Origin of the sequence: Streptomyces sp. NPDC086549 (assembly GCF_044746205.1) — a bacterium.
Lineage (GTDB): Bacteria > Actinomycetota > Actinomycetes > Streptomycetales > Streptomycetaceae > Streptomyces.
Genome location: NZ_JBIVBS010000003.1, coordinates 346,563 through 572,578 on the forward strand (window position 1 = coordinate 346,563; position 226,016 = coordinate 572,578).

A 226,016-nucleotide genomic window follows, 5' to 3' on the forward strand; every position below is an offset into this window, starting at 1 on the left:
GTCTCCCTGGTTCTCGCCGGGCTGGAGTACGGGGTTCACGGCGCGGCCGTACTGGCGGAGCGCTGGGGACTGCCCGGAGCGAGCAGCGCCGCGGCGGCGGCCCTGACGGACAAACTCCGCTTGCGCGAGGCGGCCCGGGCCGCGGGCCTGCGCAACCCCGACTGGACGGAGGTGCACGGGCCCGGGGACGTGAAGCAGTTCGCCGGTGACGGTTCGGTCGTCCTCAAACCCGCGAACCGGCACGCCTCCCTGGGGGTTCAGCTGCTGGAACCCGGCGACGACCTGGACGCCGCGTGGGAGCTCACCGTCTCCGCGCAGGACACCCTGATGCTTCCGGACCGCGACCTGGCATGGCGCTACATGGCCGAGCGGAGGGTGTACGGGCACGAGTACAGCGTCGAGGCCCTGGTCCGCGAGGGCGAGATCGTCTTCGTCAACGTCACCGACAAGCTCACGGCCCCGGGCCGGCACCCCGTGGAACTCGGTCATGTCGTCCCGGCCGGCCTGACCGAGCCCGTGCGTGAGAGCTTCGTCGAGGCGATGAACGGCCTCGTGGGGGCGATCGGTTACGGCACCGGCATCCTGCACGCCGAGTGGATCCTCAACGAGGACGGACCGGTGCTCATCGAGTGCGCAGGACGCGTTCCCGGCGATTCGATCACCTTCCTGCTCGACGCCGCGTATGGCGGCAACGTGATCCGTTCCCTGGTCACGCTCCTGGGCGGCGGCACGCCCCGGCTCACCACCGAGCCCCCCATGTCCGCCGCGATACGCTTCCTGACCGCCACACCCGGCACGGTGACCGAGGTGACCGGCGTCGACGACGCACAGGCGGTTCCTGGTGTGCTGAAGGCGTCGCTGCTGGTGTCCCCGGGCGACCGGGTGGGTGAACTGCACTCCTCCTGGGACCGGGTGGGCGAGATCATGGTCCTCGGCCCCGACTCCTCCTCGGCGCAGGCCGGCGCCGAGGAAGCGGCCTCCCTCGTACGGATCGTCACCGCCGAGGCGGCGGCGCTGTGACCGCCGAAACGACAGGCGGCCCCGGCCGTGTCAGCCGGTGGAGAGACGCCATGCTCGGCCCGGCCGCGACCGAGGGGGGCGCCGGCTTCCTCGCGATCGGTCTGATCGACGCCACCGGAACCGGTCTGTATCTGGCGGGTTCGGCACTGTTCTTCACCACGGTGGTGGGGCTGACCACCGCCCAGGTCGGTATCGGACTCTCGGTCGCCGGTGTGCTCGGCCTCGCGGCACAGCCGGTCATCGGCTGGCTGGCCGACCGCTGGACCCCGCGTCGTCTGCTGACGCTCCTCAATCTCTACCGGGCCGTCGGGTTCACGGCGTACGTCTTCGCCGACGGATTCACCAGCTTCCTGATCATCGCGGCCCTCCTCGGCGTCGGTGAGCAGGCCGTCTTCCCGATCTACCAGGCCTTGGCGGAGCAGATCGCCGGACCGGAGAAGCGGGTCGGGATGATGGCCCGGATGCGGGTCGTCTTCAATGTGGGATTCACCGTCGGTGCCCTGCTCGCCAGCGTCGCGATCGCGATCGGCACGCGGGCGGCGTTCAGCACGATCATCCTGGGCGACGCCGCGTCGTTCCTCATCGCGGCACTGCTGCTGACCCGGGTCCGACTCCGCCACACGAGCGGCACGAGCGGCCCCGCAGAGAAGAAGCAGGGCTCCTCCCGACTGAGGCTGGTCGCGCTGCGGGATCTTCGGTACATGGCCGTCGCCGCGGTCAACGGAGTGCTCGTGCTGCACACTGCGCTGCTCAGTATCGGCGTCCCCCTGTGGGTCGGCGAGCACACGGACGCGCCCAAGGCCCTGGTCGGTCTGCTGCTCGTGGTCAACACCGTGCTCGCCGTCCTGTTCCAGGTCCGCGCCTCCGCCGGAACGGAGACGGTGCGGGGGAGCGTGGGGGCGCTGCGGAAGGGCGCGCTCGCGCTCATGACCGCCTGCGGCTTCTTCGCGCTCGCGCCCGAGACCGGTACCACCGCCGTCACCGTCGCGCTCCTGGTCCTGGGACTGGTGGCCCTGACGGCCGGCGAGCTGTACCAGTCGGCCGGAGGCTGGGGCCTGTCGTACGCGCTCGCGCCGAACAGTTCGCGGGCCGAGTACCTTGCCACCTTCAACCTGGGCACCAGCGCCCAGTTCGTGCTGGGGCCCACGATCGTCACGGTCGGTGTGATCTCCAACGGAGCCATGGGATGGGCGGTGCTGGCCGGCTGTTTCCTGCTGGCCGGGGTCGTCGCGGGCCCGCTGGCCGGCGCGGCGGAGCAGCGGCCCGTCCTCGCCGCCGAGGTGCCGGAGGCCGAGCCCGCTCCCAGCGGAGGCTGATCTCCGCGGACGTGCGCCGGGGCGGGGAAGGCGCGACTTCCCCGCCCCGGCCGCGCGGCGGGCCGTTACTCCGCGGCGATCAGTTCGGCGAGCTGGACGGCGTTGAGAGCGGCGCCCTTGCGGAGGTTGTCGGAGGAGCAGAACAGCGCGAGGCCGTTCGCGTCCGTCTCGTCACGACGCAACCGGCCCACGAGGGTCACATCTCCTCCCGCGGCCTGCCGGGACGTGGGGACGTCGGTGAGTTCCACACCCGGTGCGCCGACGAGCAGCTGCCGTACGCGTTCGACGCTCAACGGCTCCCGGAACCGGGCGTTGACCTGCAGGGAGTGACCCGTGAACACCGGTACCCGGACGCAGGTGCCGGAGACCAAGAGATCCGGAATGCCCAGGATCTTGCGGCTCTCGTTGCGCAGTTTCTGCTCCTCGTCGGTCTCGTCGAGCCCGTCGTCGACCAGGGAGCCGGCCAGGGGCAGGACGTTGAAGGCGATCGGCTGCTGGAAGACCGAAGGACTCGGCCGCAGGACCGCGGAACCGTCGCGGACAAGGCCGGAGGCGTGCGGGAGGGCCTCGCGGACCTGGTCCTCCAGTTCCGAGATGGCCGCCAGACCTGCTCCGGAGACGGCCTGGTACGTAGTGGCGACGAAGGAGACGAGATGCGCTTCCTCGTGCAGGGGCCGGAGCACCGGCATGATCGACATCGTCGTGCAGTTGGGGTTGGCCACGATCCCCTTGGGACGATCGGCCAGCATGTGCGGATTGACTTCGGAAACGACGAGCGGGACTTGCGGGTCGTGCCGCCAGGCCGAGGAATTGTCGATGACGACGGCACCCTGTTCTGCCACCTTCGGCGCGAGCGCCCGGGAGGTGGCGCCTCCCGCGGAGAAGATGACGATGTCCAGTCCCGTGAAATCCGCGGTTCCCGCATCTTCGACAAGGTAATTTCGGTGGCGCCAGGTGAGGGTGCGTCCGGCTGAGCGGGCGGATGCGAAGACGCGCAATTCATCGACGGGGAAGTTTCGCTTGTCGAGGATGTCGAGCAATACCGTTCCGACGTTCCCCGTGGCGCCAACGATTCCTATTCGCATACGGTTTTCTCCATCTCCTCACAGGCAAGCCGCATTTACCTCGGCGCGGCGGTTCTCACTGTATGACACCTTAGATCAATCAGCGGAAGAAGAGTGATATCCGATGGCGAAAAGTAGATCCCTGCGACGGCCTCGACCCAGTCCGGAGGCCGAGATTCAGCTTCTCTGTCTTCCGCACGCCGGTGGCTCCCACAGCCTCTACACGACATGGGCCGAATTGCTTCCACCCGAAGTGGAACTGATTCTGGCATGCTACCCCGGGCGTCTTGACCGCATCGGTGATCCATGGCCGGCCGGAATCCCCGAACTGGCCGAAGACATCGCCGCGGAACTGGGCGGCCTCCTGGACCGTCCGTGGGCCGTGTTCGGGCACAGCATGGGGGCGCTCGTCGGATATGAGCTCGTTGTGCGTATGCAGAACGCCGGGAAGTCGACCCCCAGCAGATTCTTCGCGTCCGCTCGCGAAGCGCCCGATCACCCGCCCGTGCGTAACCTTCATGTGAAGACGGACGACGACATTTGTGCCGAGCTGATCGAACTCGGCGGGACGGATCCGGAGCTCTTGCGGATGCCTGAAATGAGAGAGCTGATCCTGCCTGTGGTTCGGGGCGACTACCGGCTGCTCGCGGAGTACGGACCTCGCCCGGGTGGGCGTCTCGCGTGTCCCGTCACCGCGTTCATCGGCCGGGCGGACAGCGGACTGTCCCGCGAGGGAGTCGAGTGCTGGAGCGACTGGACGGCCGGCTCGTTCGACGTGGTGCAGTTCCCCGGTGATCACTTCTATCTCTCCGACGACCCCGCCCGACTGATCGGCGAAGTGATCGAGAGACTGCCGGCCCGGGTGTGAACCGGCGGCCTCGAAGGCGAAGCCCGTGCGGGGGCAGGTGCCCCGCACGGGCTTGTGGCGACGGTACGTCAGACCGCGATGCGGCCGCCGCCTCACCCGGCAGTACGCCCCGCCGACGGCCGCGTGCCCGACGGGGAGCGCCTCAGGTCAGCGTGCCCACGCCAGAGGGTTGGACAACGTCACGCCGTGGCTTGTGAAGTCGAGGACGACCCGGTCGCCGTGCTCGGTACGGAAGCCGCCGTGGAAGCTGCTCCGGTCGGCACCGATGAAGACGTAGTGCACCCGGCCCGGGTGGTGCAGGGACCGGTAGGAGAAGAGACGGCTCACCATCGTGTCGAGGTCGTAGTGGAGCGCGTCCGTCCCGGTGGTGAAGCCGGCCTTCCAGGCCACCTCCCCGGCACGCTCGATGGTGACCTCGCCCGTGACCGAACTCGGCGGCGCACCGAGATGGAGCCAGGGCGCCACGGCCGTGTCGCAGAGCTTGGCGTACGACAGGTGCCCCGCGTGCCGCTTGAAGAGGCCGATGTCGGTGAGGTCGTTGCCGAAGGTGTATCCGGCGTATCGGGGAACGGCGTCCTCGTCGTCCACGTACACGAGGACGACCTCCGCCTCCTCGGTGACGGCCACGGCGTCGGCGGGCACGGACAATGGCTGGCCGGGCACCTTCAGTACGTCTCCGAGCCCCTTCACGAACCAGTTGGGCTGGTCCGGCACCGTGGCGTCGGCCTTGACGTTGTGGGTCATCATGAACCCGCTGACCAGAGCGTCGCCCACGTGTTCCGGGAGGAGCGGCGGCCGCATCCGGACCGCGGAGATCTCGGAGACCGGTACGTCGACCGGTGACCGGTCCGCGGTGAGGGCGTCGCGGAGCAACGTTTCGTCGTGGCCGAACTCCCTTACCATTTTGGCGAGTTCGACGCCAAGGGCGGGGTACAGCCGTAGGGGCGCGTCGGCGGCGGGTATACCGAGGCCGACATACCGCTCATCGCCGTAGGTGCACTCGAACAGCACTGTCATGGTGGGCCTTTCGGAGGATGGCGGGTACGGGGCGTCGGGGTGGTGCCGGCTGTGCGGCACGCCCGGCCCCGGACCGCGCGGTGATGGGCGCCACGCACGGCCCCGGGCGCCGGGGGCCGAACAGTCACGCCGGGGCCCGGGGGCCAAGAGCCCCGTCGCGGGGCTCTTGAGGAAGGTAACGGAACGAGCGCCGTCAGCGCGAAGCGGCAGCGGCGGAGGAGAGCACCTCGGGGTTGACGAAGAAGGGCGGACGCCCTCCCGTCAGGATCTGCTCGATGTTCTCCACGGCGGCGGGCACCAGCGACCGGTACATCTCCACGGTGTGCCCGATCACGTGGTCGGTGAGGATCGCGTTCGGCGCGCCCCGCAACGGGCTGTCGGAGGGCAGCGGTTCGATCCCGAAGGTGTCGATCGCGGCCCCCGCGACCGACCCTCGGCACAGTGCCTCGGCCAGCGCGTCCTCGTCCACGATGCCGCCCCGGGAGGTGTTGATCAGTGTGGAGTCCGGTCGCATCAGAGCGAGTTGGTCCCGGCCGATCAGTCCGCGGGTGCCCTCCGTGAGCGGCAGATGGACACTGACGATGTCGGATTCCCGCAGCAGCCGGTCGAGTTCGCAGAACTCCACCTCGGGCCACGCGTCGGGGCGGGGGCTGCGGGTGTGGCACAGGATGCGCCCCACCCCCCAGCCCGACAGTCGGGTGCACACCTCCCGGGAGATCCTTCCGAATCCGATCAGCCCGAGGGTGGCACCGCGCAGGGACCGGCTGTCCAGCTCCGCCGGGCGCGGCCGCGGCCGGCCTTCGGCGAGCGCGGCCATCCGGTCCGGAAGTCTCAGCCGCAGGGCCAGGGCGAGCATGATGGTCGCCTCGGCCATGCTGCCGTGGTTCTGCGGGGTGGCCCCGTTGGCCACGACGATGCCGCGCCGGGTGGCGTCGGCGACGTCGATCGAGTTGACCCCGCTCGATGCGAAGGCCACCCCGCGCAGCTCCGGATGACGGTCGAGGAGGTCGGGGCCGACGGGCGTGCGTGAGGTCACCAGCAGCGCGTCGAACGGCCCGCTGACGGTCCGTGGATCGTCGGCGCGGACGACGTCGTGGCCGCGCCGCGCAAGCTCGTCGGCCACCTCGTCGAGCAGTTCGTCGAGCACCCGGTCGGTTCCGACGACCACCCTCGCCGCGAGGGCCGCGCCTATCGGCGCCGGTTCGTTCATGCCGTCCGGAACCCGTTCACGTAGGGCAGCCGGGCGGCCGTGTCCTTGACCTCGCCGGCGGTCTTGAGCAGCTCGGTGAGCGTGTCCCAGGTGCCGGCGACGAAGGCTTCCTGCAGCGAGGGTGAGATCTCCACCGGGAACTCCCGGTCGCCGACACGGAAGACGCCCTGCACGAGGTCGACCTCGGCCTGGACCGAGGGGTCCGCCGTGGCGATCTTCCGGGCCTCCTGCGCATCCTCGGAGGACAGGCTGACGCAGGGCAGGCCGATGGTCCCGCAGTTGCCGCGGAAGATCTCGCCGAAGGTCTCGCCGACGACGGCGCGCACTCCCCAGCGGTACAGGGCCTGGGCGGCGTGCTCGCGCGAGGAGCCGCAGCCGAAGTTCTTGGAGGTCAGCAGGATCGCTGCGCCGGCCCGCTCCGGGGCGTCGAAGGGGTGGACGGTGCCCTGGGTGTGCTGCTGCTTGCGGTCGTCCTCGAAGACGTGATTGCCGAGGGCGTCGAAGGTCAGGTGCTTGAGGAAGCGCGCGGGGATGATCCGGTCGGTGTCGATGTCGTGGCCTTCGAGGACCACCGTGGTGCCGGAGACGGATCGGATGCGCGAGTCGGCCGTGGTGCTCATGGACAGGTCTCCTTAGGAGGCGAGGGAGGAGGGCGCGGTGCCGAAGACCTCGGCCGGGTCGACGACGGAGCCGTTGACGGCGGCGGCGGCGACGGCGAGCGGCGACATGATCATCGTTCGGCCGGTGGGCGAGCCCTGCCGTCCCTTGAAGTTGCGGTTCGACGAGGAGGCGGCGAGCTCACGGCCGACGAGCTTGTCGGTGTTCATGGCCAGACACATGGAGCAGCCGGCCAGCCGGAACTCGAAGCCCGCCTCCTCGAACACCTTGTCCACGCCCAGGCGGACGAGCTCCTCGCGGACCGCGTTGGAGCCGGGAACCGCCAGCGCCCGGACGCCCGGGGCAACGCGGGTGCCGGTCCGCTGGAAGGCCTCGGCCACCTCCAGGAAGTCCGAGAGCCGGCCGTTGGTGCACGAGCCGATGAAGGCGACGTCGATGGGGTAGTCGCCCAGCTTCGTGCCGGGTTCCATCCCCATGTAGGCGTACGCCTCGGAGTACGAGGAGGCGACCTCGGGCTCCTGCGCCGCGGGGTCGGGCAGCAGGCCGTCGACGGAGACGGACTGGCCCGGGTTGATGCCCCAGGTGACCATCGTGCGGATGTCCTCGCCGCGCATGACCACCACGTCGTCGTACTCGGCGTCGGCGTCGGAGGCGATCGAACGCCACCACGCCACGGCCCGGTCCCAGGCCTCTCCGGAGGGGGCGGACGGGCGGCCCTTGAGGAATTCGAAGGTCGTCTCGTCGGGGTTGACGTATCCGCAGCGGGCGCCTCCCTCGACCGCCATGTTGCACAGGGTCATCCGCTCGTCCATCGACATGTTGTCGATGACCGCGCCGGCGAACTCGTAGGCGTAGCCCACACCGCCCACCACGCCGAGCTCGCGGATGATGTGCAGGATGACGTCCTTGGCGGTGACACCCGCGGAGAGTTCGCCGTCGATCTGGATGCGGCGCACCTTGAGCCGGTTCATGGTGACGGTCTGGGTGGCCAGCACGTCACGGACCTGGGAGGTGCCGATACCGAGGGCGACCGCGCCGAAGGCGCCGTGGGTGGAGGTGTGGGAGTCGCCGCAGGCGATGGTCATGCCGGGCTGGGTGAGTCCCTGCTCGGGGCCGATGACGTGGACGATGCCGTACTCATCGCCGTCGGGAGCGAGGAAACGCAGCCCGAAGTCCTGGGTGTTGTTCTCCAGCGCGCTCAGCATGTCCTCGCCCAGCTGGTCGAGGAAGGGCCGCTTGATGGAGTCGGTGGGAATGACGTGGTCGGCGGTGGCGACGTTGCGCTCCGGCATGGCCACGGACAGGCCGCGCTCACGCAGCATCGCGAACGCCTGGGGGCTGGTCGCCTCGTGGACCAGGTGGAGTCCGATGAGCAGCTGGGCCCGCCCGTCCCCGTAGTCGTGCACCGTGTGCAGGTCGAACACCTTGTCGTACAGCGTGGCGCTCATGTTTCTCTCTCTTCATGTGGTCCTGAGTTGCCCGGTGTCGCCCGACCTCGCGTCTTCAGTTGGTCGGTTGCCGGACCGGGGCAGGGCTGCCGGCTGTCACGCCGCCGTCGATCGCCAGGGCCTGGCCGGTCACATAGCTCGACCAGGGACTGGCGAGCCAGACGGCCGCCGCGGCGGCCTCTTCCGGTTGTCCGATGCGGCCCAGCGGGGCACGGCTGGCGCGGGCCTGGAGCTGCGCCGCGTCGGGGTACAGCTCGCGGAGCATCGGAGTGTCGGTGGATCCTGGGCAGATCGCGTTCACCCTGATGTTCTGGGGGGCGAGCTGGAGTGCTGCCGACTTGGTGAGGCCGACGACGCCGTGCTTGGAGGCCGCGTACATGGGGCTCCCCGAGTGGCCGAGGAACGAGGCGACCGAGCCCGTGGTCACGATGGATCCCCCTCCTGCGCTGCTCATCGCGCCTGCCTGGTGCTTGAGGCACAGCCACATGCCGATGAGGTTGACCGAAACGACCTCGATCGCGTCTTCGTAACGGGACGCAGCGAGCGGGCTCGTGGGGCCAAAGCTACCAGCGGTGTTCACCGCCGCATCGAGGCGACCGAATCGTGAGACGGTCGTCTCAACCGCGTGGGCGACACTGCTCTCGTCGGTGACATCGCAGCTGATGGCCAGCCCGTTCTCCGTTGTCAGGCCCGCGAGTTGGAGCGAGGTGTCCAGTGGTTCGAGGCGTCGTCCGGCGGCCACCACCAGGGCGCCGGCGGCGGCGAACGCGGCCACCGCGGCGCGCCCGATGCCGCTGCCCGCGCCGGTGACCATGACCACCTTTCCTTCAAGTCCCATGTCCTGGACGGGCCGACGTCCTTCGTGCACGGCGCGTCTCCTTCCTGTCTTCGTCGTTGACCCCCGGGGCCGGCCGGCCCCGGGGCTGTGAACCCGCGCGGTGCGTGCCCGCGGCACCCCTAGATGTGCAGGCCCCCGTTGACGTCCATCACGCAGCCGGTGGTGTACCCGGCATCGTCGCCGCACAGGTGCACCACGGCACCCACGGCCTCGTCGAGGGTGCCGTAACGGCCCATCGGGAGCCTGTTCATGACGTCCCGTCGGCGCTCTTCGGGCATCGCGTGCTGGGCGTGCACCAGCCGTTCGGTGGCGATCGGGCCGTGGGCGACGGCGTTCACCACCACGCCGGTGGCGGCCAGTTCGTAAGCGCACTGCTTGGTGTAGCCGATCACCGCGGCCTTGGCGGCCACGTAGGCGGCGTTGGAGAAGATCGAATAGCTGCGCCCGGCGATGGATGCCAAGTTGACGATCCGTCCCCGGCCCCGGCGGACCATGGCGGGAGCGCACAGCCGGGTCAGGGTGAAGCAGCCCAGCAGGTTCTCCGTCACCGACTGCATGAGGTCCGGCTCGCGCAGATCGGTGAAGGAGATCCTGCGGGTGTCCCCACCCACGGAGTTGACCAGGATGTCCGGCATCTCGTCCGGGTCCGTCGCCGCGACCGCCTCGGTCACCCGCGCGGTCGCGGTGACGTCGAGCTCGAGGGTCGCCGTCCCCGCCGGGAGCATCCTGGCGGCCGCCTCCAGCGCGTCGGCGTCGCGATCGATCAGGACGACGGCGACGCCGAGTTCCGCCAGTCGCCGGGCCACCCCGGCCCCGATGCCCGAGGCCCCGCCGGTGATCCAGGCCCGCTGTCCGTTCATGCCGTTCTCCGTGGGGTTGCGTGCGTCGGTTCGCCGGCGAACCGGACCGGGTGCGGTGTGCACCGCTCGAGCAGGGCAGGCGTGACCCGCACCCCGATGCCCGGGCCGTCCAGGACGGGGGCCAGGGACCGGGCCCGGTCCACCGCGTACGCAGGCGTGGTGAGGTCCGGCGGGAACCACTCGTCCTGCCGTCCGGCCTCGACGGCCACGAGGTCGGGCACGGCCGTCGCGACGAGCCGGCCGGTCGCCCACAGGGGGCCCACCTCGCCGACCTGGACGCCGATCTGCACGCCGAGCCCGGCGCGCCGGGCCGTCCTGACCATGGCCAACAGGCGCAGCGGACCGCCGCACTTGGAGACCCGCAGGTTGACCAGGTCCGCCGCCCCGTGGGCGAGGCAGGCCTCCAGGTCGTGCGCCGACACGCAGGACTCGTCGAGCATCACCTTCAGCCCGTGGCTGCGCAGGGCCGCGAGATCCCGCCAGCGCCGCGGGGCGAGCGGCTCCTCCAGCCACGACAGACCCGATGTGCGCAGAGCCTTCGCGTGCCGTAGCACCGCCGCCGGTTCCCAGGCGCAGTTGGCGTCCACCGACAGGGTGGTGGCGGCCGGGAGCAGGGCGCGCACCCGGGCCGCCAGCAAGGCCGTCGCCTGCGGATCCGGTCCCGCCTTGAGCTTCACGTGCGGGATCGCCGCCCGCCAGTGCTCGGGCAGGCCCGCCAGGTGGGCGACCGGGTCCCGGTCCAGGTCGAGCACGGTCGCCACCCTGGCCGGGGCCGGCCGCACGGCGAGGACGTCGTCGAAGCCCGCGCGGTGCAGGGCCTCGAATCCGGTGACCCCGTCGCGTCGGCACAGATGGTCCAGCAGCGCGCTCTCCAGGCCTGCCGCGGCGGCCGGGGCCGTCCCGTCGGACCCGGCCGGCCCCGGTGGCGGCGTCAGCCCGGCCACCGCGTGCAGCGCCTCGTCGAACGGCAGACGGAGCACCTCGGCAGCCGGGCGCATCACCTCGGGGCGGGCCAGCGCCGCCAGGACGGAGCCGACGGACTCGCCCGTGACGTAGGGCCGCGGTGCCGACTCACCCCAGCCCTCCACGCCGTCCTCGCGGATGGCGATCAGCACGGAGGAAGAGGCGGTACGGGACTTGGCGGCGTGGCGGAAGGAGCGGGACATCGGGACGCGCGCCTCGTACAGCTCGAACTCAGGCATGGACCACCCCGGCCAGCCAGTCCCAGTACGCCTGGCGGACACCGGTGAACTCCACATAGTGCGAGGTGGTCTCGAAACGCTGGATCCGCGCCTGCGGGGCGAGTTCGGCGAGCACCTCCAGCGAGGCCCCCAGGTCGATGACCGGGTCCTGCTCCGGCAGCGCCACATGGACCGGACGGGCGGCCCAGGGTTCGGGGCCCGCCGTCAGGTAGAGGTCCTCGATCTCGACCATGACGGCCCGGAAGGAATCGGTGAGCATCCGCACCATGAGCCCGTCGTTGGCCATGGTCCGCAGATAGCGGGGCAGGGTGGTGTACTGCCGGTCGTCCAGGTGGATGACCGAGTACTCCGTCCCGGTGCGGTGCCGCGCCCGGGACCGGGCGGGCCCGTCCAGGCGGGCCCGCTGCTGTCCGAGCGCGGGGGCGCAGAACACGATCCGGATCCCGTCGGGAACCCGGCCGGTGGCGACCAGGGCGGCCAGCACGCTGCCGCCGAAACTCTGCCCGACCACGGTGACCGGCCCCCGCGCGGCGGCGGCGATGCCCGAAAGGTGCGCCGCGTAGTCGTCGAGCAGGCCGGCCGCGTCCGCCAGGTGCCCGCGCAGTCCGGTGCTGCGCCCCGAGCCGCGCCGATCGGGCACCGAGACCCGGATCCCACGCCGTGCGAGCGCGGGACCGGTCTCGGCCAGCCAGCCCCCGTGGCTCTGCAGGCCGTGCACATAGACGAGTTCGGCCGGGCCGCTGCCCCAGCTGTGCACGGCCAGGGACACATCGCCCCGCTCCGTGTACCGCAGGGTCGGGCCGGTGACGGCCGACGGCTCAGGCACGAGCGGCCTCCGGTTCCAGGCGCGGGAAGTCGCCCGACTCCCAGCGGGTGATCAGTGAGTCCGCGACCAGCTGGGCGAACTCCCGGCGGCCGGGCACCATCTGGCCGGTGCTGACGAAGAGTTCACGGGCCTGTTCCCACTGGCGGCGCCAGGCGTCCGCGTCGGTGGTCGCCAGCTCGGGGGCGGAGGCGCTGCGGGCCACCACCGCCGGGAACCAGGGCCGGTCGGAGGGCTCGTGGCTGGCGAAGAAGCGGAAGTCGAAGCTCCAGCGCAGTCGGGAGGACCGGTTGATGGTCGAACCGTGCGGGGTGCGCTTGTGCAGCAGGACGATGTCCCCCTGGTGCACCGGCAGCGGCACCGCCTCGGCCTCCAGGCCCTGCACCGTCTCCGGGTCCATCGGCCAGGGAAGCAGCTGCTCCTCGTGGTGCCGGCCGGGGACGACGAGCAGGCAGCCGTGCTCCTCGGTCACGTCCATCAGGGGGATCCAGCAGGTCACCAGCGTCGTGTCGTCGGACTGCGGGATCTGCGTCATCGCGTCCTGGTGCCACATGGTGGGGGCGTGCATCGTCTCGCCGCGCCGCGCCCCGAAGCGGCTCGTGGTGTCGGGAGCCGGCAGCTTGAGCCGGACGTGCTGGTTGGGGCTGGCCGAGATCTCGTCGCCGACGAGCCGGCTCACCACGTCGAGCACCTTGGGGTTGCGCAGCAGGCCCAGGACGCCGGGACCGGTGTGCACCTTGCTGCCCGGCTGCAGCGAGGTGAACGGCATGTGCGGCAGGGTGATGTCCAGTTCGCTCAGCAGGACGGGGTCGAAGTCCGGCTGCGCCGCGAGCGCGATCAGCTGCTCGTCGAAGGGTTTTCCGGCCAGGTCCGCGCCGGGGCCCAGGAGTCCGTCGCGCCGCCACTGCGCCGCGCGCAGCTCGATCAGCCGGGCGTACTCCTCGCGGACGGCGGTGAAGTCCTCCGCGTCGAGGACGCCGCGTACCACGGCGTAGCCGTCGCGGTGGAAGTCCTCGGCCAGGGTGGGTGAAACAGTCATGCTCTTCTCCCGTGATGTGCGTATGGGTGTGCGAGATCGCTGGTACGCGGGGGCGGTGAGCCCCGTGGGGTGAGGTCCGTGCTGCAGCGTGAGCGATCAGCTCAAGGCGGCGTCGAGGGCCTCGAGTTCGCGCAGCAGCGTGTCGGCGGTGTGCAGCCAGCGGTGCTTGACCTGCGCCGCCGACGCGCCCACGACCACCTTGCGCTCGGCGAGCGCCCGGAAGGTGCCCGGGCGGACCACCCGGGCACGCAGCGGTGCCAGCCGCCCGGAGCGGCGCTTGTCCGCGTACTCGGTGTTGAGGCGGGCGAGTTCGGCGTCGACGTGGGCGCAGAAACGCTCGCTGTGCACCGGGGCCGTCGCGTCCTGGTGCTCCATGACCAAGGTGTAGCCCGGGGGCCGGCCCCATACCGGGACCACCGCGTAGCCGCCGCTGACCGAGGCGTGGCCGACGGCCGAGCGGATCGCCGCGTGGACGTCGGACTCGGTCAGCTTCTCTCCGGTGAAGGAGCTGACCGAGCCGCCCCGGCCCTCGAAGTCGAGGCGCGGCAGGCGTCCGACGCGGCCGACGACCCGGTAGATGTCACCGGTGTCGTACCGGTAGAGGCCGTTGGCCTGGCTCATCACCAGCCGGTAGGTGGCACCGAGCTCCAGTTCCTCGGCTCCGTACGTGGTGACGGATTCGGCCAGCGGGGAGCCCGGATCGGCGGGGTCGCACGGGACGAACTCGAAGAGCCCTTGATCCACCGCGAGGGGCCCCGCCGAGGGGTGCGAGTCCACGGGCAGGGTGACGATCCCCTCGGTGCCGGTGGTGCTGAACGGGATGAGCGGGACACCCGGGGCGATCTGGTCCAGCCAGCCGCGGTAGTACCGCGCGGAGGCCGAGTTCCAGCACACCAGCAGCGACAGCCCGGGCCACAGATCGGTCAGCGTGACCCGGCCGCCGAAGGAGTGGGCGGTCTCCAGCCGAGCCGCCGTGAGCGGATCGGGGCGCGTCCGCGCGTCGGGAGTCCCGTTGACGGTCCCGTCTCGTAAGTCCTTGAGGAGGTAGTGGAGTTCGTCGTTGAGGAGTTCCCCGAGGGCGGTGATCCGAGACGGGTTCACCGCCACCACGAGCCGCACGTCAGAGCCGGCCAGCAGGCGTAGCCGGGTGTACAGCGGCCGCTCGCCCAGGGCGGCGGTGAACCAGCGCTCGGAGTACCACGGGGGTGCCCAGTCCTGCGGTCCGACCGAGGAGGGGCGCTTGGTGATGCTGTAGACCGGCAGTGCCTCTTCCGGGTCCCACAGGCTGTCCAGCTCCGCGCGCTCCCAGGACAGATCGAAGACGCTGCCGGGCCAGTAGCGGCTCAGCCCCAGCCGCTGGAAGTACAGACCCCACTGGGCATAGAGCGCGGGCCCGCGGTAGCGGTCGCGCCAATGCCGGGTGGTGGGCACGTATTTGGGCCTGCCGGTGGTGCCGGAGGTGGTGTGCAGCGCGTACGGCCGGCTCACGGTCAGCACGCGGTCCTCGCCGGCCCTGATGCGTTCGACATAGCCGCGAAACGCCTCGTAGCCGCGGACGGGAACCGCCGCTGCCAGATCCGCCGGGGTGCGCACGGACCGCAGGCCGTGCTCTCGGCCGAACGCCGTGTCCCGGGCCTGGTCGAGCAGATCGTCGAAGACCTCCGCGGTCGCCTGCCGGGGATCACGGCACCGCGACCGCTGCCGGTGGTGGGCGGCCAGGGTCCGCTCGACGAACTCGTCGCGGCTCACCTGGCGTCGTCCTCTGCGTCGTTCACGCCGGGCAGCACCAGTTCGGGCCGCAGCCTCGCCACGAGTTCCGCGGCGTCGTCCTGCAGGTCGCCGGGGAACAGCAGTGCTTCCCCGTGCTCCGCCGCGGCGAGGGTGCCCAAGACGGTGCAGGTGCCGAGATAGGCGAGCCACGCCAGCTGGACGCCCATGGTCTCGCGGGCGACGCGGCCCAGCGGCTCGCCGAATCGTGCCCCGTACGCGGACTCCAGCGCTTGGCCCATCGCGGCGAGGGTGCGCCCGGCGGCGGCCCACTGCTCGGCGGGCGCGGCGGATCCGTCGAGCGGCTCACCGGCCGGCAGGGACGGTGCGGTGTCCGGGGCGAGTCGGCGCACCACGTCGACGCACTCCTCGTCCCAGTCGGCCGCGGTCACTGTGTTCCCGTTCACCGCGATCAGCCGGAGCGCCCGGTCGGACATCTCGGCCGTCAGATACCGTGCCCAGGCCGACGCCGAGCAGTACGACAGCACGATGCCCGGCCCCTCCACCCGGCCAACAGCCTCCCGACACCGCTTCAGGCACTCCTCGAACTCGTCCGGGTCCAGGCTTCTGGGCACCGGCAGCTCCACCACGTGGCACTCGGGGAACGACTCCCGGACGAACGATGCGAGCGCCGGTTCGCTGCGCGCCCCGGGGTAGTCGACGGTGAACACGGTGAGTTCGGGGCCGCGTTCCCCGGCCGCTTCGCGTACCCGCTCCACCAGCTGCGCGACGGAGGCGTCGGGGGAGACCGTCAGCTGCTCCACGCCGATGCGCACGGCGGCGAGCAGCCGCCCGGCGTCCTCCCGCCCGACCAGGGCGAGGCTGTAGTCCAGGTCGAGGGCGAGGGTGTCCGGCGTGTCGATGAGGTGGATGTTGCAGTGGCGCTTGATGCTGCCGGTGCCCAGCGAGTGCCCGGCCCAGCTGCCGTCGCGGATCGCGGGCGGGTCGATGGGGGCATCCGCCGCCTGGAAGAGAATATTGGCGTACGGGGCGAGGGTGCGGGCCCTGGTGTAGGCGTCGAGCTCGTCGAGCACGACCTCGATGGGCAGTTCGCTGCGCCCCAGGCTCTCCACCACGTCCCTGTGCACGTCCTGCAGGTAGGAGCGTATGTCGTCGGTGCGGCGGAAGTCACCGAGGAAGAAGATCTGGTTGGTGAAGAGGCCGACCGTGTCCCGCACGCGGGCGGAGTTGCGATTGGCGACCCCGCTCATCACCACCACGTCGTCCTCACCCGACAGCGCGTGGGCCGCGGCGAGCAGGGACGCGAGCAGCAGGCTGTACGTCGTGACGCCGTGCTCCCGGGCCGCGGCGCGGACGGCCTCGGCCTGGCCGGCCCCGTCCCAGCTCAGCCGGAGCGACCCGGCCCGCTGAGCGCCGGGCTGAGCCTCGCGCCGGGCGATGGTGAAGTCGGGGGAGACCCGCTCGAACTTCTTGCGCCAGTACGCGATGTCGTCTGCGTAACTCCCTTCACGGGCACGGGCGTCCAGCATGCCGGCATAGGCACTGAAGGGGGTGGCCGGGGGCAGCGCGGTGTCCGGCGTGGTGTACAGCTCCAGGAACTCGCCGGTCAGCAGATCCGTCGACCAGCCGTCGGCGGCGATGTGATGGATGACGAAGTACACCACGGCCGCCCCGTCCGGAAGCGGTACACAGCCGCCGCGGACCGGAGGTTCCCGGTCCAGCGCGAAGGGCCGTCCGACGGCGGTGCGGATCACCGCGGTCGCATCCTCGGCGGACGCCGTGGCGGTGTGCCGCTCGAAGACGACCCGGGTCGGCCAGTCCGCGACCTCCTGCAGCATCAGGCGGCCGTCCGCGTCCAGGACGTAGCGGTTGCGCAGCGACTCGTGCCGGGTCACCAGGGCGCGGAAGGCCGACTCGGCCCGGTCGGCGTCGAAGTCCCGCAGGCAGCGGATGGCGAGTTCCATGTTGAGGAACGCAGCCGAGCCCTCGCCCTGCGCGTGCCGCCAGTGCCGGCGCTGCGAGGCGGTCGCCGGCACGGCATCCCCGCCGTCCGTCCAGGTCTCCTGCCGGGCCGGCCGGGCCGGGGCCGACAGGGCCGAGGCGAGCACCTCGTCCAGCGAGGCGGGGCCCAGGAGCCGGGCCACCGGGATGACCACCCCCAGTTCCTCCTCGATACGCATCACCGCGGCGTATGCCTCCAAAGAGGTGCCGCCGTTGCCCGCCCAGGACCGCCGGGCGTCGGCGGCCTCGTCGCGCGGTTCCCTGCGGTCGAGCTGCTGGAGCAGTACGGCCTCCATGGCCGCCCGCAGTTCATCGGTGCTCATGGTGTTTCCCCCGAAGTCGTCGTAAGGGCCGCGGCAGGCCCGCTGAGGGTCTGCCGGACCAGCTGTTCGATGGCGCGCAGGTCGCTCTTGCCGTTGCGGAGCCGGGGCAGCGCGGTGACGCGCACGACGGTGCGTGGACGCGCGTAGTCCCGCAGGCCGGTCAGTTCCGGGAACGGCCGGTCGGCGTCGGTGTCCAGGGTCTCGACGACCGCGTGTACGGCGTCGTCGAGCACCAGGGCCCGTACGTCGGACACCCCGGGCAGGCGGCCCAGTTCGGCCTCCACGGCGGACAGGTCCACCCGCTTGCCGCGGACCTTGGTCTCGTGGCCGATCCGGCGCCGGTAGATCAGGCCCTGTTCGGTGTCCTCGACGATGTCCCCGGTGCGGTACCAGTCGCCGGGCATGGGCTTGCCCTCGCGCAGGACCCGCAGTCGGCCGTTCTCCTCGCGGTAGAAGCGGTCCGCGTTGTCCCGGGGGTCCAGATAGCCTCCGAACAACTGGGCTCCGCGCACGCACAGTTCGCGTTCGTCCGGCGCGTCGTCCGGTGCGACCAGACGGCTCTCCAGGTGCGGCAGCACCCGCCCGATGGGGACGTCGTCCCCCAGTGTCTGTCCAGTCGGCGGCAGCACGTACTCGGCGCAGGCGATGGTCACCTCGCTGGGGCCGTAGCTGTTGACCACGGTGGAGGCGGGCGCCGCCGCACGCCACAGCGACAGGCTGCGGGTGCTGAGGGCCTCTCCGCCGAAGACCGCCGTCCGCACGTCGGGCAGCGATCCCGGCGCCAGCTGCCGCAGCCGGTGCGCCATGACGACCTGCGACGGCACGGAGTTCCACACAGTGATGCCCCAGCGCTCGCAAAAGCGCTGCACGAGCATGTGCTCGCGGCCTTCCGGCACCACCACGGTGGCGCGGCCCAGGGCGGCCGTCATCAGCACCTCGTAGAACGGGTCGAACAGGGGCTGATAGTTCTGGCCGATGCGGTCACCCGGGCCCATCCAGGCGACGGCGCGGAGGTGTCCCGCATAGCTCTCCAGGTTCCGCTCGCCGATGGCGACGTCCTTCGGCGCGCTGGTCGAGCCGGACGTGGAGAGCACGTATGCCTCGGGTTCCGTCGAGCGGTGCAGGCCGCGCGGACCGCTGAGCGGGGTCACCGCCAAAGTCCCGGTGCCGGTGCCGATCGTCGCCCACACTCCGAGCCGGTCCAGCCGCCAGCGCTCGCCGGGCTGCCCGTCCGTGAGGTAGGGCACGATCGAGCAGTCCAACGCCGAGACCGCGAGGGCCACGGTGTGCAGGTCGCCGCCGAGGTCGTCGGCAACCCCGATGCGCAGTCCCGGGCCCGCGCCGGCCCGCGCCAGCCGGTCGGCGAGGTCGTCGACGCGCTCCATCAGGGCGGCGTACGTCAGGGCCCCGTGGCCCCCGTCGAGGGCGAGCTCCTCCCCGGCCTCGGCCGCGGCATCGCTGTACAGCGCGTACAGATGTCCCATGTCAGGCACCCACCTCGGCTGCCCCGGCGTTCAGCTTGGCGATCATGACTTCGGTCCAGTCCCCGTCACCCACGCCGTCCGCGGCGAACAGCTCCCGGACCCGGTCCAGGAAGACGGCGGTGCTGTGGCGCAGCGCGCGCGAATCGGCGCAGTCCAGGACGACGTTGCAGGCGATGCCGTCGCTGTCCGACCGCGGGGCACCCGCCCTTGCCACCTCGTCCACGGCCACCGCGCCCGCCGTGCGCAGATCGGCGGGCGAGACCCGGGACGCGACGGTGCCGTCCATACCGGCGAAGGGCACGAACACCCCGGCCACAGCACGTTCGCCCCCCACGTCGGGCAGCGGCTGCAGGGGAAGTCCCGCCGTGCACAGCAGAGCCTGCCGCACCAGGTCGAAACTGCTGCGACGGCGCAGCAGCCGGTTGAGATGGCCGCCGACCCGGCAGTTGATCTCGATGATCTCCGGTCCGTCGGCCCCCAGCTTGACCTCCGTGTGGGTCACCCCGTCGCCGATGCCGAGCGCCTCGTGCGCCCCCAGCACCAGCTCCGTCACCCGGCGCCGGGTCTCCTCGTCCAGCCCGTCCGGCAGGATGTCCCCGGTGGTGGCGACCTGGCCCGCGGCCCCGCCCCGGGTGTGGACGGGGAACTTGCCGAACACGGTGATCACATCGTGCCGTCCGGCCGTGCTCTGCACCTCCACCGAGACGTAGTCCGCCTGCCACGCACCGGCGTCCGGTGCCGCGTCCGGGATGAACTGCTCGGCGTAGCGGAACGACTGCCGCGGCCAGGACTCCTTGAGTTCCTGGAGCCGCTGAGCGGTGCGGACCACCGTGACGTCCTCGCCCCCGGCGCCGCGGCGCGGCTTGACGACGAACGGCAGGCCCAACTCCTCGAGGGCCGTGTCCAGATCGTCCGGGCCGGCCAGCGGGAGGGCACCGACGCGGGTCATCCCGGACCGGGCGAGCGTGGTGCGCTGCAGGTACTTGTCGGCGGGCCGCGCGTCACGGTGCCGTACGCCGAGACGGCTTCCGATCTCGGCGGCGAGCTCCAGTTCGGCGTCGCCGAAGGTGACGACCCCGGCGAGCGGTGGACCGGGCACCACGGGGTCCGTGGCGTCCACCTCCACCACCTCGCCGAAGAGCCGGGCGGCGAGGGTGGCCAGGCCCGGCCACTGTGCCGACACCTCACGGCTCAACAGCGGGACGACGACGACGTCCTGTCCCGCCGCGATCAGGATGTCGCGGACGCCGGCCGCGCCCCGTGGCGACAGCACGACTCCCACCCGGGGCTTCGCCCGCGTGGCCGGCGGGCTCGCCTCGGCCGGGGCCTTGCCGTCGCGCGGGACGATCCCTGTCGTGTCCGGGGAGTAGTCCCCTGGTTCGAAGAAGCGCTCCCGCGGCCTCATCCCTCGACCACCTTGGTTGTGGCCTCGACGAGGGCGGCCAGCGTTCCGTCCAGGAACAGCACGTCGACCGGGACCTCCGCCTTGAGGTCCTGCTCGATGCGCTGGATCAGATCGATGGCGAGCAGCGAATCGCCGCCGAGCTCGAAGAACCGGTCCTGGGGAGCGCTCTCGCTGACACCGAGGACGGCACGCCAGTGGGTCTCGACCACAGCGGCGACAGGGGAAACAGAGGATGCGGACACGGCGAGCTCCAGAGCGTGAGTGATGAGGGAACACAGAAGGTGAGACGAAGGGGGAGCGGTGGCGGTACAGGTGTGCCGACTACCGCGCGGAGGTGTCCGCGTGGTCCGAGGCGCGCGCGGTGTCCGAGTCCTCGGCCGGCCGGTCGGCGGCGGAGACGTTGCGGATCCGGCGTACCCCGGGTGCCAGCAGCACGGCCGCGCGCACGACCAGGTTGAGCAGCGCCACGACCAGAACGATCGTCACCGGGGAGGTGCTTGCGAGGACCAGCCCGGTGGCGGCCATGCCCAACGGATTGAGAGCCAGTGACCCCAGCCATTCGTACGAGCTGACCCGGGACAGGGCCTCGCCGGGGATCTCCCGCTGCAGAGTGCTCAGCCACAGCGCGTCCGACATGGTCACTCCGATGGAGCCGATCAGCGCGAGCAGCGCCACCCACTCCACGCGGGAGGTACCCGCCAACGCGAACAGGAACAGGGATTCGAGGCCCACCAGCAGGTTGCAGGCGAGCAACGGTCGTTGGGGGCGCCACCACATGAGCAGCAGTCCGCCCAGCACCGCCCCCACGCCCTGGGCGACGAGGACCACGGACCATCCGGTCGAGCCCATGCCCCCTTCACCAGCCGCGAGAACCGGCCCGACCAGGAACATCGAGGGCAGGATCAGCCCTTGGTAGAAGCCGAAGCCGGCCACGTTCGCCCAGACCCAGCTGCGGCTGGCGAACTCGCGCCAGCCGGCGACCAGCGACTGCCGCAGCGACTCCTCGGGCCGGCCCTGGGGCCGGGTGAGCGGAAGCCTGCCGAGCAGCGCGGCACCGGCGAGGAACAGGAAGGTGTCGATGAGGACGACATAGCCGGCGTCCCAGACGAGCAGCAGTCCGCCGGCCGCCGCGGGCCCGCCGATCGAGGCGACGCTCCTGCTCAGGGTCACCATGGCGGTGGCGTCCTGGATCCGCTCCGGCCGGACCAGATCGGGCACGACACCGGTGTTGGCGGGGGTGAAGAAGGCCCGCGCGGTGCCCCAGAGCGCCTGCAGCGCCATCATCGGCACCAGGCTGACATGGCCGAGGACGAGCAGCGTCGCGGTTCCGGCCTGGCAGCCCGCCATGACCAGGTTGGTGGAGACGAGGATCAGCTTGCGCGGAGCCCGGTCGCCGACGGCTCCGCCGACCAGGATGAACAGGAGCTGAGGGGTCGTCTGTGCGGCAAGCACCAGCCCGAGGAAGGAGGCCGACCGGCCGGCCCCGAGGACCGCGAAGGCCAGGGCGACCGGCGCCATGGTGGCCCCGAACATCGTGAGGGCCCGGGCGACGAGGTAAGGGGTGAAGCCCGGTATGTCGTACATGGTGATGCGACGTAACGTCTGCATGTCGGGGCCGTCCTCTGGGCGGTCTTAAAGAAGGAAGATGGGGGGAGAGGCCGCGGTGGAGACAGGGGGCGCGGGCAGCGGGGCCGCACGGAAGAGACGGGCGGGGCGAGGGACGGGCCCTCAGAGCGGCGAATCGGCCCTGTCCGGGGCGAGCGAGACCAGCCAGGTGCTGCTGATCACCGCTCCGCGCCGCTCCTTGACCGCGCTGGACGACAGGCCGAGGTCGATGCTGCGGCAGTCCAGTTCGAAGGCGTACTGGACCGGGCCGTGGATCATGGCCTGGAGGTAGGCGAACTCCCTGCCGGGCACATCGTCGGCGAGGCCGATCTCGTACCCCTCCAGGACCTCGCCCTGCACGGCGAAGAACGACACCGCGATCAGCCGTCCCTCCGCGTCACGGACCACGCTCGCGTGGCAGGCGTCCTCCCCGAAGGCCCGCAGCCACTCCTGGAGCCGGAACAGGCAGAGACGGGGATGGTCGGCCACTCCGTACTTCGCCTTGACGGCCCACACCAGAGGGGCCGCCTCGGCCAGCACGGACGCCGCCGGCACCCGGGCCGCGGAACAGCCGAGAGCCGCGAACCTGCGCCGGTCCCGGCGACACCGCTCCCGCTGCGAAGGCCGCAGCGACGCCACATGCTGTTCCACGTCGTCGCCGGTGAGCCGCAGGTCGGCCGTCTCGTCGAGCACCTGGGCCGAGGCCCGCGCGCCGATCCCCTCGACGAAGGAATCGGCCTCCTGTTCCCGTACGTGCAGAGCCACGGGGAACGCCCCGTCGGCGTGTGCCTCGGCGAACGTGTGCGCGGCGAGGGCGCGGCGCACCTGGTCGGTCTCCGTCCCGCTCAGGTCGCCGGCGGTCACCGCGCCGGCGGCCAGGTCACGGCAGCCTCCGACGAAGACCCAGCGCCGGGGGTCGTCAGGTACGGGCTGTCCCAGCGACTCCGCCAGCCGGCTCAGGTCGTAGGGCCCGCCGGAGAAGCGGGCCGTGGTCGGCCGGTGGGTGGTGAGCGTGCCCACGGTCCGACCGCCAAGCCGGGCCACGCTCCAGCGGGTGTCCCACCGGGCGTCGTCGGTCACGGAGCGCAGACGTCGGGGCGAGAGGCTCACCGCGCTGTACCGGCAGGGGGAGGCGAAGAGCTCCTCGGGAGGGTGTTTCACGGTCTCCACGGTGAGTGTCACGCTCGTACCTCCAGCCGCAGGTCCTGTACGGCTGCCTTGAGTTCGTCCACGAGGGCGGGCACGGCGTCGGTTCCCTCGGGCCGGGACTCGACCTGGAAGGTGTTCCGGGGGTTGCCGAGCGGGCGCCACTGCGCGCCACGCTCCTGGGAGGCCAGGGGCAGGGTGGGTCCTGCGGGTATCGGCCCCATGAGGTTGATCACTCCTGTTCACCGGCGAGGGCCCGGGTCACGGGCCCCTCAGGGTCTGCTGACGTGCGGTGGGCGTCCGGGGTCAGACGGCCGGGGCCGACACGGGCGGGTAGGCTTTCGGCGCGGCCTGCGCGCCGCGCTCGAAGAGGAGTTGACGGACGGGCTCGACCGGGGCCACGGATTCCGGGGCATCGGCGGCGACGTCGGACATGACTCTCCTCAGGGCAGCGTGCGGGCAAGCGCCCGTAGTATGGCTGAAGTTGATCTCGGACGGACTGATCGAAACGTTATGCCGCCTTGATCAATTCCGCCACCGCAAATCACGGTTCGTCTCAATGCGTGAGACAGGAAATCTCACTGAATGGTCACGATTCGGGCCGCCGGAGGCCGGTGATTGCCAACGGTCCTTCACCTGCGGGACGTTGGTGACCGAAGGTTTTCGGCCCAAAACCGGTAGCTTGGGCAGCCTGACGTGGGCTGGAGGCCTCGCCGGGTCCTGGATTCGCTTCCGGGAAGAGTCTGAGATGTCGTCATTCGCGTTGCCGGTCGGCACATCGCCCACGCAGCGGACCAGGACCGACCCCGAGCGCCCACCAGCCTGGCCGATGGGCCCGAACAGCGAGGTGACAGACCATATGTTCACCACCCGGCCCACCCTCCAGGGCACCTTCGGCATGGTGTCCTCCACCCACTGGCTGGCCTCGCAGTCGGCCATGGCCGTGCTGGAGGACGGCGGCAACGCCTATGACGCCGCCGTCGCGGGTGCGTTCGTGCTGCACGTCGTCGAGCCGCATCTCAACGGGCCCGCCGGCGAGGTGCCGATCCTGCTCGCCCCGGCGGGCGGCGAGGTGCGCGTCCTGTGCGGGCAGGGCGTGACACCGGCGGGGGCGACGGCCGCGCACTACAGGGGACTCGGTCTGGACCTCGTACCCGGTACGGGCCCGCTGGCCGCTGCCGTCCCGGGCGCGTTCGACGCCTGGCTGCTCCTGCTGCGCGACCACGGCACCAAGTCCCTGGCCGACGTCCTGAAGTACGCCGTCGGGTACGCCGAGCACGGGCACGCGCCCGTGGAGAACATCGGCGCGACCGTCGAGAGCGTACGGAGACTCTTCGAGACGGAGTGGACCTCTTCGGCGGAGGTGTACCTGCCGGGCGGGCAGGCGCCCCGGCCCGGCCGGCTGTTCCGGAACCCCGCCCTCGCCGCCACCTGGAAACGGCTGCTCGCCGAGACCGAGGGGGCGGGAGACCGGGAGGCGCGGATCGAGGCGGCCCGGGAGGTGTGGCGCTCCGGCTTCATCGCCGAGGCACTGGTACGACAGGCCGCGCGGCCCACCATGGACAACAGCGGCGAGCGGCACTCCGGCACGCTCACCGCCGCCGACCTCGCCGGCTGGTCCGCGACCTACGAGACGCCCGTGACGTACGACTGGAACGGCTGGACCCTGTGCAAGGCCGGCCCCTGGAGCCAGGGCCCCGCCCTCCTCCAGCAGCTAGCCCTGCTCCCGCCCGAACTGCCGCCGTACGGCTCCGCCGACTACGTCCACCTGCTGATCGAGGGCTGCAAACTCGCCATGGCCGACCGGGAGGCCTGGTACGGGGACGCGGCCGAGGTGCCGCTCGGCGAACTGCTGTCGGACGGGTACAACACCGGGCGGCGGGCCCTCGTCGGCGACAGGGCCTCGTACGACCTGCGACCCGGCAGCCCCGGCGGGCGGGAACCCCGGCTGAGCGCGCACGCGCGCGTGGCGGTGGGCTCGGCAGTGGACGAACCCGGCTTTGACCCGATGGGCACCGGAGAGCCGACCCTCGCGAGGCTGCCGGGTGAGCCCGAGACCGCGGCCGACGGCAACACCCGCGGCGACACCTGCCACCTCGATGTCGTCGACCGCTGGGGCAACATGATCGCGGCCACGCCCAGCGGCGGCTGGCTGCAGTCCAACCCGGTCGTGCCCGAACTCGGCTTCCCGCTCGGCACCCGGCTCCAGATGACCTGGCTGGAGCAGGGCCTGCCGAACTCCCTCACCCCCGGCCGCCGCCCCCGCACCACCCTCACCCCGTCGATGGCGCTGCGCGACGGGACCCCGGTCATGGCGTTCGGCACACCCGGCGGGGACCAGCAGGACCAGTGGCAGCTGCACTTCCTCCTGGCGGTCGCCCTGCGCGCTCCGGTCCGCGGCGGCCTCGACCTCCAGGGCGCGATCGACGCCCCGAACTGGCACAACGACAGCTTCACCAGCTCCTTCCACCCGCGCGGACGGCGCCCCGGCAGCGCGACCGTCGAGTCCCGCACGGATCCGGCGGTCGTCGAGGAGCTCCGCCGCCGCGGCCACGACGTCACGGTCGCCCACGGCTGGTCCGAGGGCCGGCTGTGCGCGGTGGCCCGCGACCCGGAGACGGGCATCCTGTCGGCGGCCGCCAACCCGCGGGGCATGCAGGGGTACGCCGTGGGCCGCTGAGCACCGCCGCCCGGCCACTGATCGCCGGCACCGGTTGTTCGTCCGGATTCCATCCCGTGTACACCGGGCGGGCGGGGATTGTCAGTGGCGCGTGCTCTCATGGAGGCATGATCGGAGACACGGAGACCTGGGGGTCTTCCCTGGACGAAGTCCCCGCGGGAGAGTTCCTCGCCCGCCGCTCGGCCGATGTGGAGGAAGCGGTCCGCAAGGCGGCGGCGACCGAGATCCTGCCCCGCTTCCGCCGGCTCGCCGAGCACGAGGTCGACCAGAAGAGCGGGCCGCACGACCTCGTGACGGACGCCGACCGCCTGGCGGAGGAGTACCTCACCGGCGCGCTCGGCGCCCTGCTGCCCGGCTCCGTCGTGGTCGGCGAGGAGGCGGTGCACGCCGACCCCGCGACCTACGAGGCGATACGGGGCGACGCACCGGTCTGGATCGTCGACCCCGTCGACGGCACCCGTCAGTTCGTGCGCGGCGAAGAAGGCTTCTGCACCCTGGTCGCGCTCGCCCACCGGGGCGTGGTGCTCGCCTCCTGGACGTACGCCCCGGTCCGTGACCAGCTGGCCACGGCCGTACGGGGCCAGGGCGCCTTCCTCGACGGCGAGCGGCTCTTCGCGGGCACGCCCACACCCGGCCGCGACCTCGAAGTGGCCACCTCCCACCCGGACTACACGACCGACGAACAGAAGCGTGAGCTGCTCGGCCTGTGGACGACAGGCGTCGCGCCGCGCGCCTGCGGTTCGGCCGGGCTGGAGTATCTCGCCGTCGCCCGAGGCGAGTTGGACGCCACGGCGTTCTCCTGGGAGGCCGCCTGGGACCACGCGGCGGGCATCCTGCTCGTCGAGGAGGCCGGCGGCGTCCACCTCACCCGCGGCGGCGAGCCGTTCCGCATCACGGGCGGCAACACCCTCCCGTTCACGGCGGCCCGGGACGCGGCCACGGCCCACCGGGTGGCGGAACTGCTGCGCACCGCGGACTGATCCGCGGCCGCCGCCCGGACCGACCCCGCCCGCTCCCGGATTCCGCTTCCCGGGCCCGTCTTCGCGCGCCGTCGGACCGCCTCGCCGATTCCACCCGCGCCGCCTGGGCCGTCGGTCGCCCGGCATATCCTGATGCCGAATGGCCGTCGGCTGACGAAGGGGTCCGAAGGTGCCGTCGATGTTCGATGTGGTCGTGGTGGGAGCGGGGCCGAACGGACTGACGGCCGCCGTGGAGCTGGCCCGCCGCGGCTTCGCGGTCGCCCTCTTCGAAGCCCGTGACACGGTCGGCGGGGGAGCCCGCACCGAAGAGCTCACCCTGCCCGGCTTCCGCCACGACCCCTGCTCCGCCGCACACCCCCTCGGCATCAACTCGCCCGCGTTCCGCGCGATGCCTCTCGACCGGTACGGCCTGGAGTGGCTGCACGCCGAGCTGCCCATGGCGCATCCGTTCCCGGACGGCACGGCAGCCGTGCTGGCGCGCTCCGTGGCGGAGACGGCCGCCTCCTTCGGGCCGCGAGACGCGGGGGCGTACCGCAGGCTGGTGGCGCCGTTCCTCGCCAAGTGGGACACCCTGTCCCACGACTTCATGTCCCTGCCGCTCACCGCGCTGCCGCGTGACCCGGTCACCCTCGCCCGGTTCGGTCTGGCCGGCCTGCCCCCCTCCACCTGGCTCATGCGCCGCTTCCGCGACGAGCGGGCCAGGACCCTCTTCGCCGGACTGGTGGCGCACGTCATGGCCCCGCTCAGCGGCGTCGCCACCAGCGCCATCGGCCTGGTCTTCGCGCTGTCCGCGCACGCCCGCGGCTGGCCCGTGGCCCGCGGCGGCTCCCAGTCGATCTCCGACGCCCTCGCCGCCTACCTCGTGGACCTGGGCGGCAGCGTGCACACCGACTACGAGGTCAAGCGCCTGGACGACCTGCCGCCCGCGCGCGCGTACGTCTTCGACACCTCGCCCACCGCGCTGGCCCGCATCGCCGGATTCGGCAGCTACTACGAGGGCTACCGCTACGGCCCCGGCGTCTTCAAGGTGGACTACGCCCTCGACGGCCCGGTGCCCTGGACCGCCCCGCAGGCGCGCGCCGCAGGCACCGTGCAGATCGGCGCCGACAGCACGGAGATCGGCGCGGCACTGCGCGCCGCGTCCCGCGAGGACCGCGCGCCCGAGCGACCGTTCATGATCACGGTGCAGCCCAGTGTCGTCGACCCCACCCGGGCGCCCGAGGGCAAACACGTCTTCTGGGCGTACGGCCATGTGCCCAGCGGCTGGACCGGCGACCTCACGGACGCCATGGAGCGCCAGCTGGAGCGCTTCGCGCCCGGCTTCCGTGACCTCGTCCTGGCCCGCGCGACCGCCGGTCCGCCCGAACTGGCCGCGCGCAATGCCAACTACGTCGGTGGGGACATCGGCTCCGGCGCGGTCTCCGGCCTCCAGGTCCTCATGCGCCCCAAGCTGTCCCTGTTCCCCTACAACACCCCGCACCCGGCGGTCTTCATCTGCTCGTCGGCCACCCCGCCGGGCCCCGGCGTGCACGGCATGTCGGGACACAACGCGGCGAAGGCGGTCTGGCGGCGACTGCGGCAGCAGCCGTGACGCGGCCGCCGTCGCCCGGTCATGTGCGGCATTCCCGGCGGCCCCGGCTGGTATAGAGGCAGCCATGACCACCATCACGCTCGTCCAGGGCGACATCACCCGGCAGACCGCCGACGCGATCGTCAACGCGGCCAACTCCTCGCTCCTCGGCGGCGGAGGCGTGGACGGCGCGATCCACCGGCGCGGGGGGCCCGCGATCCTCGCGGAGTGCCGGGCCCTGCGCGCCTCCCACTACGGCAAGGGCCTGCCCACGGGACAGGCCGTCGCGACGACGGCAGGGGACCTGGACGCCCGGTGGGTGATCCACACCGTGGGCCCGGTCTGGTCCTCCTCGGAGGACCGCTCGGAACTGCTCGCCTCCTGCTACCGGGAGTCGCTGAAGGCCGCCGACGAACTCGGCGCCCGCACGGTCGCGTTCCCCGCCATCTCCACCGGCATCTACGGCTGGCCGATGGACGACGGCGCCCGCATCGCGGTGGAGACGGTGCGCGCGAGTGACACGGCCGTCGAGGAGGTCAGGTTCGTCCTCTTCGACGAGCGGGCGTACGAGGCGTTCGCCGCGCGGCTCGGCTGACGGAACCACGGCTCGGGTCGCGGACGGCAGAGGGAGTCAGCGCGGTTCGAGGCGGAGGGTGGACTCGCGGGCGCGGTCGGTCAGGACGTGCTCGACGATGCTCGTGTACCGGCCGTACTTCTCCCGGTAGGCGGCGTCCACGGCCGCGTACTCGCCTGGATCGGCCGGGCGGAAGGTGACGTCCCGCCGCACGCCGCCGGCGTCGACGCGGCCTCGGTGGCGGGACTGGGTGCCCCGGTACCAGCGGCCTCCGGTGCCCTTGACCGAGGGGACGTAGACGTGGTCGCCGGCGCGAACAACGCACATGGTCACGGGGTCGCGCAGGGTGCCGTCGGCGCGTTCGGACTCCAGGTCCAGCTCTTCCGCCGCGCCGACCTCTGCCAGGTCCGCGTCGTTCCATTGCGTCATGATCTTTTCTCCAGGCTGGTCACGGGTCTCAGGGGGCGCTCCCCGAGGACGGTGCGGGGGGAAGGGGTTGGCGTCGGCGTGCGAGCAGCTGCCGGGCGTCCGCCGGACGGTCTGCCCCGGGGCAGACCGTCCGGAGGCGGGACCGAGTGCGGCGGCTCAAGCCTTCAGCTCGGCGAAGGTCGCCCCGTCGATCACGAACCGGTAGCGGACGTCGGAGGCGAGGATCCGCTCGTAGGCGGTGTTGATGTCCTGGGCGCCGATCAGCTCGATCTCGGCGGTCACGCCGTGCTCGGCGGCGAAATCGAGCATCTCCTGCGTCTCGGCGATGCCGCCGAACAGCGAGCCCGCGTAGGCGCGGCCGTTCTGCAACAGCGAGAAGACCTCCAGGGACATCGGCTCCGTGGTCACGCCGACGCTCACCATGGTGCCGTGCAGGCGCAGCATCCCGAGGTAGTCCTTGAGCGCCACCGGTGCGCTGACTGTGTTGAGGATGATGTCGAAGGTGTTGGCCAGGTCGGTGAAGGCGGACCCGTCGCCCGTGACGGCGTAGTGGTCGGCGCCGAGGGCCGTGGCCGCGTCGCGCTTGCGGTCGGACTGCGAGAGAACGGTGACCTCGGCGCCCATGGCCTTGGCCATCTTGACACCGAGGTGGCCAAGGCCGCCGAGGCCGACGACCGCGACCTTGGCGTCCGGTCCCGCGCCGTACCGCTTGAGCGGCGCATAGACGGTGATGCCGGCGCACAGCAGCGGGGCCGCGGCGGCCGGGTCGAGGCTGTCGGGAACGCGGACGACGAAGTCCTCGGGCGCGACGATCGCCTCCGAGTAGCCGCCCTGGGTGTGGGCGCCGGGCTCGACCGGGTCGGGGCTGCCGAAGACCAGGGTGTGCCCGTTGAGGCAGTACTGCTCCTGCCCGGCCCGGCAGTTCTCGCACTCGCGGCAGGAGTTGACCATGCATCCGATGCCGACCAGGTCGCCGACCCGGTGGCGGGTGACCTCGGAACCGGTCTCGGTGACCCGGCCGACGACCTCGTGGCCGGGGACGAGCGGGCTGGTCGGCAGCGGGCCGAACTCGCCGCCGACGAAGTTGATGTCGGAGTGGCAGATGCCGCAGTACAGGATGTCGAGCTTGACGTCGTGAGGGCCGACGTCGCGGCGCTCGATGGTGAGGGGGACGAGCGGCTGACGTATGTGGTGGGCGCCGAACGCCTTGACGGTGGTGGGCACAGTGAGTCCTTGTGAGGGGGGTGGTTGTTCTTGACGGTCGGGTCAGGCTTCGGGGATGGCGCGGCCGTAGGCGGCGAGGGTGACGTTCTCGGGTTCGGGGCCGCCGCGCCGGCCGGTCTCCAGCGCGTCGAGGGCGGTGAGCTCCTCGGCGGTCAGCTCGAAGTCGAAGACGTCGATGTTCTCGGCGATGCGTGCGCGCTTGGTGGACTTGGGGATGACCGAGCGGCCCTGCTGGACGCCCCAGCGCAGCAGCACCTGGGCGGGGCTCTTGCCGTGCGCCTCGGCGATGCGGGTGACGGCGGGATCCTGGAGGACGCTCCTGCGGTCCTCGCCGTAGCCCGGGTAGAAGGTGATCCCTCCGATGGGGGACCACGCCTGGTTGAGGATGCCGTGCCGGTCGTCGAAGTCGAGTACGGCGCGCTGCTGGAAGTAGGGGTGGATCTCCAGCTGGTTGACCGCGGGGACGACGGAGGTGGCGTCGAGCAGTGTGGTCAGGTGGTCGACCATGAAGTTGCTGACGCCGATGGCGCGGACCCCGCCGTCGGCCAGGAGCTTCTCCAGGGCGCGGTAGGCGGCGAGGGTCTTGTCGAAGCCGGACGGCAGGGCCTGGTGCAGGATCAGCAGGTCGATCCGGTGGACACCGAGCTTGGCGGCGCTCTTGTCGAAGCCGTGCAGGGTCTCGTCGTAGCCGTAGTCGCTGATCCAGATCTTGGTCTCGATGAAGATCTCGTCGCGGGGCACCTCGGAGTCGCGGATGGCCTGGCCCACCTCGCGTTCGTTGCCGTAGGCGGCGGCGGTGTCGATGTGCCGGTAGCCGAGGTCGAGCGCGGACCTGACGGCGGCCCTGGTCTCGTCGGGCGGGGTCTGGAAGACGCCGAGTCCGAGGGCGGGCATCTCGACGCCGTTGTTGAGGGTGAGGGTCTGCATCACAGGGACCTTTCGTCGCGGGTTGCCCGGGAGGGCACGATGAGGGTGAGGACGGTCACGACCGCCAGCGCGAGCAGGACGGCGGAGCCGGTCAGGGCTGCTCCCGAGCGGGCCGCTGTGGCGGCGGCCGTGTGGCCGGTGGAGACAGCGGCGGCGACGGCGGTCAGGATGCTCAGGCTCAGCGCGCTGCCGATCTGATGCACGGTGTTGACCAGGCCCGCGCCGGCCCCCGCGTCCGTGGGGGCGACGCCGTCGACGCCGCTGGAGGTCAGCGGGGCCAGCGCCAGGCCCTGGCCGGCGCCGATGAGCACCATCGGCAGCGCCACACCCGTCAGGTAGGGGGTGTGCAGGCCGAGACGGCTGAGCCATGCCATGCCCGCCGTGGTCAGGGCGACCCCGGTGAGGAGCACCACCGGCCTGCCGGCCTTCTCCAGCAGCCGCGGCACCAGGACGGCGAAGACGAAGTTGACCAGCGTCATGGGCAGGAAGGCGAGCCCGGCCTGCAACGGCGTCCAGTGGTAGACGCTCTGCACGAACTGCGCGGTGAAGAAGAAGAAACCCATCATCGCGCCCATGTAGAGCATCCGGGTGACGTACGCTCCGCTGCGCTCCCGACTGGCGAACAGCCGCAGCGGCACGATCGGCTGCGCGGCCCGCCGCTCCACCCCGACGAACGAACCCAGCATCACCACGCCGGCCACCAGCGGCACCAGGGTCAGCGGGGCCGTCCAGCCGAAGTCGGCGGCGTCCACGATGCCGAGGACCAGTGCGGTCGAACCAAGTGTCGCCAGTACTGCCCCGGCGACGTCGAAGCGGCCTCGCCGGCGCTCGGTCTCGGGCAGGAACCGCAGGGCCGGCACCATCAGCACGAGGCCGACCGGGACGTTGAGGAAGAAGCCGGCCCGCCACGACACCAGGTCGGCGACCAGCCCTCCGACGACCAGGCCGAGAGCGGCGCCGAGACCGGCGACGGCGCTGTAGGCGGCCATCGCCCGGTTACGGGCCCTGCCCTCGGCGAAGCTGCGCGTGAGCAGGGACAGGGCGGAGGGGGCCAGGACAGCGGCGCCGACGCCCTGGAGCGCGCGTGCGCCGATCAGCCACCACTGGGTCTGCGCGGCGCCCACCAGGAGCGAGGTCAGCGAGAAGACGACCAGGGAGAACAGGAACACCCTGCGGTGTCCGAACAGGTCACCGGCCCGGGCTCCCAACAGCAGCAGTCCGCCGAAGACCAGGACGTAGGCGTTGGTGATCCAGGACAGGCCGGTCTCGGAGAACCCCATGTCGGAGCGGATCCGCGGCAGCCCGGTGAAGACGATCGAGTTGTCGAGGATGACCATGAAGTAGCTGACGCAGATGATCGCGAGGATCAGCGTCGCGTGGACCGGAGCCCCGTTCGGTCGCTCCGCCGCGAGTACCGGTGCGCGCTGTGCGGCGGCGGTCATCGCGGCACCAGCCCCGTCGCCGGCTTCCCGGCATCGGTTCCGGTGATCGCCCGGACGGCGGACGAGGTGCCGCCGAGGTGCGCAGGGGCGTCCACCGGGATGGTCACACGTTGCCCCTTCACGGCCGTACCAGCACCTTGAGGGCTTCGCGCGCGTCCATGGCCCGGTAGCCCTCGGCGACCTCGCCGAGACCGACAGTGCGGTCGAAGACCCGGCCCGGCTCGATACGGCCTTCCAGGATGTCGGGGAGAAGCTCGTCGATGTAGGCGCGAGCCGGGGCGGGGCCTCCGGTCAGGGTGATGTTGTGGCCGAAGAGGCTGCCGAAGCCGACCGGGGCCTCTTCGTACTGGGGCACGCCCACGCGGCTGATGGTGCCGCCGGGACCGACCACTCCGTAGGCCTGCTCGTAGGCGGGCCGGTGCCCGACGGCTTCGAGGACGATCGGGCTGCCGCCGCCGGTGAGCTCACGCACCTTCTCGATGCCTTCGCCGCCGCGCTCGGCGACCACGTCGGTCGCACCGAACGCCCGGCCGAGGTCGGTGCGGGCCCGGTGCCGGCCCATGAGGACGATCTGCTCGGCGCCGAGCCGCCTGGCGGCGAGCACGGCGAGCAGACCGACGGCGCCGTCCCCGATCACCGTGACGGTGCTGCCGCGCCGCACTCCGCCGCGGACGGCGGCGTGATGACCGGTGCCCAGCACGTCGGACAGGGTGAGCAGGGACGGGATGAGCGCGTCGTCGGCGCCGACCGGGAGCTTGACGAGGGTGCCGTCGGCCAGCGGCACGCGGGCCGCCTCGCCCTGACCGCCGTCGACGCCGTCCCTGGCCCAGAATCCGCCGTGCTCGCAGGAGGTCTGCAGCCCGGCCCGGCAGTGTGCGCAGGTGCCGTCCGAGTAGGCGAACGGAGCGACGACGAGGTCCCCCTTGCGCACCGTCCTGACTTCGCTGCCGGTCTCCTCGACCACGCCGATGAACTCGTGGCCCATGCGGACGGGGCCGTCGGAGCCGGACATGGAGCGGTAGGGGTGCAGGTCGCTGCCGCACACGCAGGCCGTGGTGATGCGCACCAGCGCGTCAGTGGCTTCCTTGAGGGACGGATCGGCGACATGCCCGACGCGGACGTCGCCGGCTTTGTACATGAGTGCTGCACGCACGGTGTTCCTTCGGGGCGGTTTCGTGTTCGGGCCCATTTCGGACTCGCGGTCCTCGGCCTTCTCCAGACAACCGCGCACCGGCGCACCGGTGGGAGTCACTGCTCTTCCAGGTAATGGCAGTACCTCGCAGGCGCTCGCCGACGGACCTACCGTGAAGTGGCCCGCACAGATCCACGCCGCCCGATCAACAGGAGGCCCCCGTGCCCTCGGCCCCCACCGAAGCCCTCACCCACCCCGCGTCCGACGCCGGCCGGTCCAAGGTCATGCCCGCCGACGGCGTCGCGGAACGAGCCCCCGGGATCTGACCATGGCCGACGGCGACAAGAAGAACCTGGCCGCCGAGGTGCGCGAGTTCCTGAGCACCCGGCGGGCGCGCATCACCCCGGACGAGGCCGGGCTGCCGGTCTACGGTGGGAACCGCCGCGTGGCGGGCCTTCGCCGCGAAGAGGTCGCCCTGCTGGCGGGCATGAGCGTGGACTACTACGTCCGGCTGGAGCGCGGGAACCTCAGTGGCGCCTCCGACTCGGTGCTCGAAGCCCTCGCACACGCACTGCGGCTCGACGAGGCCGAGCGCACCCACCTCTACGACCTGGCCCGCGCGGCGACCCCGTCGGGCCGGCGGCCCACAGTGACCGCGTCCCGCGTGCGGCCCACGATCCTGCGGCTGCTCGACTCCATGACCGACGTGCCGGCGTACGTACGCAACGCGCGCTTCGACATCCTGGCCGCCAACGCGCTGGGGCGGGCGCTGTACGCACCGGTCTTCGACTCGCCGCTGTTCGCCCAGCGCGGGCCGGTCAACAGCGCTCGTTTCATGTTCCTGGACCCCGCGAGCAGGGATTTCTGGGCCGACTGGGACAAGGGCGCCGACGACGCGGTGGCCTTCCTGCGCACCGAGACGGGCCGGGCGCCCCACGACAAGGCGCTGACCGACCTGATCGGAGAACTGACCACCAGGAGCGGTGACTTCGCCCGCCGGTGGGCACGCCACGACGTGAAGTTCCACCGCTCCGGCGTGAAGAACCTCCACCATCCGCTGGTCGGCGAACTCGCCCTGCCCTACGAGGCGATGGACCTGCCCTCCGACCCGGGCCTGCGCCTCAACTTCTACACCCCCGAACCGGACTCGCGAGAGCGTGAGGCACTCGGCCTCCTCGCCAGCTGGGCGAGCACCGGCACGGTCGCCCCCTCCGGGAACGACTGACCACGGAGACGAGGAACCCCGCCCGCCCCACAGGTCGACGGGGCCTTCCGGGACCGGGGGCCGGGAAGGGGGGCGGGTCGTCGCGATCGCGTCAACTCCCGGTGCCGGTCGACGCACGGAACACTTTCGCAAGGCCGCCGCAGACCAAGCCGGAGATCGCGGTCGGTGCGGGCTGTCGAAATCTTCTGTTTCGTTTCCGAAGTTCTGGACGCGCGTAAGGCGTCCGTTCCGCACCGCCCGGGTGGCGACAGCCGCCCCCTCGCCCTCGCCCGCCAGGCCCGTGTGATCAAGGGGGACGCCGTGGCGGGCCGGCCAAGGGCCGGGTCACCCTGCTTCGTGACGCCGACGGCGTGCGTGACATCATCGGCCCGGCCCAGGACCCCGGACTCGTGCTCACCCCGTACCCGCGCGACGACCGGGACGGCACGAGAACGAAGGAGCACGATGAACCCGGGTCCCATGGCCCCGACGGCGTCCGCCACCGCACTGCTGGAGGACTTCTCCCTGGAGATGACGGGCAAGGACGTCCCGAAACTGGAGGAGGCGCACGCCGACATCCCCCCGGGCACCCGGGTCAACGTCACCTTCCTCGGCAACGAGGACCTGCGGATGCGCCTGGCCGCCGCCCGCGCGGTCCGGCGCCTCGGCTTCGTCCCCGTCCCGCACATCTCCGCCCGCCGTCTCCCCTCGCGGTCGGATCTCGAAGAGTTCCTGGCCGGCCTGGCGGCCGACGGCACCGTCGAGAACGTGTTCGTCGTCGGCGGCGACCCCGCCCGCCCCGAGGGTCCGTACGAGGACGCCCTGGCCGTCATCCGCACCGGGCTCCTCCAGCGCTACGGCGTCCGTCACGTCGGCATCAGCGGCTACCCGGAGGGCCACCCCGCCATCACCGAGCACTCGCTGTGGTCCGCGCTGACCGACAAGAGCGCGCACCTCGGGGCCCAGCGGCTCGCGGGCGACGTCATCACCCAGTTCGGCTTCGACGCGGACGCGGTGCTCACCTGGGTGGAGCGGGCGCGTGAGCGCGGCGTCGACCTGCCGATCCGCATCGGCGTCCCCGGACCGGCCGGTGTACGGCGGCTGATGGGCTACGCCGCCCGCTTCGGCGTCGGCACCAGCGCCTCGATCGCCCGCAAGTACGGGTTCTCGCTGACCAACCTCGTGGGCACGGCGGGACCCGACCGCTTCCTGCGCGCGCTGGCCCGGGAGTACGACGCCCGGCGCCACGGCGATCTGAAGGTGCACTTCTACACGTTCGGCGGGCTGCGGGCGACCTCGGAGTGGATCGCCCGGTTCAGGGCGGAAGGCTGACGCGACCGCCGTTTTGGAAGTGCGCCGGATGCGCGCTGGGTGAGGACCGGTGGCGGTATTCGATCGGTGCCCGGCGGGCGCGGCCGATCCTTCCGGCGGCATATGCGCCAAGGGTGCCCTGCTCCCAGCCTTGCGCGGGTCATGTCATGCCCCTTATAACCGACCGTGCAGGCATCGGTGGGGATGGCCGGAAATGGCGGTTGCCGCCGGCCAGGGGGGATCCTCAGCTCCGCCGGGATCGGCACCAGCGCACGCAGACCCACGGAGACCAGAAGACATGACCGACAACGCCTTCCGCGACGCCATGACCCGCCTCGCCGTCGACCCGGCCTTCAGAGCCGAACTCGACGGTGACACCGACGAGGTGGCCCGAAGACTGGGCCTGACGCCCGCGCAGGTCACCGAGCTCCGCTCCCTGCGCGTCGAGTCCGGCACCGAAGGGGGACCGGCCGCACTCGACCCGCGGCTGTCCAAGTCGTCCCTGTTCTTCGGGAGCGCGGCACATGCGCTGGCCCACCATGACGTTGCGGACGTTCCGGTCGACCATGTGTCCGGCGACCACGTCGGCGTCGACCACATGTCAGCCGACCACATGTCAGCCGACCACACATCCGTCGACCACAGCTCTGTCGACCACGCGGCGAACCCGGCGCTTCCCACCGAAGGCCAGGGCACCGCCGGGGCCTTCGACGTGTCCGCCACCGGCGCCCAGAGCCTGCTCGGTGGGTTCGGGAACGCGGACGGGGCGGACCTGGGCGGGCTCGGGGGGCATGTCGGCGGTGGCGCCGAGGGCGGCTTCGGGGAGTTCGGCGACTTCGGCGGAGGCGGCTCCGGGGGCCCGGGCGGCTTCGGGGGCGGTGCCGAGGGCGGGTTCGGCGGGTTCGGCGACGGCGGTGTCGGTTCCGGCGGCTTCGGGGACGGCGGTTTCGGGTCCGGAGGCGACCTCGGCGGGTCCGGCGGGTTCGGGGACCTCGGCGGTCACGGCGGCGGCTTCGGCGGTGAGGGCGGCGGCGACGCCGGTCACTTCGGCCACGGCGGCATCTTCGACCGCGACGAGGGCGACGGCCACGGTGGTGGTGAAGGCGGCGGCGGTGGCGGCGGTGAGGGCGGTGGCAGTGGCGAGAACGGCGACCGTCCCTCCGGTGGCGGCCACGGTGGTGGCGAAGGCGGTGGCGGTGGCGAAGGCGGCGGTGGCGGCGGTGAAGGCGGTGGCAGCGGCGAGAACGGCGACCGTCCGTCCGGTGGCGGCCACGGTGGTGGCGAAGGCGGTGGCGGTGGCGAAGGCGGCGGTGGCGGTGAAGGCGGCGGTGGCGGCGGTGAGGGCGGTGGCAGTGGCGAGAACGGCGACCGTCCCTCCGGTGGCGGCCACGGTGGTGGCGATGGCGGTGGTGGCGAAGGCGGCGGTGGCGGCGGTGAAGGCGGTGGCAGCGGCGAGAACGGTGACCGTCCGTCCGGTGGCGGCCATGGTGGTGGTGATGGCGGTGGTGGCGGCGGTGGTGGCGAAGGCGGCGGTGGCGGCGGTGAGGGCGGTGGCAGCGGCGAGAACGGTGACCGTCCGTCCGGTGGCGGCCACGGTGGTGGCGAAGGCGGCGGTGGCGGCGGTGAAGGCGGTGGCAGCGGCGAGAACGGCGACCGTCCCTCCGGCGGCGGCGAACCGGGCGGCGGCGAGGACGGCGGGCGCGGCCGTGAGACCATCGGCGGCGGCTCCGAGACCGTGCGCGGCGGTGTGAACTTCCCCGGTGCCTCCCGCATCGGCGACATCGCCACGCATCTGTCGCCCGCCGCGCCCGGCCCCGAAACGGACGGCGGCTTCTCCGACGGAACGTTCCTCAGCGGCAACGGCGCGGGCTGAGCCGACGCATGCTCTGCCACGCCTGCCGCGTCCACGTGCGGCGCGACTTCCCGTACTGCCTGCACTGCGGCACCCTCCGCCGCGGCGCGGCACCGACGTCGTACGCCGCGCCGCAGCTGCGCGGCCTCGACGACCCCGCCCTGCTCGTCCCGCTCACCGGCCCGGTCACGACGCTGGGCCGGGGCGCGGACAACGACGTCGTCCTGCCCGACGGCAGCGTGTCGCGCAGCCACGCCCGGATCGTGCGCACGGAGTCGGGGTTCCGGATCGAGGACCTGGACTCCTTCAACGGCACGGCCGTGGCCGGCGTCGACCTGCACGGCGGCGCGGCCCAACTCGCCGACGGCACCGAGCTGTCCGTCGGCGACGTACGCCTGGTGTTCGAGCAGCCCCGCGCGGCGCACATCGGCCAGCGCACCCAGGTCGTCGGCACGCAGCTCACCCAACTCCCCACCGCCGTACAGGAGTCGGCGCCCGAGGCGAACGGCCCGCTCACCGCACGGCCCCGCCGCCGCTCCGGCTGGGCGCTCAAGCAGATGCCCCCCGACCGAGGCGAACCCCGCTGGGTGCTGAACAACACCCGTACCGGTGCGTACCTGGAGCTGGACGAGCGCGAGGTCTTCCTCTGGAACGCCGTCGACGGCGAGAACACCGTACGGGACCTGCTGTTCGCCTACGCCGACCGCTTCGGTGAACTCGCCCTCCCGCGCATCGAGGCGGCGCTCGCCGCGTTCGCGAACGCGGGCCTGCTGCGCGGCCTGCCCGGCCGCCCCGAGGAGACGGAGCGCAGGGGCTGGCGCCGGGCAGGGCGGGCCCTCTACCGGGCGTTGCTGAAGCTGGAGATCTCGGTCCCCGGCCTGGACCGCACCGTCACCCGCCTCTACCAGTCCTTCGGCTGGCGGTTCTTCACCCGGACCGGGGTGACCCTGGTCTGGCTCTCGGTGATCGGCGGCCTCGTCGCGTTCTTCACCGCGCAGGGCCGTCAGCACCTGCTGGACTTCGGTGGCGCGGGAGTCTGGGGCCCGGTGCTCCTCGCCGCCGGATACGTGTCCGCCCTCGTCGTCCACGAGATGACGCACGCACTGGCCGTGAAGTCGTACGGCCGCAAGGTCAGGCGCGGCGGGTTCCTGCTCATGATGGGCATGCCGTTCGCGTTCGTGGACACCAGCGACATGTGGTTCGGCACCCGCCGGTCACGGGTCGTCGTCGCGCTGTCCGGGCCGCTGTCGACGGCGGCCCTGGCCGGCTGGTGCGCGGCCGGCGCGGCCTTCCTGCCCGCCGGACCGGCCTCGGCCGTCCTCTTCCAACTCGCCTTCGGGCTCTACCTCAACACGCTCTACAACTTCAACCCCCTGATGCCGCTGGACGGTTACCAGGCCCTGACCGACGCGCTGCGCGTGCCGCGCCTGCGCGAGGAGGCGAGCGCGTACTTCCGCAAGGGACTCTGGCGGGACCTGCGCGCGGGCAGCCGCCCGGGCCCGCGGCAGGCGGGCATGGCCGCGTACGGCCTCGCCGTCGTCGTCGGGACGTACGGCTTCCTGGCCCTCGCCCTGCTGGCCTGGCGATCCCGGATCGGGGACCTGCTGGACGGGTGGCTGAGCCCGCCGTGGACCACGGTGACCGAGGCCCTCGTGGTCGCCCTGGTGGCGTTCCCCGTGTGGTCCGCGCCCGTGCGGTGGCTGATGCGCCGGATGCGACGCCGACATGACGCGAACGGCACGGCGCCCGTCCCGGCGGTGGGCGCGGCCGTGGAGGGGACGGCATGACACGCGATCCGAGCCACACCGAGGGCGACGACTGGGCCGTCCCCGGCTACCAGCCCGTACGTACCCTCGGCGAGGGCGCCGGCGGGCGGGTCGTACTGGCCCGGCACACCGCGACCGACGTGCCCGTCGCCATCAAGTACCTGAGCCGGAGCCTGCGCGGCGACCGGGAGTTCCTCGCCCGCTTCCGCGCCGAGGCCCGGCTGCTGGGCGAACTGCGCCACCCGTGCGTGGTGCGGCTGTACGAGTACGTCGAGGCGCGCGCCGGCGCCGCCATCGTCATGGAGGCCGTGGACGGCGTCAGCCTGCGCCAACTGCTGCGCCGGCACGGGGCGACCGGCCCCGAGGTCGCCCTGGTCCTGCTCAAGGGCTCGCTGCTGGGTCTCGGCGCGGCCCACGCCGCGGGGGTGGTCCACCGCGACTACAAGCCGGAGAACGTGCTGGTCCGCGCCGACGGCACGAGCGCGCTCGCCGACTTCGGCATCGCCGTACGCACCGGACGCGAGACCGAGACCGCCGGTACGCCCGCCTACATGGCGCCCGAGCAGTGGCAGGGCGAACCGGCCGGGCCGGCGGGCGACGTGTACGCGGCTGCGGCCGTGTTCCACGAGTGCCTGACCGGAAGACGCCCGTTCACCGGCGACGACCTGACCGCCCTGCGCCTGCAGCACCTCCGGGCCCCCGTCCCCCTGGACGACGTACCCGCGCCGGTACGCGGACTGCTGCGCCGGGGACTGGCCAAGGACCCGGCGGAGAGGCCGGGCATCGAGGACTTCCTCGCCGAACTGGAACGGTCCGCCACCGAGGGGTACGGCGCCGGCTGGGAGGAGCGCGGCCGCCGCAGACTCGCCGAACTCACCACTCTGCTCGCCCTGTTGTTCCCGTTCACCGCGACAGTGACCCTCGACGCGCCGGCCCGGGCCCTGACCCTGCTCGGCCGGGTGAAGCGCAGCGGGTGGAAGGCCGCCGCCGGAGCGGCCGCGCTCGCGGTCGTCGCGGGCGGGGCGACAGCCGTGGCGGCCCGTCCGCACGACACGGCGACGACGGTGGCCAGTTCGACGCCCTCCGTCCTCGACTCGCCGACGTCGTCGTTCACTTCAACCTCCACGGCCCCGACCACCGTTCCACCCACGACCGACACCACACCCTCCGGCACCCCCTCGGCGAGCCCGTCGGACTCGCCCACGCCCTCCGTGACCGCCGCCCCGCCGACCACCGCCGAGTCGCCCGCGCCGACGACCGCGAACCCGGCCACCCCCGCGTCCACGCCCGGCACCGTCACGATCACCATCGGCTCCTGGCGGCGGGGTCAGACCCCGGGCACACTGATCGCCGACGTCACCCTCGACACCACCGGAACCGGGCCCCTGACCGTCACGGCGGACTACTACGTCGACACGCCCGCCGATCCCTACGGCAACCAGACCCAGGAACTGTCCGGCAGCACGCACTACCCCGTGACGTTCGTCGCCGACTTCTCCAACCACCCGTGCCGGGGCACCTGGATGGTCACGCTCACCAGCACCCCGGCGGCGGCGAACGGACCGCAGACGGCTTCCCTGGACGCACCGCCGTGCTGAGCGCCGTACCGAGCGCCGTACCGAGCCCGAACGAGAACGGAACGACATGACGACAGCCACGACGGTCGCCGGGCGCCCCCTGTCGGGCTGGTCGCGGGACGCGCGGCACGGAACCTGGCACGCACTGCTCCCGGCCCGGTCCGGCGAGCCGGCGCTCGGCGCGCTGCGCATCGACCGCGCCCTGCTCGCACCGGAGGGCACGCGTGAGCGGCTGGCCGCCGCGGTGCTCGCCGTGGCGAAGCTCCGGCTGCCCGGGGTGCTCGGCACGGTCGACCTCGTCGCGGAGGCCGGGGAGGTGTGGCTGATCACCGCCCGGCCACCGGCTCCCACGCTCGCGGACCTCCTGGCCTGCGGAAGTACGGGCCTCGACGCGGGCAGCGCGGCCAGCGTCCTGAACGAGACCGCGCAGACCCTGCTCGCCCTGCACGCGGCCGGCCTCGCCCACGGGACGCTGGGCACGGACACCGTCGTCCTGGCCCCGGACGGCGTCGCCCTGCTCGCCGAGGCCGCCCTGGGCACGGTGCTGGGCGACACACCGGACCCCGCGCGCCGCCGGAGCGACATCACGGCCTGGGCCGGCCTGTCCCGCACCCTCGGCGAGGCCTGGGCGGCCGCCGGCACCCCCGCCGCCGCCCTGTTCGCGCACTGCGGCGCCACCGCCGGCCCCGAGGGCCTCGCGGCGGCCCGAGCGGCTCTGGTCGCCGGGCGCGCAGCGCTCCCGGCGGGCTTTCTGCAGCGCACGGAGCTCCGCGCCGCGGTGACCGAGACGACCCCGGAGTTCACCACGGCACCGACGACGGCCGAGCCGGCCGAGCCGGCCGAGCCGGCCGAGCCGGCCGAGCCGGCCGAGCCGGCCGAGCCGGCCGAGCCGGACGAGCCGGCCGAGCCGGACGTGACGGGGGCGGACGGCCAGGACGTACGCCCCCTGGTCCCGGAAGGGGACCGCCACACCGTGCCGGACGGTGACAGGGTGCCGGACGGTGACACCGTGCCGAACGGAGGCACCGTGCCGGACGAGCAGCTCACCCTGCCCAGCCGCGCCCGCTCCGCCCCGCACCGGGCCCACCCCACCACCACTCCGGACGACCAGGCCACCGTCCTCGGCAAGCGCAACCGCAACCGCACCCCTGCCGGGCCCCCGACGACGGCCGCACCCGCCGAGGGCCGGGACGACGACGAGATCCTCCTGCGCTTCGGCCCCGGCGTCCCCGCCGAGGCACAGACCCAGGACGCCCTCCGCGCCCAATGGCGCACCGCACCCGTACCACCCGGCAACCACCCCCACCGCCGCGGACGGCGGGCCTGGATCGCCACGACCGCCTTCCTGGCCGCCGCGGCCGTTCTGCTCTGGCTGCTGCTGCGTCCGGCACCCGCCCCGACGGTCACCGCCGTCGAAGTCCGGGCGCCGGCAGGGCGGTTGCACTGCGGTCAGACCGCAGACCTGGTCGGCGTGGTGACCACCGACGGGCGCGGCGGCCCGGTGACGTACCACTGGCAGCGCAGCGACGGCCAGGACTCCGGCGAGCTGGTCCACACGGCCCGGAGCGGTGACCGCCGGATCACCGTGCACCTCCGCTGGACAGTGCGCGGCCCGGGCAGCTTCCGGGGTACCGCACGCCTGCGGGTCGCGCACCAGCGAAAGCCGGTCGAGGCGGAAGCGACCTTCAGCTACGCCTGCTCCTGACCGGACTCGGACCCGGACGCGTCTCGTCGACTTCCTGGTCGGGTGAGGTAGGTGTCGGATTCCTGCCAGCGGCCGGGGCCGTCCGTGGTCGATGCTGGACCCATGCAGACAGGGATGCACCTCGAACGGGAGCGGTGTGTGCGTGCCGTGCAGTCCAAGGACGCGCGGTTCGACGGATGGTTCTTCACGGCTGTCCTGACGACCCGCATCTACTGCCGGCCCAGCTGCCCGGCCGTACCGCCCAAGCCGCAGAACATGACGTTCTACCCGAGCGCGGCGGCCTGCCAGCAAGCCGGCTTCCGGGCCTGCAAGCGCTGCCGGCCCGACACCAGCCCCGGGTCCCCGGAGTGGAACCAGCGCGCCGACCTGGTGGCCCGCGCCATGCGGCTGATCGCCGACGGCGTGGTGGACCGCGAGGGCGTGCCCGGACTCGCCGCCCGCCTCGGCTACAGCACCCGGCAGGTCGAACGCCAGCTGCTCGCCGAACTGGGAGCCGGCCCCCTCGCGCTCGCCCGTGCTCAGCGGGCCCAGACCGCACGGCTCCTCGTGGAGACGACTCCGCTGCCGATGGCGGAGATCGCGTTCGCGGCCGGCTTCTCCTCCATCCGCACCTTCAACGACACCGTGCGCGAGGTCTTCGCACTGTCGCCGAGCGAACTGCGAGCCCGCAAGCCGAAGAAGGACACCGGAGGCGCCCCCGGAGTGCTCTGCCTGCGGCTCCCCTTCCGCGCCCCGCTGAACCCCGACAACCTCTTCGGCCACCTCGCGGCGACCGCCGTACCGGGCGTGGAGGAGTGGCGGGACGGCGCGTACCGGCGCACGCTCCGTCTGCCGTACGGCCACGGCATCGTGTCCCTGGCCCCCAGGCCCGACCACATCGCCTGCCGCCTCACCCTCAGCGACCTGCGCGACCTGACCGTCGCCATCAGCCGCTGCCGCCGTCTGCTCGACCTGGACGCCGATCCGGTCGCGGTCGACGAGCAGCTGCGCACGGACCCGTTCCTCGCACCACTGGTCGACAAGGCCCCCGGCCGACGCGTACCCCGTACCGTCGACGAGGCCGAGTTCGCCGTCCGTGCCGTGCTCGGCCAGCAGGTCTCCACCGCGGCCGCCCGCACCCACGCCGCCCGGCTGGTCACCGCGCACGGCAAGCCCGTGGACGACCCCGAGGGCGGCCTCACCCACCTGTTCCCGGCCCCGGAGGCGCTCGCCGGCCTCGACCCGGAGCAGCTGGCGATGCCCCGCACCCGGCGCACCACCTTCACCACGCTGGTCGGCCGACTCGCCGACGGGACCCTCCACCTGGGCGTGGAGAGCGACTGGGCTCAGGCCCGCGCCCGGCTCCTCGCCCTCCCCGGCTTCGGCCCCTGGACGGTCGACGTCATCACCATGCGCGCCCTGGGCGACCCCGACGCGTTCCTCCCCACCGACCTCGGAATCCGGCGCGCCGCCCGAGAGCTGGGTCTTCCCTCGACCCCGGCCGCGCTCACCGCACGCGCGGCGGCCTGGCGGCCCTGGCGGGCGTACGCGGTCCAGTACCTGTGGGCGACCGACAGCCACCCGATCAACTTCCTGCCCGTGTGAGGACGTTCCGTTGAACACGTTGAACCCGCTGAACACGTTGAACCCGTTGAAGCAGCACACCGTGACCGAGAGTCCCTACGGCCCGCTGACACTCGTTGCCGACGGCGACGGCGTGCTGTGCGGCCTCTACATGTCCGATCAGCGCCACCGCCCGCCGCAGGAGATCTTCGGACCGCGGGACGACACACCCTTCGCCGAGGACGAGGAGCAGCTGGCGGCCTATTTCGCGGGGGAGTTGAAGGAGTTCTCCCTCGAACTGCGCCTGAACGGAACGCCGTTCCAGCAGAGCGTCTGGGACCAGCTCACGAAGATCCCGTACGGCGAGACCCGCTCCTACGGCGAACTCGCCGACGCCCTCGGCAACCCCGGTGCCTCCCGGGCCGTGGGCCTCGCCAACGGCAAGAACCCGATCGGCATCATCGTCCCCTGCCACCGCGTCATCGGTGCGAACGGCAGCCTCACGGGATACGGCGGCGGCCTGGACCGCAAGCGGCGACTGCTGGACTTCGAACGAGGAACGTCCCTGTTCTAGTCACCCTGCTCGGCGCTCAGCCTGCGCAGCAGTTCGGGGAGCGCGGTGCCGATGGGTTCGCGGATCACCTCGTCGGCGCGGTCGTCGTACGGCGTGGGCTCGGCGTTGACGATGACGAGCCGTGCGCCGTTGTCGGCGGCGACGCCGGCGAGCCCGGCGGCGGGCTGCACCTGCAGACTGGTGCCGACGGCGATGAAGATGGTGCAGGCCTTGGTGATGGCGAGTGCCTCACCGAGGACGACGGGGTCCAGCTTCTGGCCGAACATGACGGTGGCCGACTTGAGGATCCCGCCGCACTCCAGGCAGGGCGGGTCGTCCTCCCCGGCCTCCACCCGTGCCAGCGCGTCCTCCATCGGCCCCCGGGCGTGACACTTCGTGCACACCACGCTCCGCGCGGTGCCGTGCAGTTCCAGCACCTTGCGGGCGGGCATCCCGGCGAGCTGGTGCAGCCCGTCCACGTTCTGCGTGATCACCCGCACCGGGATCCCGGACCGCTCCAGCTCGGCGACGGCGCGGTGCGCGGCGTTCGGCTCGGCCTTGAGCGTCCGGTTCTTGCGCCGCATCTGCCAGGACCGCTGCCGGATCTCGGGATCGCCCATGTAGTACTCGTACGTCACGAGCTTCTCGGCCTCGGGGTCCCGCCGCCACAGCCCGTTGGGTCCGCGATAGTCAGGGATCCCGGAATCGGTGGAGATACCTGCGCCACTGAGGATGGCGACGAGGGGCCTGTTCATAGGCCGAGAGTAGGACGGTTGCCCGCTCGGGGCGAACGGATATCCGGCACGCCGCATGGTTCAGCGGCCGGGCGGCCGACGCGTCGCGGTCAGAACGACCCGCGCGGAGCCGTTGCCGAGGATCCGCCCGTGAGTGCCGCCGGCGGACGGCGGTACTCCGCCGAGCCGGAACGATCGAGGAGACCCAGGTCGACGAGCAGCCGACGCAGCCGCGCGACATCGTCACCGGCATGCCGGAGGATCTCGTTGACCTCGGCCTCGGTGAGCGATCGGTCCGCGGGCAGCAGGTCGGCCAGCGCGGTGGCGATCGCGGTGAGGTCTTCCGGGCTCTTCGGCAGTCGGGTGATGCGTCCGTGCGAGAGGTAACGGCGCAGTGGCGAGCTCGGCGGAACCACCTGACACAGCGTGGTGAGTTCGGCGACGGAAGTCGCGAGGTCACCCAGCGGGGCGATCAGGGCCGTCAGCATCCCGTTCTCGCGCCGGACCAATCCCGCCTCGGTCAGGCGCACGATCTCTTTGGACAAGTGCTTGATGTCGAGGCCCAGTCTCTGGCCGACGTCCGACAGCGGCACCGGCCCTGCGGTCGTGTTCATCTCGACGATCGCGTTCAGAATGGCCAGTCGCCGACCGTTGGACAGGGTGGTCAGAACGTCCGCCGCGCTGCTGAGGACGGCGGAGCTGCTGGGTGGCGGCGATGCGGCAACAGACATGTCACGCAGTCTAGGTGCGGTCCCGGACCGGCCGGCAACATGCCGATCCTCACCGGGAATTGAGCCGCAGAGTCCCCCTGCTATGGTGCGCCGATGTCCTCGATCAAGCAGTTCCAAGTCACCTTCGACTGCGCAGAACCCGAGCGCGTCGCACGCTTTTGGTGCGAGGTGTTGGGGTACGTCGTCCCACCGCCACCGGAGGGGTTTGCCACGTGGGACGATTTCGATCGCTCGCTGCCACCTGAGCAGAAGGGGGCGGCGTTCGCCTGCAGTGATCCCTCAGGCGTGGGCCCGCGACTGTATTTCCAGCGCGTTCCCGAAGGCAAGGTCGTCAAGAATCGGGTGCATCTTGACGTGCGGGTCGGCACCGGGCTCGTGGGTGAAGAGCGCCTCGCCGTACTCGAGGCCGAGTGCGCACGGCTGGTCGCGCTCGGCGCGGTACGCGTGCGACTGCTCCTTGCCGACGACGACAACGAGTCGTGCATCGGAATGCAGGACATCGAGGGCAACGAGTTCTGTCTCGACTGAGCATCCTCCGAGGCGGCGCGGTCGTGAAGGCGGGCGATGCCGGGCGTCACGGTGTGAATGCCGTCGCCCGCCGGAGACCTGGTAGGCATGCAACAGGCTCTCTTCCGTGAGGACTTGCGCGGTCGCCGCGCCACGTACAGCGCTCCTCCGACCTCGAATTCGTCGACGTGAGGTGACCACCGTCCGGTCCCGGTAATCCCCGGGACCGGTCTCAGGCCGCGCGGTGGCCGTTCTCCAGTTCCGCCGTTCCCGAACCCTCCGCCAGGACGTCCAGGGCGGCCAGGACGCGGCCGCCCAGGGCACCGGGGAGGTGGGCCGTGATCTCCTCCCGGGGTACCAGGCGCCAGGACAGGAGTTCCTCCTCCTGGAGCCGGATCGCCGCGAAGTCGCTGTCGGCGAGGACACCGCCGTCGTAGAGGTACGCCACCAGCGGTGGCCGTCCCGCACCGTGCACCCAGTCCACCGCGAGGAGCCGGCCGAGCTCGCGGTCGAGGCCGATCTCCTCGGCCGTCTCACGGCGGGCGCCCTGGCGTGGCGTCTCCCCGTCGTCGGACTCGATGGTGCCGCCCGGAAGCGCCCACCCCTCGCGGTAGTTGGGCTCGACGAGCAGCACCCGGCCCTCGGCGTCGCGGAACAGGGCGGCCGCCCCGGCGAGGATGCGGGGGAGACCCGCGATGTACGTGGCGAAGTCTTGAGTGGAAGTCACTCAGGAAGAGTAGCCAGCCTGCGCAGGCGTTTCTCGGACTCGCTGCCCGGCTCGGGGGAGTGACTGTCGCGGATGGACGTAGCGGCGCACGGAGGAGCGGAGCTCGACGACGTCGTGGTCCTTCCACGGCGCGGCGAACTCCTAGTCGGTGCCGAGGAGTTCGTCGCACCGCCGACAAGGCGGCCGTTCCGGTCGGGCAGGCGCCGTATCCGTCGGCAGGCGCCCTACCCGTCGGCCGGACCTCGGCTAGACCGCCGTATGGGTCGGCTGGACCGCCGCCCCGGCGAGGCGAAGCGTCCGCTCCGCCAGGTCGCTGATCCTCACTCCGTCGAAACCGAACACGGCGCTGCGCACGGTGTCCTCCAGCGGATCCTTCCACTGGGCCGGGACGGCCGCCGCGCCGGTCAGCACCCCGGCCACCGAACCCGCCGTCGCGCCGTTGGAGTCGGTGTCCAGGCCGCCGCGGACGGTGAGCGTGATGGTGCGGGTGAAGTCGCCGTCGCCGTACAGCAGCCCGGCGGTGAGTACGGCGACGTTCGGGATGGTGTGGATCCAGCCGAGGCCGGAGGTCTCCTCGGAGACCGTCGTGAGTGTGTCCTCCCAGCTCAGGCGGGTCTCGTGGAGGGAGACGACCCGGCGCACGGTGCGGGCCAGCCGGCTGGTCGCCGGGATGACACCGAGCGCGGTGTCGATCGCGTGCCGCACCGTCGGCGCGGTGAAGGCCGCCGAGATCAGCGCCGCCGCCCACATCGCGCCGTACACACCGTTCCCGGTGTGGGACAGCACCGCGTCCCGGCGGGCCAGGGAGGCGGCGCGGTGCGGGGCGTCCGGACAGGTCCAGCCGTAGATGTCGGCACGGATCAGGGCGCCGATCCACTCCTGGTACGGGTTCTCGTACGTGGCCGTCAGCGGCGGCTTCAGCCCGTTGGCGAGATTGCGGTACGCCGCCCGCTCCGCGGTGAAGGTCTGCAGGTACGGCAGCCGCAGCAGCCACAGGTCGCCGACCTGCTCGGTGCTGAAGTCGAAGCCGTGGGTCTCCAGGAGGTGCAGGCCGAGGATCGCGTAGTCGACGTCGTCGTCGCGGCAGCTGCCGTGGATGCGGCCGCGGACGCACTGGCGCCACTCCGGACGCAGCTCGTAGCCGTCGTTCTCGTCGGCGGGCTCGGGGAGGTAGTCGGTGAGCGGGAGGGCGGCGGCCTGCCGGAGGTAGCGGTCGATGCGGTCGCGTGTCCACAGGTCGCCCTGCTCGACCGGTTTGCCGAGCATGTTGCCCGCGATCCGGCCCAGCCAGCCCCCGAAGATGCGGTCGGCGAGCTCTGGCTCAGTGCCCACAGGGGTCATGGATCCGGTTTACCCGATTTCCGTGGCGAACGCGCTGTGTCGGGCGGTGTTTCCGTCGAGCGGCACAGGGGGTTCCCAGCCGGTTCCCAGGCTTCGGGCGGGGCATGACGGTGGGGGCGTCCTCCGGTTAAGGTCGCAGCGGCGCGACTGGTCCTGACGTGCGCGGGGCCCGCAGAGCAAGGGGAATACAAGGTGGCGGACGCTGCAGTGGACGGGACCCGACGGGTGCTCATCGCCGCGGACAAGTTCAAGGGCTCTCTCACGGCCGCGCAGGTCGCCGAGCGGGTGACGGCCGGACTGCGCCGGGTCGTGCCGGACGTCGAGGTGGAGTCGCTGCCCGTGGCCGACGGCGGTGACGGGACCGTGGCCGCGGCGGTCGCCGCCGGGTTCGAGCGGCGGGAGGTCCGGGTCGCGGGGCCGCTGGGGCAGGACGTCACCGCCGCGTTCGCGCTGCGCGGCGACACCGCGGTCGTGGAGATGGCGGAGGCGAGCGGGCTGCAGCGGCTGCCGGCCGGTGTCTTCGCGCCGCTCACGGCGTCGACGTACGGCTCGGGAGAGCTGCTGCTGGCCGCGCTGGACGCGGGGGCGCGGACGATCGTGTTCGGCGTCGGGGGCAGCGCCACGACGGACGGCGGGGCCGGGATGCTCTCGGCACTCGGCGCGCGCTTCCTCGACCAGGACGGGGAGCCGGTGCCGCCGGGCGGGGGTGGGCTCGCCGATCTCGCGCGGGCCGACCTGTCCGGTCTGGACCCTCGGCTGAACTCGGTCGATCTGGTGCTCGCGAGCGACGTGGACAATCCGCTGACCGGGCCGACGGGTGCGCCGACGGTGTACGGCCCGCAGAAGGGCGCTTCGCCGGACGACGTGGCGGCGCTGGACGCGGCGCTGGCGCACTTCGCGAAGGTGGTCGAGGCCGCGGTCGGTCCGGCCGCGGCTCAGTACGCCGTGTCCCCGGGGGCCGGTGCGGCGGGCGGCGTCGGATTCGGGGCACTGCTTCTCGGCGCGCGCTTCCGGCCCGGTATCGAGGTCATGCTGGACGCGCTGGGTTTCGCGCCCGCGCTGGAGCGGGCGTCGCTGGTGATCACGGGGGAGGGCGCCCTGGACGAGCAGACGCTGCACGGGAAGGCTCCGGCGGGGGTTGCGGCGGCCGCGCGTGCGGCGGGCAGGGACGTGGTGGCGGTGTGCGGGCGGCTGGCGCTTGTGCCTGCGGCGCTGGAGCGGGTGGGGATCGTGCGGGCGTATCCGCTCACCTCGGAGGAGCCGGATGTCGCCAAGTGCATCGCGGATGCGGGGCCGGTTCTTGAGCGGGTCGCGTCTCGTATCGCGGAGGACTTCCTGCGCTGAGGCTGTGCGGGGCTCTGCCCCGGGCCCCGCTCGCCCACCCGGCCCGCCCGACTCGCTGGGCTGAGGTCACCCCCTGGGGCTCCGCCCCAGACCCCGCCAGGGGCTCCGCCCCTGGACCCCGTTTCCCACCCGCCCACCCGTCTCGGTGGGTCGAACGCCGACCGCCACGGGGCTCCGCCCCGGACCCCGTTTCCCACCCACCCGTCTCAGTGGGTCGAACGCCGACCGCCACGGGGCTCCGCCCCGGACCCCGGCGGGGACTCCGCCCCCTGCACCCCTGACCGCCCCCGCCCTGCGCCCCCACCCGGCCCCCGCCCAGGTCGGCCAGATCCAGCCCGGCCCGCACAATCCAGCCCGTCCGGCGTTTGAGGACGAGGCCGTTCAGGCCGACAGCGGGGGGCTGGGGGCGGCAGCCCCCAGTGGACGCGCGTATGCCCGTATGCCCGTATCAGTGCCGGGGCACCGAAAAGCGAAGGGCCCCGAACCCAATCAGGTTCGGGGCCCTCGGCGGCAAGCGCTACGGCAGCTGAGCCGCCCGCGCCTCCCGCCGGTTGTCGCGGAAGTTGTTCACCCGGCGAGCCGTGGCGAACAGGGGGATCACCGCGCCCATGACCAGCTGGAGCGCACAGCCGGTCTGGAGGAGGAGCTGTCCGCTGGGGGCGTCGAAGGCCCAGGAGACCAGGAGACCCATCGAGAGGACGATCCAGCCGAGCATCGCGACCGCGAGGCGGCCCCGCGGCTTGGGGTACTCCACCCGGCTCACCATCAGCCAGGCCGTGCCCAGGATGGCGAGGAGCGTCGCCACGAAGGGGAGTTCCAGCAGGACGATGGAGACCACCGTCAGCGCGCCGAACGGGGACGGCATGCCCTGGAACATGCCGTTTCTCGGCGTCACGCACGAGAAGCGCGCCAGACGCAGTACGACGGCCAGGAGCACCACGATTGCCCCGAGCGCCGCCACTCTCTGGTGCGCGTCGTCCGCCACCATGCCGTAGACGAGGACGAAGTACGCGGGCGCCAGGCCGAAGCTGATCAGGTCGGAGAGGTTGTCCAGCTCCGCGCCCATCGGCGAGCTGCGCAGCTTGCGCGCCACCAGGCCGTCGAACAGGTCGAAGACCGCCGCGCAGAGCATGAGGATGACCGCGGTGGCGGCCGAGTGGCGAGCCATGCCGGCCGACTCGTCATTGCCCGTCAGATGCGGGATGAGGATGCCGGTGGTGGTGAAGTACACCGCCATGAAGCCGCACGTGGCGTTGCCGAGGGTGAGGGTGTCCGCTATTGAGAGGCGGAGAGAGAGGGGCATCTCCTCCTCTTCGTCCACCTCGTCCGCCTCGGGCACCCAGCCCGCCTGTGTCTCCGGATCAATCACGGTCAATGCGAGTCACCCCAGCCACGGTCTTCTGGCCGACCTCGACCGCGACCTCCACACCCTCGGGCAGGTAGAGGTCGACACGCGAGCCGAAGCGGATCAGACCGATACGGTCGCCCTGCTCGACCTTCGTGCCCTGGGGCACGTACGGGACGATGCGGCGGGCCACCGCGCCGGCGATCTGGATCATCTCGATGTCGCCGAGTTCGGTGTCGAAATGCCAGACTACGCGCTCATTGTTCTCGCTCTCCTTGTTGAAGGCGGGAACGAAGCCACCGGGGACGTGTTCGACCGACGTGACCGTGCCGGACAGCGGCGCACGGTTCACGTGGACGTTGAGCGGGCTCATGAAGATCGCGACGCGGGTACGCCCGTCCTTCCAAGGCATGATGCTCTGCACCACACCGTCGGCGGGCGAGATGACGCGGCCCGTGGCGATCTCGCGCTCGGGGTCGCGGAAGAACCACAGCATGCCCGCCGCGAGCGCGGTGGCGGGCACGGCGACAGCCTTGGCGGCGCCGGAGCGGCGCGCGCGGAGCAGGCTGACGGCTGCGGTGGCGACGGTCGGGAGAAGCCACGGCGATGCTCCGCGCGCAAGGCGTACGCCGGCTCGGCTGTCGCGAGGTGCAGAGGTTTGGCTGTGGGGCATGGATGACCTTCGTAGCGGATGATGCCGCACAATAACGGGGGACGGCGGCTTTCCCGGGATCGTACCGGTCGCGGGCCGCAACTGGGCAAGCGAGGAAGCCGAGTCGGCGGCCGAAGAACGTTGACGGGGTGTGATCTTCTTCTCGAAGAAAACACCCCGTACCCGGACAATCAGCCCTGGAATCGATACTCTTCGAGCAATCTGCGCCCAATGATCATTTTCTGGATCTCGGCGGTACCTTCGCCGATGAGCAGCATCGGGGCCTCGCGGTAGAGACGCTCGATCTCGTACTCCTTGGAGAAGCCGTACCCGCCGTGGATCCGGAAGGCGTCCTCCACGACCTCCTTGCAGTACTCGGAGGCGAGGTACTTCGCCATCCCCGCCTCGAGGTCGTTTCGCTCCCCGGAGTCCTTTTTGCGCGCCGCGTTCACCATCATGGCATGCGCGGCCTCGACCTTGGTGGCCATCTCCGCGAGCTTGAACTGGATGGCCTGGTGCTGGGCGATCGGCTTGCCGAAAGTGTGACGCTGCTGGGCGTACTGGACGCCGAGCTCGAACGCGCGCTGGGCCACACCGCAGCCGCGCGCCGCCACGTTGACGCGGCCGACCTCGACTCCGTCCATCATTTGGTAAAAACCTCGGCCGGTGACGCCGCCGAGCACCCGGTCGGCCGGGATGCGCAGGCCGTCCATGATGAGCTCGGTGGTGTCGACGCCCTTGTAGCCCATCTTGTCGATCTTGCCGGGGATGGTGAGCCCCGGGCGGACCTCGCCGAAGCCGGGCTCCTTCTCCACCAGGAAGGTCGTCATGGACTTGTGGGGGGCCGTGCCCTCGGGGTGTCCTTCGTCACTTCGGACCAGGACGGCCACCAGGGACGACGTACCGCCGTTCGTCAGCCACATCTTCTGGCCGGTCAGGACGTACTCGTCGCCGTCCTTGACCGCCTTCGACGTGATCGCCGACACGTCCGAGCCGAGGCCCGGCTCCGACATCGAGAACGCGCCCCGGATGTCGCCGGCCGCCATGCGCGGAAGGAAGTGGTCCTTCTGCTCCTGCGTGCCGTGCTGCTTGAGCATGTACGCGACGATGAAGTGCGTGTTGATGATGCCGGAGACCGACATCCAGCCACGGGCGATCTCCTCGACGCACAGGGCGTAGGTGAGGAGCGACTCGCCCAGGCCCCCGTACTCCTCGGGGATCATCAGACCGAACAGGCCGAGTTCCTTCAGGCCGTCCACGATCTGCTGCGGGTACTCGTCGCGGTGCTCCAGCCCGGTCGCGACAGGGATGATCTCCTTGTCGACAAAGTCCCGAACGGTGGAGATGATCTCCTGCTGGACGTCGGTCAGACCGGCGGTCTGGGCGAGTCGCGCCATGGCTTACTTCTCCTGCTGCTTCAGTTCGGGGCGGCCCGGCTGCTCGCCGCCGCGCTCCTTGATGTACGTCTCGGTCGGCACCATCACCTTGCGGCGGAACACGCACACGAGCGTGCCGTCCTGCTTGTAGCCCTTGGTCTCGACGTAGACGATGCCGCGGTCGTTCTTCGACTTCGACGGCCACTTGTCCAGCACGGTCGTCTGGCCGTAGATCGTGTCCCCGTGGAAGGTCGGCGCCACGTGCTTGAGCGACTCGATCTCCAGGTTGGCGATCGCCTTGCCGGAGATGTCCGGGACGGACATGCCCAGCAGCAGCGAGTAGATGTAGTTCCCGACCACCACGTTCTTGCCGAAGTCCGTCGTCTTCTCGGCGTAGTTGGTGTCCATGTGGAGCGGGTGGTGGTTCATGGTGAGGAGACAGAACAGGTGGTCGTCGTACTCCGTGACCGTCTTGCCGGGCCAGTGCTTGTACGTCGCCCCGACCTCGAACTCCTCATACGTGCGTCCGAACTGCATCGCGCTCAGGCCTCCGGGATCTCGAACTTCGACGTGCGCTGCATGCCGGCGGCGCGGCCCTTGCCGGAGATGACCAGGGCCATCTTGCGGCTGGCCTCGTCGATCATCTCGTCGCCGAGCATCGCGGAGCCCTTCTTGCCGCCCGCCTCGGACGTGTAGTAGTCGTACGCGTCCAGGATCAGCTCGGCGTGGTCGTAGTCCTCCTGGGAGGGCGAGAAGATCTCGTTGGACGCCTCGACCTGGCCCGGGTGCAGCACCCACTTGCCGTCGAAGCCGAGGGCGGCGGCGCGCTGCGCGACCGCGCGGTAGCCGTCGATGTTGCGGATCTGCAGGTAGGGACCGTCGATCGCCTGCAGGTTGTTGGCGCGGGCGGCCATCAGGATCTTCATCAGGATGTAGTGGTAGGCGTCCGCCGGGTAGCCGGGCGGCTGCTCGCCTACGACCAGCGACTTCATGTTGATCGACGCCATGAAGTCGGCCGGGCCGAAGATGATCGTCTCGACGCGCGGGGAAGCCTGCGCGATCGCGTTGACGTTGTTGAGGCCCTGCGCGTTCTCGATCTGCGCCTCGATGCCGATCTTGCCGACCTCGAAGCCCATGGTCTTCTCGATCTGCGTCAGCAGCAGGTCCAGGGCGACGACCTGCTCGGCGTTCTGGACCTTCGGCAGCATGATGCAGTCGAGGTTCTGGCCCGCGCCCTCGACCACCGTCACGACGTCACGGTACGTCCACTCGGTCGTCCAGTCGTTGACGCGCACGACCCGCGTCTTGCCGGTCCAGTCGCCCTCGTTGAGGAACTTGACGATGGTGTGCCGCGCCCCGGGCTTGGCGAGCGGCGCGCACGCGTCCTCCAGGTCCAGGAAGACCTGGTCGGCGGGGAGGCCCTGTGCCTTCTCCAGGAAGCGGGGGTTGCTTCCCGGGACCGCGAGGCAGGAGCGCCGCGGACGCAGACGGTTGACGGGCGTGGTCATGCGGGGACCTCCAGGGGGTCGAGCTTGTTCGCTTTCCGGATCTCGTCGACGATGCGGCCGATGATTCCGGTGATGTCGAAGTCCTTCGGGGTGAAGACCGCGGCCACTCCGGCGGCCCGGAGCTCTTCGGCGTCACCATTCGGGATGATGCCACCGGCGATCACCGGTATATCTGTGGCACCCGCCACACGGAGGCGTTCCAGCACGTCCGGCACCAGCTGGGCGTGCGAGCCGGAGAGGATGGACAGGCCGACCGCGTGCACGTCCTCGGCGAGGGCGGCGTCCACGATCTGCTCGGGGGTGAGCCGGATGCCCTGGTAGACCACCTCGAAGCCGGCGTCACGGGCCCGTACGGCGATCTGCTCGGCGCCGTTGGAGTGCCCGTCCAGGCCGGGCTTGCCGACCAGGAAGCGCAGCTTGCCGGCGCCCAGGTCGCGGGCGGTGGCGTCCACCTTGGCGCGGACCTCGGCCATGGCCGAGCCCTGCTCGACCGGGACGGCCACGGGCGCGGACGAGACGCCCGTGGGGGCGCGGAACTCGCCGAACACCTCCCGCAGCGCGCCTGCCCACTCGCCGGTCGTGACCCCGGCGCGGGCGCACTCCAGAGTGGCCTCCATGAGGTTGCCGGTGCCCTTGGCGGCCTCCTTCAGCCGCTCCAGCGCCTTGCACGGGCGCGGGTGGTTGAAGGGCGGCTGGTAGCGCGTGTCGCGCCAGCGTCCGATCGCCTCGACGACCTGGGCCTCGACCGCAGGGTCGACCGTCTGGATCGCGGTGTCCAGGTCGGCGGTGAGCGGGTTCGGCTCGGTCGTCTCGAAGATGTTGACGCCGACGATCTTCTCCTGCCCGGATTCGATACGGGCCCGGCGCTCGGCGTGCGAGGCGACCAGCTGCGACTTGAGGTAGCCGGACTCGACGGCGGCCATCGCGCCGCCCATCTCCTGGATCCGGTCGATCTCCGCGAGGGAGTCCTCGACCAGCTGGGCCACCTTCGCCTCGATGACGTGGGAGCCCTCGAAGATGTCCGCGTACTCCAGCAGGTCGCTCTCGTGCGCCAGCACCTGCTGGATGCGCAGGGACCACTGCTGGTCCCAGGGTGTCGGCAGGCCCAGGGCCTCGTTCCAGGCCGGGAGCTGGACGGCACGCGCGCGTGCGTCCTTGGAGAGGGTCACGGCCAGCATCTCGAGCACGATGCGCTGGACGTTGTTCTCCGGCTGCGCCTCGGTCAGGCCGAGCGAGTTGACCTGGACGCCGTACCGGAAGCGGCGCTGCTTGGGGTTCTCGATGCCGTACCGCTCGTGCGTGATCTTGTCCCAGATGCGGCCGAAGGCGCGCATCTTGCACATCTCCTCGACGAAGCGGACGCCCGCGTTCACGAAGAAGGAGATGCGCGCGACCACGTCGCCCATGCGCTCCTCGGGCACCTGGCCGGAGTCGCGCACGGCGTCGAGGACGGCGATGGCGGTGGACATCGCGTACGCGATCTCCTGCACCGGCGTGGCCCCGGCCTCCTGCAGGTGGTAGCTGCAGATGTTGATCGGGTTCCACTTCGGGATGTGGGAGACCGTGTACGCGATCATGTCCGTCGTCAGACGGAGGGACGGTCCCGGCGGGAACACATGGGTGCCCCGGGACAGGTACTCCTTGACGATGTCGTTCTGGGTCGTGCCCTGGAGCTTGGTGATGTCCGCGCCCTGCTCCTCCGCGACGACCTGGTAGAGCGCCAGCAGCCACATGGCGGTGGCGTTGATGGTCATCGAGGTGTTCATCTGCTCCAGGGGGATGTCCTGGAACAGCCGGCGCATGTCACCGAGGTGCGAGACCGGGACCCCGACCCGGCCGACCTCGCCGCGGGCGAGGATGTGGTCGGGGTCGTAGCCGGTCTGCGTCGGCAGGTCGAACGCCACCGACAGGCCGGTCTGGCCCTTGGCGAGGTTGCGCCGGTACAGCTCGTTGGACGCCTCGGCGGTGGAGTGGCCGGCGTACGTGCGCATGAGCCACGGCCGGTCCTTCTCCCGCTTCACCTCGGCGGGCTGACGCTCAGTCATCTGTGACCTCGGGTGTGCTCAGATGTTGCGGAAGCGGTTGATGGCGTCGATGTGCTTGGCGCGCATCTCCTCGTCGCGCACGCCCAGGCCCTCCTCGGGGGCGAGGCACAGCACGCCGACCTTGCCCTGGTGGAGGTTGCGGTGCACGTCGTACGCGGCCTGGCCGGTCTCCTCCAGGGAGTAGACCTTCGACAGCGTCGGGTGGATCTTGCCCTTCGCGATGAGCCGGTTGGCCTCCCAGGCCTCACGGTAGTTGGCGAAGTGCGAGCCGATGATCCGCTTCAGGGACATCCACAGGTAGCGGTTGTCGTACTCGTGGTTGTAGCCCGAGGTCGAGGCGCAGGTGACGATGGTGCCGCCCTTGCGCGTGACGTAGACCGAGGCGCCGAAGGTCTCGCGGCCCGGGTGCTCGAAGACGATGTCGACGTCCTCGCCGCCGGTGAGCTCGCGGATGCGCTTGCCGAAGCGCTTCCACTCCTTCGGGTCCTGGGTGTGCTCGTCCTTCCAGAACTTGTAACCCTCGGCGTTGCGGTCGATGATCGCCTCGGCGCCCATCGAGCGGCAGATGTCCGCCTTCTGGTCGCTGGAGACGACACAGATCGGGTTGGCGCCGCCGGCCAGCGCGAACTGGGTGGCGTACGAGCCGAGGCCGCCGCTCGCGCCCCAGATCAGGACGTTGTCGCCCTGCTTCATGCCGGCGCCGTTGCGGGAGACCAGCTGGCGGTAGGCGGTCGAGTTGACCAGGCCCGGGGCGGCGGCCTCCTCCCAGCTCAGGTGGCCGGGCTTCGGCATCAGCTGGTTGGACTTGACCAGCGCGATCTCGGCGAGGCCGCCGAAGTTCGTCTCGAAGCCCCAGATGCGCTGCTCGGGGTCGAGCATCGTGTCGTTGTGGCCGTCGGACGACTCCAGCTCGACGGACAGACAGTGTGCGACGACCTCGTCACCGGGCTTCCAGGCGTTGACGCCCGGACCGGTGCGCAGGACCACGCCCGCGAGGTCGGAGCCGATGATGTGGTACGGCAGGTCGTGGCGCTTGGTGAGCTCGCTGAGCTTGCCGTAGCGCTCCAGGAACCCGAAGGTGGACAGCGGCTCGAAGATCGAGGTCCACACCGAGTTGTAGTTGACCGAGGAGGCCATGACGGCCACCAGGGCCTCGCCCGGGCCGAGCTCGGGCAGGGGGACCTCGTCGAGGTGGATCGACTTGCGCGGGTCCTTGTCGCGGGTCTCGAGGCCCGCGAACATCTCCGTCTCGTCCTTGTGCACGGTGATCGCGCGGTAGGACTCGGGGAGCGGCAGGGCGGCGATGTCGGCCGGCGTCGATTCCGGCGACTGGATCGCGTCGAGGATGTCCTTCACGGTCACGGTGTTGCCTCCGGCGGTGAGCGCCCTGAGGGAGGGGCGCTGAGGGTTGCGTCGGTGCTGCTGAGGGTTTGGGCGGAGAAATGCCGTCGGTTCGGCGGGTGGTACTTCGGCAGCGCTTTGTGGCGCGGGAGGTTGCCTGTGACGCAGGCGTCCGGGCGTGCAGGCCATTGGCTTGCTGGGACAGCCGGCGCACGAAAGGTCTCTGCGCGCCGGCCGCCCGGACAACATCAACGTATGACACCGCGTGTCATGTCGCAAGGCACTGAGTGCCAGAAGTTCGCCTCAGATGAAATCTTTACGTAACAAATGAGCGATGATCGATCGAACGGCTCCTGAAATCTGCTCGAAAAGGGCCTCCGACATGCCAAAACGGCCACCCCGTGGGGTGGCCGTCATCACAGTGGCGAGGAGGCCTCAGCGGTCCCGGAGCGCCTCCTCGATGGTCCGCATGACCTCGTCGAGCGGAGCGTCGGTACGGGCGACGGTCACCAGGACCTCGCCCTGCGTGGAGACCGCCGCCGGGACGGCCACCGGCCCCGGGGCCGAGGTGCGCCCGGCCCCGATCCCGGTGCCGAACGTCTTCCGTACGATCGCGAAGGCGTGGTCGAGCTGGGCCTCCACGTCCCCCTGGCCGCCCGCCCGCAGCCACCGCCGCAGGACGTGGTTGTGGGCCGTGACGACGGCGGACGCGGCGACCTCGGCCAGCAGCGGGTCGTCGTTGGCGTCGTCGTCGTGCGCGTGCTCGTCGAAGTGGCCGAGGAGGTAGCGGGTGAAGAGGCGCTCGTAGCGGGCCACCGATGCGATCTCGGCCTCGCGGAGGGTGGGCACCTCGCGCGTGAGCTTGTAGCGGGCGACCGAGATCTCCGGCCGGGCCGCGTACATCTTCATGACTTCCTTGATGCCGCGGCACACGGTGTCGAGCGGATGCTCGTGCGCGGGGGCGGCATTGAGCACCGCCTCGGCGCGGATCAATGTGTCGTCGTGGTCCGGGAAGATCGCCTCTTCCTTGGAACGGAAGTGACGGAAGAACGTGCGGCGCGCGACCCCGGCCGCGGCCGCGATCTCGTCGACGGTGGTCGCCTCGTACCCCTTGGTCGCGAACAGCTCCATCGCCGCGGCCGCCAGTTCGCGGCGCATCTTGAGCCGCTGGGCGGCCGCGCGACTGCCTGCGGCACTTTCCGGCGCGTCGGGCGTAGCTGGTGTACGTGAGGACTTGGCGGGCTGGGACATGACCCGAACGTACTGCATGTGCGCAGCTCGATGCGCATGTCCGGGGTTTCCCCCGCCCGGGAGGGGCGGGGGGCCGCCGGCGGGGCCGAGCAGTCCGCCCCAGTCCCTGTCGCCGTCGAACCAGTCGCCGGGATGTTTAGCGGCGGGCATATTCGCGGAAGCCGCGGCCCGTCTTGCGGCCGAGGCAGCCGGCGGCCACCAGGTGCTCCAGAAGCGGGGCCGGAGCGAGACCCGGGTCGCGGAACTCGCGGTGCAGGACTTTCTCGATCGCCAGGGAGACGTCGAGCCCGACCACGTCGAGGAGCTCGAACGGGCCCATCGGGTAGCCGCCGCCCAGCTTCATCGCCGCGTCGATGTCGTCAAGAGACGCATAGTGCTCCTGCACCATCTTGATCGCGTTGTTGAGGTACGGGAAGAGCAGGGCATTGACGATGAATCCGGCCCGGTCGCCACAGTCGACGGCGTGCTTCTTGATGGTGGCGCAGACCTCGCGGACCGTCGAGTGGACGTCGTCGGCCGTCAACACCGTACGGACGACCTCGACCAGCTTCATGGCGGGCGCCGGGTTGAAGAAGTGCATGCCGATCACGTCCTGCGGGCGCGAGGTGGCGCGGGCGCAGGCGACGACGGGCAGTGAGGACGTGGTGGTCGCCAGGACCGCGCCCGGCTTGCAGACCTTGTCCAGCGCCGCGAACAGCTGCTGCTTGACCTCCAGGTCCTCGGCGACCGCCTCGACGGCCAGGTCGACGTCGGCGAACGCGTCGTAGGAGCCCGCCGGCGTGACCAGGTCCAGGGTCCGGGCGGCGGCCTCGGCCGTCATACGCCCCTTGTCGACGGAGCGGGCGAGGGACTTGCCGATACGGGCCTTGGCGGCCTGGGCCTTCTCCTCGCTGCGCGCGGCGAGGACCACCTCGTACCCGGCCTTGGCGAAGACCTCCGCGATCCCGGAGGCCATGGTGCCGGAACCGGCGACACCGACCGAGCGCACGGAGCGCCCCGGGGTGAGGGCGCCGCCCTCCAGCGGGGTCAGCGCGTCCCGCACGACCGTGGCGCTGCCCGGAGCCTCGTACGTGTAGAAGCCGCGGCCCGACTTGCGGCCGGTCAGACCCGCCTCGCTGAGCTGCTTGAGGATCGGAGCGGGGGCGTGCAGCCGGTCGCGGGACTCGGCGTACATGGCCTCCAGGACCGTGCGTGCGGTGTCGACGCCGATCAGGTCCAGCAGGGCCAGCGGGCCCATCGGCAGGCCGCAGCCGAGCCGCATCGCCGCGTCGATGTCCTCGCGGGAGGCGTACTTCGCCTCGTACATCGCGGCGGCCTGGTTGAGGTAGCCGAACAGCAGGCCGTCCGCGACGAACCCGGGGCGGTCGCCGACCGCGACCGGCTCCTTGCCGAGCTCGATGGCGAGGTCCGTGACCGCGGCGACGGCCTGCGGCGCGGTCAGCACGGAGGAGACGACCTCGACCAGCCGCATCGCCGGGGCCGGGTTGAAGAAGTGCAGGCCGAGCACGCGCTCGGGGCGCGCCGAGTCGGCGGCCAGCCGGGTCACCGACAGGGCGTTGGTGCCGGTCGCGAGGATCGTCTCCGGCCGGACGATGCCGTCCAGCTCGCGGAAGATCTGGTGCTTGATCTCGTACGACTCCGGGGCCACCTCGATGACGAGGTCGGCGTCGGCCGCGGCACGCAGGTCGGTGGAGGTGCGGACCCGGGCGAGGAGGTCCGTGCGCTCCTGCTCGGTGAGCCGCTCGCGCTCCACGGCGCGGGCGGTCGAGGACTCCAGAGCGGCGACCGACTGGGCGGTGGCGGCCTCGCTGATGTCGATGCCGACGACCTCGCGGCCGGCCTTCGCGAGAACCTCGGTGATGCCGGTGCCCATCGTGCCGAGGCCGACGACGGCAATGGTCTTGAACGGGGACAGAGAGGTGTCGGACAGGGGAGTGGCCATCGCGGGACTCCTGGAAATGAGGGTGACGACTGGAAACGCGCCCAGGTGCGCCGAGGGGGCGCACCGGGTGCGGAAAGGAGTGCGGGTGTTGCCGGGCTGCGAGCGCACACGCCCGGTGCCGTCCGTCACGGGCGTGCACACGCCCGGGGAGCGGCTGAGACCGACCGGCTCTGTCCCGAAGCCGAGTCGTACTGGTGGTACGTGAGGTACCGAACCGACCTGCACCCACGACGGCTGCGTCACCAAACCGTCATGAGCTGTGTGCGAGTGGGTGACTCGCTCGTATGAGCTTAACCGGTGGGTAACGAGCGCGCCAGCCCCCGAGTTTGTGATGTGGGTCCCGGCCGCCGCACGACACGCCTAATCTGGGCTTCGTGGACGAAGAGTTGCGATCGCTCACGGAGCGTCTACGGCAGGAGTCGCGCGGGACGGCCGCGTACGAGCGGCTGGCGGCGACCGAGGAGCACGACGAGCTGGCGGACGTGCTCACCGCGGCCGGACAGCCGCTGTGGGCCCGGGAACTGGCCGCGTTCCGGCTGGGGGTGGGGGGCGACCGGCGCGCCTTCGAGTCCCTCGTCCTGCTGCTCAACCACCGCGATCCGCCGCGCTGCGCCTCCGCCGCCTACGCCCTCACCCGTCTCGACGACCCCCGCACGGCCCGCGCGGCCGCCGCCCTCGCCACCAACGAACTGCGCGTCGCCTATGCCCTGCACCCCGTACGGCTGCTGGTCGAGCTGCGCGCCCCCGAGTCCGTGCCCGCGCTGATCACCACCCTGGAGCGGCGGCTGCGCCCGCACGACCCCTACCGCCGGGTCGCCCTCGCCTGTGTGGAGGGACTCGGCGCGCTCGGCGACGGCCGGGCCCGACGCGTCCTGAACGAGGCGCTGGCCCACCCCGCGCTCGCCGAGGCCGCGGTGCACGCGCTGGCGCGGATCCCGAAGCCGAGGTGAGCGCCGGTCAGCGGGGCAGCCCTCTCACGTACCGCACCTCGGGCACGGCGACGCCGTCCACCTCGAAAGGCTCCTCGGCACCGTCGGCGCGGAATCCCGCCAGCTCGTAGAAGCGCCGGGCACGGGTGTTCTCCTTCAGGACCCACAGGTACATGCGGGAGTGGCCGGGCGCGCACCGCGCCGTCGACTCCTCCAGCAGCCCCCGCCCGATGCCGCTCCCGAGGCGGTCCGGGTCGACGTAGATCGCGTACAACTCGGCGTCGGCGGTGCGCACTTCGCCGTCGCGGTACGGCCCGTGCGCCGCCCAGCCGACGATCTCGCCGTCCTGCTCGGCCACCAGGTTCGCCACACCGTCCGTGTTCTGCGCGGAGAAGCGGGCACGCTGCCGCTCGGCCTCCTCCGCCACGCTGAGGCCGTCGAGGTACGACTGCGGCACGAGCCCCTTGTAGGCGCTCTGCCAGCCACGGATGCGTATCTCGGAGACGCGGTCGCAGTCGGCGAGGGTCATCGGGCGGATGCGCGGAGTTGTGCTGTCCATGGCGGCCACTTTAGGGAGCGGTCGGCCGCACCAGCCCGTGATTATCCGTCCACGACCGCGAACGCCTCGATCTCCATGAGGAACTGCGGCCCCACCAGCGCGGCCACCTGCACGGCCGAGGCCGCCGGGAGCCGGTCGTCGGGTATGTACGCGGCACGGGCGGCCCGGATCGCCGGCAGGTACGCCATGTCCGTGACGAAGTAGGTGAGTTTGACGACGTTCTCGAAGGCCGCCCCGGCGGCGGCCAGGCAGCGTCTCAGGTTCTCGAACACCTGACGGGCCTGGGCCGCCGGATCGCCCTCGCCGACGAGCCTGCCGTCCTCGTCCAGGGCGAGCTGGCCGGAGACGGCGACGAATCGGCCGGTGCCGAGGACGACATGGCTGTACTGGGCCGCGGGCGCGACGCCGTCGGGGGCGGGAATCCTGGTCGGCTCACTCATGCGTCCATGGTGGACCACGGGTCCGACAACGCCCCCGGCGGGCCGTCGGGGGCGGTGGCCGCTCAGCCCCGGAAGCCGAGGAGGCCGTGCAGGGCCGAGCCGCGGGACGACGTGGACGCCACCTTGGCGGGCAGCGGCTTCGGGTCGGGTGTCTTCGGGCACACCGCGTCGACCCCGTGGACGCCGCGCGGGACCGTGCCGTCGGTCAGGTAGGCGGACAGGTGCTTGTCCAGGCAGGCGTTGCCGCTCAGGGTGACGCCGTGGTTCCCGCCGCCATCCTCGACCACCAGGCTGGAGCCGGCCAGGAGACGGTGGGTCATGACGGCGCCCTCGTACGGGGTGGCCGCGTCGTTCGTCGCCTGGAAGAGCAGCGCGGGCGGCACCTTGCCGTTGGCGACGTTCAGCGGCCTCAGCGAGTCGGTCGGCCAGAACGCGCAGGGTGCGTTGTACCAGGCGTTGTTCCAGGTCATGAAGGGCGCCTTCGCTTGGACGGCCCAGCTGTCCCTGCGCCACCGGTCCCAGCTGCGCGGCCAGGAGGCGTCCCGGCACTGCACCGCGGCGTAGACGCTGTAGTTGTTCTCGCTCGCCGAGTCGACGGCGGCAAGCTTGCCGTACACCGCGACCAGCGGGTCCGGGTTCTTGTGGTTCACGTACGCCGCGAACGCGTCGGCCAGATAGGGCCAGTAGCCGTTGAAGTAGCCGCCGGGCATGAACGTGTCATCCAGTTCGGAGGCGCCGACCTTGCCGCCCGCCGGCTTCGTGGCGAGCGCCGCCCGCATCGCGTACCACTTGGCCTCGACCTTCGCCGGGTCGGTACCCAGCCGGTACGTCGAGTCGTACCGGGCGATCCATGCCATCAGCGCGCGGTGGCGGTCGTCGAAGGCGTAGTCCTGGCCGATGTTGTCGTCGTACCAGACCCCGGTCGGGTTCACGATCGAGTCCAGGACCAGGCGGCGCACCCGCTCCGGGAACAGCTTGGCGTAGACGGCGCCGAGATAGGTGCCGTACGAGTAGCCGAGGTAGTTGATCCTCTCCGCGCCGAGGGCCTGCCGGACCGAGTCCATGTCCCGCGCCGTGCTGACGGTGTCCATGTACGGCAGGACGTCCGCGTACTTCCGGCCGCAGGCGGCGGCGAACGCCTGCACGCGCGCGAGGCCGGCCTGCTCCTGCCCGGCCGTGCCCGGGACGGAGTCCGGGCGCACCGGTTCGAAGTACCCGGGGGCGCAGTTCAGGGCGGGTGTGCTCCGGCCCACGCCGCGCGGGTCGAAGCCGATGACGTCGTACTGGGCGGCCACCGTCCTGGGCAGCGCGGACGCGACGAACCCGGCGAGCGTCAGACCGCTGCCGCCCGGCCCGCCGGGGTTGACCAGCAGCGGGCCCTGATAGGTCTTGGCGGTGTGCGGGACGCGGGACAGGGCGAGCGTGATCTGCCGCCCGGACGGGTTCGCGTGGTCGAGCGGCACCTCCAGGGACGCGCACTGGAGCGTCGGATAGTCGGCGGTGCCGCACTTCTTCCAGGTGGGTTTCTCGGCCGGGGCCGCCTGCGCGGGGACGGCCGTGAGCGTGCCGGCCACCACGACGGCGGCACCGCACAGCAGGGCAGCGCGTGTTCTCATGGGTCCTCCCGGGACGGAGGGGTTCCGGACCGCGAAGGTCACGGTCCTCGCCGCATCGTCCCGGTATGGGCGACCAGAAGAACGTGTTATGTCAATAATTGACCCAATTGGTCCGGATGTTGCCCTCGAACGATCTCAGATCAGCGTGAGCTGGATCGGTTCGGACGTTCCGGCGTCGGGGGTCCCGGGTTCGGCCGGTTCCGGCGCGCTGATCCTGCGCGGCATCCCCGCGCGCGTGGGGCCGATGCCGTACTCCTGAGCCAGTTCGTGGACCTGACGGGTGATCCGGCGCTGGTACCACTTCGGCGCGTAGGCGCCCTCCGTGTACAGCCGCTCGTAACGGCGCACCAGGTGCGGATGGTGCGCCGCGAGCCAGGACATGAACCACTCCCGGGCCCCTGGCCGCAGATGCAGCACCAGCGGGGTGACCGAGCTGGCCCCGGCGGCCGCGATCGCCCGTACGGTGGCCCGCAGTTGGGCCGGGTCGTCGCTCAGGAAGGGGACCACCGGCGCCATCAGCACGCCGCAGCCGATGCCGTGCTCGCCGAGCGTCCGCACGACCTCCAGCCGCCGTTCGGGCGCGGGCGTGCCCGGTTCGACCGTGCGCCACAGGGCGGGGTCGGTGAAGCCGACGGAGACCGAGATGCCGATGTCGGTGACCTCCGCCGCCTGCTTCAGCAGGTCGAGGTCGCGCAGGATCAGGGTGCCCTTCGTCAGGATGGAGAAGGGGTTCGCGTGGTCGCGCAGCGCGGAGATGATGCCCGGCATCAGGCGGTAGCGGCCCTCCGCGCGCTGGTAGCAGTCGACGTTGGTGCCCATCGCGATGTGCTCGCCCTGCCAGCGCCGGGAGCCGAGCTGGCGGCGCAGCAGCTCCGGCGCGTTCACCTTGACCACGATCTGGGTGTCGAAGCCGATCCCCGTGTCGAGGTCCAGATAGCTGTGCGTCTTGCGCGCGAAGCAGTACACGCACGCGTGTGAGCAGCCGCGGTAGGGGTTGACCGTCCATTCGAACGGCATGCGCGAGGCGCCCGGCACCCGGTTCAGGATCGAGCGGGCCCGGATCTCGTGGAAGGTCATCCCGCGGAACTCGGGCGTGTCGAAGGAGCGGCTGACGACCGCGTCCGCGCCGAACAGCGCGGCGTCGGCGGCCCGGCCGTGTCCGGACTCCACTGTGAGGTTCTCCCAGCGCATGACGTCTCCTCGGTAGCGCGGTGCACAGAATAGAACACCTGTTCGCATGATCGTGCAAGGGTGTTTTCCGATCGCATCGGACAGGCCGGGGCACCCCCGATTTGGGCGGCCGGGGACCGGGGTGGTTGGCTTGCCCCAACCCCGAGAACTCAGGTCCTGGAGGAAGTCGATGGCGCAGGTCGAGGCCACTACGGAGCGGATCGTCGCGGCGAACGCGGAGAAGGTGTTCGACGCCCTCGCCGATTACAGCGGCACGCGCGCGAGGCTGCTGCCCGAGCACTTCAGCGAGTACGAGGTGCGCGAGGGCGGCGACGGCGAGGGCACCCTCGTCCACTGGAAGCTCCAGGCCACGAGCAAGCGGGTCCGCGACTGCCTCCTGGAGGTCAGTGAGCCGACCGACGGCGAACTGGTCGAGAAGGACCGCAACTCCTCCATGGTCACCACCTGGCGCGTCACCCCCGCCGGCGAGGACAGGTCCCGGGTCGTCGTGACCACCACCTGGAACGGCGCCGGCGGCATCGGCGGCTTCTTCGAGAGGACGTTCGCGCCCAAGGGCCTCGGCCGGATCTACGACGCGGTGCTCGCCAAGCTCGCCGCCGAGGTGGAGAAGTAGGGCAGACCCTGCCCCAAAGGACAGACGGCGAAGGCGCGTTGATCCCCTCACCGGTTCGAGTGGATCTCCGCGCCGCCCCCGAGCGCCGCCGTAACCCGTCGCGCCTGCCCGCAGTTGCCGGTCTGCGCGGGATTCACGCGGACATCGTGCGACAGCGCGACGAGGGGAGCGGTACGTGGGCGGGACGACCCTGGCGCAGTACGAGCCGGCCGTGGCACCCGAGGAGGCCCCCGTCCCGCCACCCGGGCCGGTCGCCGAACTCGGCCCGCGCCGGGTCCGGCTGGTCTTCTGCGGGCTGATGCTCGCCCTGCTCCTGGCCGCCCTGGAGCAGATGATCGTCGCCACCGCGCTGCCGAGGATCGTCGGAGAGCTGCACGGCCTGGACCGGATGTCCTGGGCCATCACCGCGTACCTGCTCACGGCCACCGTGGGCCTGCCCGTCTACGGCAAGCTCGGCGACCTCCTCGGCCGCAAGGGCGCCTTCCAGTTCGCGATCGCCGTCTTCGTCGTCGGCTCCGCGCTGGCCGGCCGGGCACAGACCATGGACCAGCTGATCGCCTTCCGCGCGGTCCAGGGCGCCGGCGCGGGCGGCCTGATGACCGGCGTGCAGGCGATCATCGCGGACATCGTGCCGCCCCGGCGCCGCGGCCGCTACCTGGGCCTCATCGGCGCGGCCTTCGGAGTCGCCTCCGTCGCCGGACCGCTGCTCGGCGGCTACTTCACCGACCACCTCTCCTGGCGCTGGTGCTTCTACCTCAACGTGCCCGTCGGCCTGGTCACCCTCGCCGTCGTCACCGTCGTGCTCAAGCTCCCCAAGCCGCGCGCCCGGGCCCGCCTCGACCTGCTCGGCGCGCTGCTGCTCGCCACCGCTTCCACCTGCCTGGTGCTGCTGACCAGTTGGGGCGGCACCGAGTACGCCTGGGACTCGCGCCAGATCCTCGGCCTCGGCGCGGGCGCCGCGGCCGCCGCCGTCCTCTTCCTCGTCACCGAACACCACGCGGCCGAACCCCTCATCCCGCTCAGGCTGTTCAGGGACTCCGTCTTCAACGTCACCGGCCTGGCCGGCCTGGTCGTCGGCGTCGCCCTGTTCGCCGCCGCCGGCTATCTGCCCACCTTCCTCCAGATGGTCTACGGCGCCACGGCCACCGGGTCGGGCCTGCTGATGCTGCCCATGATGGCCGGGATCGTCGGCGCCTCCGTCGTCGTCGGACAGCTCATCACCCACACCGGCCGCTACAAGGCCTTCCCGATCGCCGGCGGCCTGCTCTCCGTCGCCGGCATGTGGCTCCTGTCCCGGCTCGACGCCGACACGCCCCGGCTGCACTACAGCATCTGGATGGCCGTCCTCGGCGCCGGCATCGGCATGGTGATGCCCGTCCTGATCCTCGCCGTGCAGAACTCCGTACGCCCCAGCGACCTCGGCACCGCCACCAGCGCCAACAACTACTTCCGGCAGATCGGCGGCAGCGTCGGCGCCGCCGTCTTCGGCACCCTCTTCGCCCGCCGGCTCGCCGACGCCCTGCACACACGTCTCCCCGCCCACGCGGGCGCCCGGCTCCCCGACCCCGAGTCCCTCACCCCCCAGCTCGTCCACGCGCTGCCCCCGCAGCTGCGCGACGCCTACGTCCGCGCCTACGCCGACGCGATGCCCGGGATCTTCCTCCACCTCGTCCCGGTGCTCGCCCTCGGCCTGGTCGCCGCGTTCTTCCTCAAGGAGAAACCGCTGGTGTCCCACCACGCCGCCGAGACGGAGCCCGGCACCGTGAACGCCCCCGTCCCGCAGGCCCGCCCCCAGCCCTCGGACGGGGGGACCCCCGTCTCGCGTCGCTCGCCGCACAGCGCCGGCATCCCGGTGTGCGGCACGGTGCAGCACCCCGACGGGACCGTAGTGCCCCGTGCGGCGCTCACCCTCATCGACGTCGCCGGACAGCAGGTCGGACGGGGCGCCAGCGGCGAGGACGGACGGTACGCGCTCGCCACGCCGGGCTCCGGGGCGTACGTGCTGATCGCCGCCGCGGGCGGCCACCAGCCGCAGGCGGTGTCCGTGACCGTCGGCGAGCGGCCCGTCGAACTCGACATCGTCCTCGGCGGCGCGGGACGCCTCGCCGGCAGCGTGCTCACCGCCGACGGCAGCGCCGTCCGCGACGCCACCGTCACCCTCACCAATGTGCACGGCGAGGTCGTCGCCACCACCCGCAGCGGCCGTGAGGGCGGCTATGTCATCACCGAACTCGTCGCCGGCGAGTACACCCTCGCCGCCAGTGCCCCCGCCTTCCGCCCCGCCGCGCTCCCGGTCACCGTGCAGGCCTCCCGCGAGACCCGGCAGGACGTCGAGCTCGCGGGCGGCGCCGTCCTGCGCGGCACCGTGCGCGCGGGCGGCGGACGGCCCGTCGAGGACGCGCGAGTGACCCTGCTCGACGCGGCCGGGAACGTCGCGGACACGCTCACCACCGGCGCCGACGGAACATTCCGGTTCGTCGACCTCGCCTCCGGCGAGTACACCGTCATCGCGGCGGGATACCCGCCGGTGGCCACCGTGCTCCGGATGGCCGGCGGGGGACGGACGGAGCGCGATCTCCAGCTGGGACACGAGGACTGACACACCCCGGGCGGCACATGGCGGCACACGGCGGCACCGGTTCCACCGCCCGCGCGGGGCGCGGACCAGCACCCCGGGGCGATCAAGTGAAACCAATTCCAGCATTGCCACACATCGCGACGAGCCGTCCCCGTACCGTAGTGACGGGCGGCACAGATCGATTCGCAGCCGTGGGGAGAGAGGGCCTTGGCCATGGACCGTGGCACCGAGAGGGGCATGCCTCCCAGCCGCGGAGCTGGGGACGGCGCGGCGGGAACCGTCGCGGCCGGGCGCATCCCGCTGGCCGTGGTCGTGGTCGACCGCGAAGGCCTCGTCTCCCACTGGAGCACGGGCGCCCGACGGCTCTTCGGTGCTCCCAAGGAGGACGCGATCGGCCGGTCCGTCCTCGATCTGCTGCCCGTCTCCGGAGCGCTCCCCGAGGACGACGAGATCACCCCCTACGGGGCGTACGCGGCGTACGACGGCCTCGGACCCGACCTGGAGTCCTCCCTGGACGGGCGGCTCAACTACCCGGCGGCGGGCCGCGCCCGCCTCACCGTGCCCGAGCGCGACCGGGCCGACGTCGTCTGGTGGGCCTACCCCCTGGTGGGACCCGGCCGGGAGCGGCTGCTGGTGCTGGCCGCCGACGCACAGCGGCTGCGCCCCGACGCGCGCGACGACGAGGACGGGGCGGCGTACGAGCGCATCGCACCCGGCTTCGCCCTGCACACCGACTTCCCCGGAGCCGACGAACTCGCCCGCCGGCTGCCCGAGATCCTGCCCAGCATGAGCGTCGGGGAGAGCGCCCGCATCGTCGCGCAGGTCCTCGAACTCGGCTACCCCGTCCTGGAGTTCAGCCAGAACGACCGGGTGCCCGTCACCCCCGACTGGGGTGTGGCCCGGCGCGCCGAGCGCAAGGCGCGCCGCGAGCGGGCCGCACGGGCCGCGGCCCAGGGCCTGCCGGTGCCGGAGGAACTCGCCGGCGACGAGGGCGAGGACCTGGAGTACACCGCCGTACGCGAACGCCTGGAGTTCCTCAACGAGGTCAGCGGAAGGATCGGCACCTCCCTCGACCTGTCCCGGACCATCGTCGAGGTCAGCAGAGCCGTCGTACCGCGCTTCACCGACGTCGCCGGCACCTACCTGCGCGAACAGGTCGTCGCCGGCGAGGGGTTCCCGGACGGCGTGCCCGACACCACCACCATGTGGCACCGGGTGGCCGTCGAGCACACCGACGAACCCGGCCGCTGGGACGACGTCATCCCGGTCGGCGAGGCCATGCCGTTCCCGGCGCACACCCCGTTCTTCCAGTGCATGACCACCGGCGATCCCGTCCTCGTGCCGCGCATCAGCGAGCAACTGGGCCACGCCATCGCCTCGCAGTTCGACAAGCGCGACATCCGGCCGCTGATCACGGGCCGCTCCATGCTCGTCGTACCGCTGAAGGCCCGCAACGTGGTCCTCGGCTTCATGGTCCTGCTGCGCCACCCCGAGCGCCCCGAGTTCAACGACATGGACCGGGTCACCGGCGCCGAACTCGCCGCCCGGGCCGGCCTCGTGCTCGACAACGCGCGCATGTACACCTACCAGGAGAGCGTCGCCGAGACCCTCCAGGACAGCATGCTGCCGCACATCCCGCCGCGCATGGCGGGCTGCGACATCGCCACCCGCTATCTGCCCGGCACCCTGCTCGGCAGGGTCGGCGGCGACTGGTTCGACTCGGTGAAACTGCCCGGCGCCCGCACCGCCCTAGTCGTCGGCGACGTCATGGGCCACGGCCTCAACTCGGCCGCGATGATGGGTCAGTTGCGGACGGCCGTGCAGACCATGGCCGCCCTCGACCTGCCGCCCGCCCAGCTGCTGCGCAACCTCGACGACCTGGCCCAGCGGCTCGGCGACACCTACCTGGCGACCTGCCTGTACGCCGTCTACGACCCGATCGAGAGCGAGCTGCACATCGCCAACGCGGGCCACATCCCACCGGTGCTGGTGCGCGCGCGGGACGGCCGCAGCGAGCTGCTCGACCTGCCCACGGGCGCGCCGATAGGAGTCGGCGGGGTGCCCTTCGAGGCGGTGCGCGTGCGCGTGGAGCCCGGCGACCGGCTGGTCATGTGCACCGACGGCCTGGTGGAGGTGCGCGGCGAGGACATCGGCGTGGGCCTCGCCACCCTGTGCGAGTCCGCCGCGCACCCGGCCGCCTCCATGGACGACGCCTGCGACACGATCATCCGCGCCCTCAACACGCGCGGCGGCCGCAAGGACGACGTGGCCCTGCTGATGGCCCGCCTGGGCGGCATCGAGCCGGAGGACGTCGCCGAGTGGCGGTTCGCCCGCGAACCGGTCGAGGTCGGCCGGGCCCGTGCGGTGGTCCGTGAACAGCTGCACGAGTGGGGACTGGCCCGCCTCGCCGACAACGCGGAGCTGATGGCCGACGAGCTGGTCACCAACGCCGTACGGCACTCCCGGAGCCGTCACATCCAGCTGCGTCTGGTGCGCGGCGACACGCTGCTGTGCGAGGTGGACGACGACGACCACACCCTTCCGACCCTGCTCAACGCCGGTCCCGGCGCCGAGTTCGGGCGCGGGCTGCGCGTGGTCAGCACCCTGGCCCGGGAGTGGGGCACGAGCCGTACGGCGGCCGGAAAGACCGTCTGGTTCGAGCTGACCCTGCGGTGCCGCTGACGACCCTCCGGAGACCACCGCCCGGAGCCCGCGCCGGCGTACTCGTCCCGAACACGGGGTGAAGGAACACGCCACGCGCTTGTGGCCGGAACCCGGGCGCGATAAACCGTACTCGCCCGTCAGCTACGGGCGGATCGGCGTCGCAACCTGGGGAGTTGGACATGAGCGTGACGAGTCGGTACCGCGAGGCCTGGGAGGGCTTCTGGAGCGAGGCGCCGGACGAGCAGGGGGCCGTCTTCTGGGACGCGGAGCCCGCGCTGACGGCCGGAAGACATCTCGCGCTCTTCGAACCACATCTGACGGACCCCGGCCTGCCCCTGATCGACCTCGGCTGCGGCAACGGCACCCAGACCCGGTTCCTCGCCGACCGGTACCCGCACGTCGTCGGCGCCGACATCGCCGCCGCGGCCCTCGACCACGCCCGGCACGCGGACCCGGCGGGACAGGCGGCGTACCGGCTCCTGAACGCCACCGAGAAGACCGAGACCGAGACACTGCACGCCGAACTCGGCGACGCCAACGTGTACATGCGGGGCGTGCTGCACCAGTGCGAGCCGGACGACCGGCAGCCGCTGGTGGACGGCATAGCGGCCCTGGTCGGCGAGCGCGGCCGCGCCTTCCTCGTCGAGCTCTCCGAGGCCGCCCGCCCCGTGCTGCTCGGCCTGGCCCAGGGCCCGTCCGGCCCGCCGCCCAAGCTCGCCCCGATCTTCCGCCACGGCATCGCCCCCGGCGAGGTGGCCGACGAAGCGGTGCCCGAGTATCTGCGGGCAGCCGGCCTCACCGTCCTGGCGAACGGCGAACTGCCCCTGACCACCACCGAGTTCGGGCCGGACGGCGCACGGATCGAGCTGCCGTCGAAGTGGCTGGTGGCGGGCCGGGCCCGCTGACGGGTTCCGGCCGGGGTTCCTGGCCGGTTCGCCCCGCGGCGCGTAACGTGACGGAGCATGAAGATCCTGATCAGCGCGGACATGGAGGGCGCCACGGGCGTCACCTGGCCGGCCGACGTGCTGCCGGGGACGCCGCAGTGGGAGCGGTGCCGGACGATGTTCACCTCGGACGTGGACGCCGCGGTGCGCGGGTTCTACGACGGCGGCGCGGACGAGGTGATCGTCAACGAGGCCCACTGGTCCATGCGCAACCTGCTCCTGGAGGAGATGGACGAGCGGGTGCGGATGCTCACCGGGCGGCACAAGTCGCTGTCCATGGTGGAGGGTGTGCAGCACGGTGACGTGGACGGCATCGCGTTCGTCGGCTACCACGCGGGCGCCGGCATGGAGGGTGTCCTCGCGCACACCTACCTCCCGAACTCCATCACCGGGGTCTGGCTGAACGACGTACGCGCGAGCGAGGGACTGCTCAACGCGCATGTCGTCGCCGAGTACGGGGTGCCCGTCGTGCTCGTCACCGGAGACGACGTGGCCTGCGAGGACGCGCTCGGATACGCGCCGGAGGCGCTCAAGGTCGCGGTCAAGGACCATGTGTCGCGGTACGCGGCCGTATGCCGCACGCCGGCCGGCACGGCAGCCGACATCCGTGCCGCGGCCAAGCAGGCGGCCGCGCTGGCGGTGCGTCACGAGCCCGTGTCGGGCGGGCCGTTCACGATCGCACTGGAGTTCGACGCCGAGCATCTCGCGCTCGCCGCGACGGTCGTACCGGGTGTCGGGCTGACCGGAGAACGGAAGGTGGCGTACACCAGCGCCACCATGTACGAGGGGATCCGGACCTTCAAGGCGGTCACCACGATCGTCTCGGCCGCGGTGGAGGAGCAGTATGGCTGACGAGCAGGCGCTGGACGAGGTTGTCCGGTTCACCTCGGACCTGATCCGGATCGACACGACCAACCGGGGCGGCGGCGACTGCCGCGAGCGGCCGGCCGCCGAGTACGCGGCCGAGCAGCTGGCCGCGGCGGGACTGGAGCCGGTGCTGCTGGAACGCGCCCCGGGGCGGACCAACGTCGTCGCCCGCATCGAGGGCACCGACCCGTCCGCCGACGCGCTCCTCGTGCACGGTCACCTCGACGTGGTGCCCGCCCAGGCCGACGACTGGAGCGTGCACCCGTTCTCCGGGGAGATCCGCGACGGGGTCGTGTGGGGCCGGGGCGCCGTCGACATGAAGAACATGGACGCGATGATCCTCGCGGTCGTGCGGGCCTGGGCCCGGCAGGGCGTACGGCCCCGGCGTGACGTCGTCGTCGCGTTCACCGCGGACGAGGAGGCCAGCGCCGAGGACGGCTCCGGCTTCCTCGCCGACCGGCACGCCGAGCTGTTCGAGGGCTGTACGGAGGGCATCGGCGAGTCGGGCGCGTTCACCTTCCACGACGGAAGCGGGCGGCAGATCTACCCCATCGCCGCCGGCGAGCGCGGCACCGGCTGGCTGAAGCTCACCGCACGGGGCCGGGCCGGGCACGGCTCCAAGGTCAACCGGGAGAACGCGGTGACCCGGCTGGCCGCCGCCGTCACCCGGATCGGCGAGCACGAGTGGCCGCCGCGGCTCACCCCGACCGTGCGCGCCGCCCTCACCGAACTCGCCGCCCTGTACGGCATCGAGGCGGACCTGCGCGACGTGGACCGGCTCCTGGAGAAGCTCGGCCCCGCGGCGAAGCTCGTCGAGGCCACGGTCCGCAACAGCGCCAACCCGACCATGCTGGACGCCGGTTACAAGGTCAACGTCATCCCGGGCGAGGCGGTCGCCTACGTGGACGGGCGGTATCTGCCCGGCGGCGAGGACGAGTTCCGCACCACCCTCGACCGGCTGACCGGGCCCGACGTGGACTGGGAGTTCCACCACCGGGAGGTCGCCCTGCAGGCACCGGTGGACTCCCCGACGTACGCCCGCATGCGCGCCGCGGTGGCGGAGTTCGCGCCCGAGGGGCACGTCGTGCCGTACTGCATGTCGGGCGGAACGGACGCCAAACAGTTCTCGCGCCTCGGCATCACCGGATACGGGTTCGCGCCGCTGAAGCTCCCGGAGGGCTTCGACTACCAGGCCCTCTTCCACGGGGTCGACGAACGCGTCCCGGTCGAGGCGCTGCACTTCGGGGTCCGTGTCCTCGACCGCTTCCTGCGGACGGCCTAGGAGCGGCGGGAGACGACATGCGGACCTTGGCATACGGTTCCTGGCCCTCGCCCGTCGACGCGGCCCTGGCCGCCGCGCACGACGGGTCTCCCGAGTGGGTGGGCTTCGTCGGCGACGAGATCTGGTGGACCGAACCGCGGCCCGAGGAGGGCGGGCGCCGTACGCTCGTCCGCAGGCGGCACGACTGCACGGAGGAGTCCGTGCTCGCCGCGCCGTGGAACGTGCGCAGCCGGGTCGTCGAGTACGGCGGACGGCCGTGGGCCGGGGCTGTGCGGGGCGACCGGCCGCTCGTGGTGTTCACGCACTTCGCCGACCAGCGCCTGTACCGGTTCGAGCCCGGCGGCGAGCCGCGCCCGCTGACCCCCGTGTCCCCGGTGGGCGGCGGACTGCGCTGGGCGGAGCCGCTGCTGGACCTGGAACGCGGGGAAGTGTGGTGCGTGCTGGAGGAGTTCACCGGAGAAGCGCCGGGGGACGTGCGCCGGGTCCTGGCGGCGGTGCCGTTGGACGGATCGGCGGCGGCGGACCGGGACGCGGTGCGTGAACTCACCGAGGAGCGGCACCGGTTCGTCACCGGCCCCCGCGTCTCGCCCGACGGGCGCCGCGCGGTCTGGCTGGCCTGGGACCATCCGCGCATGCCGTGGGACGGTACCGAGCTGGTCATGGCCGAGGTCGCCGCCGACGACACCCTGCGCGGGGCGCGGACGGTCGCCGGAGGACGGGAGGAGTCCATCGCCCAGGCCGAATGGTCGACGGACGGTTGTCTACTGTATGCGAGCGACCGCAGCGGCTGGTGGAACCTCTACCGCGACGGCGAACCGCTGTGCCCGCGCGAGGAGGAGTTCGGCGGACCCCTGTGGAAGCTCGGGCACCGGTGGTTCGCCCCGCTGGCCGACGGGCTCATCGCCGTCGTACACGGTCGAGGGTCGACTGCACTCGGGATACTGCATACGGAATCCGGCGAGCTGGTCGACGTGGCCGGCCCCTGGACCGAGTTCGCACCCACCCTCGCGGCGCACGGCGAGCGCGTAGTCGGCGTGGGCGCCAGCCCGCGCAGCGCCTACGAGATCGTCGAACTGGACACCCGGACCGGCCGGGCCCGGCCGGTCGGAGCCCGGCACAGCGACCCGGTCGACCCCGCCCACTACCCGGAACCGCAGATCCGCACCTTCACCGGCCCCGCGGGACGCGAGGTGCACGCCCATGTGTACCCGCCCCACAACCCCGGCTGCATCGCCCCCGCCGGCGAGCTCCCGCCGTACGTCGTGTGGGCCCACGGCGGCCCCACCAGCCGGGCGCCGCTCGTCCTGGACCTGGCGATCGCCTACTTCACCTCGCGTGGCATCGGGGTCGCCGAGGTGAATTACGGCGGCTCGACCGGCTACGGCAGGCAGTACCGCGAGCGGCTGCGCGAGCAGTGGGGCGTCGTCGACGTCGAGGACTGCGCGGCCGTGGCACTGGCCCTCGCCCACGAGGGCACCGCCGACCGCGCCCGGCTCGCGATCCGCGGCGGCAGCGCCGGCGGCTGGACCACCGCGGCCTCCCTGACCGCCACCGACGTCTACGCCTGCGGCACGATCAGCTACCCCGTCCTCGACCTCACCGGCTGGGGCTCGGGGGAGACCCACGACTTCGAGTCCCGGTACCTGGAGAGCCTGGTCGGGCCGCTCGCCGAGGTCCCGGCACGGTACGCGGAGCGCTCGCCCAGCGAGCACGCCGACCGGATCACCGCGCCCTTCCTGCTGCTCCAGGGCCTGGACGACGTCATCTGCCCGCCCGCCCAGTGCGCACGCTTCCTCGCCCGCCTCGACGGGCGGCGGGTGCCGCACGCGTACCTCACCTTCGAGGGGGAGGGACACGGGTTCCGGCGGGCCGGGACCCTGGTGCGCGCGCTGGAGGCGGAGCTCTCCCTGTACGCTCAGGTGTTCGGGCTGAACCCGCCCGGAGTACCGACGCTGGAGCTGGCCCCATGAAGCACCTCGTACGGCCGTCCCGGCTGGCCCCGGGCGCCCGGGTGGCCGTCGTCGCTCCCAGCGGCCCGGTCGCCGAGGAGCGGCTGCAGGCCGGGCTCGACCTGCTGCGCGGCTGGGACCTGGAACCGGTCGTCGCCCCCCACGTCCTCGACACGCACCCGGACCTGCGCCACCTGGCGGGCGCCGACGCCGGCCGCGCCGCGGACCTGGAGCGCGCCTGGTGCGACCCGTCCGTGGACGCCGTGTTCTGCGCCCGCGGCGGCTACGGCGCCCAGCGCATGGTCGACCTCCTCGACTGGGAGACCATGCGCGCCGCCGGGCCGAAGGTGTTCGTGGGCTTCAGCGACATCACCGTCCTGCACCAGGCCTTCGCCACCCGGCTGGGCCTGGTCACGCTGCACGGCCCGGCGGCCGCGGGCATCGACTTCATCAAGAACGAACGCGCGCGGGAGCACCTGAGGGCCACCCTCTTCGCCCCGGAGGCGGTCCGCACCCTCACCTCCGCGGGCACGGCCCTGGTGCCGGGGCGGGCCAGGGGCGTCACCCTCGGCGGCTGCCTGAGCATGCTCGCCAGTGACCTCGGCACACCCCACGCCCACCCCGGTGCCCGCGGCGGGCTGCTCATGGTCGAGGACGTAGGCGAACAGCCGTACAGCATCGACCGGCTGCTGACCCAGCTCCTGCGCACCGGCTGGCTCGACGGCGTCGCCGGCATCGGGCTCGGCTCGTGGCACGGGTGCGGCCCCTACGAGGACGTGCGCGCCGTCCTCGCCGACCGGCTCGGCGGCCTCGGGGTGCCCGTCCTGGAGGAGCTCGGGTTCGGCCACTGCGACGGCGCGTCGACGATCCCGTTCGGGGTCACGGCCGAACTCGACGCGGACGCGGGCACGTTGACCCTCGACGAGCCGGCTCTGCGCTGACCGTCACGCGCGGCCCGGCGGCAGTGCCCCCGGCCAGGCCGTAGGGTGGCGGAATGCCGCACACCGCATCACGCCATCTCGCCGAAGGCCCCCGCGTCGGTATACGCCACTTCACCTACGAGGACGGGCCGGAGTTCACCGCCCGCGCCCGGGAGAGCAAGGACCTGCACCACCCGTGGCTGTTCCCGCCGGTCACCGAGGAGGCGTACGCGGCCTACGCGGGGCACCTGATCGAGGACCCGACGAAGGCCGGGTTCCTGGTCTGCGAGAAGGACGGCGGGGCCATCGCCGGGTTCATCAACATCAACAACATCGTCGGGGGCGGCTTCCAGTGCGGGGCCCTCGGCTACGGCGTCTTCGCGCACGCGGCCGGGCGGGGGCTGATGCGCGAGGGCCTGGACCTCGTGATCGGCCACGCGTTCGGGGCGATGCGGCTGCACCGGCTGGAGATCAACGCGCAGCCCGGCAACGCCGCCTCCATCGCCCTCGCCCGTGGCGCCGGCTTCCGGCTGGAGGGCTTCTCCCCGGACATGATCTACATCGACGGCGCCTGGCGGGACCACGAGCGGTGGGCGATCACCGCAGAGATGCGGGCTTCCGGTTGATCTTCATGGTGTCGAGGTCGGTGACCGTCGACTTCAGACCGGCGAAGCCGTGGCCGAGGCCGCGCAGCATGGCCTCGGCCCGTTCCTCCGCGATCGCCCCCGCCATCTCCTCGCCGTCGGCCGCGTCCGACACCACCACGAACCGCATCGAGAAGTGCTTCAGCGGAGACGGCTCGTACGACAGCGAGCCCTCCTCGGTGAACCGCATGCTCGCCAGACCGTGCCCGTCCGCCTCGGCCAGCAGCCGCTCCCGGGCCTCGTGGGTGAGCCCGTCCCAGGTGCCCCGGACGATGACCCGGTAGGTGTGCTGCTCACTCATGCGTCGTCGTTCCGTCCCTTGTCAAAACCGATGGACGACCGACTGTACGTCGTCGAGGATCGGCCGCATGCGGAATTTCGTGGTGCTCGACGCCCCCTCCAACCTGGGCCTGCGCCCGCCCGCCCCCGGCACCGTGCCCGGCTGTCACAAGCTCGCCGGTGCCCTGCGGGAACAGCGGATCGTGGAGAGGCTCGGGGCGCGCGAGGGCGGGGTCGTGGTGCCGCCGCGCTACGACCGTGGCGACTGGCGGGAGGGCGACGGCGTGTTCAACGCGGCCGCCATCGCCGCGTACACCGTCAAGCTCGCCGACCGCATCGAGCGGCACGTCCGCGCCGGAGACTTCCCCGTCGTCCTCGGCGGCGACTGCTCGATCCAGCTGGGCGCCTCGCTGGCAATGCGCCGCATCGGGCGCTACGGACTGGCCGCGGTCGACGCAAGTCCGGACTTCCGGCACCCCGGCAACTCCGACCGGATCGGCGCCGCGGGCGGCGAGGAGGTCGCCCTGTCCACCGGGCGCGGACAGCAGGACCTGACCGATCTGGAGGGCCTCAGGCCCTACCTCCGGGACGAGGACGTACGGTTCTTCGGCATCCGCGACCACTTCGCCGACGAGGACGACGAGTGCCTCGAACTCGCCGCCCTGAAGGTCCCCCTCGTCACCGTCGGTCAGCTGCGGGAACGGGGCCCCGACACGGCCGCCCGCGCCACCGCGCAGGCCTTCGAGATCCCCGAACTCGACGGATTCTGGGTGCACCTGGACGCCGACGTCCTCGACCCGACCGTGATGCCCGCCGTCGACAGCCCCGACCCGGACGGACTGCGCCCCGGCGAACTTATCGCCCTGCTGCGCCCGTTGCTCGCGTCCACCCGCTGCGTCGGCCTCAACGTCACCATCTACGACCCCGACCTGGACCCGGAGGGCACGGCGGGCGCGCTGCTCGCCGACGTCGTCGTGGCGGCCTTTGCGCAATCCTGACCGGCAGCTCCCCTGGCCGGTTCACCTGCCGCCGGGTTCCATGGTGATCGTGACGACGATCCGACGTGACGTACTGACCCTGCCCGCCGCGGAGTTGGGACCGGACAACCCGCTGCCCCCGTTGCGACCGCTCGACGAGGCACACCGTGTCGAGGACCGCGACCGGGCCGACCTGCCCCGGGACATGGTCCGGCAGATCGGTCACGAGCCGCTGCGCAGCCTGCTGCCGGTGCGTGTCCGGGACGGGTACGGCAGGGTGCGTGAGCCCCGTACGGTCGACGCGCTCGTGATCGAGAACGGCCGGCTGCGCGCCACCGTCCTGCCCGGCCTCGGTGGCCGCGTCGTGTCGCTGGTCCAGCTGCCGTCCGGCCGTGAACTCCTCTACCGCAACCCGGTGTTCCAGCCGGCGAACTTCGCCCTCAACGGCGCCTGGTACTCCGGCGGCATCGAGTGGAACATCGGCGCCACCGGCCACACCCCCCTCTCCTGCGCACCCCTGCACGCCGCCCGTGTCCCCGCCCCCGACGGCGGGCAGATGCTGCGTCTGTGGGAATGGGAACGGCTGCGCGACCTGCCCTTCCAGGTCGACCTGTGGCTGCCGGACGGCTCCGACTTCCTGTACGTCGGCGTCCGCATCCGCAACCCCCACGAACGGCCCGCACCCGCCTACTGGTGGTCCAACATCGCCGTGCCCGAGGAGAGGCGGGTGCTGGCCCCCGCCGAGGAGGCTTGGCACTTCGGGTATGAGCGGCGGCTGCGCCGGGTGCCCGTCCCCTCGTACGACGGCATCGACCGTACGTACCCGCTCAACAGCCCTTATGCCGCCGACCACTTCTACGAGGTGCCGGACGGGCGGCGCCGCTGGATCGCCGCGCTCGACGCGGACGGGCACGGGCTGGTGCAGACGTCGACCGACGTGCTGCGCGGCCGCAAGCTGTTCGTGTGGGGCTCGGGGCCGGGCGGGCGCCGTTGGCAGGAGTGGCTCACCGAACCCGGCACCGCCGGCTACTGCGAGATCCAGGCCGGGCTCGCCCGCACCCAGGTGGAGCACGTGCGGCTGGAGGCGGAGAGCGAGGTGTCCTGGCTGGAGGCGTACGGGCCCATCGACGCGCCGCCGCAGGGGGAGTGGCCCTCGGTGCTGCGCACGGCGGAGGAACGGCTGGAGGCGGCCCTGCCACGAGCGGACGTCGACGCCGCGTACGCCGCCTGGAAGCCGTACGCCGACACCGAACCCGGCGAGCGGCTCGCCACCGGCTCCGGCTGGGGCGCTCTCGAAGTACTGCGCGGCGACCTCAAGCTGCCCGGCACGCCGTTCGACGAGGCCACGCTCGGCGACGCCCAGGCGCCGTGGCTGGAACTGCTGAGCTCCGGCTCCCTTCCGGAACCGCGCCGGGTCAGGCCGCCCGGCGAGACACTGGTCGCCCCGCACTGGCGGGACATGCTGGAGACCGCGCCCGCCACCCCGCTCACCGAGTACCACCTCGGCGTCGCCCAGTGGCACGCCGGCGACCGGGCGCAGGCGGTGCGCAGCTGGGAACGCGCCCTGGGGCTCGCGCCCTCGCTCTGGCCGTTGCTGCGCTGCCTGGCCGTCGCCGACCAGGAGTCGGGCCACCACGAGCGGGCCGCCGACCGCTACGCCGACGCCTTCGACGACCTGTGCCGCGAGCGGCGCGACGACGGCGACCTGTGGACGGCGGCCACCGCCGCGCTCGGCCGCGAGGCCCTGGAGGCACTGCTCAGGGTCCGGCGGACGGCCCAGGCGAGCGCCGTGTGGGAACGGCTGCTTCCCGCCGTGCGCGCGAGGGGCCGGTTCCGGCTCCTGGAGGCCGAGCTGTTGCTCGCGCAGGGGCGGCGCGAGGCGGCACGGGCCGTCTTCGACGACGGCTTCGAGGTGGCCGACCTGCGGGAGGGCGCGGAGACGATCGGCCGGCTGTGGGCCCGCCTGAGCGACGAGCCCCTGCCCGCCCGCCACGACTTCCGCATGCGGCCCGACACGCTCTGAGATGCTCAGCCCCGGTGGTCCACGTACTCGAACACCGCCCCGTCCGGATGCATCGCGATCAGATTGCGGCCCACCGGCGTCGGAACCGGGCCCGCGATGATGCGGGCCCCGAGCTCGCTGAGGGTGCGGTGGGCGTCCTCGACGTCCTCGACCGCGATCGTCGCGGTCACCTTGCGCAACACCTCCAGCTCGGCCTCGGGGCCGCTCATCAGCAGGAAGGAGCCGACCGCGGCGACCTGCACGCCACCGCGTTCGAACCGGAGAGCGCTGCCGCCCGCGAGGCGTTCGTAGAAGGGGATCGCGGCTTCGATGTCGTCGACGCAGATGCGCAGCGAGGCGCCCAGAATCTCCATGCGGACGAGCCTAGTTCCGGCGGTCCGGCGAGGAGATCGCTTCGGCGGATCACCCAGTTCGACACGAATCACGTCAGTTCGTCACGGACCACGTTATACGTACACATATGCGGGTACGCGGCCCTCATGGAGCCCTTGGATCACCTTGAACACCTGGACAAGCAGCTGGTGGACGAGCTGGCGCTGGTGGCACGCGAGACCGTGCGCGACGAGCTGCTCCAGCAGACCCGCAAGCAGCGCCGTACCGCCACCCTGTACGCCGCGTCCGGCGCCGTCGCCCTGTACGCGGGCGGGGCGCTCGCGCTCGCCCTGGGGCTGGCCCTCGCGACCGGCCTGCCGGGCTGGGCCGCCGCGCTGATCACCGCGGCGATCCTGGGCGTGGTGGCCTACGCGCTGCGCGGCGTGGCCCGGCCCAGGCACCCGCACCCCGCGCCCCCGGCCCACGTCGTCGGCGGCACCCCGCCCGCCGGACCTCCCGGCGGCCTGGGCCTGTCGTACCCGCCCCCGCCCACGCAGGCGCCGCGCTGGCCCGAAGACCCGGAAGCGCCGCACCACAGGGCGTGAGACCCGAGGGGGCGCCGGACCGCGGCGCCTCCGACGATTCGGACCGCGGAGCCTCGGACGATCGCGACCGCGGGACCCCCGGACGCGTGTGACCGCCGTGCGCCGTCCGCCGCCCCGGACGTTTGGGTGACCCGGCGAGGGGGACACGGAAAGCCTCGGACGAGCCACACCGCCGGAGGCGCACAGTGAGCCGACCCCGCATCGTGATCGTCGGCGCCGGTTTCGCCGGATACCGTACGGCCCGCTCCCTGTCCCGGCTGCTCAGACACCGGGCCGACATCACCCTGCTCAACCCGACCGACTACTTTCTGTACCTCCCCCTGCTGCCCCAGGTCTGCGCGGGCATCCTGGAGCCGCGCAGGGTCACCGTCTCCCTCCCCGGCACGCTGCGCCAGGTGCGCCCGGTGCTCGGCGAGGCGCGCCACATCGACCTCGACGCACGCACCGTGCACTACGCGGACCCGGAGGGCGGCCTCGGGACCCTGGTCTACGACCGGCTCGTCCTCGCCGTCGGCAGCGTCAACAAGCTGCTGCCGGTCCCCGGCGTCGCCGAGCACGCGCACGGCTTCCGCGGCCTGCCCGAGGCCCTGTACCTGCGCGACCACGTGACCCGCCAGGTGGAGCTCGCCGCCACGGCCGGCGACCCGAAGAGCGCCACCGCCCGCTGCACCTTCGTCGTGGCCGGCGCCGGCTACACCGGCACGGAGGTGGCCGCCCACATGCAACGCCTCACCGCCGAGCTGGCGCGCAGGCATCCGCTCCCCGGCGGCGTGCGGCCGCGCTGGCTGCTGCTGGACGTCGCGCCGCACGTGCTGCCCGGGATGGACGAGCGGCTCTCGCGCACCGCCGAGCGCGTACTGCTGCGCCGCGGCGTCGAGGTCCGCACGGGAACCGCCGTGAGAGAGGCTACCGGCGACGGCGTCCTGCTCACCGACGGCGAGTTCGTCGAGACACGGACACTCGTGTGGTGTGTCGGCGTACGGCCCGATCCGCTCGTCGAGGCCACGGGGCGGCCCCTGGAGCGGGGCCGGCTGATCGTCGACCCGTACCTTCGAGTGCCGGGTGAGCAGGCGGTGTTCGCGTGCGGCGACGCGGCCGCCGTACCCGACCTGAACACCCCGGGGACGCTGACACCGATGACGGCACAGCACGCCTGGCGGCAGGGCAGGGTCGCCGCGCGCAACGTGGCCGCGTCGCTCGGCGTCGGGGAACGCCGCCCCTACCGCCACCGCGACCTGGGCTTCGTCGTCGACCTGGGCGGTGCCGAGGCCGCCGCCGACCCGCTCGGCATCCCGCTCTCCGGCCCGCCGGCCGCCGCGGTCACCCGCGGTTACCACCTCGCGGCGATGCCCGCCAACCGCGCACGCGTCGCCGCCGACTGGCTCCTGGACGCCGTACTGCCGCCCCAGGGAACCCAGTTGGGGCTCGTGCGGTCCTGGTCGGTCCCGCTGGACACGGCCTCCCCGGAACTGGCCCGGGTACCCGGCGGTCCCGAGCACCGCGTCGCTCCCGAGCACCACGTCGCTCCCGAGCACCACGTCGCTCCCGGCCCCGTCAAGCGTGCCGACATCCCCGCGGAAGGAGACTCATGAACACCGCCGAACTCGTCGAACTTGCCCAGCAGTTGCGCGTGGACAGCGTCAGGGCCGCCGCGGCCGCGGGGTCCGGGCATCCGACCTCGTCCATGTCCGCCGCGGACCTGATGGCCGTGTTGCTCGCACACCACCTCCGCTACGACTTCGACCGCCCCGCCCACCCGGGCAACGACCGCTTCGTGCTCTCCAAGGGACACGCCTCGCCCCTGCTGTACGCCTCGTACAAGGCGGCCGGTGTCCTCGACGACACCGAACTGCTCACCTTCCGCAGGCTCGGCAGCCGTCTGGAAGGGCATCCGACGTCACGGCGGATGCCGTGGGTGTCGACCGCCACCGGCTCGCTCGGCCAGGGCCTGCCGGTCGGCGTCGGCATCGCGCTGGCCGGAAAGCGGCTGGACCGCACCGAATACCGCGTGTGGGTGCTGTGCGGCGACAGCGAGCTCGCCGAGGGCTCCGTGTGGGAGGCGGTCGAACACGCGGCGTACGAACACCTCGACAACCTCGTCGCGATCGTGGACGTCAACCGGCTCGGGCAGCGCGGCCCCACCCGGCACGGCCACGACCTGGACGCGTACGCCCGCCGCTTCCGGGCCTTCGGCTGGCACACCGTCGAGGTCGACGGCCACGACGTCGACGCGGTCGACCGTGCCTACGGCGAGGCGGAGTCCACGAACGGGCAGCCGACCGTGATCCTCGCCCGCACGCTCAAGGGCAAGGGCGTCGCCTCCGTCCAGGACCGCGAAGGCCTGCACGGCAAGCCGCTGCCCGACCCCGAGGAGGCGATCGCCGAGCTGGGCGGCCCGCGCGACCTCCACGTCCGGGTGCAGGAACCGGCCGGCGCCCGGATGCTGCACTCCGTCGGCACGTCGGCGCTCGAACTCCCCCGCTACGACAGGGGACATCCGCCCAAGGGCGTCGCCACCCGGGACGCCTTCGGCCGCGCGCTCGCCGCGCTCGGCGACGCCCGCGGCGACGTCGTCGTCCTGGACGGCGAGGTCGGCGACTCCACCCGTACCGAGCTGTTCGCCAAGGAGCACCCCGACCGCTTCTTCGAGTGCTACATCGCCGAACAGCAGCTGGTCGCCGCCGCCGTCGGCATCGCCACGCGCGGCTGGGTGCCGTACGCCTCGACCTTCGCCGCCTTCTTCACCCGCGCGTACGACTTCGTGCGCATGGCCTCGATCAGCGGCTCCGGCATCAACCTCGTGGGCTCCCACGCGGGCGTCGCGATCGGCCAGGACGGGCCCTCCCAGATGGGCCTGGAGGACCTGGCGATGTTCCGGGCGGTGTACGGCTCGACCGTGCTGTACCCGTGCGACGCCAACCAGACCGCGAAGCTCGTGGCCGCCATGGTCGGCCTGGATGGCATCCGCTATCTGCGCACCACACGCGGCGAGACCCCGGTCATCTACCACCCGGACGAGGAGTTCCCCGTCGGCGGAAGCAAGGTGCTGCGCTCCTGCGGCGAGGACCGGCTGACCGTGGTCGCGGCCGGGGTCACCGTGCACGAGGCCCTGGCCGCCGCCGATTCGCTCGCGGCCGAGGACATCCGGGTCCGGGTCGTCGACCTGTACTCCGTCAAGCCGGTCGACCGGCACACGCTGCGGCAGGCGGCGGAGGAGACCGGCTGTCTGCTCACCGTCGAGGACCACCACGAGGAGGGCGGCCTCGGGGACGCGGTCCTCGACGCGTTCCTCGACGGCAGGCCCGTGCCGCGCCTGGCCCGGCTCGCCGTCCGCACGATGCCGGGCTCGGCCGCCCCCGACCAGCAGCTGCACTTCGCGGGCATCGACGCCGAGGCGATCGCGGCGGCCGGGCGGCTGCTGGTGGAGGAGGCGATCGTGCGCTGAGCCGCCCTCGGCGCGCGCACGCCGTCCCGGGACGCTGTGCGACGGAGAGTGCTCGTGAAGGTTTGGGCCGCGGGCTCGACGGCCACCCGGGGGATGAGGTGGCCATATTGAATACAAGAGACACATCGCATACCAATCCTTCGCATACATCTCATAACGCTCAGGAGTCACGCCAAGACCGTAAAGACACCGACAGGCGCAGTGCGGACGACCGGCCCAGCCCCGTCGAGGCGCTGCGCGAGGCGCGCGCCCAGCTCGCCGAGCTGACGGGCATGGCCGCCGAGTCCGTGTCGTCGTTCGAGCAGACGGACGACGGCTGGTCACTGGAGGTGGAGGTCCTCGAACTCGCCCGCGTGCCCGACACGATGAGCCTGATGGCGAGCTACCAGGTCGACCTCGACCCCGGCGGCCGGCTCACCGGTTACCGCAGGACCCGCCGCTACGAGCGGGGGCGGGCGGACGCACACCGGCCGGGCGGCCGCTAGACCGGCCGCCCGCGACCGACATTTCCCCCCACGAGGAGGCTCGGTCGGCATGACAGTCGTCCCAGCACAGCAGACCGGCGGTGGAGGCAGCAGCGGCCTCTACGACGTACTGGAACTCGTCCTCGACCGAGGACTCGTCATCGACGCGTTCGTACGGGTCTCCCTGGTCGGCATCGAGATCCTGAAGATCGACGTACGGGTCGTCGTGGCCAGCGTCGACACCTACCTGCGCTTCGCCGAGGCGTGCAACCGGCTCGACCTGGAGGCGGGCCCGCGCAAGAGCCCCGGCCTGCCCGACCTGGTCGGCGAGATCACCGAGTCCGGCGCGCGCGGCAAGTCCAAGGGCGCGCTGTCCGGTGCCGCCGAGACCATCTCGGACGCCTTCAAGCAGGCGCGCGACGAACGCGGCGAAGGCTCCGAGCGCGAGGCCGAACAGCGGCCGAGGGCCCGCAGGACCACCGCGCGCAGGAAGGAGGAGCAGGAGTGAGCACGTACGTCTACGGCATCACGGCCGCGACGCATTCTTCCCTGCCCGAGGGCATGGGCGGCGTCGGTGACCCGCCGCGAAAGGTGCGCATCCTGAAGGAGGGCGGGCTGGCGGCCGTCGTCAGCGACGCCCCGGAAGGGCTGCGCGCCAAGCGCAGGGAGCTGCTCGCCCACCAGACCGTGCTCGCCGAAACCGGCGCGGCCGGCTGTGTGCTGCCCATGCGGTTCGGCAGTGTCGCCCCCGACGACGACAGCGTCACCCGTGTGCTCGCCGAGCGCGCCGGCCACTACGAGGAGCGACTGCGGGAGCTGGACGGGAAGGTCGAGTACAACATCAAGGCGACGCACGACGAAGAGGCCGTGCTGCACCGCGTCATGGCCGAGAACCCGGAGCTGCGCGCCCAGGCCGAGTCCAACCGAAAGGCCGGCGGCGGCAGCTACGAGCAGCGGCTGCAGTTCGGCGAGATGGTCGCGGCCGCGGTGCGGGCGCGGGAGGTCCAGGACGCGGCAGAGCTGCTGCAGGCCCTGGAGACGGAGGCGGCCGCGGTGAGCGCGGGCCCCGAGTCCACCGGCTGGCTGGCCAACCTGTCGTTCCTGGTGGACCAGGACTCCGCCGAGACCTTCCTGGCCGCCGTGCAGCAGTTCCGCGAGAGCCGTCCGCACCTCGAAGTGCGGGCCCACGGGCCGCTGCCGCCGTACAGCTTCGTCGAGCCGGGCCCGTCCGAACCGGCGGGCACCACGGTGGGCGGCGCGGAGACCGGATCGGGGTAGTGCCATGGGACTGATCGGAGAGGTGCTGCTGCTGCCGTTCGCGCCCGTGCGCGGTACCGGGTGGGTGATCCGGCAGGTCGTGGAGGAGGCGGAGCGGATCTACTACGACCCCGCCACGGTCCGGGCCGAACTCGCGGCGCTCGAACAGCGGTTGGAGACGGGCGAGATCGACGAGGACGAGTTCGACCGACTCGAGGACGAGCTCCTCGACCGGCTGGAGATCGCCCTGCGCCGAGGCGCGGGGACGGACAATGGGACATTCACATGAACCGCATAGGACTGGGCCTCGCCCTAGGGGCCGGATACTTCCTCGGACGGACGAAGAAGCTGAAGCTGGCGCTCGCGCTCGGCTCACTGGCGGCCGGGAAGCGGCTGAACCTGAGCCCGCGAATGGTCACGGACCTGGTGTCCCAGCAACTGCGGGACAACCCGCAGTTCAAGGAGATCGGGGAGCAGCTGCGCGGGGACCTGCGAGGGGTCGGCAAGGCCGCCTCCGGCGCCATGGTCGAGCGGCAGATGGAGGCCTTGGCCGACCGTCTGCACGGGCGCACCGCAGAGATGCGCGACCAGCTCGAAGGGCTCGGGGAATCCGAGGACGGCCATGACGAGGAGGAGACCGCCGAAGAGGCCGAGGGCAAGGAAGAAGAGGCCGAAGGCAAGGAAGAGGTCGAGGAGGAGGAAGAGGCCGAGGGCGAGGAAGAGACGGAGGAAGCCTCCGAAGGCGGCGGGACCGGATCCGGACCGTCCGGGAAGGACACGGCGCAGAAGACGGACAGGAGGGCCCCCGCCAGGAAGGCCGCCCCCGCCAAGAGGACGGCCAGGAAGGCACCGGCGAAGCGGGCCGCCCGGAATGCCCCCGCGAAGAAGGCGGCGGCGAAGGAGACGGCGGACAGGAAGAAGACGTCCACGGGCGGGAGCGCCGCGCGAGGCGCCCGGGCCCGGCTTCCGAAGGGAGGCGGCGAGTCATGACCGAGACCCTCGGATCCGCGCGGTCCGCGGCATCGTCCACGGACGGCAAGGCCACGGAGAGCCCGCTCGGCCGGCTGGCGGAGAGCGAGGCGGCCGACCGCCTGAAGGCCGAGGTGCAGGAGTACCTCGCCGCTCAGGCCGAGCGCATGCTGGCCGGCGTCGGCCGCAAGCTGGGCGAGACCACCGGCAAGCTCAACGACATCGCGGAGGGCAACAGCCCCGGCTTCGGCAAGCTCGCCCTCGACGCCGGGCGCAAGTTCGCCGAGGGCAAGGGCCCGCTGCGCTCCGCGCTGGAGCTCGGCGCCTCGCACGCGAAGGACAGCGTGGTCGGCGCCCTGAAGAACCTCGGCGGCAAGGGCAAGCGCAAGCGCGGAGCGGGCCACAAGCCGACCGTCATCATGGAGTACATCGACGTCGGCGTGCCGCTGCGCACCGCCTACGACCAGTGGACCCAGTACCAGGACTTCAGCACCTTCGCGAAGGGCGTGAAGAGCGCGAGCCGCGCCGACGACACGACCTCCGACTGGCAGCTCAAGGTCTTCTGGTCCAACCGCAGCTGGAAGGCGCACACCACCGAACAGGTTCCCGACTACCGAATCCAGTGGCAGTCGGAGGGCGCCAAGGGCACCACGAAGGGTGTGGTCTCCTTCCACGAGCTGGAGGACAACCTCACCCGCGTTGTGCTGGTCATGGAGTACTACCCCAAGGGCCTGTTCGAGAAGACCGGCAACATCTGGCGGGCCCAGGGCCGCCGGGCCCGGCTCGACCTCAAGAACTTCGCCCGCTTCATCACCCTCAAGGGCGAGGCCGAGGATGGCTGGCGCGGTGAGATCCAGGACGGCGAGGTGGTCCAGAGCCATGAGGACGCGGTCGCCGAGGAGGAACGGTCCGACGAGGAGCAGCGACCGGAGGACGAGAACGAGGCCGAGGACGAAGCGGAAGAGTACGAGGACGAGGAGCCTCAGGAGGGCGAAGCCGAGGACGAGTACGAGGACGAGGAGGACGACGAGGAGGAGGCGGAGAACGGCGGCGCACCCGAGAACGAGGACGACTACATCGAGTACGAGGACGAGGACGAGGAGCAACCCGAAGACGAGTACGCCGAGAGCGGGAGCCGTCGATGACGACGCCCGCCCGGCTCCCGGAGCCGTACGGCCAGGGCGGCGGTGCCAACCTGGCCGACATCCTGGAGCGCGTGCTCGACAAGGGCATCGTCATCGCCGGTGACATCCGGATCAACCTGCTCGACATCGAACTGCTCACCGTCAAGCTGCGGCTCGTCATCGCCTCCGTCGACAAGGCCAAGGAGATGGGCATCGACTGGTGGGAGAGCGACCCCGCCCTGTCCACACGCGCCCGCCGCGACGAACTCCAACGGGAGAATGCCGAGTTGCGCGAGCGACTGGCCCAGCTGGAGCCCGGCCGCGTGCAGCAGGAGGAGGCCCCATGAGCGGGATGACCGGTCTGCGGTACGTCTACGCGGTCTGCCGCCCCTTCGACGCGGCCCTGCAGTCCCAGCTGACAGGAGTGGCGGGCGCCCCGCCGGGGCTGCTGAGACACCACGGCCTGATCGCGGTCGTCAGCACGGTCCCGGAGGGGGAATTCGCCGAGCAGCCGCTCCACGCCCATCTGGAGGACCTGGACTGGCTGACCGAGACCGCCCGCGCCCACCAGGGCGTGATCGACGCGCTCACCACCGTCACCACGCCACTGCCGCTCCGGCTCGCCACGGTCTTCCGGGACGACAGCGGCGTACGCGTGATGATGGAGGCGCGCGAGGACGACTTCCGGCGCACCCTCGACCGGCTGGAGGGCCGGGTGGAATGGGGTGTCAAGGTGTATCTGGAGCCGGAGCCGCCCGAGGAGCCCGCCGCCCGGCCCGCCCGGCAGCCCGTCAGCGGCCGGGACTATCTGCGGCAGCGCCGGCAGCGCAGCCGCTCGCACGAGGACAGGTTCCAGAAGGCCGAGGAATTCGCGAGCCGGCTGCACGAAACGCTTTCCCGGTACGCCGAGGAATCCCGGCTGCACGCCCCGCAGAACTCGTCGCTTTCCGGTGTCCGGGGAGAGAATCTCCTCAACGGGGCCTATCTGGTGCCGCGCACGCGGTCCGAGGAATTCGTGGAACTGGTCGACCGCACAAAGGACGAAGCGGCAAAGGACGAAGCTGAACAGGACGAAGCTGAACAGGGCGAAGCGCCCGGAATTCGGGTGGAACTCACCGGCCCCTGGGCGGCCTACTCGTTCACGGGCGATCCGTCGGAGGAGGAACGGTGACCGCCGTCGAACGCCGTGAGGTCGCCCTGGTGGACCTGCTCGACCGGCTGCTCGCCGGGGGCGTCGTCATCACCGGGGACATCACGCTGCGCATCGCCGACGTGGACCTCGTCCGGATCGACCTGAACGCGCTGATCAGCTCGGTGAGCGAACAGGTGCCCTCCCCGTGGCCGGAGGTGACGTCGTGACGGAACGCCGGAGGAACCGGCTGGACCTGGAACCCGACACGGTCGAACGCGACCTCGTCAAACTCGTCCTGACCGTCGTGGAGCTGCTGCGCCAGCTGATGGAACGGCAGGCGCTGCGCCGCTTCGACACCGGCGAGCTGAGCGAGGAACAGGAGGAGCGGATCGGGCTCACCCTGATGCTCCTGGAGGACCGCATGGCCGAGCTGCGCGACCGCTACGGACTGCGGCCCGAGGACCTGAACCTGGACCTCGGGCCGCTGGGACCGCTGCTTCCGCGGCGGTGAACTCACCACCGGTACCAGCGGCCCCTGCCTCCCGCGGCGCTCGTGCCGCGCATCAGGAATCCCAGAAGCCATAGCACGAGAACCGCCAGAGCGATCCACCAGAGCAGTTTCACCGCGAATCCGGCACCGAAGAGAATCAGCACCAGAAGCAGTACCAGCAGGATGGGAACCATAATGTGAACCTCCTGCCTTCCGCGTTTCCCGTTATCCGGGAATCAGGCCTCCTTGCGGCAGAGAATTTCTCCGTGCAGCACGGTGAACCAGCCGTCCTCCCGCTTCCCCCACTCCCGCCAGGCCTCCGCAACGGCCCGCAGCTGTCCGGCGGTCGCGTGACCGCCCTCGACGGCGAGGTCCGCGTACGCCGAGGCGACGGTGCGGTCCGCCCACAGCCCGCTCCACCACACCCGCTCCTCGGGCGTGCTGAACGTCCAGGTGCCGGAGGTCGCCGTGACGTCCGTGAGCCCGGCGGCCAGCGCCCAGGACTTCAGCCGCCGCCCGGCGTCCGGCTCGCCGCCGTTGGCTCGGGCGACCCGGCTGTACAGGTCCTGCCAGTCGTCCAACCCCGGCACCTGCGGATACCACGTCATCGCCGCGTAGTCCGAGTCGCGGACGGCGATGAACCCGCCGGGCTTGGTGACCCGGCGCATCTCGCGCAGCGCCTGCACCGGGTCGCCCACGTGCTGCAGCACCTGGTGCGCGTGGACCACGCAGAACGTGTCGTCCGGGTAGCCCAGTGCATGGACGTCGGCGACCGCGAAGTCGACGTTCGTCAGGCCTCGTTCGGCGGCGACGGCCCGGGCCTGGTCCAGGATGCCCGACGCGTGGTCGACGCCGGTCACCCGGCCGTCGGGGACCAGCGCGGCCAGGTCGGCGGTGATGGTCCCCGGACCGCAGCCGATGTCCAGGATCTTCATGTGGGGCTTGAGCGAACCGAGCAGATAGGCCGCGGAGTTGGCGGCCGTCCGCCAGGTGTGCGAACGCAGCACCGACTCGTGGTGCCCATGGGTGTAGACAGCGGTCTCCTGCGGCTTCGGCATGACTCAACCCCTTGTCGTCGGACGGGCGTTCGGGGCGTGAGGCCCCTGTCGCCGGTACACACCACCGTACGCGTGCATGCCGAATATTGAGATACACGTTCCACCATGTGGACTAAGGGCCGGTCTGCGACCCGGCTCGCTTCGGGGCGGGCGGTACACCGTCGGTGCCGCGGCCGGCCGCTCCACCGTCGCCGCCCCCGCCGCGAACCACAGCACCCCGTCTCGAAGGGGGCGGGTAGCCTGAAGGCGCCGTTTGCCGTGTGCCGGCGGTGTGATCGAGCGAGAGGAACCCCGAATGCGCCTGCTCCTCGTCCGCCACGGCCAGACCCCGACCAACGTCGACTTCCTGCTGGACACCGCCGTACCCGGGCCCGGTCTGACCCCTCTCGGCCTGCGGCAGGCCGCCGCCCTGCCGCGGGCCCTCGCGGACGAGGACATCGACGCCGTCTACGCCTCCACGCTGGTCCGTACGCAGTTGACGGCCGCCCCGCTGGCGGCCGCCCGCGGGCTCGACGTGATCGTGCGGGACGGCATACGCGAGCTGTCCGCCGGGGACCTGGAGATGCTGCCCGGCGACTCCGAGCGCGGCCGGCTCTACATGCGGACGGGGTTCGCCTGGGCGGCCGGCGACACCGCGCTGCGGATGCCGGGCGGGGAGAGCGGGACCGAGGCGCTGGCGCGGTACGACGCCGTGGTCGCCGAGGCCGCGGCGAGCGGTGCCTCGGCCGTCGCCATGGTCAGCCACGGAGCGGCGATCCGGGTGTGGACGGCCGCCCGCGCCGCGAACGTCGACGTGCGCTTCGCCGCCGCCCGCCCCCTCGACAACACCGGCGTGGTCGTCATGGAGGGCTCGCCGTCCGACGGCTGGAAGGCGCTGTCCTGGGCGGGCGCGGTCGTGACGCCCACGGGGGAGGCCGGTCCGACGGGGCGGCCGCAGCCGGTGAGCCAAAGGGGCGCGCCGGTCTCCGGAGACCGGCCGCAGGCAGGCCCGAAGAGCTGAGCACGGGGGCTCGGGCCCCGGCTGGAGCGCCCCGGAGGCGGACCGGCCGACCGGAGGGGCCGCGGACCCGGCCGGATAACGGTTTGCGCAGGTCGGGGGCGGCCCGCAGAATGCGTCCCCATGGGACATCTGGAAGCCGCGCACCTCGAGTACTACCTCCCCGACGGGAGGGCCCTGCTCGGCGACGTGTCCTTCCGGGTGGGCGAAGGCGCCGCCGTCGCCCTGGTCGGCCCCAACGGCGCGGGCAAGACCACCCTGCTCCGGCTGGTCTCCGGCGAACTGAAACCGCACGGCGGTACGGTCACCGTGAGTGGCGGCCTGGGCGTGATGCGCCAGTTCGTGGGGTCCGTACGGGACGAGACGACCGTACGTGATCTGCTCGTGTCCGTCGCACCGCCCCGCATCCGTGAGGCCGCGCGGGCCGTCGACCAGGCCGAGCACGCCATCATGACCGTCGACGACGAGGCCGCCCAGATGCGGTACGCCCAGGCACTCGCCGACTGGGCCGAGGCGCGCGGTTACGAGGCCGAGACCCTGTGGGACATGTGCACCACGGCCGCGCTCGGCGTGCCCTACGAACGCGCGCAGTGGCGGCAGGTGCGCACCCTCTCCGGCGGTGAGCAGAAGCGGCTGGTCCTGGAGGCGCTGTTCCGCGGCACGGACGAGGTGCTGCTGCTCGACGAGCCGGACAACTACCTGGACGTGCCCGGCAAGCGGTGGCTGGAGGAGCGGCTGAAGGAGACCCGCAAGACGGTCCTCTTCGTCTCCCACGACCGCGAACTCCTCGCCCGCGCCGCCGAGAAGATCGTCTCCGTCGAACCCGGTCCCGCGGGCGCCGACGCCTGGGTGCACGGCGGCGGCTTCGCCACGTACCACGAGGCCCGGCGCGAACGCTTCGCCCGCTTCGAGGAGTTGCGCCGGCGCTGGGACGAGAAGCACGCCCAGCTGAAGAAACTCGTGCTGAACCTCCGGCAGGCCGCGTCCATCAGCCACGAACTGGCCTCCCGCTACCAGGCCGCCCAGACCCGTTTGCGCAAGTTCGAGGAGGCCGGCCCGCCGCCCGAGCCGCCGCGCGAGCAGGACATCACCATGCGCCTGAAGGGCGGCCGCACCGGCGTACGGGCCGTCACCTGCAAGGGACTTGAACTCACCGGCCTGATGAAACCCTTCGACCTGGAGGTCTTCTACGGCGAGCGGGTCGCCGTCCTCGGCTCCAACGGATCCGGCAAGTCGCACTTCCTGCGCCTGCTCGCGGGCGACGACGTGGCGCACACGGGGGAGTGGAAGCTCGGCGCCCGGGTCGTCCCCGGCCACTTCGCCCAGACGCACGCCCACCCCGAACTGGAGGGCCGCGCCCTCCTGGACATCCTCTGGAAGGAGCACTCCCAGGACCGGGGCGCGGCCATGTCCCGGCTGCGCCGCTACGAGCTCACCAACCAGGCCGAGCAGCCCTTCGACCGCCTTTCCGGCGGCCAGCAGGCCCGCTTCCAGATCCTGCTCCTCGAGCTCCAGGGCGTCACCGCCCTGCTTCTTGACGAGCCGACCGACAACCTCGACCTGGAGTCCGCCGAGGCCCTCCAGGAAGGCCTGGAGGCGTTCGACGGCACGGTCCTCGCGGTCACCCACGACCGCTGGTTCGCGCGCTCGTTCGACCGCTTCCTGGTCTTCGGCAGCGACGGCCGGGTCCGGGAGACGCCGGAGCCGGTGTGGGACGAGCGCCGGGTCGAGCGGGTCCGGTAGCCACGGAGGCCCGGGGGCCGGAATGTTCGTACAGTGGAGGCAGCAGAGCGACCACGACGAGCGGGGCACCATCATGACCGGAGTCGACCCGGACCGTCTGGACGACCAGCAGCTCATGAAGGAGCTGGAGACGATCCACCGCACGCGCCACGACACGCTGCTGTACGGCTCGAACGGCGCATTGCGCGCCCACAACGAGCGCATGGCACAGCTGGAGGGCGAGTTCCTGCGCCGCAATCCCCGCCGCCAGATCGCCGGGGGCCGCACGCGGGAGGGCGCCCGCGAGCGCGGCTGCGGTGGGGCGGCGGTTCCCGGCGCCTGAGGTGCCCCTCGCGTGCCTCTCGCGTGCCCCTTGCGTGCCCCTTGCGTGTCCTCGCGCCGCGGCTCAGGCCGCGGCGATCACGTCGAGGAGCGCTTCGCAGAATGCCTTCAGATCATCCGGCTTGCGGCTGGTGACCAGCTTGTTGGGGCCGTCCTCGCAGATCCTCACCTGCTCGTCCACCCAGGTGCCGCCCGCGTTGCGGACGTCGGTCCGCACGCTCGGCCAGGAGGTCAGCGTCCGCCCCCGTACGACGTCGGCCTCGATCAGAGTCCAGGGGGCGTGGCAGATCGCGGCCACCGGACGGCCCAGGTCGAAGAACTCCCGCACGAACGCGACGGCCTTCCCGTCCATCCGCAGGAAGTCCGGGTTGGCCACACCGCCCGGCAGGACGAGCGCGCCGAACTCGCCCGCGGAGGTCTCGGCCACGACCTCGTCCACGGGGAACCTGTCAGCCTTGTCGAGGTGGTCGAAGGCCTGGATCTCACCGCGCCGCGTCGACACCAGCACCGGCTCGTGGCCCGCGTCCGAGGCCGCCTTCCAGGGCTCGGTCAGCTCCACCTGTTCGACGCCCGCGGGCGCCGCGAGAAACGCGATACGCATGACGCTCGACATCCTTTCCGGGCCGCCCCCTCCGGGCCGCCCCCTCCGGGCCGGCTCTCTCCGGGCCGGCTCTCTCCGGGCCGGCTCTCTCCGGGCCGGCTCTCTCCGGGCCGGCTCTCTCCGGGCCGGCTCTCTCCGGGCCGGCTCTCCGCTCCGGCTCTCCGCTCCGGCTCTCCGCTCCGGCTCTCCGCTCCGGCTCTTCGATCCGGCTCTCCGCCCCGCCGCTCTGCCCACCGCCTCTCCGCGCCCTTCCGGCTTCCGAGTCCCGGCTGTCCTCACCGGCTCACATCGGCCCCGCCAGCGCCTGGGCCAGCTGCTGCACGTTGGCGTAGTGCGCCGCCCGCGGCAGCCGCCGTACCGCCTGGACCAGCTCGTCGGGCGCCTGCCCGCGGCGCAGGGCGCCGGCCAGCTCGCCAGGTGCCGCGGGGAAGGCGCCGCGCCCCAGGTTCCGGGCCAGCTCCAGCCGCACCGCCGCCAGGGAGGGCCGCTCGCTGTTCCCCCGCGCCACCGGACCGCGGAAGATCGCCGGGTCGTCCTCGGCGGTGGGTTCCGGGTCGTGCCACTCCTCGGTGCGGGTGGGGTGCCCCGACCTGAGAAGCTCCCGGAGCTCGTGCTTCATCTCGTCGTCCCGGTGCACGCTCAACCGGTCACTGCCTCGCTGCATGGCTCCCTCCAGGTGTTCAGGGGGTAAGCACCGCGTACCCGGACACCGGGCGCCGACACAACACGGACACGGCTGTTTGTCCCCGGAGGCGGGGGGCAGGCGCAGTGTCAGTGCTTCGGACAGGAGGCACGTCCGTGGGAGCGGCGGCCCCTGTCACGGGTGCCTCCGTTCCTCCGAACCGAGGCGGAGGCGCTCCCACGATGACCGTCCGATCCAGCAGGTCAGGGGAGTTGCGACGCACCATGCCCAACCGAGCGAGCACGAAGCACCATCCGCACGACGACGCGCCCGACACCGCGCAGTCCTTCCGCGAACTGGCCGCGCTCCCTCCGGGGCGGCGGCGCGACCGGCTCCGCGACGAGATCGTGAAGGCCTGGCTGCCCATGGCCGAACGGATCGCGGGGCGGTTCCGCAACCGCGGCGAGAGCTACGAGGACCTGCGCCAGGTCGCCGCCCTCGGCCTCGTCAAGGCCGTGGACCGGTACGACCCCGAGCGCGGCAAGGCCTTCGAGAGCTTCGCCGTGCCCACGGTCACCGGCGAGATCAAGCGGCACTTCCGCGACCACATGTGGACCCTGCACGTGCCGCGCCGGGTCCAGGACCTGCGCAACCGGGTCCGCTTCGCCTGCCGGGACCTGTCGCAGACCGCCCCGGGGCGGCGGCCCACCGTGGCCCAGATCGCCGAGTACGCGGACATGAGCGAGGCGGACGTCCGGGCAGGCCTGGAGGCGCTGGACAGCTTCACCGCACTGTCCCTGGACGCGGAGCTGCCCGGCAGCGCGGACGGGGACGGGTACTCACTCGCCGAGGCCCTCGGCACCGTCGATCCCGCGCTCGACACGGTCGTGGACCGGGAGGCCGTGAAGCCCCGGCTGGCCGCCCTGCCCGAGCGGGAACGGGTCATCCTCTACATGCGGTTCTTCGGGGACATGACACAGGGCCGGATCGCCGAACAGCTGGGCATCTCGCAGATGCACGTGTCCCGGCTGATCAACCGGTGCTGCGCGCGGCTGCGCGACCAGGTGATGCGGGACGTGGCGTAGGGGTATGCCTGTGGGCGGCCGGCGTCACCCGATAGGCCGTTCACCTTCCCGCGAATGGGGTCCGGCCGCGCGCGGGCTGCGGTCCGGCGGGCTGTGATGGCTGCGGGAGCACGACCGTCGTGCTCCCGCAGCCGTCCGTCTGAGGAGCCCGTCCCATGCGACGCACCGCTCGCGCCCTGGCCGCCGCCGTCCTGGCCGCGGCCGCCCTCGGTATCGCCATACCGGCCGCCTCCGCGGACCCCGTCGCGGAGGTCGGCCCCGGCGCCGTCCGGCCGGGCGGCAGCATCACCGTGTCCGTCACCTGCGGCGCGACCGGAGGGGCCGTACCGGAGACCATCGACGCCTCCTCACCGGCCTTCGAGGGCGGAACCGTGCGGCTGCGCCGGGTCACCGCCGAGGACGGCCGGACCTCCGGATCCGCCTACCGCGGCACCGCGCGGATCACCTCCGGCGGTGACGCCCGGGGCACTACGGCCCCGGCCCAGGGCACTACGGCCCCGGCCCCGGCCCAGGGCACTACGGCCCCGGCCCCGGCCCAGGGCACTACGGCCCCGGCCGGGCCGGACGCCGCGCGGACGGTCGACGGCACCTGTCCCGCCGCGCCCGGCGCGCAGGGGCAGCCCTGGAGCGCCAAGTTCTCGGTGCCGCGCGCCGCCGCGAACGCCGGCTCCGGCACAAGCGCGGGCTCCGGCTCCGGCGTCGGTTCCAGCTCCGGAGTCGGCTCGAGCGCCAGCCCCGCTGCCGGCACTGGCGCCGGCACTGGCGCCAGCACCGGCATCGGTGCCGGCGTCGGCTCCAGCCCCGCCACCAGCACAGGCATGGATGCCGACGCCGTCGTCGGCACAGATGTCGGCCCCGACGCCGTCGGCGATGTCGGCAGCGATGTCGGCAAGGACGTCGGCACAGAGATCGGCACAGAGATCGGCAAGGACGTCGGCAAGGACGTCGGCACCGAGCTCGGTGACAGCCGACAGTGCGCCGACTCGGAGTCCTGTGGCGAGTCCCAGGCCTGCGGGGAGGGGCGCGAGTGCGGTGAGTCGCAGGTTTCCGGTGACGGCCGGGAGTGCGGCGGGTCGCGGGCGTGCGGGGAGAGCCAGGGGCGGGAATGCGACGAGTCCCGGGGCGCATCCTGTGATGACGACGAGGGCCGTACGTGTCCCGAACCCCGGACCGGCTCCACCTGCAGCCCGGCCGCCGCCGTCCAGCACGGCGTGGATGCTGGAGAGGGCGGTGCCTTCAACGGCTCCGTCCCCGCGCTGGTCGCCGGCGGCCTGCTGATCGCCGGCGCGCTCGGGGCCGCCGCCCACCGGGTGGTACGGCAGCGGTAGGCGTACGGGGACGGCACACGGCACCACGGACTGCGCGGAGGCGGACATGCGGCGGACGGACCCCGAAGACCACGGTCCCGTCCGCTACGGGCCGCACCTCCCCGACGACGGACTGCCCGTTCTGCCCGAACTCTCCGCCGTGCTCGCCGCGGCCGCGGGCCGCCCGGGGGAGGAGCCGGTCGGCGGCGGCCCCGCCCTGATCGAGGCGGCCCGCGGCTACTGGGCACGGCGCGCCCTGCCCGCCGACCCGGACCGCGTGGCGGCCGGCCCCGGAGCACCGTCCCTGCTGCTCGCCCTGACCGCCGCGCTCGGCGGCGACGTCCTGGTGCCCAGACCCTGCGCCGCCTGGTGGGCACCGTACGCACGGCTGCTGGGCCGGCCCGCCTTCCACGTGGCCACACCGGCCGAGTGCGGCGGTGTACCGGACCCGTACGCCCTTCTGGAGACCGTACGCCGGGTCCGCGCCGAGGGCGGTGACCCGCGGCTGCTCGTGCTCTCCGTCGCCGACGACCCGACCGCCACCGTGGCGCCGCCGGAGCTGCTGCACGAGACCGTCGAGGCCGCCGAGGGCGAGGGACTGCACCTGGTCAGCGACGAGACCTGGCGCGACACCCTGCACGACCCGCACGACACGGTGCTGCTCAGCCCGGCGGAGATGCTGCCCGACCGGGTCACCGTCGTCACCGACCTGGCGGGCGCGCTGCTGCCACCCGGCTGGCCCGCGGCCGTCGCCCGTTTCCCCGCGGCGCACACCGGGGAGGCGCTCCACGCGCGCGTGCTCGACGTGCTCACCGCCCTGGGGGCGCGCGTCGCCGCACCGGTGGCGGCCGCCGCCGCGTACGCGCTCGGCGAACCCGAGCCGGTCACCGGGCGCCGTGACACCGCCGTACGCCTGCACGCGCGCGTGGCCGCCGCCGTGCACGCCGCCGCCGTCTCCGCCGGGGCCCTGTCCCGACCGCCGCAGGCCGGCCGTCACCTGTACGTCGACCTCGGCGAGCTGCGCTCCGCGCTCGGCGCGCACGGGGTCGGCGACGCACAGGAGTTGGAGGACTTCCTCACCGCCCGGCTCGGCATGCCCGCGCCCGGCGGCCACCGCTTCGGCGACGACCTGGGGGCGTTGCGCGTACGGCTGTCCACCGGGCCGCTGCTGGCCGGCACCGACGAGGAACGCACGGAATGCCTCACGTCACCCGCACCGTTGGAACTGCCACACGTGCAACGCGCGTTGATCTCCTTGAGGTCGGTCTTCGACGATCTCCGCGACGACGCTCAGCGATGGGAGCCTCCTCGATGACGCAGCAGACGCAGCTGTCCGGGTCGGTCACCACGACCACGACGACGACCAGGGAAGCCCACACCCCGCCGGCCCCCGCGATCCATGCGACCCCCGCGGTTCCGTCCGCCCCCACCCCCTTCGCGCCTCCGTTCCCGCCGCTCGCCGAACCCCGTCCCCTGGGCGAACTCCGGTTCTGGCCGCGGACCTTCCACGACCGGCTCACCGCCCCCCTGCCCGGCCTCAAGGCCATCGCCCGATTCGCCCGCGAGGGCTCCGTACGGCCCGGACCCGAGGGCCTCGCCGACATCCCGCGGCTCCCCTTCGAACCCGGCCCGATGCCCCGCACCGACACCCGCACCGTCGCCGCCACCTGGGCGGGGCACGCCAGTTGGGTCCTGCGCATCGGCGGGCTCACCGTCCTCACCGACCCGGTCTGGTCCCGCCGGATCCTCGGCACCCCGGCCCGGGTCACCCCGGTCGGCGTCGCCTGGAGCGCGCTGCCGCGCGTCGACGCCGTCGTCATCAGCCACAACCACTACGACCACCTGGACGCCCCGACCCTGCGCCGACTGCCGCGCGACACCCCGGTGTTCGTCCCGGCAGGCCTCGGCCCCTGGTTCCGCCGCCGCCGGTTCACCACCGTCACCGAACTGGACTGGTGGGAGGCGGCCGAACTGTCCGGCGTCCGCTTCGACTTCGTGCCCGCCCACCACTGGTCCAAGCGCACCCTCACCGACACCTGCCACAGCCTGTGGGGCGGCTGGGTGCTCACCGACCGGGACGGCCGGCGCGTCTACTTCGCCGGCGACACGGGCTACGGCCACTGGTTCTCCCGCATCGGCCGCCGCTACCCGGGCATCGACCTCGCCCTGCTCCCCATCGGGGCCTACGACCCGCGCTGGTGGCTCAGCGACGTGCACTGCGACCCGGAGGAGGCCGTCCGCGCCGCCCGCGACCTCGGCGCCCGCCGTATGGCCCCCATGCACTGGGGCACGTTCGTCCTGTCAGCCGAGCCGCTGCTGGAGCCGCTCACCCGGGTGCGGGCCGCCTGGGAGAAGGCGGGACTGGGCCGGGAGGAACTGTGGGACCTGCCGATCGGGGGTTCACGCGTGCTGCCGTAGCCCTGTAGCCCTGTAGCCCTGTAGCCCTGTAGCCCTGTAGCCCTGTAGCCCTGTAGCCCTGTAGCCCTGTAGCCCTGTAGCCCTGTAGCCCCCAGCCCCCAGCCCCCAGCCCCGTGCCCCCTAGCCCCGAAGGCCCTCTGCTCTTGCGCTGCCGGGCCCGCGGACCCTGCGCCTCGCGCCTCGCGCCTTGTGCCCCGCGCCTCGCGTCCCGCGCCCCTAGGCCCGTGCCGTCTTCCTGATCCGTCGCCACAGAGCCGGCGTCGCGCTGATCGAGACGGTCAGCGCGACCGCCGCCACCACGCCCTCCCACGGCTCGGCGAACAGCGAGCCACCGAGAATCCCGATCAACTGGTACGACACCGCCCAGGCCAGGCAGGCCGGCAGGTTGCCGCGGGCGAAGCGGCGAAGCGGCCAGTCGGCCATCAGGCAGGCCAGCATCACCGGGATGCGGCCCGCCGGGACCAGCCGGGACAGCACGAGGACCGTCACCCCGTGCTCGGCGAGCTTCCCCTGTGCCTGCGTCAGCCGGTCCTCGGGCGCCCGCGCCCGGATCGCCGCCAGCCATCGCGACCCGTTCTTCGAGCCCATCCCGCGCCGGCCCAGCAAGTACAACGCCGCGTCCCCCAGGAACGCGGCCAGTGACGCCGTCACGAACACAAGTACCAGCGAGAACGGCGCGGTCTGATGGAACGCCACCACCGCCGCCGAACTCACCAGCGCCCCCGTCGGCACCACCGGCACCAGCGCGCCGATCAGCACCAGCAGGAACAGCGACGGGTAGCCGATCGCCTGCTGGGTGGACTCCGGCGGCACGGCCTTCGAGGCGGCGGCCAGCCAGTTCACCGGGCGACCTCCGGGCGCACGCGCTCCCCGTGCCCGAGCTTGTGCACCGTCACCCGGGGCGCGTACTGCGCGGCCAGGCGCACGAATTCATCGCCCGGCGCATGGAACTCATGGGGGCGCACGGCGTCCATGCCGATCGGCCAGTACGTGCCGTAGTGCACCGGCACCGCGCTGCGCGGCGCGAGGCGGGCGAGCGCCTCGGCGGCCCGGCCCGCGTCCAGGTGCCCTGGACCGAGGTACGGCCCCCAGCCGCCCACCGGCAGCAGCGCCACGTCCACCGGCCCGACCTCCTCGGCCATGGAGTCGAACAGGCCGGTGTCACCGGCGAAATAGGTCCGAGCCTCACCCTCCACGACGTACCCCAGGGCGGGGGAGCGGTGCGGGCCGACGGGCAGCCGCCGACCGTCGTGCCGCGCGGGCACCGCCCGTACGACCAGGTCACCGACCATGGTCTCGTCCCCGGGGGCCATCTCGGCGACGCGCAGGTGGGTGAGCCGGCGCAGTCCGGGTACCGCCCGTGGTGCGCCCCGGGGCACGAGCAGGCGTGTGCCCGGGGCGAGCCGCGCCAGCGAGGGGAGGTGCAGATGGTCGGCGTGCAGATGCGAGACGAGCGCCACGTCCGCGCGGAGGGCGTCGGCGGAGGGCGGCGCACCCCGGCGGCGGCGCAGGTGCGCGAGCCTGCGAGCGAACAGAGGATCGGTGAGCACACGTATGTTCGAGTCTTCGATCGTGCAGGTGGCGTGACCCCACCAGGTGATCTCCACCGGCACCCTCTTCGCCCCCTTCGTGCGACTCCCCGAAGCCTACGGGCAGGAGTAGGGTCTGCGGCGAAACCCGGAGGTGAGGGGGACACCATGGGACCGGTTCGGGTCACGGCGATCGCGAGTCTGACGCCGCTCGAGGAGCTGGAGTCGGATCCCTTCCTCGTGGACTCCCGCAGTCAGTACGCGATGTGCGCGCGCTGGGCCGCCGAGCGCGGCTACGTCGTCGCACGGGAGCTGCTGGTGCGCGGGCTGCGGCCCGACCACTGCGTGCTGTGGGACGGGGTCCGCCCCGGCGTGGACCTGTTCGTCGCGCCCAGCCGACGGGTGCTGGAGAGCGCGCTGTCCAACGCCGACGAGTTCACCGCGGAGTGCGCGCGCCGCGGGGTGCGGGTCGAGACGGTCGGCTCCGCGGAACCGCTGTACGACGCCCAGATGAAGGCCCGCGTACACCGGCGCCTGTCCATGCCGACCGCGGGGTACGACGGCCGCTAGGCCCTGACCTGGTCCTTGATGCCCGCCGCTCCCCTTGTGACAAGGTGGACCCAGGCCCGCACCGGCGACGGGCCGGGACGTGAGGTGTACGGGGCGTGCGTGGCGGGGGTTGGCGGCGGATCGCCAGTCAGGTCGGGCGGAGCGTCACGGTGTGGGCGGTCTCCACCGTCACCATGCTCGTGCTGGCCGGGATCCTGCCCGACTTCCAGCTCCAGTCCGCCGACGGCGACAGCGCCACCCGCATAGCCGTCACCGCCGCCCTCGGCGCCGGCGCCTTCGGCATCCTGTCGGCCGTGGTCTGGCCCCTCCTGGTACGGCTCCTGCTGCTCGTGCCCGCCCTCGTCCTGGGCCTGCTGGTCTTCTTCCTCAACGGCTCCCTCCTCCTCGTCGCCCTGCGCATCAACCCCTCCGGCAGCAGCGAGGCCGCCCCCGAGACCGCCGTCATCGTGGCCGCCGTGATGTCCGCCGTCGCCTCCGCCACCGGCGGCGCCCTCGCCGTCCGCGACGACGACGCCTACCGGCGCAGGCTGTCCCGGCTCGCCGACCGCCGCCGCAGATCCCACCCGCCCTGCGCGACCACGCCCGGCACCGTCTTCGTCCAACTGGACGGTGTCGGCCACGACGTGCTCACCCAGGCCGTCGGCAAGGGGCTCATGCCGACCGTCGGCCGCTGGCTCGCCGCCGGCGACGGGCAGCGGCCCACCCACCGGCTCACCCCGTGGCGCACCGACTGGTCCAGCCAGACCGGCGCCAGCCAGCTGGGCATCCTGCACGGCTCCACCTTCGACATCCCCGCGTTCCGCTGGTACGAGAAGGACAACGGCGAGGTGATGGTATGCAATCGCCCGACCAGTGCCGCCGAACTCCAGCGCCGCGCCATACTGCATACAGGCGACGGTGGACTGCTCACCGTCGACGGCGCCAGCCGCGGCAACCTGTTCAGCGGCGGCGCCGACGAACAGGCCCTCGTCCTGTCCATCGCCACCCGCCGACGCGGCCGCGAGAACCGCTCCCGGGCCGGCTACTTCGCCTACTTCTCCGACCCCGCCAACGCCGTCCGTACAGCCCTCTCCTTCGCCGCCGAGGTCTGCCGCGAGATCGGCCAGTCCACCCGGGCCCGGACGCGAGGACAGCGCCCGCGCGTCCGGCGCGGCGGCCTCTACCCCTTCGTGCGCGCCTTCGCGACCGTCGTCGAACGGGACGTCGTGCTCGCCGCGGTGATGGGCGACCTGCTCGTGGGCCGCACCGCCGTCTACGCCGACCTCGTCGCCTACGACGAGGTCGCCCACCACTCCGGACCGCGCAGCCGCGACGCCGAAAAGGTGCTGCAACGCCTGGACCGGTGCCTCGCACTGATCGAGAAGGTCGCCGAACACTCCCCACGCCCCTACCGGATCGTCGTCCTGTCCGACCACGGCCAAAGCCCCGGCGAGACCTTCCGCGCCCGCTACGGCCTCACCCTCGGCGACCTCGTCCGCGCCGGCTGCGGCCTGCCCGTACCCCGCAAGGCCGAGCGAACGCACAGTGGCGCCGAAGCCCGCACCGCCGTACGCGCCGCCCTGCGCCGCCCCGTCGAGGAGCGCTCCGAACGGCACCGCCCCGCCGGCCGCCACTCGGAACCGATGGTGCTCGCCTCCGGCAACCTCGGCCTGGTCTCCTTCGCGGACGTCCATCACCGCATGACCAAGGAGGAGATCGACGCCCGCCACCCCGCCCTCCTCCCCACCCTCGCCAACCACCCCGGCATCGCTTTCCTGCTGGTGCGCAGCGAGGAACACGGCGGCCTGGTCCTCGGCCCGTACGGCACGGAGATCCCCCTGGACCGGCTCGACGCCCACCCCGGCCCGCTGGCGGGCTTCGGCCCCGGCGCCGCCGACGCCGTGCGCCGCACCCACTCCTTCCCGCACACTGCCGACATCATGGTCAACTCCTGGTACGACCCCGACGACGGCGAGGTCCTCGCCTTCGAGGAGCAGATCGGCTCCCACGGCGGACTCGGCGGCGCCCAGGCCCGCCCGTTCCTGCTGTCGCCCCTCGCCCTGTCCACGCCCGTCGACGACGGACAGGAACTGGCCGGCGCCGAGCACCTGCACCGCGTCCTGCGCCGCTGGCTGCGCGAGGCGAACGGGCCCCAGGTGCCGCTCACGGCGGACGAGGCCGACCGGCGGGCCGCCTGAAATTCGGCTGCGCCGCCGCAGCCGCAGGCACACACTGTTCGAGTCGCAGCACCGGCCGGATCACCGGCAACCCACTCGAACACCCCCTAGGAGTACCTGCTTTGCAGGCTGCCGTCACCGTCACTCCCTCCCGCATCCCCGAACTCCTCCTCGGCCTGGCCACCGTCCGGCCCGTCTTCCTCTGGGGCGCCCCCGGCATCGGAAAGTCCTCCCTGGTCAGGGAGTTCGCCGAATCCCTGGGCCTGGAGTGCGTCAGTCTGCTCGGCACCCAGCTCGCCCCCGAGGACCTGATCGGGGTCCCGCAGATCCGCGACGGGCGCTCGGTGTTCTGCCCGCCGGAGGCGATCGCCCGTGACGAGCCGTACTGCCTGTTCCTGGACGAGCTGAACGCGGCCGGCCCGGACGTGCAGAAGGCGTTCTACTCCCTCATCCTCGACCGCCGCATCGGCACCTACGAGCTGCCGAAGGGCTCGATCGTCATCGGCGCCGGAAACCGCGCCACCGACAACGCCCTCGCCCGCCCCATCGCCTCCGCGCTCGTCAACCGCCTCACCCACGTCCACCTGGAGGCCTCCGCCAAGGACTGGCTCGCCTGGGCCGCCGGCAACGGCATCCACCCCTGGATCCTGGACCACCTCACCGACCGCCCCGACCACCTGTGGTCCAAGCCGCCGAAGACCGAGGAGCCGTTCTCCACGCCCCGCTCCTGGCACATGCTCTCCGACGCGCTGCACTCCTTCGGCCGCGACCTCGACGAGGACACCCTGAAAGTCCTCGCCCACGGCACCCTCACGCCCATCCACGCGACCGCCTTCTGCGGATACGTCAAGATCGTGCGCAGCCAGTTCGGCATCGAGGCCGTCATCAAGGGCGACGCCCGCTGGCCGAACCGGCCGGAGGACCGCGACCTGCTGTACTACCTCGCCGAGTCCTTCCGCGGCCGTCTCGTCAAGGAACTGCCCGTCAGCAAGGAGCACATGTCGGCGAACGGCCGGCAGACCGCGTACCGCGCCAAGTCGCTGCTGGTACAGCTCGCCGAGATCTCCGTCGAGGTCGCGCAGACCGTGATCGCCCCGGACGCCGACGGCAATCCCGTACTGCCGTCCTGGTTCCTGATCGAGGCGGCCCGGGACATGCCCCGGCTGGTGGAGGCGCGCCGGTGACCCGTACCCGGGGCGAGGGGCAGAAGAAGCGGGACCCCGCGGCCGAGGCGTTCGCCGAGGGGATGCGGCTGGTCAAGGCCAACCCGGCGCTGGCGGCGGTCGACTTCGGGGTCTGCCGGCAGGAGGAGTGCAGGTTCGCGCCCCGCGACGGGCTCGTGGCCGTCGACTCGGACGCCGACCTGCACGTCCACCCGCATCGCCTCGCCGACCCGGCCGCCTGGGCCTGGGCGCTCGCGCACGCCGTCCTGCATCTGGGCTTCGGGCACGTCCCCGCCGCGAAGGGCGAGCGCACCCAGCCGGACCGGTTCGACCTCGCCGCGCGCTGCGTCGTCGTCAACCGCTTCCTGCTGAACTTCCCCATCGGCACCACCCCCGAGGAGCTCCCCGCCTCCTACCCCGACGGCGACGAGGAGCAGCTCGCCGCGCGCTGGCGGCGGGACGGAATTCCGGCGGCGTACGAGCACTGCGGCACGGCGGGCGACGAGCCCGACCAACTGCTCCTGCGGTGGGTGGGCTGGGCTCAGCCCCCGGACCACCAGCTGGCCTTCGCCACCGCCCTGACCCGGACGGTGTCGGCGGCGATGGACATGGCGGGCGGCCGCCGCGACTCCCTCGACGGCGAGCCGGCGCGGCAGCGCCCCTGGCAGCAGGCCCTGAGCTGGTTCATCGCCTCCTACCCGCTGCTCGGCGGCATCGCGGCCGGGATCAAGCTCGTCGCCGACGCCGAACTCGCCCGCGCCCACGGCATCTCCGTCGCCGCGGTGAACCCGGAAGCCGGCGAGATCTACATCAATCCCCTGTGCCGGTTCGACGACGAGGAGTGGCGGTTCATCCTCGGGCACGAGATGCTGCACGCCGCCCTGCGCCACGGCGACCGCTGCGGCACCCGGGACCCCTACCTCTTCAACATCGCCTGCGACTACGTCATCAACGGCTGGCTCTGCGAGATGCAGATCGGCACCATGCCGGAGGGCCTGCTGTACGACCCGGCGCTCGCCGGCCTCTCCTCCGAGGAGGTCTACGACCGCATCGCCGGCGACCTGCGCCGGATGCGCCGCCTGGCCACCCTGCGCGGCAAGGGCCTCGGCGACGTGCTCGGCGCCCCGCTCGGCCCGCCCGGCGACTACGTCGACCTCGACGGGTTCTACCGCCGCGGCCTGAGCCAGGGCCTGGACCTGCACCAGCAGCAGGACCGCGGTTTCCTGCCCGGCGGCCTGGTCGAGGAGATCCGCGCGCTCAGCCACCCGCCGCTGCCCTGGGACGCCCGACTCGCCCGCTGGTTCGACGAGTTCGTGCCCCGTCCGGAGCCGGTCCGGTCGTACGCCCGCCCCTCGCGCCGCCAGTCGTCCACCCCCGACATCCCGCGCGCGGGCCGCTATTTTCCGCCCGAGGAGGTCGCCCGCTGCACCTTCGGCGTGGTCCTCGACACCTCCGGCTCCATGGACCGCACCCTGCTCGGCAAGGCGCTGGGCGCGATCGCCTCCTACGCCGAGGCCCGCGACGTGCCGGCCGCCCGGGTGGTCTTCTGCGACGCCGCCGCGCACGACGCCGGCTACCTGCCGGTCACGGAGATCGCCGGCCGGGTACGGGTGCACGGCCGCGGCGGTACGGTCCTGCAGCCCGGGATCGACCTGCTGCACCGGGCGGACGACTTCCCGCCGGGCGCTCCGGTGCTGGTCATCACCGACGGCTGGTGCGACGTGCTGCGGGTGCGCCGCGAGCACGCCTACCTGATCCCGCAGGGCGGACGGCTGCCGTTCACCCCCCGTGGGCCCGTCTTCAAGGTGCAGTGAGTCCGGATGTGATCGGATGGGACCCGCAGAACCCGGAATGGGACTCCCATACGAAAGGAACAACCGTGGCCACCACGCGCACCGCACACACCGTCTGGGAAGGCAACCTGATCGAGGGCAATGGTGTCGTCACCTTCGACTCCTCCGGCATCGGCCAGCAGCCGGTGTCGTGGCCGTCGCGCGCCGAGAAGGCGAACGGCAAGACCAGCCCCGAGGAGCTGATCGCCGCCGCCCACTCCAGCTGCTTCTCCATGGCGCTCTCGCACGGCCTGACCGGCGCCGGCACCCCGCCCACCAAGCTCGTCACCTCGGCGGACGTCACCTTCCAGCCGGGTGAGGGCATCACCGGCATCCACCTCACCGTCGAGGGCACCGTCCCCGGCCTGGACGAGGACGCGTTCGTCGCCGCCGCCGAGGACGCCAAGAAGAACTGCCCGGTCAGCCAGGCCCTGACCGGCACCACCATCACCCTGTCGGCGAAGCTCGCCTGAACGCCGTACGTCCTTGGATGCCGCGTCCCCACCAGGGCGCGGCATCGCCGTTTCGGGGTACCCGGCATTGACAACGGCCCGCTCAAGTTTTGTGCTGGAGTCGGGGAAGCGCCCGGGTGGAAGGGGACGGAGATGGCACGCGCGGTCGGGATCGATCTCGGGACGACGAACTCGGTGGTGGCCGTCCTGGAGGGCGGCGAGTCCACCGTCGTCGCCAACGCCGAAGGGGCGAGGACCACACCCTCGGTGGTGGCCTTCGCCAAGAACGGCGAGGTACTGGTCGGCGAGGTCGCCAAACGGCAGGCCGTGACGAACGTGGAACGCACCGCACGGTCGATGAAGCGGCACATGGGAGACGCGCACTGGCGCTTCCCGGAGAGCGGCTCCGTCGACGGCACCCGCTACCGCGCCCAGGAGCTGTCGGCGCGGGTGCTGCAGAAGCTGAAGCGGGACGCGGAGGCCTACCTCGGCGAGGACGTCACCGACGCGGTGATCACCGTACCGGCGTACTTCGACGACTCCCAGCGGCAGGCGACCAAGGAGGCCGGGGAGATCGCCGGCCTCAAGGTGCTGAGGATCATCAACGAGCCGACGGCCGCCGCCCTCGCCTACGGCCTGGACCGCGGCGAGGAGCAGACCGTCCTCGTCTTCGACCTCGGCGGCGGCACCTTCGACGTCTCCCTCCTGGACATCGGCGACGGCGTCATCGAGGTGAAGGCCACCAACGGCGACACCCACCTCGGCGGCGACGACTGGGACCAGCGGATCGTCGAGCACCTGGCCAAGCGGTTCAAAGGGCAGTACGGCATCGACCTCGCGGGCGACAAGATGGCGGTGCAGCGACTGCGCGAGGCCGCCGAGAAGGCCAAGATCGAGCTGTCGTCCTCGTCCGAGACCACCATCAACCTCCCCTACATCACCGCCTCCGCCGAGGGCCCGCTGCACCTGGACGAGAAGCTGACCCGCGCCCAGTTCCAGGAGCTCACAAGTGACCTGCTCGACCGCTGCAAGAACCCCTTCCACCAGGCGGTCAAGGACGCCAACGTCAAGCTGTCCGCCATCGACCACGTCATCCTCGTCGGCGGATCGACCCGGATGCCCGCGGTCACCGACCTGGTCAAGGAGCTCACCGGAAAGGACCCGCACAAGGGCGTCAACCCCGACGAGGTGGTGGCGGTCGGCGCCACCCTCCAGGCGGGCGTCATCCGCGGCGACGTCAAGGACGTGCTCCTGCTGGACGTCACCCCGCTGTCCCTGGGCATCGAGACCAAGGGCGGCATCATGACCAAGCTCATCGAACGCAACACCACGATCCCGACCCGCCGTTCGGAGATCTTCACCACCGCCACCGACAACCAGTCCTCGGTCGGCATCCAGGTCTACCAGGGCGAGAGGGAGATCGCCGCCTACAACAAGAAGCTCGGCGTCTTCGACCTCACCGGCCTGCCGCCCGCCCCGCGCGGAGTCCCGCAGATCGAGGTGGCCTTCGACATCGACGCCAACGGGATCATGCACGTCTCGGCGAAGGACCTCGCCACCGGACGCGAGCAGAAGATGACGGTCACCGGCGGCTCCGCCCTGCCCAAGGACGACATCGACCGCATGATGCGGGAGGCCGAACAGTACGCCGAGGACGACCGCAAACGCCGCGAGGCCGCCGAAACCCGCAACCAGGCCGAACAACTCGTCTACCAGACCGAGAAGTTCCTCCAGGAGAACCAGGAACGGGTGCCGCCCGACACCAAGACCGAGGTCGAGGCGGCGGCCGCGGAACTCAAGACCCTGCTGGAACAGAACGCCGAGACCGCCGCCCTGCGCACCGGCGTCGACAAACTCGCCTCCGTGAGCCAGAAGATGGGCCAGGCCATGTACGCCCAGGCCCAGCAGCAGACACCCACCGAGACCACCACACCGCAGGACGAGGAGGGCGTGGTCGACGCGGAGATCGTCGACGACGAACAGGACGCGAAGGGAGGCGCCGCCTAGGGCCACAGGCCCGAGAGGCCCCGGTCGTCCCTATCCGGTCGGCAGTGTTGCGCATACCGCATCCAGCACGGACGCATACGGTGTACCGAATACCGTCAGCCGGGAGCGCAGCCCCTCCAGGGCGTCGCGGTGCTCGGTGAGCAGCTCGGTGCTGCCGGTCCGGGCCGCGCACTCCAGCACCGCCGGCAGGAAGTCCGGCAGCTCCTCGCCGCTGAACTCCAGGCCGTGCTCCCGGTAGACGTCCTCGAACCGGACCAGAGACCCGCCCCGCCGCCCGATGCAGCCGTTGCTCCACCGGCTCAGGTACAGGCCGTGCCGGTGCCCGAGCCCGAAGACCCGCACATAGTGCTCGGCCAGCTCGCACAGCGGGGTCACCGCCGCGTGGTCGGTGAACTCCCGCAGCTGTGGGGCGGCTTCGCGCAGCAGCGGCAGCCGGACGACGAAATCGTCGTCCGGATACGTCAGACAGAGCGCAGCCGCCTGGTACAGCACCGCGTCCGACGGCATCCGGCCTCCTTCGCGTCGTCGGAGGCCGGCCGCCGCTCGCGGTCGGACACGTGCGTTCCCCGGCCGGCGCCCCGACGGACGACGATCGCCCTGGACACCGGCCCGTGGTTCAGAACCTAGGGGCGAGAAGGCGGACGCACCCGTTCGCGGCACCCGTCCGGGTCAGGGCTTGCGCGCCACCCCCGCGTACACGGGCACCACACCCTCCGCCTGAGCCGCCACATCCACCGGCTCCGGCCGCCACCCGTACACCGGGATCACACCGGGGCCCAGCAGCTCCAGACCGTCGAAGAACCGCGAGAACTCCGGCAGTGTACGCGGATGGAACGGCGTCCCGCTCCTGCGGAACAGCTCCGCCGCCTTGGCCACACCCTCCGGACTCAGATCCTGCGTGACCTGGGACAGGATCAGGAAGCTGCCCGGGGCGAGCGCCGCGACGTACCGCTCCACCAGCCCGTACACGTCGTCCTCCGCGTCCCCCAGATAGTGGGTGAGCGCCACCAGCGACAGCGACACCGGCCGGTCGAAGTCGAGGGACTCGCCCGCCAGCCGCAGGATGGTCTCGGGATCGCGGACGTCGGCGTGCACATAGTCCGTGCCGCCCTCGACGGAACTGCTCAGCAGCGCCTCCGCGTGCCGCAGCACGATCGGGTCGTTGTCCGCGTACACCACCTTGGACTCCGCAGCCGCGCCCTGCGCCACCTGATGCAGATTGGGCTCGGTGGGAATGCCGGTGCCGATGTCCAGGAACTGGCGGATCCCCGCCTCGGCGGCCGTACGGACGGCCCGGTGCATGAACCGCCGGTTGGCGCGCGCCCCGCGCACCGCCGTGCCGTCCGCGGCCAGGATCTTCCGGGCCAGCTCCTCGTCCACCGGGTAGTTGTCCTTGCCGCCCAGCCACCAGTCGTACACCCGCGCGGGATGCGGCCTGCTGGTGTCGATGGTGGTGGGCGCGGCTTCGGATCCGGTCATACCGTGTCTGCTCCGTCCTCAGAGGCTCTCGCGGAATTCCCGCAGGATCTTCTCGGTGCGCTGGACCGACGCGGCCCGCGCCGTCATGTGGTCCAGGACCTCCAGATGCGCCGAGACCTCCCCGCGGGAGTCCAGGTACAAGGCGCCGGTCAGGTACTCGCTGAACACCATGTCGGGCAGCTCGGGCTCCGCGAACCGGAACAGCGTGAAGGGTGCATACGTCCCGGGGTGCGGGCCGGACGCGAACTCGGCGAGCTGGAGCGTGACCCGGTCCCGTCCGGCGTACTCCAGCAGTCTGTCCAGCTGGTCACGCATCACCTCGCACCGGTCGCTCACCGGGCGCCGCAGCACCGTCTCGTCCATGATCACCCACAGGTGGGGCGGATTCTCCCGGTCCAGCAGCCGCTGCCGCTCCATGCGCAGCGACACATGTCGCTCGATCGCCTCCGGATCGGTGTGCCCGATCGTCCCGGCCTCCATCACGGCGCGCGCGTACTCCTCGGTCTGCAGCAGACCGGGCACGAAGTGCGGCTCGTAGGAGCGGATGATCCGGGCGGCGCCCTCCAGGCTCACGTACAGGCTGAACCAGTCCGGCAGCACGTCGTGGAACCGCTGCCACCAGCCCGGCTGATTGGCCTCCTCGGCCAGCTCCACGAACGCGGCCGCCTCCTCGGCGGGGACGCCGTACGCCGAAAGAAGCACCTGCACATACGGGATCTTCAGCGCGACCTCGGCCATCTCGATCCGCCGCACCGTCGCCGGCGCCACCCGCAGCACCCGGGCGGCCTCCTCGCGCTTGAGGCCGGCCGCCTCCCGCAGCTCCTGCAGCCGCTTGCCGAGCACCACCTGGCCCACCGTGGGCGCAGCCCGCCGCTCACTCACGCCACGCCCTCCCCCACGCGCCGAAGTATGCGAGCAGTGTGTCACGCGACGCCCTATCGCACACGTGCCCGAGGCAGATGCGGGTGTCACACGGCCCGTCACATCACCAGTGCATGAAGGTACTTGGCCGTCGCCGGGTCCGCGGGCAGGAACGTCTCGATGGCCAGCTCCGCGACCGTCACGTCCATCGGCGTGTTGAACGTCGAGATCGACGAGACGAACGACAGGATCCGGCCCTCGTGCTCGATCCGCATCGGCAGCGCGAAGTACGCCACAGACTCAGCCGGTTCGTCCCCGCCCGCCTCCTGAGGCACCGGATAGGCCGCCACTTCCTCGTACAACTCCCGCAGCGCATCCGAGCGGTGCAGGGCGATCTGCCGCTCCATCTGGGCCAGCAGATGCCCCCGCCACTCACGCAGATTGCGGATGCGCGGCGCCAGACCCTCCGGATGCAGCGTCAGCCGCATCGCGTTCGGCGCCGGCGCCATCAGGGACTCCGGTACGCCGTCCAGCAGCATGGTGATGCCCCGGTTGGCGGCGACGACCGTGTACACGGCATCGACGACCAGCGCCGGATACGGCTCGTAGCCCTGGATCAGCCGCTCCATCCCGTCCCGCAACGCGCCCAACGCCGGGTCGTCCAGCGGCGTTTCGGGATAGCGCGGGGCGTAACCGGCCGCCAGCAGCAGCGCGTTGCGCTCCCGCACCGGCACCTCCAGGTGCTCGGCCAGCCGCAGCACCATCTCCTCGCTCGGCCGCGAACGGCCCGTCTCGACGAAGCTGATGTGCCGGGCGGAGGAGTCGGCACGCAGCGCCAGTTCCAGCTGGCTGACCCTGCGCCGCTCCCGCCAGGCACGCAGCAGGGGGCCGACACCCTTGTCGGCGGGGGCGACGGTGGAGGCGGCGGGGCCGGACGCGACAATGGTCATACCGTCGACCGTAGTCGAGGAACGGTCGCCAGTATGCGAGCAGTGGGTGCGCGAACGGGCCGTGGACCTTGGAGACCGCAGCGGTGTACCGCGCCAGGGTCCGCGGCTGCCTGCTCGGCGGCACGGTCGGCGACGCCCTCGGCCACCCCGCCGAGTTCGCCTCCCTCGACCGGATCCGCGCGGCCCACGGACCGCACGGGATGACCGGACTCCTGCCCGGCGCGCACGGCGCGGTGGGCCTCATCAGCGACGACACGCAGATGACCCTGTTCACCGCCGAGGCCCTCGTCGAGGCCGACCACCGCCGCAAGGAGGACGTCCCCGGCGGCCGGCCCCTGCTGGTGCGGCAGGTCTACGAACGCCGGCTGGAAACCCGGTCGAAGCCGGGCCCCGAGCGGACCGACCCGCCGAAGAGCGGGTCTGCGCACTGGTCCCGAACCGTGTCGACAACTCCCTGCTCCTGGCCGTCGACCACTCCGGCGACAGCGACTCCACCGGCGCCGTCTGCGGCAACCTGCTCGGCGCCCGGTACCGCGACCACGCCCTGCCGCACGCATGACGCCGGCAGGTCGAGGACCGGGCCCGGATCGCGGTGCTCGCCGACGACCTCGGTGCCCGGCGGGTGCGCGGCGCGGCCCTCGCAACCCTTTCCGATCACGGCCCCGACGGCATGACTGTGGCACGCTGAAGAACCATCCCGACCCCCAGGAAGGAGCGAGGTCATGCCCGTCGAACCGCTGTCGCAGAAGGAGATCGAGGACCGGCTGGTGGAACTGCCCGGCTGGTCGGCCGACGGCGACCGCCTCACCCGCTCGTACCGGCTCGACTCGCACTTCGCCGCGACGGCACTGGTCGTGCACATCGCCCAGATCCAGCAGGACCTCGACCACCACTCCGACCTCACCCTCGGCTACAACACGGTGTCCCTGACCGTGAACACGCACAGCGTCGGCGGTGCCGTCACCGAGAAGGACTTCGGGCTCGCCCGCAAAGTGGAGGACATCGCCCCAGGTCACGGGGCACACTGAGGCGCGTGCTGGACTACGACGAAGAAGCCGACGCCTACGACGCGACCCGCGGCGGCGAACCACGGGCCGAGGCGGCCGCCGCCGCCGTCCTCGGCCTGGTCCCCGACGGCGCCCGCCGCCTCCTCGACGTCGCCTGCGGCACCGGGATCGTGACGAGGCGGCTGGCGGCGGCCCGGCCGGGGACGAGGGTCACCGGCGCCGACCTCGCCCACGGCATGGCACGGATGGCCGCCGCCCGCCTGCCCGGCTCGGTCGTCCTGGCCGACAGCCGCCGACTCCCGTTCCCCGACGCGACGTTCGACGCGGTCACCAGCGTCTGGCTGCTGCACCTGATGGACGACCCCGCCGACGTCGGCTCCATCGTCGCCGAGTGCGCCCGCGTGCTGCGGCCGGGCGGGGTGTACGTGACCACGGTCGACAAGGCCGAGGCGCACGACGTGGGCAGCGACATCGACACCGTCCTCGTCCCGCGGCCACGCCGCCCCGCCCCGGACGCGGCCGCCACGGTGGCGGCGCACGCCACGGAACACGGACTCCTCCCCGACGGGCAGGCGTTCTTCCCCGGCCTGGGACAGGGCCGCAGCCCCCGCGGCACCATCGCCAATCTGCGACGCGGCTGGTTCACCCTGCTGGCGCCCGACGACCCGCTGACGCAGCGGCTCGCCGAGGCGCTGGCGGCCCTCCCGGACCAGGACCGGCCCCGCCCCGACCCTCGCTTTCGCGTACGGTCCTTCAGGAAGCCGAAGGCCGACTGAAGGCCACGATCCGGTTCACCGAACTCGACGGGCGACACGGCAACTTCCGTGCGGACGGCGGCGACCGAGAGAGGAACCCGTCCGTCCTCCCCCGGAGGTACGTCACGTGAAGCACTCGCATCCGCACGCCCACCGCAGACGCAGCAGCGCCGTCCTCCGCGCGCTGACCGCCACCGCGGCCCTGATCGGCGCCGGCCTCACGGCTCTGTCCCCCGGCACCGCCGAGGCGGCCACCGCCAGGCAGGTCGAGGCCCTCGACCGGGGCGTCGTCAGCGTCCACACCGACAGCGGCAACCTGATCAGCTGGCGCTGGCTCGGCACGGACCCCGACGACGTCTCCTTCAACGTCTACCGCGCCGGCACGAAGGTCAACGCGACCCCGGTCACCGGGGCCACCGACTACTTCCACTCCGGCGCCCCGGCCCAGGCCGACTACACGGTCCGGGCGATCGTGGGCGGCGTGGAGCAGGCCGACTCGGAGCACGCGATCCAGTTCCGCACGGGCTACAAGGACGTCCCCATCACCCCGCCCGACGGAGGCACCACCCCCGACGGAGTCTCCTACACCTACGAGGCAAACGACGCCTCCGTCGGCGACCTCGACGGCGACGGACAGCTGGACTTCGTCCTCAAGTGGCAGCCCACCGACGCCAAGGACAACTCCCAGTCCGGCTACACCGGCGACACGATCCTCGACGGCGTCAAGCTCGACGGCACCCGCCTGTGGCGCATCGACCTGGGCCGCAACATCCGCTCGGGCGCCCACTACACGCAGTTCCAGGTGTACGACTACGACGGCGACGGCAAGGCCGAGGTCGTCATGAAGACCGCCGACGGCACGGTCGACGGCACCGGCACGGTGATCGGCAGCGCGTCCGCGGACTACCGCAACTCCAGCGGCTACGTGCTCTCCGGCCCGGAATACCTGACCATGTTCAACGGCCTCACCGGCAAGGCGATGCAGACCGTCGACTACGTCCCGGCCCGCGGCACGGTCTCGTCCTGGGGCGACTCGTACGGCAACCGCGTCGACCGCTTCCTCGCCGGGACGGCCTACCTGGACGGCACCCGTCCCTCCCTGATCATGGCGCGCGGCTACTACACGCGTACGGTGATCGCGGCCTGGGACTGGCGGGGCGGCGCCTTCACCCGCCGCTGGACCTTCGACACCAACTCCTCCACCAACACCGGCAAGGGCTACGACGGCCAGGGCAACCACCAGCTGTCCGTCGCCGACGTGGACGGCGACGGCAAGGACGAGATCGTGTACGGCTCGATGGCCGTCGACGACAACGGCTTTGGCCTGTGGACGACGAAGAACGGCCACGGCGACGCCATGCACGTCGGCGACCTGGACCCGTCCCGGCAGGGCCTGGAGGAGTTCAAGGTCGACGAGGACTCCACCAAGCCCGCGTCCTGGATGGCCGACGCGAAGACCGGCCAGATCCTGTGGTCCACACCCGCCGACGGTGACAACGGCCGGGGCGTGTCCGGTGACATCTGGGCGGGCAGCGCCGGCGCCGAGTCCTGGTCCTCCCACGCGGACGGCGTACGCGACCCCGCCGGGACCGTCGTCGCGAGCCGCAAGCCCTCCAGTACCAACTTCCTGTCCTGGTGGGACGGCGACCCGGTCCGTGAACTCCTCGACGACACCCACATCGACAAGTACGGCACCTCCGCCGACACCCGTCTGCTGACCGCCTCCGGCGTCCACTCCGACAACAGCACCAAGGCGACCCCGTCCTTGTCCGGCGACATCCTCGGCGACTGGCGCGAGGAGGCCGTCTGGCCGACCACCGACAACACGGCCCTGAGGATCTACTCCACGCCGTACGAGACCACCACCAGGATCACGACCCTCCTGCACGACACCCAGTACCGCACGGCCCTGGCCTGGCAGAACACCGCATACAACCAGCCCCCGCACCCGAGCTTCTTCATCGGCGACGGGATGGCGACGGCCCCGCGGCCGACGGTATACACGCCGTAGTCGACGGTATGCAATCTACGGAATGTGGGAGGGCGCGTACCCGGTGCGGTACGCGCCCTCGGTCGTCAGACGACCGTGCAGGTCTGGTCGCCCAGCTTGAACGACGTCGGCTTCGTGTTGGCGCCCGACCAGCTGCCGGTGAAGCCGAAGCCCACCGACGAGCCCGCCGCCACCGTGGCGTTCCAGCTCACGTTCTTCGCGGTCACCGCGGCACCGGACTGCGTCCAGTCGGCGTTCCACAGCTGGGTGATCTTCTGGCCGTCCGCGAAGGACCAGCCGAGCGACCAGCCGGTCCAGGCCGCCGACCCCGTGTTGGTCAGCTGCACGTCCGCCTGGAAGCCGCCCGACCACTGATTGATGATCTTGTAGGTGACCGCGCAGACACCCGTCGGCGTCGGATCCGTACCGCCACCGCCACCGCCGCCTCCACCGCTCGTGTCGGAGCTGTCCCCGTAGACGACCCCGCGCCCGTTCGTCGACACGTACACCCGCCCGTACACCCTCGGGTCACCGGTGATCGCCGCGCCCGTCCACCCCCACTGGTGGGCGTCGTCGTTGATGCGGGTCCAGGTCGCGCCCTTGTCGGTCGAGCGGAAGATGCCGCGTACGCCACCGATCTTCGCGCTGGTGTACAGCGTCTGGTACGAGGCCCCCGTCGCCGCCTTGCCGAAGCCGATCGTGTCGGCCTGCTCGACGCCGGGCAGCTTGGTGAAACTCGCGCCGCCGTCGGCCGAGTGCCACAGCCCGTACGCCCCGTCGCTCGCCCCGCCCGCCAGCCACACGTCGCCCTTCGTGCCGGGCAGCGCCTTGAAGCGCACGCTGTCGCCGCTGGGCAGGCCGGTGGCCAAGGACACGGTGAAGGTCGCGCCACCGTCCGAACTCGCATAGAACTTCCCGGACCTGAAGCCGTAGAAAGTCTTCGGATCGACCCGGTCGGACTCGACGACCGCACCGGCAGGGATGCCGCTCGACGCGGACCAGGACGAACCGAAACCCGTCGTGTACTGCACACCGGTGCCCGCCGGGCTCCATACGAAACGGCTGCCGTCGGACGCGGACGCCACCGTGCCGCCGCCGCTCACGCCCGAAGGGTCCGTCCCGGCGAACCAGTTGGCGCCGTTGTCCGTCGAGAACGCGATGTGCGGGCCCGAGTCCAGGTTGCCGACCCGGACCACCGTGCTGGGGTTGGCCTCGGCGAAGTCGACGCTCGTGGTCGTGGTGAAGGTGGGCGAGGTGTACATCATCGACGGCACCTTCGTCAGATCCGTGTGCCGGAAGCCGCCGATGTCACCGAGTGCGCTGAAGAGCTGGGCGCCGCCGGACGGGGGAGAGGCCAGGTCGTCGACGGACGTCTCCTCCAGGCCCTGCACCATCGGCTTCACCGTGAACTGGCCGCCGCTGTCCCAGTTTGTCAGATTCTCGGTGCCGTAGAGCGTCGCGCCCGTCCCGTACATCATCCGGGCCGAGTCGAACGGGTCGATCTCCAGCGACTCCGTCATCCAGCCCAGTTTCGGGCTCTGTTCGGGAGCGGACGGATTCACCCCGAAGGTCAGCCAGGGGGAGGACGACACGTCGATCGTGTACCGGTTCGAGCGGCTGGGGTAGAGGTGTAGTCCCAGGCCCTCGTCCAGGTGGCGGCGCTGTCGGTGGAGCGGAACAGCTGGGTGTCCGGCCACCAGGAACTGTATGCGGTGGCCATGATGGTGCCGGGATGCTGCCGGTCGACCGTCAGCCCGCTGAAACCGTAGTAGGTGTCCGTCTCCGCGACCGGGCTGATGTCGGTCCAGGCACCGGTCGCGGTCGCGTACCGCCACAGCCGGCCCTTGCCGCCGTCGTACGGGCCACCCTTGTCGCTGTATGCGATGTACAGAATTCCGTTCTTCGCGTCCAGCACACCTTTGTGTGCCAGGTATCCGGTCGGCTGCCCGGCCAGCCGTGACCAGCTCGCGCCCCCGTCCGTCGACCGGTACACCGCGTTGTCCTTGTCGGCCACCCCGACGTAGATCGTCTTCGTCGCGCTGCCCGGCGTGCCCGTGGAATCGTCGAAAGTGACCCAGACGATCCCCTGGTTGTCACTCGCATACCCGGTCGTGTCACCCGGATCCTGCTGGTAGTTGCCGGGGTTGGGGAAGCTCGTGACCTGCGACCAGGTGGCCCCCGAGTCCGTCGACCGCCACAGGCCCTTGCCGCTGGGCGCGCCCAGGTAGAGCACGCTGTCCTTGTTCGGGTCGATCGCCATCCGCTCGCCCATGCCCCGGCCGGGCATGTTGCCGCCCAGCTTGAACGGCAGGTCGGTCTTCTGCCAGCTCGCGCCCCGGTCCGAGGAGCGCAGCACGGCCCCGTTCCCGGGATCCCAGCTGTTGGTCTAGGTGCCGACCGCCGCGTACACCTTGTCCGGATCGGCGGAGTCGGAGGCCAGGCTGACCACTCCCGTGTGCCCCCAGTCGTTCCAGCCGACCGAGTCCAGCAGCGGGGTCCAGGTCTTCGTCGACTCCTGCCAGCGGTAGGCGCCGCCGATGTCGGTGCGTGCGTAGATGAGGTTCTTCTCGGAGCGGTTGAAGACGATGCCGGGGACGAAGCCGCCGCCGTCGATCCGGGCGTTCTGCCAGGTGTACGTGTCGGCCGCGAGGGTCACCTTCGGGGTGCTCGCGGCCAGCGCGGGCGGGCTGCCCGCGAGCAGGCCGGCGGTCAGCGCGAGCACGGCCGTGAGGATGCGGGATCTTCGCACGGTGGGGGTCCTCTCCTGATGGCGGGGGTGGAAAGGCGCGCAGGGCCGGGCGGTCCCCAGTGCGGGTGGGGACCGCCCGAAGCGTGGTGCTATTCGAGGAGCTCCGCGTACGAGCCCATGGCCAGGGCGATGTCCGCCTGGGCCCAGAAGCGGTGGTAAGTGAAGCTGGGCACGGCGCCGCCCGCGAGGTAGCTCTCGATCTTCGACCAGGCCGGGTCGTTCTTGTAGAAGGAGCGCAGCGAGGTGAAGGTCGACGAGGAGTTGACGGCGTCGCCGTTCGGCATCCTGCCGCTCCAGCCGCTCGGGACGTACACACTGTCGTCGAAGCGGTTGTAGTCGGCGCGGGTCTCCGGGACTGCGATGCCCAGGCTGTCCCGGTAGTTGGCCCACATGCCGTCGAGGAGCGCCTTGGCGGTCGACTTCGCGGTCGCGTCACCGGACTTGGCGGCGTAGTACGTCAGGGTCTTGGCGTACGCGGCGGCCACGCCGACGTCGTCGGTGTAGTCGGCGACGGTGACGTGAAGTCCGCTGTTGGAGCCGGGACTCGACGCGTTCCAGGTGTCGGGCTGGCCCGACCACTGGAGGGTGGAGGGGATCAAATACGTGCCGTCGGGGTTGATCGTGGTCTTCGACAGCGCCCAGGTGACCCACTTGTCGAGGACCGCCTTCGCGGTCGCGTTCCCCGTCTGCTGGTAGTACTCGGCGACCCGCTCCATCGACCACGCCTGGAAGCCGAACCACTGGTTGGACGGCGGGTCGTGGTAGACGGGCTGCCAGTCGTAGTACATGCCGTAGAAGGTCGGCGTACCGGACGGCGGGGTCGCGTACCGGCCCTGCCAGCTGTTGGTCGCGCCGCCCGCGATGGCGCCCTCGGACGACTGGAGCCAGCGGTAGAACTCCAGCTGCCGGCCGAGCGAGGTGGCCCAGTCCGCGGCACCCGTCGCCGACTTGGGCTTCAGGTCGGCGTACGAGCTCAGCGCGTAGGCGGCCAGCGGATTCTGGTACCCGCCGTGGACATGGCTGGAGCCGATGCGCCAGGCCCAGCCCGCGCTGGAGTCGGTCGCGCCGCCCCAGGCGTAGTACCAGGACAGCAGATAGTCGGAGGAGTTCTTGCCGGTGCCTGCCGCGCAGGCGGACGGACCGACACAGTTGCCGATCTTCTTGAAGTACTTGTCGTACATCGCGTACCGCAGATAGTCGCCCATCTTCGCCGCCTTGCCGACGGTGGCCGACACGTCACCGCCCTTGCCCTGCGCCTTCGCCCAGACGTCCGCCCAGTACGCGGCCTGCACCGCACGCGCGTCGGCGTCCGGGGCGTCCGTGTACTTCCACTGCTTGGCGTACGAGGAGTCGCCGGTGAACAGGTCCAGGTAGCCGTTGGTGCCGCCGTACTTGAAGGCGTCGCAGGTCGGCTGCGGAACCGTCTCCCAGACCGATTCCTGCGGTCCGCGCTGGAAGGTGTTGATGTACGACGGTCCGGTGGCCGTCGGGCCGGCCTCGCACGTGCCGGGCTCGTTGCCGTAGCCGTAGACGTTGTCGACGTCCTGCAGCCAGTGCATACCGTAGACATCATCCGTACCGTATGCAGTCTTCAGTTCACCGGCGATCGGATCCGATCCGACCGGCACCGACGTGTCCAGCTTCGCCGGGTACTCATTGGGTGTGTCCAGCTCGGGTGCGTACGTCGCCGGCTTCGAGGCGTTGTAGAAAGAGTTGGTCGGCTGGTCGGCGTGCGTCGGGATCATGTATTTCTCCATCAGATCCCACGCGCCGTTGAACTTGGTCCAGTCACCCGTGACCTTGCCGTACATGGCCTGCAGCCAGAGAAGGTAGCTGTACGCCTCCGACGTGGTCTCGTGACCCTGGTCCGGGGCCTCGACGATCAGCGTCTCCACCGAGTGGTAGGGGATGCCCTCGGGGGAGAAGTAGCCGTTCGCCGGGTTGGTGATCTTCCCGTAGAGGTCCAGGAAACGGGCGTCGTACGCCTTCGACGCCGCCAGCTCCGTCACGGTGACCGCCGCCTTGGTGTAGCCGGTCGCCGAGGCGGTGAAGGTCGCCGTGCCCGTGCCGGAGGAGTCCGCGGTGATGGTCACCGTCTGCGCGGTGTTCCAGTCGGACGGCGTGAAGGTGAGCGAGGAGCCGCCGGTGACGGACAGACCCGTGTTGCCGTCCGTACGGGCCACGCCCACCGTCACATTGGCGCCCGGCTGCGCCGACAGCTTCACCGAGAAGGTGCCGGTCTTCCCCTGCTGGACGCCCAGCTGCGTGGGCGAGGCCACCAGGGCGGGACCCGGGGCGACCGTGATGCCGACGGGAGTGGAGGAGGCGGAGGCACCCAGACTGTCGTACGCCTTCGCCACCAGAGAATGACTGCCCACGATCAAACTTGAGACGGAGAGCGCGTACGGGGCACTCGTGTCCGTCCCCAGCAGCGTGGTGTCGTCGTAGAACTCGACCTTGCCGATCGTCGCGTTGTCGGCCGCCGCCGCGGTCGCCGCGAGCGGGACGGCGTCGCCCTGCGTGTACACCGCTCCCGCGGCCGGGCTGGTCAGCACGGTGACCGGCGGCTGGTGCGCGCCGGTGCAGGTGGTGCCGTTGACCGCGAAGGCCGTGGGGGCGGTGTTGGTGCCGCTGTAGGAGAACTGCGCGCCGGCCGAGACGGCCGCGCCCGCGGCGATCGTCCCGTTGTACGTGGCGTTCTGCACGGTGATCGACTGGCCGGACTGGGACCAGGTGCCGTTCCAGCCGTTCACGAGCTTCTGGTTGCCCGTGTAGCCGTACGTCAGGGTCCAGCCGCTGATCGTGTCCGTGCCGCGATTGGTGATCGTGAGGTCCGCCGTGAAGCCGGAGCCCCAGTCGTTCGTCCTGTAGTCGACGCTGCACTGGACTGTCGCCGCCTGCGCGGGAGTCGCGCCCGTGGCAAGCATCGACAGGGGAAGGGCGAGTGCCGCCACGACGGCGGTCCACAACCGCCGCACGGCTCTGCGTCCGGTGTGTCCGGGATGCATGTGCTGGTTCCTCCTTGCGCCTGCGGCTCGGAAAGAAGTCAAGGCTTGAACCAGTGGGAGCGCTCCCATAGTGAGGACGAGGGCGGGGGCGGTCAAGGTGCTTGAAGAGTCGAAAAGATTCGACGGACGCCGTTGAGGAAAAGTCAAGCGACTCCCCTGTCCTTTGCCGTCACTTGGCGCTACCTTCCTTCGCACCAGTGGGAGCGATTCCGTTCAGTCGACGCGTCCGCCACGCGTCCGAGCTGCAAGGAGTCGCTCATGCGACACCCCCCGCGTTCAGTACTTTTAGCCGTCGTCGGCGCGGCCGCCCTTGTCGGGGCCGCGCTGGTGCCGGTGGTCTCGGCGTCCGGGGCCACACCCGCGTGCACGGTGGAGTACTCCGTCACCGGCCAGTGGGACACCGGCTTCCAGGGTGCCGTGAAGATCACCAACAACATGGCCGCGCTGAGCGGTTGGACCCTCACCTTCGACTTCGCGAACGGCCAGAAGGTCACCCAGGGCTGGAGCGCCAAATGGTCCCAGTCCGGCACCACCGTGACCGCCGCCAACGAGAACTGGAACGGCGCGCTCGGCACCGGCGCGAGCGTCAGCGCCGGATTCCTCGGCTCCTGGTCGGGGAGCAACGCCGTACCGGCCACGTTCAGGCTCAACGGGACGACGTGCAACACGGACACGGAGCCGTCACCCACCCCGACCGAGCCGCCGGGCAACACCACGGCGCCCGCCCTGCACGTCTCCGGTAACAAGCTCGTCGACGCCGACGGCAGGACCCGCCGGCTGCTCGGCGTGAACCGCTCCGGCGGTGAGTTCATGTGCGTGCAGGGATACGGCATCTGGGACGGCCCCGTCGACGACGCGGCGATCAAGGCGATCGCCGACTGGAAGGCCGACACGGTCCGCATCCCGCTCAACGAGGAGTGCTGGCTGGGCCTTTCCAACGTCAAGCCCGAGTACGCGGGCGCCAACTACGTCAACGCCGTCAAGGACCTGGTGGCCCGGGTCGAGGCGCACGGCCTGACACCGGTCCTCGAACTCCACTGGTCCTACGGCCAGTACACCGGCAACTCGGCGGGCTGCTCCGACGTGCACGCCACCTGCCAGAAGCCGATGCCCGACATGCAGTACACCCCGTCGTTCTGGTCCTCCGTGGCCGGCACCTTCAAGAGCGACCCGGCCGCCGTGTTCGATCTGTTCAACGAGCCGTACTCGGACCGGGCGACCTCCACCAGCACCCAGGCCTGGCAGTGCTGGAAGGACGGCGGCACCTGCCCCGGGATTTCGTATGAAGTCGCCGGTATGCAGGATCTCGTCGACGCCATACGCGGCACCGGCGCCACCAACGTCATCATGGCCGGCGGGCTCGCGTACTCCAACGACCTGAGCCAGTGGCTGACGTACAAGCCCACCGACCCGACCGGCAATCTCGTCGCCGCGTACCACGTCTACAACTTCAACACCTGCGCGAGCGAGAGCTGCTGGAACTCCACCCTCGCCCCCGTGGCGGCCCAGGTGCCGCTGGTCGCCGGGGAGATCGGTGAGAACACCTGCTCGCACGGCTTCGTCGACCAGGTCATGAAGTGGTTCGACGACCAGAACCTGTCCTACCTCGGCTGGACCTGGAACACCTGGGACTGCTCCGCCGGCCCGTCCCTGATCTCCAGCTTCGACGGCACCCCCACCGCGTACGGCATCGGCCTGCGCGACCACCTGCGCGCCATCAACCCGTAGCCCCCACGGAAGAAGGAAGCCCGCACTCATGAGCCGTACCAGAACAGCGATACTCGCCGCCCTGGCGCTCGCCGCCGGAACCTGCGGGGCGGCCCTCACCACCTCTCCGGCCAACGCCGCCGCGACAGCCGTCCCCTGCACCGTCGACTACAAGGTGCAGAACCAGTGGGACACCGGCTTCACCGCCGCCGTCACGGTCACCAACAACGGTGCCGCCAAGACCAGCTGGTCGGTCAAGTGGTCGTACGCCGGCAACCAGAAGGTCACCAACTACTGGAACACGAAGCTCACCCAGAGCGGCACCGCCGTCACCGCCGGGAACGAGACCTACAACGGCACCCTGGCGACCGGCGGTTCGGTCGGCTTCGGCTTCAACGCCTCCTACAGCGGCACCAACGCGATCCCCACCGCCTTCACCCTCGACGGTGTCACCTGCAACGTCGACGACGGGAGCAGCGGAGGCGGCGGTGGCGGCACCGGCAGCCGCGTCGACAACCCGTACACCGGCGCCAAGGTGTACGTGAACCCGGAGTGGTCCGCGAAGGCCGCCGCAGAGCCGGGCGGCAGCCGTGTCTCCAACCAGCCCACCGGCGTCTGGCTCGACCGGATCGCCGCCATCAACGGCACGAGCACCAGCATGGGCCTGCGCGCCCACCTGGACGCGGCCCTCGCCCAGAAGGGCAGCGGCGACGAGGTCGTCCAGCTGGTGGTCTACGACCTGCCGGGGCGCGACTGCGCCGCCCTCGCCTCCAACGGCGAACTCGGCCCGACCGAGATCGACAAGTACAAGACGCAGTTCATCGACCCGATCGCGGCGATCCTCTCCGACAGCAAGTACGCCTCGCTCAGGATCGTCACCACCATCGAGATCGACTCGCTGCCCAACCTCGTCACCAACACCGGCAGCCGGGCCACCGCCACGGACGCGTGCAACACCATGCTCGCCAACGGCAACTACGTGAAGGGCGTCGGCTACGCCCTCGCCAAGCTCGGCGCCATCCCCAACGTCTACAACTACCTCGACGCCGGCCACCACGGCTGGCTCGGCTGGGACGACAACTTCGGCCCTGCCGCCACCCTGTTCAAGCAGGCGGCCACCAGCGAGGGCGCGACCGTCGACGACGTGGCCGGCTTCATCACCAACACCGCCAACTACAGCGCCCTGAAGGAGAACAACTTCACCATCAACGACACCGTGAACGGCACGTCCGTCCGCCAGTCGAAGTGGGTCGACTGGAACCGCTACGTCGACGAGCTCTCCTTCGCACAGGCCTTCCGCGGTCAGCTCGTCTCGGTCGGCTTCAACTCCGGCATCGGCATGCTGATCGACACCTCCCGCAACGGCTGGGGCGGCACCGCGCGCCCGACCGGCCCCGGCCCGCTGACCAGCGTGGACACCTATGTCGACGGCGGCCGCTATGACCGCCGCATCCACGTCGGCAACTGGTGCAACCAGTCCGGCGCCGGCCTCGGCGAGCGCCCGCAGGCCTCCCCGGCGACCGGGATCGACGCCTATGTGTGGATGAAGCCGCCAGGCGAGTCGGACGGCTCCAGCACCGCCATCGCCAACGACGAGGGCAAGAGCTTCGACCGCATGTGCGACCCGACGTACACGGGCAACGCCCGTAACGGCAACAACATGTCGGGCGCCCTGCCGAACGCGCCGCTGTCCGGGCACTGGTTCTCGGCCCAGTTCCAGCAGCTGATGCAGAACGCGTACCCGCCGCTGTCGTGACGCGGTGACCGCCGTCCGCCGGGGTCGTCAGTCCTCCAGGGACAGGCCCCGGCGGATCGCGCGCTCCACCGCCGAGTAGTCACCGTCCGGCCGCTCCAGCTCATACGGCACCGCCGGGTGCAGCGGAGGCTGGGCCATGAAACGCGGGCGGGTGCCGTGGTGCGGCTGGGCGGCGTGCACCAGGAACGGGTGGCACAGAAAGACGTCGCCGGGGCGGCCGGTGACGTACGCGAGCGGGCGGTGGGCCGACGCCCCCACCAGCCGCGGGGCGATGTCGAGTCCGGACACGCCCTCCTCGCCGTACGGCTCCAGCAGCGGCGGCACGCCGAGGTGCGAGCCGACCCGGACGCGGGTCGGGGCGTCCTGCTCGGTCACCTCGCTGAACAGGAACAGCATCAGCAGCGCCCGGTCCCTCGACCGCAGATTGGTGTGGTACCAGGTCGCGCCCTCGGGGAGATAACTGCCCTCGATGTGCCAGCCCGCGTCGTCCGGCTCCTCCTCGTGCGGGAACCGCAGCGGAAAGGTGCCCAGCGAATAGCGCGGCTGCCAGCGGCCCTCGCCCACCAGCAGGTCGAACGCCTCATGCAGCGCGGGGGAGTTGGCGGCGGCCGCGAAGGGACCCTGCGCCATGCCGCCCACCCGGACGACCGGGTCCTTCCAGGTGCCGGGGTCCTCCGGGTCGTACCCCGTCTCCCGCCACAGCAGCCGCGCGCAGTCCTCGGCGACGCGCTGCGGGAAGGCGCCCTCGATCTTCACGAACCCGTCCGCGAGGAAGCGCTCCACCAGTTCGTCGTCCATCGGCCCATCCTCGACGATCCGGCTTGCCGTACGCACCCAGTTTTTTGCCGCCGCGGCAACAGAACTGGCCCCGGCGCGGTGCGTCGGCGCACGCTGGCCGCACCCGGACGAGAGGCTGACCAGCATGGCGCACCACCACGAGCACGAGCACAACCACCAGCACGACCACAGCCACACGCGCGGCCACGACCACACCGACATCGACTGGGCGAAGATGGCCCCGCACCTCGAAGCGCAGGCGGAGCTGTTCACCCCCGTCTACGAGCGGGCCATGGCCTGGCTGGCGAAGGAGGTGACCGAGCCGGGGCTGATCGTGGACGCGGGCAGTGGGCCCGGCGTGGTGTCGTGCCTGTTCGCCGAGGCGTTCCCGGGTGCGCGGGTGGTCGCCGTGGACCGCGCCGAGCCGCTGCTGGAGCGCGCCCGCGCCCGCGCCGCCCGCCAGGGCGTCGCCGACCGCTTCGGCACCCTGGCCGGTGAACTTCCCGACGTGCTCGATGAGTTGGACTACCCGGCCGACCTGCTGTGGGCGAGCCGCAGTCTGCACCACCTCGGCGACCAGCGGGCCGGGCTCGCCGCCTTCGCCGCCCGTCTGGCCCCCGGCGGCACCCTGGCCCTCCTGGAGGGCGGCCTGCCCTCCCGCTTCCTGCCCCGGGACATCGGCATCGGACGCCCGGGGCTCCAGGCACGGCTCGACGTGGTGGAGCAGGAGTGGTTCGCGCGGATGCGGGCCGAACTGCCGGGCGCCGTCGCCGAGACCGAGGACTGGCCGGCACTGCTGACGGCCGCCGGCCTGAAGCACACCCGCACCCGCAGCTTCCTCCTGGACCTGCCCGCACCCGCCTCCGACCGCGCCCGCGCCTACGTCGCCGCGTCCCTCTCCCGCCTCCGCGAGGGCCTCGCCGACGCCCTCGACCCCGACGACCGCGCGACCCTCGACCGGCTTCTCGACCCGGCCGACCCGGCGAGCGTGCACCGGCGGCCCGACGTGTTCGTGCTGGCCGCGTACACCGTGCACACGGCCGTACGGCCCCTGTAGCCGCCGGGCCGCGGCTCAGCACCGCCCCGGACGCGCGTACACACTCACCCGCGCGCCCCGCACCGTCCGCGTCCCGCACTCCTCGAAGTACCCGGCCAGCACCCGCCGCTTCACCGCCTCCTGCGCCGTCGCGTCCACGGGCTGCCCCGCCGGGTCGCGCAGCACGACGACACGCCGGGCCGCGAGAAGGCGGGAGCGGATGACGGACGGGACTACCTCGGTGCCGTACAGCGTGCCGGAGTCCGCCGGGCCGCGGTCCAGGGCGAGGTCGCGCAGCCCGCGGACGGAATCCGGGTCGACCAGGGACCACACCCGGCGCCGCGAGGGTGCATACAGAATCCCGTCGGCGCCCTCGCCCGCCGTGCGGACGGCCGCCGCGACGGCGGTCACGTCGTCGACGCGGCTCTGCGGGGCGCGCAGATACAAGGTGACCGGCAGCAGCGCGAGGACCGCGGCACCCGCGGCGAGCACCACCCCGGCCCGGACCGGGCCCCGCACTCGCACGAGCCGGTCCAGCGCGGCGCCGACCAGCAGGGCCGTCCCCGCCTGGCCGTAGAGGACATAACGGTCCACGTACAGCGGCTTGACCAGCGACACCAGCAGGAGCAGCAGCCCGGGCAGGAGGAGCAGGGGCAGCGCCAGCGCCACCAGACCCACACGCCCGGCCCTCCGCCGCCACGGCAGCACCGCGGCGCAGGCGGCCCCGAGCATCCCCACACCCGCGAACTCCATGAGCGCCCCGGCCCCGGTGCCGCCTATCCAGGCCACCTGTTCCGACTGACGCATGCTCAGCACGGCCAGGGGAGCCACCCCCACCCCGGCCACCGACGCGGCCCCGGCCCAGGCACGGCGGGCCGTTCGCGGTACGGCCACCGCATGCGCGGCCAGGACCAGCACCGCGAACTCGTGCAGCAGACAGGCCGACAGCACGACGGCACCGTAGGCGGCCCAGGCCCCACCGGTGCGTGACTCCACCGCCCGTACCAGCAGATACGACGCCCAGACCACCAGCATGCAGACGACTGCATACGATCTACCTTCTTGTGCATACCGCTGGACCGGCGGCAGCACGGCGAACACCACCCCGGCCAGCAGCCCCGCGCGCGGCCCGGCGAGCCGGCACCCGAGCAGCGCCAGCACCCCGGTCGCCACCGCGGCCGCCAGCACCGACGGCAGCCGCAGCACCAGCAGCGGGTCGGCCCACCCGAAGACGCGGAACAGGCCGTGCATCCGGACCGCGAGCGGCTCCGCCTGCATCGCCGTCTCACCCAGGCCGCCCTGACCTGGGCCGAGTTGGACCGGGATCCGGGGGCGCTGTACCGGGGGGTGCGGCTGACGGAGGCGCGCGAGACGTTCACCGAACCGGGCCCGGACCAGGGTGGGTTGAGCCGCCTGGAGCGTGACTTCCTCACGGCGAGCGTCGAGTCGTACGAACGGGGCCGGCGCGCGGCCGCCCGGTCCGCCCGCCGACTGCGCGTCCTCACCGCGGCGCTCGCCGCGCTGCTGTGCCTGGCCGCGGCCGCGGGTACGGCCGCCTGGCGGCAGAGCGGGGTGAACGCGCGGCAGCGGGACGAGGCGGAGGCGCGCAGGGTGGCCGCGCTCGCCGGCACGCTCCACGCCTCACAACCGCGCACCGCGATGCGCCTCGCCCTCGCGGCCTGGCGCACCGCCGACCTGCCCGAGACCCGCCAGGCCCTGCGCACGGCGGCCGCACAGAGCGAGCAGGACGTCTTCACCCAGCCAGAGGAGGGCGGCCGCGCGCTGAACGCACCCGCCTGGCTCGGCACCGACGGGCGGGTGCTGACGGCGGTGGCGCACGACCGGGCCGTGCAGTGGGACGTCCGCACGCACCGGCAGATCCACTCCGTGGCCCGCCCGGGACTGTCCGAGGGCCTGATCGACGTCAGCGGGGACGGTCGGCTGATCGCCCAACGGGCGCCCGGCAGTACGGGCACGGTGATCCGCGGGCTCGCCGACGCGAGCACCCGGCGGCTCGCGACCGGCCGGTGGCGGGACGCCGAAGGCGCGTTCGGGCCGAGCGGACACACCTTCCTGGTACGCCGCCGCGCCCACGACGCCGGCAGCGACCGCGCCGTCCTGGAGCTGTGGGACGTGGACCGGCAGCGTCTGCGCCTGCGCTACGAGCACGGGGAGGACGACGGCCCGCTGCCCCTGCCGAGCCCGGACGAGCGCCACCTCGCCTGGTGCGGGCACGACGGCACCCGGCTGCGCGTCCTCGATCTCGCGGTCGGCCGGCTGCTCGCCACCCACCCGCCCCGGGCGACCGAGCGGCTGCTGTGCGAGGGGGAGGAGCTCGCCTTCACCCCCGACGGCCGCGCCGTCGCGGCCGCCACCGCCGAAGGTGTCGTGACCTGGGACTTCCGGGCCGGCCGGGAACGCCCCCGGCTACCGCTCGCGGGCGGCGCGAACGCCGTGGTGTTCCACGGCGCCTACGCCCTGACCTGGTCCCCCGGCTCCTTGTCCCTGTGGCGCACGGACCTGCCGGCCCCCGCGGACGACGGCCCGCGTGCGCCGCTGCTCACCTACCCGGCGGCGGGCTCGGAGATCGGCGGCCTCCGGCTGGACCCGGCTGCGGACGTCCTGCGCTACCGCGAGGGCGGGCGGACCAGCGTCGTGCACACACTGTCGCTGCACGGGCTGCTGGGCCCGGCATGGCGCGAGAATCCGGCGGACCGTGCCGCATTCGACCCGCGCGGCCGGCCCGCGACGGCCCACGAGCCTCCGGTCGTCGACAGGCAGAACACGATCGCGGTCGACCCCACGGGCCGCACCGCGCTGACCTACGAGGGCACGCTCGTGGACATCGCGACCGGCAGGCGGGGCACCGGAGGGGTCGAGGGGGAGGACATCCTGCGCACGGCGGCCTTCAGTCCCGACGCACGCCACCTCGCCGCCGACGACGCCCAGGGCCGCCTCACCCTGTGGGACGCGCGCACCTGGCGCAGGATCGCGGTCCTCAGGCCGGCCGGCTCCACGGTGCAGGAGCCGGCCCTGGCCTTCTCCGCCGACGGTTCGCTGCTTGCGGCGAGCGCCGTCGACGGCTCCGTGCAGGTGTGGGAGACGGCTCGCCCATGGCTGACCGCGGCGACCGTGCGGGCCGGTGACGGGCCGGTCCGCGCTTTCGGATTCACCGCCGACAAAGGGGAGTTGCACATGGCCACGCCTCATCTGCCCGACCGGGTCAGCCCGTTGGCACCGGCCCGGGCCGCCGCCGAGGTGTGCGCGCGGGCGAACGGCGGCGCCACCGAGGCGCAATGGCACCGGTACCTGCCCTCGGTGCCCTATCGCACCACGTGCGGCGGCACTTGACTTCGAGAATGCTCCAAGTGATGAACTCCTGCCGTTCACCGAAACACAGGGGGTAACCATGACCGACTCTCCGGTCGCGCTCATCACCGGTGGCGGAAGCGGCATCGGCGCCGCCGTCGCCCGGCGGCTGCTGGAATCCGGGTACCGCGTCACTGTCACCGGGCGCGGGGAGCACAGACTGCGGGATTTCGCCGACAGTCTGGGGAATCCCGACGAACTGCTGACGGTCGTCGGTAGCGCGTCTGCATTCGACGACATACAGGATGCGGTCGACCGTACCCTCAAGGCATACGGTCGACTGGATACCGTCGTGGCCAACGCCGGCTTCGCCACTCACGACTCGGTGGCCGACGGCGACCCGGCGGGCTGGACCGAGATGGTGCTGACCAACGTCCTCGGTCCCGCTCTGCTCATCCGCGCCTCCGTCGACGCGCTGAAGGAGACCCGCGGCCGGATCGTGCTGGTCGGCAGCGTCGCCGGGTTCGTGCCCACGCCCGGCAACATCTACGGAGCGACGAAGTGGGCGGTCACCGGGCTCGCCGAGAACACCCGTCGTCAGGTCACGGAGTTCGGCGTCGGCGTCACCCTGATCGCTCCCGGCAGGGTGGAGACGCCTTTCTGGGACGGCAACGGCAGCCTGCCGCCCGGCCGTCTCCTCACCGCCGAGCAGATCGCCGACTCGATCGTGTGGGCGATCCGGCAGCCGGATGGCGTCGACGTCAACACCGTCGTCGTACGCCCGATCGGCCAGCCCAACTGACCTGCGGGCAGGGCTCGTCGACGCACGGCCCGGTACCGCGGCAGGACGCGGTACCGGGCCGTTCTCCCCTCCCGGACGAGCCGTCGGAGCCGGCTCAGTTGTTCTGGATGAACTGCTTCGCCAGCTGGTCCCCGAGAGTCACCGCCGCGCTGTGACTCTCGATGGGGGAGGCCTTGGAGTTCTTGAACAGGATGTATGTCACGCCGGAGTCGGCGCCGCCGGTCGCGGGGTCGGGGTCGATGCCGAGCGCCTTGGCGGTGGCGTACGAGGCCTCGCCGATGATCTTCGTGGGGCCGGTGTCGCCGACGACCGCGTACTCGACCTTGTTGTTGTAGATGACGGCGACCACGCCGCCGCCCTTGATGCCGGCCCCGGAGTAGTTCCAGATGCTGCTGGAGCTGGGCACGACGACGTAGGGCAGCGACTCGGCCTTCAGTGGCTTGCCGTCCGACTGGTGGAAGGCCGTGTCGTCCTGGTACCAGGGGTCGGTGTCCTCGTTGCAGTGGGAGGTCCGCTGGCCGTCGCAGTCGACGTCCATGTCGGCCTTCCAGAACACCGCGCCGTTCTTGCCGCACACGGGGACCGTGGCCGAGGTCTCGTCGTCGGTCTTGTACTTGCCGCTGGATATCTGTGAACAGGACGTCACCTTGGCGAGCAGGTCGGCCGCGCCGACCGAGCCCTCCTGGGCGGATGTCGGGGTGGTGGTGCCGGAGGCGCTTGCGGGGAGCACTCCGGCGGCGAGCAGTGCGGCCCCGGAGGCCGCGGCGAGGGTCAGTGTTCGAATGCGCACTGTGGGGGACCCTTCTGTTAGGAAAGTTTCCTTACCGGGTTTGCTCCAAGGTGACCTCTTTACGTGGCCTCGTCAAGCCCTATGGCGCGAACGGGTTCCCTCGATGCCGCCGGGTGTCATTTGCGGTGATTCGCTCCCCACATGAGACTGACGATATCGAACATTCCGGAAATTTCGTGTCCGATATCACGTGGTTCTGGGAGGCGAGGGGTCATGTTCGTACGGACCGTTTACGTGACCGGCGATCCCGCGAAGATCGACACGGCCGTCAGAGCCCTGAACTCGGAAGGCCGGGATCTTCTCGAAGAGCGGCCGGGATACCGGGGCGCGGGTGTCTTCGTGGACCGGGAACTCGGCAAGCTGTTCGCGGTGAGCTGGTGGGACTCCGAGGAGACCAGACACAACAGCGACGAAGTGATGCGCGAGCGGCGCGGGGACCTCCTGGAGCCGTTCGCCGGGACCGTGGCGGTCGACAACTACGAGGTGGCGGTCTTCCATGCCGTCCGGATGCCGAGGGCGGGCGGCGGACTGCGCCTGGCCAGGCTGGAGTTCGACCCCCTGGACACGGACCTTGTCGTCGACACGTACCAGGTCGGCGTGCTCCCCCGGCTGGAGACCCTCCCGGGGCTGGCCAGGACCTCCCTGTTCACCGACCGGGACCGTGGGCGCGGCTTGGTCAGTGTCCTGTTCGTCGACCGGGACTCCCTGGCCGCGGCCCGCACGGCCCTGGCCCTGGTCCGGCACGAAGGTGTGGCCAAAGCGCAGGCCACCGTGACCGGGCTGGAGGAGTTCGAGGTCGTCCACGCCGACGTGCGCCCCGACTGACGCCCCGCGCCGGGGGAGCCGGCCGGACGCGGGGGTCCGGTGTGCGTACGCCCCGCTGCGCGGACGTCCTGCGCGGCGGGGCGTACGGTCGTACGCGGGCGGGTGTCAGCCCATGTCGAAGGCGGCCGGGTCCGGGCCCAGGCGCCGGTCCTCGTTCAGCGCGCTGATCGCCGCGAGGTCCTCGGTGTCCAGGCTGAAGTCGAAGACGGCGATGTTCTCCTTGATCCGGGACGGGGTCACGGACTTGGGGATCACGATGTGGCCCTGCTGGAGGTGCCAGCGCAGCACGACCTGGGCCGGCGTGCGGTTGTGCTTCTGGGCGATGGCGACGATCGCCGGGACCTCCAGCAGCCCCTTGCCCTGACCGAGCGGCGACCAGGCCTCTGTGTGGATGCCCTGCTGCGCGTGGAACTCGCGGGCCGCGTGCTGCTGCAGATGCGGGTGGAGCTCGATCTGGTTGACCGCCGGGATGACCGAGGTCTGCGAGATCAGCCGCTCCAGGTGCTCCGGAAGGAAGTTGGAGACGCCGATGGCGCGGACCCGGCCGTCGGACAGGAGCTTCTCGAACGCCTTGTAGGTGTCGATGTACTTGCCCCGGGCCGGCAGCGGCCAGTGGATCAGGTACAGGTCGAGGTGGTCCAGGCCCAGCTTCTCCAGGGACGCGTCGAAGGCGCGCAGTGTGGCGTCGTAGCCCTGGTCGCTGTTCCAGAGTTTGGTGGTGACGAAGATGTCCTCGCGGGGCAGCCCCGAGGCGGCGATCGCCTTGCCGGTGCCCTCTTCGTTGCCGTAGATCGCCGCTGTGTCGATGCTGCGGTACCCGGCCTCGAGCGCCGTGGCGACGGCGCGCTCGGCCTCGTCGTCCGGCACCTGCCAGACGCCGAACCCCAGCTGGGGCATCTCGACGCCGTTGTTGAGGATGATCGGGGGGACCTTGCTGCTCACGAGCTCTTGATCCTTCGGTTGTCGACAGGTGGTACCACCATCGTCAACGATCACGGGCCCGGATGCATTCCTGACCGCCGAATCCGTCGGAACTGACCGGCGAGTCAGTCGCGCAGGCCGAGAATGGCCGGAAACGCATCCGACGTTATCGGTCCGGACCATTGACCGCTGCCTGCCGTCCCGGGACTCTGTATCGCGCCACCGAACGCATCGATGAACTTGATGCACGCATGTGAATGCCCTTGCTCTCGGCCATCGCATTCCCATCGCGTCCTGTCTGCGCTTTTCAGACCCCCACCTCAGGAAAGCGAGTACGTACCCATGAACGAGACCCTGCCCGAGGGCCGACAGCCGGAACGGACCGTTCAGGAGACATCGGATGAAACGGTCTGGCAAAGCCCCGGCTACACCGTCGTGGACACAGCGCTCGAAGTGACCGGCTACGCCCTCGGCGACCGCTGACCCGCCGTACGGCCCCCACCATGACCGCGACACCCGTACGCGTCGACGGCACCGCCCTCCCGTGGCCCACCGCCGAGTTCACCGGGCGGCTGCGCGCCGTCACCGCCGAGCGCTACCACGACCGACATCCCTTCAACCTCCGTATGCACCGCGGCGAACTGGCCCCCGGCGAACTCCGCCGATGGATCGCCAACCGCTTCCACTACCAGCGGCACATCCCCGTCAAGGACGCCTTCATCCTCGCCAAGCTGGACCGGCCCGCGCTCCGCCGCTCGTGGCTGCGCCGCATCCGCGACCACGACGGCACGACCGACGGCGAGGGCGGCATCGAGCGCTGGCTGCGGCTCGGTGAGGCGGCCGGCCTCACCCGGGACGAGCTGTGGGACGCCTCCCGGGTGCTGCCCGGAGTGCGGCAGGCGGTGGAGCGGTACGTCGCCTTCTGCCGCCTGCGTCCCGTGCTGGAGGCCGTCGCCGCCTCCCTGACAGAGCTGTCCGCACCCGGCCTGATGCGCACCCGCATCGCCGCCTTCGAACACCACTACCCGTGGATCGACCCGGCCGGACTCGCCTACTTCCGCACCCGCGTCGACCAGGGCGCCCGCGACGGAGAGGAGGCCCTCGCCCTCGTCCTGTCCTGGGCCCGCACTCGGGAACAGCAGGAGCGGGCGGTGGCCGCACTGGCCTTCAAGTGCGAGGTGCTGTGGGCGCTGCTGGACTCCGTGGACGAGGGCGACAGCGGCGCCGGGAGCGACCAGGGCGACGGGGGCGACAGGGGCGACAGCGGCACCGGGAGCGGTCCGTGACCTGGCGCCCCGCCCTGTCCCGGGGTGTGGTCCTGCGCCACGACCGGGTGCGCGGCACCGACCTCCTGCTGCTGCCCGAACGCGTGGTCGTCCTGCACGGCCGGGCGGGCGGCGTGCTGCGGCTGTGCGACGGAAGCCGGGAGGTACGGGAGATCGTCGCCGAACTCCTGGCCGGGTACCCCGGTGCCCCCGTCGCCGCCGAAGTCCCCTACTTCCTGGCCACGTTGCGCAAGGAGGGCTGGCTGACATGACACCGGATCCCCCGTGGGCCCTGCTCGCCGAGCTCACCCACGGCTGCCCGCTGCGCTGCGGGTACTGCTCCAACCCCGTCGAACTGGTCGGTCGGTCAGAAGAGCTGAGCGCACGGCAGTGGGCCGACGTGTTCCGGCAGGCCGCCGCCCTGGGGGTCGTACAGACCCATCTGTCCGGCGGTGAACCGCTGCTGAGGCACGATCTGCCGGCCGTCGTCGCCGCCGCCGACACCGCCGGTCTGTACACCCAGCTCGTCACCAGCGGGCTCGGCCTGAGCGAGCGGCGGCTGGCGGCACTCGTGGCCGCCGGATTGCGCAGCGTGCAGCTGTCCGTGCAGCACGCGGACGCGGCACTCTCCGAACGCATCGCGGGCGCCCGCTCGTTCGCGGCCAAGGAGCGCGCCGCCCGGCTGGTCCGGGTGGCGGGACTGCCCCTCGGGCTGAACATCGTCCTGCACCGCGGCAACCTCGATGCCCTCGACGACCTGATCGCCCTCGGCGTGGCCTGGGACGCGGACCGGATCGAGCTCGCCAACACCCAGTTCCACGGCTGGGCGCAGCGTAACCGGGCGGCCCTGCTGCCCACCCCCGCACAGACCGGCCGGGCCCGCGACACAGTGACGCGCTGGCGTCGACGGCTGGGCGGCACACCGGAGTTGGTGTGGGTCGCCCCCGACCTCGTGGACGCCACGGCGAAACCCTGCATGGGCGGCTGGGGCAGGGTCTCGCTCACCGTCGCCCCCGACGGCACGGCCTTGCCGTGTCCGGCCGCCGCCGCCCTGCCCGGCCTCGACCCGCCGAACGTGAAGGACCGGCGACTCGACTGGATCTGGCGGGAGTCGAAGGCCTTCAACGCCTTCCGCGGCGAGTCCTGGATGCGGGACCCCTGCCGAAGCTGCGCCCTGCGCACCACCGACCACGGCGGCTGCCGATGTCAGGCGTACGCGCTCACCGGCGACGCCACCCGCACCGACCCCGCCTGCCGGCACGCCCCCGACCACCACCTCGTACGCGATCTCGTGCACGGGCCCCGCCCGCGCGGCGACCTCGCCTACGCCTACCGAGAGGGAGGAACATGAGGCGCCGACTCCTGCGCGCGGCACTGACGGCCGCCGCGTTCGCGACCGTGACCGCGGCCGTGCCACCCGCGGCCGTGCCGACGCCCGCCGTCGCCGCATCCCGCCCGGCCGCCGCCCCCGACTGGTCCACGGCTGTCGTCGACTCCACCATGGCCCGCTACACGCCGGCCACCATCGGCGGCTGGTCGTACCCGGTGGGCCTCTACCTCTACGGCCAGTACCTCACCTACGAACGCACCCACGACCCCCGCTATCTCGCCTACGTCGAGGACTACGTCGACCGCTTCGTGAAGAGCGACGGCTCGATCGGCCAGTCCTTCGACAGCCTCGACAGCATGCAGGCGGGCCGCCTCCTGGTGATCCTGCACCACGAAACGGGCCGGGACCGCTACCGCAAGGCCGCGAAGAAGATCCGAGACCGTCTGAACACCTACCCGCGCACGAGCGACGGCGGCTTCTGGCACGCGGACAACAGCAGCCGCGCCCACCAGTTGTGGGCGGACGGCGTCTACATGGTCGACCCGTTCCTCGTCGAGTACGGCAGGGAGTTCGGCGACAGCGGGTACGCCGACGACGAGGCGGCCGAGCAGCTGTACGTCTACGGCAGCCATCTCCAGGTCGCAAGCGGCCTGTTGAAGCACGCCTACGACGAGTCGAAGTCCGTGAGCTGGGCCGATCCGCGCACCGGTCTCGCGCCCGAGCACTGGTGCCGGGCCATCGGCTGGTACTCGATGGCGATCGTGAACGTGCTCGACGCGCTCCCGGCCGGCCATCCGCGCAGGCCCCAGCTCCTCGGAATTCTCGAGCGGTTGGCGGCCGGCCTGGAGAAGTACCAGGATCCGACGACCGGACGCTGGTTCCAGGTCGTCGACAAGGGCGGACGCGCGGACAACTGGACCGAGACGTCCTGCTCCAGCATGTTCACCTACGCCCTCTCCCGGGGCGCCCGACAGGGCTATCTGGACCGGCATTTCGCGGCCGTCGCACGGCGTGGCTACGAGGGCGTGCTCGCGCGGCTCTCGGTGGGCGCGGACGGCCGCACGAACCTCGCCGACATCTCCGTCGGCACCAACGTCGGCGACTACGCGTACTACGTCGCCCGCACCAGGGCCACGAACGACCTCCACGGCCTCGGGGCCTTCCTGATCATGAACGAGCAGTTGCGAGGTGATTAGTGACATGACCACATCCAGGCGGAGTGCTTCCAGACGGGGTCTGCTGGGCGGCGCGGCCGGAGCCGCCGCCGCTGCCGCGGTCGGCCTGCCCGCAACCCCGGCCTCGGCCGCCTCCTGGCAGCTGAAATGGTCGCCGACGGCGAGCGGCGACGGCCTCGGCGCCTTCGAGACCGTCGAGGACGACCGCGCCGACTCCCACCCGGCCGGGCAGCCGCACATCTACGCCACCGGCGACAACTGGCGCTTCACCATGCATACGGTCGACCGCGACACGTCGACGGACCGCCAGCGACAGGAGGTCACGGGCCTGCGCACGAGCGGCAGCAGCTACCTCAAGTGGGCCGAGGGCCAGACCTGGCGGATCACCTACTCGATGTACATCCCGAGCTCGCTCGAGGCGACCACCACCTTCACCCACATCATGCAGATGAAGCAGCCCGGCAACGGCACCTCGCCGATCGTCGTGCAGTCCCTGCGCCGGGTGAACGGTGTCCAGACCATCGAGCTCAGGCTGGCGGTCGACGACATCCTCGTCGGCCGCACCGACCTCGCGCCGCTGCACGACAAGTGGACCGACGTCGACTTCCAGATCAAGGTCGGCAACGGTTCGGCGGGTTCGGTCCGCTGGATCCTCAAGTCCGGCTCCACGACGGTGATCGACAAGTCGAGGACCGGCGTCGACACCTTCCTGGCCGACCGCGTCCGCCCGAAGTGGGGCATCTACCGCTCCCTCGGCGACACCTCCGGCTCCCTGCAGAACACCTACCTCCTGCTCACCGACCTGCGCGGCTACCAACTCGTGTGAGGAACCCTGCCCACATGAAACCCCCCACGCACCGCGGAAACTGGGCGGCGACCGTGTTCTGCGCGTTCGCCGTCGTCCTCGGACTCGCCCACCCCCCGGCCTCCGCCGCCCACCGGCCCGCAGCCCGCGCCGCCGTCTACGACGTGCGCGACTACGGCGCCAAGGGCAACGGCTCGGCCAACGACACACCCGCCATCGACAAGGCGATCACCGCGGCCAACGCGGCCGGCGGCGGCACCGTCCGCTTCCCGGCCGGCACGTACAAGTCCAAGAACACCATCCACATGAAGAGCGACGTGACGCTCCAGGTCGACACCGGCGCCACGATCCAAGGCTCGTCGGCGGACACCTACGACGCCCCCGAGTCCAACCCGAACGACAAGTACCAGGACTACGGGCACAGCCACTTCCACAACGCGATGATCTACGGCGACCGGCTGACGAACATCGGCTTCGTCGGCGGCGGCGTCATCGACGGGCTCGGCAACCTCATCACCGGCAACCCGAAGTCCGGCGAGGCCGACAAGATCATCTCGCTGACGCGCTGTAACGGTCTGCGGATCGGCGACGGGCTCACGCTCCGCCGCGGAGGGCACTTCGCCGCACTCGTCAACGGCTGCAAGAACGTCACCTCGGACCATCTGACCATCGACACCGCGAGCGACCGCGACGGCTGGAACGTCATCTCCACCACGAACGTCACGGTGACGAACGCGAACATCGAGGCCAACGACGACGCCCTGGTCTTCAAGAGCGACTACGCCCTCGGGGCCAAGCTCCCCAACGGCCATGTCCGGGTGAGCGATTCGTATCTGTCGGCGAAGTGCTGCAACGCCCTGATGTTCGGCTCCGAGACCTGCGGCGACTTCTCCGACTACCAGTTCGAGAAGATCCGCATCGAGGGCGCCGACAAGTCCGGGCTCGGCATGGTCTCCATGGACGGCGCGAAGATCTCCGACGTCCACTACCGCGACATCACCATGACGGACGTCCACTCGCCGATCATGCAGAAGATCGGCACCCGCAAACGCTGCGGCAACAGCCCGGGCGTCGGATCGATCAGCGACGTGACGTACGACAACATCACGGCCGCCGGGAGCAGCCCCTCCTTCAGCCCCACCCTGTGGGGCGAGGCCGGTCACCCGATCAACGGGGTGACCTTCAACCACGTCGACATCACGGTCCCCGGCGGCAACGGCACCATGTCCACCGGAGTGCCGGGCAACGATCCCAAGGACTACAACCCGAAGGCCATCGGCACCCGGCCGGCCTACGGCTGGTACCTGCACGAGGCCGACAACGTGCAATTCACCGACAGTTCGGTGAAGTTCGCCGCGGACGACGGCCGCCCGGCGGTCATCGCCAACGCGGCGCGCGGGATCCGGTTCACCCGGTTCACCGCTCGGCGTGGCTCCGACTCGCCCTACGACATGGGCCTCCAGGACGTCGACGGGTACTGCCTGACGGGCGTGACGCTACGGGTGTCGAGCAGCGGATCCACCGAGAACTGTTCGAGCGGCGCGCGACCGCTGGACCTGGAGAACCCCCGCCAGGACTTCCTCCGCAACTCCGTCGGCGGCCTCTTCCTGCACTGGGGCCTGCGCACCACCCCCGCCCACACCAACTGCACCGCCTGGGAGAACGACGTCACGAACGGCGGCTGGACGCCCGACTACTGGGTGAACGAGGCCCGCAAACTGCATACGCAATACCTTGTGCTGGCGACCTTCCACAGCCGGCTCGGCTACGCCCGCCCCTGGCCCTCGAAGATCCCCGGCTCCTGCGCCACCAAGAGGGACTTCCTCGGCGAGCTGGTCAATGCCGCCAAGGCCAAGGGAATGAAGGTCATCCTCTACATGACCGACGACCCGAAGTGGCACGACGAGGGCGGTCACGAATGGCTCGACTCGGCCGCCTACTCCGCCTACAAGGGCAAGAACGTCGACCTCACCACCCGCGACGGCTTCGGGCAGTTCAGCTACGACAACTTCTTCGAGGTCATGGACCGCTACCCCGACCTCGGCGGCTTCTGGATCGACAACGACAACGCGTACTGGGAGAGCCACAACCTGTACGCGCAGATCTACCAGAAGCGCCCGAACTACACGCTCAGCAACAACAACGAAGACACGCCGATCATGGACATGATCAGCAATGAGCAGAAGTCGGGGATGACGCCTGCATACGATTACCCGCAGGCTGTGTACACCGCCCAGCCCCGCCTGACCGAGGCCGACTTCAAGCTGCCCTCGTCCGGCGCCTGGTGGTACGACGGCTCCGACCCCTCCGTCGACCGTATGCTCACCCTCGGCAGGCTCATCACCAACGCCGGGTCCTCGGTCAAGGCCCTGATGGCCGAGACCGCGCAGGTCGACGGAGAGTTCCCGGCCAACCAGGCAGCCTTCAACAACTTTGCGAACACCTACCTCGACCGCATCTGGGAGTCCCTGCACGGCACCGAGGGCGGTGGCTACATGTACGGCGGCCTCAAACCCGGCTTCTGGAACGACGGCGCGCGCGGCGTGACGACGATCAGTAAGACCGACCCCGACCTCGAATACGTCCACGTCCTCACACCCCCCTCCGCCAGCACCCTGCGCATCCGCGACAACGGCTACCGGATCGCGTCCGTCACCGACCTCCGTACGGGAGCGGCCGTTTCGTGGTCGCAGTCCGGTGGTGTCCTGAGCCTGACGGGCCTCGGCTCCTGGGATCCGTACGACACCGTCTTCAAGGTCACCACCGTCGGCCGCCAAGGCATCCTCTCCGGCGTCAAGGTGACCGCGAGCGCCTCGGTGAGCGGTCACACCGGCACGGCGGCCGGCGACGACGACCACCTCACCTACTGGGACAACGACAAGACCCTGCCGGTCAACCTCACCTTCGACCTCGGCTCGGCGAAGAAGGTGCAGTACATCGGCCTCAACCAGCGCGAGGACTCCGTCGCCTACGCGCGCTCCGACACCGAGCAGTCCGCCCGCATCAAGGACTACAAGGTGTTCCTGAGCGACGACGGCACCACCTGGGGCAGCGCCGTGAAAACCGGCCAACTGCCCAGCCGCCGCGGAATCCAGGGCATCGATCTCACCGCCGCCACCGCACGCTACGTACGCCTCGAAGTCGACACCACCTGGGCCGCCGCCACCGACACCACCCGCTACAAGCGGCTGCGTGTGGACGAGGCGTGGCTCGGCACGTCCTACGCGGCACCCGCGAACGGGGGACACGCATGAACCGGATCAGATCACTCACGGCGGCGGTGGCCGGTCTGCTCGTCGCCGCGGCGGTGCCGCTCATGGGCGCCGCCCACCCGGCGGCCGCCTCCGACAACGGCCAGTCCGTCCGGCCCGCGATGGGCTGGAGCAGCTGGAGCTTCGTACGCCGTTGGCCCACCGAGGCGAAGATCAAGGCACAGGCCGACGCGCTGGTCTCCAGCGGCCTGGAGGACCACGGCTTCGTCCACGTCAACCTCGACGACTTCTGGCAGAAGTGCGATTCCAACGGGTTCGTCGTCGACTCCTACGGCCGCTGGGCCGTGGACACCGACAAGTTCCCCGGTGGTGTCAAGGCGCTCGCCGACTACGTCCACTCCAAGGGCCTGAAGTTCGGCTTCTACGTCACCCCCGGCATCGCCAAGAACGCTGTCACGAAGAACACCCCGATCGAGGGCACGCCGTATCACGCGAAGGACATCGCGGACACCTCGAAGACGGAGAAGAACTACAACTGCAAGAACATGTACTACATCGACTACGGGAAGCCGGGCGCGCAGGAGTTCGTGAACTCGTGGGCGAAGCAGTTCGCCTCCTGGGGAGTCGACTATCTGAAGATCGACGGTGTGGGCAGTCAGGACGTTCCCGACGTCCAGGCCTGGGACAAGGCCCTGCGCGCCACCGGACGACCGATCACCTTCGCGCTCTCCAACAACCTGCCGATCGCCGACGCGTCCACCTGGCGCCGGCTCGCCAACAGCTGGCGCACCCAGGGCGACGTGGAGTGCTACTGCGGGTCCGGTGCCAACGGCAGCGGCTATCCGCTGACCGACTGGTCCCATGTCTTGGCCCGCTTCAACTCGGCGGCATCCTGGCAACCGTACGCGGGATCCGGCGGCTGGAACGATCTGGACTCCCTGGAGATCGGCAACGGCGACCAGGCGGGCCTCACCGCCGACCAGCGGCGCTCGCACTTCACCCTGTGGGCGATGGCGGCCGCGCCGCTGCTGCTCGGCACCGACCTCACCCACCTCGGCTCCGTCGACAAGGCCATGCTCGCCAACGACCGGCTCATCGGCGTGGACCAGGACGGGGTGGCCGCCGAGCGGATCGTGAACGGCGGTGTGCGGCAGGTGTGGAGCAAGAAGGAGAGCGACGGCCAGTACGTCGTGGCGCTGTTCAACACCGGCACCTCCGCCAGCTCCACGGTGAGCCTGAACTGGTCACAGGTCGGCTTCACCGGCTCCGGCGACGTCACCGACCTGTGGTCCGGCTCCCACAAGGGCGTCATCGCGAACTCCTACAGCGCCACCCTGCGCCCGGGCGAGACCCGGCTGATCCGGGTGAAACCCGTCGACTCCCCGCGCACGGCGGCGGCTTCACCGGGCTTCGCCGTCGCACCCTACGAATACCTCGGCTGGGGCGCCCCGCCCAGCCCCACCTCGGTGATGTCGGCGACCGGAGTCAAGTGGTTCACCCTGGCGTTCATGCTCTCCGACGGCACCTGCAACCCCAAGTGGGACGGCTCGCGCCCGCTGACCGGCGGTGACGACCAGGCGAAGATCAACGCGATCAGATCGGCCGGTGGTGACGTGGTCGTCTCCGTCGGCGGCTGGAGCGGGGCCAAGCTCGGCGAGAAGTGCTCCAGCGCCTCGGCGCTCGCCGGCGCCTACCAGAAGGTGATCGACGCCTACCGGCTGAAGGCCCTCGACATCGACATCGAGAACCCCGAGTGGGCGAGTGCCACCGTGCGGCAACGCGTCGTCGACGCGCTGAAGAAGGTCAAGGCCGGCAACCCCGGCCTCAAGACCGTCATCACCTTCGGCACGACGACCGGAGGCCCCGACTCCACCGGCGTCGACATGATCGAGCGGGCCGCGAACTCGGGCCTCGCGAACGACGTCTGGTGCGTCATGCCGTTCGACTTCGGCGGCGGCACCACGAACATGGGCACCCTCACCACCCAGGCCATGGAGGGTCTCAAGGCGCGGGTCAAGTCGGCGTACGGCTACGGCGACGCCACCGCCTACGCCCACATCGGCCTGTCGTCCATGAACGGCAGGACGGACGACTCCGGTGAACGCGTACGCGTCGCCGACTTCAAGGCGATGCTCGCCTACGCCCAGCAGCACCACATCGGGCGCCTCACCTACTGGTCCGTGAACCGCGACCGCGCCTGCGGCTCGGGCAGCGACGGTGACGCGTGCAGCGGCGTGTCGCAGCAGCCGTACGACTACCTCAAGGTCTTCGCCCAGTTCACGGGCTGAGGGGAACATCCATGAATCTCACAAGAGTTCTGCCCTACGGCCTTGCCGCGGTCCTCGCGCTGCCCCTGGCCGGTCTGAGCCAGGGCACCGCCCTCGCGGCCACCGACCACCAGGCCGAGGACGCGACGATCTCGCAGGGCACGGTGGCCACCAACCACACCGGCTACACGGGCACCGGCTTCGTCGACTACACCAACGTCAAGGGTTCCTATGTGGAGTTCACGGTGAGCGCGGCCGCCGCGGGCACCTCGTCGCTCACCCTGCGTTTCGCCAACGGAACGTCCACCGACCGGCCCATGGACATCTCCGTGGGCGGCACGGTCGTCGCGTCCGGCGTCTCCTTCCCGGCCACCGCCGACTGGAACACCTGGGCGACGAAGACCGTCGACGTCCCGCTCGGCGCGGGCACCAACAAGATCCGCGCGACCGCCACCACCGCCAACGGCGGCCCCAACCTCGACCGCATCAGCATCGCCGCCGCGGCCGACACCCAGGCCCCCGCCCGGCCCGGCCGGCCCAGCTGCTCGGGCATCGGCGAGACCGGCCTCACCCTCGCCTGGGGCGCGTCCACCGACAACGTGGGCGTCACGGCGTACGACATCTACGAACACGGCAACAAGATCGGCGAGGCGGTGGGCAGCGCCACCAGCGAGGAACTGACCGGGCTCGCCCCGAACACCACCTACAACCTCACCGTCATCGCCCGCGACGCGGCCGGCAACACCTCCCCGGCCAGCCCGGTCGTCGACTGCACGACGAAGCCCAGCTCCGACACGACCCCACCGACGAAGCCCGGCACACTGTCCACGGTCGACATCACATCGAATACGGTCGACCTCGGCTGGGGCGCGTCGACCGACGACCGCGGGGTCACCGCATACGACATCCGCAGCGGGTCGACGGTCTACAAGACGGTCGCCACCGGCACGACGACCACCCTCACCGGCCTCGCCTGCAACAGCCCGTACTCCCTGGACGTCGTCGCCCGCGACGCGGCCGGCAACGTCTCCGAGCCCAGCAACACGGTCACCTTCACCACCAAGTCATGCGCGACCGACGGCGGCGTCCCGTCCTCGATCGCCACCCTTTCCTCCGGCTGGACCATCCCCTGGGGCACCTACTGGATGCCCGACGGCCAGTCCGCCCTGGTCACCGAGCGCGACGGCTTCCGCGTCTGGAAGCTGACCAAGGGCGGCACGAAGACCCAGGTCGGTACCGTCCCCGACGCCGTCACCACCAACGGCGAGGGCGGGCTGCTCGGCGTGGCCGTCGATCCCAGGTGGGAGACGAACCACTACGTGTACTTCATGCACACGGCGTCCGAAGGCAACCGGGTCGTCCGCATGACGTACGACGGCAGCTCGCTGAGCACCTACACGATCCTGCTCCAGGGCATCAAGAAGAACCGCTACCACAACGGCGGACGCCTCGCTTTCGGCCCCGACGGCTATCTGTACGTCTCCACCGGCGAGGCCCAGACGCCCGACCTGGCACAGGACAAGAACTCCCTCAACGGCAAGATCCTGCGCATGACCACGGACGGCAAGCCCGCCCCCGGCAACCCCTTCGGCAACTACGTCTACAGCTACGGCCACCGCAATCCGCAGGGCCTCGCCTTCGACCGCAACGGGCGGCTGTGGGAGGCGGAGTTCGGCAACAGCTCCAAGGACGAGCTCAACCTGATCAAACCGGGCGCCGACTACGGCTGGCCGACCTGCGAGGGCAGCTGCAGTGTCTCCGGCATGACCAATCCCAAGGCCACCTGGAACGTCTCGGAGGCCTCGCCGAGCGGCATCGCCATCGTCCGCAACGTCGTCTACATGGCGTCCCTGCGCGGCGAACGACTGTGGCGCATCCCGATCAACGGCGACAACGAGAGCGTCGGCACGCCGACCGCGTACTACGTCGGCACGTACGGCCGGCTGCGCACGGTCACCAAGGTGCCCGGCGCCGACCAGCTGTGGCTGTCGACCACCAACTGCGACAACAACGGTGGCGCGGCGGACGGATCCGACAAGATCTTCCGCGTGAACATCACCTGACAGCGCGTCAGGTCCGGTAGAGGGCCTCCACCTCGTTGGCGTAGGCGTTCTCGATCGCCTTGCGCTTCAGCTTCAACGACGGGGTGAGCAGGCCGTGTTCCTCGGTGAACGGCTGGGCCAGGATACGGAAGGTGCGGATCGACTCGGCCTGAGAGACGAGGGTGTTGGCGGCCACCACCGCGCGCCGCACCTCCGCCTCCAGGTCGGCGTCGCGCACCAGCTGCGCCGAAGTCATCTGTGGCTTGCCGCGCATCTGCAGCCAGTGCTCGACGGCCTCCTGGTCCAGGGTGACCAGGGCCGCGATGTAGGGGCGGTCGTTGCCGACGACGACGCACTGGTGGACCAGCGGATGGTCGCGGACGCGCTCCTCCAGCACGCCCGGCGACACGCTCTTGCCGCCGGAGGTCACCAGGATCTCCTTCTTGCGGCCGGTGATGGTGAGGTAGCCGTCCTCGTCCAGGGAGCCCAGGTCGCCGGTGGCCAGCCAGCCGTCGTGCAGGGTCCCGTCGGTGGCCTTCTGGTTGTTGAGGTAGCCCTGGAAGACATGGCCGCCGTGCAGCCAGATCTCCCCGTCGTCCGCGATGTGCACGGTCGTGCCCGGGACGGCCTGGCCGACCGTGCCGTAGCGGGTGCGCCCGGGAGGGTTGGCGGTGGCGGCCGCGGTCGACTCGGTGAGGCCGTAGCCCTCGTAGATCTGTACGCCCGCGCCCGCGAAGAACAGGCCCAGCCGGCGGTCCATCGCCGAACCGCCGGACATCGCATTCCGTATACGGCCGCCCATCGCCGCGCGTACCTTCGAGTAGACCAGCTTGTCGAAGAGCTGGTGCTGCATGCGCAGACCCGCCGAAGGACCGGGCCCGGTGCCCCAGGCCTTCGCCTCCACCGCGTCCGCGTACTTCACCGCGACCTCGACGGCCTTCTCGAACGGCCCGTCCTTGCCGTCCTTCTCCGCCTTCCGGCGGGCCGCGTTGTACACCTTCTCGAAGATGTACGGCACGGCCAGGATGAACGTCGGCCGGAAGGCGGCCAGGTCGGGCAGGAGCGCCGCGGCGTTCAGCTGCGGCTGGTGTCCGAAGCGGACGCCGCCGCGGACCGCGGCCACCTCGACCATCCGCCCGAAGACGTGCGCCAGCGGCAGGAACAGCAGCGTCGCCGCCTCGTCGCCCTTCTTGGAGTGGAACACCGGCTCCCAGCGCCGGATGACGGTGTCCGCCTCGAACATGAAGTTCCCGTGCGACAGGACGCACCCCTTGGGGCGGCCGGTGGTGCCCGAGGTGTAGATGATCGTGGCGATCGAGTCGGGCGTGACCGCCTGCCGGTGCCGGTGCACCATGTCGTCGTCGAGGTGGGCGCCGGCGTCGTACAGCTCCTGCACGGCGCCCGAGTCCAGCTGCCACAGCCGTCGCAGCTGGGGGAGCCGGTCGATGACGGTGGCGATTGTCATCGCGTGGTCCTCGTGCTCCACGACCGCGGCCGTGCACTCGGAGTCGTACAGCATCCAGAAGCACTGCTCGGCCGACGACGTGGGGTAGACCGGCACCACATGGGCGCCGATCGTCCACAGGGCGAAGTCGAAGAGGGTCCACTCGTAGCGGGTGCGGGACATGATGGCGACCCGGTCGCCGAACCGGATGCCGTCGGCCAGCAGCCCCTTGGCCAGGGCGAGCACCTCGTCCCGGAACTCGGCCGAGGTCACGTCCCGCCACTGCCCGAGCTCGTCCTTGCGGCCCAGCGCGACGTGCAGCGGGTCCTTCAGGGCACGCTCGAAGACGACGTCGGCCAGGCCGCCAACCGGCGGCGCCGACGTCGACGGAGGGTTGGTGAACTCGCGCAAACCTCGCTCCCCGCTCCTCGCTCCTCAGTGACGCTCAGCACAGGACGCTCAGCACAGGCCGTGAAAGCTACCCCACGCGGAGACGGGACGGGAGGGGGTGCGAAACAGAGCAATGCTCACGTATGGTCCGGCCGACGCCTGGAAAATACCCTCACATGGGGAAGGGTCGGACAGAATCCTTACGCTTCAGTAAGTTTCGGTGCCGTAATCTCCACCGAATCTGTACGACCCGATTACGGCCCCCCGGCCGTCCCCCCGGCCGTCATCCACGCTGTGCTGTCGTTTCCCTGTCCAGCGCCGCTCCGCCGGATTACGTCACACCACCGGCACTGCCCCGTTCCGCCCTGACCAGGGCCGGGCCCCGCCCGCCACGCCCGCCCGCTCCGCGCCCTGGACGCGGACGCGGACGCCGCGCCGGCGACCGTCGCCTGCGCCACGGCCGGCTGGAGGGGGTCCGGCACGTGGAGACGACGCCGTTCCCGCTCAGGGTCGAGCAGCTGACGTACCGGTGGCCCCGCCGAGGTGCCGGCGGGCGACGCTCACACCGGACGCACCATGATCAGACGGTGCTGGCCGGGACCGAAGTAGTCCTTCCTGTCCTCGACCTGGACGAAGCCGAACGAACTGTACAGCGCGAGCGCCGTGGCGTTCTCGGGGTCCACGGTCAGTGCCGCCTCCACCACACCCTCGGTGCGCATCAGATCCAGCGCCGCCTCCATCAGCTTGCGCCCCAGGCCGAGGCCCCGCATCCGCGCGTCGACCCCGAGCCCGAGGATCCAGCTCCGCTTCCGGTCGGGCCGGGTGCCCGCGAGCACGTACCCGAGCAGGTCCGCGCCGTCGTCGAGCACGAGCAGATCGTCCCCGCACACGTCCATCAGCTGGCGCAACGCGAAGAACGGGTAGGCGAATTCGGTGAAGATCTGCTCGTCGAGGCGGGCGAGCCGGGGCAGGTCCTGCTCGGTCGCCACGCGCATCCGCACCTGCCGGCCGACCCGGTCGGGCCGTTCCAAGGGACGTGCGGAGAGGGGATCGCCGGTCGGTGCAGTCATTCCGTTCCTCGAAGCGTGAGTTGAGGGGCCAAGGGGTATCGGGTGTATCGAACCCCTGTGCCGGGATGTCGAATTGTGGGTGCTGCGGCTCGAGAGCGTGCCGAGGCACACTATCCGCCACGGGACTTCTCCCTATAGTGGCCCCGAACGGGGCATTCCCTCATACCATGGGACGATCGATACGAGGGGGCAGAGAGTGCGTGAGCCGCTTGTTCAGGTACTCAATGACGACGCTCCGTGGGATTCATTCGATGCACGTGCGTACGTGGATGTCAACTACCGCTCTCTGACCGGCGAGGACTCCCGGATCCTCGCGATCGTCCGCGATCATTTCGCCGCACATTTCGGCGGCGACGGACATGTTCCGCTCCGCGGTATCGACGTCGGCACGGGCGCGAATCTCTACCCCGCGCTCTCCCTCCTGCCCTGGTGCCACGAGATCACCCTCTGCGACCGGTCCGCGGCGAACGTGGAGTGGCTCAAGCGGCAGGAGTGGGCGCTGCCTTCGGACCGGGGGCAGTGGCTGTGGGGTCAGTTCTGGGACATCCTCGCCCAGCGGCCCGCCTACGGCGCGATCACCGAACCGCGCTCCCTGCTCGGCTCGGTGGCCCGGGTCGAGCACGGCAACCTGTTCGACCTGCCCCCGGCCGGCTGGGAGATCGGCACCATGTTCTTCGTGGCCGAGTCGATGTCCACCTCGCACACGGAGTTCGAGCGGGCCGTCGCGTGCTTCCTGGGCTCGCTGGAGCCGGGCGCGCCGTTCGCCGCGGCGTTCGTCCAGGGGTCGGCCGGCTACGCGGTGGGCGCGGAGTCCTATCCCGCCTGCAACGTGGCGGCGGAGCACGTGCACGCCTGCCTCGCCCGGTACGCGGATTCCTTCGAGATCACCGTCGTCGATCCCTCCGTCCCCCCGTTTCGTTCCGGATACAGCGGAATGATCGTCGCCTGCGGACTGAGGAATTCCGAATCCGCCGACCGCTTCGGCGGCTAGCCCGGAAGGCACCACCGGCACTCGAAAGGCCGGAGAAGGAAATCAGGGGGGCAGGTGCAGATCAATCCGCGGGAGCAGCTGCTGGCCATCTGGTCGAGCATCGCACGGCATTCCGTCACCGACGGAAAATGGAACTGGGGTCCGCACGGCGGGCGCAGCAGCGTGGAGGACGCCGAACGCCTCCTGTGCCTCATGTATCCCGCCACCGAGATTCCCGCATTCCAGCTCAGCGACCCCGATCTGATGCAGAAGGACGTGGCGGACGTCCTGAAGGCACTCGGCGGCAGGCTCAGACTCCCCGAGGTTTTCTGCGGCATGCTCCGGGAGTTCACCGCGACGCACACCGCCGACGACGGATCCCCCGGCTTCTGCGGCGGCAGCTACTTCACCTCCCGCGATCCCGGACAGGAGCCGACCGCCCGGCAGCGCGCGCTCGGGGTCGTGGACTCCTTCTCCATGTCCATCACTCTCTGCCTCGCCACGCTCGGCTTCCTCAAGGACCTGGCCGGCCGCGGCCCCTGGGACCCCGTCGGCGTCACGGCGGCCGAACTGAAGGAGGCCGCACAGGCCCGGCTCACCGCCGCCATGGTGGGGCTGCTGCGCTCCTTCACCGTCAACGTCTTCGACGCGGAGTCCGAGCGCGGCCGGCAGCTGTGCGCCCTGCTCGGCCAGGACAAGGTCGCCGACCGCGTCGTCCTGGAGGAGTTCCAGCGGCGGTTCGGCTCGCTGCGCGCCACCATCAGGGATCACTTCGACCTCGGCACCGACGTCCTCGGCAGCCTCGACCAGCGCAATCAGCTCTTCGAATGCGGCTGGACCTGGGGCGTCGTGCGGGACGCCGCACCCGTGCCGGCCGAGGAGCACACGGGCCCCCAGCCCGAGGGCTGCGCCGCGGCGGTGCCGTCCCCCTACTTCACGGTCGTCGCGCTCGACGGGATCGTGGACCTGTTCTCCGACCGCACCCTCAAACTCGGGCTGCTCACCCCCGACCAGCAGCGGCTCGCCGAGGCGCTGCGGCTGCGCCGGCAGGTCGCCCAGCAGTACTGGTCGGGCATCGCCCGCTTCCTCCCGTCCGACTGGCCGCTGGCGGACATCCCCTGGCGCATGGCCGACGACGGGCCGGTCGCCGAGTACCACACCCTCTCCGTCACCTCGATCCTGGTGCACGGCCTCGCCCGGGAACGCACCGCCGACGACGACCTGCCCCGCGTCGTCGACGTCCTGCAACGGCTCGCCGAACGCGGGCGCGTCACCAGCCGTATGACCCGGGACGCACGGACGGCCCTGCGCCTGCACACCCCCGGCATCGCCCTGCCCCTGGAGGGCAGCGAACTGCTCGGCCCGCCCCTGAGCTGGACGGTGAACGACTTCTCCGCCCAACTCCTCAAGCGAACCGTCCAGTTGTGCGTCCTGGGCCGGACCCTGCCTGCCCAGGGGCAGCTGCTGCGGCTGGCGGAGCAGACGATGGAACACCTGTGGCGCAGAAGACGGCGGGACGGCACCGGTGCCGGCCTGTGGGACGACGTCCGCGGCGTCCACCCCGGGGCACCACAGCCGGCCGAGCCCTCCTGGGGCCTGACCGAACGCGTCGTCGAGGCCATGGTGGCCGCGAGCCTGCTCCTCGCCCAGCAGCCCATCCGCAGCGTCGACCTCGTCGTCGTGGCCCGGGACCTGATCAGCGAGGCCGGCCATCTGCTCGGCGTCGAGCGGCAGGGCCCGTCGGTGCGGGCCGACGGCGCGCAGGGACTCGAACTGGCCGCGATCGAGTCCAGACTCCGCCGCGCCGGCCGTATCGCCGAGGAGAAACCCGGCACGGCAGCCGCCCTCGCCCTGCACGCCCTCGCCGACCTGGACGCGCTGGCCCGGGCCAGACAGAGCGCACTGGGAGGCGGGTGAGCCGTGATCCTCTTCGCCGCGTCCGACAAGGGCGGCACCGGCCGCTCGGTCACCACCGCCAACCTCGCCTACCGCCGGGCCCTGCACGGCGACGACGTCTGCTACGTGGACTTCGACTTCGGCTCACCCACCACCGCGGCCGTCTTCGACATCCCCGGCGCCGGCCTCGGCATCGACGGGCTCGGCCTGCACTCCTACCTGCGCGGCCACATCGCCGAACCCGCACGCATCGACGTCTGGGCCGAGACGGAGCACTCGGCGCTCAGGCTGCGCCCGGCCGGCTCCGGCCGGCTGCTGCTGTTGCCCGGCGACCAGGGCGGCGGCGAGTTCGCCGTCGACGCGGACGCGCTGCGCCGCTGCGCCGACCTCCTGCTGCTGCTGAGCGGCGAGTTCGACCTCGTCATGGTCGACCTCAGCGCCGGGCGCAGCTTCGCGACGGACATGGTCCTCGCCGTGACCGCCCGGCCCGAACTGCGCGGCCTGGAAGCCCGCTGGCTCGTCTACCACCGCTGGACCCGGCAGCACGTCATCGCCGCGGCCGGACTGGTCCACGGCAGCCGGGGCATCGTCGCCGCGGGCGTGGCGCGCGGGCACGACGAGCAACGCCTGCGGGACGCCGTCCGGTTCGTACGGGCCGCCGTACCCGACCCCGAGTCGCCGCCCTGGTCCCATCTCACCCCCACCCAGTCGGCGTGGATGCGCCAGTGCGACCAGTCCCTCATGGCCCTCGCCGCCGAACTCGGCGCGGGCTATGCCCGCGTGCTCGGCTCCATTCCGCTGGAGCCCGTGCTGCAGTGGCGCGAACAGCTGATCACCGACGAGGACGTGCTGGACAGCGGCATCGTCACCCCGCAGACCCGCCAGGCGTTCGAGGACCTGGCCGGCCGGCTCACCGACGCCGAGTCCTGGGGGCGGGCATGACCGGCCCGGCCGCCCGCGTGTTCCGGGAGACGAGCGCCGAGCCGCGCACCCGGTCCGTGCCCCTCGCCCATGTCTCCCTCGAAGTCGGCCACTTGTACGCGGAGGACTTCGAGGCGGGCCCGGAGCGGCTGCGCGGGCACTTCGAACGGGCCCGGCCCTGGATCGAGGCCGTCCGCTCCTCGGTCGCCGCCCTGACCGCGCGGCCGCGGATCAGCACCTGTTTCCTCGTCGACGACTACTTCACCCCCTTCTCCTCGCCCGACCGGGTGCTGCCCGTCCTGCTGGCGGAGGCGGAACGGGCCGGAGTGGGCATCGACTACCTGGCCCGGGAATCCGCGTGCGCGGTCGCCGACGGCACGCCCGTGGCGGAGCAGACGGCCGAACGGCTGGTCGAGTCCCCGGTGCCGGGCAGCGACGGATCCCGTCCGCCCGCCCGGCAGACCGGCTGGCTGGCCAACGGCGAACGCAGCCCCGCCGCACCGGCCGAGGCCATGGCGCCGGTCCCGGCCTGGCGGCCGCCCGCCGAGACCGCCGCCCGACGCCACTCGGTCTTCACCGACGTCGAACTGTGGGACGAGCGGGACGGCCGGCGCACCTGGTCCTGCCCGTTCCTCGCCGCCGTCTGGCAACTGGCCCGGCTCGGCCTGCTGCGCGCCCACGGCGGCCCGGTGCCCCGGGCACGTGACCGGGGCGCGGATCCGTTCCCGGACCAGTGGGCCGCCCTGCCGCCGCTGACCCGGCTCGACCCGGACGCGGCACCGTTCTCGGCGTACCTCACCTGGTCCGTGCTCTCCTCGCGGTTCCTGCCCGTCGAGCATGCCGTGCGTGTCGTCCTCGACCAGCTCGCCGTGGACCCGGGCGCCCTGCGCCAGGTCGCGGAACGCTCCGCGCGCGAGCGGGTACCGGTGCCCGAATCCGTCGCCGAACGCGCCTCCTACGTCTTCTACCCGGAGCCCTGAGTGACGGCCGCGCGGCTGGAGCGGGTGCCGGGGCCGGACACCGTGCTGGCCCTGGGAGAGGTGCGCACCCGCCTGCTGGCGACCTCCGGGACCTTGACCGGCGAGGAGTCGCAGCGGCTGCTGCGGCTGCGTTCGGGCGACCGGGTGCGCCTGTCGACGCGCCCCGGACCGTACGCCGTGTCGGCCGACGTCCTCACCGGGGTGGACTGCCCGCTGCCCGCCGAGTCCGGGGCCAGGGTCCGCGTGGCCGGCACCGTCACCGCGCGCGCCCTGCTCGTCGGCGGCCGGATCCTGCAGGCGTCGGCCCGCGTCGCCGCCGTCGCCGACGGCGTCCGTGAACGCGGCCCCTGGGGGCGGCATCTCGCGGAACCGGGGATCGTACGGCCCTTCGGACGGCTCTCCCCCGAGGACGTCGCCGGGGGCTGGCTGGCCGACGCGGGACGGCCGGGCGAACTCGATCTGGGCGCCGTGGCCGAACGGCTGCTCGCGGAGCTGGCCCGGCAGCCCCTGCTGGACCACCGGCCGCCCTTCACGTCCCGCCCGACCCGACTGCGCTGGGCGGTCCTGCGGGCACCGGCCGGCGCGGACCCGGCCGTCGAGCGGTTCACGCTGGCCGGCGACGGGTTGCGCACGGCGCGGCTGCGGCTGCCGCCGGAGACGCACTGGGCGGCCGCGGCCGGGTTCTGCGAGGACCTCGCCGTGCACGACTGGCTGCTCACCACCCTCGTGACCATGATCGACCGCAGCCGTCTGGGCTCGGCGGACGCGCACCGGGCACTGCTCGCGGTGCGTCCGGCCGTCGACCACCTGCTGCACCTGTGGATGCCGGCCGCGCACCTGGATCCGGTCGTGGCCCCGCTGTGGGGCCCGCTGGAACGGGAGCCCGGCTTCAGCCGGCAGTGGGGGGTGCTGGGGCAGCGGATCAGGGATCAGATGGCGCTGCTGGGGGTCCTGTCGAGGGGGGCCGGTGCCCGATGACCGGAAGCGGGGGATGAGATGGCGGAGTCCGACAGGGCGCAGTCGGTGCTGCTGAAGGTCGGCATCACGGGTGTCCTCGGCATCGGCAGCTATGTGATCACCAATCTCTTCGAGGCCTCCGAGGTCGCAAAGATCACGCTGTCCCTGCTCATCGGGGCGTCCGCCCTGATGGTGCAGTTCATGAGGGACTTCGAGAAGGGGACGAAGGTTCTGGGGACGAGGCTGGAGGAGCACGCGTCGGCCGTCGAGAGACGGGTGACGGACGGGTTCGTGCGCTTCGGGGACATCTTCGAGTTCCTGGGCAGACTCGACGACGACACCCAGCGGTCCGCGGAGGTCGAACGGTTGGTGCGCAACGTCGCCGCCCTGGAACCCGCGCCGGGGGGCATCCTCAAGGAGTTCGTCGACGCCGAGCTGAAGCGAGTGGCGGATCTCATGGGCCAGTTGGGGGGTGCTCACGTCGACTACGAGGGCGAGGACCGCAACTGGCTGCTGACGCTCGTCGACAGGGTCGAGGAGACCATGGTCGCCGCGAGCACCCACGAGGACCTCGACTTCTGGAAGACCGACCTCGGCCGCCGCTACCTCATGGCCCAGCGTGACGCGATCAGCCACAGAGGCGTGAGCATCCGGCGGCTCATCATCGTCGAGTCTCCCGACCACATCGACCATGACCTGCGAAAGCTGCGTGAGCAGCAGGAGTCGATGGACATCGAGGTGAGGATAGTGTCGGTTTCCACGCTGCCTCAGAATCTGAGGATCTACCCGGTGCACAACTTCGTCGTGTTCGACGGGGCGATCAGCTACGAGGTGAGTCCCGACCTGCACGGCGGGCGCGGAACCGACGCGGAGCCGGTGAACCCGATGATCGCGAGCACGAAACTCGTGCTGATGCGGCGGGACGTGGACAAGAGGATCGCCCGCTTCGAAGAGTTGTGGGGCAAGGGGAGCTAGGGGAGCCAGGGGAACCAGGGAGGCGGGATGGGCAGTAGCAGGCTGGTGCTGATGACGAGAGGACTGGTCACCGTGATCGTCGGCGGTGCCGTCTACCTCGTCGCCGGCGTCTCGGATCAGCCCGTGGCATGGCGGATCAACCTCGCCGTCCTCGTGGGAGGAGCCGCTCTGATCATTCAGTTCATGATCGATTTTGCGCAGCGGGTGGACGGCCTGAGCGGTGAACTGAACAGGAATCGGCAGGAGACCGCGGATCTGGTCGGCGAGAGTTTCGCCAGGATCAGCCGGGCCACCGAGCTCTTCGATCAGGTCGAGATGTCCGCACTCCGTGCCGACGGGGTCGTCCGGCTGGTGAACAGCGCGACCAACGTGGACTCCGAAGTGCCGGTGCTCGTCCGCGCGTTCGCGCAGGCGGAAGTGCGGAAGCTGACCTCGCTCCTGGAGAGCATGAGCCGCCACGTCGTCGACCGCGACGCCGAGGACCACGAGTGGATCGTGACGCTCACGCAGTGCGCCCGCATGAGCATCGACGGCATCAGCGCGTCGATGGACCACCACTTCTGGGACAGCGAGACCGGACTGCGCTACCTGTACGCACAGCGGGAGGCCATCCAGACGCGCGCGGTGCGCGTCCGGCGCCTGTTCATGGTTGCCCAGCCCGCCGACGTCGATACGGCGCTAGAACGTCAGTTCGAGGATCAGCGGGCTCTGGGCATCGAGGTGCGCGTACTGGCCCTGTCCGACGTGCCGCCGTCCATGCGGATCGGCGCGACGAACGACTTCGTCGTCTTCGACGGCGAGCTGTCGTACGAGGTGGTGTTCGACCTGGCCGGCGTCAATGCCACCACGACCCTGAACTTCCAGCCCGAGCGGGTCCGCGAGCGGGTCAGGCGCTTCGACGAACTCTGGGCGGCCGCCCTGTAGACACGAGCCGGTTCCCCCCGCCCAGAATCGCCGCCGCCAGCGCGTCCGCCGCCCCCTGCGTGGACGCCCGGCGCTGCCCGTGGACCAGCACGAAGTCGACCTTGCCCAGCTCCGGAAGCCCCGCCCGCTCGGACACCCGGACCAGCCCGGGCGGGATCAGCCCCCGCGAGTGCGCCATCACCCCCAGTCCCGCCCGCGCCGCCGCGATCAGCCCGTTGAGGCTGCCGCTCGTACACACGACGCGCCACGGCCGGCCCTGCCGCTCCAGCGCCTCCAGGGCCAGGGCCCGGGTGATGCCCGGCGGCGGAAACACGATCAGCGGCACCGGACGGTCGGGATCCAGGCGGAGCCGCTGCGCGCCGATCCACACCAGGTCGTCGTGCCAGACGGGCTCACCGCGCGGATCCTCGGGCCGGCGCTTGGCCAGCACCAGGTCCAGCTTCCCGGCGGTCAGCTGCTCGTGCAGCGTGCCCGACAGTTCGACCGTCAGTTCGAGATCGACCTCCGGGTGGTCGTACCGGAAACCCTCCAGGATCTCCGGCAGCCGGGTCAGGACGAAGTCCTCGGACGCGCCGAAACGCAGCCGGCCGCGCACCCGGGTGCCCGTGAAGAACGCCGTCGCCTGCTCGTGCACCTCCAGGATCCGCCGGGCGAAACCGAGCATGGCCTCGCCGTCCTCGGTCAGTTCCACGGAGTGGGTGTCGCGGGAGAACAGCTGACGCCCGGTGGCGTCCTCCAGGCGCCGCACGTGCTGGCTCACCGTGGACTGGCGCAGCCCGAGCCGCCGGGCCGCCTGCGTGAAGCTGAGCGTCTGCGCGACCGCCAGGAATGTCCGCAGGTGCGAGGGGTCGTACACGCTCCCAGGTTATCGCGGAACGTGATGACAGTCAGCGTGGTGTACCGGATTCCCGATCGCCGTCGCAGGGGGGACCATGGAGGGGACCCCGCGGCCCGGACACCCGGACACCCGGGACCCGGGCATCCGGGCATCCGGATACGACACCCCCGACGAACAGCGATCCGACGAACAGCAAGTGGAGCACTGTGAAACGCCTGCGCCGGCCGAGTCGGCTGCCGATCGACCCGTACATCCTGCTGCTGCTCGCGACGGTGGGCCTCGCGGCGCTCTTCCCGGCCCACGGCACGGCCGCCGACGTGGCGTCCGGCGCGTCCACGGCCGCCATCGCCTTCCTGTTCTTCCTCTACGGCGTCCGGCTGTCCACCCGTGAGGCACTGGACGGGCTCAGGCACTGGCGGCTCCACATAACCGTCCTGGCCTGCACCTTCGTCGTCTTCCCGCTGCTCGGCCTGGCCGCCCGCCCACTAGTGCCGCTGCTCCTGACCCACCCGCTCTACCAGGGGCTGCTCTTCCTCACCCTCGTCCCGTCGACGATCCAGTCGTCGATCGCGTTCACCTCGATCGCCCGCGGCAACGTGCCCGCCGCCATCTGCGCCGGCTCCTTCTCCTCCCTGGTCGGCATCGTGCTCACCCCGCTCCTCGCGGCGGCGCTGCTCGGCAACAGCGGCGGCGGCTTCTCCACCGACTCGCTGGTGAAGATCGTGCTGCAGCTGCTGGTGCCGTTCCTCGCCGGACAACTGCTGCGCCCATGGATCGGCGGCTTCACCGCCCGCCACAAGAAGGTCCTCGGGCTGGTCGACCGCGGCTCGATCCTGCTCGTCGTCTACACCGCGTTCAGCGAGGGCATGGTCCAGGGCATCTGGCACCAGGTGAGCCCCGCCCGGCTGGCCGGACTGCTCGCCGTCGAGGCCGCGCTGCTCGCCGTGATGCTCACCCTGACCTGGTACGGCGCCAAGGCGCTGCGCTTCGGCCGCGGGGACCGGATCGCCATCCAGTTCGCCGGGTCGAAGAAGTCCCTGGCCTCCGGACTGCCCATGGCGAGCGTCCTGTTCGGCGCGCACGCCTCCCTGGCCGTCCTGCCACTGATGCTGTTCCACCAGATGCAGCTCATGGTGTGCGCGGTCATCGCCAAGCGCCGGGCACGCGACCCGGAGGTCACGACGCCGCCCGCGCCGGCCGCGCCGGACGCAGGGTCACGAACCGCGGTCGGCACAGGTCCACGTTCCCGTTGACGCCCGCCGAGGCGGCCGTCGTCGCCGGCCGACCGGGTGGGTGCACGCCCGGGACGCCAAGCGGGTCCGGTGAAGTCCGGTGCGGTTCGCCGGCGCCCTGACGGGGCGCGGGGCTGTATCGATATGCGGGTCCGCCGCGTGGGCGCGACCAGCCACGACGGACCCGCGGATGACGCACCGGACTTCCGGCGGAGCGCTCAGCGGCCGCCGCTCACATGGTCCATGGGGAGCCACAGCACGGTGTCCTTGGCCGACCGCAGCGCCTGCGGGTCGGACAGCTCGTCGTCGCTCAGCGCGCGGTCCCAGACGTGGACGTCGTCGACGGCCCCGGTGAAGAAGGCCCGGCTGTCCATGCGCTGGCCGATGTGGACGCCGAACGGGGAGTTGCGGCTCACCGACCCCGCCACATCGGCGACGGAAGACTGTATACCGTCGACGAACAGCGACAGTTGGCCGCCACCCCGGCGCAGCGCCAGATGATGCCACTGCCCGTCGTTGTACGCGCCGGCGGTCCACAGCGACGCCGTGCGTACGGTCGACGCGCCCTCGCGTACGGTCATCAGGGCCCGCACCCGGTTGCTGTCCGGTTCGCCGCGCAGCCACACCTGCGGCTGCGTGGAGCCGATGCCGCCCATCCACAGCAGCGGCTGCTCCCCGGTCGCCGCGGTGTAGCGGAACCACAGGGACGCGGTGAAGTCCTTGCTGCCGAGCGGGAGCCGGTCGCTGTACGGCAGGCGTACGGCGTCGTCGACCCCGTCGAACTCCAGGGCGCCGCCGGACACGCCGTCCGTTTCCGCGGCGCCGCCGAGCACGGCCGCGCGCGGGGCGTGCGGGGCGAGGTCGCGGGTGGTGGGGTCGGGGCCGCGGCGGGGCTGGAGCCAGTCCTCGGTGAAGCGGGCGAAGCGGATCTCGTCGCGTGCGTCGACCGCCCCGCCCTCGTACATCAGGCCCACGGTGTCGTGGTCGACGCGCACCATGTCGGAGTAGCCGGACCAGTCCGTCGTGACGACCGTGCCGCGGTCCACGCTGTCCCAGGTGCGTCCGCCGTCGTAGGAGGAGCGGATCATCATGGTCCGGCGGCGGTCGGGGTCGCCGGGACAGGACAGCAGGATGCGGTTGCCCAGGCGCAGCGTCGAGCCCTGGACCTGGGGAGTGTAGAGGTCCGGGAGGTCACGGAAGGGGGCGGCGAAGCTGTCGCCGCCGTCGCGGCTGACCGTCTGGGTGCGGTGACCGAGGTCGATGCCGTCCTGTTCGCGTCCGCTGACCAGAAGGGAGCCGTCACCGCGCTCGGTGAGGGTCAGTTCGGACGGCTTCTGCCGGAAGGTGCGGTCGTCGGCGATGGGCCAGGTGTCGGTGGCGCCGGTCCGCCAGTGGTCGCCGCCGTCGTCGCTGACGATCAGCGCCGCGTGATTCGCGGTGACCCGGCTGCCGTCCCAGGTCTCGGTGTTGACGCCGAAGACCAGCCGGCCGGCGTCTTTGCCGCGGGTGAGCTGGAGGCCGTGCACGGGGCCGGTCGCGTACCAGGAGTTCCAGTCCGCGGGCAGGATCTCGGGGCTCAGGTCGCGTGGCTGGGACCAGGTCAGGCCGTCGTCGTCGCTGTACTGCAGGTGCGGGGTGCGATCGCAGGGCACGGAGCAGCCGGCGGAGTCCGTACGGCCCGTGTTGTACGTCTCGGCCAGCAGGATGCGGCCGGTCTCGCGGTCCACGATCGGCGCCGGATTGCCGTGGGTGTCGCCCGCCCCCTCGGTGACCACCCGCAGCGGGCCCCAGGTGCGGCCGCCGTCGGTGGAGCGCTTGACCACGATGTCGATGTCGGCCGCGTCGCCGCAGTTGAGGACCCGGCCCTCGGCGAACGCGAGGAGCGTGCCGTCGGCCGTCTTCACGATCGCCGGGATGCGGAAACAGGCGTAGCCGGGGTCCTGGGACGCCTTGAAGAGGATCTGCTGCTCGAACTCGCCGTTACCGGCGGCCGGTTGGGCGTGCGCCGGGTTCGGCAGCACCGACAGCGCGGCCGCCGCGAGGGCGGCGGCCAGGGTGGTTCTCAGTCGTGCGCGGACTCTTGACGGCATGGTGCGACCTGCCCTTCATGCGTCATGACATCTGGACATCCCATGTCCGACGTGCGCTTCACAGACGTTAGTTGGGGCCCGGTCGCCTCACAAGAAGCGTGCAGCCACTTCAGGGTTCTCCGTGCCTTCAGGGGCGGAGAACCACCTTGCCGAGGTTGCTCCGCGACTCGATGACCTCGTGTGCCCGCGCCGCGTCCGCCAGCGCGAACTCCCCGTGCACGGCGGGCTTCAGGGACCCGTCGGCGAACAGCCGCCACAGCTCCCGCCGCCACCGCTCGTACAGCTCCGGCTGCCCGCGGGCGATCAGCGCCATCTGGAACCCGATGACCGACTTGGCGCCCACCAGCAGGTCGTACGCCTGGATCGTCCCGCCGCCCGAGCTGTACGCCACCAGCCGGCCGCCCGGGGCGAGCGCGGCGACGGCCGGGGTGAGCAGTTCACCGCCGACTGCATCCAGTATGAAGTCGACGGGATGCCCCCAACTGTCGTCGTCATACAGGATGACGTCGTCGGCGCCGAGGGAACGGACGAACTCCGCCTTGGCCGGGCCGGAGACGGCGCCTGTCACCCGTTTCGCGCCCCGCAGCCGCGCCAGTTGCACGGCGAGGTGTCCGACGCCGCTCGCCGCGGCCGTGACCAGGGCGGCCTCGCCCGGTGCGGGCCGCGCGGCCTCCAGGGCCCCGAGGGCGACCAGACCGCTGCGGACCAGCGCGACCGCGTCCACGGCCGAGGCGCCGCCGGGAACGGGGGAGGCCATGGCCTCGTGCAGGGGCGCGAAGTCGGCGTAACCGTGCCCGAAGCACAGCCCCGTCACACGGTCGCCGGTCCGGAAGCGTGTCACGCCCTCGCCGGCCGCCACCACTTCCCCGGCGATCTCGCCGCCCAGCGGGACCGGCTCGGCGGCCTCGGTGACCTTGCGGACGACGGGGAGGGTGACGCCGACCGCCTCGCAGCGCACGAGGAGCTCGCCGGGGCCGGGGGCGGGAACGGGAACCTCCTCCAGGAACAGGGGACCGCCCGTGGACTCGTACCGGACGCGACGCATCGCACCTCCAGAAAATCGTTGGGAGTTCCAACGGTATCCCGTATTCATTGGGGAGTCCAATGACTTTTCGCTAGGCTGTCACCATGGCCGAAGCACCCCTCCCCGCGATCCGCTCCCTGCCCAGCTGGATCCTCGGCCGCGCCGCCGCGCGCGGCCGTGCCCTGGTGGCCGACGCCCTCGCCGCCGAGGGCATGAAGATGTGGCACCACGTGGTGCTCTCCGCCGTCCGCGACCTCGCCCCCGTCGCCCAGGCCGACCTCGGCCGCGGTGTGGCACTCGACCCCAAGGACCTGGTCGGCATCCTCAACGACCTGCAGAGCGCGGGACTCGTCGTGCGCGAGCCGGACCCGAAGGACCGTCGCAAGAACGCCGTGTCGCTCACCGAGGAGGGCGGCCGCCTCCTGGAGCGCTGCGAGAAGGCGGCCCGCGAGGCCAACGACACCCTGCTCGCCCCGCTGTCGGCGGCCGAACGCGACCAGTTCACGGGCATGTTGATCCGGATTTCCGGTACGGACGGCTGACGGCGGCTAACGTTCCGTCATGACCGCACTCCTCGCACTCGACCCGGCACGCACCGCACTCGTCCTCGTCGACCTGATGGACCGCATCGTCGCGCTGCCCCTGGAGCCCCGCAAGGGCGCCGAAGTCCTCGTCACCGCCGGGGAACTGGCGGACGCCTTCCGTTCGGCCGGGGCACACGTCGTCCTGATTCGTGTCGAACGGCCCGGCGTCGCCGAACAGCCCCCCGGCAGCTCACTCGCCGCAGGTCTGCGCAAGGACGGCGACGTGGAGATCGTGAAGCGGACCATCGGTGCCTTCCAGGGAACGGACCTCGATGCGCGGCTGCGTGAACGCGGTGTCACCACCCTGGTGTTCGGCGGCATCGCCACCAACCTCGGCGTCGAGTCCACCGCCCGCGCCGCCCACGACCTCGGCTACGAACTCGTCTTCGTCGAGGACGCCATGGCCGCGTTCACGGCGGCGGAACACGCGGCGTCCGTACGGTTGGACTTTCCGCGGCTGGGAACCGTCGTACCCGCCGCGCAGGTGCGCTTCACGAGCGGCTGACGGCTCAGACCAGCATCCCGCCGCCGTCCACGACAACGACCGAGCCGGTGCTGTAGCCGCCGCGCATCAGATACAGGTACGCCTCGGCCACATCCGCCGGCTCGCCCACCCGCCCGACGGGCAGCGATGCGGCCGAGGACTCGAACAGCCCGTTGCGGTCCTCCTCCGGAAGCTCCCGCCACAACTCGGTGCGGACCACGCCGGGGGAGACCACGTTGACCCGCAGCGGAGCCAGCTCCAGGGCCAGCGCCCGGGTGAGCGACTCCATGGCGCCGCACAGACTCGCGGCGACGGTCGTGCCGGGCATCGGCCGGCGCCCCGCGGTACCGGTGGTCAGCACCACGGATCCGCCCTTCCGGATCGCGGGCGCACCCTGCCTCACCGCGGTGTAGGCACCCCAGAACCGGGTGTCCAGGAAGCGCCGGGCCCGCGCCAGGTCCGACTCCGCGATGCTCTCCAGCAGCAGCGACTCACCGGCCGTGTACACCAGGTGGTCGAAGGCCCCGACGCACTCGAAGAAGGCGCGCACCGACTCCTCGTCGGTGACGTCCAGGACGTGCCCCTCGGCGCCCCGCGGCAGCCGCTCCAGCGCGGCGTCCACGCTCTGCCTCCGCCGGGAGGCCACCACCACCTGCGCACCCTCCGCCGCGGCCGCCTCCGCCACCGCGAGTCCGATGCCCGACGTACCGCCGATCACGACGATCCGCTGTTCCCGCAGCAGGCTCATGCCGATTCCCCTTCCACGTCCGCTTTCACATCCGCGCGGACCCGGTCGTCCGACGTGCTTCCAGCCTGCGGCCGCCCTCGCCCCGCCGTCCAAGACCTCTTCCGGCGGCGGCGATACCCTGAAGGCATCGCCACCGGAGCGAGAGAAGGGGCGGCCATGGACCTCGACCTGCGCAAGGTCCGCTACTTCACGGCGGTGGCCGAGCAACTGCACTTCGGCAGGGCCGCCGAGAACCTGCACATCGCCCAGCCCGTGCTGAGCCGCCAGATCCGTGCCCTGGAGAAGGACCTGGACGCCGTCCTCTTCGAACGCGACAGCCACGGGGTCACGTTGACCGCGGCCGGACGGCAACTCCTCGACGACGCGCGCCGGCTGCTGGCGAACGCGGACGCCACCCGGCGCCGGGTGCTCAGGGCCGCGCGCGGCCCGCACCGCCTCGTCGTCGGATTCCGGGCGGGAGTTGTGGTCACCCGCGCCGTGCGCGCCTTCGGTGCCGCGCACCCGGACGTGGAGGTCAAGGCGCGCCGCGTGGAGTGGGACGACCAGGAGCGGCTGATCCTGGACGGGACCGTCGACCTCGCCTACGTCCGCCGGCCGGTCCGTGAGGAGGGGCTGATCCTCGTGCCGCTCTACGGCGAGGCCCGGATGGCGATGCTGCCCGCGGACCACCGCCTCGCGGGCAAGCAGGAACTCGCCCTAGCCGACCTGGAGGGCGAGCAGTGGCTGCGCTACTCCGATCCGCGCCCCGACGACCTGCCGATCCGCACCATCGAGGAGAAGTTCGAGTGCGTGGCGGCCGGCACGGGCATCACGCTCGTGCCGGCCTCGGTCGCCGAGCAGTACTCCCGCTCGGACATCACCTACGTGCCCGTGCGCGACGCCGAGCCGGACGAGGTCCTCCTGGCCTGGGAGAAGGGGCGCCGCTCACCCCTGGTCACCGCGTTCGCCCGGTTCGCGCGCGAACGGGACTGAGGCGGGGCCCAGCGGCGCAGAGGGCGCTCCCCGCCGGTCGGGGCCCCGCCGCCGTGTCGCGGGGGCCGGTCAGGGCTGGGCGGCCGCGGCCCGCAGGGCAAGCCGGTGCTCGCCCGCGTACACGTTCATGGAACTGCCCCGCAGGAAGCCCACCAGCGTCAGGCCGGTCTCGGCGGCCAGGTCCACGGCCAGGGAGGAGGGCGCGGAGACCGCCGCCAGCACCGGGATGCCCGCCATCACGGCCTTCTGCGCCAGCTCGAAGGAGGCCCTGCCCGACACCAGCAGGATCGTGCGGGACAGGGGCAGGTCCCCGTTCTGCAGGGCCCGGCCGACCAGCTTGTCGACCGCGTTGTGCCGGCCCACGTCCTCCCGCACGTCGAGCAGCTCCCCGTCCTCGGAGAACAGCGCCGCCCCGTGCAGCCCCCCGGTCCGGTCGAACACCCGCTGGGCCGCCCGCAGCCGGTCGGGGAGGGCCGCGAGCAGGGCGGGCTCGACGTGTACCGGGGGAGTGTCGTCCATCGGCCAGCGGGCCGTCGTACGGACCGCGTCCAGGCTCGCCTTGCCGCACAGCCCGCACGACGAGGTCGTGTAGACGTTCCGCTCCAGCGTGAAGTCGGGGAGCGTGACGCCCGGCGTGGTCCGCACGTCCACCACGTTGTAGGTGTTCGAGCCGTCGACCGTCGCGCCCGCGCAGTAGACAATATTCTGCAGATCGGATGCGGTCGCCAGTACACCCTCGCTCACCAGGAATCCCGCGGCCAGTGCGAAATCGTCGCCCGGTGTGCGCATGGTGATAGCGAGGGACTTGCCGTTGAGCCTGATCTCCAGGGGCTCCTCGGCGACGAGCGTGTCGGGCCGGGTGGAGACCGCCCCGTCGCGGATGCGGATCACCTTGCGTCGTTCCGTGACTCGTCCCATGTCCTGATCAGCCCCGGTTCTGTACGTGCTGGTAGCCGAAACGGCCCTTGATGCAGAGGTGACCCTCTCGACCTCATTGTCCTGCACATGGAGGGTGAGGTTGCCGCCCGCTCCGCAGTAAGCGCAGGCCGGGCGGACAGCGCCCCCGGAGGGAGGGATCCGAAGGGGCGATCCAAGGACGACCGAATTCTGTCGACGAAATACTGTCTACAATATGGAGGGTGGGGCGGCGAGGGTCGCGCACGTCGACCGTTCGGCGCATTCTGGATACCGCTCACCGCATACGGTCGACCCGGTTGCTTCTCAACTCCCTTGCCCCGACCTACCGTTCGGGATCATGAGCAGCCCCCCTGTCGCGCCGCCGGGATGGAGCCGCTGGCTCGTCCCGCCCGCCGCGCTCTCCGTCCACCTCTCCATCGGTCAGGCGTACGCCTGGAGCGTGTTCAAGCCGCCCCTCGAATCCGCACTCCACCTCGACGGCACCGACAGCGCGCTCCCCTTCCAGCTGGCGATCGTGATGCTGGGCCTGTCGGCCGCGTTCGGCGGCACGCTCGTCGAACGCAACGGACCGCGCTGGGCGATGACCGTCGCCCTCGTCTGCTTCTCCTCCGGCTTCCTGATCTCCGCGCTCGGCGCGCAGACGGAGCAGTACTGGCTGATCGTCCTCGGCTACGGCTTCGTCGGCGGGATCGGCCTCGGCATCGGCTACATCTCGCCGGTCTCCACCCTGATCAAGTGGTTCCCGGACCGGCCCGGCATGGCCACCGGCATCGCCATCATGGGCTTCGGCGGCGGCGCGCTGATCGCCTCGCCCTGGTCGGCACAGATGCTGGAGTCCTTCGGCTCCGACCACTCCGGGATCGCGCTCGCGTTCCTCGTCCTCGGGCTTTCGTATGCGGTCTTCATGTCGCTCGGCGTGCTGCTGGTGCGGGTGCCGCGCGCAGAAGGACCGGCCGCCGGCGGGCCGAGGGCCCACGCGGGTGCGCAGGTGTCGGCCCGCAGCGCGGTGCGCACCCCGCAGTTCTGGTGCCTGTGGGTCGTCCTGTGCATGAACGTGACCGCCGGCATCGGCATCCTGGAGAAGGCCGCCCCGATGATCACGGACTTCTTCGCCGACACCTCCACGCCGGTGTCGGCGTCCGCGGCCGCCGGTTTCGTCGCGCTGCTGTCGGCGGCCAACATGGCGGGCCGCATCGGCTGGTCGTCGACCTCCGACCTGATCGGACGCAAGAACATCTACCGCCTCTACCTGGGCGCCGGCGCGCTGATGTACCTGCTCATCGCTCTGTTCGGCGACTCCTCCAAGCCGCTGTTCGTCCTGTGCGCACTGGTGATCCTCTCCTTCTACGGCGGCGGCTTCGCCACGATCCCCGCCTATCTGAAGGATCTCTTCGGCACGTACCAGGTCGGCGCGATCCACGGCCGGCTGCTCACCGCCTGGTCCACGGCCGGCGTCCTCGGGCCGCTGATCGTGAACTGGATCGCCGACCGGCAGGAGGCGGCCGGCAAGCACGGCTCGGCCCTGTACGGGCTCTCGTTCTCCATCATGATCGGGCTGCTCGTCGTCGGCCTCGTCGCCAACGAACTCGTCCGGCCCGTCCACTCCCGCCACCACGTCCCCGCCCCCAGGGAGGCCGCCGATGTCCAGCGACAGCAGTCCGCCTAGCCACCCCCACTCCCGGCTTCGCTCGGGTGAGGGGACCCCCGTCGGCCTGATCGCCGTCGCCTGGTTGTGGGTGGGGGCGCCGCTCGCGTACGGGCTCTACGAACTCGTACAGAAGGCGACGCAGCTGTTCACGGGGTGAATGGTCGGGCGTCCGAGGGCCTGACGGAAGCCGACAACGAGGGCGCCCGAATCCTGTGGCATCACGTGCCGTCGTACCCGCGAGTCACTGACAAGACTGGTGGATCCCGCTACCCACCGGCAACAAGGGGACCCCAGATGAACGGCTCGCGCATCGCCGCCGTCGGCCATTACCAGCCCGCCCAGGTGCTCACCAACGAGGACCTGGCGGGCATGGTCGACACCAGTGACGCATGGATCCGCAGCCGCGTGGGCATCCGGACACGGCACATCGCCGGCCCCGACGAGCCGGTCGACGAACTGGCCGCGCACGCCGCCGCCAAGGCCCTCGCGTCCGCCGGCCTCACGCCCGGCGACATCGATCTGGTCCTGGTCGCCACCTCCACGGCGATCGACCGCTCCCCGAACACCGCCGCCCGCGTCGCGGCCCGCCTCGGAGTTCCGCAGCCCGCCGCGATGGACATCAACGTCGTCTGCGCGGGATTCACCCACGCGCTGGCCACCGCGGACCACACCGTCCGCGCGGGGGCGGCGACCCGCGCCCTCGTCATCGGCGCCGACAAGATGTCCGACGTGACCGACTGGAACGACCGCACCACCTGCGTCCTCGTCGGCGACGGGGCCGGGGCCGCCGTCGTCGAGGCCTGCGCGCCGGGCGAGGAGCCCGGGATCGGGCCCGTGCTGTGGGGGTCGGTGCCGGAGATGGGGCACGCGGTGCGGATCGAGGGAACGCCACCGCGGTTCGCGCAGGAAGGGCAGAGCGTCTACCGCTGGGCGACCACCCAGCTGCCGCCCATCGCCCGCCGTACCTGCGAGAAGGCCGGCATCGCACCGGAGGACCTCGCCGCGGTCGTGTTGCACCAGGCCAACCTGCGCATCATCGAACCCCTTGCGCAGAGGATCGGCGCCGTCAACGCCGTGGTGGCACGCGATGTCACCGATTCGGGCAACACCTCGGCCGCCAGCATTCCCCTCGCCCTGTCCAAGCTCGTCGAGCGGGGCGAGGTCTCCGGCGGCGACCCGGTGCTGCTGTTCGGCTTCGGCGGGAACCTGTCGTACGCCGGTCAGGTCGTCCGCTGCCCCTAGGGTTGCGCGGGTGCGTCAGCGGTGGCGCCGCTCGCTCCGACCGCGCTGTGACGCGCCAACTCCCGCTCTGCCAGGCCCTTGTGCACCGTAGACTGTAGACGAAAGACAATCGACGGTGCTGGGCTTCCAGTGAACGTGAGCTTTCCGTCCGCTGTGCACGGCCCTGCCGAGGAGGGGGACCGCGAATGTTGTCGACCGGACTGCCGCAGGGGGCAGTGCCCAAGCTCGAGCGCCCCGGCCCGCTGCGCGACCGCGTCTACGAGGCCCTGCTCGAACTCATCACCACCCGCGCGCTGCAACCCGGCCAGCACCTCGTCGAGAGCGAACTCGCCGGGCATCTGGGCGTCTCCCGGCAGCCGGTACGAGAGGCACTCCAGCGGCTCAACACCGAGGGCTGGGTCGATCTGCGGCCCGCGCAGGGTGCGTTCGTGCACGAGCCGACCGAGGACGAGGCCGACCAGCTCCTCACGGTCCGTGCGCTCCTGGAGGCCGAAGCGGCCCGGCTCGCCGCCGCGAACGCGGACGAGGCAGGCATCGACGCCCTCGACGAGCTGGTGGCCCAGGGGCTGAAGGCCGTCGCCTCCAGCGACGTGAACCGTGCCGTGGCCCTGAACGCCGCTTTCCACGCCAAGATCATGGAGCTGGCCGGCAACACGGTCCTCGCCGAGCTCGCCGCTCAGGTGGACCGCCGGGTGCAGTGGTACTACACGCCGGTGGCCCGCCTGCGCGGCGGCCAGTCCTGGACCGAACACCGGGAGCTGATCGCCGCCATCGCCGACCGCGACGAGCAGCTCGCCACCCGGCTGATGCGCGAACACACGGAGCGCACCCGGCAGTCGTACCACGGCCGGGGCAAGTCCTGATCCCAGAGGGCAGAATCCGCTGATCCGCCCCCGACGAGGGGCGGACCGGGCGGAGTTGTCCGACCGTCAGCCCACCGCGACGCCTTGGCCTTGGCCTCGTCCGCGTTCCGGCCCGGTTGCCGCAGCAGCGGGGCGGTCGTCGCCGCGGCCGTCGAGACGCGGCCCGCCAGTGCCCGCAGCACTCCGGCGGATGCCTACGCGCCGTCGTACCCCCACGCGCCGACCGCCGGCCCACGCCCCCGCAGCCGACTCCGTTGATCACCGCAGTCACGCCCATCGAGGGCGTGACGTCACCCCGGACCGCCCCGGGCCCACACCTACGCGCCCGGTCGCCGCGCGCCCGGTCGCCGCGCGCCCGGACACCGGGGCGCACCCGGACACCGCGCGCCCCGGACGTGACGACTCCGCCGGACCCCGCCCGAGTCCGCGTCGAAGCGCACTCAGGTGCCGGGGACGACTCTGGCCACACCTCGCCCCGATCCCAGCCCCGATCGCCGCCCCGAGAGCGGAGCAGACGAATGGCACCCACGCTCACCACATCCCGCCCCACCCTCATGCTGAAGCCCGGCACCGCCTGGAGCGACGCCTGGCAGCGCTGTCTGGCCGTCGCCCCCGAGGCCTTCCGGGACGACCGCGTCCTCAACCTCTTCGGTGCCGCCTGGCAGACCGACGGCCGGGCGCTGCCCGCGACCACCCCGGTCGACGGCAGCCCGATCGCGGGCGCGCCGCGGCTCGACCGAGCCACCGCGCAGCAGGCCGTACGGGCCTCGCTGGACCAGCACCGCGCCTGGCGGCACGTCCCCCTGGAGGAGCGCCGGGCCCGGGTCGCGGCCACCCTCGACGCCCTGACCGAGCATCGCGAACTGCTCTCGCTGCTGCTCGTCTGGGAGATCGGCAAGCCGTGGCGGCTCGCCCAGGCCGATGTCGACCGGGCGATCGACGGCGTGCGCTGGTACGTCGACGGTATCGAGCCGATGGTCGACGGCCGGTCCCCGCTGGACGGGCCGGTGTCCAACATCGCGAGCTGGAACTACCCGATGAGCGTGCTCGTTCACGCCATGCTGGTGCAGGCACTGGCGGGCAACGCGGTCATCGCCAAGACCCCGACCGACGGCGGTGTCGCCTGCCTCACCCTGGCCTGCGCCCTCGCCGCCCGCGAGGGCATCCCGGTCACCCTCGTCAGCGGCAGCGGCGGCGAGCTGTCGGAGGCGCTGGTCCGCGCGCCCGAGATCGGCTGCGTCTCCTTCGTCGGCGGCCGCGACACCGGCGCCGCGGTGGCCACCGCCGTCGCCGACCTCGGCAAGCGGCACGTACTGGAACAGGAGGGACTCAACACCTGGGGCATCTGGAACTTCTCCGACTGGGACGCGCTCACGGCCGTGATCCCCAAACTGTTCGACTACGGCAAGCAGCGCTGCACGGCGTATCCGCGCTTCGTCGTCCAGCGTGCGCTCTTCGACGAGTTCCTGGCGGCCTATCTCCCCGCGGTGCGCAGGATCAAGGTCGGCCACCCGCTGGCCGTCGGGCACCCCGACGACCTCCCGCCCGAGCTGGACTTCGGCCCGGTGATCAACGCGGCCAAGGCCAAGGAGCTGCACGACCAGGTCAGCGAAGCCATCGACCGCGGCGCCGTCCCGCTGCATCGCGGCGCTCTGTCCGACGCCCGCTTCCTGCCCGGCCAGGACACCTCGGCGTACGTCCAGCCGGTCACGCTCCTCGGCCCGCCCCGCTCCTCCCCGCTGCACCACGCGGAGCCGTTCGGTCCGGTCGACACCATCGTCCTGGTCGACACGGAGGCGGAGCTGCTCGCCGCGATGAACGCCTCCAACGGTGCCCTGGTCGCCACCCTCTCCACGGACGACCGGGCCGCCTATGACCGGCTGGCCCCGCAGATCCGCGCGTTCAAGGTCGGTCACGGCAAGCCCCGTTCACGCGGCGACCGCGACGAGCTGTTCGGCGGCTTCGGCGCCTCCTGGCGCGGCGCGTTCGTGGGCGGCGAGCTTCTGGTGCGCGCGGTGACGCAGGGCCAGGCGGGGGAGCGGCTGCCCGGAAACTTCCCCGACTACCAGCTCATGCCGTGAGCCCGGCCCCGGTGGCGGCGGTCCCGGACGGGCGCCACCGGGTGATGATCTCCTCCGCCAGCCAGCGCGCCACGCCCCGCGGATACGGACGCGGCAGGCTGAGCACGATGTGGTTCATCCCGGCGCCGACGAGCGCGGCGACCGTCTCACGGGTCGCCGCCGGGTCGTCGTACGACACCAGGAGCTGAACCGAGCGGGTGATCTCCGCCGGATCGCGCCCCAGCTCGGCGCAGTGCGCGTCCAGCACCCGGGCGCGCCCGGCGACGAAGTCGACGGTGTTGTGCGGAGGTCCGGGCACGTTCCAGATGTCGGCGTGCGCGGCGACCAGCCGCAGCAGCCGGGTGCCCCAGCCGCCGACGAGCAGCGGAGGGCCGGGGCGCTGCACCGGACGGGGCTCGTTCCGGGTGCCCTTGAGGCGGTAGTGGCGGCCGGTGTAGTCGAAGACGTCCTGTGTCCACATCAGCTTGAGGATCTCGACGGTCTCCGTGAGCCGCGCGATGCCCTCGGCGGGCGGGACGAGCGTGAGGCCGTACGCCTCGTACTCCGCGACCGCCGGATTCTCGCCCGGGATCCCGCCGGCGCCCGGTGGCTGGTGTGTGCCGCCGACCCCGAGGCCCAGGACGAGCCGGCCGCCCGAGATCACGTCCACCGTGGAGGCCATCTTGCCGAGCAGGGCCGGCGGGCGGATCCGGTTGCTGGTCACCAGCAGCCCCAGGCGCAGCCGCTCGGTCTGTGCGGCGAGCGCGCTGAGCAGCGTCCATCCCTCGTGCACCTGGCCGTTCTTCGGCCCGGCCACCGGGAGCAGGTGGTCCCAGAGCCAGGCGTCCGCTATCTCCGGCACCGCGTCGGCCTCCAGCCAGACGCGGCGGATGTCCTCGTACGGCACGTGCATGGGAGTGGTCTTGATGCCGAAGCGCACAGTCGTCATGACCGTCAGTGTACTCAATCATCAGTGCTACTGACGATCAGTTCTCGCTACAGTTTCGGCCATGGACAGTGAGCAGCGGCCCACCCCCCTGGAATTCCGGCTCGGCTACCTCCTCAAGCACGCCCAGGCCGGGCTCGCCCGCGCGTCGGCGGAGGCGCTCGCGCCGTACGGCGTGGACGGCCATGAGCTGGCGGTGCTGGTGGTGCTCTCCGGTGACGATCCGTTGTCGCAGGTCGAGGTGGCCGGGCGGCTCGGCGTGGACCGCACGACGATGGTGTCGCTGCTCGATTCCCTGGAGGACCGTGGCTTGGTGGAGCGGCGGCGCAGCCCGCAGGACCGCCGCCGCAACATCGTCGAGCTCACGCCCGCCGGCCGGGACTGCCTGCGGGAGGGCGAGGCGGCGCGCCGCAGCGCGGAGCGCCGCTTCCTCGCTCCGCTCGACGAGGAGACGGCCGCGACACTCGTCCGCGCCCTGCGGTCCCTGGTCACGTCGCCGTAGCCGTACGGCCACGTGCGGTGATGTGGCTCACCGGCGAATACGCAGGTGAAACGCACTCCGAAACCTTGGTATTGTTGTCCATGTCGTCGCGGGGAGCAGTCCCGGCAAGGCGACAGACACCTGGTCCGGGTGGCGGAATGGCAGACGCGCTAGCTTGAGGTGCTAGTGCCCTTTATCGGGCGTGGGGGTTCAAGTCCCCCCTCGGACACGCATACGCATACACATGGGACGTTCACTAGATCGTCCGCGATACGTTCACGAATTGCCGGTCGAGTCATATGGCTCACCGGTTTTTCGTCGTTCCTGGGGCCTTCGGGTCGCGTGATTCCGGGACGAGGGCTGTTCGAGCGCCCTGATGCCGCAGGCGGCGGCCGACATGGTGTCGGCCGCCGCCTGGCGGAAGGGATTCAGGTTCATATGCGTGGAGTGACGTGGTGTCAGCCGGACGTGCTGCCCGAGACCCACTCGTTCCACGGCATGTTCCAGTCGCTGAGGCCGTTGTCCGGGGCCAGCATGGTCTTGTCCTCGGAGTTCTTGACGATCACGACGTCACCGATCACCGAGTTGTCGAAGAACCACGCGGCGGGCTGCTTGTCGTCGCCGCCGCCCCTGACGTCCTTCAGACCCACGCAGCCGTGGCTGGTGTTGACCTTGCCGAAGACCGAGTCGGCACCCCAGTAGTTGCCGTGGATGAACGTGCCCGAGTCGGTCAGGCGCATGGCGTGGGGTACGGCCCTGATGTCGTACGAGGGCTTGCCGTCCTTCTCCGTGAGGCCGACGGTCGCACCGTTCATATGGATCTGCCCGAACTTCTCGGAGATGACCATCTGACCGTTGTGCGTCGGGTGCTCGGGGCTGCCGGACGAGATCGGGATGGTCTTGATCGTCTTGCCGTCCCGTACGACGGTCATCTGCTTCGTCCTGGCGTCGACGGTGCTGATCTGGCTCCGGCCGATCTTGAACGTGACCGTCTTCTGGACGCCGTGGAGGGTGAGCTTGACGGTGACGGTGGAGCCGGACTGCCAGTAGTTCTCGGGGCGGAAGTCCAGGCGGCCGTCGTCGAGCCAGTGACCGACGACCCGCTGGCCGCTGCTGGAGCTGACCTGGATCTCCGATTCCACGGCGGCCTTGTGGCTGATCGCCCTGTCGAAGTTGACCGTCACCGGCATGCCCACGCCGACGGTCGAGCCGTCCTCGGGGGAGAGGTGCCCGATGAAGTCGCCGGCCGGGGAGACCGTGGTGATCGTGGCGTTCCCGGTGGCGGAGCGGCCCTTGGCGTCCTCGGCCTCTGCGGCGACCTGATATCGGGTGGCCCGCTCCAGCCGGCCGTCCGGCTTCCAGGACGTGCCGTCCGCGGACAGGGTGCCCGGAATCTGGGCACCGGTCGCGACGGCGGTCATGGTCACCTTGGTGAGCTTGCCGTTGCTGACGGTGACTTTGACGGGGCCGTTGATCCCGACACTGTAGGCGCCCTGCCCGGGCGTGATCTTTATTCGGGCGTCGGAAGCGTCCTGGGCACCCGCCTGATTCACCTGCGCCTGCGATTTCGGCTGGTTCCCGGTGTCGTTGCCGCTGGTGGCGGCGTTGCTGGTACCGCCGAGGACCGTGAGTGCGAGTACGCCGCCGAGTACGCCGGCCGTAGCCATCAGTCCGGTGTGTCGCTTACGTACTGTGATCAAACGTTTCTCCCATGCCGCTGGTCGTCGAATCCCTGGAGCTGGTCGCCGGAGGAGTGCAACCGGCTTCAAAGAACTACTTTTATGCATACATCCCTCTTAAGGGAGGTAATTGTGGCGGATTCCACGCGATGCGAGACCGTCGCCGAGGCTCTGCTCGACGGCCGGATGGCGCGTGGTCGATCTGCTCTCGCCGATCGGTGCAGGCTGTACAGCGATACGCAGGCGAGGGGCCTCGACGTGACCGGCGCCTGGCCCGCCACCAGGCCGCCTCGACGCCGGAGCGCACCCGGAACCGGGGTCGTGGCGCAGGCTTCGGGTCGGCTGGTGGTGATCCTTTCTGTCCGGGGCATGTCCGCGGTCAGGGTCCTGGCAGCGGGATCGCAGGTCAGGGAGATCTCCTGGCTGCGGAGGTGGGAGATCGCCGGGGCTGGTGTGGCCGGCATCGGCGGCCGCGCCGACTGCTCGGCGAGCACGGGCCAGTGGTGGGCCGGTGGGACGGAGACGCGATCACGGCATGCTCGTCAGCGGCGGCTCGGACGCTGCGCCCATGCGACCTGAATCCCCGGCGGCGTTTCGTCCCACCTGGCCATGGCCTCACCTGTCGGAGATCTCGCAGAGCCATGCCGTGTCCTCCGGACCAGGCGCTTCGAGGCCGGGTGCGGGCAGCCGGCGGACGTCGCCCGTGCGCAGGGCGATCGTGGCCCGTGGCCGCATCGGCCCGTGACCCCTGCGCGAGAGCAGGACGAGTTCCCAGACTGTCGCCGTCATGGCTTCGAGCCGGGTGACGCAGTCGGCGCTGACTCTCCGTGGATCCCGGGTCCGGCCCAGGGACAGATGCGGGGTGAAGTCCTTGGCGGTCCCATGACAGCGCGGGAACCGCTGCCGCAGTACGCGGTGCAGGTCCGCCCACGGCGCCTTGCCGGCCGCCGTCGGGTCGAGCCACACGGTGGAGTACGCCCTGTGCTGGAATGTCCGCACCCCGTCCAGCAGGGCGGTGAAGACCGGCGTCTCGGCCGTCGCCGCGGCGAGCAGCGAGGCGGCCCGCTCGAAATCGGACTCCGGCACGAAGGGGAAGAGCACATTGACGTGCGGCGGCCAGCGGTGGATCTGCGGATCGTAGTCCCGGCGGATGTCCTGGATGGGCGGCCACAGCTCCGCGGGCGGGATCCAGGCCACCGCTGTGCGGGCCGTCGTGGACAGGCCGAGGACGCCGACGGGTTCTCCCGGGCCGGAGCTCGGGTCCGCTTGCGGGTTACGCACCCGGCCGGCGCCCGACGTGTCGATGCGGTCCACCCCTGTCGCCCGGTCCCAGAGCACCTCGCCGTCCGCCTCGATGAACACCACCCGGTGCCACGGGATGTCGCCCCCGGGCACGAAGGAAGGCAGCGCGACGCGTTTGAGGGCACCCCCGCGCTGGCTGATCCCCAGCACGAACCGGGCCGGGTCGAACCGCGGGTCCCAGCGGACCTGGTGATAGATCTCGTCGCTGGTTCGCATCACGCCTCCTCTCCGCCGTCACACCTCCTCTTCCAGGGTGCCGCGCACCCTGTCTTCGGCGGTTGTCCCTCACACACCGCGATGCCTCGGGTGTGGTGCGTGACGGAGCCGGCGTGTGCCGGGGCGAGTCGTCTCGTCGGGATCGGCGATCGGTGCGGGCGACGGGTGCAGCGGGCCACCGTTCGCGATGGGGCGGTCGGTATGGGCGCGCGGGCTGCGCGCGGTGCGGCAGTCGGCGAAGCCCCGGTCCGCGGCATCGGCCGACACCACGGCCACCACGGCCACCACCGGCACCACGAAGACGGCGGACAGCGGATCCCATCGCCGCCACCGGTCGAGCCGAACCCCCGTCTCCTCCTCGTGAACCGCTCACCCGCCGGCGCCGTCAAGGGCCGCTGACGGACAGTCTCCTCACTCCCTACCCGGAGACCTCTCCCACGGCCGGCTGTCTGCGGCGGACCGTGCGCAGCATCGACCACACCACGAAGACCAGGGGAACCGCGCCGGAGAGGATCACCTGGCCGCGGCTGGAGACCAGACCGTTGGGGGTGCCCAGCAGATAGCCGAGGCCGATGCAACTGCGGGACAGGGCCTGGTAGCAGGCCCAGGCGCTGCCGTGCACCTCGGCGGGGACATTGGTGTGCACCGCATTGCGCAGACCGACGTTGCACACGCCGTTGCCGAAGCCGCCGAGCAGGAAGAGCGGGAAGATCGCCGCGGCCATGGGGAGCAGGCCGGCGCACATCAGCCCCAGCGAGATGCCGAGCACCCCGCCCAGGATGAGCGCGGTGTGCCGGCCCGACCATCCCGCGCGGCCCGCGAGCAGTGCGCCCGGGATGGCGCCCAGCGCCCAGGTCGCCAGGAACAGGCCGAAGAGGGTGTCGTTGCCGTCGGCGACGTCACGCAGGTAGTAGACGCCCGCGACCCCCTCGACGCTGGTGGCCAGCATCGCCGCGGCCAGCGTGGGCAGCATCGCGCCGACGACCGGCGCGTGCCGCAGTGCCCGGTACCCGTCGGACAGCTTCGTGGCGGGCCGGCGGCCGATCGTCACGTCCACGGCGCGGGGGACGGCGAGCGCGGTGCACCAGACGAGCACGAGGAACGAGACCGCGTCCGCGCCGAGCAGGAAGGAGGTGCCCCGTACGGAGTGCAGGAGGCCCGCCAGCGCAGGACCGAGCAGCCCCGCCGCCGACAGCCCGGCGGTGAGCAGGCTGTTCGCCCGGCCCGTGTGCTCCTCGCCCGCGACGACGGGCAGGACCTTGAAACCCGCGGTCACCGACGCCACACCGGCCAGCCCCGACAGGGCGATGAGACCCACTCGCAGATGGAAGCCGTCCACCGCGGCGGCGCCGCCCAGGGACAGCGCCTGGACCACCAGCGCCCACCGCCACACCGAGCGGGCGCTGACCCGGTCCACCAGCGACCCGATGAAGGGCGCGGCGACCACCGTGGGCAGGAGCTCGGCCAGGAGTACCTCGGTCACGCCGAAGCGGACGCCCTTGTCCGCCGCGTCCAGCACCATGCCGAGGGAGGCGAACGAGTCGCCGACGCGTGAGAAGAGAGTTCCCGCGATCAGAACCAGGGCAGGAGCGGGGACCAGCATGCGCCTGCGCAGCGGCGAGAACGTCGTCTTCCGCGTCTTCTGCGTGTCCAATCGAGTCCAATCCATCCGCTTGCCGCGTTCACTTCAAAACCTATGGAACAGATTAGGACTGCTCGCATGGCGCAAGGGCGTCGACCGGCCATCCGTGCGCACCATCGCCAGTGACTTCCCCGGTGACTTGTCCCTGGTAAGCGAGTCCCGGTTTCTCGGCCATTGCCCGGACTTCACGAGAAGTCCACACGCGTTCTTCATGAATGCCTGGAACACCGGGGAACGGGTACGCATCCCCTTCACACGTCCCGATGAAGTAGTCGTGCCGCGACTTCCGCGTCTCCAGCGCGAAGTCGGCGCCGCGCCGGATGAGCGGCCGTACGCCCCGCCGGTCCTCGAATGGAACGGCGTCACACCTTTCGCGCAGGTGGACAAAACGTTCCGGAAACGACTCCTGGAACACCACGACGACCACATGACCTGCGGGGCCGCGACTCGGAGGGGGACGTGAAGGAGTTGAGCGCGACGTTGCCCGGCAGTGTGAGGCCGACCGCGCTTTTCGGCCAGACACCGGAGTCGATGAGGTCCCCCTCGATGAACCGCGCCGGTCCGGCACATCACTCCCGAAAGCGCTTCGCGGCCGCCCCCGAGTTGTCGATACCGGCCAGATGAATGTCCGGAAAATGTCGGGCCAACGCGCTGATGACGCGGCCGGATCCGCACCGGAGAAATAGGACTGGACGGGAATGTCCGGGAAGCTCTCCAGGAATCCCGCGTCCTGTCCGGTCGTCACGCGGATCTCCCGGTAGGTGCCGAACTGTGCCGGCTGCCCGTGCTTGGTGAGTATGCCGTCGCATTCGTCCCGCGTCCCGGTCGGCCGGACCGGCCTTCCGCACGCTCACTCGGCAGGAACTGCGGCAGTGCGGCCTCGTGCGGCACGGCGTCGGCTGCCCTGAGGGGCTCGCCAACACCCCGGGCGGGAAGCGTCGTGGTGAAGGCGAGGGACTGGCCCTTGATGCTGGGGGCCGCCTGTGTCGCGGCGCGGTCGCGTGCGGTACGGCGAGATGGACGGCGAGATGGACGGCGAGATGGACGACGATCCGGTGTACGAACGGCGGCACGCCGTCCGCGATTTCCGGAACAAGTTCCCGCAGCGGCACGACACGACCGCTCTCGAAACCCGGATTTCCTCGTCCACCGCGACATGGAACGGCCGGGATGTTCCCCGATTCCTTGTTCCGTCATGGCCGATACATGAAATTCTCTTCGAACACGGCCGTCACGGAATCCGGAATCGAGGCCCGGGCGTGAATCCGCGGCGCCGGTTCGGCGTCGACGCGCGGTGCCGTGGAGGCGTACGACCGCCGGCGCCGCATCGCATGACGCCCCGCCATCGCGCCGCCGAGTTTCCGATCGATGGCGCAACGCCTCAGGCAGGCGGGTATTCGGTCGTCGTCCGGAGGGTTTCGCGGGCCCATCGGATCGCCGAGTCCGGTGGCCACCGCCACTCCGGAACAAAGGGCGTTATGGTCGGACAGGAGCCCGTCGGCGTCGGCCATGACACCGCTCGTGGCCAAGGGGGTGACCTCGCTCGCAGGTATGAATACCGCCTGCCCCCTTTTGTCTTTGTTTCCGATCCATTTACCCCTTGTTCGAATATTCTCGGCATTCTTTCCGGAGCATGTCGGCGACCTTCCGGCGAGCTGAACTCCGTTTCCACCGGCACTCCGGCCGGGTCGACGCATGGCGCCGGCACCCTTGTCCGGCCGGTCGGAAAAACCGGGTGACCGGGCCGTGCCGGCCTTCCTACACTCGCCACGACGCACCGCGCGCCGCCACCAGCCGGCCGTGCGCCGTGTGCCGTGACGACCAGTGGGACGAGTGAGGGGAGCAGGGCCGTGCGAGACCGCACCGCTGTGGCCGCTTCCCGCGCCCGGTACGAGGTGATCCTCGTGTCCTCGTCCGCCCGGTGCCCGCTGCGCGGCCGGTACCGGACACCCGTGACGCACGACTGACCCCACCGGCGCGGGACTCGAGCCCGCCTGCCGGCGGAACGTCAGGTCATCGACGTCGTGTTGACGTCTCGACGTCCGCACGGGCAATCGCGCCGCCCTTTTCCAGCCCCATACCCGAAAGGCACCGGGCCGTGCGCACCACTGCTCAGACCGTCGTCCGCAACCTCGGCATCCTCGCCCACGTCGACGCCGGCAAGACCACCCTCACCGAGCGGATCCTGTATGCGACCGGGACCACGCACAAACGCGGTGAGGTCCACGACGGCACGACCGTCACCGACTTCGACCCCCAGGAGCGCGACCGTGGGATCACCATTTTCGCCGCCGCCGTGAGCTGCGCCTGGAACGGACACCGGATCAACCTGATCGACACCCCCGGCCACGTCGACTTCGCCGACGAGGTCGAGCGTTCGCTGCGCGTGCTCGACGGCGCGGTCGCGGTGTTCGACGCCGTCGCCGGGGTCGAGCCGCAGAGCGAGTCGGTGTGGCGGCAGGCCGACCGGCACGGCGTACCGCGGATCGCCTTCGTCAACAAGCTGGACCGCGCGGGCGCCGACCTGGACGCGGCTGTCGAGTCGATCCGGCGACGGCTCCACCCGGCGCCGCTCGTCGTGCAGCTGCCCATCGGGACGGAGAACGGGTTCACCGGCGTGGTCGACCTGCTGGGCATGCGGTCGCTGGTCTGGTCCGACGGCGACGGCGTCGCCGAGGAGGGGCCGGTGCCGGAGGAACTGCGCGAGGAGGCGTGGCGGCGCCGCCGACTGCTGGAGGAGGCGGTGGCCGAACTGCATCCGGCGGCGCTGGAGGAATTCTGTATGCAGTCACCCGTCGGCAAATCTCGTATGCGGTCACCCGTCGGCGAATCTCGTATGCAGTCGTCCGCCGACGCATTCCGTACACAGTCGCCCGCGGATGAATTTCGTATGCAGTCGTCCGTGTCCACGCCGACCCTCGTCTCCGCCCTGCGCGATCTGACCCGCACCGGCGACGGCGTGGTCGTGCTGTGCGGCTCGGCCTACCGCAACCGCGGCATCGAACCGCTCCTGGACGCGGTCGTCGCCTACCTGCCCTCACCGCTGGACGTGCCCGCCGTACGCGGTATGCACGACGGTGCCGAGCAGCGGCGGGCCGCCGACCCCGAAGCCCCGTTCGCGGCGCTGGCGTTCAAGGTGAACGCGACCGCCACCGGACGGCTGACCTACGTACGCGTCTACTCGGGCGCCATCGAGAAGGGAGACACCGTGTGGGACCCGGGCACCGGGCGCGCCGAGCGCGTCGCGCGGATCCTGCGGGTCATGGCCGACCGGCACGAACGGCTGGACCGGGCGGTCGCCGGGGACATCGTCGCCCTGGTCGGACTCAGGTCGGCCCGCGCCGGCTCGACCCTGTGCGCCCCGGACGTCCCGCTCGTCCTGGAACCGTCGACGGCCGCCGACCCGGTGGTGTCCGTGGCGGTCGAGGCTCGCAGGAGCACCGACACCGGCCGGCTGGCGCAGGCGCTGGCCCGGCTGGCCGAGGAGGACCCGTCGCTGGTGGTGCGGACCGACGCCGAGACCGGCCAGACCGTGCTGTCCGGCATGGGCGAACTGCACCTGGAGGTCGCGGTGGAGAAGATCCGCCGCGACGGCGGACCGGACGTCGGCGTCGGCCGCCCGAGGGTGGCCTACCGCGAGACCGTCGAGCGTGGCGTGTCCGGGCTGGTCTTCCGGCACGTCAAACAGGACGGCGGGGCAGGGCAGTTCGCCCATGTCGTCCTGGACGTCGAGCCGTGGGACGTCGGCGGAGCCGGCACGCAGGGCTTCGAGTTCCGCTCGGCGGTCGTCGGCGGGCGGGTCCCGCAGGAGTACGTCCGCGCGGTCGAGGCCGGCTGCCGGGACGCCCTGGCCGAGGGTCCGCTCGGCGGGCATCCGGTGACCGGGCTGCGCGTCACCCTCACCGACGGGGCGACCCATGTGAAGGACTCCTCGGACACCGCCTTCCGCACGGCGGGCCGGCTCGGGCTCCGGGAGGCCCTGCGCGCCTGCGAGATGGTCCTCCTGGAGCCGGTCGCCGAGGTCACGGTCACCGTGCCCGAGGACGCGGTCGGCGGCGTGCTCGGCGACCTGGCCGCGCGCCGCGGCCGGGTCTCGGGCTCGACCGCTCGCGGCGGCGCTGCGGTCGTGACGGCCACCGTGCCACTGGCCGAACTCTTCGGCTACGCGACCCGGTTGCGCAGCCGGACCCAGGGCCGCGGCACCTTCACGGCCCGCCCGACCGGCTACGCGCCGGCGCCGACCGGAACGCCGACGCGGTGACCACTACGGCGGCCGACGCGGTGACCGCTGCGGCGGCCGACGCGGTGACCGCTGCGGAGACCGGGCCGCCACGGCGACCGATACGGCGACCGCCACGGCGACCGCCACGGTGACCGCTACGCAGACCGATACGGCGGCCCCGCCCCTCGCCAGGGCGGGGCCGCCCCCGGCTCACGGGTACGACATCACCGTGGACGGCACCGTCGACGTCCCCGACGTCGGCGCCCCGGTCTCGTTGATCACGTGCTCGTACTGCCCGTTCCCGCCGAGCGAGATCACCAGCAGGCCGTGGAAGCGCACCCCGGGCCGGTTCGGGGCGGCGAAGCCGCTGTGCTGCACGATGGTGGGGTCGGCGTTGTAGTAGCAGTAGCTGCCCAGGCCCCATCCCTCGTGCGCGGTGACGCCGTCGCCGACCTTGTAGGCGGCGTAGCCCTTCACCGGGCCGTTCTGGATCGCGGCCTGGTTCGGGGCGTCGTAGGCCTTCTCGTTCTGGAAGAAGATCGTGCGGCCCCGCTGGCCGTACCACTGCACGTCGTACTTGTTGAAGTGCTCGACGAACAGGCCGGTCGCCAGGACGTCGTGGCCGTTGACGACGACGCCGTAGTCGGCCCGGTTGGTCTCCCAGCCGACGCCGGTGCCGTGGTCGGCGCGCCACACCCAGGTGTGGTCGACGATCGTGTGCCGGCTGTTGATCACCATGCTGGTGGTGGCCCTGCCCGCGCCCGCGCCGCCGATGCGTACGAACACGTCCTGCACGGTGGTGGGGTTGGCCAAGTGGTCCCGGGACGCGCCCGCCGGCCCGACCTCCAGCAGAGTCGGGGAGTTGACCGGGCCCGCGTCGATCAGGAGGCCCGCCAGGCGCACACCGTCCACGTCGGCGACCCTCAGGGCGGTGACGCCGTTGTCGGGCACGATGGTCGCGTACCCCAGGCCCAGGACGACGGTGCCGGGGCGGTTCACCTGGATCGGCCGGTCGACGTGGTAGATACCCGGGGTGAGCAGCAGGTGAAGTCCTTGCGCCAGGGCCTGGTTGAGGGTCGCGGCGGTGACGCCCGGCCGGGCGACGTAGAACTGCGACAGCGGCAGGGACGTACCCCTCGGGGTTCCGTTGCCCCAGGTGGTCCCGCGCGCGTTCGTGCGCTTCTCCGGCAGGAAGACGCGGAACTCGCTCCCGCTGACGTGGAGGAAGGGCTTCTCGCGGGAGACGGGAGTGGTGTCGAGCGTGGTGTACGGCGGGTTCGGGAAGCTCTGCGCGGGGGCGCCCTCGACGCCGGAGAACACCATGTTCCACACGCCGTTGAGCCAGCTGCCGACCGCGCTGTCGCGGGTGTACCACTGCTGCTGCGAGTACGGTCCGACCTGGCCGTCGATGCGGCTGTCCGCGATGTAGCCGCCGCTGGCCCAGCCGTAGCCGGTGGGGGAGAGGTTGAGCCCGCCGCGGACGTGCATACGGCGGAAGGGGGCCGCCTGGGCGACCGCCCATCGGTTGGTGCCGTTCGCCGGCACCAGGGCCAGGTTCTCCGCCGAACGCCAGAAGTTCTGTGTCGCGTTGCCGTTGAACCAGCCCGCGTCGACCGTCACGTCCCCGTTGATGGTCGTGTCGTCGGGGGACAGGCCGAGGCCGGCGATCGAGGTGTAGAAGCCGAGCTGGGCGTTGAGGCCGTGATAGGTGCCGGGCCTGAACAGCAGGGCGTAGCGGCCGGTGCCGAACTGGGCCGACTCCTGCTGGCGGAACACCTCGTCGAGGCGGGCCTGGATGTCCGGGGTCGACGGGTCGAAGACGAGGACGTTCGGGCCGAGGTCACCACCGCCGGGCAGGGCGCGAGGGCGCCCGCGGGACGGGGCGGCCGACGCGGGCGCGGCCCCTCCCGCCACGGCCGAGGCGACGGCGGCCGCGCCCGCGGCGCCGAGGACACTTCTGCGGCCGACGGACGGACCCCGCGACGCGGGGGAGTGGGGCGTCATGGGGCGGCTCTCCTCATTCATGGGGCGGCTCTCTTCATTCAGGAAGCGAACGGTGGGGAGTTCAGGGAGCGCTCTCTCGCCGGGGAATGCTTCATGTGGTGAACGGAGCCGTCAAGGGGTATGACGAGAGTTCGTCGTGCTCTGTCCAAACCCTTGACGGAGCCGCCTTCCGAGGTTTAACTCACGTCCTAAATTAAGCCATGATGGCAATCCCGGAAGGGGACACCAGGAGCCATGCGCAGCATCCGAGCCGCGGCCGTAGGCGCCGTCACTCTGTCTCTCGCACTCGCGGCCACGGCCTGCGGCGGAGGCTCGTCGACCGGCGGCGGGTCCAACGACTCGCCGAAGACGCTCACGTACTGGGCGTCGAACCAGGGCGCGAGCATCGAGGTCGACAAGAAGGTCCTCCAGCCCGAACTCACCAAGTTCGAGAAGCAGACGGGCATCAAGGTGAAGCTGGAGGTCGTGCCCTGGTCCGACCTGCTCAACCGCATCCTCACCGCGACCACCTCCGGCCAGGGCCCCGACGTGCTGAACATCGGCAACACCTGGAGCGCCTCCCTGCAGGCCACCGGAGCCCTGCTGCCGTGGGACGCGAAGAACTTCGGCAAGATCGGCGGCAAGGACCGTTTCGTCGACTCGGCGCTCGGCTCCACCGGCGCCCAGGGCAAGGACCCGGCGGCCGTGCCGCTGTACTCGATGGCGTACGCGCTCTACTACAACAAGAAGATCTTCGCCGACGCGGGCATCGCCAAGCCCCCGGCCACCTGGGACGAGCTGGTCGCCGACGGCAAGAAGATATCCGCCAAGGGCAAGTCGGTCCTCGGTGCCGAGGGCGCGAACCTGGCGGAGAACATCCACCACACCTTCGTCTTCGCCAAGCAGCACGGCGCCGACTTCTTCACCGCCGACGGCAAGCCGGACTTCACGAACGACGGCGTGGTCGGCGCGGTCAAGCAGTACGTCGACCTGATGGCCAAGGACAAGGTCATCCCGACCGGAGACGCCGAGTACGCGCAGAACCAGTCCGTCAGCGACTTCGCCAAGGGCAAGCTGGCGATGCTGCTGTGGCAGTCCGCGTCCTCCAACCTCAAGTCGCAGGGCATGAGCGACGACGCCTACGGCATCGCCCCCGTCCCCGTGCAGTCCGGCACCCCCGGCACCGGCGCCCAGGTCAACTCCATGGTGGCCGGCATCAACCTCGCCGTCTTCAAGAACACCCACAACCTCGACGGCGCCACCGAGTTCGTGAAGTTCATGACCAGCGACGCGGAACAGAAGATCCTCAACACCGCCTACACCACCATCCCGCCGGTCAAGGCCGCCCAGTCGGACGCCGCGTTCACCACCCCGGCCAACGCCGTCCTGAAGCAGACCCTCGCCACCAGCGCAACCGCGCTGCCGCAGGTCGCCGCGGAGTCGCAGTTCGAGACCACGGTCGGTACGGCCGTGAAGGGCCTGTTCGCCGACGCCGCCGCCGGACGCCCGGTGACCACCGACTCGGTCAAGGCGGCGCTCCAGAAGGCCCAGCAGCAGATGCCCGCGAAGTGAGCACCGGCACCATGACGACCGCCACCGAGGTCGGGAAGACGGTGCGGACGAACTCCCCCGGTGCGGCGCGCGACCCGCGCCGCACCGGGCGGATCCGCCGCGCCTTTCTGCCCTACCTGCTCCTCCTGCCCGCCCTGCTCCTCGAACTCCTCGTCCACCTGGTGCCGATGGTGATCGGCGTGGTGATGAGCTTCAAGGAACTCACGCAGTTCTACATCCGCGACTGGGGCAGCGCCCCCTGGTCCGGCCTCGACAACTACCGGATGTCGGTGGACTTCGACGCCCCGGTCGGCGAGGCACTGCTGCACTCCTTCTTCGTCACGGTCGGCTTCACCCTGCTGTCGGTCGGCCTGTGCTGGCTGATCGGCACGGCCGCCGCGATCTGCATGCAGGACACGTTCCGCGGCCGCGGCCTGCTCAGGGCACTGTTCCTGGTGCCGTACGCGCTGCCCGTCTACGCGGCCGTCATCACCTGGGTGTTCATGTTCCAGCACGACAACGGCCTGGTGAACCACGTCCTGCACGACCAGCTGCACCTCACCGGCAAGCCGTCCTTCTGGCTCATCGGCGACAACAGCTTCTGGGCGCTGCTGATCGTGCACGTGTGGAAGGGCTGGCCGTTCGCCTTCCTCATCGTCATGGCGGGACTGCAGAACATCCCGCGCGAGCTGTACGAGGCGGCCGCGCTGGACGGCGCCGGGATGTGGCAGCAGATCCGCCGCATCACCCTGCCGTCGCTGCGCCCGGTCAACCAGGTGCTGGTCCTGGTCCTGTTCCTGTGGACGTTCAACGACTTCAACACGCCGTACGTCCTGTTCGGCAGGTCCGCCCCCGAGGCCGCGGACCTCATCTCCGTCCACATCTACCAGGCCTCGTTCGTCACCTGGAACTTCGGCACCGGCTCCGCGATGTCCGTCCTGCTGCTCCTGTTCCTGCTCGTCGTCACGGGCGTCTACCTCCTGCTGACCTCCCGGGGAAGGAAGACGGCCGATGTCTAGCACCCCCACGGCCCCCCGCTCGCCGATGGCTCCGCCCCGGTCCTTCCTCTGGACCCGCCGGATCTTCCTCACCCTGCTCACCGGCTTCGTCCTGGTGCCGGTGTATGTCATGGTCTCCAGCTCCCTGAAGCCCCTCGCCGACGTCACGGGCAAGTTCCGCTGGCTGCCCAGCGGCCTGACGATCCGCCCGTACATCGACATCTGGTCGACCGTCCCGCTCGCGACGTACTTCGTGAACTCGCTGGTCGTGGCGGGCTCGGCGACCGTCTGCTCGGTGGTGATCGCGGTGTTCGCCGCGTACGCCGTCAGCCGCTACACCTTCCGCGGCAAGCGCGTCTTCACGGTCACCGTGCTGTCGACGCAGATGTTCCCCGGCATCCTCTTCCTCCTGCCCCTGTTCCTCCTGTACGTCAACATCGGAAACGCCACCGGGATCGCCCTGTTCGGCTCGCGCGGCGGCCTGATCCTGACGTACCTCACCTTCTCCCTCCCGTTCTCGATCTGGATGCTGATCGGGTACTTCGACTCGGTGCCGAAGGACCTCGACGAGGCGGCGCTGGTCGACGGCTGCGGACCGCTCGGCGCGCTCCTGCGGATCGTCGTGCCGGCCGCCATTCCCGGCATCGTCGCGGTCGCCGTGTACGCCTTCATGACCGCCTGGGGCGAGGTCCTGTTCGCCTCCGTCATGACCAACGACACGACCCGCACCCTCGCGGTCGGCCTCCAGGGCTACTCCACGCTCAACAACGTCTACTGGAACCAGATCATGGCCGCGTCGCTGGTCGTGAGCGTGCCCGTGGTCGCCGGCTTCCTGCTGCTGCAGCGCTATCTCGTCGCGGGACTGACGGCGGGCGCCGTCAAGTGAACCCGCCCCGTTTTGAAGGGACTTACGTGTCCGAACGCATCGACCTCGCCGCACTCCCGCACGACTTCCTGTGGGGCACGGCCACAGCGGCGTACCAGATCGAGGGGGCCGTCGCCGAGGACGGCCGCTCCCCGTCGATCTGGGACACCTTCTCGCACACCCCAGGAAGGATCGCGGGCGACGACCACGGCGACGTCGCCTGCGACCACTACCACCGCTGGCGCGAGGACATCGCGCTCATGCGCCGACTCGGCACCAACGCCTACCGGTTGTCGATCGCCTGGCCGCGCGTGCTGCCCGGCGGGGACGGCCCGGTGAACCCCAAGGGCCTCGCCTTCTACGACGAGCTGATCGACGCCCTGCTGGAGGCGGGCATCACCCCCTCCGTCACCCTCTACCACTGGGACCTGCCCCAGGCGCTCCAGGACCGCGGCGGCTGGCCGGAGCGGGCGACCGCCCTCGCGTTCGCCGACTACGCCTCGGCCGTCGCCGAACGCCTCGGCGACCGCGTGCGGCTCTGGGCCACCCTCAACGAGCCCTCCTGCTCGGCCTGGATCGGCCACCTGGAAGGCAAGATGGCCCCGGGCCTGACCGACCTGACGGCCGCCGTCCGCGCCTCCTACCACCTCCTGCTCGGCCACGGCCTGGCCACCCAGGCGATCCGCGCGGCCGCGCCGACCGCCAAGGTCGGCATCGTCAACAACCTCTCCACGGTGTTCGCGGCCAGTGACCGCCCCGAGGACGTGGCGGCCGCCCGACGCCACGACGGCCACGTCAACCGCTGGTGGCTGGACCCGGTCCACGGCCGCGGCTTCCCGGCGGACATGCGCGAGGTGTACGGCGTCGAACTCCCGGAGCAGGAAGGCGACCTGGCGATGATCGCCGCCCCGCTGGACTGGCTCGGCCTCAACTACTACTTCCCGGCGTACGTGGCGGACGACCCAGGTGGCCCTGCCCCCCGCGTCCGCTCCGTACGCCGCCCCGGAGTCCCCCGTACCGGCATGGACTGGGAGATCGACGCGAGCGGCATCGAGACGCTGCTGCTCCGCCTCACCGACGAGTACGGCGCGCGGAAGATCTACGTCACGGAGAACGGCTCCGCCTACCCGGACGTCGTCCGCCCCGACGGCACCGTCGACGACCCCGAGCGCCAGGAGTACCTGGTGAGCCACCTCGCTGCCTGCGCCTCGGCGGCCCGCAAGGGTGCCCCGCTGGCCGGCTACTTCGCCTGGTCGCTGCTGGACAACTTCGAGTGGGCGTACGGCTACGACAAGCGCTTCGGCCTGGTCCACGTCGACTACCGCACGCAGGTCCGCACGATCAAGGGAACCGGGCACCGGTACGCGGAGATCGTGCGCAGCCATCGCGGCCGCGCACACAAGGCCGCCTGAGGGGGTCCCCGGTGGGCGCGAGTGCGGGAGCTCGCGCCCACCGCGAGGGGCCCACAGAGCAACTGAAGCCCTGGAATGACATGCGCACGCCATTCCTGCGCACCATCCATGCACACCCCCACCTCCCCGAGGAGAGCCGCATGGCATCCCGCACCCGCACCCGCACCCGCACCCGCACTTCACACACGCTCCTGAGCGCGCTCGCGACGCTGGCGTTCCTCGGTGCGAGCCCGGCGCTCGCAGCCCCGGCCGCCCCCTCCGCCCCCGTGGCCGCGGCCTGGGACACCGACCGTGCGGCCACCGCCTACGCCGCGAACCCGGCCGCGGTCACCGCCTCCGGCAGCGAGAACGCCGGCACCACACCGGGCCTGGCCTTCGACTCGGACGGCGCGACCCGCTGGTCCAGCAACTTCGCGGACGACGCCTGGATCCGCCTCGACCTCGGCACGACGATCCGCGTCGACCGGGTGGTCCTGGACTGGGAGGCGGCGTACGGCAAGCGGTACGTCCTGGAGGCGTCCCGCAACGGCACCGACTGGACCCCCTTCTACACCGAGACCGACGGCACCGGCGGCTCGGTCACCGCGCACACCTACCCGCAGGAGGTCACCGGCCGCTACATCCGCCTGCGCGGCATCGAACGAGCCACCCCCTACGGCTACTCGCTCTGGTCCTTCAGGGTGTACGGCGGCGAACCGGCCCCCGCCTCCACGACCCGCACCAACCTCGCCCTGAACCACCCCGCGTACTCGAACTACTACCAACACGCCGGAAACTCACCGGCGTTCGCCACGGACGGCGGCTGGCCCGCGAACCTCAAGGACGACACGACCCGCTGGTCGAGCGACTGGAACGCCGACCGCTGGATCTCCGTGGACCTGGGCGCCACGTCCACGATCTCCTCGGTGGACCTGTACTGGGAGGCGGCGTACGCCGTCGACTACCAGCTCCAGGTCTCCGACGACAACCGCACCTGGCGCACGGTCTACCAGTCCTCGGCCGCCGAGGTCGCCGCCCGCCGAGCGAACGTCAAGTCCCCGTCGGAGGCGACGGGCCTGCACGACACGGTGGCCCTTCCGACCCCGGCGACCGGCCGCTACGTCCGCATGCTCGGCAAGGAGCGCCGCTCCTTCTACAACCCGGCGCCCTACACGGCCCAGTTCGGCTACTCCCTCTACGAGTTCCAGGTCTGGGGCACCGGCGGCAGCGCGTCGGCGGCCTACCCCGCCCTGCCGGCGGACCAACAGGGCACGTACCGCACGACGTTCTTCGACGACTTCACCGGAGCTTCGCTCGACCGCTCCAAGTGGCGGGTCGTACGCACCGGCACGGACATGGGCCCGGTCAACGGCGAGTCACAGGCGTACGTCGACTCGACGGACAACGTCCGCACGGAGAACGGCAGTCTGATCCTCGGCGCGAAGTACTGCAAGGGCTGCACACAGGTGGGCGGCGGCACCTACGACTTCACCTCCGGCCGCATCGACACCCACACCCACTTCGACTTCACGAACGGCAGGGTCAGCGCCCGCATGAAACTCCCCGTCGGCGACGGCTTCTGGCCCGCCTTCTGGCTGCTCGGCAGCAACGTCGACGACCCGTCCGTGTCCTGGCCCGCCTCCGGCGAGACCGACATCATGGAGAACATCGGCTACCCCGACTGGACGAGCACCTCCCTCCACGGCCCCGGCTACTCCGCCGACGGCAACATCGGCGCCCGCCAGACCTACCCGAACGGCGGCTCGGCCGACCAGTGGCACACCTATGCGGTGGAGTGGACACCGACGCTGATGCGCTTCTCCGTCGACGACCACGTGGTCCAGGAGATCACCCGCAACAAGCTCGAATCCACCCGCGGCCAGTGGGTCTACGACCACAACCAGTACGTGATCCTCAACCTCGCCCTCGGCGGCGCCTACCCGGTCGGCTGGAACAAGGTGACGAGTCCTTACTGGGGTCTGCCGCAGTCGAGTGTGGATCGGGTTGCTGGTGGGGGAGTGCGGGCGGAGGTGGACTGGGTTCGGGTGGAGCAGAAGGGATGATCCGGGTGGAGCAGAAGGGGTGAGAGGACCCGGCGGCAAGGGGCCGGAGGGATGGGGGCCTACGGGCGCCCGATCCCTCCGGCATCCGCCCCTGCCGCCCCGACCAGGGGCCAGGTACGCTTGATCACATCGTCATAGCGGCCCGACGGGCTTCCGCTCCGCCTCGGCGGAGTCTCGAAGGACATGCCCCCACCCGCACGAGTCAGTTCGTGCTGCCTGGGGGAAGCTCTTGCTGTTCCGCGAGTCCGCGCAAACGATCGCCGCGAGAGCGCTCGACAGTTCGCTCTACCTCCACCTCACCGAGCAGTTCGTCCACATGCACGGCTACCGACCCGGCGCCGCCGAGGTCCGCTCCTGGGAACGGAGCATCCCTGCCCTGGCTGCCGCGATCAACGACGCAGGCCTTGCCGATGTCGAGGTGATGCTGGAGTACGCGCTGCCGCTGAACAGCAAGCGCGCCGACGCGGTCCTCGCCGGAGTGCACCCGGCCACGGGTGAGCCGTCGTACGTCGTCGTCGAGCTGAAGCAGTGGAGCCAGGCCGAGCCGGACGAGGATGACCCGGCGCTGTGCCGGATCGACGCCTACGCGCATCCGGTCCTCAACCCGATAGAGCAGGTACGCCGCTACTGCGAATATCTGGTCAACTTCAACGGCGCGGTGGCCGAGCACCCGGGCAGGGTCAGTGGCGTGGCCTATCTGCACAACGCCACGGAGTTCGGCGTGGGCGGTCTCCGGGCGATCGAACTCGACGACGGCGGGCAGATGTTCACCGGTGAGCGGCGCGGCGAGTTCATCGACTACCTCCGCGCCAAACTCAGCGCGAAGGTGCCCGGCGCCCACGCGGCAGACGAACTCCAGTCAGGCAGGACGGTCCCGTCGAAGCAGCTGATGTCCGTCGCGGCCCAGGAGGTGCGCGAGCGAGAGCAGTTCGTGCTCCTGGACGAGCAGCAGGTGGCGTACCGCATGGTGCTCAACGCGGTACGCAAGGCCAAGCAGTCCAACCACAAGGAGGTCGTGGTCGTCACCGGCGGCCCCGGCACTGGCAAGAGCGTCATCGCACTCTCCCTGCTCGGCGAACTGTATCGGCAGGGAGTCCCGGCCCTGCACGCCACGGGCTCTCAGTCGTTCACCAAGACGATGCGCAAGGTGGCGGGCACTCGCAAACGCGAGGTGCAGGACCTCTTCAAGTATTTCAACAGTTTCATGACGGCCGAGCAGAACTCCCTTGACGTTCTGATCTGCGACGAGGCCCACCGCATCCGCGAAACCTCCGCCAACCGCTACACACCCGCGGCCCACCGCACCAGCAAGCGGCAGGTCGACGAACTCATCGATGTCGCCCGCGTCCCCGTCTTCCTCCTCGACGAACACCAGGTCGTCCGCCCCGGCGAGATGGGCACGGTGGAAGACATCAAGGCGGCCGCGGCGGCCCAGGGCCTCGAGTGCCATGTCGTACCGCTGGAGAGCCAGTTCCGCTGCGGCGGCAGCGACGCGTATCTGCGGTGGGTGGTGCGCCTCCTCGGCCTGCAGTCCGGTGGGCCGGTGGTCTGGGAACCCGACGACCGCATGAAGCTGCTGGTCGCCGACAGCCCCGGTGAGATGGAGGCGTTCCTGGAGGCCCGCCGGGCCCAGGGCTACGGCGCCCGCATGTCGGCCGGCTACTGCTGGCCCTGGTCCCCGGAACCCAAGCCCGGCGATCCCCTTCCTGCCGACGTGGTAATCGGCCACTGGGCCCGCCCCTGGAACCTGCGCGGCGAGCGCTCGATCTCCGGGGCACCGCCGTCCGCCCTGTGGGCCACCGACCCGGCCGGCTTCGGCCAGATCGGCTGCGTCTACACCGCACAGGGCTTCGAGTACGACTGGTCCGGCGTGATCATCGGCCCCGACCTTGTCTGGCGCGGAGACCGCTGGATCACGGACCGCACGCAGTCCAAGGACCCGGTCTTCAAGAAGTCGACCTCCGACGCCGACGTGGACCGCCTGATCCGAAACACCTACAAGGTGCTGCTGACCCGGGGCATGATCGGCACGATCGTGTACTCGACGGATCCGGAGACACGGAACAAGCTGCGGGAGCTGGCGGGCAGCCAGCCGGAGCGTGAGCCTGCCATGGCGTGATCGGACGACCAGGCCCACAGGAGTCGTCAGGGTGGATCAAAACGGATAGCCCATCAATTCTTCCTTTTTAGCGACTTTGGTGAAGGATGCGTCCGGATTGCCGGGAGCCATGACCTTCAGTGCGAAATGCCAAGCATGGCCTGAGTGATTCGGCCACGATACCTGCAGTTCACGCCGACATCAGGCGCGCCGTTTTTCAACTGGGCGCAACGATTCCTAAGATCGCCGTACCGGTTGCGGCCCGACGGGCTTCCTCAAGGACACGCCCCCACCCGCACGAGTCACTCGTGCTTTGGGGGAACCATCTCGTGTCCATGCTCCTGCTGAAGTTGGCGGCGCAGGATCTGCTCACTCTGGACTCAAGACGCCGCATGGTGCCCCATCTGGCCGCCAGATGGAAACACTTCCGTGGCAAGGACGCATCGGACAGCGAGCGCTCCGCCTGGGCGGAGAGCTTGGTGAGTCTTGCCAACGATCTGGTTGCGGCAGGTCGTGGCAATGTGGAGATGATCGTCGAATGCGCCGCCACGGTCGACGAGAGCGAGCGCCCGGGTGACCCAAGGCTCATCGATGTCGTTCTCGTGGGCCAGCATCCGAGAGAGCGCACCTTGTCGGTGCAACTCGTGGAGCTGAAACGCTGGTCGACGGTGACCAGGGTGGAACAGGCCACAGCGGAGCTGGTGCAAGTACCGGGAATGGACAACAAGAAGCACCCTGCCCTGCAACTGCGCCAGTACTACGAAGCGTTCACGAGCGGCAGAGGCCCGCTGCGCGGACTCGACTTCGAGTGCGGTGGTTTCGCCTACTTGCACAACGCCACTGATGCATCCGTGCGGCCTTTGATGGACGTGGATGCGCCAACGGGCGCTTACGCCCGTATATACACGAACGACGGGCGCGACAGGCTGATCGCCGACCTCCGGAGGAACTTTGCAGAGGATGGCAGCGCCTCCGCTGCTGAAATGCTCCTACGCGGCATGGGCCTGCGCAACACACCTCTGCTCGACGCCATGATCTGGTCGCGCGGAGAGGACACGGTGTTCACGCTGCGCGGGCGCCAGAAGGAAGTGGCCGATCAGATCCTGGAGACAGCTGCCAAGGTCCTGCCCGATCCGCGGTATCCAGCCCTGGTGCCCGATGAGCGCCGCGTCGTCTTCCTGGTGACAGGCGGCGCCGGGACCGGCAAGAGCGCGATCGGTCTTCAGATCAAGGCGGAGCTGGAAGCACAGGGCAGGACGGTCAAATACGCCAGCGGCAGCCGTGCCTTCAACGGCGCGATCCAGGAACATGTGGGTTACGGGGACCGGGAGTTCAGGGAGACATTCACCTACTTCAGCAGCTTCGTCACCCCACCGGATCCGCCTCTGGACGTGCTCATCTGCGATGAGGCGCACCGCTTGCGGGACCGCTCGACCAGCCGCTTCTGGAAACCCGAGCAGCAGGGAAAGCAACCCCAGGTGGACGAGCTTCTCCATGCGTCTCGCCTGACGGTGTTCTTCCTGGACGAAGGTCAGTCCGTGCGGCCGAACGAAGTCGGTACCGTCGGCGTCATCAAGGACGCGGCGCGACGGCACAACGCTCACTTGGCACGATACGGCCTCCGCGAACAGTTCCGTTGCGGCGGGAGTGATTCCTACATCCGTTGGGTCCGCGACGTGCTGGGTGTGTCGGACGCCCGGCCGTGGAAGTGGCGGCCGGACGGTTTGATGCACATCGAGGTGGCGGACAGCCCGGAGGATCTCGAACAGATCATTCGTACCGAAGCTCTTGCAGGCGCCTCCGCGCGCATGGTGGCAGGCTATTGCTGGCCTTGGACGAAACCTTTGGGCGATGAGAAGCGACTTGAGGCGGACGTGCGCATCGGTGATTGGCACCGTCCGTGGAACGCGGACAGCGAAAGCTTCTGTGAGAACGACGCACCACCGTCGAAGATCTGGTCCGTACACGAGAACGGGCTGAATCAGATCGGTTGTGTGTACACGGCGCAGGGTCTCGAGTGGGACTGGTGCGGCGTGATCATGGGTGACGACATGGTGCGGCGGGGCGATCGGTGGGTGTTCCGTCGAGGCAAGGAGCGCGCGGACTCGGACTCGGGAGTCAAGCGCGTCGCCGTGCGCGGATCGTTCGACCCGAAGGTGAAGGCCGGGAGCGTCGACGACCAGGAATTCGCTCGGCTCGTCCGTCACGCCTATCACGTACTGATGACAAGGGCGAGCCGTGCCACGGTGCTCTACTCAACGGATGAGGAGACTCGGACCTATCTGAAGGAACTCGTGGGCGAAGTCGAGATCCACGGGCTGCGCCCCACTTGGGAGAACCTTCCACAGGAAGCACGCGTCCCGCATCTGCCCAGGCCCCGGCGAGGGCGACGGTCCCGCAGAAGACGGCAGGATCCGGGCGGCCAGAAACCGCCTGAGCCAAGGCTGTTCTGACGTGCGCCGCTGAGAATGCGGAGTGGCGGGCTCCTCGGGCCCGCCACATGCCTGCGTCAGAAGAGCAGGCTCGCTGCCGCGGTCAGAGCCGCTACCACAAGATTGGCAACGACTCCTACGGCGACGTCGACCAGCATCTTGCGAAGCCAGATACGACGCGCAGGCTTGTACTCAACGGGGTTCATGCAACCACTCCTTGGCGTGAGCTGGGAATGGCAGGGATCGCCCTACCGGGCATCCGCACTCACACCGCGAGCAATACGCGATGGAAACCACTCGCCAGCCACGGCAGAGGACCGGCGCTGAACGCCGCCGACGTACCCTCCGGGAAGGTGCGCAGCAAGGCACACGCTAGTGCAGAACCAGGTTGACCCTGATCGTTTTCGGCCTCCCTCAGGCATGGTTCCGTTGCCCCGCCGACTCCATACGCGTTCTTCACGGACAGGGATGTCGCGATCCGTCGTACGGCCGCCAGAGCCCGGCTGACTTCAGTAGCGTGTCGTCACCAGCGCAGTTGGCACGACAATCAGGGGGGACTTCGTGAAGCTCACCTATGTTTGCTTCGAAGGCACACCGGAAGAGCTGGACGCATCCGAGTTGGTTCGCCACCTCGTCCAGCATCAGTCCGGCATGGCTGGCGCTTCTGGCCGGAAACCCTTGGTGACAGTGCATCCCGATAGCGACGACGAGGTGGATTTCGGATGGCTCATCGAGGGTGAGGTGCCAGGGGTCGCGGAGGAGGGCCAGGACACCGTGAAGGCACAGCTCGCCTTCAATCCCGCCGCCCAGCAGTTCATCGACTTCTTGGCGGAAGCCGGCTCCTGGGCGAGCGTCGGGGTCCACGGCATCAAGCGCAAGACGTGGCAGGAAGGTGATCCGCTCGACTACTCCGGCTACCTCCGGCTCCGCCGCAAGGGCAGCCAGTACGGCGGCTTCGCCTACGCCTTCGCCTCGACGGGGGTGATCAACTTCCGTCTGCAACATGGCGAGGCGATCGAAGAGGTGGCCCCTGACGCCTATCCGCTCACCACAGGTCACCGCCAGTACAGAGTGAGCATCCAGATCCGCGATGCCGAGACTCTGAAGCAGGCACTCTCCCTGGCTGAACTCGCTTACGAAGCCACGTAGGCGGCCTTCGCGTGAACGATGCGCCGCACACCTGGCCGGAGCAGACGGAGCGTGTCCGGTACGTGCGAGCACGCCTCGACCCCGCACGTCTCGACGACGGCGACATCGAGGCTCTCGACTGGCAGGGCGAGGCGTGCCGCCGCATCCTGACCGCGGGCGGCACGGTCGAACCCGTCGACGGACGCCACGATGAGTGGAGCCTGCGCTCGGCACTGCTCAGCGGTGAGACCTCCGTACTGGACACCATCCAGTCGGCCGAGTGTGAGGAACTGCCCCACGACCTCGCCGACCTGGTGCTGTCCCTGCGGCGCATCCGGCAGGGCGGAGGGGTGGACACCCGTCTCGGCCACGATCGCTCGCTGTTCGGACTGCTGGAGGACTGCCTTCCCGACGGGCGTCTCGTCTACGGCGCTACGGCCTTTCACCACTGGGCCGGCACCCGGCGGCTGTACCGGCTCCTGGACGACGTGCACTGGGCCATGGCCTGCGAACTGCAGGACACGGACCGTGTGGTACGGGCGACCCTGCAGCAGGCCGCGGCCTTGCGGAATCCGGAATCCCGAGGAGTCGCCGGCGCCGCCGACCGGGAGGCGCGGGCGGTGCAGGCATACCTGGCCTATCTGCACGCGCGTCCGGGCGACCGGGACCGGCTCGACAAGGGAGTCGGTCTTCTCGAGGACATCCTCAAGCGTGGGGGCAGACGGCGAGGGGGAGTGGACGGGGAGCAGCGGCGCCGGATGCACGCGCTCAGCGAACTGCTCCAGGCATTGCGGTTCAAGAGCAAGCCGCACGACGTCCTCAACCCCTACTTCACTCTCTGCGTCGAACACGGCTCCAGCGAGTGGGGGCAGGGCTGGCGAGACCTGCGCCGGCAAGTGCCGCCGGAGCAGCTCGAGTACATCAATGGCGCCAAGGACCGCATCCGGCGCATCGAGACGGCGCGACGCCTGGGCGATGAGGGGGAGGCGCTCTACGAACTGCCCCTGGACGAGCAGTTTCTGTGGGTGCCCGATGCCCGGGGCGAACTGCTCCACCCCGGGCCCCGCCTGCTGGCGCGCCGTACCCCTCCCAGCACCGAGCAGGAAAAGTCCTGGACCGCCGACCAGGCGGCACAGGAGATCATCGGCCGCTGTGCCGCGAGACTGAGGAACGACCACTGATGCCCCCGCAGAAGAAGCCGCACAAGCCCGCCGCCGAGCCTCGGCGTATTCCGGAGTTCGAAGGGGTGCGCCCCAAGCCGGTCAATAGCGGTACGCGGCGCGCTCGGCCGTACGACGGGGAACAGCGGGCCGCCCGCAACCAAGACACCGCTTCGGGGAAGAAGCCGACGGAACGCACGCGAGGCCGGGCCCACGACGAACGCGTCGAAGACCGGTCGGCCGCGACCGTCGAAGCCGCACCACTGGTGGACCCCCGGTCGGACCCCGAGGTGATGTTCCGCGTCCTCAGCGACAAGATCGCGGCAAAGGTGGACCGGGCGGCGATGAAGGCGGGCGCCAGCGCCGCCCAGGAGGTCGGCCGGAGGCTCACGGCCGAACTCGACGCGGCGATCGCGGGAGCGCAGTCGACCGCGGGGAAGATGGGCACACTCGTCCAGCAGGCGGTCCAGGCCGCCGTGGACGAGGCGCTGCGCACGGCTGTCCTCAACGCAACGCGGGTGCACGAGGAGCATCTGGCCCAACTGGCCCTGATCGACCGCACGGCTCAGACGGCAGGACACATCAGCGCCGTCAGACTGCGTGTGGAGGAGGAGATGCGCCGTTCCGGCCTGACCCGCGTCACCGAACCGGACCCCGACTGCTTCAACCTGGTCAACCCGGCGGAGCACGCGGGCAGCACCAGGTACGAGGTTCTGGCTCCCGCCTACACGGACACCCGCTCCGGCCGCGTCATTCAGCGGGGTGAGATGAGGCGCGTACCCGTTGACACCGTCACCGGATCCGAGGGAGGGGAGAGGGAATGACCTTCGGTATCGACTTCGGTACGAGCAATTCCGTCGTCGCGCGCTGGACGGGCAGCGGCACTGAGGTGATCCGGGTGGACTCCGCGGCCCTGCCCGCGGAATGGAACCGGCCCGGCTTCGACGAACTGTTCCCGTCCGTGGTCTCGCTGCGGGACATCCAGCGCACGCTGTGCTTCGGCTGGTCCGCCAAGTGCGAGACGGCTGAGCCGCAGGACGCGGTCAAACGGATGCTCGCCTCGCGGCCGCGAGCCATGGACGAGGACGATCTCGCACCCGCAGGCAGCGTCCCGGAGGAGCACGAGGTCTGGCTGGGCGACGAACCGTTCCGCAGCACTGCCGTGGCCGCTGCCCTCTTCGACCAGATGAGGGCCGGCGTGCGCCGGAACCTGCGGGAGATGGAAGAAGCGGTCGTCACGGTCCCGGCGAACGCCACCGGGGCCGCGCGCTACCGGACCCGGGCCGCGGCACGGCTCGCGGGCATCAAGGTCAAGGCACTCATCAACGAACCGACGGCCGCAGCCATCAGCTACGCCCACGACTTTCCCGGCGAAGGCAGGTTCCTGGTCTTCGACTGGGGCGGCGGCACGATCGACGTCACCGTGCTCGAGCATTACGACGGCATCTTCGACGAGATGGCGTCGCGCGGCATCACCGCGCTCGGCGGCCTGGAGTTCGACGAGGAACTCGTGAAACTGGTGATGTCCAAACTGGGCAGCCATTCGGGCAGACTGACCCGGCAGGAAGCCCGCCGCTGGAGACGGCACGTCGAACTGACGAAGATTGTGCTGTCCCAGCCTGGGACGGACCAGGTGCTCTTCGAGCCTCTGGGTGGCCTCGCACCGGTGGTGATCAACCGGGAGGAGTTCGAGGAGGCCGTGCAGCCCTTGGTGCGCCGTGCGCTGGTCCCCTTGGAGGAGTGTCTGCAGGATGTGGGCCTCACCGCGGACGACCTGGACGCCGTGTTGATGATCGGTGGCACTTCGCAGATCCCGCTGGTACGGCGCGAAGTCGAACGGGCTCTGGGCAGAGAGGTGGTCGACCCCCGGCTGTGCAAGCCGATGACGGCGGTGGCCAGGGGCGCTGCCATCACGGCGGCCGAGATCGACGGACTTATCCCGGAGACGACGATCTCGGTGGCCACGAGTCACGACCTCGGCTTGTCCTTCGAGGCGGGCGGACGGCGTGGCTTCGCCACCTTGATCCCCAGATACTCGACCTTGCCCGCACGCGGAACCCGAAGCGCCATGCCCGCCGTCCGCGGGGCCTCGAAGGTGATCCTCGAGATCGTCGAGGGGGACGGACAGCGCGCCGCGGACGACGAACGGACGTTTCCGCTGGCCCGACTCGAGCTGCCGGTTCCCCAGCCCAACGCCGAGCCGTCGAGCAACGTGTTCGACGTCGATTACCACTACGACCGCAGCGGCATCCTCAAGATCCACGCCAAGTCCCGTCACGCGGGCACCGTCATCCTCGACGAGGAACTGGACTGCTTCGGTCCCGACGGCACACCCATCGCGCAAGGACTCGGCAGGGAGTTGGAGCGGCTCCTGCGACGTATCGAAGAGCCCGCAGTGCCGCCGCCGTCCCGGCGCCCTCACCTCACGTGGAGACGCCGCCGCTCCGGGAGGAGAACGAGGCGGAGGAGACCGGAGGCGGCGACACTCCCGTCCTGGTGGTCGACGGCCGGGGCATCATGACGGCCGGACGCACCCCTGCCTCCCCGCGCGCCCCGAGCATGCGGTTGCTGGGTTCAGCACTGGCGGAGATCAGGCGTCGCTTCAACGACCGGCATGTCGTGACCGTCATCGGGACCGACCTGGTCGACGCCGTCGAGTACGACGAGCAATCCGTCCTCGACAAGGCGATCGAGGAAGGACTGGTCGTGACCGTTCCGTCTTCCTCGCCCCAGGCCGTTCTGAGCGTGGCACAGCAGCTCGACGCCATGGTTGTCTCCATGGACGACCTGACCCGTCTGCGCACCCCGTACCCGTGGGTGGCACAGAAGGGGCGCTTCGTGAAACTGGCCAAGGTCGAACGGAGCTGGGTCTTCGTGTAGGCCGGGCGTGGGGACAGGCGGCGGGGCGGTTCGAGTGACGGTGTGACGGGCCGGCGCCGTACCGCCCCCCCGACACGCCCTCCCCTGTGCATCCGCCCTGAACAAAGGGACCCTCGCCTCACGTATACCTTCTCCGTGGGAGGATCCCCGACCATGAGCGCATCCCCGGCGGTACGGAGCCTGCGCGCCGCGGTGTTCGCCGCCGTGTGCGTGCTGCTGGCTGCCGCCGGGCACCGGTTCGCCACCGGTGACATGCCGCCGGTGTGGGCGGACGGCGCCGGGTTCCTCGGTGTCTTCCTCGCCGGGTGGCTGCTCGGCGGGCGGGAGCGGTCCCTGCCGGGGATCGGGGCGGCCATGCTCGCCACTCAGGCGGGTCTGCACATCGCCTTCGACGTCGCCCATCCGCACGCGGCCGGATCCGCGCGCGGCACGCGGACGGTGTCCATGGACGGTCATGCCGAAGTCGCCGTGGGCCCTGCGCACAGCCTCTTCGGGCTTGCCGCGGCCGCCCTGGCACACGCCCGCGAGATGTCCACGCCCGCCACGGCCGCCCACCTCCTCGCAGCACTCGTCGCCTCCTGGTGGCTGCGGCGCGGGGAGGCCGCCCTGTGGTCGTTGCTGCGCCGGGCGGCCGCGTTCGTGCCCCTGCTCGTGGTGTCCTGGCGGCGGGGCGCTCCTGTTCCGCTACCCGCGCCTGCCGGCGGCCCCGGGCGGGCGCACGCCGAGGCCGGCCCGCTGCGGCAGCTCCTGTTGCGGCACGCGGTGCGGCGCCGCGGACCGCCTGCCTTGATCCCGTACACCATCTGACCCCCCATCACGCTCTTCAGTACGTACGGAGATCCACTCACCCATGTCTGCCATGTCTGCCATGTCCAGGAACCGAACCACCCTGCGCCGCGCCGCGACCGTCACCGCCCTCGCCGCCGCCGGAGTCCTCGCCGCCGCGGGTATCGCCTCGGCGCACGTGACCGTCCACCCCGAGAGCTACGCCAAGGGAGCCACGGACGGCCTGCTGACCTTCCGGGTGCCCAACGAGGAGGACAGCGCGAGCACCACCAAGGTCCAGGTCTTCCTGCCCACCGACCACCCCGTCCTCGGAGTGCTCGTCCACCCGCGGGACGGCTGGACCGCCAAGGTGACCACCACCAAGCTCAAGACGCCGGTCAAGACCGACGACGGGACCATCAGCGAGGCCGTCTCCGAGATCACCTGGACCGGCGGCAAGATCGGGGCCGGCGAGTACGAGGACTTCGACGTCGCCTTCGGGCAGCTGCCGGGGGACGCCGACGAGCTGTCCTTCAAGACCCTCCAGACCTACTCCGACGGCAAGGTCGCCCGCTGGATCGAGCAGGGCGGGGAGGAGGAGTCGGAGAACCCCGCACCGGTGCTCAAGCTCACGGCCGGCGACAGCGAGACTTCCACCACGTCGGCCACGAAGGACGGCGACACCAAGAGCGGTTCCTCGCAAGCCGCCTCGGACTCCAGTGACTCCACCGCCCGCGGCCTCGGCATCGCCGGGCTGATCGTCGGCGTCCTGGGGCTGGCGGCCGCGGCCTTCGCGATCGTACGCGGACGGTCCGCTCGCTCGTAACGGCCGCACGCGCAACGCGAAGGGCCCGGATCGGTTGCCGATCCGGGCCCTTCGCGCAAGCAGGAGCAAGCAAGGCAGGAGCAAGCAGGAGCGTCACTGCGTGACGAGTTCCAGCATCTCCCTGGCGGGTGCCTCCTCGATGACCCGGGACGTCCGCGACGTCCGCCACAGCCACAGCACGTCCCGCCCGAACGACCACAGCAGCGAACCCAGCGCCAGCATCGCCACGGCCAGGTTGGCGACGTGCGGCAGCAGTTCGGAGCCCGCCAGCAGCAGGCAGACGCCCTGGGTCGCGGCGACCGTCTTGCGGGCGAAGGACGGCGGCAGCGGCGCGTTCAGCCAGGGCGCGACGCGGGCCGCGGCGACGAACGCGTACCGCATACCGCCCATCAGCAGCACCCACGGCCCGAGCTGCGTCGACACGTACACGCTCAGCACCAGGATCAGGAACGCGTCGACCTCCATGTCGAACCGGGCGCCCAGCGCGGTCGACGTGCCGGTGCGGCGGGCGACCTTGCCGTCGACGCCGTCCAGGATCAGGGCCACCGCCGTCAGCGCGACCAGCAGCGTGACCGGGGGCGAGCTCTCGAAGGAGTCCGCGACCAGCGCCGTCACCCCGCCGACCAGCGTCGCCCGGCCGAGGGTGACCCGGTTCGCCGGGCCGAAGGAGCGCAGTTGGGAGCGGTGCAGTGCCCGGGACAGGACCGCCCACGTCGCGATCGCGAAGGCAAGTCCCGTCAGCCAGCCGGCCGGCCCCATGCCGATCGCCGAGCCGAGCAGGGCCAGCAACAGGAGCTGGATGCCCGCTCCCACAGCGGGCTCCTGCTGGACCAGCCTGGCTTCGTAAGTGTTGTTCAGGGCCACCGCACGTCCTCCGGCCGAGTGACAGAGTCGATCACCGCCGCGTACTGTGCGCGGCCTGTGCACATCTCGGTACGTGAACAACTTCCCGATCGTTCAGGAGGATGCCGATGAACCGCTCCGCGCGTGCGTTCTGGCTGCGCTCGCCGGGTCTCGGAGAGATCCGTGACGTCACCCTCGAGGGGCCCGCCGAGGGCGAGGTGCTGGTGCGCTCGCTGTACTCCGGGGTGAGCCGCGGCACGGAGACGCTCGTCTTCCGCGGCGGTGTCCCGGCCAGCCAGCACTCCGCGATGCGGGCGCCGTTCCAGGAGGGTGACTTCCCCGGGCCGGTGAAGTACGGCTACCTCAACGTCGGGGTCGTGGAGGAGGGACCGGATGCGCTGGTCGGCCGTACGGTCTTCTGTCTGTATCCGCACCAGAGCCGTTACGTCGTTCCGGTGAGCGCGGTGACCGTGCTGCCGGACTCCGTGCCCGCCGAGCGGGCCGTCCTGGCCGGCACCGTCGAGACCGCCGTGAACGCCCTGTGGGACGCGGCGCCGCTGGTCGGCGACCGGATCGCGGTGGTCGGCGGGGGAATGGTCGGCTGTTCGGTGGCCGCCCTGCTGGCCCGCTTCCCCGGAGTGCGGCTGCAGTTGGTCGACGCCGACCCGGCGCGCGCCAAGACCGCCGAGGCCCTCGGCATCGGCTTCGCCCCGCCCGAGGACGCGCTCGGCGACTGCGACCTGGTCGTCCATGCCAGCGCCACCGAGCAGGGCCTCGCCCGCTCCCTCGAACTGCTCCGCGCCGAGGGCACGGTCCTCGAACTGAGCTGGTACGGCGACCGGCGCGTCGCCCTCCCGCTCGGCGAGGCCTTCCACTCCCGGCGGCTCACCGTTCGCAGCAGCCAGGTCGGCACCGTCTCCCCGGCCCGCCGCTCCAGCCGCAGCTACGCCGACCGGCTCGCCCTCGCCCTCGATCTGCTCGCCGACCCGGCGCTGGACGCCCTGGTCACCGGTGACAGCGCGTTCGAGGAGCTCCCGGAGGTGATGCCGAGGCTCGCCTCGGGCGAGATCCCGGCCCTCTGCCACCGGGTCAGGTACGCCGGCCCCGAGGACACGGCCTGACGGGGCCGTTGAATCCCGGACGGCAAATGGGCCTGACCTGAGAAAAGAAGTGAGAGGGGGCTGAACGCGGGGAAGCGAAGAGCCGTACTACACGGCATCCCCGCCAGCAAGGGGCCGGAGGGGCCAGACGTGCCGCACCTGGAGGGTCGTCCGTTGTTCAGCATCACCGTACGCGATCACATCATGATCGCCCACAGCTTCCGCGGCGAGGTGTTCGGGCCCGCGCAGCGACTGCACGGCGCCACGTTCCTCGTGGACGCAACGTTTCGCCGTGAGCAGCTGGACGACGACAACATCGTCGTCGACATCGGACTGGCCACGCAGGAACTGGGCGCCGTCGTCAGCGAGCTGAACTACAGAAACCTCGACAACGAGCCCGACTTCGCCGGCGTCAACACCTCCACCGAGTTCCTTGCCAAGGTCATCGCCGACCGGCTCGCCGAGCGGATCGAGAAGGGCGCCCTGGGCGAGGGCGCCAAGGGCCTGGCGGGCCTCACGGTCACCCTCCACGAGTCGCACGTCGCCTGGGCGAGTTACGAGCGTGCCCTGTGACCGACACGACCGTCGACCGGGCGCCGGCCCTGACCTACCTGCCCGCGCAGCGCGCGGCCGTCCCCGCGAACGTCGGGATCATCCCCATGTCCCTGCGCACCGTGCACTTCGTCATGCCGGGCGGCGTCGACGACGCGGCGAACCCGAGCGGCGGCAACGCCTACGACCGGCGCCTCTGCCTCGACCTGCCGGGCTTCGGCTGGCAGGTCACCAAGCACGCCGTGGACGGGGCCTGGCCCCGGCCCGGTGCGGCCGCCCGCGACGAACTCGCCCGCACGCTGGGGGAACTGCCCGACGGCACGGTCGTCCTGCTGGACGGGCTGGTCGCCTGCGGCGTCCCCGAGATCGTCGTCCCCGAGGCCGAACGCCTGCGCCTCGCCGTCCTTGTGCACCTGCCGCTGGGCGACGAGACGGGCCTCGACCCGGCGGTCGCCGCGGACCTGGACGCCCGGGAGCGCGCGGTGCTCCGGGCCGTGCCGGCCGTGGTGGCCACCAGCGACTGGGCGGTCCGCCGCCTCGTATCCCACCACGGCCTCGCCCCCGAGCGGGTGCACGTCGCCGCTCCCGGCGCCGACATCGCGCCCCTCGCCGCCGGCACCGACGGCGTCTCGCACCTGCTGTGCGTGGCCACGGTGAGCCCGCGCAAGGGACAGCACCGGCTGGTGGAGGCCCTCGCCGCGGTCCGGGACCTGCCGTGGAGCTGCACGTGCGTGGGCGGGCTCGGGCAGGACCCGGAGTACGTCGCCCACCTCCGTTCCCTGATCGCCAAGTACGGTCTGACGGACCGCCTGCACCTCGCGGGCCCGCGCTCCGGCGCCGACCTCGACGCCAGCTACGCCGCCGCCGACCTGATGGTCCTCACCTCCTACGCCGAGACCTACGGCATGGCGGTCACCGAAGCCCTCGCCCGCGGCATCCCGGTCCTCGCCACCGACGTCGGCGGGCTGCCCGAGGCGGTCGGCCGCGCCCCCGACGGCGGCGTGCCCGGCATCCTCGTCCCGCCGGAGGACCCCGCCGCGCTCGCCGCCGAACTGCGCGGCTGGTTCGGCGAGGCCGACGTACGCCGCCGGCTCAAGGCCGCCGCCCGCGGCCGCCGCGCGGCACTCGACGGCTGGGCCACCACGGCCCGCAGCCTGGCCGGAGTCCTGCTGAGGCTCCCCGACGAACCCCGGAGCGCGGCATGAGCGAGACCACGACCACCACGCCCACCGACGGGATTTGGGCACAGCCGGGACCGAGGGACGAGATGCCTGCCGACGCGACGCCGCCCGACGACACGGCGGGCGGGTCGGACGTGATCGCCGGCGCCGGGCCCGTCGCGCGCCCCGGGGAGCGGGCCACCGTACGGCTGCGCGAGGGCGCGTCCGAGGAACCGCCCCGGTACGCGCCCGAATGGCTGGAGCTGCGGGAAGGCGCCGACGCGGCCGCCCGCTCGCTCGACCTGCTCGACCCGCTGCGCATCCGGCTCGCCAACCTGCCCGGCCGGGCGTCGGGCGGCCTTGCCGTGCACGACCTGGGCTGCGGCACCGGCTCGATGGGCCGCTGGCTCGCGCCCCGGCTGGACGGCGCCCAGCACTGGGTCCTGCACGACCGCGACCCCTACCTCCTGCACTTCGCCGCCGTGGCCTCCCCCCGTGCCGCCGCCGACGGCAGCCGGATCACCGTGGAGACGCGGCGCGGCGACGTGGCCCGGCTGACCCCGGACGCGCTGACCGGCGCGTCCCTGGTGACGGCCTCGGCGCTGCTCGACGTCCTCACCCGCGAGGAGATCGACACCCTTGCTGACGCCTGCGCCGGGGCCGGCTGCCCGGCGCTGCTGACCCTCTCGGTCGCCGGACGCGTCGACCTCACCCCCTCGGACCCACTGGACGCCGAGATCGCCGAGGCGTTCAACGCCCACCAGCGCCGCGGGGGCCTCCTCGGCCCGGACGCCGTCACCGCGGCCTGCGAGGCCTTCAGCGAGCGCGGCGCCACGGTCAAGGTGAATCCCAGCGCCTGGCGGCTGGGCCCGGCCGAGTCCGCGCTGACCGCCCAGTGGCTGCGCGGCTGGGTGGGCGCGGCCGTCGAACAGCGCCCCGAACTGCGCGAGCGCGCCGACCGCTACCTCCAGCAGCGGCTGGCCGCCTGTGAGGCCGGTGAGCTCAGCGTGGTCGTCCACCACAGCGACCTGCTGGCACTGGCCCGGCCGACGGGCGGGGCCTCATGAGCGCGCAGGCGGCGGGCGCCGAGGCGAAGCCCCGGACGACCCGAGCCGTCCACCGCGCACGCACGACGCCCACGGCACCGGCACGCGCCCGCGGGCACCGGACCGACGCCGGGCCGGCTCCCGCTCCCACCGGCACGCGACCGCACGGCCCCCTCCCCGCCCCCGTGCGGGCGCCCGGTGCCGGAGCCCCGCCCGCCCTTGCCCAGGAGGCAGCCACGCACACGGCCCCGGCCGGCACCCCGCGCGCCGAGGACCGGCGCGGCAACGCCCGCCTCCTCCTCGCCCGCGTCAACACCCCCGCCCTGCGCACCCACTTCGGCACCGTCGCCGGAGCCGCCATCCTCGCCGCGCTGCTGTGGCGGCTGGGCACCGGCGTCTTCCTGGACGGGCTGCGCCGGATCGACGCGACGACGCTGCTGCTGGCCGTCGGTATCGGGGTGGTCACCACGGTGTTCAGCGCCTGGCGCTGGCAGCTGGTGGCCCGGGGGCTGGGGATCCGGCTGCCGCTCGGGGCCGCCGTGGCCGACTACTACCGCGCGCTGTTCCTCAACGCGGCCCTGCCCGGTGGCGTCCTCGGCGACGTGCACCGGGCGGTCCGGCACGGGCAGAGCGCCGGTGACATGGGCCGCGCGGTACGGGCGGTCGTCCTGGAGCGGGTCGCCGGACAGGTCGCCCTGGCCGTGTTCGGGAGCGTGGCACTGCTCACCCTGCCGTCCCCGGTCCTGAACGAGGCCCGCGACCTCGCCCCGGTGGTGGCGTTCGCCGCGACGGGCGCGCTCGCCGTCGTCCTCGCCGTCCGCATGAACCGCGCGCCCTCCCGCCGCGGCGGCGCGCTGCGCCGCACCCTCGGCGAGGCGCAGCGCGCCCTGCTGGCCCGCGGCAACTGGCCGGGCGTCGCGCTCTCCTCGGCCGTCGTCCTGACCGGGCACATCGGGATGTTCGTCGTCGCCGGCCGGGTCGCGGGGTCCGGCGCCTCCGTCCTGGCGCTGATCCCCATCGCGATCCTCGCCCTGCTCGCCATGGGCCTGCCGCTGAACGTCGGCGGCTTCGGCCCCCGGGAGGGCGTCACCGCCTGGGCGTTCGGTGCCGCCGGGCTGGGCGCGAGCAGCGGAGTGACCGTCGCCGTCGTGTACGGCGTGCTCAGCTTCGCGGCGAGTCTGCCGGGCGCCGTCGTCCTCGTCGCCCGCTGGTACGCGGGGCTGCGGGCCAAGGCCGCCGCGACGGAGCCGGCAGCCGACGGGACCTACCCGGGCCCGCCCGCCGAATTCCCGGCGCCGGCCGCCGAATTCCCTTCCCCCGCCGCCGAGTTCGCGGGCGCGCCCGCCAAAACCGGCGAGGTGAGCAGCGCGACGTACGCGCCGAAGGATTCGACGAGGCTCGCCAGCAGTTCCTTCCCCTTTTCCGCCGATCCCAGCGAAGGACGGCCGATGACACCCGACTCGGTATAGGCGGACATTCCCACGGTGAGCAGATGGCGGCGGTCGTCCGCGGTGAAATCGGCGGACTCATATCCAGGGCGGACGAATTCGGGATGAGCGTGCAGCAGAATCGAGGTCTCGATTTCCCCCGCGTGCATGTCGGTGAGCAGCGAGGTCTCCACCCCGGCCCGCTCCCGCGCCGCCTCCCAGTCCTCCGGGGCCGGGAACAGCGCCATCCGCTCCCCGCGCGCGGAGGACTCCTGGACGACGTTGCCCAGGACGTAGTTCCCGCCGTGGCCGTTGACCACGACGAGCGCGTCGACGCCCGACCGGCGCAGCGACGCGGCGATGTCCCGTACCACCGCATGAAGGGTCACGGAGGAGATGCTGACGGTCCCCGGCCAGGCCGCGTGCTCGTGCGAGCAGGCGATCGTCACGGGAGGAAGGAGGTGCACCGGGTACGCTGCGGCGATCTCCCGCGCGACGGTACAGGCGACGAGCGTGTCCGTCGCCAGCGGAAGGAAGGGGCCGTGCTGTTCGAAGCTCCCGACGGGAAGGACCGCGACCTGTGTTGAGACGCCAGCCGCCCTGGTCCGTACCTCTTCCGTAGTGTCCGCCGGCAACACACCGTATGCCGCTGTACGCGCGCCCGAACCACTCATTTCCACACGGCCTTTCGTCTCTGCTTAGGAATCAGATCATGACAGAAAACATCGGCGTACTCGGCAAGAAGACCCCACGGCGTTCGGGCGTGGAACGCGTCGTGAATGCACCGCTGCCCACCGTGTACGGGAATTTCCAGGCGATCGGCTACCTGGACCACGACCGCGGTGACGAGCAAGTGGCCCTGGTCTACGGCGAGATCGGCACCGAGGACGTCCTCACCCGGCTGCACTCGGAGTGCCTGACCGGTGACGCCTTCGGCTCCCAGCACTGCGAGTGCGGCGACCAGCTGGCCTCGGCGCTGCGCGCGGTCGTCGCCGAAGGCAGTGGCATCGTCGTCTACTTGAGGGGTCACGAGGGCCGCGGCATCGGTCTGCTCGCCAAGCTGCGCGCGATGGCCCTGCAGGCGGAGGGCCTGGACACGGTGGAGGCGAACCTCGCCCTGGGCCTGCCGGTCGACGCCCGCGACTACGGCGTCGCCGCCGGGATCCTGCGCGACCTCGGGGTTCGCTCCGTACGTCTGATGTCCAACAACCCGCGCAAGCGCGAATCGCTGCTCCAGCACGGCATAGAGGTCGCCGAGACGGTCCCGCTGCTGATCGAGCCGTGCGAGAACAACATCACCTATCTGCGGACCAAGCGGGAGCGCCTGGACCACAACCTGCCCCATCTGGACGCCGTCGCCCACTGGTCCTGATTCGCAGGGCGACGGCCCGGACAGGATGAGGGGATGACCGACTTCGTCCGCTTCCTCTCCGGCGAGCAGGTGATACGGCTGCCGCACCTGGACGCGGCGGCCCGGCCGCCCACCGTGCAGGCGGTCGTCGCCGCCCTCGGCCCGGTGACCGGCGAGCTCGCCGCCGTCCTGGACGGCACCGCCGTGACCACGCCGCGCACGGCCGCGGGCAGCGCCGTGGCCGTCGGCGCGCCGGCCGTCCCCGCGGGCGCGGAGCCGGGCGTCCCGGGCTCCGGCACCCGGGCCGTCGCGCACGCGCGGGTGATCGCCCGGGTGCGGGAGCCGAGGACCGTACGGCTGTGGAGCCCCGACCCGGCACTCCGCGCCCGCGCCGCCCGGACCCTGGCGGCCGGACCGGACTTACCGGTGCACGCGGCCGGCATCGCCGGGGAGGCCGTGGCCGGGGCGTCGCCGCTCGCCGCCCGCACCCTCGGCACGACCCCCGTGGTGCGTGGTGAGTGGCCGGCACCGGGGTGCACGGTGGTCGGTGCGGGCTCGTGCGAGCCGGCCCGGCGCGAGGCCGGCACCGAGGCCGTACGGCGGGCCGTCGCCGCCGTCGTAGACACCCCGCGCGAGGGACTGCCCGCGGACCAGGACCCGGACCCGGACCCGGTCCCGCCGGGCGAGGTGCTCACCGGACGGCGCGGCGCCCGCGCCTCGCCCGACGGCGTCGTCCACCACAGCAGCGTCCGCAACAGCGTCGGTCCCGGCATCCAGGACGCCGCGGCGGCCCGGGCCGTGATCCGCGCGGCGAAGGAGGCACACACGTGAATCTCCAGGCCTCGGTCGTGGTCGTCGGCGGCGGGGTGATGGGCACCAGCATCGCCTACCACCTGGCACGCGCCGGCGTACGGGACGTCGTGCTGGCCGAGCGGGACGAACTCGCCGCCGGTTCCACCTCGAAGGCGGCGGGCGGTGTGCGGGCGCAGTTCTCCGACGAGCTCAACATCCTGCTCGGGGCGAGGAGTCTGGAGGCTTTCGGGCGGTTCCGGGAGGAGACCGGGTACGACATCGGGCTGCACCGCGTCGGCTACCTCTTCCTGCTGTCCACGCCCGAGGAGGTGGCCTCCTTCGAGGCGGGTGTGGGGCTGCAGAACTCCCTCGGCGTGCCCAGCCGCCTGATCACCCCGAAGGAGGCCCGGCGCCTGTCCCCGCTCATCACCACCGACGGCCTGCTCGCCGCCGCCTTCTCGCCGGACGACGGCCACTGCACCCCCGAGTCCGTCGTCCACGGCTACGCGGCCGCCGCCCGCGCCCACGGCGCCCGGATCCTGCGCCACACCGAGGTCACCGGCATCGAACGGCACGGCACCGCCATCACGGCCGTGGCCACCACCCTGGGCCGGATCGCCACCGGCACGGTGATCTGCGCCGCCGGAGCCTGGTCCCGGGCGGTCGGCGCGATGGCCGGCGTCGACCTGCCGGTGCAGCCGCTGCGCCGTCAGATCGCCGTCACCGAACCGGTCCCGGGACTTCCCGCCGGCCTCCCCATGACGATCGATTTCACGACGAGCCTCTACTTCCACGCCGAGGGCCCCGGCCTCCTCCTCGGCATGTCCGACCCCGACGAGAAACCCGGCTTCGCCACCGACACCCACGACCGCTGGATCCCCCGCCTGTACGCGGCGATGGAGCGGCGCGCGCCCGCCCTGCTCGACCTGCGCCGCACCGGCGGCTGGGCGGGCCTGTACGAGAACACCCCCGACCACAACGCCCTGATCGGCGAGGCCACTTCGGTCTCCCGCTTCCTGTACGCGACGGGCTTCTCCGGCCACGGCTTTTTGCAGGGTCCCGCCGTCGGCGAGGTCGTCCGCGATCTGTATCTCGGCCGCGCACCCTTCCTGGACGTCGGCCCGCTGAGCGCCGGCCGTTTCGCGGCCGACGCCCCGCGCCCGGAGTCCAACCTGGTGTGACCGGGCCCCACTCGCGGCGGGCCGCGGGTCTCAGTCCACGATCGCCTCGTGCACCAGCCGCTTCAGCTCCGGGAACACCTTCAGTGTCTTCGGCCGGACCTGGGTCATGAACTGCACGGTCAGATCACGGCTCGGGTCGACCCAGAACGTGGTGGTCGCGACCCCGCTCCAGCCGTAGGCGCCGAGGCCCGTGGGGGCGAGCGTGCGGGACGGGTCGATCACGACGGAGACGTTGAAGCCGAAGCCGACCCCCTCGTTGCCCGGCTCCTGGTGGGGGAGGGCGCCGAAGGTGCGCAGGTCGGCGCCGCCGGGGAGGTGGCTGCGGGTCATCAGGGCGACCGAGGCGGGGGACAGCAGGCGGGTGCCGTCCAGTTCGCCGCCGCGGCGGAGCATCTCCATGAAGCGGTGGTAGTCGTGCGCCGTGGCCGCCATGCCGCCGCTGCCCGACAGGAAGCGGGGCCGGCCGCGCAGCGGGAGCCCGGGGATCGGGGTGATGCCGCCGTCGTCCGTCTCGCCGTACAACTCGCCCAGCCGCTGCGCCTGTTCGGGCGTGAGGTGGAAGCCGGCGTCCGTCATGCCCAGGGGACGGAAGATCCGCTCGGCGCAGAACTCGTCCAGCGGCTGCCCGGACACCACCTCGACGACCCGGCCGAGCACATTGGAGGCGACCGAGTAGTTCCACTGCGTCCCGGGCTCGAACTGCAGCGGCAGGCTCGCGTACACGTCGATCGTCTCGGCGAGGTCCGCGCCCGGCGGCACCGAGGAGTCCAGGCGGGCGTCGCGGTAGAGGGCGTCGACGGGGTGGGAGTGGTAGAAGGCGAAGGTCAGGCCCGCGGTGTGGGTGAGCAGGTGCCGGATCAGGATCGGTCCGTCCGCCGGGCGGGTCCGCACCCCGGCCCCCGACCCGCTCTCGTACACCCGCGGTTCGGCGAACGCCGGGAGGTGGCGGTCGACCGGGTCGTTGGGCGACAGCCTGCCCTCCTCCATCAGCAGCAGCACCGCTACCGCGGTGACCGGCTTGGTCATGGAGTAGATCCGCCACAGGGTGTCCGCCTCGACCGGCAGCCCGGCCGCGATGTCGCGCCGGCCGTGCGTGGTGAGGTGGGCGACGCGGCCGCCGCGGGCCACGGACACCAGGTAGCCGGGCAGGCGCCCCTCGTCGACGTAGTGCGCGAAGTGCTGGTCGAGGCGGTCGAGGGCCTTCGCGTCCAGCCCCGCCTCGTCCGGGTCGACTTCCTGTCGCAGCTGTGCCATCGCTCTCCTCCGGTCGCGTCGTACGCGATGCGGTCCGGCTCACCCCGCCGGGACTGCTCGGACCCCATCAGACCTCATCGTCGCGCAGGAACCCGCGAACGGGCCCGCTCATCGGGGTGTTGTGTGATCGACGCGACGGAGCGGGCGGGGAGCGCGCGGGCCGCCGTCGCCCCGAGCGCGGCCACGGCGGCCAGCACGGTCAGCGTCGGCGCGGTGCCCGATCCCATGAGCGCGGTCGCCGCGGCCACGCCCAGCGTGGGCCCGATGTTGAGGGCGGTCTGCTGCAGTCCGCCCGCGACTCCGGCCGACCCGGCGTCCGCCTGCCGTACGACGACGTGGGTCGCGGCCACCATCACCGTGCCGAACCCGGCGCCCAGCAGCGCGAATCCGCAGGCCAGGGCGAGGGTGCCCGAGGCCCGGGACAGCAGCAGGACACCGAGCGCGAGGACCGCCATCGCCGCTCCCGTCGTACGGCGGGCGCCGGCCCGCCGCAGCAGTACGGCGCAGCAGGGCGCGGTCACCACCATCAGCACCGCCAGCGGCAGGCTGCGCAGGGCGCTCTGGAACGGGTCGAGGCCGAGGGCGCCCTGCAGCACGTAGGTGCTGGTGAACAGCGTGCCGAACAGCGACGCCGACGCGGCGACCAGGACGCCCAGCGCCGCGCCGACGGACGCCGAGCCGGTCACCTCCGGTGGCAGCAGCGGGCTCGCGGTGCGGCGTTCGTGCCGGACGAAGAGGACGCCGGTGAGCGCGGACAGGGCCAGGCCCCACGGGTGCGGCGCGACCAGTGAGTCGACCAGAGCGGCGAGCGTCACGGCGAGGAGCAGGGCGCCGGGCACGTCCAGTGCGGTGTCTGCGGCGCCGGCGCGGTCCGGGCCGCGCACGGCGAGGGCGAGCACGCCGAAGCCGGCCGCGGGCACCACGCCCAGGAAGAACACGGCCCGCCAGCCCGGCCCGGTCACCAGCGCCCCGCCCACGACCGGACCCGCGGCGGCGGCGAGACCGATCGCGGCGGTACGCACGGCGAGGGGCATCGCGAGCCGGTCCGGCGGGAACGAGGCACGCAGCATCCCGAGCGTGGCCGGTTGCAGCAGCGCCCCGAACACCCCCTGAACCACCCGCAGTCCGATCACCCAGCCGACGCCGGGCGCGAGGCCGACGCCCGCCGACGCCGCCCCGAACCCGAGCATGCCCCAGCCGAACACCCGCCGGTGCCCGTACCGGTCGCCGAGCCGCCCGGCGAACACCAACAGGCTCGCCACCGCGATGAGATAGGCGGTGCTGGTCCACTGGACCTGGGTGAACGACGCGTGCAGGTCCCGTTGCAGGGTGGGCTGCGCGACGGTGAGGACCGTACCGTCCAGGGCGACGACGACGGCGCCCACGACGCTGCTCACCAGCGTGAGCCGCTGGTTCACCGCCCGTCCTCCGGTCCGAGGTGCGCGTCCAGGGCGGAGCGCAGCACAGGGGTGAAGTCCTCGGCCCCGGTCGCGAGTTGGAGGCTTCCCCAGCACCACAGCTGGGCGATGCCGTGCAGGTTCGCCCACAACGCGCCCGCGACGAGGCGGGCGTCCGCGTCGGGCCGGACCCTGCCGACCAGATCCGTCAGCCGCCCGAAGAGCGGCAGGCTGGTGTCCCGCAGGCCCAGGTGGCCGCTCTCCAGGAGATCGTGACGGAACATCAGCTCGTACATCCCGGGGTTGTCCAGCGCGAACCGCAGGTAGACCCCGGCCAGTGCCGTCAGCTGCGCGCGTGGCCCGGCCGCGGCGTCGCCGGGCGCCGCGGCCGCCCGGTCGGCCAGCGCGCCGAAGCCGCGGCGCGCGATGGCCGACAGCAGCTCCAGATGGGTGGGGAAGTAGCGGCGCGGCGCGCCGTGCGAGACCCCCGCACGGCGGGCGATCTCCCGCAGGGTCAGTGCCTGGGCGCCCTCGGCGGCCACCAGTTCCACGCCGACGTCGACCAGCCGGGTGCGCAGACTCGTATCGGACTCACTCATAGACACTGTCTACCAGGGCGTGGTAGACAGTGTCTATCAGCGGAGGGCGGTGTCGGCGAGGGAATGCGCGGCCCGCCCCGCCCGGTTGAGCCGGACATGACTCAGGATGTGACGCAGGACGCACTGCTGAAGCTGCTCTCCGAGGGCCACGGCGGGGTGCTGGTCACCCTCAAGCGCGACGGCCGCCCCCAGCTCTCCAACGTGAGCCACGCGTACGACCCCGACGGACGGATCATCCGCGTCTCGGTCACGGACGACCGCGCCAAGACCCGCAATCTGCGCCGCGACCCCCGCGCCTCGTACCACGTCACCAGCGGTGACCGATGGGCGTACACGGTCGCCGAGGGCACGGCCGACCTCTCGCCGGTCGCGCGGGACCCGTACGACGAGACGGTGCAGGAGCTCGTCCGTCTCTACCGCGACGTCCTGGGCGAGCACCCCGACTGGGACGAGTACCGGGCCGCCATGGTCCGCGACCACCGGCTGGTCCTGCGGCTGCACGTCGAACGGGCGTACGGCGTTCCGAAGCGCTAGCGGAGCGGCGGCGCCCTCGCCCGGCACATCGCGCCGGCCACCGGTGACGTGCGGACGGCCACCCCCGCTTCCGCGCGGCGGCGGCCGTCCGCCGCCCATGGCGCCCGGCCACCGCCTCCGACACCACTGTCTTCGAAGGGGGCCGGGCCCTGTCGCAGGAGCCGTCAGGGTCTGGTGTTCCACTCCGCGATCACGGACCGCCCGTGCTCCGTCGACAGACGGCTCAGCGTGCCCGTCGCGAGCTGGAACAGGCGTCCGTCCGCGGGCGGCAGGCCCAGCCGGCGGGCGGCCAGGACACGCAGGAAGTGCGCGTGGGCCACGAGGACCACGTCGCCGGTGCCGGTGGCGAGGGCGGCGTCGACCCGGGACAGCACCCGGTCGGCGCGCCGGCCGATCTCGGCCGGTGACTCGCCGGGGTGGCCGTCCGGGCCGGGCGGCACGCCGTGCCGCCACAGGTCCCAGTCGGGGCGGGTGCGGTGGATGACGGCGGTGGTGACGCCCTCGTAGGCGCCGTAGTCCCACTCCTGCAGGCCGGGGTCGGGCACGGCCCCGCTCAGGCCCGCGAGTTCGGCCGTGCGTATCGCGCGGGTGAGCGGGCTGGTCAGTTCGAGCGCGAAGGTCCGGCCGGTCAGGAACGCGGCGAGGGACTTGGCCTGTTCCTCGCCGTGGTGGGTGAGGGGCAGGTCGGTCCAGCTGGTGTGCCGGCCCGACACGCTCCACTCCGTCTCACCGTGGCGGACCAGCAGCAGGTCGCCCACCGGTCACTCCTTCGCGGACTCGACGGCATGGCCGCCGAACTGGTTGCGCAGGGCGGCGATCATCTTCATCTGCGGGGAGTCGTCCTGGCGGGAGGCGAACCGGGCGAAGAGGGAGGCGGTGATCGCGGGCAGCGGGACCGCGTGGTCCACGGCCGCCTCGACGGTCCACCGGCCCTCGCCGGAGTCCTGCGCGAAGCCCTTCAGCTGCTCCAGGTGCTCGTCCTCGTCCAGGGCGTTGACCGCGAGGTCGAGCAGCCAGGAGCGGATGACGGTGCCCTCCTGCCAGGAGCGGAAGACGTCACGGACGTCGGTCACCGAGTCGACCTTCTCCAGGAGCTCCCAGCCCTCGGCGTAGGCCTGCATCATCGCGTACTCGATGCCGTTGTGGACCATCTTGGAGAAGTGCCCGGCGCCGACCTTGCCCGCGTGGACGTAGCCGTACGGGCCCTCGGGCTTGAGCGCCTCGAAGACCGGCTGGAGGCGGTCGACGTGCTCCTTGTCGCCGCCGACCATCAGCGCGTAGCCGTTCTGCAGGCCCCAGACGCCGCCGGAGACGCCCGCGTCGACGAAGCCGATGCCCTTGGCGCCGAGCTCCGCGGCGTGCTTCTCGTCGTCGGTCCAGCGGGAGTTGCCGCCGTCGACGACGGTGTCGCCGGGCTCCAGCAGTTCCGACAGCTCGTCGATGACGGACTGGGTGGCGATGCCGGCCGGGACCATCACCCAGATCGTGCGGGGGGCGTCCAGCCTGGCGGCCAGTTCGGCGAGGTCGGCGACGTCGGAGAGCTGGGGGTTGCGGTCGTAGCCGAGGACGGTGTGGCCGGCGCGGCGGATCCGCTCGCGCATGTTGCCGCCCATCTTGCCGAGGCCGATGAGTCCGAGCTGCATGATCAGTTCACTTCTTCCTGGGCTTCGTTCTTGAGCGTGCGGTAGGCGGCGACGAGAGCCTTGGTGGACGGGTCCAGCCCGGGAACGTCGGCGCCCTCGGTGAGGGCGGGCTCGACCCGCCGGGCGAGGACCTTGCCGAGCTCGACTCCCCACTGGTCGAAGGAGTCGATGTTCCAGACCGCGCCCTGGACGAACACCTTGTGCTCGTAGAGCGCGATCAGCTGGCCGAGGACCGACGGGGTGAGCTCGGTCGCCAGGATCGTGGTGGTGGGGTGGTTGCCGCGGAAGGTGCGGTGCGGGACCTGTTCCTCGGGCACGCCGTCGGCCCGTACCTCGTCCGCGGTCCTGCCGAAGGCGAGGGCCTGCGTCTGGGCGAAGAAGTTGGCCATCAACAGGTCGTGCTGGCCCGCCGGTTCACCGCTGAGCCCGGCGACGGGCCGCGCGAAGCCGACGAAATCCGCGGGGATCAGCTTCGTGCCCTGGTGGATGAGCTGGTAGTAGGCGTGCTGCCCGTTGGTGCCGGGCGTGCCCCACACCACCGGACCGGTCTGCCATTCGACCGGGTTGCCGTCCCGGTCCACCGACTTGCCGTTGGACTCCATGTCCAGCTGCTGCAAGTAGGCGGTGAACCTGGAGAGATAGTGCGAGTACGGCAGCACCGCGTGCGACTGGGCGTCGAAGAAGTCGCCGTACCAGATGCCCAGCAGGCCGAGGATCAGCGGGGCGTTGGCCTCGGCGGGCGCGGTGCGGAAGTGCTCGTCGACCAGGCGGAAGCCGTCGAGCATCTCCCGGAACCGGTCCGGGCCGATGGCGGTCATCAGCGAGAGGCCGATCGCGGAGTCGTACGAGTAGCGGCCGCCGACCCAGTCCCAGAACTCGAACATGTTCTCCGGGTCGATGCCGAACCCGGCGACCTTCCCGGCGTTCGTCGACAGGGCCACGAAGTGCTTCGCCACCGCCTTCTCCTCGCCGTCCAGACCGGCGAGCAGCCAGGAGCGGGCGGAGGTGGCGTTGGTGATCGTCTCGATGGTGGTGAAGGTCTTGGACGCGACGATGAACAGGGTCTCGTCCGGGTCCAGGTCCCGCAGGGCCTCGTGCAGGTCCGCGCCGTCCACGTTCGACACGAAGCGGAACGTCAACTCCCGTGCCGTGTACGGGCGCAGCGCCTCGTACGCCATGGCCGGGCCCAGGTCGGAGCCGCCGATGCCGATGTTGACGACGTTGCGGATCCGCTTGCCGGTGTGGCCGGTCCACTCGCCGGAGCGGATCCGGTCCGCGAAGCGGGCCATCCGGTCCAGCACGGCGTGGACGCCGGGCACGACGTTCTCCCCGTCGACCTCGACGACCGCGTCCCTGGGCGCACGCAGCGCGGTGTGCAGGACGGCGCGGTCCTCGGTGACGTTGATCCGCTCGCCGCGGAACATGGCTTCGCGCAGCCCGGACACGTCGGTGGCGACGGCCAGTTCCTGCAGCAGGGCCAGCGTCTCGTCGGTGATCAGGTGCTTGCTGTAGTCGACGATCAGGTCGCCCACCCGTACGACGTACCGCTCTGCGCGCGCGGGGTCCGCCGCGAACAGCTCCCGCAGCCGCGTGTGCCACTGGGCGCGGTGGTCGGCGAGAGCCGTCCACTCGGGGCGCCGGGTGAGCTTGGGGGTATCCGACCGGGAGTCAGACATGTCAGGCGTGCTCCTTGGTGCCCTCGCCGCGCAGGGCGACGGCGTACATCTCGTCGGCGTCGAGGCGGCGCAGTTCCTCGGCGATGAGTTCGGAGGTGGCGCGGACCTTCAGGGCGAGGGTGCGCGGCGGCTGGTCCGGCAGGGTCAGTGTGGCCAGCGGGCCCTCGGGCCGGTCGATGACGATCTCGCCGTTCGCGGTGCCCAGGCGCACGGCCGTGACCACCGGTCCCGCGGTGACCACCCGGTCGACCTTCACCTTCAGCCGCACCTCCAGCCAGCGGGCGAGCAGTTCGGCGGCCGGGTTGTCGGCCTCGCTCTCCACGGCGGCCGAGATCACCGGCACCCGGGCCTGGTCCAGGGCCGCCGCCAGCATCGAGCGCCACGGGGTCAGACGGGTCCAGGCGAGGTCGGTGTCGCCGGGGGTGTAGGCGCGGGCGCGGGCGTCGAGGGCCTCCAGCGGGTGCTCGACGGCGTACAGGTCGGTGATCCGGCGCTGCGCCAGCGCGCCCAGCGGGTCCTTGGCGGGCACCTCGGGCGCGTCCGCCGGCCACCACACGACGACCGGCGCGTCCGGCAGCAGCAGCGGCAGCACCACGGAGTCGGCGTGGTCGGAGACCTCGCCGTAGGTCCGCAGCACGACCGTCTCGCCGGTGCCCGCCTCGGAGCCCACCCGGACCTCGGCGTCGAGCCGCGACTGCGTGCGCTCGCGCGGGGTGCGGGCGTGCCGCTTGATGACGACCAGGGTGCGCGAGGGGTGCTCGTGCGAGGCCTCCTCCGCCGCCTTGATCGAGTCGTAGGCGTTCTCCTCGTCCGTGACGATGACCATCGTCAGGACCATTCCCACGGCCGGGGTGCCGATGGCACGGCGGCCCTGCACCAGCGCCTTGTTGATCTTGCTTGCCGTGGTGTCGGTCAGGTCGATCTTCATGGCCTGCGCCAGCTCCGTCCGTCTCGTGCGAGCATCTCGTCGGCTTCCTCGGGCCCCCAGCTGCCCGACGCGTACTGCGCCGGCCTGCCGTGCGTGGCCCAGTGCTCCTCGATCGGGTCGAGGATCTTCCAGGACTCTTCCACTTCCTGGTGACGGGGGAACAGATTGGCGTCACCGAGGAGTACGTCCAGGATGAGCCGCTCGTACGCCTCCGGGCTGGACTCCGTGAACGACTCGCCGTAGGCGAAGTCCATCGTCACGTCCCGGATCTCCATCGAGGTGCCCGGCACCTTCGAGCCGAACCGCACGGTCATGCCCTCGTCGGGCTGGACGCGGATGACGATCGCGTTCTGCCCGAGCTCCTCGGTGGCCGTCGAGTCGAACGGGGAGTGCGGGGCCCGCTTGAAGACCACCGCGATCTCGGTGACCCGGCGGCCGAGCCGCTTGCCGGTGCGCAGGTAGAAGGGGACCCCTGCCCAGCGGCGGTTGTCGATGCCCAGCTTGACCGCCGCGTAGGTGTCGGTCTTCGACTTCGGGTCGATGCCCTCCTCCTGGAGATAGCCGGGCACCTTCTCGCCGCCCTGCCAGCCCGTCGCGTACTGCCCGCGCACGGTGTGCGCGCCCAGGTCCTGAGGCAGCCGCACCGACTTGAGCACCTTCAGCTTCTCGGTGAGCAGCGCCTCCGCGTCGAAGGCGATGGGCTCCTCCATCGCGGTGAGCGCCATCAGTTGCAGGAGGTGGTTCTGGATGACGTCACGGGCCGAGCCGATGCCGTCGTAGTAGCCGGCGCGGCCGCCGATGCCGATGTCCTCGGCCATGGTGATCTGTACGTGGTCGACGTAACTGCGGTTCCAGACCGGCTCGTACATCTGGTTGGCGAAGCGGAGCGCCAGGATGTTCTGGACGGTCTCCTTGCCGAGGTAGTGGTCGATGCGGAACACCTGGTCGGGCTCGAACACGTCGTGCACGACCGTGTTGAGGTCCCGCGCGGACATCAGATCGTGGCCGAACGGCTTTTCGATGACCGCGCGCCGCCAGGCGCCCTCCGGCGGACTGGCCAGGCCGTGCTTCTTCAGCTGCTGCACGACCTTGGGGAAGAACTTCGGCGGCACGGAGAGGTAGAAGGCGAAGTTGCCGCCGGTGCCCCGGGAGGCGTCCAGCTCCTCGACGGCGTCGCGCAGCTGCTTGAACGCCGTGTCGTCGTCGAAGTCGCCGGGGATGAACCGCATGCCCTCGGCGAGCTGCTGCCAGACCTCCTCGCGGAACGGGGTGCGCGCGTGCTCGCGCACCGCGTCGTGCACCACCTGCGCGAAGTCCTGGTCCTCCCAGTCCCGGCGGGCGAAGCCGACGAGGGAGAAGCCCGGCGGCAGCAGGCCGCGGTTGGCCAGGTCGTACACGGCCGGCATCAGCTTCTTGCGGGACAGGTCGCCCGTGACGCCGAAGATGACCAGGCCGGACGGGCCCGCGATGCGGGGGAGCCGTCGGTCGCGCGCGTCGCGCAGGGGGTTCGTCCAGTCGGCGGCCGGGACGGCGGGGACGCTCACCCGCGCCGTCTCCTTGGCTGCGTTGTCGGTCATGACGCGTCAACTCCCTTGTTGTCGAGGGACTTCGCGACGGCGTCCAGCAGTTCCCGCCAGGCCGCCTCGAACTTGGCGACGCCCTCGTCCTCCAGTTGCTGCACGACCTCGTCGTAGGAGATGCCGAGCCGCTCGACGGCCGCGAGGTCGGCGCGGGCCCGCTCGTAGCCGCCGGTCACCGTGTCGCCGGTGATGTCGCCGTGGTCGGCGGTGGCGTTCAAGGTGGCCTCCGGCATGGTGTTGACCGTGCCGGGGGCGACCAGCTCCTCCACGTACATCGTGTCCTTGTATGCAGGATCCTTCACACCGGTGGATGCCCACAGCGGACGCTGCCTGTCGGCTCCGTCGCCCAAGAGGGCGAGCCAGCGCGGCCCCGCGAACACGTCCTCGTACGCCTCGTACGCCAGCCGCGCGTTGGCGAGCGCGGCCCTGCCCTTGAGGGAGAGGGCCTCCTGCGTGCCGAGGGCGGTCAGCCGCTTGTCGATCTCACTGTCGACGCGGGAGACGAAGAAGGAGGCGACGGAGTGGATCGTGGACAGGTCCAGGCCCTTCGCACGGGCCTTCTCCAGGCCGGCGAGGTAGGCGTCCATGACCTCGCGGTAGCGCTCCAGGGAGAAGATCAGCGTGACGTTGACGCTGATGCCCTGGCCGACGACCTCGGTGATGGCGGGCAGACCGGCCTTCGTCGCCGGGATCTTGATCATGACATTGGGGCGGTCGACCAGCCAGGCGAGCTGCCTGGCCTCGGCGACCGTCGCCGCCGTGTCGTGCGCCAGGCGCGGGTCGACCTCGATGGAGACGTGGCCGTCGCGGCCATCGGCAGCGGTGTATACAGAATGCAGAATATCGGCGGCCGCACGCACGTCGGCGGTCGTCATCATCCGCACGGCCTCGTCGACCGTGACACCGCGCACGGCGAGGTCGGTCAGCTGCTCCTCGTAGCCCTCGCCGGAGCCGATGGCGGCCTGGAAGATCGACGGGTTGGTGGTGACGCCGACGACATTCCTGTTCCGGACGAGTTCGGCGAGGTTGCCGGAGTCGATCCGCCCTCGCGACAGGTCGTCCAGCCAGATGGAAACGCCCTCGTCGGACAGGCGCTTGAGTGCTCCCGCGGTCGCGGCTGCTTCGGTCACAGTGATCATCTTCTTTCTGGCGATCGGATCAACCGCGGGCGGCGGCCAGGGATTCCCGGGCTGCGGCGGCGACGTTCTCGGGGGTGAAGCCGTACTCGGCGAACAGGGTCCCGGCATCGGCGGAGGCGCCGAAGTGTTCGAGGGAGACGATGCGTCCCGCGTCGCCCACGAAGCGGTACCACGTCAGGCCGATGCCGGCCTCGACGGCGACCCGGGCCTTCACGGACGGCGGCAGGACCTTCTCGCGCCACTCGCGCGGCTGCTCCTCGAACCACTCCACGGACGGCATCGACACCACCCGGGTGCCGATTCCCTCGGCCTCCAGCCGCTCACGGGCGGCGACGGCCAGCTGCACCTCGGAACCGGTGGCGATGACGATCACCTCGGGGGTCTCGGTCGACGATTCGCGCAGGACGTAGCCGCCCCTGGCCGCGTCCGGGTCCGGCGCGTAGGTCGGCACGCCCTGACGGGTCAGTGCGAGCCCGTGCGGGGCGGGGTGCGTGGCGTGCCTCCTCATGATCTCGGCCCAGGCGACCGCGGTCTCGTTGGCGTCCGCCGGGCGGACGATGTTCAGGCCCGGGACGGCACGCAGCGAGGCCAGGTGCTCGACCGGCTGGTGGGTGGGGCCGTCCTCGCCGAGGCCGACGGAGTCGTGCGTCCAGACGTAGGTGACCGGCAGCTGCATC

General features: G+C 71.4%; 201 protein-coding genes, 1 tRNA gene and 4 pseudogenes (2 of these 206 cut by a window edge). 117 read left to right on the plus strand and 89 right to left on the minus strand.

The features are described 5' to 3' along the window. Both ACIPSA_RS12510 and ACIPSA_RS12515 read left to right on the plus strand, forming a co-directional pair. Positions 1–1,020, plus strand: partial view of an ATP-grasp domain-containing protein gene (locus ACIPSA_RS12510; protein WP_402632607.1) — the 3' portion only. 246 nt of this gene lie to the left of the window's left edge; only the last 1,020 of its 1,266 coding nucleotides appear in the window; the start codon falls outside the window, past its left edge; its stop codon occupies positions 1,018–1,020. A gap of 50 nt (positions 1,021–1,070) precedes the next feature. After that, positions 1,071–2,336, plus strand: a complete 1,266-nt coding sequence (locus tag ACIPSA_RS12515; protein WP_402632610.1) for an MFS transporter — start codon at positions 1,071–1,073, stop codon at positions 2,334–2,336. A gap of 65 nt (positions 2,337–2,401) precedes the next feature. Here the strand turns inward: ACIPSA_RS12515 and ACIPSA_RS12520 are convergent, their stop codons facing one another. Beyond that, complete coding sequence (locus ACIPSA_RS12520; protein ID WP_402632613.1) at positions 2,402–3,421, minus strand: aspartate-semialdehyde dehydrogenase; 1,020 nt, start codon at positions 3,419–3,421, stop codon at positions 2,402–2,404. Between the two features lie 103 nt (positions 3,422–3,524). On the opposite strand from ACIPSA_RS12520, the gene ACIPSA_RS12525 reads away from it, so the two are divergent. Further along, complete coding sequence (locus tag ACIPSA_RS12525; RefSeq protein ID WP_402632616.1) at positions 3,525–4,268, plus strand: thioesterase II family protein; 744 nt, start codon at positions 3,525–3,527, stop codon at positions 4,266–4,268. Positions 4,269–4,415: 147 nt separating this feature from the next. Here ACIPSA_RS12525 and ACIPSA_RS12530 read toward each other — a convergent pair whose 3' ends face one another. The 18 genes from ACIPSA_RS12530 to ACIPSA_RS12615 form a co-directional block, all read right to left on the minus strand. Further along, positions 4,416–5,285, minus strand: coding sequence for an FAH family protein (locus tag ACIPSA_RS12530; protein WP_402632618.1), 870 nt, complete (start codon positions 5,283–5,285; stop codon positions 4,416–4,418). Positions 5,286–5,478: 193 nt separating this feature from the next. Then, positions 5,479–6,495, minus strand: coding sequence for an NAD(P)-dependent oxidoreductase (locus tag ACIPSA_RS12535; RefSeq protein ID WP_402632620.1), 1,017 nt, complete (start codon positions 6,493–6,495; stop codon positions 5,479–5,481). Continuing rightward, positions 6,492–7,115 carry a 3-isopropylmalate dehydratase small subunit 2 gene (locus ACIPSA_RS12540; protein WP_402632623.1) on the minus strand — a complete coding sequence of 208 codons (624 nt, stop codon included), beginning with the start codon at positions 7,113–7,115 and terminating at the stop codon, positions 6,492–6,494. The genes ACIPSA_RS12535 and ACIPSA_RS12540 overlap by 4 nt, the downstream gene beginning before the upstream one ends. 12 nt (positions 7,116–7,127) lie before the next feature. Beyond that, positions 7,128–8,561: a 3-isopropylmalate dehydratase large subunit gene (gene leuC, locus ACIPSA_RS12545; protein WP_402632626.1), complete on the minus strand. Its 1,434-nt coding sequence runs from the start codon at positions 8,559–8,561 to the stop codon at positions 7,128–7,130. Between the two features lie 55 nt (positions 8,562–8,616). Beyond that, on the minus strand, positions 8,617–9,429 hold the full coding sequence (locus ACIPSA_RS12550; RefSeq protein WP_402632628.1) for an SDR family NAD(P)-dependent oxidoreductase: 813 nt from the start codon (positions 9,427–9,429) through the stop codon (positions 8,617–8,619). Positions 9,430–9,518: 89 nt separating this feature from the next. Continuing rightward, positions 9,519–10,259: an SDR family NAD(P)-dependent oxidoreductase gene (locus tag ACIPSA_RS12555; protein ID WP_402632631.1), complete on the minus strand. Its 741-nt coding sequence runs from the start codon at positions 10,257–10,259 to the stop codon at positions 9,519–9,521. Beyond that, entirely contained in the window at positions 10,256–11,461 is a 1,206-nt protein-coding gene (locus ACIPSA_RS12560) for an enolase C-terminal domain-like protein (RefSeq protein WP_402632634.1), read from the minus strand. Before ACIPSA_RS12560 ends, ACIPSA_RS12555 begins: the two co-directional genes overlap by 4 nt. After that, positions 11,454–12,287, minus strand: a complete 834-nt coding sequence (locus ACIPSA_RS12565; RefSeq protein ID WP_402632637.1) for an alpha/beta hydrolase — start codon at positions 12,285–12,287, stop codon at positions 11,454–11,456. Before ACIPSA_RS12565 ends, ACIPSA_RS12560 begins: the two co-directional genes overlap by 8 nt. Continuing rightward, complete coding sequence (locus ACIPSA_RS12570) at positions 12,280–13,323, minus strand: phytanoyl-CoA dioxygenase family protein (protein WP_402632639.1); 1,044 nt, start codon at positions 13,321–13,323, stop codon at positions 12,280–12,282. Before ACIPSA_RS12570 ends, ACIPSA_RS12565 begins: the two co-directional genes overlap by 8 nt. A gap of 96 nt (positions 13,324–13,419) precedes the next feature. After that, positions 13,420–15,072, minus strand: coding sequence for a GH3 auxin-responsive promoter family protein (locus tag ACIPSA_RS12575; RefSeq protein WP_402632642.1), 1,653 nt, complete (start codon positions 15,070–15,072; stop codon positions 13,420–13,422). Beyond that, positions 15,069–17,375 carry a condensation domain-containing protein gene (locus ACIPSA_RS12580; protein ID WP_402632645.1) on the minus strand — a complete coding sequence of 769 codons (2,307 nt, stop codon included), beginning with the start codon at positions 17,373–17,375 and terminating at the stop codon, positions 15,069–15,071. Before ACIPSA_RS12580 ends, ACIPSA_RS12575 begins: the two co-directional genes overlap by 4 nt. Further along, complete coding sequence (locus tag ACIPSA_RS12585; protein WP_402632648.1) at positions 17,372–18,859, minus strand: AMP-binding protein; 1,488 nt, start codon at positions 18,857–18,859, stop codon at positions 17,372–17,374. The genes ACIPSA_RS12580 and ACIPSA_RS12585 overlap by 4 nt, the downstream gene beginning before the upstream one ends. A 1-nt stretch (position 18,860) precedes the next feature. Continuing rightward, complete coding sequence (locus tag ACIPSA_RS12590; RefSeq protein WP_402632651.1) at positions 18,861–20,264, minus strand: acetyl-CoA carboxylase biotin carboxylase subunit family protein; 1,404 nt, start codon at positions 20,262–20,264, stop codon at positions 18,861–18,863. Beyond that, the gene (locus tag ACIPSA_RS12595; protein WP_402632654.1) at positions 20,261–20,506 is read right to left on the minus strand and encodes a phosphopantetheine-binding protein; all 246 of its coding nucleotides are present in this window, start codon (positions 20,504–20,506) and stop codon (positions 20,261–20,263) included. The genes ACIPSA_RS12590 and ACIPSA_RS12595 overlap by 4 nt, the downstream gene beginning before the upstream one ends. 79 nt (positions 20,507–20,585) lie before the next feature. After that, positions 20,586–21,872 carry an MFS transporter gene (locus ACIPSA_RS12600; protein WP_402632657.1) on the minus strand — a complete coding sequence of 429 codons (1,287 nt, stop codon included), beginning with the start codon at positions 21,870–21,872 and terminating at the stop codon, positions 20,586–20,588. A 120-nt stretch (positions 21,873–21,992) separates the two neighbouring features. After that, positions 21,993–23,051, minus strand: a complete 1,059-nt coding sequence (locus tag ACIPSA_RS12605; RefSeq protein ID WP_402632660.1) for a GNAT family N-acetyltransferase — start codon at positions 23,049–23,051, stop codon at positions 21,993–21,995. Then, positions 23,048–23,239 (minus strand): hypothetical protein, encoded by a 192-nt coding sequence (locus tag ACIPSA_RS12610; protein WP_402632663.1) that lies wholly within the window; start codon positions 23,237–23,239, stop codon positions 23,048–23,050. The genes ACIPSA_RS12605 and ACIPSA_RS12610 overlap by 4 nt, the downstream gene beginning before the upstream one ends. A gap of 82 nt (positions 23,240–23,321) precedes the next feature. After that, entirely contained in the window at positions 23,322–23,450 is a 129-nt protein-coding gene (locus ACIPSA_RS12615; protein ID WP_402632666.1) for a hypothetical protein, read from the minus strand. Between the two features lie 424 nt (positions 23,451–23,874). Between ACIPSA_RS12615 and ACIPSA_RS12620 the strand changes: the two genes are divergently transcribed. The 4 genes from ACIPSA_RS12620 to ACIPSA_RS12635 all read left to right on the plus strand — a co-directional run bounded on the left by ACIPSA_RS12620 (position 23,875) and on the right by ACIPSA_RS12635 (position 28,840). Beyond that, positions 23,875–25,695, plus strand: a complete 1,821-nt coding sequence (locus tag ACIPSA_RS12620) for a gamma-glutamyltransferase family protein (RefSeq protein WP_402632669.1) — start codon at positions 23,875–23,877, stop codon at positions 25,693–25,695. A gap of 107 nt (positions 25,696–25,802) precedes the next feature. Then, positions 25,803–26,675 (plus strand): inositol monophosphatase family protein, encoded by an 873-nt coding sequence (locus ACIPSA_RS12625; RefSeq protein ID WP_402632672.1) that lies wholly within the window; start codon positions 25,803–25,805, stop codon positions 26,673–26,675. Between the two features lie 178 nt (positions 26,676–26,853). Further along, complete coding sequence (locus ACIPSA_RS12630; protein ID WP_402632675.1) at positions 26,854–28,266, plus strand: phytoene desaturase family protein; 1,413 nt, start codon at positions 26,854–26,856, stop codon at positions 28,264–28,266. A 64-nt stretch (positions 28,267–28,330) separates the two neighbouring features. Beyond that, positions 28,331–28,840, plus strand: a complete 510-nt coding sequence (locus ACIPSA_RS12635) for an O-acetyl-ADP-ribose deacetylase (RefSeq protein ID WP_402632678.1) — start codon at positions 28,331–28,333, stop codon at positions 28,838–28,840. Positions 28,841–28,876: 36 nt separating this feature from the next. Here the strand turns inward: ACIPSA_RS12635 and ACIPSA_RS12640 are convergent, their stop codons facing one another. The 6 genes from ACIPSA_RS12640 to ACIPSA_RS12665 all read right to left on the minus strand — a co-directional run bounded on the left by ACIPSA_RS12640 (position 28,877) and on the right by ACIPSA_RS12665 (position 33,994). Further along, positions 28,877–29,248, minus strand: a complete 372-nt coding sequence (locus ACIPSA_RS12640; RefSeq protein WP_402632681.1) for a DUF2255 family protein — start codon at positions 29,246–29,248, stop codon at positions 28,877–28,879. Positions 29,249–29,404: 156 nt separating this feature from the next. Further along, positions 29,405–30,472, minus strand: coding sequence for an NAD(P)-dependent alcohol dehydrogenase (locus tag ACIPSA_RS12645; protein ID WP_402632684.1), 1,068 nt, complete (start codon positions 30,470–30,472; stop codon positions 29,405–29,407). Between the two features lie 42 nt (positions 30,473–30,514). Beyond that, positions 30,515–31,399: an aldo/keto reductase gene (locus tag ACIPSA_RS12650; protein WP_402632687.1), complete on the minus strand. Its 885-nt coding sequence runs from the start codon at positions 31,397–31,399 to the stop codon at positions 30,515–30,517. After that, a complete protein-coding gene (locus tag ACIPSA_RS12655; RefSeq protein WP_402632690.1) occupies positions 31,399–32,841 on the minus strand; it encodes an MFS transporter in 1,443 nt (480 codons plus the stop codon). Before ACIPSA_RS12655 ends, ACIPSA_RS12650 begins: the two co-directional genes overlap by 1 nt. Continuing rightward, a complete protein-coding gene (locus ACIPSA_RS12660) occupies positions 32,838–32,963 on the minus strand; it encodes a hypothetical protein (RefSeq protein ID WP_402632693.1) in 126 nt (41 codons plus the stop codon). The genes ACIPSA_RS12655 and ACIPSA_RS12660 overlap by 4 nt, the downstream gene beginning before the upstream one ends. Beyond that, positions 32,960–33,994 carry an alcohol dehydrogenase catalytic domain-containing protein gene (locus ACIPSA_RS12665; RefSeq protein ID WP_402632696.1) on the minus strand — a complete coding sequence of 345 codons (1,035 nt, stop codon included), beginning with the start codon at positions 33,992–33,994 and terminating at the stop codon, positions 32,960–32,962. The genes ACIPSA_RS12660 and ACIPSA_RS12665 overlap by 4 nt, the downstream gene beginning before the upstream one ends. 307 nt (positions 33,995–34,301) lie before the next feature. On the opposite strand from ACIPSA_RS12665, the gene ACIPSA_RS12670 reads away from it, so the two are divergent. Both ACIPSA_RS12670 and ACIPSA_RS12675 read left to right on the plus strand, forming a co-directional pair. Continuing rightward, a complete protein-coding gene (locus tag ACIPSA_RS12670; RefSeq protein WP_402632699.1) occupies positions 34,302–35,198 on the plus strand; it encodes a helix-turn-helix transcriptional regulator in 897 nt (298 codons plus the stop codon). Between the two features lie 444 nt (positions 35,199–35,642). After that, complete coding sequence (locus ACIPSA_RS12675) at positions 35,643–36,509, plus strand: methylenetetrahydrofolate reductase (protein WP_402632702.1); 867 nt, start codon at positions 35,643–35,645, stop codon at positions 36,507–36,509. 223 nt (positions 36,510–36,732) lie between these two features. Here the strand turns inward: ACIPSA_RS12675 and ACIPSA_RS12680 are convergent, their stop codons facing one another. Together ACIPSA_RS12680 and ACIPSA_RS12685 are read right to left on the minus strand one after the other, a co-directional pair. Beyond that, a complete protein-coding gene (locus ACIPSA_RS12680) occupies positions 36,733–37,086 on the minus strand; it encodes a hypothetical protein (RefSeq protein WP_402632705.1) in 354 nt (117 codons plus the stop codon). Between the two features lie 18 nt (positions 37,087–37,104). Next, positions 37,105–38,280, minus strand: coding sequence for a hypothetical protein (locus ACIPSA_RS12685; protein WP_402632708.1), 1,176 nt, complete (start codon positions 38,278–38,280; stop codon positions 37,105–37,107). Positions 38,281–38,369: 89 nt separating this feature from the next. Between ACIPSA_RS12685 and ACIPSA_RS12690 the strand changes: the two genes are divergently transcribed. The 5 genes from ACIPSA_RS12690 to ACIPSA_RS12710 all read left to right on the plus strand — a co-directional run bounded on the left by ACIPSA_RS12690 (position 38,370) and on the right by ACIPSA_RS12710 (position 45,504). Beyond that, positions 38,370–40,127: an FHA domain-containing protein gene (locus tag ACIPSA_RS12690; protein ID WP_402632710.1), complete on the plus strand. Its 1,758-nt coding sequence runs from the start codon at positions 38,370–38,372 to the stop codon at positions 40,125–40,127. Further along, positions 40,124–41,704 (plus strand): serine/threonine-protein kinase, encoded by a 1,581-nt coding sequence (locus ACIPSA_RS12695; RefSeq protein WP_402632713.1) that lies wholly within the window; start codon positions 40,124–40,126, stop codon positions 41,702–41,704. The genes ACIPSA_RS12690 and ACIPSA_RS12695 overlap by 4 nt, the downstream gene beginning before the upstream one ends. 46 nt (positions 41,705–41,750) lie before the next feature. Further along, positions 41,751–43,388: a hypothetical protein gene (locus ACIPSA_RS12700; RefSeq protein ID WP_402632715.1), complete on the plus strand. Its 1,638-nt coding sequence runs from the start codon at positions 41,751–41,753 to the stop codon at positions 43,386–43,388. Positions 43,389–43,502: 114 nt separating this feature from the next. Then, complete coding sequence (locus ACIPSA_RS12705; RefSeq protein WP_402633750.1) at positions 43,503–44,972, plus strand: AlkA N-terminal domain-containing protein; 1,470 nt, start codon at positions 43,503–43,505, stop codon at positions 44,970–44,972. Positions 44,973–45,018: 46 nt separating this feature from the next. Further along, a complete protein-coding gene (locus tag ACIPSA_RS12710; protein WP_402633753.1) occupies positions 45,019–45,504 on the plus strand; it encodes a methylated-DNA--[protein]-cysteine S-methyltransferase in 486 nt (161 codons plus the stop codon). Here the strand turns inward: ACIPSA_RS12710 and ACIPSA_RS12715 are convergent. After that, positions 45,501–46,238 carry an SIR2 family NAD-dependent protein deacylase gene (locus tag ACIPSA_RS12715; protein ID WP_402632718.1) on the minus strand — a complete coding sequence of 246 codons (738 nt, stop codon included), beginning with the start codon at positions 46,236–46,238 and terminating at the stop codon, positions 45,501–45,503. The genes ACIPSA_RS12710 and ACIPSA_RS12715 overlap by 4 nt on opposite strands. 89 nt (positions 46,239–46,327) lie before the next feature. Beyond that, positions 46,328–46,948 carry a DUF2087 domain-containing protein gene (locus ACIPSA_RS12720; RefSeq protein ID WP_402632721.1) on the minus strand — a complete coding sequence of 207 codons (621 nt, stop codon included), beginning with the start codon at positions 46,946–46,948 and terminating at the stop codon, positions 46,328–46,330. 93 nt (positions 46,949–47,041) lie between these two features. Between ACIPSA_RS12720 and ACIPSA_RS12725 the strand changes: the two genes are divergently transcribed. Continuing rightward, positions 47,042–47,476: a VOC family protein gene (locus tag ACIPSA_RS12725; RefSeq protein WP_402632724.1), complete on the plus strand. Its 435-nt coding sequence runs from the start codon at positions 47,042–47,044 to the stop codon at positions 47,474–47,476. A 211-nt stretch (positions 47,477–47,687) separates the two neighbouring features. On the opposite strand, the gene ACIPSA_RS12730 is transcribed toward ACIPSA_RS12725, so the two are convergent. Both ACIPSA_RS12730 and ACIPSA_RS12735 read right to left on the minus strand, forming a co-directional pair. Next, positions 47,688–48,182 (minus strand): NUDIX domain-containing protein, encoded by a 495-nt coding sequence (locus tag ACIPSA_RS12730; RefSeq protein ID WP_402632727.1) that lies wholly within the window; start codon positions 48,180–48,182, stop codon positions 47,688–47,690. A gap of 246 nt (positions 48,183–48,428) precedes the next feature. Then, positions 48,429–49,523: an ADP-ribosylglycohydrolase family protein gene (locus ACIPSA_RS12735; protein WP_402632730.1), complete on the minus strand. Its 1,095-nt coding sequence runs from the start codon at positions 49,521–49,523 to the stop codon at positions 48,429–48,431. 192 nt (positions 49,524–49,715) lie between these two features. Here ACIPSA_RS12735 and ACIPSA_RS12740 point away from each other — a divergent pair, with 192 nt between their 5' ends. After that, positions 49,716–50,867 (plus strand): glycerate kinase, encoded by a 1,152-nt coding sequence (locus tag ACIPSA_RS12740; protein ID WP_402632732.1) that lies wholly within the window; start codon positions 49,716–49,718, stop codon positions 50,865–50,867. A 517-nt stretch (positions 50,868–51,384) separates the two neighbouring features. On the opposite strand, the gene pssA is transcribed toward ACIPSA_RS12740, so the two are convergent. From pssA to ACIPSA_RS12785, 9 genes are all read right to left on the minus strand, one after another. Next, positions 51,385–52,206 carry a CDP-diacylglycerol--serine O-phosphatidyltransferase gene (pssA, locus tag ACIPSA_RS12745; protein ID WP_402633755.1) on the minus strand — a complete coding sequence of 274 codons (822 nt, stop codon included), beginning with the start codon at positions 52,204–52,206 and terminating at the stop codon, positions 51,385–51,387. A 22-nt stretch (positions 52,207–52,228) separates the two neighbouring features. After that, positions 52,229–52,885 carry a phosphatidylserine decarboxylase gene (locus tag ACIPSA_RS12750; protein ID WP_402633757.1) on the minus strand — a complete coding sequence of 219 codons (657 nt, stop codon included), beginning with the start codon at positions 52,883–52,885 and terminating at the stop codon, positions 52,229–52,231. Positions 52,886–53,055: 170 nt separating this feature from the next. Further along, entirely contained in the window at positions 53,056–54,261 is a 1,206-nt protein-coding gene (locus ACIPSA_RS12755; protein WP_402632734.1) for an acyl-CoA dehydrogenase family protein, read from the minus strand. Between the two features lie 3 nt (positions 54,262–54,264). Then, entirely contained in the window at positions 54,265–54,777 is a 513-nt protein-coding gene (locus ACIPSA_RS12760; protein WP_062716551.1) for a MaoC family dehydratase, read from the minus strand. A gap of 5 nt (positions 54,778–54,782) precedes the next feature. Beyond that, entirely contained in the window at positions 54,783–55,748 is a 966-nt protein-coding gene (locus ACIPSA_RS12765) for an HpcH/HpaI aldolase/citrate lyase family protein (RefSeq protein WP_402632736.1), read from the minus strand. Beyond that, on the minus strand, positions 55,745–57,793 hold the full coding sequence (locus tag ACIPSA_RS12770; protein WP_402632739.1) for a protein meaA: 2,049 nt from the start codon (positions 57,791–57,793) through the stop codon (positions 55,745–55,747). Before ACIPSA_RS12770 ends, ACIPSA_RS12765 begins: the two co-directional genes overlap by 4 nt. Before the next feature lie 18 nt (positions 57,794–57,811). Continuing rightward, complete coding sequence (gene ccrA, locus ACIPSA_RS12775; protein ID WP_402632743.1) at positions 57,812–59,155, minus strand: crotonyl-CoA carboxylase/reductase; 1,344 nt, start codon at positions 59,153–59,155, stop codon at positions 57,812–57,814. A gap of 414 nt (positions 59,156–59,569) precedes the next feature. Next, complete coding sequence (locus ACIPSA_RS12780) at positions 59,570–60,385, minus strand: TetR family transcriptional regulator (protein WP_402632746.1); 816 nt, start codon at positions 60,383–60,385, stop codon at positions 59,570–59,572. Positions 60,386–60,521: 136 nt separating this feature from the next. Next, complete coding sequence (locus tag ACIPSA_RS12785; RefSeq protein WP_402632749.1) at positions 60,522–62,327, minus strand: 3-hydroxyacyl-CoA dehydrogenase family protein; 1,806 nt, start codon at positions 62,325–62,327, stop codon at positions 60,522–60,524. A 374-nt stretch (positions 62,328–62,701) separates the two neighbouring features. Between ACIPSA_RS12785 and ACIPSA_RS12790 the strand changes: the two genes are divergently transcribed. Next, a complete protein-coding gene (locus ACIPSA_RS12790; RefSeq protein WP_402632751.1) occupies positions 62,702–63,277 on the plus strand; it encodes an adenylosuccinate lyase in 576 nt (191 codons plus the stop codon). 7 nt (positions 63,278–63,284) lie between these two features. Here the strand turns inward: ACIPSA_RS12790 and ACIPSA_RS12795 are convergent, their stop codons facing one another. The 4 genes from ACIPSA_RS12795 to ACIPSA_RS12810 form a co-directional block, all read right to left on the minus strand. Beyond that, positions 63,285–63,815 carry a GNAT family N-acetyltransferase gene (locus ACIPSA_RS12795; protein WP_402632753.1) on the minus strand — a complete coding sequence of 177 codons (531 nt, stop codon included), beginning with the start codon at positions 63,813–63,815 and terminating at the stop codon, positions 63,285–63,287. Between the two features lie 41 nt (positions 63,816–63,856). Then, complete coding sequence (locus ACIPSA_RS12800) at positions 63,857–64,255, minus strand: RidA family protein (protein WP_402632756.1); 399 nt, start codon at positions 64,253–64,255, stop codon at positions 63,857–63,859. A gap of 62 nt (positions 64,256–64,317) precedes the next feature. Beyond that, a complete protein-coding gene (locus ACIPSA_RS12805) occupies positions 64,318–65,871 on the minus strand; it encodes an alpha/beta hydrolase (protein WP_402632759.1) in 1,554 nt (517 codons plus the stop codon). 135 nt (positions 65,872–66,006) lie between these two features. Continuing rightward, positions 66,007–67,062, minus strand: coding sequence for an Rv2578c family radical SAM protein (locus ACIPSA_RS12810; RefSeq protein ID WP_402632761.1), 1,056 nt, complete (start codon positions 67,060–67,062; stop codon positions 66,007–66,009). Between the two features lie 169 nt (positions 67,063–67,231). On the opposite strand from ACIPSA_RS12810, the gene ACIPSA_RS12815 reads away from it, so the two are divergent. From ACIPSA_RS12815 to ACIPSA_RS12855, 9 genes are all read left to right on the plus strand, one after another. Next, the gene (locus ACIPSA_RS12815; protein WP_402632764.1) at positions 67,232–67,675 is read left to right on the plus strand and encodes an SRPBCC family protein; all 444 of its coding nucleotides are present in this window, start codon (positions 67,232–67,234) and stop codon (positions 67,673–67,675) included. Positions 67,676–67,850: 175 nt separating this feature from the next. Continuing rightward, positions 67,851–70,274, plus strand: coding sequence for an MFS transporter (locus ACIPSA_RS12820; RefSeq protein WP_402632767.1), 2,424 nt, complete (start codon positions 67,851–67,853; stop codon positions 70,272–70,274). A gap of 192 nt (positions 70,275–70,466) precedes the next feature. Continuing rightward, positions 70,467–72,935 carry a SpoIIE family protein phosphatase gene (locus tag ACIPSA_RS12825; protein ID WP_402632770.1) on the plus strand — a complete coding sequence of 823 codons (2,469 nt, stop codon included), beginning with the start codon at positions 70,467–70,469 and terminating at the stop codon, positions 72,933–72,935. A gap of 161 nt (positions 72,936–73,096) precedes the next feature. Next, positions 73,097–73,822, plus strand: a complete 726-nt coding sequence (locus tag ACIPSA_RS12830; protein WP_402632773.1) for a class I SAM-dependent methyltransferase — start codon at positions 73,097–73,099, stop codon at positions 73,820–73,822. 57 nt (positions 73,823–73,879) lie between these two features. Then, complete coding sequence (locus tag ACIPSA_RS12835; protein ID WP_402632776.1) at positions 73,880–74,713, plus strand: M55 family metallopeptidase; 834 nt, start codon at positions 73,880–73,882, stop codon at positions 74,711–74,713. Then, entirely contained in the window at positions 74,706–76,010 is a 1,305-nt protein-coding gene (locus tag ACIPSA_RS12840) for a M20/M25/M40 family metallo-hydrolase (protein ID WP_402632779.1), read from the plus strand. Before ACIPSA_RS12835 ends, ACIPSA_RS12840 begins: the two co-directional genes overlap by 8 nt. Positions 76,011–76,027: 17 nt before the next feature. Continuing rightward, the gene (locus ACIPSA_RS12845) at positions 76,028–77,980 is read left to right on the plus strand and encodes a prolyl oligopeptidase family serine peptidase (RefSeq protein ID WP_402632782.1); all 1,953 of its coding nucleotides are present in this window, start codon (positions 76,028–76,030) and stop codon (positions 77,978–77,980) included. Beyond that, positions 77,977–78,900, plus strand: a complete 924-nt coding sequence (locus ACIPSA_RS12850) for an LD-carboxypeptidase (RefSeq protein ID WP_402632784.1) — start codon at positions 77,977–77,979, stop codon at positions 78,898–78,900. Before ACIPSA_RS12845 ends, ACIPSA_RS12850 begins: the two co-directional genes overlap by 4 nt. Before the next feature lie 53 nt (positions 78,901–78,953). Then, positions 78,954–79,505, plus strand: a complete 552-nt coding sequence (locus ACIPSA_RS12855; protein ID WP_402632787.1) for a GNAT family N-acetyltransferase — start codon at positions 78,954–78,956, stop codon at positions 79,503–79,505. On the opposite strand, the gene ACIPSA_RS12860 is transcribed toward ACIPSA_RS12855, so the two are convergent. Further along, positions 79,477–79,824: a DUF6204 family protein gene (locus ACIPSA_RS12860; protein ID WP_402632789.1), complete on the minus strand. Its 348-nt coding sequence runs from the start codon at positions 79,822–79,824 to the stop codon at positions 79,477–79,479. The genes ACIPSA_RS12855 and ACIPSA_RS12860 overlap by 29 nt on opposite strands. 67 nt (positions 79,825–79,891) lie before the next feature. Here ACIPSA_RS12860 and ACIPSA_RS12865 point away from each other — a divergent pair, with 67 nt between their 5' ends. Together ACIPSA_RS12865 and ACIPSA_RS12870 are read left to right on the plus strand one after the other, a co-directional pair. After that, the gene (locus ACIPSA_RS12865) at positions 79,892–80,800 is read left to right on the plus strand and encodes an arginase family protein (protein ID WP_402632791.1); all 909 of its coding nucleotides are present in this window, start codon (positions 79,892–79,894) and stop codon (positions 80,798–80,800) included. A gap of 40 nt (positions 80,801–80,840) precedes the next feature. Then, positions 80,841–82,802 (plus strand): DUF5107 domain-containing protein, encoded by a 1,962-nt coding sequence (locus tag ACIPSA_RS12870; protein WP_402632794.1) that lies wholly within the window; start codon positions 80,841–80,843, stop codon positions 82,800–82,802. Positions 82,803–82,807: 5 nt separating this feature from the next. On the opposite strand, the gene ACIPSA_RS12875 is transcribed toward ACIPSA_RS12870, so the two are convergent. Further along, positions 82,808–83,155, minus strand: coding sequence for a VOC family protein (locus ACIPSA_RS12875; RefSeq protein WP_402632796.1), 348 nt, complete (start codon positions 83,153–83,155; stop codon positions 82,808–82,810). Positions 83,156–83,281: 126 nt separating this feature from the next. On the opposite strand from ACIPSA_RS12875, the gene ACIPSA_RS12880 reads away from it, so the two are divergent. From ACIPSA_RS12880 to ACIPSA_RS12940, 13 genes are all read left to right on the plus strand, one after another. Further along, entirely contained in the window at positions 83,282–83,719 is a 438-nt protein-coding gene (locus ACIPSA_RS12880) for a phage holin family protein (RefSeq protein WP_402632799.1), read from the plus strand. A gap of 185 nt (positions 83,720–83,904) precedes the next feature. Then, on the plus strand, positions 83,905–85,311 hold the full coding sequence (locus ACIPSA_RS12885; RefSeq protein WP_402632802.1) for an NAD(P)/FAD-dependent oxidoreductase: 1,407 nt from the start codon (positions 83,905–83,907) through the stop codon (positions 85,309–85,311). Next, a complete protein-coding gene (locus tag ACIPSA_RS12890) occupies positions 85,308–87,164 on the plus strand; it encodes a transketolase (protein ID WP_402632805.1) in 1,857 nt (618 codons plus the stop codon). Before ACIPSA_RS12885 ends, ACIPSA_RS12890 begins: the two co-directional genes overlap by 4 nt. Before the next feature lie 107 nt (positions 87,165–87,271). Beyond that, positions 87,272–87,649, plus strand: coding sequence for a gas vesicle protein (locus tag ACIPSA_RS12895; protein WP_402632807.1), 378 nt, complete (start codon positions 87,272–87,274; stop codon positions 87,647–87,649). Between the two features lie 49 nt (positions 87,650–87,698). Then, complete coding sequence (locus tag ACIPSA_RS12900) at positions 87,699–88,136, plus strand: gas vesicle structural protein GvpA (protein ID WP_402632809.1); 438 nt, start codon at positions 87,699–87,701, stop codon at positions 88,134–88,136. After that, positions 88,133–88,906 carry a GvpL/GvpF family gas vesicle protein gene (locus ACIPSA_RS12905; protein ID WP_402632812.1) on the plus strand — a complete coding sequence of 258 codons (774 nt, stop codon included), beginning with the start codon at positions 88,133–88,135 and terminating at the stop codon, positions 88,904–88,906. Before ACIPSA_RS12900 ends, ACIPSA_RS12905 begins: the two co-directional genes overlap by 4 nt. Before the next feature lie 4 nt (positions 88,907–88,910). Beyond that, positions 88,911–89,174, plus strand: a complete 264-nt coding sequence (locus ACIPSA_RS12910; protein ID WP_402632814.1) for a gas vesicle protein GvpG — start codon at positions 88,911–88,913, stop codon at positions 89,172–89,174. Next, positions 89,171–89,875, plus strand: coding sequence for a DNA primase (locus tag ACIPSA_RS12915; protein ID WP_402632816.1), 705 nt, complete (start codon positions 89,171–89,173; stop codon positions 89,873–89,875). Before ACIPSA_RS12910 ends, ACIPSA_RS12915 begins: the two co-directional genes overlap by 4 nt. Continuing rightward, positions 89,872–90,999 (plus strand): SRPBCC family protein, encoded by a 1,128-nt coding sequence (locus ACIPSA_RS12920; RefSeq protein ID WP_402632819.1) that lies wholly within the window; start codon positions 89,872–89,874, stop codon positions 90,997–90,999. Before ACIPSA_RS12915 ends, ACIPSA_RS12920 begins: the two co-directional genes overlap by 4 nt. Continuing rightward, entirely contained in the window at positions 90,996–91,325 is a 330-nt protein-coding gene (locus ACIPSA_RS12925) for a gas vesicle protein (RefSeq protein WP_402632821.1), read from the plus strand. Before ACIPSA_RS12920 ends, ACIPSA_RS12925 begins: the two co-directional genes overlap by 4 nt. 5 nt (positions 91,326–91,330) lie before the next feature. Continuing rightward, positions 91,331–92,149 carry a GvpL/GvpF family gas vesicle protein gene (locus ACIPSA_RS12930; RefSeq protein ID WP_402633760.1) on the plus strand — a complete coding sequence of 273 codons (819 nt, stop codon included), beginning with the start codon at positions 91,331–91,333 and terminating at the stop codon, positions 92,147–92,149. Then, on the plus strand, positions 92,146–92,337 hold the full coding sequence (locus tag ACIPSA_RS12935; RefSeq protein ID WP_402568793.1) for a gas vesicle protein: 192 nt from the start codon (positions 92,146–92,148) through the stop codon (positions 92,335–92,337). Before ACIPSA_RS12930 ends, ACIPSA_RS12935 begins: the two co-directional genes overlap by 4 nt. After that, entirely contained in the window at positions 92,334–92,621 is a 288-nt protein-coding gene (locus ACIPSA_RS12940) for a gas vesicle protein K (protein WP_402632823.1), read from the plus strand. The genes ACIPSA_RS12935 and ACIPSA_RS12940 overlap by 4 nt, the downstream gene beginning before the upstream one ends. Positions 92,622–92,623: 2 nt before the next feature. On the opposite strand, the gene ACIPSA_RS12945 is transcribed toward ACIPSA_RS12940, so the two are convergent. Together ACIPSA_RS12945 and ACIPSA_RS12950 are read right to left on the minus strand one after the other, a co-directional pair. Beyond that, positions 92,624–92,794 (minus strand): hydrophobic protein, encoded by a 171-nt coding sequence (locus tag ACIPSA_RS12945; RefSeq protein WP_402632826.1) that lies wholly within the window; start codon positions 92,792–92,794, stop codon positions 92,624–92,626. A 42-nt stretch (positions 92,795–92,836) separates the two neighbouring features. Next, entirely contained in the window at positions 92,837–93,658 is an 822-nt protein-coding gene (locus ACIPSA_RS12950) for a class I SAM-dependent methyltransferase (RefSeq protein WP_402632828.1), read from the minus strand. A 295-nt stretch (positions 93,659–93,953) separates the two neighbouring features. On the opposite strand from ACIPSA_RS12950, the gene ACIPSA_RS12955 reads away from it, so the two are divergent. From ACIPSA_RS12955 to ACIPSA_RS12965, 3 genes are all read left to right on the plus strand, one after another. After that, positions 93,954–94,658 (plus strand): histidine phosphatase family protein, encoded by a 705-nt coding sequence (locus tag ACIPSA_RS12955; protein ID WP_402632831.1) that lies wholly within the window; start codon positions 93,954–93,956, stop codon positions 94,656–94,658. Positions 94,659–94,778: 120 nt separating this feature from the next. Next, positions 94,779–96,398 carry an ABC-F family ATP-binding cassette domain-containing protein gene (locus ACIPSA_RS12960; protein ID WP_402632833.1) on the plus strand — a complete coding sequence of 540 codons (1,620 nt, stop codon included), beginning with the start codon at positions 94,779–94,781 and terminating at the stop codon, positions 96,396–96,398. Between the two features lie 22 nt (positions 96,399–96,420). Next, entirely contained in the window at positions 96,421–96,720 is a 300-nt protein-coding gene (locus ACIPSA_RS12965; RefSeq protein ID WP_402632835.1) for a DUF6158 family protein, read from the plus strand. A 63-nt stretch (positions 96,721–96,783) separates the two neighbouring features. Here ACIPSA_RS12965 and ACIPSA_RS12970 read toward each other — a convergent pair whose 3' ends face one another. Both ACIPSA_RS12970 and ACIPSA_RS12975 read right to left on the minus strand, forming a co-directional pair. Beyond that, the gene (locus tag ACIPSA_RS12970) at positions 96,784–97,320 is read right to left on the minus strand and encodes a type 1 glutamine amidotransferase domain-containing protein (RefSeq protein ID WP_402632838.1); all 537 of its coding nucleotides are present in this window, start codon (positions 97,318–97,320) and stop codon (positions 96,784–96,786) included. Positions 97,321–97,603: 283 nt separating this feature from the next. Further along, positions 97,604–97,984, minus strand: a complete 381-nt coding sequence (locus tag ACIPSA_RS12975; protein ID WP_402632841.1) for a DUF2795 domain-containing protein — start codon at positions 97,982–97,984, stop codon at positions 97,604–97,606. Positions 97,985–98,226: 242 nt separating this feature from the next. Between ACIPSA_RS12975 and ACIPSA_RS12980 the strand changes: the two genes are divergently transcribed. From ACIPSA_RS12980 to ACIPSA_RS12995, 4 genes are all read left to right on the plus strand, one after another. Continuing rightward, positions 98,227–99,027, plus strand: coding sequence for an RNA polymerase sigma factor SigF (locus ACIPSA_RS12980; protein WP_402632843.1), 801 nt, complete (start codon positions 98,227–98,229; stop codon positions 99,025–99,027). A 155-nt stretch (positions 99,028–99,182) separates the two neighbouring features. After that, on the plus strand, positions 99,183–100,355 hold the full coding sequence (locus tag ACIPSA_RS12985; RefSeq protein WP_402632846.1) for a hypothetical protein: 1,173 nt from the start codon (positions 99,183–99,185) through the stop codon (positions 100,353–100,355). 46 nt (positions 100,356–100,401) lie between these two features. After that, the gene (locus ACIPSA_RS12990) at positions 100,402–101,649 is read left to right on the plus strand and encodes an aminotransferase class I/II-fold pyridoxal phosphate-dependent enzyme (protein WP_402632849.1); all 1,248 of its coding nucleotides are present in this window, start codon (positions 100,402–100,404) and stop codon (positions 101,647–101,649) included. Then, positions 101,646–102,752: an MBL fold metallo-hydrolase gene (locus ACIPSA_RS12995; protein ID WP_402632852.1), complete on the plus strand. Its 1,107-nt coding sequence runs from the start codon at positions 101,646–101,648 to the stop codon at positions 102,750–102,752. Before ACIPSA_RS12990 ends, ACIPSA_RS12995 begins: the two co-directional genes overlap by 4 nt. A gap of 216 nt (positions 102,753–102,968) precedes the next feature. Here ACIPSA_RS12995 and ACIPSA_RS13000 read toward each other — a convergent pair whose 3' ends face one another. Next, a complete protein-coding gene (locus ACIPSA_RS13000; RefSeq protein WP_402632854.1) occupies positions 102,969–103,595 on the minus strand; it encodes a DedA family protein in 627 nt (208 codons plus the stop codon). Continuing rightward, positions 103,592–104,365 carry an MBL fold metallo-hydrolase gene (locus ACIPSA_RS13005; protein ID WP_402632857.1) on the minus strand — a complete coding sequence of 258 codons (774 nt, stop codon included), beginning with the start codon at positions 104,363–104,365 and terminating at the stop codon, positions 103,592–103,594. Before ACIPSA_RS13005 ends, ACIPSA_RS13000 begins: the two co-directional genes overlap by 4 nt. An 84-nt stretch (positions 104,366–104,449) precedes the next feature. Between ACIPSA_RS13005 and ACIPSA_RS13010 the strand changes: the two genes are divergently transcribed. The 6 genes from ACIPSA_RS13010 to dnaK all read left to right on the plus strand — a co-directional run bounded on the left by ACIPSA_RS13010 (position 104,450) and on the right by dnaK (position 112,461). Beyond that, positions 104,450–104,851: a hypothetical protein gene (locus ACIPSA_RS13010; RefSeq protein WP_402632859.1), complete on the plus strand. Its 402-nt coding sequence runs from the start codon at positions 104,450–104,452 to the stop codon at positions 104,849–104,851. 95 nt (positions 104,852–104,946) lie between these two features. Continuing rightward, positions 104,947–107,028: a phage holin family protein gene (locus ACIPSA_RS13015; protein WP_402632862.1), complete on the plus strand. Its 2,082-nt coding sequence runs from the start codon at positions 104,947–104,949 to the stop codon at positions 107,026–107,028. Between the two features lie 101 nt (positions 107,029–107,129). Beyond that, the gene (locus ACIPSA_RS13020) at positions 107,130–108,191 is read left to right on the plus strand and encodes an ATP-binding protein (protein ID WP_402632865.1); all 1,062 of its coding nucleotides are present in this window, start codon (positions 107,130–107,132) and stop codon (positions 108,189–108,191) included. Between the two features lie 62 nt (positions 108,192–108,253). Beyond that, positions 108,254–109,984 carry a hypothetical protein gene (locus ACIPSA_RS13025; protein WP_402633762.1) on the plus strand — a complete coding sequence of 577 codons (1,731 nt, stop codon included), beginning with the start codon at positions 108,254–108,256 and terminating at the stop codon, positions 109,982–109,984. A gap of 65 nt (positions 109,985–110,049) precedes the next feature. Next, the gene (locus ACIPSA_RS13030; RefSeq protein ID WP_402632867.1) at positions 110,050–110,475 is read left to right on the plus strand and encodes an OsmC family protein; all 426 of its coding nucleotides are present in this window, start codon (positions 110,050–110,052) and stop codon (positions 110,473–110,475) included. 132 nt (positions 110,476–110,607) lie between these two features. Next, positions 110,608–112,461 (plus strand): molecular chaperone DnaK, encoded by a 1,854-nt coding sequence (dnaK, locus tag ACIPSA_RS13035; RefSeq protein ID WP_402632870.1) that lies wholly within the window; start codon positions 110,608–110,610, stop codon positions 112,459–112,461. A gap of 30 nt (positions 112,462–112,491) precedes the next feature. Here the strand turns inward: dnaK and narJ are convergent, their stop codons facing one another. From narJ to ACIPSA_RS13055, 4 genes are all read right to left on the minus strand, one after another. Further along, the gene (narJ, locus tag ACIPSA_RS13040) at positions 112,492–112,968 is read right to left on the minus strand and encodes a nitrate reductase molybdenum cofactor assembly chaperone (RefSeq protein ID WP_402632873.1); all 477 of its coding nucleotides are present in this window, start codon (positions 112,966–112,968) and stop codon (positions 112,492–112,494) included. A gap of 162 nt (positions 112,969–113,130) precedes the next feature. After that, a complete protein-coding gene (locus ACIPSA_RS13045; RefSeq protein WP_402632876.1) occupies positions 113,131–113,940 on the minus strand; it encodes an SAM-dependent methyltransferase in 810 nt (269 codons plus the stop codon). 18 nt (positions 113,941–113,958) lie between these two features. Beyond that, on the minus strand, positions 113,959–114,822 hold the full coding sequence (locus ACIPSA_RS13050; protein ID WP_402632878.1) for a helix-turn-helix domain-containing protein: 864 nt from the start codon (positions 114,820–114,822) through the stop codon (positions 113,959–113,961). 98 nt (positions 114,823–114,920) lie between these two features. After that, positions 114,921–115,751 carry a helix-turn-helix domain-containing protein gene (locus tag ACIPSA_RS13055; protein WP_402632880.1) on the minus strand — a complete coding sequence of 277 codons (831 nt, stop codon included), beginning with the start codon at positions 115,749–115,751 and terminating at the stop codon, positions 114,921–114,923. Positions 115,752–115,834: 83 nt separating this feature from the next. Here ACIPSA_RS13055 and ACIPSA_RS13060 point away from each other — a divergent pair. The 5 genes and pseudogenes from ACIPSA_RS13060 to ACIPSA_RS13080 all read left to right on the plus strand — a co-directional run. Then, positions 115,835–116,008 (plus strand): annotated as a pseudogene (locus ACIPSA_RS13060) (ADP-ribosylglycohydrolase family protein); the annotation flags it as partial. Between the two features lie 203 nt (positions 116,009–116,211). Then, entirely contained in the window at positions 116,212–116,310 is a 99-nt protein-coding gene (locus tag ACIPSA_RS13065; protein WP_402633765.1) for an ADP-ribosylglycohydrolase family protein, read from the plus strand. Between the two features lie 163 nt (positions 116,311–116,473). After that, positions 116,474–116,779: a 4a-hydroxytetrahydrobiopterin dehydratase gene (locus tag ACIPSA_RS13070; RefSeq protein ID WP_402632883.1), complete on the plus strand. Its 306-nt coding sequence runs from the start codon at positions 116,474–116,476 to the stop codon at positions 116,777–116,779. A 5-nt stretch (positions 116,780–116,784) separates the two neighbouring features. Then, the gene (locus tag ACIPSA_RS13075; protein WP_402632886.1) at positions 116,785–117,534 is read left to right on the plus strand and encodes a class I SAM-dependent methyltransferase; all 750 of its coding nucleotides are present in this window, start codon (positions 116,785–116,787) and stop codon (positions 117,532–117,534) included. Between the two features lie 106 nt (positions 117,535–117,640). Continuing rightward, on the plus strand, positions 117,641–119,524 hold the full coding sequence (locus ACIPSA_RS13080) for a rhamnogalacturonan lyase (RefSeq protein ID WP_402632889.1): 1,884 nt from the start codon (positions 117,641–117,643) through the stop codon (positions 119,522–119,524). 65 nt (positions 119,525–119,589) lie between these two features. On the opposite strand, the pseudogene ACIPSA_RS13085 reads toward ACIPSA_RS13080, so the two are convergent. Continuing rightward, positions 119,590–122,252, minus strand: a pseudogene (locus ACIPSA_RS13085) (cellulose binding domain-containing protein). An 89-nt stretch (positions 122,253–122,341) separates the two neighbouring features. Further along, on the minus strand, positions 122,342–125,260 hold the full coding sequence (locus tag ACIPSA_RS13090; RefSeq protein WP_402632891.1) for a glycoside hydrolase family 48 protein: 2,919 nt from the start codon (positions 125,258–125,260) through the stop codon (positions 122,342–122,344). Positions 125,261–125,518: 258 nt separating this feature from the next. Here ACIPSA_RS13090 and ACIPSA_RS13095 point away from each other — a divergent pair, with 258 nt between their 5' ends. After that, positions 125,519–126,988, plus strand: coding sequence for a cellulase family glycosylhydrolase (locus tag ACIPSA_RS13095; RefSeq protein ID WP_402632893.1), 1,470 nt, complete (start codon positions 125,519–125,521; stop codon positions 126,986–126,988). Positions 126,989–127,016: 28 nt separating this feature from the next. Then, the gene (locus tag ACIPSA_RS13100; protein ID WP_402632895.1) at positions 127,017–128,723 is read left to right on the plus strand and encodes a glycoside hydrolase family 6 protein; all 1,707 of its coding nucleotides are present in this window, start codon (positions 127,017–127,019) and stop codon (positions 128,721–128,723) included. 27 nt (positions 128,724–128,750) lie between these two features. Here ACIPSA_RS13100 and ACIPSA_RS13105 read toward each other — a convergent pair whose 3' ends face one another. Continuing rightward, on the minus strand, positions 128,751–129,521 hold the full coding sequence (locus tag ACIPSA_RS13105) for a phytanoyl-CoA dioxygenase family protein (protein WP_402632897.1): 771 nt from the start codon (positions 129,519–129,521) through the stop codon (positions 128,751–128,753). 124 nt (positions 129,522–129,645) lie between these two features. Between ACIPSA_RS13105 and ACIPSA_RS13110 the strand changes: the two genes are divergently transcribed. After that, positions 129,646–130,557 (plus strand): class I SAM-dependent methyltransferase, encoded by a 912-nt coding sequence (locus ACIPSA_RS13110; protein WP_402632899.1) that lies wholly within the window; start codon positions 129,646–129,648, stop codon positions 130,555–130,557. 15 nt (positions 130,558–130,572) lie between these two features. Here the strand turns inward: ACIPSA_RS13110 and ACIPSA_RS13115 are convergent, their stop codons facing one another. After that, entirely contained in the window at positions 130,573–131,814 is a 1,242-nt protein-coding gene (locus ACIPSA_RS13115) for a glycosyltransferase family 39 protein (protein WP_402632901.1), read from the minus strand. Between ACIPSA_RS13115 and ACIPSA_RS13120 the strand changes: the two genes are divergently transcribed. Together ACIPSA_RS13120 and ACIPSA_RS13125 are read left to right on the plus strand one after the other, a co-directional pair. Next, positions 131,782–133,887: a WD40 repeat domain-containing protein gene (locus tag ACIPSA_RS13120; RefSeq protein WP_402632904.1), complete on the plus strand. Its 2,106-nt coding sequence runs from the start codon at positions 131,782–131,784 to the stop codon at positions 133,885–133,887. The two genes, ACIPSA_RS13115 and ACIPSA_RS13120, sit on opposite strands and share 33 nt — an antisense overlap. Before the next feature lie 58 nt (positions 133,888–133,945). After that, positions 133,946–134,647, plus strand: a complete 702-nt coding sequence (locus tag ACIPSA_RS13125) for an SDR family oxidoreductase (RefSeq protein WP_402632906.1) — start codon at positions 133,946–133,948, stop codon at positions 134,645–134,647. 94 nt (positions 134,648–134,741) lie between these two features. On the opposite strand, the gene ACIPSA_RS13130 is transcribed toward ACIPSA_RS13125, so the two are convergent. Then, the gene (locus ACIPSA_RS13130) at positions 134,742–135,437 is read right to left on the minus strand and encodes a glycoside hydrolase family 75 protein (RefSeq protein WP_402632908.1); all 696 of its coding nucleotides are present in this window, start codon (positions 135,435–135,437) and stop codon (positions 134,742–134,744) included. A 234-nt stretch (positions 135,438–135,671) separates the two neighbouring features. Here ACIPSA_RS13130 and ACIPSA_RS13135 point away from each other — a divergent pair, with 234 nt between their 5' ends. Continuing rightward, positions 135,672–136,262 (plus strand): hypothetical protein, encoded by a 591-nt coding sequence (locus tag ACIPSA_RS13135; protein WP_402632910.1) that lies wholly within the window; start codon positions 135,672–135,674, stop codon positions 136,260–136,262. A 105-nt stretch (positions 136,263–136,367) separates the two neighbouring features. Here the strand turns inward: ACIPSA_RS13135 and ACIPSA_RS13140 are convergent, their stop codons facing one another. Beyond that, on the minus strand, positions 136,368–137,204 hold the full coding sequence (locus tag ACIPSA_RS13140) for an aldo/keto reductase (RefSeq protein ID WP_402632913.1): 837 nt from the start codon (positions 137,202–137,204) through the stop codon (positions 136,368–136,370). Positions 137,205–137,525: 321 nt separating this feature from the next. Here ACIPSA_RS13140 and ACIPSA_RS13145 point away from each other — a divergent pair, with 321 nt between their 5' ends. The 9 genes from ACIPSA_RS13145 to ACIPSA_RS13185 are packed head-to-tail and all read left to right on the plus strand — an operon-like array spanning position 137,526 to position 149,300. Next, positions 137,526–137,666 (plus strand): pyrroloquinoline quinone precursor peptide PqqA, encoded by a 141-nt coding sequence (locus ACIPSA_RS13145; protein ID WP_402632916.1) that lies wholly within the window; start codon positions 137,526–137,528, stop codon positions 137,664–137,666. 20 nt (positions 137,667–137,686) lie between these two features. Then, a complete protein-coding gene (pqqC, locus tag ACIPSA_RS13150; protein ID WP_402632918.1) occupies positions 137,687–138,469 on the plus strand; it encodes a pyrroloquinoline-quinone synthase PqqC in 783 nt (260 codons plus the stop codon). Further along, a complete protein-coding gene (gene pqqD / locus ACIPSA_RS13155; protein WP_402632920.1) occupies positions 138,466–138,720 on the plus strand; it encodes a pyrroloquinoline quinone biosynthesis peptide chaperone PqqD in 255 nt (84 codons plus the stop codon). Before pqqC ends, pqqD begins: the two co-directional genes overlap by 4 nt. Next, the gene (gene pqqE, locus ACIPSA_RS13160) at positions 138,717–139,799 is read left to right on the plus strand and encodes a pyrroloquinoline quinone biosynthesis protein PqqE (protein ID WP_402632922.1); all 1,083 of its coding nucleotides are present in this window, start codon (positions 138,717–138,719) and stop codon (positions 139,797–139,799) included. The genes pqqD and pqqE overlap by 4 nt, the downstream gene beginning before the upstream one ends. Continuing rightward, positions 139,796–140,974: a glycoside hydrolase family 105 protein gene (locus ACIPSA_RS13165; RefSeq protein WP_402632925.1), complete on the plus strand. Its 1,179-nt coding sequence runs from the start codon at positions 139,796–139,798 to the stop codon at positions 140,972–140,974. Before pqqE ends, ACIPSA_RS13165 begins: the two co-directional genes overlap by 4 nt. A gap of 4 nt (positions 140,975–140,978) precedes the next feature. Beyond that, on the plus strand, positions 140,979–141,779 hold the full coding sequence (locus tag ACIPSA_RS13170; RefSeq protein WP_402632927.1) for a heparin lyase I family protein: 801 nt from the start codon (positions 140,979–140,981) through the stop codon (positions 141,777–141,779). 14 nt (positions 141,780–141,793) lie between these two features. Further along, positions 141,794–145,012: a glycosyl hydrolase family 28 protein gene (locus tag ACIPSA_RS13175; protein ID WP_402632930.1), complete on the plus strand. Its 3,219-nt coding sequence runs from the start codon at positions 141,794–141,796 to the stop codon at positions 145,010–145,012. Continuing rightward, the gene (locus tag ACIPSA_RS13180) at positions 145,009–147,258 is read left to right on the plus strand and encodes an alpha-galactosidase (protein ID WP_402632932.1); all 2,250 of its coding nucleotides are present in this window, start codon (positions 145,009–145,011) and stop codon (positions 147,256–147,258) included. The genes ACIPSA_RS13175 and ACIPSA_RS13180 overlap by 4 nt, the downstream gene beginning before the upstream one ends. Positions 147,259–147,269: 11 nt before the next feature. After that, positions 147,270–149,300, plus strand: coding sequence for a PQQ-dependent sugar dehydrogenase (locus tag ACIPSA_RS13185; RefSeq protein ID WP_402632935.1), 2,031 nt, complete (start codon positions 147,270–147,272; stop codon positions 149,298–149,300). Between the two features lie 7 nt (positions 149,301–149,307). On the opposite strand, the gene ACIPSA_RS13190 is transcribed toward ACIPSA_RS13185, so the two are convergent. Continuing rightward, positions 149,308–151,134 (minus strand): AMP-dependent synthetase/ligase, encoded by a 1,827-nt coding sequence (locus ACIPSA_RS13190; RefSeq protein ID WP_402632937.1) that lies wholly within the window; start codon positions 151,132–151,134, stop codon positions 149,308–149,310. Positions 151,135–151,673: 539 nt separating this feature from the next. Continuing rightward, the gene (locus ACIPSA_RS13195) at positions 151,674–152,183 is read right to left on the minus strand and encodes a GNAT family N-acetyltransferase (RefSeq protein ID WP_402632940.1); all 510 of its coding nucleotides are present in this window, start codon (positions 152,181–152,183) and stop codon (positions 151,674–151,676) included. A gap of 196 nt (positions 152,184–152,379) precedes the next feature. Between ACIPSA_RS13195 and ACIPSA_RS13200 the strand changes: the two genes are divergently transcribed. Genes ACIPSA_RS13200 through ACIPSA_RS13230 form a run of 7 tightly spaced genes read left to right on the plus strand, consistent with a single transcriptional unit; the run spans position 152,380 to position 159,806 of the window. Next, positions 152,380–153,174 (plus strand): SCO2525 family SAM-dependent methyltransferase, encoded by a 795-nt coding sequence (locus ACIPSA_RS13200; protein ID WP_402632943.1) that lies wholly within the window; start codon positions 152,380–152,382, stop codon positions 153,172–153,174. 54 nt (positions 153,175–153,228) lie between these two features. After that, positions 153,229–155,070, plus strand: a complete 1,842-nt coding sequence (locus ACIPSA_RS13205) for an SCO2524 family protein (RefSeq protein WP_402632946.1) — start codon at positions 153,229–153,231, stop codon at positions 155,068–155,070. Positions 155,071–155,073: 3 nt separating this feature from the next. Next, positions 155,074–155,991 (plus strand): SCO2523 family variant P-loop protein, encoded by a 918-nt coding sequence (locus ACIPSA_RS13210; RefSeq protein ID WP_402632949.1) that lies wholly within the window; start codon positions 155,074–155,076, stop codon positions 155,989–155,991. Next, positions 155,988–156,950: an SCO2522 family protein gene (locus tag ACIPSA_RS13215; RefSeq protein ID WP_402632952.1), complete on the plus strand. Its 963-nt coding sequence runs from the start codon at positions 155,988–155,990 to the stop codon at positions 156,948–156,950. Before ACIPSA_RS13210 ends, ACIPSA_RS13215 begins: the two co-directional genes overlap by 4 nt. Continuing rightward, positions 156,951–157,928: an SCO2521 family protein gene (locus tag ACIPSA_RS13220; RefSeq protein WP_402632955.1), complete on the plus strand. Its 978-nt coding sequence runs from the start codon at positions 156,951–156,953 to the stop codon at positions 157,926–157,928. Between the two features lie 18 nt (positions 157,929–157,946). Then, on the plus strand, positions 157,947–158,882 hold the full coding sequence (locus ACIPSA_RS13225; protein WP_402632958.1) for a hypothetical protein: 936 nt from the start codon (positions 157,947–157,949) through the stop codon (positions 158,880–158,882). Positions 158,883–158,909: 27 nt separating this feature from the next. Beyond that, on the plus strand, positions 158,910–159,806 hold the full coding sequence (locus ACIPSA_RS13230; protein ID WP_402632961.1) for a DUF6879 family protein: 897 nt from the start codon (positions 158,910–158,912) through the stop codon (positions 159,804–159,806). Here the strand turns inward: ACIPSA_RS13230 and ACIPSA_RS13235 are convergent. Then, positions 159,769–160,662, minus strand: coding sequence for a LysR substrate-binding domain-containing protein (locus tag ACIPSA_RS13235; protein WP_402632963.1), 894 nt, complete (start codon positions 160,660–160,662; stop codon positions 159,769–159,771). The two genes, ACIPSA_RS13230 and ACIPSA_RS13235, sit on opposite strands and share 38 nt — an antisense overlap. Positions 160,663–160,877: 215 nt before the next feature. Here ACIPSA_RS13235 and ACIPSA_RS13240 point away from each other — a divergent pair, with 215 nt between their 5' ends. Next, complete coding sequence (locus ACIPSA_RS13240; RefSeq protein ID WP_402633769.1) at positions 160,878–161,897, plus strand: bile acid:sodium symporter family protein; 1,020 nt, start codon at positions 160,878–160,880, stop codon at positions 161,895–161,897. Between the two features lie 197 nt (positions 161,898–162,094). Here the strand turns inward: ACIPSA_RS13240 and ACIPSA_RS13245 are convergent, their stop codons facing one another. After that, positions 162,095–163,966 carry an exo-alpha-sialidase gene (locus ACIPSA_RS13245; protein ID WP_402632966.1) on the minus strand — a complete coding sequence of 624 codons (1,872 nt, stop codon included), beginning with the start codon at positions 163,964–163,966 and terminating at the stop codon, positions 162,095–162,097. 127 nt (positions 163,967–164,093) lie between these two features. After that, positions 164,094–165,011 carry a zinc-binding alcohol dehydrogenase family protein gene (locus tag ACIPSA_RS13250; RefSeq protein ID WP_402632968.1) on the minus strand — a complete coding sequence of 306 codons (918 nt, stop codon included), beginning with the start codon at positions 165,009–165,011 and terminating at the stop codon, positions 164,094–164,096. An 83-nt stretch (positions 165,012–165,094) separates the two neighbouring features. Here ACIPSA_RS13250 and ACIPSA_RS13255 point away from each other — a divergent pair, with 83 nt between their 5' ends. Beyond that, on the plus strand, positions 165,095–165,532 hold the full coding sequence (locus ACIPSA_RS13255; RefSeq protein WP_402632970.1) for a MarR family winged helix-turn-helix transcriptional regulator: 438 nt from the start codon (positions 165,095–165,097) through the stop codon (positions 165,530–165,532). 19 nt (positions 165,533–165,551) lie between these two features. Further along, entirely contained in the window at positions 165,552–166,079 is a 528-nt protein-coding gene (locus ACIPSA_RS13260; protein ID WP_402632973.1) for an isochorismatase family protein, read from the plus strand. A gap of 4 nt (positions 166,080–166,083) precedes the next feature. Here the strand turns inward: ACIPSA_RS13260 and ACIPSA_RS13265 are convergent, their stop codons facing one another. Then, a complete protein-coding gene (locus tag ACIPSA_RS13265; RefSeq protein WP_402632976.1) occupies positions 166,084–166,806 on the minus strand; it encodes an SDR family oxidoreductase in 723 nt (240 codons plus the stop codon). A 156-nt stretch (positions 166,807–166,962) separates the two neighbouring features. Between ACIPSA_RS13265 and ACIPSA_RS13270 the strand changes: the two genes are divergently transcribed. Beyond that, positions 166,963–167,778, plus strand: a complete 816-nt coding sequence (locus tag ACIPSA_RS13270; RefSeq protein WP_402632978.1) for a LysR family transcriptional regulator — start codon at positions 166,963–166,965, stop codon at positions 167,776–167,778. A gap of 69 nt (positions 167,779–167,847) precedes the next feature. Here the strand turns inward: ACIPSA_RS13270 and fdhD are convergent, their stop codons facing one another. Both fdhD and ACIPSA_RS13280 read right to left on the minus strand, forming a co-directional pair. Beyond that, positions 167,848–168,696: a formate dehydrogenase accessory sulfurtransferase FdhD gene (fdhD, locus tag ACIPSA_RS13275; RefSeq protein WP_402632980.1), complete on the minus strand. Its 849-nt coding sequence runs from the start codon at positions 168,694–168,696 to the stop codon at positions 167,848–167,850. A 7-nt stretch (positions 168,697–168,703) separates the two neighbouring features. After that, positions 168,704–168,822 (minus strand): annotated as a pseudogene (locus ACIPSA_RS13280) (Fe-S-binding domain-containing protein); the annotation flags it as partial. Between the two features lie 211 nt (positions 168,823–169,033). Between ACIPSA_RS13280 and ACIPSA_RS13285 the strand changes: the two are divergent. The 5 genes from ACIPSA_RS13285 to ACIPSA_RS13305 all read left to right on the plus strand — a co-directional run bounded on the left by ACIPSA_RS13285 (position 169,034) and on the right by ACIPSA_RS13305 (position 174,530). Continuing rightward, the gene (locus tag ACIPSA_RS13285) at positions 169,034–170,362 is read left to right on the plus strand and encodes an OFA family MFS transporter (RefSeq protein WP_402632983.1); all 1,329 of its coding nucleotides are present in this window, start codon (positions 169,034–169,036) and stop codon (positions 170,360–170,362) included. Further along, positions 170,337–170,501: a hypothetical protein gene (locus tag ACIPSA_RS13290; RefSeq protein ID WP_402632985.1), complete on the plus strand. Its 165-nt coding sequence runs from the start codon at positions 170,337–170,339 to the stop codon at positions 170,499–170,501. Before ACIPSA_RS13285 ends, ACIPSA_RS13290 begins: the two co-directional genes overlap by 26 nt. A gap of 137 nt (positions 170,502–170,638) precedes the next feature. Next, entirely contained in the window at positions 170,639–171,586 is a 948-nt protein-coding gene (locus ACIPSA_RS13295; protein WP_402632988.1) for a beta-ketoacyl-ACP synthase III, read from the plus strand. 185 nt (positions 171,587–171,771) lie between these two features. Then, positions 171,772–172,449: a GntR family transcriptional regulator gene (locus tag ACIPSA_RS13300; RefSeq protein WP_402632990.1), complete on the plus strand. Its 678-nt coding sequence runs from the start codon at positions 171,772–171,774 to the stop codon at positions 172,447–172,449. A gap of 518 nt (positions 172,450–172,967) precedes the next feature. Continuing rightward, complete coding sequence (locus ACIPSA_RS13305) at positions 172,968–174,530, plus strand: aldehyde dehydrogenase family protein (protein ID WP_402632993.1); 1,563 nt, start codon at positions 172,968–172,970, stop codon at positions 174,528–174,530. On the opposite strand, the gene ACIPSA_RS13310 is transcribed toward ACIPSA_RS13305, so the two are convergent. Beyond that, entirely contained in the window at positions 174,520–175,458 is a 939-nt protein-coding gene (locus tag ACIPSA_RS13310) for an LLM class flavin-dependent oxidoreductase (RefSeq protein ID WP_402632995.1), read from the minus strand. The two genes, ACIPSA_RS13305 and ACIPSA_RS13310, sit on opposite strands and share 11 nt — an antisense overlap. A 61-nt stretch (positions 175,459–175,519) precedes the next feature. On the opposite strand from ACIPSA_RS13310, the gene ACIPSA_RS13315 reads away from it, so the two are divergent. Together ACIPSA_RS13315 and ACIPSA_RS13320 are read left to right on the plus strand one after the other, a co-directional pair. Further along, positions 175,520–175,957, plus strand: coding sequence for a MarR family winged helix-turn-helix transcriptional regulator (locus tag ACIPSA_RS13315; protein ID WP_402632998.1), 438 nt, complete (start codon positions 175,520–175,522; stop codon positions 175,955–175,957). Between the two features lie 123 nt (positions 175,958–176,080). After that, a tRNA-Leu gene (locus ACIPSA_RS13320) sits at positions 176,081–176,165 on the plus strand. A 229-nt stretch (positions 176,166–176,394) separates the two neighbouring features. On the opposite strand, the gene ACIPSA_RS13325 is transcribed toward ACIPSA_RS13320, so the two are convergent. The 3 genes from ACIPSA_RS13325 to ACIPSA_RS13335 form a co-directional block, all read right to left on the minus strand. Further along, complete coding sequence (locus ACIPSA_RS13325; RefSeq protein ID WP_402633000.1) at positions 176,395–177,603, minus strand: Ig-like domain-containing protein; 1,209 nt, start codon at positions 177,601–177,603, stop codon at positions 176,395–176,397. Positions 177,604–178,230: 627 nt separating this feature from the next. Beyond that, complete coding sequence (locus tag ACIPSA_RS13330) at positions 178,231–179,133, minus strand: RNA repair domain-containing protein (protein WP_402633003.1); 903 nt, start codon at positions 179,131–179,133, stop codon at positions 178,231–178,233. Between the two features lie 418 nt (positions 179,134–179,551). After that, complete coding sequence (locus tag ACIPSA_RS13335; protein WP_402633006.1) at positions 179,552–180,736, minus strand: MFS transporter; 1,185 nt, start codon at positions 180,734–180,736, stop codon at positions 179,552–179,554. On the opposite strand from ACIPSA_RS13335, the gene ACIPSA_RS13340 reads away from it, so the two are divergent. After that, positions 180,735–181,238: a hypothetical protein gene (locus ACIPSA_RS13340; RefSeq protein ID WP_402633008.1), complete on the plus strand. Its 504-nt coding sequence runs from the start codon at positions 180,735–180,737 to the stop codon at positions 181,236–181,238. The two genes, ACIPSA_RS13335 and ACIPSA_RS13340, sit on opposite strands and share 2 nt — an antisense overlap. A 730-nt stretch (positions 181,239–181,968) precedes the next feature. Here ACIPSA_RS13340 and ACIPSA_RS13345 read toward each other — a convergent pair. Next, the gene (locus ACIPSA_RS13345) at positions 181,969–182,286 is read right to left on the minus strand and encodes a hypothetical protein (RefSeq protein WP_402633010.1); all 318 of its coding nucleotides are present in this window, start codon (positions 182,284–182,286) and stop codon (positions 181,969–181,971) included. Positions 182,287–182,873: 587 nt separating this feature from the next. Between ACIPSA_RS13345 and ACIPSA_RS13350 the strand changes: the two genes are divergently transcribed. Next, positions 182,874–185,036 (plus strand): elongation factor G, encoded by a 2,163-nt coding sequence (locus ACIPSA_RS13350; protein WP_402633013.1) that lies wholly within the window; start codon positions 182,874–182,876, stop codon positions 185,034–185,036. A gap of 171 nt (positions 185,037–185,207) precedes the next feature. Here ACIPSA_RS13350 and ACIPSA_RS13355 read toward each other — a convergent pair whose 3' ends face one another. Continuing rightward, entirely contained in the window at positions 185,208–187,001 is a 1,794-nt protein-coding gene (locus tag ACIPSA_RS13355) for a coagulation factor 5/8 type domain-containing protein (RefSeq protein WP_402633016.1), read from the minus strand. Positions 187,002–187,235: 234 nt separating this feature from the next. Between ACIPSA_RS13355 and ACIPSA_RS13360 the strand changes: the two genes are divergently transcribed. The 7 genes from ACIPSA_RS13360 to ACIPSA_RS13390 all read left to right on the plus strand — a co-directional run bounded on the left by ACIPSA_RS13360 (position 187,236) and on the right by ACIPSA_RS13390 (position 198,399). Continuing rightward, a complete protein-coding gene (locus ACIPSA_RS13360; protein WP_402633018.1) occupies positions 187,236–188,552 on the plus strand; it encodes an ABC transporter substrate-binding protein in 1,317 nt (438 codons plus the stop codon). 11 nt (positions 188,553–188,563) lie between these two features. After that, the gene (locus ACIPSA_RS13365; protein WP_402633021.1) at positions 188,564–189,550 is read left to right on the plus strand and encodes a carbohydrate ABC transporter permease; all 987 of its coding nucleotides are present in this window, start codon (positions 188,564–188,566) and stop codon (positions 189,548–189,550) included. Between the two features lie 25 nt (positions 189,551–189,575). Further along, entirely contained in the window at positions 189,576–190,415 is an 840-nt protein-coding gene (locus ACIPSA_RS13370; protein WP_402633772.1) for a carbohydrate ABC transporter permease, read from the plus strand. A 26-nt stretch (positions 190,416–190,441) separates the two neighbouring features. Then, positions 190,442–191,806: a GH1 family beta-glucosidase gene (locus tag ACIPSA_RS13375; RefSeq protein ID WP_402633024.1), complete on the plus strand. Its 1,365-nt coding sequence runs from the start codon at positions 190,442–190,444 to the stop codon at positions 191,804–191,806. A 140-nt stretch (positions 191,807–191,946) separates the two neighbouring features. After that, the gene (locus tag ACIPSA_RS13380) at positions 191,947–193,848 is read left to right on the plus strand and encodes a discoidin domain-containing protein (protein ID WP_402633026.1); all 1,902 of its coding nucleotides are present in this window, start codon (positions 191,947–191,949) and stop codon (positions 193,846–193,848) included. A 229-nt stretch (positions 193,849–194,077) separates the two neighbouring features. Beyond that, complete coding sequence (locus ACIPSA_RS13385; RefSeq protein ID WP_402633028.1) at positions 194,078–195,967, plus strand: DNA/RNA helicase domain-containing protein; 1,890 nt, start codon at positions 194,078–194,080, stop codon at positions 195,965–195,967. 314 nt (positions 195,968–196,281) lie between these two features. Beyond that, positions 196,282–198,399 (plus strand): DUF2075 domain-containing protein, encoded by a 2,118-nt coding sequence (locus ACIPSA_RS13390; protein WP_402633775.1) that lies wholly within the window; start codon positions 196,282–196,284, stop codon positions 198,397–198,399. A gap of 56 nt (positions 198,400–198,455) precedes the next feature. Here ACIPSA_RS13390 and ACIPSA_RS13395 read toward each other — a convergent pair whose 3' ends face one another. After that, complete coding sequence (locus tag ACIPSA_RS13395; RefSeq protein WP_402633031.1) at positions 198,456–198,584, minus strand: DUF6408 family protein; 129 nt, start codon at positions 198,582–198,584, stop codon at positions 198,456–198,458. A gap of 355 nt (positions 198,585–198,939) precedes the next feature. On the opposite strand from ACIPSA_RS13395, the gene ACIPSA_RS13400 reads away from it, so the two are divergent. From ACIPSA_RS13400 to ACIPSA_RS13430, 7 genes are all read left to right on the plus strand, one after another. After that, positions 198,940–199,527: a hypothetical protein gene (locus ACIPSA_RS13400; RefSeq protein ID WP_402633033.1), complete on the plus strand. Its 588-nt coding sequence runs from the start codon at positions 198,940–198,942 to the stop codon at positions 199,525–199,527. 11 nt (positions 199,528–199,538) lie between these two features. After that, positions 199,539–200,687, plus strand: a complete 1,149-nt coding sequence (locus ACIPSA_RS13405; protein ID WP_402633035.1) for a hypothetical protein — start codon at positions 199,539–199,541, stop codon at positions 200,685–200,687. Beyond that, the gene (locus ACIPSA_RS13410) at positions 200,687–201,490 is read left to right on the plus strand and encodes a hypothetical protein (RefSeq protein ID WP_402633038.1); all 804 of its coding nucleotides are present in this window, start codon (positions 200,687–200,689) and stop codon (positions 201,488–201,490) included. Before ACIPSA_RS13405 ends, ACIPSA_RS13410 begins: the two co-directional genes overlap by 1 nt. Continuing rightward, complete coding sequence (locus ACIPSA_RS13415; protein ID WP_402633041.1) at positions 201,487–203,187, plus strand: Hsp70 family protein; 1,701 nt, start codon at positions 201,487–201,489, stop codon at positions 203,185–203,187. Before ACIPSA_RS13410 ends, ACIPSA_RS13415 begins: the two co-directional genes overlap by 4 nt. Next, positions 203,163–203,546, plus strand: coding sequence for a hypothetical protein (locus tag ACIPSA_RS13420; protein ID WP_402633043.1), 384 nt, complete (start codon positions 203,163–203,165; stop codon positions 203,544–203,546). Before ACIPSA_RS13415 ends, ACIPSA_RS13420 begins: the two co-directional genes overlap by 25 nt. Before the next feature lie 153 nt (positions 203,547–203,699). Further along, complete coding sequence (locus ACIPSA_RS13425) at positions 203,700–204,353, plus strand: hypothetical protein (protein WP_402633045.1); 654 nt, start codon at positions 203,700–203,702, stop codon at positions 204,351–204,353. Between the two features lie 61 nt (positions 204,354–204,414). Beyond that, on the plus strand, positions 204,415–205,137 hold the full coding sequence (locus tag ACIPSA_RS13430; RefSeq protein ID WP_402633048.1) for a YcnI family protein: 723 nt from the start codon (positions 204,415–204,417) through the stop codon (positions 205,135–205,137). 93 nt (positions 205,138–205,230) lie between these two features. On the opposite strand, the gene ACIPSA_RS13435 is transcribed toward ACIPSA_RS13430, so the two are convergent. Then, positions 205,231–206,001 carry a CDP-alcohol phosphatidyltransferase family protein gene (locus ACIPSA_RS13435; RefSeq protein ID WP_402633051.1) on the minus strand — a complete coding sequence of 257 codons (771 nt, stop codon included), beginning with the start codon at positions 205,999–206,001 and terminating at the stop codon, positions 205,231–205,233. A 107-nt stretch (positions 206,002–206,108) separates the two neighbouring features. Between ACIPSA_RS13435 and ACIPSA_RS13440 the strand changes: the two genes are divergently transcribed. The 5 genes and pseudogenes from ACIPSA_RS13440 to ACIPSA_RS13460 form a co-directional block, all read left to right on the plus strand. Further along, positions 206,109–207,101, plus strand: a complete 993-nt coding sequence (locus ACIPSA_RS13440) for a zinc-binding alcohol dehydrogenase (RefSeq protein WP_402633054.1) — start codon at positions 206,109–206,111, stop codon at positions 207,099–207,101. A gap of 153 nt (positions 207,102–207,254) precedes the next feature. After that, positions 207,255–207,653, plus strand: coding sequence for a 6-carboxytetrahydropterin synthase (locus ACIPSA_RS13445; protein WP_020123858.1), 399 nt, complete (start codon positions 207,255–207,257; stop codon positions 207,651–207,653). Continuing rightward, the gene (locus ACIPSA_RS13450; protein WP_402633056.1) at positions 207,650–208,837 is read left to right on the plus strand and encodes a glycosyltransferase family 4 protein; all 1,188 of its coding nucleotides are present in this window, start codon (positions 207,650–207,652) and stop codon (positions 208,835–208,837) included. The genes ACIPSA_RS13445 and ACIPSA_RS13450 overlap by 4 nt, the downstream gene beginning before the upstream one ends. Positions 208,838–208,899: 62 nt before the next feature. Then, the gene (locus tag ACIPSA_RS13455) at positions 208,900–209,859 is read left to right on the plus strand and encodes a methyltransferase domain-containing protein (RefSeq protein WP_402633778.1); all 960 of its coding nucleotides are present in this window, start codon (positions 208,900–208,902) and stop codon (positions 209,857–209,859) included. Further along, positions 209,856–210,959: pseudogene (locus tag ACIPSA_RS13460) on the plus strand (lysylphosphatidylglycerol synthase domain-containing protein); the annotation flags it as partial. The gene ACIPSA_RS13455 and the pseudogene ACIPSA_RS13460, both read left to right, overlap by 4 nt. Before the next feature lie 143 nt (positions 210,960–211,102). On the opposite strand, the gene ACIPSA_RS13465 reads toward ACIPSA_RS13460, so the two are convergent. After that, positions 211,103–211,939 carry a creatininase family protein gene (locus ACIPSA_RS13465; RefSeq protein ID WP_402633059.1) on the minus strand — a complete coding sequence of 279 codons (837 nt, stop codon included), beginning with the start codon at positions 211,937–211,939 and terminating at the stop codon, positions 211,103–211,105. 38 nt (positions 211,940–211,977) lie between these two features. On the opposite strand from ACIPSA_RS13465, the gene ribA reads away from it, so the two are divergent. From ribA to ACIPSA_RS13480, 3 genes are read left to right on the plus strand one after another with little or no spacing between them, the layout of a single operon-like run. Further along, the gene (ribA, locus tag ACIPSA_RS13470; protein ID WP_402633062.1) at positions 211,978–212,637 is read left to right on the plus strand and encodes a GTP cyclohydrolase II; all 660 of its coding nucleotides are present in this window, start codon (positions 211,978–211,980) and stop codon (positions 212,635–212,637) included. Positions 212,638–212,670: 33 nt separating this feature from the next. Then, positions 212,671–213,447, plus strand: coding sequence for an ornithine cyclodeaminase family protein (locus tag ACIPSA_RS13475; protein WP_402633065.1), 777 nt, complete (start codon positions 212,671–212,673; stop codon positions 213,445–213,447). Then, positions 213,444–214,589 carry an NAD(P)/FAD-dependent oxidoreductase gene (locus ACIPSA_RS13480; RefSeq protein ID WP_402633068.1) on the plus strand — a complete coding sequence of 382 codons (1,146 nt, stop codon included), beginning with the start codon at positions 213,444–213,446 and terminating at the stop codon, positions 214,587–214,589. Before ACIPSA_RS13475 ends, ACIPSA_RS13480 begins: the two co-directional genes overlap by 4 nt. A 30-nt stretch (positions 214,590–214,619) precedes the next feature. Here the strand turns inward: ACIPSA_RS13480 and ACIPSA_RS13485 are convergent, their stop codons facing one another. From ACIPSA_RS13485 to ACIPSA_RS13495, 3 genes are all read right to left on the minus strand, one after another. Then, entirely contained in the window at positions 214,620–215,843 is a 1,224-nt protein-coding gene (locus ACIPSA_RS13485; protein WP_402633070.1) for a serine hydrolase domain-containing protein, read from the minus strand. Positions 215,844–215,917: 74 nt separating this feature from the next. Beyond that, positions 215,918–217,261, minus strand: coding sequence for an MFS transporter (locus ACIPSA_RS13490; protein WP_402633073.1), 1,344 nt, complete (start codon positions 217,259–217,261; stop codon positions 215,918–215,920). Continuing rightward, positions 217,258–217,839, minus strand: coding sequence for a TetR/AcrR family transcriptional regulator (locus ACIPSA_RS13495; protein WP_402633075.1), 582 nt, complete (start codon positions 217,837–217,839; stop codon positions 217,258–217,260). Before ACIPSA_RS13495 ends, ACIPSA_RS13490 begins: the two co-directional genes overlap by 4 nt. A gap of 96 nt (positions 217,840–217,935) precedes the next feature. On the opposite strand from ACIPSA_RS13495, the gene ACIPSA_RS13500 reads away from it, so the two are divergent. Beyond that, a complete protein-coding gene (locus ACIPSA_RS13500) occupies positions 217,936–218,373 on the plus strand; it encodes a PPOX class F420-dependent oxidoreductase (protein ID WP_402633078.1) in 438 nt (145 codons plus the stop codon). 164 nt (positions 218,374–218,537) lie between these two features. Here the strand turns inward: ACIPSA_RS13500 and ACIPSA_RS13505 are convergent, their stop codons facing one another. The 7 genes in view from ACIPSA_RS13505 to tkt are tightly spaced (at most 19 nt apart) and all read right to left on the minus strand, a layout consistent with a single transcriptional unit that may run on beyond the window. Further along, positions 218,538–219,131, minus strand: coding sequence for a histidine phosphatase family protein (locus ACIPSA_RS13505; protein ID WP_402633080.1), 594 nt, complete (start codon positions 219,129–219,131; stop codon positions 218,538–218,540). 3 nt (positions 219,132–219,134) lie between these two features. Further along, a complete protein-coding gene (gnd, locus tag ACIPSA_RS13510; RefSeq protein WP_402633083.1) occupies positions 219,135–220,016 on the minus strand; it encodes a phosphogluconate dehydrogenase (NAD(+)-dependent, decarboxylating) in 882 nt (293 codons plus the stop codon). 2 nt (positions 220,017–220,018) lie between these two features. After that, positions 220,019–221,692 carry a glucose-6-phosphate isomerase gene (pgi, locus tag ACIPSA_RS13515; RefSeq protein ID WP_402633086.1) on the minus strand — a complete coding sequence of 558 codons (1,674 nt, stop codon included), beginning with the start codon at positions 221,690–221,692 and terminating at the stop codon, positions 220,019–220,021. Between the two features lies 1 nt (position 221,693). Further along, positions 221,694–222,620 carry a glucose-6-phosphate dehydrogenase assembly protein OpcA gene (gene opcA, locus ACIPSA_RS13520; RefSeq protein ID WP_402633089.1) on the minus strand — a complete coding sequence of 309 codons (927 nt, stop codon included), beginning with the start codon at positions 222,618–222,620 and terminating at the stop codon, positions 221,694–221,696. Beyond that, a complete protein-coding gene (gene zwf, locus ACIPSA_RS13525) occupies positions 222,617–224,197 on the minus strand; it encodes a glucose-6-phosphate dehydrogenase (RefSeq protein ID WP_402633092.1) in 1,581 nt (526 codons plus the stop codon). The genes opcA and zwf overlap by 4 nt, the downstream gene beginning before the upstream one ends. After that, positions 224,194–225,339 carry a transaldolase gene (tal, locus tag ACIPSA_RS13530; protein ID WP_402633095.1) on the minus strand — a complete coding sequence of 382 codons (1,146 nt, stop codon included), beginning with the start codon at positions 225,337–225,339 and terminating at the stop codon, positions 224,194–224,196. Before tal ends, zwf begins: the two co-directional genes overlap by 4 nt. Positions 225,340–225,358: 19 nt before the next feature. Beyond that, positions 225,359–226,016: the final stretch of a transketolase gene (tkt, locus tag ACIPSA_RS13535; protein ID WP_402633097.1), read on the minus strand. The gene runs 1,418 nt beyond the window's last position; the window shows 658 of its 2,076 coding nt (coding positions 1,419–2,076); its start codon lies off the right edge, out of view — the gene reads right to left on this strand; its stop codon occupies positions 225,359–225,361.

Excerpts from the sequence above, each read along its gene's own strand:
- ACIPSA_RS12515 (WP_402632610.1), top strand. The coding sequence starts at position 1,071 with ATGCTCGGCCCGGCCGCGACCGAGGGGGGCGCCGGCTTCCTCGCGATC.
- ACIPSA_RS12520 (WP_402632613.1), bottom strand. The coding sequence starts at position 3,421 with ATGCGAATAGGAATCGTTGGCGCCACGGGGAACGTCGGAACGGTATTG.
- ACIPSA_RS12525 (WP_402632616.1), top strand. The coding sequence starts at position 3,525 with ATGGCGAAAAGTAGATCCCTGCGACGGCCTCGACCCAGTCCGGAGGCC.
- ACIPSA_RS12530 (WP_402632618.1), bottom strand. The coding sequence starts at position 5,285 with ATGACAGTGCTGTTCGAGTGCACCTACGGCGATGAGCGGTATGTCGGC.
- ACIPSA_RS12535 (WP_402632620.1), bottom strand. The coding sequence starts at position 6,495 with ATGAACGAACCGGCGCCGATAGGCGCGGCCCTCGCGGCGAGGGTGGTC.
- ACIPSA_RS12540 (WP_402632623.1), bottom strand. The coding sequence starts at position 7,115 with ATGAGCACCACGGCCGACTCGCGCATCCGATCCGTCTCCGGCACCACG.
- leuC (WP_402632626.1), bottom strand. The coding sequence starts at position 8,561 with ATGAGCGCCACGCTGTACGACAAGGTGTTCGACCTGCACACGGTGCAC.
- ACIPSA_RS12555 (WP_402632631.1), bottom strand. The coding sequence starts at position 10,259 with ATGAACGGACAGCGGGCCTGGATCACCGGCGGGGCCTCGGGCATCGGG.
- ACIPSA_RS12560 (WP_402632634.1), bottom strand. The coding sequence starts at position 11,461 with ATGCCTGAGTTCGAGCTGTACGAGGCGCGCGTCCCGATGTCCCGCTCC.
- ACIPSA_RS12570 (WP_402632639.1), bottom strand. The coding sequence starts at position 13,323 with ATGACTGTTTCACCCACCCTGGCCGAGGACTTCCACCGCGACGGCTAC.
- ACIPSA_RS12580 (WP_402632645.1), bottom strand. The coding sequence starts at position 17,375 with ATGAGCACCGATGAACTGCGGGCGGCCATGGAGGCCGTACTGCTCCAG.
- ACIPSA_RS12585 (WP_402632648.1), bottom strand. The coding sequence starts at position 18,859 with ATGGGACATCTGTACGCGCTGTACAGCGATGCCGCGGCCGAGGCCGGG.
- ACIPSA_RS12590 (WP_402632651.1), bottom strand. The coding sequence starts at position 20,264 with ATGAGGCCGCGGGAGCGCTTCTTCGAACCAGGGGACTACTCCCCGGAC.
- ACIPSA_RS12600 (WP_402632657.1), bottom strand. The coding sequence starts at position 21,872 with ATGCAGACGTTACGTCGCATCACCATGTACGACATACCGGGCTTCACC.
- ACIPSA_RS12610 (WP_402632663.1), bottom strand. The coding sequence starts at position 23,239 with ATGGGGCCGATACCCGCAGGACCCACCCTGCCCCTGGCCTCCCAGGAG.
- ACIPSA_RS12615 (WP_402632666.1), bottom strand. The coding sequence starts at position 23,450 with ATGTCCGACGTCGCCGCCGATGCCCCGGAATCCGTGGCCCCGGTCGAG.
- ACIPSA_RS12620 (WP_402632669.1), top strand. The coding sequence starts at position 23,875 with ATGTTCACCACCCGGCCCACCCTCCAGGGCACCTTCGGCATGGTGTCC.
- ACIPSA_RS12625 (WP_402632672.1), top strand. The coding sequence starts at position 25,803 with ATGATCGGAGACACGGAGACCTGGGGGTCTTCCCTGGACGAAGTCCCC.
- ACIPSA_RS12630 (WP_402632675.1), top strand. The coding sequence starts at position 26,854 with ATGTTCGATGTGGTCGTGGTGGGAGCGGGGCCGAACGGACTGACGGCC.
- ACIPSA_RS12635 (WP_402632678.1), top strand. The coding sequence starts at position 28,331 with ATGACCACCATCACGCTCGTCCAGGGCGACATCACCCGGCAGACCGCC.
- ACIPSA_RS12640 (WP_402632681.1), bottom strand. The coding sequence starts at position 29,248 with ATGACGCAATGGAACGACGCGGACCTGGCAGAGGTCGGCGCGGCGGAA.
- ACIPSA_RS12650 (WP_402632687.1), bottom strand. The coding sequence starts at position 31,399 with ATGCAGACCCTCACCCTCAACAACGGCGTCGAGATGCCCGCCCTCGGA.
- ACIPSA_RS12655 (WP_402632690.1), bottom strand. The coding sequence starts at position 32,841 with ATGACCGCCGCCGCACAGCGCGCACCGGTACTCGCGGCGGAGCGACCG.
- ACIPSA_RS12670 (WP_402632699.1), top strand. The coding sequence starts at position 34,302 with ATGGCCGACGGCGACAAGAAGAACCTGGCCGCCGAGGTGCGCGAGTTC.
- ACIPSA_RS12675 (WP_402632702.1), top strand. The coding sequence starts at position 35,643 with ATGAACCCGGGTCCCATGGCCCCGACGGCGTCCGCCACCGCACTGCTG.
- ACIPSA_RS12685 (WP_402632708.1), bottom strand. The coding sequence starts at position 38,280 with ATGCGTGGCGATGTCGCCGATGCGGGAGGCACCGGGGAAGTTCACACC.
- ACIPSA_RS12690 (WP_402632710.1), top strand. The coding sequence starts at position 38,370 with ATGCTCTGCCACGCCTGCCGCGTCCACGTGCGGCGCGACTTCCCGTAC.
- ACIPSA_RS12695 (WP_402632713.1), top strand. The coding sequence starts at position 40,124 with ATGACACGCGATCCGAGCCACACCGAGGGCGACGACTGGGCCGTCCCC.
- ACIPSA_RS12700 (WP_402632715.1), top strand. The coding sequence starts at position 41,751 with ATGACGACAGCCACGACGGTCGCCGGGCGCCCCCTGTCGGGCTGGTCG.
- ACIPSA_RS12705 (WP_402633750.1), top strand. The coding sequence starts at position 43,503 with ATGCACCTCGAACGGGAGCGGTGTGTGCGTGCCGTGCAGTCCAAGGAC.
- ACIPSA_RS12715 (WP_402632718.1), bottom strand. The coding sequence starts at position 46,238 with ATGAACAGGCCCCTCGTCGCCATCCTCAGTGGCGCAGGTATCTCCACC.
- ACIPSA_RS12720 (WP_402632721.1), bottom strand. The coding sequence starts at position 46,948 with ATGTCTGTTGCCGCATCGCCGCCACCCAGCAGCTCCGCCGTCCTCAGC.
- ACIPSA_RS12725 (WP_402632724.1), top strand. The coding sequence starts at position 47,042 with ATGTCCTCGATCAAGCAGTTCCAAGTCACCTTCGACTGCGCAGAACCC.
- ACIPSA_RS12735 (WP_402632730.1), bottom strand. The coding sequence starts at position 49,523 with ATGACCCCTGTGGGCACTGAGCCAGAGCTCGCCGACCGCATCTTCGGG.
- ACIPSA_RS12750 (WP_402633757.1), bottom strand. The coding sequence starts at position 52,885 with ATGCCCCACAGCCAAACCTCTGCACCTCGCGACAGCCGAGCCGGCGTA.
- ACIPSA_RS12755 (WP_402632734.1), bottom strand. The coding sequence starts at position 54,261 with ATGGCGCGACTCGCCCAGACCGCCGGTCTGACCGACGTCCAGCAGGAG.
- ACIPSA_RS12760 (WP_062716551.1), bottom strand. The coding sequence starts at position 54,777 with ATGCAGTTCGGACGCACGTATGAGGAGTTCGAGGTCGGGGCGACGTAC.
- ACIPSA_RS12765 (WP_402632736.1), bottom strand. The coding sequence starts at position 55,748 with ATGACCACGCCCGTCAACCGTCTGCGTCCGCGGCGCTCCTGCCTCGCG.
- ACIPSA_RS12770 (WP_402632739.1), bottom strand. The coding sequence starts at position 57,793 with ATGACTGAGCGTCAGCCCGCCGAGGTGAAGCGGGAGAAGGACCGGCCG.
- ACIPSA_RS12780 (WP_402632746.1), bottom strand. The coding sequence starts at position 60,385 with ATGTCCCAGCCCGCCAAGTCCTCACGTACACCAGCTACGCCCGACGCG.
- ACIPSA_RS12785 (WP_402632749.1), bottom strand. The coding sequence starts at position 62,327 with ATGGCCACTCCCCTGTCCGACACCTCTCTGTCCCCGTTCAAGACCATT.
- ACIPSA_RS12795 (WP_402632753.1), bottom strand. The coding sequence starts at position 63,815 with ATGGACAGCACAACTCCGCGCATCCGCCCGATGACCCTCGCCGACTGC.
- ACIPSA_RS12800 (WP_402632756.1), bottom strand. The coding sequence starts at position 64,255 with ATGAGTGAGCCGACCAGGATTCCCGCCCCCGACGGCGTCGCGCCCGCG.
- ACIPSA_RS12805 (WP_402632759.1), bottom strand. The coding sequence starts at position 65,871 with ATGAGAACACGCGCTGCCCTGCTGTGCGGTGCCGCCGTCGTGGTGGCC.
- ACIPSA_RS12810 (WP_402632761.1), bottom strand. The coding sequence starts at position 67,062 with ATGCGCTGGGAGAACCTCACAGTGGAGTCCGGACACGGCCGGGCCGCC.
- ACIPSA_RS12815 (WP_402632764.1), top strand. The coding sequence starts at position 67,232 with ATGGCGCAGGTCGAGGCCACTACGGAGCGGATCGTCGCGGCGAACGCG.
- ACIPSA_RS12825 (WP_402632770.1), top strand. The coding sequence starts at position 70,467 with ATGGACCGTGGCACCGAGAGGGGCATGCCTCCCAGCCGCGGAGCTGGG.
- ACIPSA_RS12830 (WP_402632773.1), top strand. The coding sequence starts at position 73,097 with ATGAGCGTGACGAGTCGGTACCGCGAGGCCTGGGAGGGCTTCTGGAGC.
- ACIPSA_RS12835 (WP_402632776.1), top strand. The coding sequence starts at position 73,880 with ATGAAGATCCTGATCAGCGCGGACATGGAGGGCGCCACGGGCGTCACC.
- ACIPSA_RS12840 (WP_402632779.1), top strand. The coding sequence starts at position 74,706 with ATGGCTGACGAGCAGGCGCTGGACGAGGTTGTCCGGTTCACCTCGGAC.
- ACIPSA_RS12845 (WP_402632782.1), top strand. The coding sequence starts at position 76,028 with ATGCGGACCTTGGCATACGGTTCCTGGCCCTCGCCCGTCGACGCGGCC.
- ACIPSA_RS12850 (WP_402632784.1), top strand. The coding sequence starts at position 77,977 with ATGAAGCACCTCGTACGGCCGTCCCGGCTGGCCCCGGGCGCCCGGGTG.
- ACIPSA_RS12855 (WP_402632787.1), top strand. The coding sequence starts at position 78,954 with ATGCCGCACACCGCATCACGCCATCTCGCCGAAGGCCCCCGCGTCGGT.
- ACIPSA_RS12860 (WP_402632789.1), bottom strand. The coding sequence starts at position 79,824 with ATGAGTGAGCAGCACACCTACCGGGTCATCGTCCGGGGCACCTGGGAC.
- ACIPSA_RS12865 (WP_402632791.1), top strand. The coding sequence starts at position 79,892 with ATGCGGAATTTCGTGGTGCTCGACGCCCCCTCCAACCTGGGCCTGCGC.
- ACIPSA_RS12870 (WP_402632794.1), top strand. The coding sequence starts at position 80,841 with ATGGTGATCGTGACGACGATCCGACGTGACGTACTGACCCTGCCCGCC.
- ACIPSA_RS12875 (WP_402632796.1), bottom strand. The coding sequence starts at position 83,155 with ATGGAGATTCTGGGCGCCTCGCTGCGCATCTGCGTCGACGACATCGAA.
- ACIPSA_RS12880 (WP_402632799.1), top strand. The coding sequence starts at position 83,282 with ATGGAGCCCTTGGATCACCTTGAACACCTGGACAAGCAGCTGGTGGAC.
- ACIPSA_RS12890 (WP_402632805.1), top strand. The coding sequence starts at position 85,308 with ATGAACACCGCCGAACTCGTCGAACTTGCCCAGCAGTTGCGCGTGGAC.
- ACIPSA_RS12900 (WP_402632809.1), top strand. The coding sequence starts at position 87,699 with ATGACAGTCGTCCCAGCACAGCAGACCGGCGGTGGAGGCAGCAGCGGC.
- ACIPSA_RS12910 (WP_402632814.1), top strand. The coding sequence starts at position 88,911 with ATGGGACTGATCGGAGAGGTGCTGCTGCTGCCGTTCGCGCCCGTGCGC.
- ACIPSA_RS12915 (WP_402632816.1), top strand. The coding sequence starts at position 89,171 with ATGAACCGCATAGGACTGGGCCTCGCCCTAGGGGCCGGATACTTCCTC.
- ACIPSA_RS12920 (WP_402632819.1), top strand. The coding sequence starts at position 89,872 with ATGACCGAGACCCTCGGATCCGCGCGGTCCGCGGCATCGTCCACGGAC.
- ACIPSA_RS12925 (WP_402632821.1), top strand. The coding sequence starts at position 90,996 with ATGACGACGCCCGCCCGGCTCCCGGAGCCGTACGGCCAGGGCGGCGGT.
- ACIPSA_RS12930 (WP_402633760.1), top strand. The coding sequence starts at position 91,331 with ATGACCGGTCTGCGGTACGTCTACGCGGTCTGCCGCCCCTTCGACGCG.
- ACIPSA_RS12945 (WP_402632826.1), bottom strand. The coding sequence starts at position 92,794 with ATGGTTCCCATCCTGCTGGTACTGCTTCTGGTGCTGATTCTCTTCGGT.
- ACIPSA_RS12950 (WP_402632828.1), bottom strand. The coding sequence starts at position 93,658 with ATGCCGAAGCCGCAGGAGACCGCTGTCTACACCCATGGGCACCACGAG.
- ACIPSA_RS12955 (WP_402632831.1), top strand. The coding sequence starts at position 93,954 with ATGCGCCTGCTCCTCGTCCGCCACGGCCAGACCCCGACCAACGTCGAC.
- ACIPSA_RS12960 (WP_402632833.1), top strand. The coding sequence starts at position 94,779 with ATGGGACATCTGGAAGCCGCGCACCTCGAGTACTACCTCCCCGACGGG.
- ACIPSA_RS12965 (WP_402632835.1), top strand. The coding sequence starts at position 96,421 with ATGTTCGTACAGTGGAGGCAGCAGAGCGACCACGACGAGCGGGGCACC.
- ACIPSA_RS12970 (WP_402632838.1), bottom strand. The coding sequence starts at position 97,320 with ATGCGTATCGCGTTTCTCGCGGCGCCCGCGGGCGTCGAACAGGTGGAG.
- ACIPSA_RS12975 (WP_402632841.1), bottom strand. The coding sequence starts at position 97,984 with ATGCAGCGAGGCAGTGACCGGTTGAGCGTGCACCGGGACGACGAGATG.
- ACIPSA_RS12980 (WP_402632843.1), top strand. The coding sequence starts at position 98,227 with ATGCCCAACCGAGCGAGCACGAAGCACCATCCGCACGACGACGCGCCC.
- ACIPSA_RS12985 (WP_402632846.1), top strand. The coding sequence starts at position 99,183 with ATGCGACGCACCGCTCGCGCCCTGGCCGCCGCCGTCCTGGCCGCGGCC.
- ACIPSA_RS12990 (WP_402632849.1), top strand. The coding sequence starts at position 100,402 with ATGCGGCGGACGGACCCCGAAGACCACGGTCCCGTCCGCTACGGGCCG.
- ACIPSA_RS12995 (WP_402632852.1), top strand. The coding sequence starts at position 101,646 with ATGACGCAGCAGACGCAGCTGTCCGGGTCGGTCACCACGACCACGACG.
- ACIPSA_RS13010 (WP_402632859.1), top strand. The coding sequence starts at position 104,450 with ATGGGACCGGTTCGGGTCACGGCGATCGCGAGTCTGACGCCGCTCGAG.
- ACIPSA_RS13025 (WP_402633762.1), top strand. The coding sequence starts at position 108,254 with ATGCGGCTGGTCAAGGCCAACCCGGCGCTGGCGGCGGTCGACTTCGGG.
- dnaK (WP_402632870.1), top strand. The coding sequence starts at position 110,608 with ATGGCACGCGCGGTCGGGATCGATCTCGGGACGACGAACTCGGTGGTG.
- narJ (WP_402632873.1), bottom strand. The coding sequence starts at position 112,968 with ATGCCGTCGGACGCGGTGCTGTACCAGGCGGCTGCGCTCTGTCTGACG.
- ACIPSA_RS13045 (WP_402632876.1), bottom strand. The coding sequence starts at position 113,940 with ATGACCGGATCCGAAGCCGCGCCCACCACCATCGACACCAGCAGGCCG.
- ACIPSA_RS13055 (WP_402632880.1), bottom strand. The coding sequence starts at position 115,751 with ATGACCATTGTCGCGTCCGGCCCCGCCGCCTCCACCGTCGCCCCCGCC.
- ACIPSA_RS13070 (WP_402632883.1), top strand. The coding sequence starts at position 116,474 with ATGCCCGTCGAACCGCTGTCGCAGAAGGAGATCGAGGACCGGCTGGTG.
- ACIPSA_RS13090 (WP_402632891.1), bottom strand. The coding sequence starts at position 125,260 with ATGCATCCCGGACACACCGGACGCAGAGCCGTGCGGCGGTTGTGGACC.
- ACIPSA_RS13095 (WP_402632893.1), top strand. The coding sequence starts at position 125,519 with ATGCGACACCCCCCGCGTTCAGTACTTTTAGCCGTCGTCGGCGCGGCC.
- ACIPSA_RS13100 (WP_402632895.1), top strand. The coding sequence starts at position 127,017 with ATGAGCCGTACCAGAACAGCGATACTCGCCGCCCTGGCGCTCGCCGCC.
- ACIPSA_RS13105 (WP_402632897.1), bottom strand. The coding sequence starts at position 129,521 with ATGGACGACGAACTGGTGGAGCGCTTCCTCGCGGACGGGTTCGTGAAG.
- ACIPSA_RS13110 (WP_402632899.1), top strand. The coding sequence starts at position 129,646 with ATGGCGCACCACCACGAGCACGAGCACAACCACCAGCACGACCACAGC.
- ACIPSA_RS13115 (WP_402632901.1), bottom strand. The coding sequence starts at position 131,814 with ATGCAGGCGGAGCCGCTCGCGGTCCGGATGCACGGCCTGTTCCGCGTC.
- ACIPSA_RS13125 (WP_402632906.1), top strand. The coding sequence starts at position 133,946 with ATGACCGACTCTCCGGTCGCGCTCATCACCGGTGGCGGAAGCGGCATC.
- ACIPSA_RS13145 (WP_402632916.1), top strand. The coding sequence starts at position 137,526 with ATGAACGAGACCCTGCCCGAGGGCCGACAGCCGGAACGGACCGTTCAG.
- pqqC (WP_402632918.1), top strand. The coding sequence starts at position 137,687 with ATGACCGCGACACCCGTACGCGTCGACGGCACCGCCCTCCCGTGGCCC.
- pqqE (WP_402632922.1), top strand. The coding sequence starts at position 138,717 with ATGACACCGGATCCCCCGTGGGCCCTGCTCGCCGAGCTCACCCACGGC.
- ACIPSA_RS13165 (WP_402632925.1), top strand. The coding sequence starts at position 139,796 with ATGAGGCGCCGACTCCTGCGCGCGGCACTGACGGCCGCCGCGTTCGCG.
- ACIPSA_RS13170 (WP_402632927.1), top strand. The coding sequence starts at position 140,979 with ATGACCACATCCAGGCGGAGTGCTTCCAGACGGGGTCTGCTGGGCGGC.
- ACIPSA_RS13175 (WP_402632930.1), top strand. The coding sequence starts at position 141,794 with ATGAAACCCCCCACGCACCGCGGAAACTGGGCGGCGACCGTGTTCTGC.
- ACIPSA_RS13180 (WP_402632932.1), top strand. The coding sequence starts at position 145,009 with ATGAACCGGATCAGATCACTCACGGCGGCGGTGGCCGGTCTGCTCGTC.
- ACIPSA_RS13185 (WP_402632935.1), top strand. The coding sequence starts at position 147,270 with ATGAATCTCACAAGAGTTCTGCCCTACGGCCTTGCCGCGGTCCTCGCG.
- ACIPSA_RS13195 (WP_402632940.1), bottom strand. The coding sequence starts at position 152,183 with ATGACTGCACCGACCGGCGATCCCCTCTCCGCACGTCCCTTGGAACGG.
- ACIPSA_RS13215 (WP_402632952.1), top strand. The coding sequence starts at position 155,988 with ATGACCGGCCCGGCCGCCCGCGTGTTCCGGGAGACGAGCGCCGAGCCG.
- ACIPSA_RS13225 (WP_402632958.1), top strand. The coding sequence starts at position 157,947 with ATGGCGGAGTCCGACAGGGCGCAGTCGGTGCTGCTGAAGGTCGGCATC.
- ACIPSA_RS13230 (WP_402632961.1), top strand. The coding sequence starts at position 158,910 with ATGGGCAGTAGCAGGCTGGTGCTGATGACGAGAGGACTGGTCACCGTG.
- ACIPSA_RS13245 (WP_402632966.1), bottom strand. The coding sequence starts at position 163,966 with ATGCCGTCAAGAGTCCGCGCACGACTGAGAACCACCCTGGCCGCCGCC.
- ACIPSA_RS13250 (WP_402632968.1), bottom strand. The coding sequence starts at position 165,011 with ATGCGTCGCGTCCGGTACGAGTCCACGGGCGGTCCCCTGTTCCTGGAG.
- ACIPSA_RS13255 (WP_402632970.1), top strand. The coding sequence starts at position 165,095 with ATGGCCGAAGCACCCCTCCCCGCGATCCGCTCCCTGCCCAGCTGGATC.
- ACIPSA_RS13260 (WP_402632973.1), top strand. The coding sequence starts at position 165,552 with ATGACCGCACTCCTCGCACTCGACCCGGCACGCACCGCACTCGTCCTC.
- ACIPSA_RS13265 (WP_402632976.1), bottom strand. The coding sequence starts at position 166,806 with ATGAGCCTGCTGCGGGAACAGCGGATCGTCGTGATCGGCGGTACGTCG.
- ACIPSA_RS13270 (WP_402632978.1), top strand. The coding sequence starts at position 166,963 with ATGGACCTCGACCTGCGCAAGGTCCGCTACTTCACGGCGGTGGCCGAG.
- fdhD (WP_402632980.1), bottom strand. The coding sequence starts at position 168,696 with ATGGGACGAGTCACGGAACGACGCAAGGTGATCCGCATCCGCGACGGG.
- ACIPSA_RS13285 (WP_402632983.1), top strand. The coding sequence starts at position 169,034 with ATGAGCAGCCCCCCTGTCGCGCCGCCGGGATGGAGCCGCTGGCTCGTC.
- ACIPSA_RS13290 (WP_402632985.1), top strand. The coding sequence starts at position 170,337 with ATGTCCAGCGACAGCAGTCCGCCTAGCCACCCCCACTCCCGGCTTCGC.
- ACIPSA_RS13295 (WP_402632988.1), top strand. The coding sequence starts at position 170,639 with ATGAACGGCTCGCGCATCGCCGCCGTCGGCCATTACCAGCCCGCCCAG.
- ACIPSA_RS13300 (WP_402632990.1), top strand. The coding sequence starts at position 171,772 with ATGTTGTCGACCGGACTGCCGCAGGGGGCAGTGCCCAAGCTCGAGCGC.
- ACIPSA_RS13305 (WP_402632993.1), top strand. The coding sequence starts at position 172,968 with ATGGCACCCACGCTCACCACATCCCGCCCCACCCTCATGCTGAAGCCC.
- ACIPSA_RS13310 (WP_402632995.1), bottom strand. The coding sequence starts at position 175,458 with ATGACGACTGTGCGCTTCGGCATCAAGACCACTCCCATGCACGTGCCG.
- ACIPSA_RS13315 (WP_402632998.1), top strand. The coding sequence starts at position 175,520 with ATGGACAGTGAGCAGCGGCCCACCCCCCTGGAATTCCGGCTCGGCTAC.
- ACIPSA_RS13325 (WP_402633000.1), bottom strand. The coding sequence starts at position 177,603 with ATGGCTACGGCCGGCGTACTCGGCGGCGTACTCGCACTCACGGTCCTC.
- ACIPSA_RS13330 (WP_402633003.1), bottom strand. The coding sequence starts at position 179,133 with ATGCGAACCAGCGACGAGATCTATCACCAGGTCCGCTGGGACCCGCGG.
- ACIPSA_RS13340 (WP_402633008.1), top strand. The coding sequence starts at position 180,735 with ATGCGCCTGCGCAGCGGCGAGAACGTCGTCTTCCGCGTCTTCTGCGTG.
- ACIPSA_RS13335 (WP_402633006.1), bottom strand. The coding sequence starts at position 180,736 with ATGCTGGTCCCCGCTCCTGCCCTGGTTCTGATCGCGGGAACTCTCTTC.
- ACIPSA_RS13345 (WP_402633010.1), bottom strand. The coding sequence starts at position 182,286 with ATGGCCGACGCCGACGGGCTCCTGTCCGACCATAACGCCCTTTGTTCC.
- ACIPSA_RS13355 (WP_402633016.1), bottom strand. The coding sequence starts at position 187,001 with ATGACGCCCCACTCCCCCGCGTCGCGGGGTCCGTCCGTCGGCCGCAGA.
- ACIPSA_RS13360 (WP_402633018.1), top strand. The coding sequence starts at position 187,236 with ATGCGCAGCATCCGAGCCGCGGCCGTAGGCGCCGTCACTCTGTCTCTC.
- ACIPSA_RS13365 (WP_402633021.1), top strand. The coding sequence starts at position 188,564 with ATGACGACCGCCACCGAGGTCGGGAAGACGGTGCGGACGAACTCCCCC.
- ACIPSA_RS13370 (WP_402633772.1), top strand. The coding sequence starts at position 189,576 with ATGGCTCCGCCCCGGTCCTTCCTCTGGACCCGCCGGATCTTCCTCACC.
- ACIPSA_RS13380 (WP_402633026.1), top strand. The coding sequence starts at position 191,947 with ATGGCATCCCGCACCCGCACCCGCACCCGCACCCGCACTTCACACACG.
- ACIPSA_RS13390 (WP_402633775.1), top strand. The coding sequence starts at position 196,282 with ATGCTCCTGCTGAAGTTGGCGGCGCAGGATCTGCTCACTCTGGACTCA.
- ACIPSA_RS13395 (WP_402633031.1), bottom strand. The coding sequence starts at position 198,584 with ATGAACCCCGTTGAGTACAAGCCTGCGCGTCGTATCTGGCTTCGCAAG.
- ACIPSA_RS13410 (WP_402633038.1), top strand. The coding sequence starts at position 200,687 with ATGCCCCCGCAGAAGAAGCCGCACAAGCCCGCCGCCGAGCCTCGGCGT.
- ACIPSA_RS13415 (WP_402633041.1), top strand. The coding sequence starts at position 201,487 with ATGACCTTCGGTATCGACTTCGGTACGAGCAATTCCGTCGTCGCGCGC.
- ACIPSA_RS13425 (WP_402633045.1), top strand. The coding sequence starts at position 203,700 with ATGAGCGCATCCCCGGCGGTACGGAGCCTGCGCGCCGCGGTGTTCGCC.
- ACIPSA_RS13430 (WP_402633048.1), top strand. The coding sequence starts at position 204,415 with ATGTCCAGGAACCGAACCACCCTGCGCCGCGCCGCGACCGTCACCGCC.
- ACIPSA_RS13440 (WP_402633054.1), top strand. The coding sequence starts at position 206,109 with ATGAACCGCTCCGCGCGTGCGTTCTGGCTGCGCTCGCCGGGTCTCGGA.
- ACIPSA_RS13455 (WP_402633778.1), top strand. The coding sequence starts at position 208,900 with ATGCCTGCCGACGCGACGCCGCCCGACGACACGGCGGGCGGGTCGGAC.
- ACIPSA_RS13465 (WP_402633059.1), bottom strand. The coding sequence starts at position 211,939 with ATGAGTGGTTCGGGCGCGCGTACAGCGGCATACGGTGTGTTGCCGGCG.
- ribA (WP_402633062.1), top strand. The coding sequence starts at position 211,978 with ATGACAGAAAACATCGGCGTACTCGGCAAGAAGACCCCACGGCGTTCG.
- ACIPSA_RS13475 (WP_402633065.1), top strand. The coding sequence starts at position 212,671 with ATGACCGACTTCGTCCGCTTCCTCTCCGGCGAGCAGGTGATACGGCTG.
- ACIPSA_RS13485 (WP_402633070.1), bottom strand. The coding sequence starts at position 215,843 with ATGGCACAGCTGCGACAGGAAGTCGACCCGGACGAGGCGGGGCTGGAC.
- ACIPSA_RS13495 (WP_402633075.1), bottom strand. The coding sequence starts at position 217,839 with ATGAGTGAGTCCGATACGAGTCTGCGCACCCGGCTGGTCGACGTCGGC.
- ACIPSA_RS13500 (WP_402633078.1), top strand. The coding sequence starts at position 217,936 with ATGACTCAGGATGTGACGCAGGACGCACTGCTGAAGCTGCTCTCCGAG.
- gnd (WP_402633083.1), bottom strand. The coding sequence starts at position 220,016 with ATGCAGCTCGGACTCATCGGCCTCGGCAAGATGGGCGGCAACATGCGC.
- pgi (WP_402633086.1), bottom strand. The coding sequence starts at position 221,692 with ATGTCTGACTCCCGGTCGGATACCCCCAAGCTCACCCGGCGCCCCGAG.
- opcA (WP_402633089.1), bottom strand. The coding sequence starts at position 222,620 with ATGAAGATCGACCTGACCGACACCACGGCAAGCAAGATCAACAAGGCG.
- zwf (WP_402633092.1), bottom strand. The coding sequence starts at position 224,197 with ATGACCGACAACGCAGCCAAGGAGACGGCGCGGGTGAGCGTCCCCGCC.
- tal (WP_402633095.1), bottom strand. The coding sequence starts at position 225,339 with ATGATCACTGTGACCGAAGCAGCCGCGACCGCGGGAGCACTCAAGCGC.